The 223,448-nt window shown below is 62.8% G+C and carries 229 protein-coding genes, 1 pseudogene and 1 riboswitch (1 of these 231 running past the window's edge); of the genes and pseudogenes, 113 read left to right on the top strand and 117 right to left on the bottom strand.

Annotated elements, in window-relative coordinates:
• Positions 1-315: 315 nt before the first annotated feature.
• Positions 316-2,025: a trimethylamine N-oxide permease gene (locus NKG95_RS08100; protein ID WP_353040392.1), complete on the top strand. Its 1,710-nt coding sequence runs from the start codon at positions 316-318 to the stop codon at positions 2,023-2,025.
• 259 nt (positions 2,026-2,284) lie between these two features.
• Here NKG95_RS08100 and NKG95_RS08105 read toward each other — a convergent pair whose 3' ends face one another.
• From NKG95_RS08105 to NKG95_RS08125, 5 genes are all read right to left on the bottom strand, one after another.
• Positions 2,285-3,778, bottom strand: coding sequence for an aldehyde dehydrogenase family protein (locus tag NKG95_RS08105; RefSeq protein WP_353040393.1), 1,494 nt, complete (start codon positions 3,776-3,778; stop codon positions 2,285-2,287).
• Between the two features lie 70 nt (positions 3,779-3,848).
• The gene (locus NKG95_RS08110) at positions 3,849-6,983 is read right to left on the bottom strand and encodes an efflux RND transporter permease subunit (protein ID WP_353040394.1); all 3,135 of its coding nucleotides are present in this window, start codon (positions 6,981-6,983) and stop codon (positions 3,849-3,851) included.
• Between the two features lie 208 nt (positions 6,984-7,191).
• Complete coding sequence (locus tag NKG95_RS08115) at positions 7,192-8,343, bottom strand: efflux RND transporter periplasmic adaptor subunit (protein WP_023716753.1); 1,152 nt, start codon at positions 8,341-8,343, stop codon at positions 7,192-7,194.
• A gap of 62 nt (positions 8,344-8,405) precedes the next feature.
• Complete coding sequence (locus tag NKG95_RS08120; protein WP_353040395.1) at positions 8,406-9,014, bottom strand: TetR/AcrR family transcriptional regulator; 609 nt, start codon at positions 9,012-9,014, stop codon at positions 8,406-8,408.
• Between the two features lie 250 nt (positions 9,015-9,264).
• On the bottom strand, positions 9,265-10,905 hold the full coding sequence (locus NKG95_RS08125) for an acyl-CoA synthetase (RefSeq protein ID WP_353040396.1): 1,641 nt from the start codon (positions 10,903-10,905) through the stop codon (positions 9,265-9,267).
• Positions 10,906-11,096: 191 nt separating this feature from the next.
• Here NKG95_RS08125 and NKG95_RS08130 point away from each other — a divergent pair, with 191 nt between their 5' ends.
• Positions 11,097-12,062 carry a sugar-binding transcriptional regulator gene (locus tag NKG95_RS08130; RefSeq protein WP_352814383.1) on the top strand — a complete coding sequence of 322 codons (966 nt, stop codon included), beginning with the start codon at positions 11,097-11,099 and terminating at the stop codon, positions 12,060-12,062.
• A gap of 85 nt (positions 12,063-12,147) precedes the next feature.
• Positions 12,148-14,202, top strand: a complete 2,055-nt coding sequence (locus NKG95_RS08135) for a bifunctional aldolase/short-chain dehydrogenase (RefSeq protein ID WP_352884681.1) — start codon at positions 12,148-12,150, stop codon at positions 14,200-14,202.
• Positions 14,203-14,275: 73 nt separating this feature from the next.
• Here the strand turns inward: NKG95_RS08135 and NKG95_RS08140 are convergent, their stop codons facing one another.
• The 4 genes from NKG95_RS08140 to NKG95_RS08155 form a co-directional block, all read right to left on the bottom strand.
• Entirely contained in the window at positions 14,276-15,121 is an 846-nt protein-coding gene (locus NKG95_RS08140) for an acyl-CoA thioester hydrolase/BAAT C-terminal domain-containing protein (protein ID WP_352909365.1), read from the bottom strand.
• Between the two features lie 156 nt (positions 15,122-15,277).
• Positions 15,278-16,333, bottom strand: a complete 1,056-nt coding sequence (locus NKG95_RS08145; protein ID WP_023716747.1) for a substrate-binding domain-containing protein — start codon at positions 16,331-16,333, stop codon at positions 15,278-15,280.
• Between the two features lie 46 nt (positions 16,334-16,379).
• Positions 16,380-17,375: an ABC transporter permease gene (locus NKG95_RS08150; protein WP_353040397.1), complete on the bottom strand. Its 996-nt coding sequence runs from the start codon at positions 17,373-17,375 to the stop codon at positions 16,380-16,382.
• 83 nt (positions 17,376-17,458) lie between these two features.
• Positions 17,459-18,970 carry a sugar ABC transporter ATP-binding protein gene (locus NKG95_RS08155; protein ID WP_352590244.1) on the bottom strand — a complete coding sequence of 504 codons (1,512 nt, stop codon included), beginning with the start codon at positions 18,968-18,970 and terminating at the stop codon, positions 17,459-17,461.
• Positions 18,971-19,105: 135 nt separating this feature from the next.
• Between NKG95_RS08155 and mtnK the strand changes: the two genes are divergently transcribed.
• The 10 genes from mtnK to dhaL all read left to right on the top strand — a co-directional run bounded on the left by mtnK (position 19,106) and on the right by dhaL (position 29,815).
• Positions 19,106-20,377, top strand: coding sequence for an S-methyl-5-thioribose kinase (mtnK, locus tag NKG95_RS08160; RefSeq protein ID WP_353040398.1), 1,272 nt, complete (start codon positions 19,106-19,108; stop codon positions 20,375-20,377).
• Positions 20,374-21,468 (top strand): S-methyl-5-thioribose-1-phosphate isomerase, encoded by a 1,095-nt coding sequence (gene mtnA, locus NKG95_RS08165; protein ID WP_023716743.1) that lies wholly within the window; start codon positions 20,374-20,376, stop codon positions 21,466-21,468. The genes mtnK and mtnA overlap by 4 nt, the downstream gene beginning before the upstream one ends.
• Positions 21,469-21,651: 183 nt before the next feature.
• Complete coding sequence (locus tag NKG95_RS08170; protein ID WP_352482884.1) at positions 21,652-22,536, top strand: helix-turn-helix domain-containing protein; 885 nt, start codon at positions 21,652-21,654, stop codon at positions 22,534-22,536.
• A gap of 130 nt (positions 22,537-22,666) precedes the next feature.
• Positions 22,667-23,326, top strand: a complete 660-nt coding sequence (locus NKG95_RS08175) for a 2Fe-2S iron-sulfur cluster-binding protein (protein ID WP_353040399.1) — start codon at positions 22,667-22,669, stop codon at positions 23,324-23,326.
• A gap of 3 nt (positions 23,327-23,329) precedes the next feature.
• Positions 23,330-24,316, top strand: a complete 987-nt coding sequence (locus tag NKG95_RS08180; protein WP_353040400.1) for an FAD binding domain-containing protein — start codon at positions 23,330-23,332, stop codon at positions 24,314-24,316.
• 71 nt (positions 24,317-24,387) lie between these two features.
• Positions 24,388-24,858, top strand: coding sequence for a nuclear transport factor 2 family protein (locus NKG95_RS08185; RefSeq protein WP_353040401.1), 471 nt, complete (start codon positions 24,388-24,390; stop codon positions 24,856-24,858).
• Between the two features lie 98 nt (positions 24,859-24,956).
• A complete protein-coding gene (locus tag NKG95_RS08190) occupies positions 24,957-27,266 on the top strand; it encodes a xanthine dehydrogenase family protein molybdopterin-binding subunit (RefSeq protein WP_353040402.1) in 2,310 nt (769 codons plus the stop codon).
• A 127-nt stretch (positions 27,267-27,393) separates the two neighbouring features.
• Positions 27,394-27,540, top strand: a riboswitch (FMN riboswitch).
• A 76-nt stretch (positions 27,541-27,616) separates the two neighbouring features.
• Positions 27,617-28,090, top strand: coding sequence for a 6,7-dimethyl-8-ribityllumazine synthase (locus NKG95_RS08195; RefSeq protein WP_353040403.1), 474 nt, complete (start codon positions 27,617-27,619; stop codon positions 28,088-28,090).
• A gap of 69 nt (positions 28,091-28,159) precedes the next feature.
• On the top strand, positions 28,160-29,167 hold the full coding sequence (locus tag NKG95_RS08200; protein ID WP_353040404.1) for a dihydroxyacetone kinase subunit DhaK: 1,008 nt from the start codon (positions 28,160-28,162) through the stop codon (positions 29,165-29,167).
• A 9-nt stretch (positions 29,168-29,176) separates the two neighbouring features.
• Positions 29,177-29,815, top strand: a complete 639-nt coding sequence (gene dhaL, locus NKG95_RS08205) for a dihydroxyacetone kinase subunit DhaL (RefSeq protein WP_023716735.1) — start codon at positions 29,177-29,179, stop codon at positions 29,813-29,815.
• On the opposite strand, the gene derI is transcribed toward dhaL, so the two are convergent.
• The 3 genes from derI to NKG95_RS08220 are packed head-to-tail and all read right to left on the bottom strand — an operon-like array spanning position 29,812 to position 31,816.
• The gene (gene derI, locus NKG95_RS08210) at positions 29,812-30,255 is read right to left on the bottom strand and encodes a D-erythrulose-4-phosphate isomerase (protein ID WP_352547512.1); all 444 of its coding nucleotides are present in this window, start codon (positions 30,253-30,255) and stop codon (positions 29,812-29,814) included. The two genes, dhaL and derI, sit on opposite strands and share 4 nt — an antisense overlap.
• A gap of 26 nt (positions 30,256-30,281) precedes the next feature.
• Positions 30,282-31,040, bottom strand: coding sequence for a triose-phosphate isomerase (locus NKG95_RS08215; protein WP_023716733.1), 759 nt, complete (start codon positions 31,038-31,040; stop codon positions 30,282-30,284).
• Positions 31,041-31,051: 11 nt separating this feature from the next.
• Entirely contained in the window at positions 31,052-31,816 is a 765-nt protein-coding gene (locus NKG95_RS08220; RefSeq protein ID WP_031193326.1) for a DeoR/GlpR family DNA-binding transcription regulator, read from the bottom strand.
• Positions 31,817-32,078: 262 nt separating this feature from the next.
• On the opposite strand from NKG95_RS08220, the gene fba reads away from it, so the two are divergent.
• Positions 32,079-33,143, top strand: a complete 1,065-nt coding sequence (gene fba / locus NKG95_RS08225; protein WP_023716732.1) for a class II fructose-bisphosphate aldolase — start codon at positions 32,079-32,081, stop codon at positions 33,141-33,143.
• Between the two features lie 46 nt (positions 33,144-33,189).
• On the opposite strand, the gene NKG95_RS08230 is transcribed toward fba, so the two are convergent.
• The 10 genes from NKG95_RS08230 to NKG95_RS08275 form a co-directional block, all read right to left on the bottom strand.
• Positions 33,190-34,128, bottom strand: a complete 939-nt coding sequence (locus NKG95_RS08230) for a sugar phosphate isomerase/epimerase family protein (RefSeq protein WP_023716731.1) — start codon at positions 34,126-34,128, stop codon at positions 33,190-33,192.
• Positions 34,128-35,645 (bottom strand): glycerol-3-phosphate dehydrogenase, encoded by a 1,518-nt coding sequence (locus NKG95_RS08235; RefSeq protein WP_352493966.1) that lies wholly within the window; start codon positions 35,643-35,645, stop codon positions 34,128-34,130. Before NKG95_RS08235 ends, NKG95_RS08230 begins: the two co-directional genes overlap by 1 nt.
• Before the next feature lie 19 nt (positions 35,646-35,664).
• Positions 35,665-36,705, bottom strand: a complete 1,041-nt coding sequence (locus NKG95_RS08240) for a 2-hydroxyacid dehydrogenase (protein WP_353040405.1) — start codon at positions 36,703-36,705, stop codon at positions 35,665-35,667.
• 7 nt (positions 36,706-36,712) lie between these two features.
• Complete coding sequence (locus NKG95_RS08245) at positions 36,713-38,275, bottom strand: FGGY-family carbohydrate kinase (RefSeq protein ID WP_353040406.1); 1,563 nt, start codon at positions 38,273-38,275, stop codon at positions 36,713-36,715.
• Positions 38,275-39,399, bottom strand: coding sequence for an ABC transporter ATP-binding protein (locus NKG95_RS08250; RefSeq protein WP_353040407.1), 1,125 nt, complete (start codon positions 39,397-39,399; stop codon positions 38,275-38,277). The genes NKG95_RS08245 and NKG95_RS08250 overlap by 1 nt, the downstream gene beginning before the upstream one ends.
• The gene (locus NKG95_RS08255; RefSeq protein WP_353040408.1) at positions 39,396-40,514 is read right to left on the bottom strand and encodes an ABC transporter ATP-binding protein; all 1,119 of its coding nucleotides are present in this window, start codon (positions 40,512-40,514) and stop codon (positions 39,396-39,398) included. Before NKG95_RS08255 ends, NKG95_RS08250 begins: the two co-directional genes overlap by 4 nt.
• 4 nt (positions 40,515-40,518) lie before the next feature.
• Positions 40,519-41,376 carry a carbohydrate ABC transporter permease gene (locus tag NKG95_RS08260; RefSeq protein WP_353040409.1) on the bottom strand — a complete coding sequence of 286 codons (858 nt, stop codon included), beginning with the start codon at positions 41,374-41,376 and terminating at the stop codon, positions 40,519-40,521.
• Between the two features lie 9 nt (positions 41,377-41,385).
• Positions 41,386-42,309 (bottom strand): carbohydrate ABC transporter permease, encoded by a 924-nt coding sequence (locus NKG95_RS08265; RefSeq protein WP_353040410.1) that lies wholly within the window; start codon positions 42,307-42,309, stop codon positions 41,386-41,388.
• Positions 42,310-42,462: 153 nt separating this feature from the next.
• Complete coding sequence (locus NKG95_RS08270) at positions 42,463-43,908, bottom strand: ABC transporter substrate-binding protein (protein ID WP_353040411.1); 1,446 nt, start codon at positions 43,906-43,908, stop codon at positions 42,463-42,465.
• Positions 43,909-43,952: 44 nt separating this feature from the next.
• Positions 43,953-44,927: a sugar-binding transcriptional regulator gene (locus tag NKG95_RS08275; RefSeq protein WP_353040412.1), complete on the bottom strand. Its 975-nt coding sequence runs from the start codon at positions 44,925-44,927 to the stop codon at positions 43,953-43,955.
• A 226-nt stretch (positions 44,928-45,153) separates the two neighbouring features.
• Here NKG95_RS08275 and NKG95_RS08280 point away from each other — a divergent pair, with 226 nt between their 5' ends.
• From NKG95_RS08280 to NKG95_RS08310, 7 genes are all read left to right on the top strand, one after another.
• Complete coding sequence (locus NKG95_RS08280; protein WP_353040413.1) at positions 45,154-46,197, top strand: LacI family DNA-binding transcriptional regulator; 1,044 nt, start codon at positions 45,154-45,156, stop codon at positions 46,195-46,197.
• Between the two features lie 32 nt (positions 46,198-46,229).
• Positions 46,230-47,504 carry an ABC transporter substrate-binding protein gene (locus NKG95_RS08285; protein WP_352895253.1) on the top strand — a complete coding sequence of 425 codons (1,275 nt, stop codon included), beginning with the start codon at positions 46,230-46,232 and terminating at the stop codon, positions 47,502-47,504.
• A 76-nt stretch (positions 47,505-47,580) separates the two neighbouring features.
• Complete coding sequence (locus NKG95_RS08290) at positions 47,581-48,426, top strand: carbohydrate ABC transporter permease (protein ID WP_023716719.1); 846 nt, start codon at positions 47,581-47,583, stop codon at positions 48,424-48,426.
• Entirely contained in the window at positions 48,423-49,262 is an 840-nt protein-coding gene (locus tag NKG95_RS08295; protein ID WP_352493961.1) for a carbohydrate ABC transporter permease, read from the top strand. Before NKG95_RS08290 ends, NKG95_RS08295 begins: the two co-directional genes overlap by 4 nt.
• Before the next feature lie 21 nt (positions 49,263-49,283).
• Positions 49,284-50,324 (top strand): ABC transporter ATP-binding protein, encoded by a 1,041-nt coding sequence (locus tag NKG95_RS08300; protein WP_353040414.1) that lies wholly within the window; start codon positions 49,284-49,286, stop codon positions 50,322-50,324.
• A gap of 38 nt (positions 50,325-50,362) precedes the next feature.
• Positions 50,363-51,643, top strand: a complete 1,281-nt coding sequence (locus NKG95_RS08305) for an amylo-alpha-1,6-glucosidase (RefSeq protein WP_353040415.1) — start codon at positions 50,363-50,365, stop codon at positions 51,641-51,643.
• An 82-nt stretch (positions 51,644-51,725) separates the two neighbouring features.
• Positions 51,726-53,141 carry an FAD-binding oxidoreductase gene (locus NKG95_RS08310; protein WP_353040416.1) on the top strand — a complete coding sequence of 472 codons (1,416 nt, stop codon included), beginning with the start codon at positions 51,726-51,728 and terminating at the stop codon, positions 53,139-53,141.
• Between the two features lie 35 nt (positions 53,142-53,176).
• On the opposite strand, the gene NKG95_RS08315 is transcribed toward NKG95_RS08310, so the two are convergent.
• The 13 genes from NKG95_RS08315 to NKG95_RS08375 form a co-directional block, all read right to left on the bottom strand.
• Entirely contained in the window at positions 53,177-54,106 is a 930-nt protein-coding gene (locus tag NKG95_RS08315) for a pseudouridine-5'-phosphate glycosidase (RefSeq protein WP_353040417.1), read from the bottom strand.
• 12 nt (positions 54,107-54,118) lie between these two features.
• The gene (locus tag NKG95_RS08320) at positions 54,119-55,228 is read right to left on the bottom strand and encodes a carbohydrate kinase (RefSeq protein ID WP_023716713.1); all 1,110 of its coding nucleotides are present in this window, start codon (positions 55,226-55,228) and stop codon (positions 54,119-54,121) included.
• 85 nt (positions 55,229-55,313) lie between these two features.
• Positions 55,314-56,831, bottom strand: a complete 1,518-nt coding sequence (locus tag NKG95_RS08325) for a zinc-binding dehydrogenase (protein ID WP_353040418.1) — start codon at positions 56,829-56,831, stop codon at positions 55,314-55,316.
• Between the two features lie 10 nt (positions 56,832-56,841).
• Positions 56,842-57,279 (bottom strand): SRPBCC family protein, encoded by a 438-nt coding sequence (locus NKG95_RS08330; protein ID WP_353040419.1) that lies wholly within the window; start codon positions 57,277-57,279, stop codon positions 56,842-56,844.
• Between the two features lie 81 nt (positions 57,280-57,360).
• Entirely contained in the window at positions 57,361-59,547 is a 2,187-nt protein-coding gene (locus NKG95_RS08335; protein WP_352856087.1) for a flotillin family protein, read from the bottom strand.
• Positions 59,548-59,626: 79 nt separating this feature from the next.
• A complete protein-coding gene (locus NKG95_RS08340) occupies positions 59,627-61,882 on the bottom strand; it encodes an ABC transporter permease (protein ID WP_353040420.1) in 2,256 nt (751 codons plus the stop codon).
• Positions 61,875-62,660 (bottom strand): ABC transporter ATP-binding protein, encoded by a 786-nt coding sequence (locus tag NKG95_RS08345; RefSeq protein WP_352493955.1) that lies wholly within the window; start codon positions 62,658-62,660, stop codon positions 61,875-61,877. The genes NKG95_RS08340 and NKG95_RS08345 overlap by 8 nt, the downstream gene beginning before the upstream one ends.
• A gap of 27 nt (positions 62,661-62,687) precedes the next feature.
• A complete protein-coding gene (locus NKG95_RS08350; RefSeq protein ID WP_352493954.1) occupies positions 62,688-63,935 on the bottom strand; it encodes an ABC transporter substrate-binding protein in 1,248 nt (415 codons plus the stop codon).
• A gap of 46 nt (positions 63,936-63,981) precedes the next feature.
• Positions 63,982-65,007, bottom strand: coding sequence for a branched-chain amino acid ABC transporter permease (locus tag NKG95_RS08355; RefSeq protein ID WP_352638996.1), 1,026 nt, complete (start codon positions 65,005-65,007; stop codon positions 63,982-63,984).
• Positions 65,004-66,005, bottom strand: a complete 1,002-nt coding sequence (locus tag NKG95_RS08360) for a branched-chain amino acid ABC transporter permease (protein WP_023716705.1) — start codon at positions 66,003-66,005, stop codon at positions 65,004-65,006. The genes NKG95_RS08355 and NKG95_RS08360 overlap by 4 nt, the downstream gene beginning before the upstream one ends.
• 74 nt (positions 66,006-66,079) lie before the next feature.
• Complete coding sequence (locus tag NKG95_RS08365; RefSeq protein ID WP_353040421.1) at positions 66,080-67,420, bottom strand: metal-dependent hydrolase family protein; 1,341 nt, start codon at positions 67,418-67,420, stop codon at positions 66,080-66,082.
• A gap of 54 nt (positions 67,421-67,474) precedes the next feature.
• Positions 67,475-68,254 carry an alpha/beta fold hydrolase gene (locus NKG95_RS08370; RefSeq protein WP_023716703.1) on the bottom strand — a complete coding sequence of 260 codons (780 nt, stop codon included), beginning with the start codon at positions 68,252-68,254 and terminating at the stop codon, positions 67,475-67,477.
• Positions 68,251-69,129, bottom strand: coding sequence for a fumarylacetoacetate hydrolase family protein (locus NKG95_RS08375; RefSeq protein ID WP_023716702.1), 879 nt, complete (start codon positions 69,127-69,129; stop codon positions 68,251-68,253). Before NKG95_RS08375 ends, NKG95_RS08370 begins: the two co-directional genes overlap by 4 nt.
• Before the next feature lie 195 nt (positions 69,130-69,324).
• On the opposite strand from NKG95_RS08375, the gene NKG95_RS08380 reads away from it, so the two are divergent.
• Positions 69,325-69,996 (top strand): FadR/GntR family transcriptional regulator, encoded by a 672-nt coding sequence (locus tag NKG95_RS08380; protein ID WP_023716701.1) that lies wholly within the window; start codon positions 69,325-69,327, stop codon positions 69,994-69,996.
• Positions 69,997-70,039: 43 nt separating this feature from the next.
• Here the strand turns inward: NKG95_RS08380 and NKG95_RS08385 are convergent, their stop codons facing one another.
• Complete coding sequence (locus NKG95_RS08385) at positions 70,040-70,888, bottom strand: MurR/RpiR family transcriptional regulator (RefSeq protein WP_023716700.1); 849 nt, start codon at positions 70,886-70,888, stop codon at positions 70,040-70,042.
• A gap of 216 nt (positions 70,889-71,104) precedes the next feature.
• Between NKG95_RS08385 and murA the strand changes: the two genes are divergently transcribed.
• The 9 genes from murA to NKG95_RS08430 all read left to right on the top strand — a co-directional run bounded on the left by murA (position 71,105) and on the right by NKG95_RS08430 (position 81,740).
• The gene (gene murA / locus NKG95_RS08390) at positions 71,105-72,361 is read left to right on the top strand and encodes a UDP-N-acetylglucosamine 1-carboxyvinyltransferase (protein WP_353040422.1); all 1,257 of its coding nucleotides are present in this window, start codon (positions 71,105-71,107) and stop codon (positions 72,359-72,361) included.
• Positions 72,358-73,248, top strand: coding sequence for a glucosamine kinase nucleotide-binding domain-containing protein (locus NKG95_RS08395; RefSeq protein WP_353040423.1), 891 nt, complete (start codon positions 72,358-72,360; stop codon positions 73,246-73,248). Before murA ends, NKG95_RS08395 begins: the two co-directional genes overlap by 4 nt.
• A 186-nt stretch (positions 73,249-73,434) precedes the next feature.
• Positions 73,435-74,340, top strand: coding sequence for an N-acetylmuramic acid 6-phosphate etherase (gene murQ / locus NKG95_RS08400; protein ID WP_502913935.1), 906 nt, complete (start codon positions 73,435-73,437; stop codon positions 74,338-74,340).
• A gap of 99 nt (positions 74,341-74,439) precedes the next feature.
• The gene (locus NKG95_RS08405) at positions 74,440-75,960 is read left to right on the top strand and encodes an ABC transporter substrate-binding protein (protein WP_353040424.1); all 1,521 of its coding nucleotides are present in this window, start codon (positions 74,440-74,442) and stop codon (positions 75,958-75,960) included.
• A 34-nt stretch (positions 75,961-75,994) separates the two neighbouring features.
• Positions 75,995-76,954, top strand: coding sequence for an ABC transporter permease (locus NKG95_RS08410; RefSeq protein WP_353040425.1), 960 nt, complete (start codon positions 75,995-75,997; stop codon positions 76,952-76,954).
• Positions 76,954-77,793, top strand: a complete 840-nt coding sequence (locus NKG95_RS08415) for an ABC transporter permease (protein WP_353040426.1) — start codon at positions 76,954-76,956, stop codon at positions 77,791-77,793. Before NKG95_RS08410 ends, NKG95_RS08415 begins: the two co-directional genes overlap by 1 nt.
• Positions 77,790-79,538, top strand: coding sequence for an ABC transporter ATP-binding protein (locus NKG95_RS08420; RefSeq protein ID WP_353040427.1), 1,749 nt, complete (start codon positions 77,790-77,792; stop codon positions 79,536-79,538). Before NKG95_RS08415 ends, NKG95_RS08420 begins: the two co-directional genes overlap by 4 nt.
• Positions 79,539-79,608: 70 nt before the next feature.
• Positions 79,609-80,610, top strand: a complete 1,002-nt coding sequence (locus NKG95_RS08425; protein WP_352482740.1) for a serine hydrolase domain-containing protein — start codon at positions 79,609-79,611, stop codon at positions 80,608-80,610.
• 5 nt (positions 80,611-80,615) lie between these two features.
• Positions 80,616-81,740: an anhydro-N-acetylmuramic acid kinase gene (locus NKG95_RS08430; protein ID WP_353040428.1), complete on the top strand. Its 1,125-nt coding sequence runs from the start codon at positions 80,616-80,618 to the stop codon at positions 81,738-81,740.
• Here the strand turns inward: NKG95_RS08430 and NKG95_RS08435 are convergent, their stop codons facing one another.
• Both NKG95_RS08435 and NKG95_RS08440 read right to left on the bottom strand, forming a co-directional pair.
• Positions 81,741-82,169 carry a GNAT family N-acetyltransferase gene (locus NKG95_RS08435; protein ID WP_352482743.1) on the bottom strand — a complete coding sequence of 143 codons (429 nt, stop codon included), beginning with the start codon at positions 82,167-82,169 and terminating at the stop codon, positions 81,741-81,743.
• A 49-nt stretch (positions 82,170-82,218) separates the two neighbouring features.
• The gene (locus NKG95_RS08440; RefSeq protein WP_353040429.1) at positions 82,219-83,400 is read right to left on the bottom strand and encodes an MFS transporter; all 1,182 of its coding nucleotides are present in this window, start codon (positions 83,398-83,400) and stop codon (positions 82,219-82,221) included.
• A 48-nt stretch (positions 83,401-83,448) separates the two neighbouring features.
• On the opposite strand from NKG95_RS08440, the gene NKG95_RS08445 reads away from it, so the two are divergent.
• From NKG95_RS08445 to NKG95_RS08455, 3 genes are all read left to right on the top strand, one after another.
• Entirely contained in the window at positions 83,449-83,988 is a 540-nt protein-coding gene (locus NKG95_RS08445; protein ID WP_352482745.1) for an Lrp/AsnC family transcriptional regulator, read from the top strand.
• Positions 83,989-84,126: 138 nt separating this feature from the next.
• Positions 84,127-84,666, top strand: a complete 540-nt coding sequence (locus NKG95_RS08450; protein ID WP_023716688.1) for a dihydrofolate reductase family protein — start codon at positions 84,127-84,129, stop codon at positions 84,664-84,666.
• Between the two features lie 22 nt (positions 84,667-84,688).
• A complete protein-coding gene (locus tag NKG95_RS08455; protein WP_353040430.1) occupies positions 84,689-85,606 on the top strand; it encodes a sigma-70 family RNA polymerase sigma factor in 918 nt (305 codons plus the stop codon).
• Between the two features lie 74 nt (positions 85,607-85,680).
• On the opposite strand, the gene NKG95_RS08460 is transcribed toward NKG95_RS08455, so the two are convergent.
• Genes NKG95_RS08460 through NKG95_RS08485 form a run of 6 tightly spaced genes read right to left on the bottom strand, consistent with a single transcriptional unit; the run spans position 85,681 to position 90,054 of the window.
• Positions 85,681-86,940, bottom strand: coding sequence for an ABC transporter substrate-binding protein (locus tag NKG95_RS08460; protein ID WP_023716687.1), 1,260 nt, complete (start codon positions 86,938-86,940; stop codon positions 85,681-85,683).
• Between the two features lie 48 nt (positions 86,941-86,988).
• A complete protein-coding gene (locus NKG95_RS08465) occupies positions 86,989-87,417 on the bottom strand; it encodes a DUF4440 domain-containing protein (protein WP_023716686.1) in 429 nt (142 codons plus the stop codon).
• A gap of 8 nt (positions 87,418-87,425) precedes the next feature.
• Positions 87,426-88,481, bottom strand: a complete 1,056-nt coding sequence (locus NKG95_RS08470) for an aldo/keto reductase (protein WP_352482750.1) — start codon at positions 88,479-88,481, stop codon at positions 87,426-87,428.
• Positions 88,478-88,831 carry a TIGR04076 family protein gene (locus tag NKG95_RS08475; protein ID WP_352482752.1) on the bottom strand — a complete coding sequence of 118 codons (354 nt, stop codon included), beginning with the start codon at positions 88,829-88,831 and terminating at the stop codon, positions 88,478-88,480. Before NKG95_RS08475 ends, NKG95_RS08470 begins: the two co-directional genes overlap by 4 nt.
• The gene (locus NKG95_RS08480) at positions 88,832-89,320 is read right to left on the bottom strand and encodes a DUF3830 family protein (RefSeq protein ID WP_352482754.1); all 489 of its coding nucleotides are present in this window, start codon (positions 89,318-89,320) and stop codon (positions 88,832-88,834) included.
• Positions 89,317-90,054: a GntR family transcriptional regulator gene (locus NKG95_RS08485; protein ID WP_084642406.1), complete on the bottom strand. Its 738-nt coding sequence runs from the start codon at positions 90,052-90,054 to the stop codon at positions 89,317-89,319. The genes NKG95_RS08480 and NKG95_RS08485 overlap by 4 nt, the downstream gene beginning before the upstream one ends.
• Positions 90,055-90,180: 126 nt before the next feature.
• Between NKG95_RS08485 and NKG95_RS08490 the strand changes: the two genes are divergently transcribed.
• The 6 genes from NKG95_RS08490 (at position 90,181) to NKG95_RS08515 (ending at position 95,121) form a co-directional block, all read left to right on the top strand.
• Positions 90,181-90,978: an ABC transporter ATP-binding protein gene (locus tag NKG95_RS08490; protein WP_353040431.1), complete on the top strand. Its 798-nt coding sequence runs from the start codon at positions 90,181-90,183 to the stop codon at positions 90,976-90,978.
• On the top strand, positions 90,975-91,724 hold the full coding sequence (locus NKG95_RS08495) for an ABC transporter ATP-binding protein (RefSeq protein ID WP_353040432.1): 750 nt from the start codon (positions 90,975-90,977) through the stop codon (positions 91,722-91,724). The genes NKG95_RS08490 and NKG95_RS08495 overlap by 4 nt, the downstream gene beginning before the upstream one ends.
• Positions 91,721-92,629 carry a branched-chain amino acid ABC transporter permease gene (locus NKG95_RS08500; protein WP_353040433.1) on the top strand — a complete coding sequence of 303 codons (909 nt, stop codon included), beginning with the start codon at positions 91,721-91,723 and terminating at the stop codon, positions 92,627-92,629. The genes NKG95_RS08495 and NKG95_RS08500 overlap by 4 nt, the downstream gene beginning before the upstream one ends.
• On the top strand, positions 92,626-93,609 hold the full coding sequence (locus NKG95_RS08505) for a branched-chain amino acid ABC transporter permease (RefSeq protein WP_353040533.1): 984 nt from the start codon (positions 92,626-92,628) through the stop codon (positions 93,607-93,609). Before NKG95_RS08500 ends, NKG95_RS08505 begins: the two co-directional genes overlap by 4 nt.
• A complete protein-coding gene (locus NKG95_RS08510) occupies positions 93,606-94,898 on the top strand; it encodes an NAD(P)/FAD-dependent oxidoreductase (RefSeq protein ID WP_353040434.1) in 1,293 nt (430 codons plus the stop codon). Before NKG95_RS08505 ends, NKG95_RS08510 begins: the two co-directional genes overlap by 4 nt.
• A gap of 76 nt (positions 94,899-94,974) precedes the next feature.
• Positions 94,975-95,121 carry a hypothetical protein gene (locus tag NKG95_RS08515; protein ID WP_352465989.1) on the top strand — a complete coding sequence of 49 codons (147 nt, stop codon included), beginning with the start codon at positions 94,975-94,977 and terminating at the stop codon, positions 95,119-95,121.
• A gap of 51 nt (positions 95,122-95,172) precedes the next feature.
• Here the strand turns inward: NKG95_RS08515 and NKG95_RS08520 are convergent, their stop codons facing one another.
• From NKG95_RS08520 to NKG95_RS08545, 6 genes are all read right to left on the bottom strand, one after another.
• Positions 95,173-96,009 carry a GNAT family N-acetyltransferase gene (locus NKG95_RS08520; protein WP_353040435.1) on the bottom strand — a complete coding sequence of 279 codons (837 nt, stop codon included), beginning with the start codon at positions 96,007-96,009 and terminating at the stop codon, positions 95,173-95,175.
• A 5-nt stretch (positions 96,010-96,014) separates the two neighbouring features.
• Entirely contained in the window at positions 96,015-96,755 is a 741-nt protein-coding gene (locus tag NKG95_RS08525) for an aspartate/glutamate racemase family protein (RefSeq protein WP_023716674.1), read from the bottom strand.
• 2 nt (positions 96,756-96,757) lie between these two features.
• Positions 96,758-97,576 carry an ABC transporter permease gene (locus NKG95_RS08530; protein WP_353040436.1) on the bottom strand — a complete coding sequence of 273 codons (819 nt, stop codon included), beginning with the start codon at positions 97,574-97,576 and terminating at the stop codon, positions 96,758-96,760.
• 4 nt (positions 97,577-97,580) lie between these two features.
• Positions 97,581-98,492 (bottom strand): ABC transporter permease, encoded by a 912-nt coding sequence (locus tag NKG95_RS08535; RefSeq protein WP_353040437.1) that lies wholly within the window; start codon positions 98,490-98,492, stop codon positions 97,581-97,583.
• A gap of 197 nt (positions 98,493-98,689) precedes the next feature.
• Positions 98,690-99,979, bottom strand: coding sequence for an ABC transporter substrate-binding protein (locus NKG95_RS08540; protein WP_023716671.1), 1,290 nt, complete (start codon positions 99,977-99,979; stop codon positions 98,690-98,692).
• 36 nt (positions 99,980-100,015) lie between these two features.
• A complete protein-coding gene (locus NKG95_RS08545) occupies positions 100,016-101,104 on the bottom strand; it encodes an ABC transporter ATP-binding protein (protein ID WP_353040438.1) in 1,089 nt (362 codons plus the stop codon).
• Between the two features lie 258 nt (positions 101,105-101,362).
• Between NKG95_RS08545 and NKG95_RS08550 the strand changes: the two genes are divergently transcribed.
• Positions 101,363-102,076 carry a GntR family transcriptional regulator gene (locus NKG95_RS08550; RefSeq protein WP_352845821.1) on the top strand — a complete coding sequence of 238 codons (714 nt, stop codon included), beginning with the start codon at positions 101,363-101,365 and terminating at the stop codon, positions 102,074-102,076.
• A gap of 7 nt (positions 102,077-102,083) precedes the next feature.
• On the opposite strand, the gene NKG95_RS08555 is transcribed toward NKG95_RS08550, so the two are convergent.
• Positions 102,084-103,181, bottom strand: coding sequence for a lactonase family protein (locus NKG95_RS08555; protein ID WP_353040439.1), 1,098 nt, complete (start codon positions 103,179-103,181; stop codon positions 102,084-102,086).
• Positions 103,182-103,370: 189 nt separating this feature from the next.
• On the opposite strand from NKG95_RS08555, the gene NKG95_RS08560 reads away from it, so the two are divergent.
• Genes NKG95_RS08560 through NKG95_RS08570 form a run of 3 tightly spaced genes read left to right on the top strand, consistent with a single transcriptional unit; the run spans position 103,371 to position 106,249 of the window.
• Positions 103,371-103,922, top strand: coding sequence for a MaoC family dehydratase (locus NKG95_RS08560; protein ID WP_352590334.1), 552 nt, complete (start codon positions 103,371-103,373; stop codon positions 103,920-103,922).
• A 3-nt stretch (positions 103,923-103,925) separates the two neighbouring features.
• On the top strand, positions 103,926-105,086 hold the full coding sequence (locus tag NKG95_RS08565; RefSeq protein WP_353040440.1) for a CaiB/BaiF CoA transferase family protein: 1,161 nt from the start codon (positions 103,926-103,928) through the stop codon (positions 105,084-105,086).
• A gap of 20 nt (positions 105,087-105,106) precedes the next feature.
• The gene (locus NKG95_RS08570) at positions 105,107-106,249 is read left to right on the top strand and encodes an extracellular solute-binding protein (RefSeq protein ID WP_352494030.1); all 1,143 of its coding nucleotides are present in this window, start codon (positions 105,107-105,109) and stop codon (positions 106,247-106,249) included.
• A gap of 218 nt (positions 106,250-106,467) precedes the next feature.
• On the opposite strand, the gene NKG95_RS08575 is transcribed toward NKG95_RS08570, so the two are convergent.
• Positions 106,468-107,304, bottom strand: a complete 837-nt coding sequence (locus NKG95_RS08575; RefSeq protein WP_353040441.1) for an amidohydrolase family protein — start codon at positions 107,302-107,304, stop codon at positions 106,468-106,470.
• Positions 107,305-107,371: 67 nt separating this feature from the next.
• The gene (locus tag NKG95_RS08580; RefSeq protein WP_352502210.1) at positions 107,372-108,160 is read right to left on the bottom strand and encodes an IclR family transcriptional regulator; all 789 of its coding nucleotides are present in this window, start codon (positions 108,158-108,160) and stop codon (positions 107,372-107,374) included.
• 158 nt (positions 108,161-108,318) lie between these two features.
• Between NKG95_RS08580 and NKG95_RS08585 the strand changes: the two genes are divergently transcribed.
• The 8 genes from NKG95_RS08585 to NKG95_RS08620 all read left to right on the top strand — a co-directional run bounded on the left by NKG95_RS08585 (position 108,319) and on the right by NKG95_RS08620 (position 115,651).
• A complete protein-coding gene (locus NKG95_RS08585; RefSeq protein ID WP_353040442.1) occupies positions 108,319-109,638 on the top strand; it encodes a type 2 periplasmic-binding domain-containing protein in 1,320 nt (439 codons plus the stop codon).
• A gap of 142 nt (positions 109,639-109,780) precedes the next feature.
• Positions 109,781-110,677, top strand: coding sequence for a carbohydrate ABC transporter permease (locus NKG95_RS08590; RefSeq protein WP_352482776.1), 897 nt, complete (start codon positions 109,781-109,783; stop codon positions 110,675-110,677).
• A 2-nt stretch (positions 110,678-110,679) separates the two neighbouring features.
• Positions 110,680-111,546 carry a carbohydrate ABC transporter permease gene (locus NKG95_RS08595; RefSeq protein WP_353040443.1) on the top strand — a complete coding sequence of 289 codons (867 nt, stop codon included), beginning with the start codon at positions 110,680-110,682 and terminating at the stop codon, positions 111,544-111,546.
• A 1-nt stretch (position 111,547) separates the two neighbouring features.
• Entirely contained in the window at positions 111,548-112,645 is a 1,098-nt protein-coding gene (locus NKG95_RS08600; protein ID WP_352493927.1) for an ABC transporter ATP-binding protein, read from the top strand.
• A 4-nt stretch (positions 112,646-112,649) separates the two neighbouring features.
• Entirely contained in the window at positions 112,650-113,762 is a 1,113-nt protein-coding gene (locus tag NKG95_RS08605) for a mandelate racemase/muconate lactonizing enzyme family protein (RefSeq protein ID WP_353040444.1), read from the top strand.
• A 9-nt stretch (positions 113,763-113,771) separates the two neighbouring features.
• The gene (locus NKG95_RS08610) at positions 113,772-114,101 is read left to right on the top strand and encodes an L-rhamnose mutarotase (RefSeq protein WP_023676093.1); all 330 of its coding nucleotides are present in this window, start codon (positions 113,772-113,774) and stop codon (positions 114,099-114,101) included.
• The gene (locus tag NKG95_RS08615) at positions 114,094-115,170 is read left to right on the top strand and encodes a Gfo/Idh/MocA family protein (protein WP_353024902.1); all 1,077 of its coding nucleotides are present in this window, start codon (positions 114,094-114,096) and stop codon (positions 115,168-115,170) included. Before NKG95_RS08610 ends, NKG95_RS08615 begins: the two co-directional genes overlap by 8 nt.
• Before the next feature lies 1 nt (position 115,171).
• Positions 115,172-115,651 (top strand): MaoC/PaaZ C-terminal domain-containing protein, encoded by a 480-nt coding sequence (locus tag NKG95_RS08620; RefSeq protein WP_023716652.1) that lies wholly within the window; start codon positions 115,172-115,174, stop codon positions 115,649-115,651.
• Positions 115,652-115,890: 239 nt separating this feature from the next.
• Here NKG95_RS08620 and NKG95_RS08625 read toward each other — a convergent pair whose 3' ends face one another.
• The 9 genes from NKG95_RS08625 to NKG95_RS08665 form a co-directional block, all read right to left on the bottom strand.
• Positions 115,891-116,847: a C-terminal binding protein gene (locus NKG95_RS08625; RefSeq protein ID WP_353040445.1), complete on the bottom strand. Its 957-nt coding sequence runs from the start codon at positions 116,845-116,847 to the stop codon at positions 115,891-115,893.
• A 12-nt stretch (positions 116,848-116,859) separates the two neighbouring features.
• On the bottom strand, positions 116,860-117,618 hold the full coding sequence (locus NKG95_RS08630) for an HpcH/HpaI aldolase family protein (RefSeq protein WP_353040446.1): 759 nt from the start codon (positions 117,616-117,618) through the stop codon (positions 116,860-116,862).
• A 42-nt stretch (positions 117,619-117,660) separates the two neighbouring features.
• On the bottom strand, positions 117,661-118,374 hold the full coding sequence (locus NKG95_RS08635; RefSeq protein ID WP_353040447.1) for a hypothetical protein: 714 nt from the start codon (positions 118,372-118,374) through the stop codon (positions 117,661-117,663).
• A 26-nt stretch (positions 118,375-118,400) separates the two neighbouring features.
• Positions 118,401-119,711, bottom strand: coding sequence for a TRAP transporter large permease (locus NKG95_RS08640; protein ID WP_352482787.1), 1,311 nt, complete (start codon positions 119,709-119,711; stop codon positions 118,401-118,403).
• Positions 119,712-119,714: 3 nt separating this feature from the next.
• Complete coding sequence (locus NKG95_RS08645) at positions 119,715-120,227, bottom strand: TRAP transporter small permease (RefSeq protein ID WP_023716647.1); 513 nt, start codon at positions 120,225-120,227, stop codon at positions 119,715-119,717.
• A gap of 79 nt (positions 120,228-120,306) precedes the next feature.
• Complete coding sequence (gene dctP / locus NKG95_RS08650) at positions 120,307-121,284, bottom strand: TRAP transporter substrate-binding protein DctP (protein WP_023716646.1); 978 nt, start codon at positions 121,282-121,284, stop codon at positions 120,307-120,309.
• 80 nt (positions 121,285-121,364) lie between these two features.
• On the bottom strand, positions 121,365-121,910 hold the full coding sequence (locus NKG95_RS08655) for a flavin reductase family protein (RefSeq protein WP_352493919.1): 546 nt from the start codon (positions 121,908-121,910) through the stop codon (positions 121,365-121,367).
• A complete protein-coding gene (locus NKG95_RS08660; RefSeq protein ID WP_023716644.1) occupies positions 121,910-123,004 on the bottom strand; it encodes an LLM class flavin-dependent oxidoreductase in 1,095 nt (364 codons plus the stop codon). Before NKG95_RS08660 ends, NKG95_RS08655 begins: the two co-directional genes overlap by 1 nt.
• A complete protein-coding gene (locus NKG95_RS08665) occupies positions 123,004-123,720 on the bottom strand; it encodes a GntR family transcriptional regulator (RefSeq protein WP_353040448.1) in 717 nt (238 codons plus the stop codon). Before NKG95_RS08665 ends, NKG95_RS08660 begins: the two co-directional genes overlap by 1 nt.
• Before the next feature lie 483 nt (positions 123,721-124,203).
• Between NKG95_RS08665 and NKG95_RS08670 the strand changes: the two genes are divergently transcribed.
• A complete protein-coding gene (locus tag NKG95_RS08670; protein WP_352547441.1) occupies positions 124,204-124,434 on the top strand; it encodes a hypothetical protein in 231 nt (76 codons plus the stop codon).
• A gap of 43 nt (positions 124,435-124,477) precedes the next feature.
• On the opposite strand, the gene NKG95_RS08675 is transcribed toward NKG95_RS08670, so the two are convergent.
• From NKG95_RS08675 to NKG95_RS08695, 5 genes are all read right to left on the bottom strand, one after another.
• Positions 124,478-124,696, bottom strand: coding sequence for a hypothetical protein (locus NKG95_RS08675; protein ID WP_352482793.1), 219 nt, complete (start codon positions 124,694-124,696; stop codon positions 124,478-124,480).
• A 3-nt stretch (positions 124,697-124,699) separates the two neighbouring features.
• Entirely contained in the window at positions 124,700-124,879 is a 180-nt protein-coding gene (locus NKG95_RS08680) for a hypothetical protein (protein ID WP_353040449.1), read from the bottom strand.
• 138 nt (positions 124,880-125,017) lie between these two features.
• Positions 125,018-125,176 carry a hypothetical protein gene (locus NKG95_RS08685; protein ID WP_023716639.1) on the bottom strand — a complete coding sequence of 53 codons (159 nt, stop codon included), beginning with the start codon at positions 125,174-125,176 and terminating at the stop codon, positions 125,018-125,020.
• A 148-nt stretch (positions 125,177-125,324) separates the two neighbouring features.
• The gene (locus tag NKG95_RS08690; protein WP_352482796.1) at positions 125,325-125,762 is read right to left on the bottom strand and encodes a GFA family protein; all 438 of its coding nucleotides are present in this window, start codon (positions 125,760-125,762) and stop codon (positions 125,325-125,327) included.
• A gap of 27 nt (positions 125,763-125,789) precedes the next feature.
• Positions 125,790-126,008 (bottom strand): hypothetical protein, encoded by a 219-nt coding sequence (locus tag NKG95_RS08695; RefSeq protein WP_352482798.1) that lies wholly within the window; start codon positions 126,006-126,008, stop codon positions 125,790-125,792.
• A gap of 145 nt (positions 126,009-126,153) precedes the next feature.
• Here NKG95_RS08695 and NKG95_RS08700 point away from each other — a divergent pair, with 145 nt between their 5' ends.
• On the top strand, positions 126,154-128,454 hold the full coding sequence (locus tag NKG95_RS08700; RefSeq protein ID WP_353040450.1) for an FdhF/YdeP family oxidoreductase: 2,301 nt from the start codon (positions 126,154-126,156) through the stop codon (positions 128,452-128,454).
• Positions 128,455-128,514: 60 nt separating this feature from the next.
• Here the strand turns inward: NKG95_RS08700 and NKG95_RS08705 are convergent, their stop codons facing one another.
• Positions 128,515-128,874, bottom strand: coding sequence for a response regulator (locus tag NKG95_RS08705; RefSeq protein WP_023716635.1), 360 nt, complete (start codon positions 128,872-128,874; stop codon positions 128,515-128,517).
• Positions 128,871-131,975, bottom strand: a complete 3,105-nt coding sequence (locus NKG95_RS08710; protein WP_353040451.1) for a CheR family methyltransferase — start codon at positions 131,973-131,975, stop codon at positions 128,871-128,873. The genes NKG95_RS08705 and NKG95_RS08710 overlap by 4 nt, the downstream gene beginning before the upstream one ends.
• A gap of 165 nt (positions 131,976-132,140) precedes the next feature.
• On the opposite strand from NKG95_RS08710, the gene NKG95_RS08715 reads away from it, so the two are divergent.
• Positions 132,141-132,338: a hypothetical protein gene (locus tag NKG95_RS08715; RefSeq protein WP_023716633.1), complete on the top strand. Its 198-nt coding sequence runs from the start codon at positions 132,141-132,143 to the stop codon at positions 132,336-132,338.
• 1 nt (position 132,339) lies between these two features.
• A complete protein-coding gene (locus NKG95_RS08720) occupies positions 132,340-132,936 on the top strand; it encodes a response regulator (protein WP_023716632.1) in 597 nt (198 codons plus the stop codon).
• 26 nt (positions 132,937-132,962) lie between these two features.
• Here the strand turns inward: NKG95_RS08720 and NKG95_RS08725 are convergent, their stop codons facing one another.
• A complete protein-coding gene (locus tag NKG95_RS08725; RefSeq protein ID WP_023716631.1) occupies positions 132,963-133,235 on the bottom strand; it encodes a hypothetical protein in 273 nt (90 codons plus the stop codon).
• 238 nt (positions 133,236-133,473) lie between these two features.
• Between NKG95_RS08725 and NKG95_RS08730 the strand changes: the two genes are divergently transcribed.
• From NKG95_RS08730 to NKG95_RS08765, 8 genes are read left to right on the top strand one after another with little or no spacing between them, the layout of a single operon-like run.
• Positions 133,474-134,580, top strand: a complete 1,107-nt coding sequence (locus NKG95_RS08730) for an NAD-dependent epimerase/dehydratase family protein (RefSeq protein WP_352816992.1) — start codon at positions 133,474-133,476, stop codon at positions 134,578-134,580.
• On the top strand, positions 134,577-135,656 hold the full coding sequence (locus NKG95_RS08735) for an NAD-dependent epimerase/dehydratase family protein (RefSeq protein WP_352638951.1): 1,080 nt from the start codon (positions 134,577-134,579) through the stop codon (positions 135,654-135,656). Before NKG95_RS08730 ends, NKG95_RS08735 begins: the two co-directional genes overlap by 4 nt.
• Positions 135,653-136,945, top strand: coding sequence for a TIGR04295 family B12-binding domain-containing radical SAM protein (locus NKG95_RS08740; RefSeq protein ID WP_352638950.1), 1,293 nt, complete (start codon positions 135,653-135,655; stop codon positions 136,943-136,945). The genes NKG95_RS08735 and NKG95_RS08740 overlap by 4 nt, the downstream gene beginning before the upstream one ends.
• Entirely contained in the window at positions 136,930-138,030 is a 1,101-nt protein-coding gene (locus tag NKG95_RS08745) for a glycosyltransferase family 4 protein (protein ID WP_352715876.1), read from the top strand. Before NKG95_RS08740 ends, NKG95_RS08745 begins: the two co-directional genes overlap by 16 nt.
• Positions 138,031-138,032: 2 nt before the next feature.
• Positions 138,033-139,163 (top strand): CgeB family protein, encoded by a 1,131-nt coding sequence (locus NKG95_RS08750; protein WP_023716626.1) that lies wholly within the window; start codon positions 138,033-138,035, stop codon positions 139,161-139,163.
• Positions 139,160-140,254, top strand: coding sequence for a CgeB family protein (locus NKG95_RS08755; RefSeq protein WP_353040452.1), 1,095 nt, complete (start codon positions 139,160-139,162; stop codon positions 140,252-140,254). The genes NKG95_RS08750 and NKG95_RS08755 overlap by 4 nt, the downstream gene beginning before the upstream one ends.
• Complete coding sequence (locus tag NKG95_RS08760; RefSeq protein WP_353040453.1) at positions 140,251-141,360, top strand: CgeB family protein; 1,110 nt, start codon at positions 140,251-140,253, stop codon at positions 141,358-141,360. Before NKG95_RS08755 ends, NKG95_RS08760 begins: the two co-directional genes overlap by 4 nt.
• Positions 141,361-141,383: 23 nt before the next feature.
• Positions 141,384-142,430 (top strand): UDP-glucuronic acid decarboxylase family protein, encoded by a 1,047-nt coding sequence (locus tag NKG95_RS08765; RefSeq protein ID WP_353040454.1) that lies wholly within the window; start codon positions 141,384-141,386, stop codon positions 142,428-142,430.
• A gap of 251 nt (positions 142,431-142,681) precedes the next feature.
• Here NKG95_RS08765 and NKG95_RS08770 read toward each other — a convergent pair whose 3' ends face one another.
• Positions 142,682-144,514, bottom strand: a complete 1,833-nt coding sequence (locus tag NKG95_RS08770; RefSeq protein WP_353040455.1) for a hypothetical protein — start codon at positions 144,512-144,514, stop codon at positions 142,682-142,684.
• A 159-nt stretch (positions 144,515-144,673) separates the two neighbouring features.
• Here NKG95_RS08770 and NKG95_RS08775 point away from each other — a divergent pair, with 159 nt between their 5' ends.
• The 11 genes and pseudogenes from NKG95_RS08775 to NKG95_RS08825 all read left to right on the top strand — a co-directional run bounded on the left by NKG95_RS08775 (position 144,674) and on the right by NKG95_RS08825 (position 153,616).
• A complete protein-coding gene (locus tag NKG95_RS08775; protein ID WP_353040456.1) occupies positions 144,674-145,777 on the top strand; it encodes an inositol-3-phosphate synthase in 1,104 nt (367 codons plus the stop codon).
• Positions 145,774-146,370 (top strand): histidine phosphatase family protein, encoded by a 597-nt coding sequence (locus NKG95_RS08780; protein ID WP_353040457.1) that lies wholly within the window; start codon positions 145,774-145,776, stop codon positions 146,368-146,370. The genes NKG95_RS08775 and NKG95_RS08780 overlap by 4 nt, the downstream gene beginning before the upstream one ends.
• 14 nt (positions 146,371-146,384) lie before the next feature.
• Positions 146,385-147,488, top strand: a complete 1,104-nt coding sequence (locus tag NKG95_RS08785) for a CgeB family protein (RefSeq protein ID WP_353040458.1) — start codon at positions 146,385-146,387, stop codon at positions 147,486-147,488.
• Positions 147,488-148,288 carry a nucleotidyltransferase family protein gene (locus NKG95_RS08790; protein ID WP_353040459.1) on the top strand — a complete coding sequence of 267 codons (801 nt, stop codon included), beginning with the start codon at positions 147,488-147,490 and terminating at the stop codon, positions 148,286-148,288. The genes NKG95_RS08785 and NKG95_RS08790 overlap by 1 nt, the downstream gene beginning before the upstream one ends.
• A 2-nt stretch (positions 148,289-148,290) precedes the next feature.
• Positions 148,291-149,052: a TIGR04290 family methyltransferase gene (locus NKG95_RS08795; RefSeq protein WP_352884744.1), complete on the top strand. Its 762-nt coding sequence runs from the start codon at positions 148,291-148,293 to the stop codon at positions 149,050-149,052.
• Positions 149,045-149,977, top strand: coding sequence for a glycoside hydrolase 5 family protein (locus tag NKG95_RS08800; protein WP_353040460.1), 933 nt, complete (start codon positions 149,045-149,047; stop codon positions 149,975-149,977). Before NKG95_RS08795 ends, NKG95_RS08800 begins: the two co-directional genes overlap by 8 nt.
• A gap of 20 nt (positions 149,978-149,997) precedes the next feature.
• The gene (locus NKG95_RS08805; RefSeq protein WP_353040461.1) at positions 149,998-151,062 is read left to right on the top strand and encodes a glycosyltransferase family 4 protein; all 1,065 of its coding nucleotides are present in this window, start codon (positions 149,998-150,000) and stop codon (positions 151,060-151,062) included.
• Positions 151,063-151,069: 7 nt separating this feature from the next.
• Entirely contained in the window at positions 151,070-152,059 is a 990-nt protein-coding gene (locus tag NKG95_RS08810; protein WP_353040462.1) for a GNAT family N-acetyltransferase, read from the top strand.
• A 158-nt stretch (positions 152,060-152,217) separates the two neighbouring features.
• Positions 152,218-152,775 (top strand): annotated as a pseudogene (locus tag NKG95_RS08815) (class I SAM-dependent methyltransferase); the annotation flags it as partial.
• 267 nt (positions 152,776-153,042) lie between these two features.
• Complete coding sequence (locus tag NKG95_RS08820) at positions 153,043-153,261, top strand: hypothetical protein (RefSeq protein ID WP_353040534.1); 219 nt, start codon at positions 153,043-153,045, stop codon at positions 153,259-153,261.
• A 178-nt stretch (positions 153,262-153,439) separates the two neighbouring features.
• Positions 153,440-153,616 (top strand): hypothetical protein, encoded by a 177-nt coding sequence (locus tag NKG95_RS08825; protein ID WP_353040463.1) that lies wholly within the window; start codon positions 153,440-153,442, stop codon positions 153,614-153,616.
• An 11-nt stretch (positions 153,617-153,627) separates the two neighbouring features.
• On the opposite strand, the gene NKG95_RS08830 is transcribed toward NKG95_RS08825, so the two are convergent.
• The gene (locus tag NKG95_RS08830; protein WP_353040464.1) at positions 153,628-154,212 is read right to left on the bottom strand and encodes a sigma-70 family RNA polymerase sigma factor; all 585 of its coding nucleotides are present in this window, start codon (positions 154,210-154,212) and stop codon (positions 153,628-153,630) included.
• 289 nt (positions 154,213-154,501) lie between these two features.
• Between NKG95_RS08830 and NKG95_RS08835 the strand changes: the two genes are divergently transcribed.
• The 3 genes from NKG95_RS08835 to NKG95_RS08845 all read left to right on the top strand — a co-directional run bounded on the left by NKG95_RS08835 (position 154,502) and on the right by NKG95_RS08845 (position 155,530).
• Entirely contained in the window at positions 154,502-154,705 is a 204-nt protein-coding gene (locus NKG95_RS08835) for a hypothetical protein (RefSeq protein WP_353040465.1), read from the top strand.
• Positions 154,706-154,819: 114 nt separating this feature from the next.
• On the top strand, positions 154,820-155,179 hold the full coding sequence (locus NKG95_RS08840) for a DUF982 domain-containing protein (protein ID WP_353040466.1): 360 nt from the start codon (positions 154,820-154,822) through the stop codon (positions 155,177-155,179).
• 51 nt (positions 155,180-155,230) lie between these two features.
• The gene (locus tag NKG95_RS08845; RefSeq protein WP_353040467.1) at positions 155,231-155,530 is read left to right on the top strand and encodes a DUF982 domain-containing protein; all 300 of its coding nucleotides are present in this window, start codon (positions 155,231-155,233) and stop codon (positions 155,528-155,530) included.
• A 41-nt stretch (positions 155,531-155,571) separates the two neighbouring features.
• On the opposite strand, the gene NKG95_RS08850 is transcribed toward NKG95_RS08845, so the two are convergent.
• The 4 genes from NKG95_RS08850 to NKG95_RS08865 form a co-directional block, all read right to left on the bottom strand.
• Positions 155,572-156,069 (bottom strand): hypothetical protein, encoded by a 498-nt coding sequence (locus NKG95_RS08850; protein ID WP_353040468.1) that lies wholly within the window; start codon positions 156,067-156,069, stop codon positions 155,572-155,574.
• 85 nt (positions 156,070-156,154) lie between these two features.
• Complete coding sequence (locus NKG95_RS08855) at positions 156,155-156,790, bottom strand: LysE family translocator (protein WP_353040469.1); 636 nt, start codon at positions 156,788-156,790, stop codon at positions 156,155-156,157.
• 4 nt (positions 156,791-156,794) lie between these two features.
• Positions 156,795-156,953 (bottom strand): hypothetical protein, encoded by a 159-nt coding sequence (locus tag NKG95_RS08860; RefSeq protein WP_352810369.1) that lies wholly within the window; start codon positions 156,951-156,953, stop codon positions 156,795-156,797.
• Positions 156,954-157,064: 111 nt separating this feature from the next.
• A complete protein-coding gene (locus tag NKG95_RS08865) occupies positions 157,065-157,895 on the bottom strand; it encodes an SIR2 family NAD-dependent protein deacylase (RefSeq protein WP_502913937.1) in 831 nt (276 codons plus the stop codon).
• A 391-nt stretch (positions 157,896-158,286) separates the two neighbouring features.
• On the opposite strand from NKG95_RS08865, the gene NKG95_RS08870 reads away from it, so the two are divergent.
• The 10 genes from NKG95_RS08870 (at position 158,287) to NKG95_RS08915 (ending at position 167,469) form a co-directional block, all read left to right on the top strand.
• Positions 158,287-158,871 (top strand): heme-binding protein, encoded by a 585-nt coding sequence (locus NKG95_RS08870; RefSeq protein WP_353040471.1) that lies wholly within the window; start codon positions 158,287-158,289, stop codon positions 158,869-158,871.
• 62 nt (positions 158,872-158,933) lie between these two features.
• Positions 158,934-160,727 carry a methanol/ethanol family PQQ-dependent dehydrogenase gene (locus tag NKG95_RS08875; protein WP_502913938.1) on the top strand — a complete coding sequence of 598 codons (1,794 nt, stop codon included), beginning with the start codon at positions 158,934-158,936 and terminating at the stop codon, positions 160,725-160,727.
• A complete protein-coding gene (locus NKG95_RS08880) occupies positions 160,708-161,577 on the top strand; it encodes a substrate-binding domain-containing protein (protein ID WP_353040473.1) in 870 nt (289 codons plus the stop codon). Before NKG95_RS08875 ends, NKG95_RS08880 begins: the two co-directional genes overlap by 20 nt.
• Positions 161,574-162,107, top strand: a complete 534-nt coding sequence (locus NKG95_RS08885) for a c-type cytochrome (RefSeq protein ID WP_353040474.1) — start codon at positions 161,574-161,576, stop codon at positions 162,105-162,107. Before NKG95_RS08880 ends, NKG95_RS08885 begins: the two co-directional genes overlap by 4 nt.
• Positions 162,108-162,145: 38 nt before the next feature.
• Positions 162,146-163,120: a cytochrome c oxidase subunit II gene (gene coxB / locus NKG95_RS08890; protein ID WP_353040475.1), complete on the top strand. Its 975-nt coding sequence runs from the start codon at positions 162,146-162,148 to the stop codon at positions 163,118-163,120.
• Positions 163,117-165,093, top strand: coding sequence for a cytochrome c oxidase subunit I (gene ctaD, locus NKG95_RS08895; protein ID WP_353040476.1), 1,977 nt, complete (start codon positions 163,117-163,119; stop codon positions 165,091-165,093). The genes coxB and ctaD overlap by 4 nt, the downstream gene beginning before the upstream one ends.
• A complete protein-coding gene (locus tag NKG95_RS08900) occupies positions 165,090-165,695 on the top strand; it encodes a cytochrome c oxidase subunit 3 (protein ID WP_353040477.1) in 606 nt (201 codons plus the stop codon). The genes ctaD and NKG95_RS08900 overlap by 4 nt, the downstream gene beginning before the upstream one ends.
• A gap of 1 nt (position 165,696) precedes the next feature.
• On the top strand, positions 165,697-166,038 hold the full coding sequence (locus tag NKG95_RS08905) for a hypothetical protein (protein WP_353040535.1): 342 nt from the start codon (positions 165,697-165,699) through the stop codon (positions 166,036-166,038).
• On the top strand, positions 166,035-166,919 hold the full coding sequence (locus NKG95_RS08910) for a cytochrome c oxidase assembly protein (protein ID WP_353040478.1): 885 nt from the start codon (positions 166,035-166,037) through the stop codon (positions 166,917-166,919). Before NKG95_RS08905 ends, NKG95_RS08910 begins: the two co-directional genes overlap by 4 nt.
• Positions 166,900-167,469, top strand: coding sequence for a c-type cytochrome (locus tag NKG95_RS08915; protein WP_353040479.1), 570 nt, complete (start codon positions 166,900-166,902; stop codon positions 167,467-167,469). The genes NKG95_RS08910 and NKG95_RS08915 overlap by 20 nt, the downstream gene beginning before the upstream one ends.
• Positions 167,470-167,472: 3 nt before the next feature.
• Here the strand turns inward: NKG95_RS08915 and NKG95_RS08920 are convergent, their stop codons facing one another.
• Genes NKG95_RS08920 through NKG95_RS08950 form a run of 7 tightly spaced genes read right to left on the bottom strand, consistent with a single transcriptional unit; the run spans position 167,473 to position 173,612 of the window.
• Complete coding sequence (locus NKG95_RS08920; RefSeq protein ID WP_353040480.1) at positions 167,473-168,276, bottom strand: lanthanide ABC transporter permease protein PedC; 804 nt, start codon at positions 168,274-168,276, stop codon at positions 167,473-167,475.
• The gene (locus tag NKG95_RS08925) at positions 168,273-168,995 is read right to left on the bottom strand and encodes a lanthanide ABC transporter ATP-binding protein PedB/LutE (protein WP_353040481.1); all 723 of its coding nucleotides are present in this window, start codon (positions 168,993-168,995) and stop codon (positions 168,273-168,275) included. Before NKG95_RS08925 ends, NKG95_RS08920 begins: the two co-directional genes overlap by 4 nt.
• Positions 168,992-169,960, bottom strand: a complete 969-nt coding sequence (locus tag NKG95_RS08930; protein ID WP_353040482.1) for a PQQ-dependent catabolism-associated beta-propeller protein — start codon at positions 169,958-169,960, stop codon at positions 168,992-168,994. The genes NKG95_RS08925 and NKG95_RS08930 overlap by 4 nt, the downstream gene beginning before the upstream one ends.
• Positions 169,948-171,126, bottom strand: a complete 1,179-nt coding sequence (locus NKG95_RS08935; protein WP_353040483.1) for a lanthanide ABC transporter ABC transporter substrate-binding protein PedA1 — start codon at positions 171,124-171,126, stop codon at positions 169,948-169,950. The genes NKG95_RS08930 and NKG95_RS08935 overlap by 13 nt, the downstream gene beginning before the upstream one ends.
• Positions 171,123-171,818 carry an ABC transporter ATP-binding protein gene (locus NKG95_RS08940; RefSeq protein ID WP_353040484.1) on the bottom strand — a complete coding sequence of 232 codons (696 nt, stop codon included), beginning with the start codon at positions 171,816-171,818 and terminating at the stop codon, positions 171,123-171,125. Before NKG95_RS08940 ends, NKG95_RS08935 begins: the two co-directional genes overlap by 4 nt.
• Positions 171,818-172,585 carry an ABC transporter permease gene (locus NKG95_RS08945; protein WP_353040485.1) on the bottom strand — a complete coding sequence of 256 codons (768 nt, stop codon included), beginning with the start codon at positions 172,583-172,585 and terminating at the stop codon, positions 171,818-171,820. Before NKG95_RS08945 ends, NKG95_RS08940 begins: the two co-directional genes overlap by 1 nt.
• Positions 172,560-173,612, bottom strand: coding sequence for an ABC transporter substrate-binding protein (locus tag NKG95_RS08950; RefSeq protein WP_353040486.1), 1,053 nt, complete (start codon positions 173,610-173,612; stop codon positions 172,560-172,562). The genes NKG95_RS08945 and NKG95_RS08950 overlap by 26 nt, the downstream gene beginning before the upstream one ends.
• Before the next feature lie 422 nt (positions 173,613-174,034).
• On the opposite strand from NKG95_RS08950, the gene NKG95_RS08955 reads away from it, so the two are divergent.
• The 3 genes from NKG95_RS08955 to NKG95_RS08965 all read left to right on the top strand — a co-directional run bounded on the left by NKG95_RS08955 (position 174,035) and on the right by NKG95_RS08965 (position 176,069).
• The gene (locus NKG95_RS08955; protein ID WP_353040536.1) at positions 174,035-174,715 is read left to right on the top strand and encodes a M20/M25/M40 family metallo-hydrolase; all 681 of its coding nucleotides are present in this window, start codon (positions 174,035-174,037) and stop codon (positions 174,713-174,715) included.
• 142 nt (positions 174,716-174,857) lie between these two features.
• Complete coding sequence (locus tag NKG95_RS08960; RefSeq protein ID WP_353040487.1) at positions 174,858-175,466, top strand: hypothetical protein; 609 nt, start codon at positions 174,858-174,860, stop codon at positions 175,464-175,466.
• An 81-nt stretch (positions 175,467-175,547) separates the two neighbouring features.
• Entirely contained in the window at positions 175,548-176,069 is a 522-nt protein-coding gene (locus NKG95_RS08965) for a ferritin-like domain-containing protein (RefSeq protein WP_353040488.1), read from the top strand.
• 264 nt (positions 176,070-176,333) lie between these two features.
• Here NKG95_RS08965 and NKG95_RS08970 read toward each other — a convergent pair whose 3' ends face one another.
• From NKG95_RS08970 to NKG95_RS09010, 9 genes are all read right to left on the bottom strand, one after another.
• Positions 176,334-177,263, bottom strand: a complete 930-nt coding sequence (locus NKG95_RS08970) for a hypothetical protein (RefSeq protein WP_353040489.1) — start codon at positions 177,261-177,263, stop codon at positions 176,334-176,336.
• Entirely contained in the window at positions 177,260-177,655 is a 396-nt protein-coding gene (locus tag NKG95_RS08975; protein WP_352590405.1) for a phage holin family protein, read from the bottom strand. The genes NKG95_RS08970 and NKG95_RS08975 overlap by 4 nt, the downstream gene beginning before the upstream one ends.
• Positions 177,652-178,380 carry a hypothetical protein gene (locus tag NKG95_RS08980; protein ID WP_353040490.1) on the bottom strand — a complete coding sequence of 243 codons (729 nt, stop codon included), beginning with the start codon at positions 178,378-178,380 and terminating at the stop codon, positions 177,652-177,654. Before NKG95_RS08980 ends, NKG95_RS08975 begins: the two co-directional genes overlap by 4 nt.
• A 271-nt stretch (positions 178,381-178,651) precedes the next feature.
• Complete coding sequence (locus NKG95_RS08985) at positions 178,652-179,125, bottom strand: DUF2269 family protein (protein WP_353040491.1); 474 nt, start codon at positions 179,123-179,125, stop codon at positions 178,652-178,654.
• Positions 179,125-180,411 (bottom strand): SDR family oxidoreductase, encoded by a 1,287-nt coding sequence (locus NKG95_RS08990; protein WP_353040492.1) that lies wholly within the window; start codon positions 180,409-180,411, stop codon positions 179,125-179,127. Before NKG95_RS08990 ends, NKG95_RS08985 begins: the two co-directional genes overlap by 1 nt.
• A 36-nt stretch (positions 180,412-180,447) precedes the next feature.
• Complete coding sequence (locus NKG95_RS08995) at positions 180,448-180,786, bottom strand: hypothetical protein (RefSeq protein WP_352638915.1); 339 nt, start codon at positions 180,784-180,786, stop codon at positions 180,448-180,450.
• Positions 180,786-181,148 carry a hypothetical protein gene (locus NKG95_RS09000; protein WP_353040493.1) on the bottom strand — a complete coding sequence of 121 codons (363 nt, stop codon included), beginning with the start codon at positions 181,146-181,148 and terminating at the stop codon, positions 180,786-180,788. Before NKG95_RS09000 ends, NKG95_RS08995 begins: the two co-directional genes overlap by 1 nt.
• Positions 181,148-182,368, bottom strand: a complete 1,221-nt coding sequence (locus tag NKG95_RS09005) for an NRAMP family divalent metal transporter (RefSeq protein WP_353040494.1) — start codon at positions 182,366-182,368, stop codon at positions 181,148-181,150. The genes NKG95_RS09000 and NKG95_RS09005 overlap by 1 nt, the downstream gene beginning before the upstream one ends.
• Positions 182,365-182,754 (bottom strand): hypothetical protein, encoded by a 390-nt coding sequence (locus tag NKG95_RS09010; RefSeq protein WP_245278505.1) that lies wholly within the window; start codon positions 182,752-182,754, stop codon positions 182,365-182,367. Before NKG95_RS09010 ends, NKG95_RS09005 begins: the two co-directional genes overlap by 4 nt.
• A gap of 227 nt (positions 182,755-182,981) precedes the next feature.
• Between NKG95_RS09010 and NKG95_RS09015 the strand changes: the two genes are divergently transcribed.
• The gene (locus tag NKG95_RS09015) at positions 182,982-183,194 is read left to right on the top strand and encodes a DUF2934 domain-containing protein (protein WP_352590413.1); all 213 of its coding nucleotides are present in this window, start codon (positions 182,982-182,984) and stop codon (positions 183,192-183,194) included.
• A gap of 6 nt (positions 183,195-183,200) precedes the next feature.
• On the top strand, positions 183,201-183,329 hold the full coding sequence (locus NKG95_RS09020) for a hypothetical protein (protein WP_280940403.1): 129 nt from the start codon (positions 183,201-183,203) through the stop codon (positions 183,327-183,329).
• Positions 183,330-183,543: 214 nt separating this feature from the next.
• Here NKG95_RS09020 and NKG95_RS09025 read toward each other — a convergent pair whose 3' ends face one another.
• The 6 genes from NKG95_RS09025 to NKG95_RS09050 all read right to left on the bottom strand — a co-directional run bounded on the left by NKG95_RS09025 (position 183,544) and on the right by NKG95_RS09050 (position 189,321).
• Positions 183,544-184,329 carry a GntR family transcriptional regulator gene (locus tag NKG95_RS09025; RefSeq protein ID WP_352590418.1) on the bottom strand — a complete coding sequence of 262 codons (786 nt, stop codon included), beginning with the start codon at positions 184,327-184,329 and terminating at the stop codon, positions 183,544-183,546.
• Positions 184,330-184,405: 76 nt separating this feature from the next.
• Positions 184,406-185,188, bottom strand: coding sequence for an SDR family NAD(P)-dependent oxidoreductase (locus tag NKG95_RS09030; RefSeq protein ID WP_023716570.1), 783 nt, complete (start codon positions 185,186-185,188; stop codon positions 184,406-184,408).
• 96 nt (positions 185,189-185,284) lie between these two features.
• On the bottom strand, positions 185,285-186,199 hold the full coding sequence (locus NKG95_RS09035) for a PfkB family carbohydrate kinase (RefSeq protein ID WP_353040495.1): 915 nt from the start codon (positions 186,197-186,199) through the stop codon (positions 185,285-185,287).
• Positions 186,196-187,395: a mannonate dehydratase gene (gene uxuA / locus NKG95_RS09040; protein WP_353040496.1), complete on the bottom strand. Its 1,200-nt coding sequence runs from the start codon at positions 187,393-187,395 to the stop codon at positions 186,196-186,198. The genes NKG95_RS09035 and uxuA overlap by 4 nt, the downstream gene beginning before the upstream one ends.
• A 157-nt stretch (positions 187,396-187,552) precedes the next feature.
• Positions 187,553-188,212 carry a ThuA domain-containing protein gene (locus NKG95_RS09045; protein ID WP_352493889.1) on the bottom strand — a complete coding sequence of 220 codons (660 nt, stop codon included), beginning with the start codon at positions 188,210-188,212 and terminating at the stop codon, positions 187,553-187,555.
• Positions 188,213-188,223: 11 nt separating this feature from the next.
• Positions 188,224-189,321: a Gfo/Idh/MocA family protein gene (locus NKG95_RS09050; protein ID WP_352590432.1), complete on the bottom strand. Its 1,098-nt coding sequence runs from the start codon at positions 189,319-189,321 to the stop codon at positions 188,224-188,226.
• A gap of 265 nt (positions 189,322-189,586) precedes the next feature.
• Between NKG95_RS09050 and NKG95_RS09055 the strand changes: the two genes are divergently transcribed.
• Positions 189,587-190,495 carry a dihydrodipicolinate synthase family protein gene (locus NKG95_RS09055; protein WP_353040497.1) on the top strand — a complete coding sequence of 303 codons (909 nt, stop codon included), beginning with the start codon at positions 189,587-189,589 and terminating at the stop codon, positions 190,493-190,495.
• Here the strand turns inward: NKG95_RS09055 and NKG95_RS09060 are convergent, their stop codons facing one another.
• The 6 genes from NKG95_RS09060 to NKG95_RS09085 form a co-directional block, all read right to left on the bottom strand.
• Positions 190,496-190,897, bottom strand: coding sequence for a DUF1801 domain-containing protein (locus NKG95_RS09060; RefSeq protein ID WP_198030445.1), 402 nt, complete (start codon positions 190,895-190,897; stop codon positions 190,496-190,498).
• Between the two features lie 89 nt (positions 190,898-190,986).
• Positions 190,987-191,457, bottom strand: a complete 471-nt coding sequence (locus tag NKG95_RS09065) for a DUF1801 domain-containing protein (RefSeq protein ID WP_353040498.1) — start codon at positions 191,455-191,457, stop codon at positions 190,987-190,989.
• A gap of 4 nt (positions 191,458-191,461) precedes the next feature.
• On the bottom strand, positions 191,462-191,692 hold the full coding sequence (locus NKG95_RS09070; RefSeq protein ID WP_023716563.1) for a hypothetical protein: 231 nt from the start codon (positions 191,690-191,692) through the stop codon (positions 191,462-191,464).
• Between the two features lie 86 nt (positions 191,693-191,778).
• Entirely contained in the window at positions 191,779-192,171 is a 393-nt protein-coding gene (locus tag NKG95_RS09075) for a VOC family protein (RefSeq protein ID WP_352850582.1), read from the bottom strand.
• 74 nt (positions 192,172-192,245) lie between these two features.
• Positions 192,246-192,656: an SRPBCC family protein gene (locus tag NKG95_RS09080; RefSeq protein WP_352856204.1), complete on the bottom strand. Its 411-nt coding sequence runs from the start codon at positions 192,654-192,656 to the stop codon at positions 192,246-192,248.
• Positions 192,653-192,976: an ArsR/SmtB family transcription factor gene (locus tag NKG95_RS09085; protein WP_023716560.1), complete on the bottom strand. Its 324-nt coding sequence runs from the start codon at positions 192,974-192,976 to the stop codon at positions 192,653-192,655. Before NKG95_RS09085 ends, NKG95_RS09080 begins: the two co-directional genes overlap by 4 nt.
• Before the next feature lie 199 nt (positions 192,977-193,175).
• Here NKG95_RS09085 and NKG95_RS09090 point away from each other — a divergent pair, with 199 nt between their 5' ends.
• From NKG95_RS09090 to NKG95_RS09105, 4 genes are all read left to right on the top strand, one after another.
• Positions 193,176-193,418, top strand: a complete 243-nt coding sequence (locus NKG95_RS09090; protein WP_352482868.1) for a type II toxin-antitoxin system Phd/YefM family antitoxin — start codon at positions 193,176-193,178, stop codon at positions 193,416-193,418.
• Entirely contained in the window at positions 193,418-193,843 is a 426-nt protein-coding gene (locus tag NKG95_RS09095) for a type II toxin-antitoxin system VapC family toxin (protein ID WP_353040499.1), read from the top strand. The genes NKG95_RS09090 and NKG95_RS09095 overlap by 1 nt, the downstream gene beginning before the upstream one ends.
• 100 nt (positions 193,844-193,943) lie before the next feature.
• Positions 193,944-194,174 (top strand): AbrB/MazE/SpoVT family DNA-binding domain-containing protein, encoded by a 231-nt coding sequence (locus NKG95_RS09100; RefSeq protein ID WP_023716557.1) that lies wholly within the window; start codon positions 193,944-193,946, stop codon positions 194,172-194,174.
• Positions 194,164-194,571: a PIN domain-containing protein gene (locus NKG95_RS09105; RefSeq protein WP_353040500.1), complete on the top strand. Its 408-nt coding sequence runs from the start codon at positions 194,164-194,166 to the stop codon at positions 194,569-194,571. The genes NKG95_RS09100 and NKG95_RS09105 overlap by 11 nt, the downstream gene beginning before the upstream one ends.
• 64 nt (positions 194,572-194,635) lie before the next feature.
• Here NKG95_RS09105 and NKG95_RS09110 read toward each other — a convergent pair whose 3' ends face one another.
• The 9 genes from NKG95_RS09110 to NKG95_RS09150 all read right to left on the bottom strand — a co-directional run bounded on the left by NKG95_RS09110 (position 194,636) and on the right by NKG95_RS09150 (position 203,661).
• Complete coding sequence (locus tag NKG95_RS09110; RefSeq protein ID WP_353040501.1) at positions 194,636-195,892, bottom strand: RNA polymerase sigma factor; 1,257 nt, start codon at positions 195,890-195,892, stop codon at positions 194,636-194,638.
• A gap of 118 nt (positions 195,893-196,010) precedes the next feature.
• The gene (locus tag NKG95_RS09115; protein WP_352482873.1) at positions 196,011-196,379 is read right to left on the bottom strand and encodes a YciI family protein; all 369 of its coding nucleotides are present in this window, start codon (positions 196,377-196,379) and stop codon (positions 196,011-196,013) included.
• 399 nt (positions 196,380-196,778) lie between these two features.
• Entirely contained in the window at positions 196,779-197,561 is a 783-nt protein-coding gene (locus NKG95_RS09120; protein WP_352493882.1) for an ABC transporter ATP-binding protein, read from the bottom strand.
• Positions 197,562-197,571: 10 nt separating this feature from the next.
• On the bottom strand, positions 197,572-198,369 hold the full coding sequence (locus tag NKG95_RS09125; protein WP_352914106.1) for an ABC transporter permease: 798 nt from the start codon (positions 198,367-198,369) through the stop codon (positions 197,572-197,574).
• Positions 198,370-198,466: 97 nt separating this feature from the next.
• Complete coding sequence (locus NKG95_RS09130; protein ID WP_353040502.1) at positions 198,467-199,468, bottom strand: ABC transporter substrate-binding protein; 1,002 nt, start codon at positions 199,466-199,468, stop codon at positions 198,467-198,469.
• A gap of 215 nt (positions 199,469-199,683) precedes the next feature.
• Complete coding sequence (gene hutC / locus NKG95_RS09135) at positions 199,684-200,415, bottom strand: histidine utilization transcriptional repressor HutC (RefSeq protein WP_352547392.1); 732 nt, start codon at positions 200,413-200,415, stop codon at positions 199,684-199,686.
• A gap of 31 nt (positions 200,416-200,446) precedes the next feature.
• Positions 200,447-201,469: a zinc-dependent alcohol dehydrogenase gene (locus tag NKG95_RS09140; RefSeq protein WP_353040503.1), complete on the bottom strand. Its 1,023-nt coding sequence runs from the start codon at positions 201,467-201,469 to the stop codon at positions 200,447-200,449.
• Positions 201,470-201,484: 15 nt separating this feature from the next.
• Positions 201,485-202,807: a histidinol dehydrogenase gene (gene hisD, locus NKG95_RS09145; RefSeq protein ID WP_352482878.1), complete on the bottom strand. Its 1,323-nt coding sequence runs from the start codon at positions 202,805-202,807 to the stop codon at positions 201,485-201,487.
• Between the two features lie 80 nt (positions 202,808-202,887).
• A complete protein-coding gene (locus NKG95_RS09150; protein WP_023716546.1) occupies positions 202,888-203,661 on the bottom strand; it encodes an SDR family NAD(P)-dependent oxidoreductase in 774 nt (257 codons plus the stop codon).
• Between the two features lie 197 nt (positions 203,662-203,858).
• Between NKG95_RS09150 and NKG95_RS09155 the strand changes: the two genes are divergently transcribed.
• A complete protein-coding gene (locus NKG95_RS09155) occupies positions 203,859-205,919 on the top strand; it encodes a N,N-dimethylformamidase beta subunit family domain-containing protein (protein ID WP_352493881.1) in 2,061 nt (686 codons plus the stop codon).
• 55 nt (positions 205,920-205,974) lie between these two features.
• On the opposite strand, the gene NKG95_RS09160 is transcribed toward NKG95_RS09155, so the two are convergent.
• On the bottom strand, positions 205,975-206,829 hold the full coding sequence (locus NKG95_RS09160; protein WP_353040504.1) for an SDR family oxidoreductase: 855 nt from the start codon (positions 206,827-206,829) through the stop codon (positions 205,975-205,977).
• 194 nt (positions 206,830-207,023) lie between these two features.
• Here NKG95_RS09160 and NKG95_RS09165 point away from each other — a divergent pair, with 194 nt between their 5' ends.
• The 8 genes from NKG95_RS09165 to NKG95_RS09200 all read left to right on the top strand — a co-directional run bounded on the left by NKG95_RS09165 (position 207,024) and on the right by NKG95_RS09200 (position 213,428).
• Positions 207,024-207,311, top strand: coding sequence for a winged helix-turn-helix transcriptional regulator (locus NKG95_RS09165; protein ID WP_245278483.1), 288 nt, complete (start codon positions 207,024-207,026; stop codon positions 207,309-207,311).
• Between the two features lie 280 nt (positions 207,312-207,591).
• Positions 207,592-207,945 carry a hypothetical protein gene (locus NKG95_RS09170; protein WP_023716542.1) on the top strand — a complete coding sequence of 118 codons (354 nt, stop codon included), beginning with the start codon at positions 207,592-207,594 and terminating at the stop codon, positions 207,943-207,945.
• A 103-nt stretch (positions 207,946-208,048) separates the two neighbouring features.
• Entirely contained in the window at positions 208,049-208,411 is a 363-nt protein-coding gene (locus tag NKG95_RS09175; protein ID WP_023716541.1) for an ArsR/SmtB family transcription factor, read from the top strand.
• On the top strand, positions 208,392-208,910 hold the full coding sequence (locus tag NKG95_RS09180) for an SRPBCC family protein (RefSeq protein ID WP_023716540.1): 519 nt from the start codon (positions 208,392-208,394) through the stop codon (positions 208,908-208,910). Before NKG95_RS09175 ends, NKG95_RS09180 begins: the two co-directional genes overlap by 20 nt.
• Positions 208,911-209,254: 344 nt before the next feature.
• A complete protein-coding gene (locus tag NKG95_RS09185; protein WP_353040505.1) occupies positions 209,255-209,671 on the top strand; it encodes a hypothetical protein in 417 nt (138 codons plus the stop codon).
• Positions 209,672-209,774: 103 nt separating this feature from the next.
• Entirely contained in the window at positions 209,775-210,989 is a 1,215-nt protein-coding gene (locus tag NKG95_RS09190; protein WP_023716538.1) for a glycosyltransferase family protein, read from the top strand.
• A gap of 1 nt (position 210,990) precedes the next feature.
• Positions 210,991-212,235 (top strand): glycosyltransferase, encoded by a 1,245-nt coding sequence (locus tag NKG95_RS09195; protein WP_352884783.1) that lies wholly within the window; start codon positions 210,991-210,993, stop codon positions 212,233-212,235.
• Positions 212,232-213,428 (top strand): glycosyltransferase family protein, encoded by a 1,197-nt coding sequence (locus NKG95_RS09200; RefSeq protein ID WP_352482311.1) that lies wholly within the window; start codon positions 212,232-212,234, stop codon positions 213,426-213,428. The genes NKG95_RS09195 and NKG95_RS09200 overlap by 4 nt, the downstream gene beginning before the upstream one ends.
• Before the next feature lie 129 nt (positions 213,429-213,557).
• Here the strand turns inward: NKG95_RS09200 and NKG95_RS09205 are convergent, their stop codons facing one another.
• Positions 213,558-214,229, bottom strand: coding sequence for a class I SAM-dependent methyltransferase (locus NKG95_RS09205; protein WP_031193291.1), 672 nt, complete (start codon positions 214,227-214,229; stop codon positions 213,558-213,560).
• Here NKG95_RS09205 and NKG95_RS09210 point away from each other — a divergent pair.
• The 4 genes from NKG95_RS09210 (at position 214,215) to NKG95_RS09225 (ending at position 218,994) form a co-directional block, all read left to right on the top strand.
• Positions 214,215-214,679 carry a hypothetical protein gene (locus NKG95_RS09210; RefSeq protein WP_352482312.1) on the top strand — a complete coding sequence of 155 codons (465 nt, stop codon included), beginning with the start codon at positions 214,215-214,217 and terminating at the stop codon, positions 214,677-214,679. The genes NKG95_RS09205 and NKG95_RS09210 overlap by 15 nt on opposite strands.
• Positions 214,680-214,696: 17 nt before the next feature.
• A complete protein-coding gene (locus NKG95_RS09215) occupies positions 214,697-217,411 on the top strand; it encodes an ABC transporter transmembrane domain-containing protein (RefSeq protein WP_352715982.1) in 2,715 nt (904 codons plus the stop codon).
• Positions 217,412-217,568: 157 nt separating this feature from the next.
• Entirely contained in the window at positions 217,569-218,018 is a 450-nt protein-coding gene (locus NKG95_RS09220) for a cyclic nucleotide-binding domain-containing protein (protein WP_254023581.1), read from the top strand.
• Positions 218,019-218,139: 121 nt separating this feature from the next.
• Positions 218,140-218,994, top strand: coding sequence for an MBL fold metallo-hydrolase (locus tag NKG95_RS09225; RefSeq protein ID WP_352884785.1), 855 nt, complete (start codon positions 218,140-218,142; stop codon positions 218,992-218,994).
• Between the two features lie 90 nt (positions 218,995-219,084).
• Here NKG95_RS09225 and NKG95_RS09230 read toward each other — a convergent pair whose 3' ends face one another.
• On the bottom strand, positions 219,085-219,861 hold the full coding sequence (locus NKG95_RS09230) for a polysaccharide deacetylase family protein (protein ID WP_352482316.1): 777 nt from the start codon (positions 219,859-219,861) through the stop codon (positions 219,085-219,087).
• On the bottom strand, positions 219,858-220,946 hold the full coding sequence (locus NKG95_RS09235) for a glycosyltransferase family 4 protein (RefSeq protein WP_023716529.1): 1,089 nt from the start codon (positions 220,944-220,946) through the stop codon (positions 219,858-219,860). Before NKG95_RS09235 ends, NKG95_RS09230 begins: the two co-directional genes overlap by 4 nt.
• Positions 220,947-221,038: 92 nt before the next feature.
• Between NKG95_RS09235 and NKG95_RS09240 the strand changes: the two genes are divergently transcribed.
• Together NKG95_RS09240 and NKG95_RS09245 are read left to right on the top strand one after the other, a co-directional pair.
• Positions 221,039-222,199: a DUF3095 domain-containing protein gene (locus NKG95_RS09240; RefSeq protein WP_352482493.1), complete on the top strand. Its 1,161-nt coding sequence runs from the start codon at positions 221,039-221,041 to the stop codon at positions 222,197-222,199.
• Positions 222,200-222,305: 106 nt separating this feature from the next.
• Positions 222,306-223,448, top strand: the 5' portion of a protein-coding gene (locus NKG95_RS09245; RefSeq protein ID WP_031193288.1) for a nucleotide sugar dehydrogenase. 201 nt of this gene lie beyond the right edge of the window; 1,143 of the gene's 1,344 nt are visible here — the first part of the coding sequence; it begins with the start codon at positions 222,306-222,308; its stop codon lies off the right edge, out of view.

A 223,448-nucleotide genomic window follows, 5' to 3' on the forward strand; every position in this document is an offset into this window, starting at 1 on the left:
CCCGCAAACAAGCGAACAACCGCCGCAACCCCGCCGCCGCAAGCTTTTGCTCATGACTGCGCAACAGGTCCACAAGGGGAGAAGGAAAGACCGCACCCGTTGGCAGCGCCAACGAAGCTCGACTGTTTCACAAGCGCAATGTGCACAGCGTCACAAACCGCTTGACGTGAAAGCGCGTTGGGTCAATCTTCACTGCTAAGAATAAAATACTACTGAGCGGAAAACGCCTGGGCAGTTCAACGTGAGCGTCGATGACGCCTCGCGAGATTGCGGCTGTTGCCGATGGGGAACATCAAAAATGGGGAATCCACGTAAATGAGCACGATAGTCACCACCTTGGTGCCGCCTGCCGAAGGGCAGCTGCACCGGAACATCGATTGGCGCGGCGCCTTTTGGGTGGCAAGCGGCGTTCCGGCCCTTGTCCTGTTTTCGATCGGCGGCATTGCCGGCACCACCGGAACGCTGGCCTTCCTGATCTGGACCGCATCCATGATCATGGGCTTCCTGCAATCCTTCACCTATGCGGAAATCGCCGGCCTGTTCCCGAACAAGTCCGGCGGCGCCTCGATCTATGGCGCCACCGCGTGGCTGCGCTATTCGAAATTCATCGCGCCGCTTTCGGTGTGGTGCAACTGGTTCGCCTGGTCGCCGGTGCTGTCGCTCGGCTGCTCGATCGCCGCCGCCTATATCCTCAATGCGCTGGCGCCGGTGCCGCTGTTCACCGACACTTCGCCGGAAGTCGCCGCCTATATCGCGGCCCATGCCGGAACCAGCGCCGCCGACGCCATCACCGCGGTCACCACTGCGGCGACGCCGGCGATCCGCAACTGGACGCTTTACGGTCATACGCTTGGCCCGGTTTCCTTCACCTTCAATGCCACCTTCTTCATCGGCGCGGTGCTGATGCTGATCATCTTCTCCATCCAGCATCGCGGCATCCTTGGCACCGCCAACGTGCAGAAATATATCGGCCTGCTCGTCATCATCCCGATGCTGATCGTCGGCGTGGTGCCGATCGTCACCGGCCAGATCGACTGGGCAAACTTTTCGCCGCTGGTCCCGCTCGCGGCAGCCTACGCGCCGGAGCCCGGCGCGTGGAACATCGCAGGCTGGACGCTCGTTCTCGGCGGCATGTTCATCGCGGCATGGTCGACCTACGGTTTCGAGACCGCCGTCTGCTACACCTCCGAGTTCAAGAACCCGGGCACCGATACCTTCAAGGCGATCTTCTATTCCGGCCTTCTGTGCATGCTGCTGTTCATCCTGGTGCCGTTCACCTTCCAGGGCGTGCTCGGCTTGAACGGCATGCTGGCGACGCCGATCGTCGACGGCTCCGGCGTTGCCGATGCGCTGGCCGGCATGGTCGGCGGCGGACAGCTGATCCACAGCCTGCTGGTGATGCTGATGATCCTGGCGCTGGTGCTCTGCATCATGACGGCGATGGCCGGCTCCTCGCGCACGCTCTACCAGGGTTCGGTCGATGGTTGGCTGCCGCGCTATCTCAGCCATGTCAACGAGCACGGCGCGCCGACGCGGGCGATGTGGACCGACCTGATCTTCAACCTGATCGTGCTGGCCATCGCCTCGGCCGATGCAACGAGCTTCTTCTTCATCCTCGCCGTGTCGAATTGCGGCTACATCATCTTCAACTTCCTCAACCTCAATGCCGGCTGGATCCACCGCATCGACAATGGCCATATCGCGCGGCCATGGAAGGCGCCGAGCTGGCTGCTCGGCCTCGGCGCGATCTTTGCCTATGTCAACGCGGTCTTCATGGGCGCCGGCGCCAAGGTCTGGAACCCGATGGCATTATGGGCCGGGCTGATCACGGCCGCCTTGATCATCCCGGTGTTCTGCTTCCGGCACTACATCCAGGACAAAGGCAAGTTCCCCGACCACATGCTGGCCGATCTCGGCATGAGCTCGTCGGACCTCGCGGTACGCAAGGCGGGCATGCTGCCCTACCTGACGCTGGTCGCTGGCGTCGCGGTGATGCTGCTCGCCAACTGGCTGTTCGTCATCTGAGGCTTGCCTTGAGAGCAATTCCAGGAAAAGTGTGAAACGGTTTTCTGTCCGGATTTGCGTCAAAACAAAAAGATAGAGCGGTTCGGCGTTTCCGCGAAACGATGAACCGGTCTACGGATCGGGCGCGCGAGGCGCGCTCGATCTCTGCATTTTGTTCTTGCTTTGTGCCGGCAGCTATGCTACTAATGTGGCTATGGTGCTGATTCGCGCCGAGACCCGCCGCGCTGGCGGGTTTTTCGTTTCAGGCTCGGCGCCAGGCTCAGTCGATCTTGATGAACACGCCCTTGGTGTTGAGGTATTCGTCGAGGTGCTCGGCGCCGCCCTCGCGGCCGTAACCGCTCATCTTGTAGCCGCCGAACGGCACGGCCGGATCGATCGCGTGGTAGGTGTTGACCCAGACCGAGCCGGCGCGGATCTTTCGCGACAGCTGGTGGGCGGTGGCGAGATTTTGGGTGAAAACCCCTGCCGCCAGGCCATAGGGCGTGTTGTTGGCCCGCTCGACCGCCTCGTCCAGCGTGTCGAACGGCAATGCCGAGATCACCGGCCCGAAGATCTCCTCGCGGGCGATCTTCATGTCGTCCGAGACACCGGCAAAGATGGTCGGCGCGACGAAATTGCCGGCGGCGAGCGCGCCTTCCGTGAGCCGTTCGCCGCCGGTGACGAGCTTCGCCCCTTCCGCAGTGCCGGCCTCGAGGTAACCGGTGACCCGTTGCAGTTGCTTTTCGGAGACGAGCGGGCCGATCTCGGTCGCCGGGTCGATGCCGTCGCCGATCCTGAGACCCTTGGCGTATGTCGCCAGCCGCTCGACGAACTCGTCATGGATGGCGCGTTCGACGAAAAGGCGCGAACCGGCGATGCAGATCTGGCCGGAATTGGCGAAGACCGACATCGCGGCGACCGGCACCGCTTTGTCGAGATCGGCATCGGCGCAGACGATGACCGGCGACTTGCCGCCGAGCTCCAGCGAGACGCGCTTGAGGTTGCCGGCCGAGGCGCGCACGATCGACTGGCCGGTCGCCGTCGAGCCGGTGAAGACGATCTTGTCGACACTCATATGCTCGGCAAGTGCCGCGCCCGCCTCTGTACCGGTGCCGGTGACGATGTTGACGACGCCTTCCGGGACGCCGGCCTCGTTCATGATGTCGGCGATCAGCAGTGGCGTCAGCGGCGCCTCTTCCGATGGTTTCAGCACGATGGTGCAGCCGGTCGCCAGCGCCGGGCCGATCTTCCAGATCGACGCGGCGGTCGGCGCATTCCAGGGAATGATGGCGCCGACGACGCCGACCGGCTCCTTGCGGGTGAAGGAGACGATTTCGCCGGGCAGCGAGTTCTCGATGGTCTCGCCGTGCAGTGCCGTCGCCATGCCGGCATAATAGCGCAGCATGCCGACGACGCGGTTGCGGTTGGCGCGGGTGCGCATGATCGGCATGCCCATGTCGGTGGTGTCGGAGCGGCTGATCTCTTCCCAGTGCTTTTCGAAGAGGTCGGCGATCCTCAGCAGCAGTACCTGCCGCTCATAAGGCTTGAACCGGCTCCACGGTCCCTCGAACGCCTTTCGGGCGGCAGTCACCGCCAAGTCGATGTCCTGGCGGTCGCAGCGCGGCACCGTGGCGATGACCGCGCCGGTGGCAGGATTGCGGCTCTCCATGGTCCGGCCGGAGCGGGCATCGACCCAGCCACCGCCGATGAACATCTGGCGATGGCGTCCGTCGATCGGCAGCCGCAGCGGTGCCTTTGTCTGAGCCATGGTCATGACGGTCCTCCTCCGGCGCCTACGCCTGGTGGGCGGATTAAACCGCCGGAGGTCACATTTGCCAACAGCTCTATTCGGCCGCCAGGGCCAGTTGCGGCCTTTCGTTCTTTTCGTCCGTCTCGGCCGGCTGCTCCACCACCTTCTTGGGCTCCCGGCCGAAAAACAGCGCGTAGGCTGCCGGCAGGACAAGGATGGTCAGCACCGTGGCGACCAGGATGCCGCCCATCATGGCATAGGCGAGCGGCCCCCAGAAGACGCCGCGCGAGATCGGGATCAGCGCCAGCACCGCGGTCAGCGCCGTCAGCACGATCGGCCGGAACCGGCGAACCGCCGAGCCGATGATGGCTTCGGAGCGCTCCACGCCGGCTGCGATGTCCTGGTCGATCTGGTCGACCAGGATGATCGAGTTTCGCATGATGATGCCGAGCAGGGCGATGACACCGAGGATGGCGACGAAGCCGAACGGCGCACCGCTGATCAAAAGTGCCGCGGCCGCACCGATGATGCCGAGCGGACCGGTCGCCAGCACCAGCATCGCCTTGCCGAAATGCTGCAGCTGGATCATCAGCAGCACGACGATGACCGCCAGCATAACTGGAGCTTTCGCCGCAATCGAGGCCTGGCTTTCGGCCGCATCCTCGGCGCCGCCCTGGATCTCGATCTTGTAGCCGGGGGCGAGGCCGGCGCGCAGGCCCTGCATGTCGCTGTACATTTTCATGGCGACATCGTTCGGCTGCACGCCATCCGGAAGTGTGGCGCGTACGCTGATGGTCGGCAGGCGGTCGCGCCGCCATTCGACGCCTTGCTCCAGCACCGGGACGATCTTGGCGACCTGCGACAGCGGCACGGAGCCACCGAAATCCGTCGGGATATAGACGGAATCGACCGCCGACAGCAGGTGACGGCTTGCCTCCGGTTCGCGGGCGACGATCGAAACCGTCTCCTCGCCGTCGCGGAAGTCATCGAGCGGCGCTCCCGACATGGTCGCCTGCAGCATCTGGCGGATGCGCTGCGAGGTGACGCCGAGCGCACGGGCGCGATCCTGGTCGATCACCAGCTTCATCGCCGGCACCGGCTCCAGCCAGTCGTCGTGGATGGCGCCGAGCAGCGGATTTGCCTGGAACTTCGCCTTCACCTCGTCGGCGATGCGGCGCACCTCCTGGCGATCCGGACCCATGACGCGCATCTGCACCGGCCAGCCGGTCGGCGGACCAAGGAACAGGCGGTCGACCTTGGCGCGGATCGACGGGAAATCCTCGGCCAGGATGGTGCGCAGCTTGACAATCAGCCGCTCGCGGGCCGGTTCGTCATTGGCCATCACCAGAAGCTGGGCGAAATTCGGATTGCGAAGCTGCTGGTCGAGCGGCAGGAAGAAACGCGGCGCGCCTTCGCCGATATAGGTGGCGATGAAGCGCTTGTCCTTGTCGTCCATCATCCTGGCTTCGAGCGCCTTGGCCTGTGTCTCGACTTCCTTGATGCTGGTGCCTTCCGGCAGCCAGAGGTCGACAAGGATTTCCGGGCGCGACGATTGCGGGAAGAAATTCTGCGGGATGAACTGGAACGCCCACAGGCTGGTGGCAAAGGTCATCATCGTCATCACCAGCACGATGATGCGATGGCGCACGGCCCAGGTCACGGTCGAGCGAAGGCGACGGTAGAAGCCCGTGTCGAAGACATCGTGATGGCTGCCGGCGTGCTTGCGCTGCTTCAGGATCATGTGGCCGAGCCATGGCGTGAAATAGACCGCCGCGAACCAGGACACGACCAGCGCGATACCGACGACGTAGAACAGGGTGCGCACATATTCGCCAGCCGTCGAGGCGGCGAAACCGACGGGGATGAAGCCGGCCGTGGTGATCAGCGTGCCGGTCAGCATCGGGAAGGCGGTCGAGGAATAGGCGAAGCTCGCCGCCTCGACCTTGACCAAGCCTTCCTCGAGCTTTCGCTCCATCATTTCGACGACGATCATCGCGTCGTCGACCAAGAGGCCAAGGGCGATGATCAGCGCGCCGAGCGAGATGCGCTGCAGGTCGATGCCGAGCTCGTACATGATGGCGAAGGTGGCGGCCAGGACCAGCGGAATGACGATCGCGATCACCAGACCCGAACGCCAGCCGATCGACAGGAACGAGACGACAAGCACGATCAGCAGCGCTTCACCGAGCGCTTCCATGAACTCGGCCACCGCATCCTTGACGACTTCCGGCTGGTCGGAGACCTGGTCCACCGACACGCCATAGGGCAGCGCCTCCTCGAAGCGCTTGTAGGTCGCTTCGACGTCCTTGCCGACGTCGGTGACGTTGAAGCCCTTGGCCATGACGACGCCGAGCTGGACGCTGTCATGGCCGTTGAAGCGGTATTTGCGCTGATAAGGGTCCTCGAGGCCGGAGGTCACGGTGGCGATGTCGCCGAGGCGCGTCACCTGGTTGCCGGCCCGCAGCCGAAGCTCGCGAATGTCGGCCGCCCTGGCCACGTCGCCTTCGACCGAGATGCGCACCGAACGCTGGCCGGTGTCGACCGAACCTGCCGGGTCGACATTGTTCTGGCCCCTGATCGCATTCTGCAGGTCGGTCAGCGTCAGGCCGCGTTCGGCAAGCACCTTGGACGAAACGTCGATGTAGAGCTTTTCCGGCTGGTCGCCGATGATCACGGCTTTCTCGACGCCGGGCGTCGTCAGCAGCATGTCGCGTGCCTGGATGGCGAATTTCTTCAGCTCGGGATAGCTGTAGCCATCGCCGCTGATCGAATGCAGGGTGATGAATGTGTCGCCGAATTCGTCGTTGAAGTAGGGCCCGAGCAAGCCCTGCGGCAGTTCATTCGAGATATCGCCGACCTTCTTGCGCACCTGATAGAACGCATCCGCGACCTGCGCGGGACTGGTGTCGCCCTTGACCTGCAAGGTGATGATGGCGCTGCCGGCGCGGGTGTAGGAGCGGACGAAATCGAGATGCGGCGTTTCCTGCAGCTTGCGCTCGATCTTGTTGACGACCTGGTCCTCCATCTCCTTGATCGAGGAGCCCGGCCAGATCGCCTGGACGACCATGACGCGGAAGGTGAAATCGGGATCTTCCTTCTGGCCCATGCGCATCAGGCCGAGCGCACCGGCGACGATGATAAGCCCGAACAGGAAGCGGGCAATGCTCGGATGGCCGATTGCCCAGCGCGAAAGATTGAAAGACCGCTTTTCAGTGGTGTCGGTGGTCATCGGCGTCAGTCCGTTTCAATTTGATCAACAGAGCACGCGCTTTCGCATGCCCAAGGAACTTCCGATGTGGGCTTCCGAGCGGCGAGGCTTTCCGAGTTGAGAGATCTACATCGCGGTGGGACACGAGGATCGATGTGGGGGTTACATCGACCTGAGATCTCGAAAATCGGGGGCGCCTGCCGCCCGGAAACCGTGAATTGCCTGGCCGTCAGCGCAAGCGCCTTGCGGCGTCATCATCGGCCGAGGCCGACTGTTGTGCTGCATCACCGGTAAGCTTGACTTTCAGATTCTCGGTCATGAACTGCGTGCCGGCAGCGACGACCACATCGCCCGGCTTCAGCCCGTCGGCGACACTGACGCCGTCAGGCGTGAAGGCGGCGACCTTGACCGGATGCGCATGAACGGTACCGCCACTGCGGTCGACGGTCCAGACGATCGATTGGCTGTCCTTTTGTGCCAATGCGCTCAGCGGGATCGACACCAGCTGCTGCCGGTTGCCCGCCGCGGCTTCGATGGAGGCCGTCATGCCAAGCAGCACGTTCGGATCGTTGGGCAGGCTGACGCGAACGGCAAAGGTGCGCGACTGCGGATCGGCGCTGCCGGCGACTTCGCGGACCTTGCCTTCGAGCGTCAGCGCCTCATCGGACCAGAAACCCGCCTTGACGGTCTTGCCCGGCTTGAACTCGGCGATATCGGTTTCGGGAACAGCGATCAGGACTTCCTTCTCGCCGTCGATGGCAACGGTCACCACCGGCGTGCCTGAGCCGACCACCTGGCCGACATCGGCGGCAACGGCGGTGACGATGCCATTCTTGTCCGCCTTGAGATCGGTATAGCGGACCTGGTTCTGTGCCTGGGCAAGCTGCGAGCGGGCGGAGTCGCGCGTGGCGACCGCCTGATTGTAACTGAGCGTCGCCTGCTCGAGCTGCGACTTCGGTGCGAAATTCTTGGCGTAGAGCTGTTCGGCGCGCTTGCGCGTAAGCTCGACTGTCTCGACCTGACGGTCGGCGGCATCGAGGCTGGCCTGAGCGCTTCTCACCGAAAGCTCGTAGTCGGTGGGATCGATGCGGGCGAGAACGTCGCCGGGCTTGACGCGGTCACCGATGTCGACAAGGCGCTCGGTGATCTTGCCGTTGATGCGAAAGCCGAGATTCATCTCGGTGCGGGCGCGCACCGATCCGGAATAGGAGAGCTGACGGGTATCGCTCGCCTTGGCGATCTCGACCACCTTGACCGGGCGGATGATCTCCTTGACCTCGGCTTTCTCCTGCGAGCAGCCGGCGAGGCCGAGAGCGGCAACGACAATCAGTGCCAGGCCGGCGGCCGGTAGCCTGTAGGTGATGGACTTGGACAAAGACACTTTTCGTACTCCCGAACTGTGGGGATGAATTGCCGACATCACCGCCCGACGGGCGGCAACGGTCATTTCTTCAAGGCTCTGATGGCAAACTCGGTAAGCTCGTCCGGCGTCGCCCGGTTCTTCTTGGCGAGGCATTGGGCCATCATCTGCGGATGACAGAGGCTGATAATAGCAGCGCCGAAACACCTGGACGCGATCACCGGATCCTGATCGACGAACTCGCCGGTGGCGATGCCCTCGCGGATCACTTCCGCGACCAATTCGTGGATGCTGTCGATGTGCTTTTCGATGACATGCCAATCGCGTTCGATGGCGACGATGACCATCTCGTGCACTTTCTCCTGGTCGATCATGGTCTCGAGCGTCCACTGATAGTGCGTATGCACATAGCGGCGGAGCTTCTCGCTGGCGGTGCCGGGACCATGGCAGGCTTCGTAGGTCAACCGGTAGCAGGTGGCGAGCATACGGCCGCAAACCGCCTGGTGAATTTCCACCTTGGAGGCGAAGAAGCGATAGATGTTGGCGGGCGACATGCCGAGTTCGCGCGCTATGTCGGCGACGTTGGTCTTGCCGTAGCCGTAGTGGCGGAACAATCGCTCCGCGCAATCCAGGATGCGCGTGACATTTTCCTGGCGGGCGGAATCGGCGGTGGTGTCTAAGGTTTCAAGCATCTCGTTGGCCAAAATTTACGACTGACGAATTTAGAATTTCGTCACTCGTAAATTGAAAACCATCACCTGTCAAGACATGATTTCGGCCAGCTGACGCCACTGATGACAGATGGTGACATCTCTGGACGGAGTTGGCCCATGAAGCGCATGTGGTTCCCGCCGGGCACGCCTGCAACACCGCGCGTCTTTTTGAACGCACAGGATTTTGAAATGATGCCTCCCGAAATCGGTTCCGTTTTTGGGTCAGGCGCTAAGGCTGCTTCGCCATCTCCCGCAGCCGGAACTTCTGGATCTTGCCCGTCGAAGTCTTGGGGATTTCTGCAAAGATCACCGCTTTCGGCACCTTGAAGCGGGCGAGCAGCGCGCGGCAGTGCTCGATGATTTCGGCCTCGGTTGCCGCCTTGCCCGGCTTCAGCTCGACATAGGCGACCGGCACCTCGCCCCATTTGTCGTCGGATCGGGCGACAACGCCACAGGAAGCAACGGCGGGGTGCTTGTAGAGCGCCTCCTCGACCTCGATCGAGGAAATATTCTCGCCGCCGGAGATGATGATGTCCTTGGAACGGTCCTTGAGTTGGATGTAGCCGTCCGGATGCATGACGCCGAGGTCGCCCGAATGGAACCAGCCGCCGGCAAAGGCCTCGTCGCTCGCCTTGCGGTTCTTGAGATAGCCTTTCATGACGATGTTGCCGCGGAACATCACCTCGCCGATCGTCTCACCGTCGGCCGGCATCTCTTGCATCGTCTGCGGGTCCATCACGGTCAGACCTTCGAGCGCGGCATAGCGCACGCCTTGCCTGGCCTTCTTCGCCGCCCTCGCCCCCTTCGCAAGCCGGTCCCACTCGCCATGCCATTCGTTGACGACGGCCGGGCCGTAGGTTTCGGTCAGGCCGTAGAGATGGGTGACGGCAAAACCCGCATCGGCCATGCCCGACAGCACCGCCTCAGGCGGCGGCGCCGCGGCGGTGTTGAAGGTGACGGTCTGCGGAAACTGCCGCTTGTCCTCGTCCCTGGCGTTGATCAGCACCGACATGACGATCGGCGCACCGCAGAGATGGGTGACGCCGTGATCGGCGATGGCGTCATAGATCGGCTTCGGCCGCACCCAGCGCAGGCAGACATGGGTGCCGGCCTGTACGGCAAGCGTCCAGGGAAAGCACCAGCCGTTGCAGTGGAACATCGGCAACGTCCACAGATAGACCGGGTGTTTGCCCATCCCGGCATGGATGGTGTTGGCATAGGCCATCAGTGCCGCGCCCCGATGGTGGCAGACGACGCCCTTCGGATTGCCTGTGGTGCCGGAGGTGTAGTTGAGCGATATGGCGTCCCATTCGTCGTCCGGCATCGACCAGGCGAAATCCTCGTCGCCGCCGGCGACAAACGCCTCGTAGTCGAGCGTGCCGATCCGCAGGCCCTTGGCATAGGGCGCGTCGGCGGCGTAATCGGGATCGTCGTAGTCGATCACCAGCGGCTTGACCTTGGCCAGCGTCAGCACTTGTCGAACCACGCCGGCGAATTCGCGGTCGACGATCAGCACCTTGGTTTCGGCATGGTCGAGCTGGAAGGCAATGACTGCGGCGTCGAGGCGGGTGTTGAGCGAATGCAGCACCGCCTTGGTCATCGGCACGCCGAAATGCGCTTCCAGCATCGGCGGCGTGTTGGACAGCATGACGGTAACGGTGTCGCCCCTGCCGATGCCGCGCTTCGCCAGCGCCGAGGCAAGCCTCAGCGAGCGCTTCCAGAAATCGCGATAGGTCGTGCGCTGGCGGCCATGGATGATGGCGGTCTGGTCGGGAAACGTTTTTGCCGCCCGCTCAAAATAGGTCAGCGGGCTCAGCGGCTGGTGGTTGGCCGGGTTCCTGTCGAGATCCTGTTCGTAGGGATTGCCCATCCCGTCCTCCGCAATGTGTTCGTCGAGAACTTTAGCTACCGGCTTCCGGCCCGTCACCACCAACGATGCCACGACAGACCGCATTTGGAACAACAATGACGATCTCGATTCGACGGGCGCAAGAGCATTACCTGCCCGCGCCCAATTTGACTTTTGTCGAGAGCCGTGAATAATGTCAGCAAGGAGATGGCATGGCGATCCGACCGGCAGAACAGCTCATCCATAAGGCCGCCTGGCTTTACTATGCACACGGCCTGCGCCAGGACCAGGTGGCCAGCCAGCTCAAGATTTCCCGTGCCTCGGTGGCGATGTATCTGCGCAAGGCGCGCGAGACCGGCATCGTCAACATCTCGACCTCGACCCAGCTTTTCACCGACGACGTGCTGGCACGCAAGCTGGAAGACGCGCTTAAGCTCGACGCGGTCTGGATCGCGCCGGAAAACGGCTATGTCGCCGATCCGTCGACCGACATCGCGGTGCTGGCGGCAAGCGTCTTTCTTGAGTTGGTCAGGAAGGGCGACCGTATCGGCGTCGCCTGGGGGCGGACCATCTACACGATCGCCGACATCATGTCCTATGCCGACCTGCAGGACGTGACGGTGGTGCAGCTCTGCGGCAATCTGGGAGCACCCTATTCGTACCGGCCGGACCAATGCACCATGGAAATCGCGCGCCGGCTCAATGCCAAGGGGCTGAATTTTTACGCGCCGCTGGTGCTGACGACGGAAGAACTGGCACGCGGCCTGCGCGCCGAACCGGTGATCCGCGAGCAGTTGTCGGGTATCGGTGACTGCGACCTGGCGCTATACTCGGTTGGCTCGGTGGATACCGACAGCCATCTGGTCAAATGCGGCGCGCTGACGCCAAGCGAAATGGCTGCATTGCGCAAGGCGGGTGCAGCCGGCGTCATTGCCGGGCAGATCATCGATACCGAAGGCCAGGCGCTCGACTGCAGCTACAACCGCCGGCTGATTTCGGCAGAGCTGTCATCGCTGCGCCAGATCGAAAAGCGCCTTGTGGTGGTGCAGGAAGAGAGCAAGTTCGAACCGCTCGTCGCGGCGATCGCCGGCGGGCTCTGCACCCATCTCGTCGTCGGCGTGCGCATGGCGCGACGGCTGCTCGACCATGCCGGAGCAGTAGCAGAAAAGGTCGCCTGATACCTAGTTTCAGTCGCCGACGCATTGTCATCAGGGCGTCGCGGCATTCCTGTTCACAACAAAAGAGAAATCGGACGAAGCTGACATGAAGAACCTGTGGAATGACGGCGACGCGGAGAAGCTGGTCGCCGACTATGCAAAGAAGGGTGTGGCCCGCGACCTGGCGCTGCGCGTCTATACGACCAGGCTGCTGGGCGGCGAGCCGCGGCTCGTCCTGCATGGCGGCGGCAACACCTCGTGCAAGACCAAGGCCACCGATCTTGTCGGCGACGAATGGGACGTGCTCTGCGTCAAGGGCAGCGGCTGGGACATGGGCGTCATCGAGCCGCAGGGCCTGCCGGCGGTCAAGCTCGGCGCGCTGTTGAAGGCGCGGTCGCTCAAGAAGCTCTCCGACGAGGACATGGTCGCGCTGCAGCGGGCGAACCTGATCGATCCGTCCTCGCCCAACCCTTCGGTCGAGACGCTGCTGCACGCCTTCCTGCCGCACAAATTCGTTGACCACACGCATTCGACCGCAATCCTGGCCATCGTCGACCAGGAGGACAGCGAGGCGCTGAGCAGAAAAGTGTTCGGCGAGAAAATGGGGTTCGTGCCTTACATCATGCCGGGCTTCGATCTGGCGAAGGCTGCCGCCGATGTTTTCGACGCCGACCCGACGGTCGAAGGCCTGATCCTCGACAAGCACGGCATTTTCACCTTCGGCGACGATGCCAGGCAGGCCTATGACCGGATGATCCATTATGTGAACGTCGCCGAGGATTTCATCGCCAGCCACGGCAAGCCGCGCACCGAAAAAGCGGCCTTGCCGGCCAGATTGGCCAAGCCCGCGGACATTGCGCCTATGCTGCGCGGCGCGGTGGCGGTGGCACGCGGCGAAGGCCGCTTCGACCGCATGGTCAGCGATTTCCGCACCTCGGATGCGATCGTCGATTTCATCAATTCGGCTAGAATTGCCGACTATGCCGGACGCGGCGTGTCGACGCCCGACCTGTCGATCCGCATCAAGACCGGACCGATGGCACTGCCGGCGCCCGACGCGGACAATGTCGGCGACTACAAATCCGTCATCCGCCAGCATGTCGAAAAATTCGCCAAGGACTATCGCGCCTATTTCGAAACCAACGATGCGCTCGACGACGTGAAGCGCACCATGCTCGACACGATGCCACGGCTGACGCTGGTGCCCGGCCTCGGCATGTTCGGCCACGGCCGCACGCTCAAGGACGCGAAGATCGCCTCCGACGTCGGCGAAATGTGGATCGAGGCGGTACGCGGCGCCGAAGCCGTCGGCGATTTCCGCCCGCTCTCCAAAGCCGATCTGTTCCCGCTCGAATACTGGTCGCTGGAACAGGCCAAACTCGCCGCCAACAAGCCGAAGCCGCTGACCGGCCAGGTGGTACTGGTCACCGGCGGCGCCGGCGCGATCGGTGCTGCCACGGCAAAGCTATTCGCCGACAACGGTGCCCATGCGGTGGTCGTCGATGTCGACGGGTCAAGAGCTGCCGAGGCCGCCAAAAAAGCCGGTAACGGTTCGATCGGCATTGGCGCCGACATCACCGATCCGGAGCAGATGCGCGCTGCGTTCGACAAAGCCGTCGCCGTCTTCGGCGGCCTCGACATTCTCGTCTCCAATGCGGGCGCAGCCTGGGAGGGCCGGATCGGCGAGCTCGACGACGCCACTTTGCGCAAAAGTTTCGAACTCAATTTCTTCGCCCACCAGTCGGCGGCGCAGAATGCCGTGCGCATCATGCTCGAACAGGGCACCGGCGGCGTGCTGTTGTTCAATACCTCCAAGCAGGCGATCAATCCGGGACCGAAGTTCGGCGCTTACGGCATCCCGAAGGCGGCAACGCTGTTCCTGTCCAGGCAATATGCGCTCGACTACGGCGCGCAAGGCATCCGCTCCAATGCCGTCAACGCCGACCGCATCCGTTCGGGGCTGTTGACCGACGCCATGATCGCCAGCCGCTCGGGCGCGCGCGGCGTATCGGAGAAGGAGTACATGTCCGGCAACCTGCTCGGGCAGGAAGTGACGGCCGAAGACGTCGCCCAGGCCTTTCTGCATCAAGCGCTGGCCGATCGGACCACAGCCGATGTGACGACGGTCGACGGCGGCAACATCGCGGCGGCGCTGCGGTAGGCGGAACCGGCCGAGACAGGCACGCAACTCGGAATTTTGCGACACGGCCATGGAAGGCATTCTCGAACTGCTACTACAGCAGGCCTCGGATGCCTTCCCAAGCCTTTCTGCCCAGCTTTGAATCGGCCTCGTCATTGCCTCCATGTGCGTGCAATGTCGAGCGTGGTGTGCTCTCGCCTGGCAACAGAATGCGGTGTCCCGCATCCGGCGACGAAATGAGATGAGTGACCTTACCTGCTTCGCCGCGCCGCCTAATAATATCTCGGGCGAACGATAGGGAAGGCCACAGCGCATCGTTGCCACCGGCGACAAGCAGAAGCTCGGCCGATATGGTCTCAACGGGGATGGTCGCCGCATTCGCTTCGCTCTTGAAGGTTTTCAAACAGCATTCGAAAAGCCCCCTGTAAGATACCAGGCCATCCACATACTCTCGTGTCCAATCTGGATCTGCCGGCACAAACGGCAGCGCGATACCGTTGAGCGACCATGAGGATCGTTCAGGCCAACTGGCACCATCCCGGCCCGCACCGATATTCCCCCAAACTACCGATGACGGGCTGATCGCGACCACCGCGTTGATTCGCTGGTCATGGACCGCGGCAAGCAATGAGGCCTCGGCACCTTTGGATGTGCCGACATAAACGATGCGACGGCACCCTGTTTCAATGAGATAGTCTGTTGCTGCAAAGAACGTTTCCAGGGGAATTTCACATATTCCCGGAATCTGGCCCTCGCCGCCAAACCACTGCAACGCCAAGGCCGACGTACCGGCATCTGTAAAAAGCCGCGCGCGCCCGACATCAACACGACCACTCGATCCACCCAACACCACAACGCCCGTGGTGGCCTGCGAGCGTCGAAAAAATGTTCCGGCGACGACACCGGTCGGACTTTCCTCTCTTACCGCATGCGCCTCCATGTACCCGTCGAATCCTGGGTTCAACCGTCCAATCGGCCTGCAAATCGGAGACTGCGACAATTGAAATTCGGCAGTCCGGCGCGCCAGACATCTTCGACAAAAAAGCCGCCTGCAGCAAGCTGCTGCAGGCGGCTATTGTTTTGCTCGTGCCGAAAGTTACTTCGCGTTCGGGTTCGGCATCCAGGCCGGCATGGCGACATCGGCATGGGCGAACTGCGGCAGCTTGGCCGAGAGGTCTTCCATGTTCTTGATGTCCTTGTCGAGCAGGTCCTTCTGGGTGATCAGCGTCGGTGGCACGATGACGTTGTGGCCGGGATCTTCGCCGGCCAAGAGCTGCGCCAGCGCACGCACCGAGACCTGGCCGACGACGGCCGGGTTGGTGGCGGCGGTTGCCGCCCAGGCGCTGTCGGGCTCGCGCATCGCGGCGATGTCGGAGGTCGAGATGTCGGCCGAATAGATCTTGATATCCTTGTTCAGCCCGGCCTCGTCGACGGCGATCTTTACGCCCTTGGCGAATTCGTCATAGGGCGCGAACATCACCTTGATGTCGGGATGAGCCGACAACACCGAGCGAGCCTGGTTGGCAACCGAATTGGCGATCGGATTGTCGAGCGTGCCGAACATGGCGGCTTCGTTGATGCCCGAATATTTCTTCTTGAATTCGACCCAGGTCTCGTTGCGGCGATCGAGCGGGGCGATGCCGGCGACATAGACATAGCCGGCCTTCCAGCTCTCGCCATTGTCTTTGACCGCCTGTTCGAGCGCCAGGCGCGCGAGGTCGCGGTCGGACTGTTCGATCTGCGGGATCTTGGGGTTTTCGACATTGACGTCGAAGGCGACGACCTTGATGCCGGCATCGACGGCACGCTGGGCGGCGTCCTTCATCGATTCCGTCAATCCGTGCTGGATGATGATGCCCTGGACGCCGAGCGCGATGGCCTGGTCGACCATGTCCGCCTGAAGCGCCGCGTCCTGACGGCTGTCGAGCACGCGCAGGTCGACGCCGAGCGCCTTGGCCTGCGCCTCAACGCCGGAGAGATAGGCCTGGAAGAAGTCGCCGGTCGAGAGATAGCGGACCAGCGCGATCTTGACGGCACCCGGCTTGTCGAACGGCGCCGGCCTGTCCTGCGCAATTGCCGGCAACTGCATCAGCAATGTTGCGCCGGCAAGCCCGAGCGCTGCTTTCCCCAAAAGTCTTCTTGTGATGTTCACGTCGTTTCCTCCACTTGTTGAACCCAAAATGTGACCCGGTCGAACCCTATCTCCTGCCCCTGCCGGACAGGGCGAAGGTGAAGACAAGGGCGACCACGAGAACCACGCCCTTGACGAAATCCTGCGTGTAGTAAGGCGCGTTCATCATCGTCAGGCCCTGCAGCAGCACGCCGACAAACACCGCGCCGACGGCCGTGCCGAAGGCGTTCGGTTTGGCGGTGCCGAGAACCGCGTAACCGATGAGTGCCGCAGCCACCGCGTCGAGCAACAGATTATTACCCGAGGCGATGTCGCCGCGTCCAAGCCGGGCGGCGAGCAAAATGCCGCCGATCGAGGCAAAAACCCCAGAAATAACGTAGGCCCAGATTTTGTATGCCTTGACAGGCGCGCCGGCGAGTTCGGCAGCGCGCTCGTTGCTACCGACGGCGTACATCATGCGGCCGAAACGGGTGTATTCGAGAAAGAACCAGATCAGCACCGCCAGCACGAGCAGGACGACGACCGACACCGGAATGAGGTTCGGGATGAAGAAATCGAAGCGATGGCGGCCAAGCGCCAGGAACGCGGCGCCGAAGCTGCCGTTGGCGACCGAGCCGTCGGGCATGGTCATGCCGGTGGCGATCGAACGGCCCTCGGTAGGGATGCGCTGCAGGCCGACGAGCAGGAACATCATGCCGAGCGTCGCCAAAAGGTCCGGCACCCGCATATAGACGATCAGCCAGCCATTGATGAGGCCGACAACGGCGCCGATCACAAGACAGGCGACGACCGCCACGACGGCATTCTGCTCCAGCACCACCATGACGTAGGCAGCCGCCATCATGGCGCTGGTGGCGACCGAGCCGATCGACAAGTCGAAGCCGCCGACGACCAGCGTGGCGGTGACGCCGAGCGCCAGAACGCCGGTGATGGCGACCGACTGGAAGATGAAGACGGCGCTTTGCGGCGACACGAAGCCATCGGCGGCAATGGCGAAATAGGCGATCAGACCGAACAACAGGACGATGAAGCCATACCGGATGGCACGGTCGCGCAGGATCATTCAGCGCTCCCGCACGCTGGCACTGTCTTTACCCAACCTGAACTCATGCCCTCTCCATTCCAATTCTCATCGTCTTCCTGCCGTCAGGCTGCGCTGTGCAACGGCCCGCCCGCCACTTCGGCCAGCAGCCGCTCGAGATCGACATCGGTGTTGCGGTGCTCGCCGACGATCGTCTGCTCCGACATCACCAGAATGCGATCGGCCGTCTCCAGGGCTTCGTCCAGTTCGGTGACGAACAGCAGCGTCGCGCGGCCGCTGGCGCTGGCCCGCAGCTTGGCAGCGATATCGCGCCTAGCCGAAATGTCGACGCCCTGAAACGGCTCGTCGAGGATGAAAAGCCTTGCGGTCTGCGACATCCAGCGGGCGACCATCACCTTCTGCTGATTGCCGCCCGAAAGCGACGACATCTCGTCCTTCTCCGAGCGGCAGACGATGCCGAGTTCCTGGATCTGCCGGCGGGCAATGGCGCGTTCGATGCGGCGCTTGAGGACGCCGAGACGCGACATGCGCCTGTGGAACGGCAGGCTGATATTTTCCTGGATGTTGAAGCCGCCGACGATGCCGTTCTCGCCCCGGTCCTTGGCGACGAGAAACACGCCGGCGGCAATCGCTTCGCCGGTCGACGCCGGAGCATAGGGTTTCCCGTTCAGCACCATGGTCCCGGACAGCGGCTGGCGCAAACCGAACAGCGTCTCGGCCAGCGCGGTCTTGCCGACGCCGACGAGGCCGGTGATGGCGACGACCTCGCCGTCGCCGAGCGTCAGCGAAATCGGCCTGGCGCCTTCGGCAATCCGCAAACCGTCGGCAGTAAAAATTGCTTTGGCCGAATTCCTGGCGACGATCCGCTCGAGTTGGATCTTGCGGCCGAGCATGGCGTTGACCGCACCTTCAAAATCCAGCGGCTTCCTGTCGAAGATGCCTGAGATGACCCCATCGCGCATCGAAATGATGCGGTCGGCAAGCCGTCTGATGTCAGACATACGGTGCGAAATGTAGAGAATGGCTACGCCTTGCTGGCGAAGCCGGTCGAGCAATGCGAACAGCCGGTCGGCTTCGGCACTGGACAGCGAGGAGGTCGGCTCGTCGAGGATCAGCACTTTCGGCCGGTGCGCCATGGCGCGGGCGATCGCCACCATCTGACGATCGGCCAGCGAGAGATGGCTGATGCGGGCCTTGAGGTCGATGGCCAGCCCCATGCGGTTGGCAACCGCCTTGGCCTCACGGCGCACCCGGCCCGGCTTGAATAGCGTCGGCACGCCGCTGCCGCTCAACCTGTCGAGGGTGAGGTTGGTGGCGACGTCGAGGTCGGCGACGACACCGTCATTGATGTTCTGATGGACGGTGACGACGCCGGCGCGGATCGCCTCGGCCGGCGTTTTCGGCGCGAAGTCCTGACCGGCAAGCGACATTGAGCCGCCGCCATGGTCGTAGACGCCGCTGATGATCTTGACGAGGGTGGATTTGCCGGCGCCGTTGGCGCCCATCAGCACGGTCACTTCGCCGGCATGCAATTCGAGCGAGACGCCGCCAAGCACCTCGATATGGCCAAAGGATTTCCTCAGGCCGTCGACGCGGAACACGGCATCATTGCCCATTCGTTCCTCCCTGACCGTGACGCTATGGGCTATATCGGCAATTGTCAACACGATTGACAATTGCCAGCAGGCTTCCTAGCTTGGCCCGACCGCCATGGCTCCGCTATCATCGGAGCACATAAGCGGGAGGTGAGGATGATTGGAAAATCGCCGTTCGAAGCACTGTCGGTCGAGACACTGGCGGGTCGTCTCCGTGCCAACGGGGCCCTGTGTTCGCAGATCGGCAAGGATACGAGCCGCTGGAAGGTTCGTGAAGTCGGCGACGGCAATCTGAACCTGGTGTTCATTGTCGAGGGTGCTGAGGGTGCGGCCGTGGTCAAGCAGGCCCTGCCCTACGTCCGGCTGGTCGGCGACAGCTGGCCGCTGCCGTTGAAGCGCTCCTTCTTCGAATATCATGCGCTGACGCGGCAACAGGCGCGGGCGCCGGATTCCGTGCCTGATATCTATCACTTCGACGAAGGCCAGGCGCTGATCATCATGGAATATCTGTCGCCGCACATTATCCTGCGGCGGGCGCTGATCGAGGGCCGGCAACTGCCCAACATCGCGAAAGACATCGGCCTGTTCATGGCCCGCACGCTGTTTCGCGGCTCCGACCTCAGCATGGCGACCAAGGACCGCAAGGCCGATCTGGCGCTGTTCGCCGACAATGTCGAACTCTGTGACATCACCGAGAACCTGGTTTTCTCGGACCCGTATTTCGATGCTAAGATGAACCGGCACACCAGCCCGCAGCTCGATGGCATTGTCGCCGAACTGCGCGCCGACCGCGACCTCAAGGTCGAGGCGCAGCGGATGAAGCACCTCTTCGCCGCCAATGCCGAGACGCTGCTGCATGGCGACCTGCATTCCGGCTCGATCATGGTCACCGACACCGAAACACGGATGATCGACCCCGAATTCGCCTTCTACGGCCCGATCGCCTTCGATGTCGGCATGCTGCTCGCCAATTTCTGGATGGCGTTCTTCTCGCAGCGCGGCCATGAGCAGAATGGCAAGCGCGACGCCATGCGCGCCTATCTGCTCGACGTCACGGTCGATACATGGTCGGCATTCCGCGCCGAGTTCTCGCATCTGTGGCGAACCGAGCGTGACGGCATGCTCTACCAGAAGAGCCTGTTCGAGGATCAGGGCGACAGGCTTGGCGCCGAGCAGGCGCTCGACCACATGCTGCATTCGATCTGGACCGATCTGCTCGGCTTTGCCGGCGTCGAGGTTCACCGGCGAATTCTCGGACTTGCCCACAATGCCGATTTCGAGACCATTGCCGATCAGGATCTGCGCGCCAGATGTGAGGCAAAGGCGCTGAAATTCGGCCGTCACCTCGCCGTCAACCGGCGCCAGATCCACAGCATCGACGAGGTCAACCAGTTGGCCGCGCTGATCGAACGGGAGAGCAGGATTTGAACGTCGGTGACCGCCACTACCGCACGATCTGGCCGAGTGACGACGGGCGTTCGGTGGAGATCATCGACCAGCGCTGGCTGCCGCATGATTTCCGCATCGAAAAGATCGATACCGTCGCCGGCATCGCCACGGCAATCCGCGACATGTGGGTGCGCGGGGCGCCGCTGATCGGCGTCACCGCCGCTTATGGCGTCGCCATGCAGATGGCCGACGATCCGTCGGATGCGGCGCTCGACGCCGTCTGGGCAACCCTGCACGAAACGCGCCCGACGGCGATCAATTTGCGGTGGGCGCTGAATGAAATGCAGCGCTTCCTGCTGGCGCTTCCCCTGGCAGAACGTGCCGCAGCCGCCTATCGGCGTGCCGGCGAGATCGCCGACGAGGATGTCGGCCTCAACCGCGCCATCGGCGCCCATGGGCTCGAAATCATCAAGACGATCGCGGCGCGCAAGCAGCCGGGCGAACCGGTCAATATCCTGACCCACTGCAACGCCGGCTGGCTGGCCACCGTCGACTACGGCACCGCCACCGCGCCGATCTATCTGGCGACGGAAGCCGGCATTCCAGTCCACGTCTATGTCGACGAAACGCGACCGCGCAACCAGGGCGCCCAATTGACCGCCTGGGAGATGGCCGGCCACGGCGTGCCGCACACGCTGATCGTCGACAATGCCGGCGGCCATCTGATGCAGCGCGGCCAGGTCGACATGGTCGTCGTCGGCACCGACAGGACCACCGCCGACGGCGATGTCTGCAACAAGATCGGTACCTATCTCAAGGCACTGGCCGCCGCCGACAACGACGTGCCGTTCTATGTCGCGCTGCCGTCGCCGACGATCGACTGGACGGTGGGGGACGGGTTGGCCGAAATCCCGATCGAGCAGCGTTCGCCCGACGAGGTCTCGCTGGTCTGGGGCAAGACCGCTTCCGGCGAGATTGCCCAGGTCCGCGTGTCGCCGGAAGCCACGCCGGCGGCCAACCCCGCCTTCGACGTGACGCCGGCGCGGCTGGTCACCGGCTTGATCACCGAACGCGGCGTCGCCACGGCCTCGCGCGAAGGCCTGAAGGCGATGTTTCCCGAGCGCGGATGATCCGCTTTGGAGTGCCAGGAGGAGCGCTGGATTTTGCCTGATCTCACGATTTCTTGAACACGGCGCGGTTAAAAACGTCCGTTGCCTGTCCCAGATGGACGGTCGTATGCGTAGCGGCGGGGCGGCGCAACGCTCAAGCCGGGGCTGACCACGGCTCGGCGAGTGAACCAGCGGGATGCCGCGATGTCATTCAGACCGCTGCTTGGTGACGGACGGGTTCGGAGCCAGGAGGAAAAGTCGGAGCCCCTGCAAACCGCGTCATGGGTCAGCTCCTCGATCGTTTTCGACAACCGGCGGTGGGCGTGCCGGGAGGCGGAGCTCCGCTGGACAGCCCCTCATCATCTGATCGTGCTGACCGAAGAAGGCGGCACGTCCCATACGTCTATCCGGCACGAGGCAAGATCCCTCTACGACGGAATGGATCGTCCCGGAGCCCTCACCTTCGTCCCGGCAGGCGCGGAGCGACAGGGCTTCTATCGCGATGTAAACCTCTCCTATTCAGCCCTGTGGATCGATCCCGATATCGGGCTTCCCGGATGCGAACGCCTGAGGAACCTGCCGATACTGGTAAACAAGAAGGACGCGGTCGTCGCCACGCTGCTGAGTTCGCTTCGCGACGAGATGGCCCTCGGTCACAAGCCGGACACTGCCTATGTCGAGCATCTGGTGGCCCTCGTCAGCCTCCGCGTGGCCAACCTGAGCCGGGAGCAACAGCCGCTTGTACGTCACGGCTGTCTCAGCCGCCGAGCACTTGGTCGAGTTCGGGATTACATCGATGCACGTATGAATTCAGACATTTCGCTAAGCGAGCTTGCAGCTGTCGCCGACTTGGCCGTCGACAGTTTTGCGCGGCGCTTCAAGGCGACGACCGGTCTTGCCCCCTATGCCTATGTAATCGAGGAACGGGTGCGGCGAGCGGAGGCACTGTTGCGCGAAACGGGTTTGTCGATCAGTACCATTGCCTTTCGGCTCGGCTTTTCAAGCCAGAGCCACTTCACCACGACCTTCCGGCGTCTCAGGGGCATGACGCCTCGTGCCTATCGGGTGAATTCTTCTCCAGAATCCTGATAGTGCCGCCGGTTTCTTGAAAGAAAGCCGCCGCGTGCGCCCCCACCTCCAGCGTGATGACCGAACCCGAGGGTCCGCTGTCGGGGTCAAGTTGCCGTCTGCGTCCTTCATCGCGACTGGGAGATCATGCATGGCCAAAACAGACAACAGGAGGGGGCCAACGCGTCGAACCGTGTTGGAGGGCGGGGTGGCGACCGGGGTGCTCCTGGCTACCGGGATACCGGTTGGCGCCGGGCCGGCCGACACCGTCACGGCGACGGCATCGGCCACGCCGGTACCGACGATGCCGATATCGTTGCGGATCAACGCGAAGGACCTTGCCGTCGAACTCGACCCGCGGACGACGCTGCTCGATGCCCTGCGCAACCATCTCGGCCTCACCGGCTCGAAGAAGGGCTGCGATCACGGCCAGTGCGGCGCATGCACGGTGCTCGTCGATGGGCGCCGGATCAATTCCTGCCTGACACTTGCCGCAATGCATGAAGGCGACGAGATCACCACGATCGAGGGCCTTGCCGAAGGCGACCGGCTGCATCCGGTGCAGGCCGCCTTCATCGCCCGCGACGGTTTCCAGTGCGGCTACTGTACGCCAGGCCAGATCTGCTCGGCGGTCGGTATGCTGGGCGAAGCCAAGGCCGGCTGGCCGAGCCATGCGAGCGCCGACGTGGCAGCGGCTTCCGTCGCTCTCAGCGATGCCGAGATCCGCGAGCGGATGAGCGGCAACATCTGCCGTTGTGCCGCTTATCCGAACATCGTCGCTGCAATCCGCGACGCGGCAGAGGAGGCATGAGCAATGCAGTCCTTCACTTATGAACGTGCAACGAGTGCCCAGCAGGCGGCCGCCGCGGTCGCGGCCCGGCCGGACGCCAAGTTCATCAGCGGCGGCACCAACCTGCTCGACCTGATGAAGCTCGATATCGAGCGCCCAGCGCATCTCGTCGACATCAGCCGGCTGCCGCTTGATCGGATCGAGGAGACGGCAGAAGGCGGGCTTCGGGTCGGCGCCCAGGTCCGCAACAGCGATCTTGCCGCCGACCCGCGGGTGAGGTCCCGCTATCCGATGCTCACACAAGCGCTGCTGGCGGGAGCGTCCGGCCAGATACGCAACAAGGCCTCGACCAGCGGCAATCTCCTGCAACGCACGCGCTGCCCCTACTTCTACGACCGCAACATGCCCTGCAACAAGCGCCAGCCGGGTTCGGGCTGCGCGGCGCTTCAAGGCTTCAACCGCATGCACGCTGTACTGGGCGCGAGCGAAGCCTGCATCGCGGTCCATCCCTCCGACATGGCGGTCGCCATGTCCGGGCTCGACGCAATGATCGAGACTATATCGGCCGGCGGGGAGAGCCGCACGATCCCGATCGGCGATTTCCATCGATTGCCCGAGACGATGCCCCATGTGGAGACCGTGCTCGGCCACGGCGAAATGGTCGTCGCGGTTACCCTGCCGCCGCCACCACCCGGCCGGCAGCTTTACCGCAAAGTGCGCGACCGAGCTTCCTACGCCTTCGCGCTGGTGTCGGTGGCAGCAATCGTCGAAAAAAGCGGCGATCGTATCCGAAGCGCTCGGATCGCCATGGGCGGCGTGGCAGCGAAACCCTGGCGCGCGACGGAGGCGGAGCGCGGGCTGGCAGGCGCAGCGGCGTCCGACGATACCTTTACCGACGCTGCCGAAGCCGCGCTCGCCGGAGCCGTTGGGCATGGCGCCAATGACTTCAAGATCCCGCTGGCGAAACGAACGGTGCGGCACACACTCGCTGCTGCCGTCGAGAGTGCGTGAGGCGACACGATGACAGAGACGACGACCCCGAACAGCGGTTCCCAGATGCAGGCGACGAGCAGGAGATCGATATGAAACTCACGCGACGCGCCGTTGCCGCCGCGGGTGGCGGCCTTTTTGTTTCTGCCGCCGCAGCTTGGGGCGCCACATCCGACCCGGGAGCTCGTCACGTGCTCGAGGCCGCCGTCGACGCCTTCTTTGCCGGCTGGGCCTCCGGCGACTGGACGGCATTCCTTGATTGTTGCGATGAGACGATGACCTTCCAATTCCCTGTCGGCGAGCAACGAGGCCGACACGGACCGCCAGAGGGCAAACGGGCACTCGCAGCCTGGACCGCCGCGCATCAAGCGCAGGGAAACAGGATCACGAAATCGACCGTCGATCTCAAGCTCTTCGCCGCCGACTGGGTCATCGTCTGCGATCGCGGGAGCGGGACAATCAGCGGCGCGCCCTACACTGGCCTGCATGCGATCTTCATGCGCGCCGGCCCGACAGGGAAGCTGGTCGAGTTTCGCGAGTATTTCGGCGAGATCGCCGCGTGAGCTCCGGCCGCTGCGCGACGAACATGAAGGTGCGAGGAAAGAGGCGTCGTCGCGGCCTCGATGCTTCCGAACTCCAAATGAAAATCTTTAGGTGACTTATGAACGAGACCATACCCGGACTGCCCGGCTCCGCCACCCATTCAAGAGTGAAACCGCGTCCCGGTGCTGGCATCATCGGGAGGCCGATCGACCGCATCGACGGTCCGCTCAAAGTGACGGGCGGCGCCACATACGCTTACGAGAATGAGCTAGATGGTACAGCCTATGGCTACATTCTCGGCGCCGCCGTCGCCAAGGGCCGCATCGCCGAGATCGACACGACCGAAGCCGAACGGGCGCCGGCAGTGCTGCTCGTCATGACGCACCGCAATGCGCCGGCCCAGCCGGATTTCGGCCCGGCGGTCACGCCGACGGTGCCGGAGGTCTTCACCCGCGCCCGGCCTGCGCTCAACAGCGATCGGGTGCGGTATTACGACGAGCCGGTCGCGCTGGTCGTTGCGGAGACATTCGAGGCGGCACGCGCTGCTGCGGGCCTCATCAGAGTACGCTACGACGAGGAGCCGGGCCTCTACGATCTACCGGGACATATCGCCGACTCCTACGCGCCAAAGCGGACCAATGCCGGCTTCGAGACCGACAGCGTGGTCGGCGACTTCGAGCGCGCCTTTGCGACGGCGCCGATCAAGATCGATGCCACTTACGGGACCCCCTTCGAACATCACAATCCGATGGAGCCGCATGCGACGCTCGCCGCCTGGTCAGGCAACGAGCTGACGATCCGTACATCGGCGCAGACCCTCGCGAACTTCCGGGCCGGGGTCGCCAGCACGCTTCGCATCCCGCTCGAGCGAGTGCGCATCGTGAGCCCTTTCACCGGCGGGGGCTTCGGCTCCAAGCTGATTGCCCATGCCGATACGATCCTGGCCGCACTTGCAGCGCAGGTCCTGCAGCGCCCCGTGAAGATCGCGCTGACGCGGCAACAGATGTTCGCCAATGCCGGTCATCGCGCAGAGATGGTCCAACAGGTACGTCTCGGCGCGGACACTGACGGGCGGCTCACCGGGATCGCGCACGATGTCTGGTCCGCAACGTCCAGCTTCGAGGAGTACTGCGAACAAACGGCAGTTTTTGCGCGCTCGCTCTATGCGGCGCCGAACCGTCTCACCCGCCATCGCCTGGTTTCGCTGGACATCAACCGCGGCGAATGGATGCGCTCGCCCGGCGAAGCGCCCGGCATGCTGGCTTTCGAATGCGCCATGGATGAGCTCGCCGAGCGGGTCGGTCTGGACCCGATCGAACTCAGGATCCGCAACGAACCGGCACAGGATCCCGAACGCGGAGTGCCGTTCTCCACCCGCAATCTCGTCGCCTGCATGGAGGAAGGCGTCCGCCGTTTCGGTTGGAAGCGGAGAAACCCGACACCGGGCCGAACCCGGGAGGGCCGCAAGCTTATCGGCTACGGCATGGCGGCGGCGATCCGTCCGAACTACATCGGCGCGGCGACGGCGCGAGTTGCGATCGACCGGGACGGTCGGGTTACGGCGCGGCTCGACATGACCGATATTGGGACCGGCACCTATACGATCCTGACCCAGATTGCCGCCGAGAGCCTTGGCCTGCCGATCTCGTCTGTCAAGGTGGAGCTCGGCGACAGCCGTTTCCCGCGTACCGCCGGCTCCGGCGGGTCCTGGGGCGCAGCAAGCGCGGGTTCGGCCTTGTATAATGCGTGCAACGCCCTCAAGGAACGGATCTTGGAGGCGGCGCAGTCGAGCGAGGCCTCGCCGTTGCGCGGCGCGAACACCACCGAGGCAAGATTTGCCGACAGCGAAGTCAGGATCGGCCAGCGGTCGGCGAGCCTGGCCGATCTCATCCGAGGGATCGCTCCCGACGGGTTCGAGGCCGAAGGCTCCGTAGCCGCAGGCGCTACCACCCAGTCATACAAAACTTATTCGCAGCATTCGTACGGAGCGCATTTCGCCGAGGTCGCTGTCGATTGCGATACCGGTGAAATCCGCATGCGCCGGATGCTGGCAGTGATCGGCGCGGGCCGTATCCTCAACGCCAAGACCGCGCGTTCGCAAATCATCGGCGGCATGACCTGGGGGATTGGTGCAGCGCTGATGGAGCAGACGGTGCTCGATCCGCGCTATGGCCACTTCGTCAATCACGATCTTGCCGAATATCACGTCCCGGTCAATGGCGACGTCCCCGAGATGGAAGTCGTCTTCCTCGAGGAAGATGACGACAAGGCCAATCCACTTGGCGCGAAGGGTCTCGGCGAGCTCGGCGTCTGCGGTGCGGGGGCTGCCGTCGCCAACGCCATCTACAACGCGACCGGCGTGCGAGTGCGTGAATTCCCCATCACCTTGGACAAGGTGCTGCCCGCCTTGCCCGTGATCGCCATTTGACGCTGCAACTTATCAGCGCCTCCCTCGCCCTCAAAGTGACCAAGTCGGAACGGATCGCCATTTCTGCGCCATCGGCGACGACGTCGGCGGTTGACAGCGCTATCCGGTCCTTCCATACAAACGCCGTCAATGTTCTCAGGGCGGGGTGAAAGTCCCCACCGGCGGTAAGGGTCTCGGCCCAAGCCCGCGAGCGCTTTCCGGTTAGCCGGAGGGGTCAGCAGATCCGGTGAGATTCCGGAGCCGACGGTCACAGTCCGGATGGAAGAGAACGAATGGAAGACGGTCCGCTTTCGCGGTTCGGACTCCGTATCGTGCGTCCTGATTCTGGTTGGAAACGGAAGGATGGACCCATGAATCAGCATTCCCAGAACGACTATGAAACGATCCGCATTGCCGTCATTCGGGCGCGCTGGCACGCCGATATCGTCGACCAATGCGTTGAAGCATTCGAGGCGGAACTGGCGGTTGTCGGGGAGAAACGCTTTGCCGTCGATGTCTTCGATGTGCCGGGCGCCTTTGAGATTCCCCTGCATGCAAAGATGCTTGCCGAGACCGGCCGCTATGCCGCTATCCTCGGCGCCGCGTTCGTCGTCAATGGCGGCATCTACCGGCATGAGTTCGTGGCGAGTGCGGTCATCGACGGCATGATGAACGTGCAATTGTCGACTGGCGTGCCGGTGCTTTCGGCGGTGCTGACGCCGCACAACTACCATGACAGCGCTGACCATCACCGCTTCTTCTTCGAGCATTTCAGGGTCAAGGGCAAAGAGGCGGCCGGTGCCTGCGTGCAACTGCTGGCGACACGCGAACGCATCGCGGCGTGAAATCTCCGTCGCCGGGTGGAAATCCCGGTAAGGCGCTGTAGTATCTCACGAAAACCAGGGAGGATGCCGGTGCAGACCAAGAAGATCATCAATGACGGCAACCGCTCCGTCGACGAGATGCTGGAGGGCATTCTGGCCGCGCATCCGCGCCATCTCCGAAGTGCGGACGGCAGCCCCCGCTCCATCATCGCCCGCGACGGGCCGCGCCCAGGCAAGGTCGGCCTTGTCACCGGCGGCGGCTCGGGCCACGCGCCGACCTTCCTTGGCTTCGTCGGCAAGGGGCTTGCCGACGCGGCCGCGATCGGCAACGTTTTTGCCTCGCCGCCGCCGGACCCGATCCTCGAATGCGCCAAAGCGGCCAGCGGCGGTGCCGGTGTGCTGTTCATGTACGGCAACTATGCCGGCGACGTGATGAATTTCGACATGGCCGCCGAAATGGCGGCGATGGACGATATCGAGGTGCGCACCGTGCTGACCACCGACGATGTCGCCTCGGCGCCACGCGACCAGAGGCAGAAGCGGCGCGGCGTCGCCGGCAATTTCTTCATCTTCAAGGCTGTCGGTGCCGCATGCGACCGGATGCTGACATTCGATGAATGCGAGCGTATCGCCAGGAAGGCCAACGATCAGACCTTCACTATGGGCGTGGCGCTTTCGCCCTGTTCGCTGCCGCAGACCCGCCGGCCGAATTTCGAAATCGGACCGGACGAGATGGAGATCGGCATGGGCATCCATGGCGAGCCGGGCATCGCACGCGGAAAACTAAAGACGGCCAACGAGATCACCGACGAGATGCTGGACAAGATCCTCGACGAAATGGCGCCGACGCGCAGCGACAAGGTCGCCGTGCTGGTCAATTCGCTCGGTTCGACGCCGCTGATGGAGCTCTACATCATGAACCGGCGGGTCAAGCAGAGGCTCGACGACATCGGCGTTTCCGTCCACGCGACCTGGGTCGGCAATTATTGCACCTCGCTCGAAATGGCCGGCGCCTCAGTGACGCTGATGCATCTCGACGGCGAATTGCAGGAGATGCTCGACCATCCCTGCGACTGCGCCATGTTCCGCGCCGGCTGAGAGGGCATCATGACCTCGATCGACTCAGCCGGCTTGAAAAGAATGTTCGATGAGATCGCGGCGGCGATCGACGCCGACAAGGACAGGCTCTGCCAACTCGACGGCGTCATCGGCGACGCCGACCACGGCATCGCCATGGCGCTCGGCTTCGGCGCGGTACGCGAGGCGCTGGCGCAACTCGATCTCGCGGCGACCGGACCGACGGCGCTGCTCAATACCGCGGCAAAGTCGTTCCTCAACGCCGTCGGCGCGTCGTCAGGCCCACTCTATGCGACCGCCTTCATGCGCGCTGCCGCCGCCGTCAAAGGCAAGGCAATTCTGGAGGATGCTGACATCATCGCCATGCTCCGGGCGATGGCGCAAGGCATCCAGGATCGCGGCAAGGCCGAGCTCGGCGAAAAGACCATGGTCGACGCCTGGCTGCCGGCAGCACAGGCAGCGGGCGCCGCGCAGGAAGCCGGCAAGACCCTGTTGGAGAGCTTGGAAACTGCACTCGCCGCAGCCGAACGGGGCGCCGAGGCAACCAAGAACATGATCGCCTTCAAGGGCCGCTCCTCGCGGCTCGGCGAACGATCGCTCGGGCATATGGATCCCGGCGCTGCCTCGGCCGTCACGATCATCAAAGCGATACGGGACAGTCTGGCTTAACGGACCTTCGCTGCATCGAGCCTGTCGATCGCCTGGACATTGCCGGCCGACGGTCCCTTCTCATCGAATTCCGAGGCAAGCCATGCATCGACGATCGACTTGGCCAATTCCGGGCCGATGACGCGCGCGCCCATGGTGATGATCTGGGCGTTGTTGGATTTTGCAGCGCGCTCGGCCGAATAGGTGTCGTGGGTGAGTGCGGCGCGAATGCCGGGAACCTTGTTGGCGGAAATGGATACGCCGATGCCGGTGCCGCAAAACAGGATGCCGCGATCGTTCTCGCCGTCCAGGATGGTCTGGGCGAGCTTCTGCGACAGGTCGGCGTAGAAGCCCGTCTGGCTGAGATCGCTGACCGTGAGGCCGGGCTTGGTGGCGAGGTGAGCGGCGATGACATCGAGCAGCGGTTTGCCGGCGCTGTCGGCTCCAATGGCTATTTTCATGTTCGGTTTCCTTCCTGTTCGATGGTTCAGATCGCCGCTGAGGCGCGTTTGAGGATGTCTATATAGCCGTCCGCCTGCCAGGCGGAACGGCCGATGAACAAGCCGTCTATATGAGACTGTCCGATCAGTTCGGCGGCATTTTGCGGATTGACGCTGCCGCCATAAAGCACCGGCGGCACGGCCGGCAGCAGGTCGCGCGCGATTTTCTTGATCAGCGCCTGCTGTCTGCCGGCATAGTCCGAGCTTGCCGGCACGCCCTTGTCGCCGATCGCCCAGACCGGCTCATAGGCAAACAGGATCGTCGCCGCCCTGGCCGCGCCTTCGAGAAACTGCAGCGCGCCGTGCACCTGCAAGGCCAGCACCGTATCCGCCTGCCCGCTGTCGCGTTGAGCCAAAGTCTCGCCGACGCAGATCAGTGGCACGAGACCGTGCTTCACCGCCGCTGCGGTCTTCAGCCCGACAGCCTTGTCGGTCTCGCCGAAATGCTCGCGCCGTTCGCTGTGGCCCAACTCTACCATATCAAGTTCGCAGTCTTTCAGCATTACCGGCGAGATCTCGCCGGTCCAGGCGCCGGCGTCAGCCCAATGCATGTTCTGCGCGCCGACCTTGATGCGCGTCGGCGACAGCGCTTTCTTGACCTCGCGGACCGCCGTGAAGGGTGGGATGACGAAGGGCTGGATGCGCTCGTCGAAACCGGGGACGAACTCGGCCAATGCCCTCGTGAAAGCCATCGCCTCGGCGAGCGTCTTGTTCATTTTCCAGCTGGTGCCGACCCAGTAAACCATGCGTGCTCCTCCTACTCTGCGACCACTGTCAGCGACACGCCGGCACCATCCAGCGCCGCACGCATCTGCGGCTGCGGCTCGCGGCCGGTGAAGACGGTATCGAAAGCCTTGAGATCGGTCAGGAAATGCAAGGCTGTGCGGCCGAACTTGCCGTGATCGACCAGCAGATATTTGCGCGCCGCAGCGGCCATCATCAGCCGTTTGGTCTGGACCACTTCCTGATCCTGGTGAAAGGCGGAAGCGCCGTGGATAGCCGATGACGACAGGAAGGCGACATCGGCGCGCAATGATTTCAGCGTGTCCTCGGCGAGCAGGCCGAAGAAGCCGTGAAACTTCTTGCTGTACTGGCCGCCGAGCGCAATCAGGTTGATGCCGGCAACGCCCGCCAAATCCTGGATGACAGCCAGATTGTTCGAGATCACCGTCAGCGGACGCAGATCGGCGAGATGCCGAGCAACGCCGCCCGCGGTCGAGCCGTCGTCGATGATCACCGTCTGACCCGGTTCGATCATCGTCACGGCAGCGGCGGCGATGCGCTTTTTCTCGTCGCCGGCCAGTCTCTGGCGGTAGCGGAAATCGCTCTCGAAAAGGCTGCTCGGCTGAATCGAGGCGCCGCCGCGTACCTTGCGCAGGAAGCCGCCCTCCTCGAGCTCGTCGAGGTCGCGGTGGACGGTCATCTTGGAGACGCCGAAGCGCGAGGCAAGATCGTCGACACTGGCGGTGCCGGTGTCCATCAGAAAATCCATGATGCCTTGCCGACGGCCGTCGCTCTTCATTTCCGCGGCTTCCTCGTGCAATCCGAACCACGTTCCGAGATATAACAGGAAACGTCGCATAGCCACCAGTATTTTTGTGATAATGTTATATCTGCCTGGGATATCATGACGATTCTGACGGCGTGCCGTAACAAGAATTGCTGTCGGCCGGGCGTCCAGCGGTTGCGGTGCAGCGGAAATCCGGCCAGAAGCTTTAGCGGGCTCGACAATAGCCGAACAGCCCGCAAACACTGGCTCGAAACCGGATACGGGAGACTACTGAGTGGCTCGCATCACACTGAGACAATTGCTCGATCATGCCGCCGAATACGGTTATGGCGTGCCTGCCTTCAACATGAACAATATGGAACAGGGCCTCGCCATCATGGAGGCAGCCGAGGAGACCAAATCGCCTGTCATCCTGCAGGCGAGCCGCGGCGCGCGGGCCTACGCCAACGATGTCGTGCTGGCCAAGCTGATCGACGCGCTGGTCGAAATCCATCCTGATATCCCGGTCTGCATGCATCTCGACCATGGCAACAACGAAGCGACCTGCGTTACCGCAATCCAGTACGGCTTCACCTCGGTGATGATGGACGGATCGCTGAAGGAAGACGGCAAGACGCCGGCCGACTACGCCTATAATTCCGATATCACCCGCCGCGTCGTCGATATGGCGCATTGGGGCGGCGTGTCGGTGGAGGGCGAGATCGGCGTTCTCGGATCGCTGGAGATGGGCGGCGGCGAACAGGAGGACGGCCATGGCGTCGAGGGCGTCATCAGCCACGATCAGCTGCTGACCGACCCGGTTCAGGCCGAACAGTTCGTGCGCGACACCCGTGTCGATGCGCTGGCCGTCGCCATGGGCACCAGCCACGGCGCCTACAAGTTCAGCCGCAAGCCGGACGGCGCGGTGCTTGCCATGAACGTCATCGAGGAAATCCACCGCCGCTTGCCGAACATGCACCTCGTCATGCACGGCTCGTCCTCGGTGCCGGAGGAGCTGCAGGAGATCATCAACAAATATGGCGGCCAGATGAAGCCGACATGGGGGGTGCCGGTCGAGGAAATCCAGCGCGGCATCAAGCATGGCGTGCGCAAGATCAATATCGATACCGACAACCGCATGGCGCTGACCGGCGCGATCCGCAAGGTGCTGACCGAGAACCCGAGCGAATTCGATCCGCGCAAATATCTGACGCCGGCGATGGCCGCCATGCGGAAGCTGTGCAAGGAGCGTTTCGAGCAGTTCGGCACTGCCGGCAACGCACCGAGGATCAAGCCGCTGCCGGTCTCGGAAATGGCCAAGCGCTACAAGTCGGGCAGTCTCGATCCGAAATTCGGCTGACATATTCCGGTTCTGAGCAGGAGCCGCGTCGGCACCTGCTCATCCATCATGCTTTCGGCAAAAGACCGGCCCTGCCGGCCTCGATGAAGGGCGCCCAATAGTCGACCGATTCGCGGATCATGGCGACGACCTGGTGGTCGACGGGCTCGCGTTCGCGGAACGACAATTCGAGGCAGATCTCATTGTCGACGCCGCCGCCACGGCGAACAGTGTCCAGCAGCTTTTCCGGCGTGATGCGGCCGTCCTTGTTGTAGGCGGCAATGAACGGCCAATGGCCACCCTTGTTCATTGAGGATTGCTTGACGTGGATGATCGGCGATTCCTTTGGAAAGGCTTCGGCCCAGGCATAGGGGTCGATGTCGTCCGGATTGCTCGACGTCACGTCGCCATGGTCGATATCGACCATCATCTTGAGCGGGATCGCCATGCCGGCCGCATCGATCTCGCTCTGCAGCGTCCGGCAGCTTTCGATCGTATGGCCGAACTCGCGGCCGACCGACATCGGCTCCCAGAACAGGTAGGTCAAGCCGGCCGCTTTGGCGTGCTCGGCGACCGCGCGCCAGCATTCCAGCGCGATCTCGAAAAGCCGCGCGCGACGCTCGGGATCGTCATAGTCACGATGAGTGAAGATCGCGAATTGCGTGCCCATGCCGCGGGCGCCGAGCTCGGCCGAAATTTCGGCAAAGGTCTTGAACCAGTCGACATAATAGCGCCGCACGTCGGCATCGGGATGGCCGAAATGATTGAGCCGGCCGTAGGGGCCGGTCATCGCGGAGGTCACACGCACGCCGGTGCGGTTGAGAGCGGAGCGGAACAGGCGGATGAATTTGGCGATCGTCGCCGCCGGCCAACCGGGATTGACGAATTCATGCGTGAGCTGCACGTCGCGGATGCCGATGTCGTAGGCGATCGCATCGATCAGATCGTCCGGTTCGGCGAAACGATTGACCAGCGGGTTGGTGTTGAGGGACAGCGTAAAGGCCATCAGCCTGCCTTCGCCAGCCGGCTCGAGCACCAGTCTTCGAAGGCGGTTCTTTCTGCGGCGGACAGATGCAGTCCGTGTTTGGTGCGCCGTTCGAGAATATCGGCGGCCGTCTCGGCCCATTCATGCTCGAACAGGTAATTGGCTTCGCGCTCGAACAAATCCTTGCCGAAGCGCCGCCCCAGTTCAGCGAGCGAACCGGCCGCGCCGACCAGATCACGCGTCCTTGTGCCGTAGAGCCGGCCATAATGCTTGACCAGCGAGGCCGGCATCCAGGGATATTCGTGGCCGAGGTCACCGAGGAACTGCTCGAAATCGGCATTGGCGATATCGCCGCCTGGCAGATGTCCTTTCGAGGTCCACGGCTTGCCCATCTTCGGGAAGAACGGGGCGATGCGGTCGAGCGCGTGCTCGGCCAGCTTGCGGAAGGTGGTGATCTTGCCACCGAAGACGGAAAGCAGCGGCGCCTGTCCCGCCGCCACGTCGAGCTCGAAAATATAGTCGCGGGTGACCGCGCTCGGATTGTCGGCATTGTCGTCATAAAGCGGCCTGACGCCGGAAAACGAGTAGACGACGTCGCTGCGCGCAAGCTGGCGCTTGAAGTAGCGGTTGACCACCTTAATCAGGTAGTCGACCTCGCTGGCGTCGGCGGTCACGTCTTCCGGCCGCCCGTCATAAGGAATGTCGGTGGTGCCGATCAGCGCCAGATCGTTCTGGTAGGGATTGATGAAGATCACGCGCTTGTCGCTGTTCTGGACGAGATAGGCTTGCCGGCCTTCCCAGAATTTCGGCACGACGATGTGGCTGCCCTTGACCAGGCGCACGTTGCGCCTGGAATTCTGGCCAGCGACGCGATTGATGATGTCATTGACCCAGGGGCCGGCGCCGTTGACCAGCGCCCGTGCCCGAACCGTGGTCCTGACGCCGGTTCGACCGTCGCGCATCTCCACCGACCACAGGCCGTTTTCGCGGCGGGCGGCGGTGCAGGCAGTGCGGGTGAATATCCTGGTCCCACGCTCCGCGGCGTCGAGCGCGTTGATGACGACCAGGCGGGCGTCGTCGACCCAGCAGTCGGAATATTCGAAGCCGCGTTTGAAGCTGTCCTTGATCGGCGCGCCCTCGGGTGCGGTGCGCAGGTCAAGCGTGCGAGTGGCCGGCAGCCGCTTGCGGCCGCCAAGATGGTCGTAGAGGAACAGGCCGAGCCGGACCAGCCAGGCCGGCCGATCATCCGGGCTGTGCGGCAGCACGAAGCGCATCGGCCAGATGATGTGCGGTGCGGATTCCAGCAGTACCTCGCGCTCGATCAGCGCCTCGCGCACCAGGCGGAACTCGTAGTATTCGAGATAGCGCAAACCGCCATGGACGAGCTTTCCTGATCTAGAACTGGTGCCTTCGGCGAGATCGTCTTTTTCGCAAAGAATGACCGACAGCCCCCGGCCTGCCGCATCGCGCGCGATGCCGGCGCCATTGACGCCGCCGCCGATGACGAAGAGGTCGACGATTTCGCTGTCACCGCTCATCTCGCTCTATGCCCTGTCGTCAGCATGGATTGGCCGGCGGCAGACCGGCGATGAAGCGGCGCACTTCCTCGGCCGCCTGCTCGGCTGCGTAGGTCACGGTGCGTACCGACGCTCCGGCGATATGCGGCGTCAGCGTCACATTCGGGAGCTGCAGCAGCGGCCAGTCGACGGGCGCCGGCTCGACGGCGAACGTCTCCAGCATGGCACTGCCGATCTGCCCCGAGACGAGCGCCTCGTAGAGCGCATCGTAGTCGACCAGCGGTCCGCGCGCGGTATTGACGAAGATCACGCCGGGCTTCATCCGGGCGATGGCGTCCTTGCCGATCAGGCCGCGCGTCTCCTCGGTGACCCGGGAATGCAGCGTGACCACGTCGGAGCGCGACAGGAGATCGTCCAGCGCAACCAGCTCGACGCCGGCATTGCGATCCTCGGCGCTCAATTGCACATAGGGATCGGAGACCAGGATGCGGCAGCCGAATGCACGCAGCAGCCGAACCAGCCTGGTGCCGATATTGCCATAGCCGATGACGCCGACGGTCATCTCGTTGAGCTCGCGGCCGGTGCGGTCGGCGCGGTAGAGATCGCCGCGCCACTCGCCCTTGCGCAAGGCTTCGTGGCCGACGCGGATCAGCCGCGTCTCGGCGAGAATGGCGCCGATGGTGAACTCGGCCACCGCGCTGGCATTGCGACCGGGCACATTGACCACGGTGATGCCATGAGCCTTGGCGGCAGGCATGTCGATGTTGATCGGCCCGCCGCGCGACACCGCAACCAGCTTGAGCGTCGGCAGGCGCTGCATCATGGCTTCGGAGAGCGGCGCAAGCTGGGTGACGAAGATTTCGGCATCGCCGATGAAATCCACCACTTCGTCGGGATCGCCGAAATATTCCTTGATCTTGTCGAGGCCGAGCGCCGCATTGCCGAATTGCATCGGCTCGTCGGGCCAAGCGGTTTCAATGGTGCGGATGTCGAGATTGTCGCCGCAGGCCGCTTCGATTTTCTCGCGAAACACTTCCGGAAGCATGAAGCGGTCACCGATGATCGCAATTTTCTTGGGCATGCTCTTCTCAATTCACGTCAGTTTGCCTGGACGCGGCCATCGAACGCCAGACCGGCCGCAGCGCCTCATGCGCCAATGTGTAGGACGGAGCCATCGCCTCATAGGCAGCGGCAAGGTTACGATCGCTTGGCTCGGCCGCACGGAGCAAAGGTGTGACCCATTCACTGACGCAATCGTCCATCGATGCGTACTGGCCAACGCAAACCGCAGCAATCATCGCGGCGCCCGCAGCACCGGCCTCCTCGCGCTCGCTGGTGCGAATGTCGGCGCCGATCGCAGCACCCAGGATCTTGCGCAGAGCCGGGCTCCTGGCCGCTCCACCAGTCAGGCGGATTTCCTTGGGCAGCGGCCCCATGGCGGCGTAGCAATCGCGTGCCGCGAAAGCCAGCCCTTCGAACACCGCACGAACCATGTCGGCATAGCCGTGCCTGGACGAAATGCCGACGAAGCCGGCCCTGGCATTGGCATCGACGAACGGGCCGCGCTCGCCCGCCTCCGAGACATAGGGCTGGTAGAGCAGTGAGCCTGGCTCGGACGACGATATCCACTGGTCGACCAGTGCGATCATCTCGCCATTAGTCCGCGTGATGCCTTGCGAGGCAAGAATGCCGGAGGCGAGGCCAAGGACCCAGTCGATGTTGAGCGTTGCCGCCATGTTCGACTGCATCTGCGCAAATACGCCCGGTGCCGGCATGGTCATCGTGTAGCCGGTTGCAGCTTCGTTGAGCAGAACCTCGTCCGGCGTCTCGGCAAGCCGCATATGCATGCCGGTGGAGCCGATGATCGAGCATCCCGGCTTGCGCTCGCGATCGAACAGGCCGGCGCCGAGCGCCGTGCAGGCGACATCGACATAGGCCAGAACGACGGGCGTGCCGGCGAGCAGGCCGGTCGCATCGGCTGCTGCCGCCGACAGCGAGGTGCTTTGCCTGGTGCCATCGACGATGGGCGGCAGCAGATGCCTGAGATCGGTGACGCCGAGCACCTCAAGCACATCGTCGCAATAGCCGCGCGTGCGGAAGTCGCCGAAGGTGAAGGTGCCTTCGGACGGGTCGGTGGCGCGTTGGCCGGTCAACTTGAAATAAAGCCAGTCCTTGCAGTGGAACGCCGTCGCTGCATTGGCAAGCATCGCGGGCATGTGGCGCTTCATGAAGACGAATTGCGACCCCTGCTGGCAGGCAGCGAGCCCGCTGCCGGTCTTTTCGAAGCGCAGCCGGTCTTCGGGCCGCGCGCGGATCTCCTCGACGACGGCGGCAGCGCGCGCGTCGAGCCACAGCCAGCCCTTGGCCACCGGCTCGCCAACCTTGTCGATCAGCCAGGTGCCGTCGCCCTGCCCGGTCACGGCGATGGCAATGGTCCGGCTGGCGAGATCCGGCACCTTGTCGGCCAGTTGGCGCAAGGTCGTCGCGGTATCGGCCCAGGTGCGGACTAGGTCCTGCTCGGCGCCGCCACCCGGCAGTGTCTCGTATCTGTTCGGCAGCGCGGCTGCCGCGATCTGCCTGCCCGCCGTGTCGAAGGCGACGGATTTGATAACAGACGTGCCGGCGTCGATGCCGATCAGCACATCCCGCATCAGGCAAGCTCCGTGCCGTGCGAAATGGCGTCGCCGCTCGCCTGATCGAAGACGTGCAGGTTTTTTGGATCGATGCTGACCTTGATAGGCGCCCCGAGTTCCAGGCGAGTCCGGTCATGTTCGACCAGAACCAGCGAGCCGCCGGCGAAGTCGGCGGCGATATGGGTCTGGTCGCCGAGCCATTGATTGGCCGAAACCGTGGCCGGCACACCGTCCTTGGAGCGGCGGACAGCATAGGGCCTGACACCAATGACGACGCGCTGCCGGTTGAGCAATTCGTCGCGAACCGGGCCGCTGAAGGCATCCTTGTCGTAGTCGAGCGAAAGGCCGTCGGGCAGCTTGAGATTGATCTTGCCGGCAGCCGTGCCGACATAGGCCTCGAAGACATTCATTGGCGGCTCGCCGATGAAGGTGCCGGTGAACAGGTTTGCCGGCCGCTCCTTGAGCCTGTCGGGCGTGTCGAACTGCTGCAGCACGCCGCCTTCCATGACAGCGATGCGGTCTGCCAGTGCGTTGGCCTCGGTCTGGTCGTGGGTGACCAGGATCGCGGTCAGGCCGCGCTCCTTGATGAAGTGCTTGATGCGGCCGCGCAGCACGGCGCGGAGCTGCGGCTCGAGCTGGCCCATCGGCTCGTCGAGCAGATGCAGGTCGGCTTTGCGGATCAGCGCCCGGCCAAGGCTGGCGCGCTGCTGCTGGCCGCCGGAGATCGAACTCGGATAGCGCTCGAGAATGTCCTCGATCTCGAGCAGCTTGGCGATGCTGGCAACTTTTGCATCGACCTCGCTCTTCGGCAGCCTGGCCGCCTTGAGGGCGAAGGCCATGTTCTCGCGCACGGTCAGCGGCGGATAGAGCGAATAGCCCTCGAACGCCATCGCCACGTTGCGCTTGACCGGCGGCAGTGTGTGCACCTTGCGGCCGGCAACCGCGATGGTGCCGCGCGAGACCTCTTCGAAGCCTGCGATCATGCGCAATGTCGAGGTCTTGCCGCAGCCGGACGAGCCGAGCAGCGCCACGATCTCGCCCTTGGCGATTTCCATCGTCAGGTTCTTGACGGCGTGCACGCCACGGTCGATCGGACCGTAGAACTTGTCGACGCCCGAAATGGTGATTGCGGTCGGGCTCATGCCGCTTCTCCGCTGCGCAAATTGACGACGTTCTTCGAGCCGATACGCTCGCCACTTGCCCGATCGAACAGCACGGCGCTTTTGCTATCGACAGCGATATGCGCCCTGCCCTCGGATTGACCCGGTATCCCGGACGGACGCGAGACCAGGATTTCACGGCCGCGCACGGTGCGCACCAGTGTGACGATCTTCTCGTTGAGCGGCGTCTCGGCCTCGACCGTCACCGGGATGGCGCCGGACGTACCTTCGTCAACAAAGGCCAGCGCCTCCGGCCGCAAGCCGATGACGCAGTCACGGCCGACCGCCGCCTCATGCGCGCCGGCCAGATGGACCTGGACATTGGAGAGGCCGACATAGATGCCCTTGGCATCCCGTGACGGCTTGACGTCGAGCAGGTTGATGGTCGGGTCGCCGAACAGCCGGGCGATCTCGACGTTGGCCGGCTCGCGATAGATCTGTTCGGGCGTGCCGAGCTGTTTGACGACGCCTTGCGACATCACCGCGATGCGATCGCCAAGCGCCATCGCTTCCTTGTAGTCCTGGGTGACGTAGACAACGGTTGCGCCACGATCGGCGAGCAGCCTTGGCAGTTCGAGCCGCATTTCGAAGCGCAATTTGGCATCGACGTTGCGCAAGGGATCGTCGAGCAGCAGAAGCGGCGGCGAGCCGACCAGGGCGCGGGCAAGCGCGGTGCGCTGCTTCTGGCCGTTGGACAGCGCCCGCGGCTTGTGGCTGAGCACATGGCCGATCTTCAACAGCTTGGCGACGCTCTCGACGCCGGCCTTGATCGCGCCCTGCGACGAATGCTTCGCCTGCAGCGGCGTGGCGATGTTGTCGAACGCCGTCATATGCGGGAACAGCGCGAAGTTCTGGAATGCCATGCCGACGCCGCGGAACTCGGCGTCGACGTCGGTCATGTCCTCGCCGCCGATGAGTATCTTTCCCTCGTCGGGGTCGATGACGCCGGCGACCAGCCGCAATAGCACCGTCTTGCCGGCGCCGGACGGCCCGAACAGGACCAGCGTTTCGCCGTCGGCGACGGTCAGCGACAGATTGTCGAGAACGATCTGGCTTTTATAGCGCTTGACGATCTTTCGCAGTTCGAGGCTTGCCATCGGACTATCCTTTCACCGCGCCAAGCGACAGACCTTCGACGAGATAGCGCTGCGCATAAAGCGCGAGCGCCAGCGTCGGCGTGATCGACAGCACGATCGCGGCTGAGATCTGGCCGTACTGGATGCCGGAGGAGGTGATGAACGCCAGCGCGCCGACCGTCACCGGCTGCTTGTCGGCCGAAGCGAGCACCAGCGCAAAGACGAAATTGTTCCAGGCGAAGATGAAGGCGAGCAGGCCGGCAGCGGCAATGCCCGGCCCGGCGAGCGGCAGCGCGATCTTGCGGAAGGTGGCAAACCAGGAATGGCCGGCAATGCGGTAGGCGTATTCGATGTCGGCCGGAATATCCTCGAAATAGCCGCGCACGATCCACAGGATCAGCGGCAGGCAGATCAGCTGGTAGACCCAGATCAGCCCGATATAGGTGTTGGCCAGCCCGAGCTTCTGGAAATAGAGGGTGAGCGGCAAAAGCACCAGCAGCGCCGGCGCGAACCGGAACGACAGCAGCGTGAAGGCGATGTCCTCCGAGCCGCGGAATTTGTGCCGTGCAAAGGCATAGGCTGCGGGAACGCCGAGCAGCAGCGCGACGGCAACCGAGGTGACCGACAGGAAGACGGAATTCCAGAGATTGCGCATGAAGGCGATGTCGAGCGTGCCGGCCGCAGTCATCAGCTTGCCGGTGATCAGCGCAGTGTAGTTGGCGAGCGTCGGCTCGAAGACAAGCTGCGGCGGGATCCGCAGGATTGTCTCGTTGGTCTGGAACGACATCATCAGGATCCAGACGATCGGGAACATGAAGAAGATCACGACCAGCGCCAGGGCTATGCCGCGCAGGCTGCGTTCGAGAAGGGAGGTGTGTTCCATGCCAGCCTCCTATGCCTGGCCGCGGGCGCGTTCGCGCAGCCGCAGCCAGTTCTTGATGAAAATGTTCGAGAGGAAATAGGTGATCGCCCACAGGATGATCATCAGTGCCGCCGAGCGGCCGACATTGGTCGACTGGAAGAAGTTGAGATAGGCCTCGACCTGGAAGACGGTCAGCGTATCGCCCGGACCGCCCTGCGTCATAGCGTAGATGATGTCGAACTGCTGGATGGAATCAAGCAGGCGGAACAGCGTCGCCGTCAGGATGTAGGGAGTCAGCATCGGCAAGGTGATGCGGAAGAACACGAAACTGCGTGGCACGCCGTCGAGCGCTGCCGCCTCGAAGGGCTGCGTCGGCAGGCTGCGCAGGCCGGCAAGCAGCAGGATCATGATGAAGGGCGTGTAGACCCAGACGTCGACAAGCACGACGGTGAGCAGTGCCGTGGAGGGAGACGAGGCCCAGCGGAAATCCTGCAGCCCGATCAGGCTGGCGAGATAGCTGAGCACGCCAAAGCCGGGATTGGTCATCAGCTTCCACATCAGCGCGGCGAGCGCCGGCGCCGTCATCAGCGGCATCAACAGCATGATCGAGATGAAGTTGTTCAGCGTCGAGCGCTTCTGCAGCAGCATGGCGATGCCGAGACCGAGAAGCAGCTCGACCACGACGGTGATGCCGGCGTAGAGCAGCGACACCTGCAGCGTGTTCCAGAACTTCGGGTCGGTGAAGAACGAGATGTAGTTGTCGCCCCAGTTGAACTGCCGCGCCCAGGGCTGGCTCAACCGGTAGCGCTGGAAAGAATAGACCACGGATGTGAAGAACGGGATCAGAATGCCGATGCAGACCAGCAGGGCCGGCAAGCTGAGGAGGTAGGGCAGCACCCGCTTGCTGATCCTGAAGCCCGACGGCTTGTTTCTTTGTATTGTCGCCGCAGTCATCTGCTGCTCCGTCATCCTGTTGCTTCGCCGTCCCGGCCGCCCAAGGGAGCAAGGCGGCCGGTCGGGCGAGCAGGCGGCACCTTTCGGCACCGCGTCGCAAACGTATAACATCTCAAAGGCTGGCCCGTGGGACGGGCCAGCCCTGGCCGCGGCTTAGCCGAGCCCGGCTTCCTTGAGCTGGCCGTTGATGCTCTCGGCCAGCTTGTCGAGGCCCTCGTCGACCGGCACTTCCTTGGCCACCATCTTCTGCAGCGTCGCCGCCCATTCGGTGGTGAGATCGAAGAACAGCGGCTGCGGGGTGAACTTGATGCTGGCGCCCGGCGCCGAGACGTCGAACATCTCGACATAGCCCGGATAGCTCTTGTTCAGCTTCTCGCGGAACATCTCGTCGTTCCAGACCGACTGACGCACCGGATTGACGAAGTCCATCTTGGTCGCACCGAACAATGCATGCTCGGGTCCGGATGCCCATTGCATGAAGTACCAGGTGGCGTCCTTGTCCTTCGAGAAGTTGGACATCGACAGCGACCAGATCCAGATGTTGGGCGTCGGTGCCTTGGCGGCGGGATTGGCCTTGAACGCTGAAAAGGCAAGCTTGCCGGCCATCTTGTTGTCGCCGCCATTCATGAAGTAGCCGAGGATATCGGCGTCGAAAATCATCGCCGAAGCGCCTGCACCGAGATCGGTGCCGACCTGATACCAGGTGTAGGTCGACCAGTCCTTGGGGCCGCTCTCCTGGATCATCTGCACCCACTGCTTGTGGAAAGCCTTGGATTCGGCGGTGTTCATCGCGGCCGACAGCTTGCCATCAGCCGAGACGTTCAGGTCCTTCTGGTCGAAATTGGCGTAAGCCGACAGGAATCCCGGGTGGATCGTCGCCCAGGAGCGCGAGCCGCGCACGCCGATGCCGTAGACGCCGCCACCGACGTCCTTGGTGAGCTTCGCCGCCGTAGCGACCATCTCATCCATATTGCCGGGAACGCTGACGCCGACCTTGTCGAACATGCCCTTGTTGTAGGTGATGTTGTTCTGCTCGAAGCCCCACGGAATGCACCATTGCTTGGCGTCTTCAGAACCGAGCGCGCCGCCCGGCTGACCGTTCCAGGCGGTGGAACTCCTGACGCCGGGCAGGAAGTCGTCCCAGGCATATTTCGGGTTGGTCTTGGCCGGATCCTTGATCCATTCATTGAGGTCGGTGATCCAGCCGGCCGGACCGTAGGTCCAGGTCATGTAGGCGCCGGTCATGAAGGCATCGTATTCGGGCGAGCTGGCCGACAGCGCGGCGGTAACCTTGTCGAAATAGACGTCTTCGGGGAACACGTCATAGACGACTTCCATGCCGGTCAGCTTCTTGAAATTATCGAGGTTGGCAATCATCGCATCGGCGTAAGGATGCTTGTTGAGCAACAGCTTGATGGTCTTGCCCTTATGCGCCTGCCAGTCGAAATCAGCCGCCAGGGCGCGGGTCTGCCCGAAATTGAGCAGTGTACCGGCTGTGCTGGCGGCAAGGCCCATTGCACCGAGGCCCTTGATCAGCCCACGGCGGTCGACTTGTCCACGCAGGAACGCGTCGATGAGGTCTTTCTCTTTCTCATGCATTTCTCTTCTCCTCCACAGGGTAGTTTCAACGAAATGGCTGCCGGCTACCCGACCGGCGTCTGTTCCACGAGCGATCGCGCCGTCCGCTCGTCGGTTATCAAGCCTTTGAGATAGCGGCCCTCCAGCACTGACTTGATGGCGCGAACCTTCACCTTGCCGCCGGCGACGGCGACAATCCTGCGGTTGCTGATGTCTTCGCGCGCCAGCGCCAGCGCCCGGTCGGAAAGCGTCGTCGCAACGGCCTTTCCGGCGTCGTCGAAGAAATGCCCGAGCAGTTCGCCGACGCCGCCATTGCGGCGGATCTCCTCCATCTCGCCCTTCTCGATCATACCGGTGGCGACAAGCGAGGCCTCACGCTCGGCGGTGCCGATGCCGGCGATGAGCAAGTCGGCGCACTTGGCGAGGTCGAAGACATCGCTGACGCCCTTCTGCCCGAGCAACACGGTTCGATCCTCGACCGTGTTGGCGAACATCGGTACGGGCATCACATAGGCCTCCGCACCGGTCCGTTCGGCGACGCGGTGGATGACGTCATGCGGATTGGCCGAGAACTTGCGCGTCAGGCCGCCAAGCAGCGAGACGAAACGGATCCGGCCGGCCGATATGCGCGGCAGATACTCCACGCAGGCGGCAAGCGTGCGGCCGTGGCCGACGCCGATCAGCGCCTCTTCGCCGCGTTCGATCTCGCGCTTGAGAAACTGCGCGCCGGCGATGCCGAGCGCCTTGAGCGGCAGGTCTTCGGCATCGAAGTCCGGAACTACCTCGCAATAGTCGAGGCCGTAGCGGCCGGACAACTCGTCCTCAAGCTCCACGCATTCGGAGACTTCGCCGTCGATATAGACTTTGACCAGGCCTTCCTGATTGGCCTTGGTAATCAGGCGATGCGCCTTGAGGCTGGTCAGGCCGAGCCGCTTGGCGACCTCCGACTGGGTCAGGCCGCCGGCATAGTGAAGCCAGGCGGCACGAGCGGCCATCCCGGTCTCATCGTCGCGCAGCAGGCCGTTGCCAAAACCAACCATTTCCGCCCTTGATATTTTTATCAGTTGCTGCAAAATTTTTCACAAGGCATCGCCCGAGTCAAGCAACCGCTGCGTTTAAATCACCGTCCGGGAGCCAGCCGGTCGGGGCCGACCAGGAGCCACTCGAACCAACGGGCAAGAAATAACGCCGACAATGCGTATTTAAAACGTTTGCAATTTCGCTTGGACGCATTACAAACGTTTCAAACTTCGTTCGGGAGGAACGATGCCGGGCCGCCTTACCACCCTCAAGGAATTAGCCGCGCAGCTCGGCCTGTCGATCACCACCGTTTCGCGCGCCCTTGCCGGCCACGAGCAGATCGCCTTGAAAACGCGCCAACGTGTCGCCGAGGCTGCGCATCAGGCCGGCTATGTGCCGAACACCGCAGCCCGCACGCTGGTCTCCGGCCGCAGCGGCTTTGTCGGCATGGTGCTTCCGATCCGCGGTCCCAATCTGGTCGATTCCTTCCTCGGCGAATTCGTCACCGGGTTGGGCGAAGGGCTGGTTTCGCACGGCTCCGACCTGATTCTGGCCGCAGCGGCGCAGGGCCAGTCGGAACTTTCCGTGCTTCGCCATGTCGTCGAATCGGGGCGCGCCGACGGCGTCGTCGTCACCCGTATCGCCGAGGTCGACGAGCGGCTTGCGTATCTGCGCCAACGCAATTTCCCGTTCGTCGCGCATGGCCGGCTGCTCGACGGCGACTTTGCCTATCATTGGCTCGATACCGATGGCGCGCATGCTTTCGGCGAAGCCTTCGACATGCTGTACGATCTCGGACACCGCCATTTCGGCCTGTTGACGATTTCCGAGCCGATGACGTTTCGCCATCTTAGGCAGGATGGGCTCGCTGCCGCGATCGCCCGCCGGGGCGATCCGTCGGTCAGGCTCGAGGTGGCGACGGCGCCGCGCTTCGACCGCGGTGCCCGCATCCGGGCCATCAACCGGCTGCTGCATGCCGCCGAGCGGCCGACGGCCATTGTCGCGCTGTTCGACGAGCTGGCGCTGACGGTGATGGAAGAGGCTGCCCGCGCCGGCCTTGCCATTCCTCGCGACCTTTCGGTCATCGGCTTCGACAACATAGCCGCGTCAGCCTATGCGCCGCCGGGGCTAACCACTTTCGACGCCTCGATCCGCCAGTGCGCGCGCGAGATCGGCGAGATGCTGCTGACCGTCATCGGCAACAGGCCGGACGCGCCACTGACGCGGCTGGTCCGGCCGACACTTGTCTCGCGGGCAAGCCATGGCCCGGCACCCACAAGACAGAACTGACGCCCGCTTCGCGGCGCAACCCAGGGAGGAAGATGACGATGAATGCTTTGCGGATATTGGCCGGCGCCGTGCTGGCGCTGTCGCTCGCTGCCGGCGCAGCGCAAGCCCAGCAGGTGTTGTTCTGGTCGACACAGGCGCGACCAGTGGAAGAGACACAGAAGATGCGCAGCGAAGTGCTGAAGGGGTTTGACGGCCAGGTCGACTATCAGGTCGCCGAGGACGGGCCCTGGCTCACCCGCCTTCAGGCCGAACTGCAGGCCGGCTCCGGCACCATAGGCGTGCTCGGCGGCCTGCACGGAGACTTCTCCACCGTCGGCGCGGACCTTGTCGATCTCTCTGGCGTCGATCTCGGTGGCGTCAAGGTCAACGAGACCTACAAGAAGCTCGGCATGCTCGGCACCGGCGAGCAGAAGTACCTGCCATGGATGCAGGCCACCTTTCTGATGGCGGCCAGCAAGCAGGCGCTGCAATATCTGCCGGCCGGCACCGATCTCAACACCATCACTTATGACCAACTGATCGAGTGGGCGAAAAACATCGCTGAAAAGACCGGTTCGCCCAAATTCGGTTTTCCGGCCGGCCCGAAAGGGCTGAAGCACCGTTTCTTCGAGGGTTTTCTCCTTCCATCGTATACCGGCTCGATGGTGACCAAGTTCCGCTCGGCGGAGGCCGAGACGGCGTGGAACAAGTTCAAGGAATTGTGGCAATACACCAACCCGAATTCGACCAACTATGCCTTTATGCAGGAGCCGCTGTTGACCGGCGAAGTCTGGGTGGCATTCGATCACGTGGCGCGCCTCGCCGACGCCTTCAACCAGAAACCCGATGACTTCGTCGCCTTCCCGGCGCCGGCCGGCCCGGCAGGCCGCGGCTACATGCCGGTGGTCGCCGGCGTCGCTATCCCGAAGACCTCGCCCGACATGGACAAGGCCAAGGCACTGGTCGCTTATATGCTGAAACCGGAAACCCAGATCGCGACGCTCAAGGCGACAAACTTCTTCCCCATCGTCGACGTCAAGCTGCCCGACGACATGCCGGCCTCGGTGAAGGCCTTCAGCCCAGTGATCGCCACCATGACCGGAGCCCCGGATGCGCTGCCGGCGCTGCTGCCGATGGGACTTGGCGGCCTCGGCGGCAAGTTCAATCAGATCTACACCGACAGCTTCGAGCGCATCGTGCTCGGCGGCGAGGATGTGCACGGCGTGCTCGACGAACAGGCGACGGCGCTGAAGGCGATCATCGACCAGGCGAAAGCGCCGTGCTGGGCGCCCGACAAACCATCGCAAGGCGCCTGTCCCGTCGATTAAGAATCCTCCCCGGGCGTCCGGATTTCCAGCGCGCCGGGCGCCCACCCCTTTTGAAGCTTCGAATAGAGAGAGCTCCATGCACGGCAAGGCCCTGCCCTATCTGCTGCTGACGCCGGCGACGCTGTTCCTTTGCGTCTTCTTCCTCTATCCGTTTGCGCTGGTCGCCTTCGAGGCGTTCACCCGCGACGGCGGCTTTACGCTCGACAATTTCCGCACCATGACCAGCAGCTGGAAATTTCCGGTCACGGTTCGCAACACGCTGCTTCTCAGCGCCGTCGTCGTGCCCATCCAGCTGGTCATGGCGCTGCTGATGGCAACGATGGTGTCGCGACTTGCGGCCGGGCGCAGCGCCGCGCTTTATATCTTCGCTATTCCGCTCGGCATCTCCGATCTCGCCGCTGGGCTGATCTGGCTCGCCATCTTCGACCAGTCCGGCTTCCTCAACACCTTGCTCTCCAATCTCGGCGTCATCGACAGGCCGGTCATGTTCCTCGGCTACCAGAGCAAGCTGACGATCTTCATCGCCGTGGCGCTGGCCGAGATCTGGCGTGCGACCGCCATCATGATGGTCATTCTGGTCGCCGGCATGGGGCTCATCCCCCGGGAATATTACGAGGCGGCGGAGGTTTTTGGCGCTAGTCCGTGGAAGCGCTTCATCAAGATCACGCTGCCTCTGCTGCGCCCCAGCCTGCAGACGGCGATCATCCTGCGCGTCATCCTTGCCTTTGAGGTCTTTGCGGTGGTTGCAGCACTCGGCGGCACCAATCTGCCGGTGCTGATGGGCGAGACCTACAATTGGCAGTTCACGCTGCAGGACCGCAATGTCGCCGCCGCCATGGCGCTATTCATCCTCGCCATATCGATCGGTTTCACGCTGTTCTTCCTGCGGGTGCTGCGTGTGCCGAAGGAGGCGCGGATATGAGCACGGTGGAGCTGTCGATCGCCGCGCCTGAGGCCCGCAAAGCCGGCAACTGGTTGCTGGTCGCCACCGTCATCCTGCTTTGCATCTGGGTGCTGCTGCCGATCTATCTGTTGATCGTCAACGCGCTGTCGTCGCCGGAAGAGGTGACCGCCTTTCCCAAGCGCTTCTTCCCGTCATTCGATTTCGGCAGCCTTTCTTTCTTCATCAATTTCGCCGGCGTCGCCAGGGCGCTGTGGAACTCCGTTCTCGTCGCCACGCTGACGATGCTCCTCTCGATCGGCTTCGGCGCACCCGCGGGCTACGCGCTGTCGCGCTTCGAATTCCCGGGCAAGGAAACGTTCCGTTTCCTCGTGCTGATGACCCGCGCCTTCCCACTGCCGCTGCTGGCGCTACCGCTGGCGGTGATGTTCATCCGCACCGGCCTCGACGACACCGCGATCGGGCTGGCGCTGGTCCACACCACGCTGGCGCTGCCATTCGCGGTGCTGATCACGTTCTCGCTCTTCTCCGGCATTCCAGTCGAGCTGGAGGAAGCGGCCTGGACGCTCGGCTGCACGAGATTGCAGGCATTCCGAAAAATCATTCTACCGCTGGCGCTGCCGGGCATCGCGGCGTCGGCGGTATTTGCCTTCACCATCTCCTGGAACGAAGTGTTTGCCGCCGCCGTGCTCACCATCGAGAACCGGACGCTGACCGCCTTCCTGCTGCAGAGCCTCGGCGAATCGCCGCTCTACCTCAAATTCGCCGGTGGCGCGGCACTGGTCATCCCGGCGCTGATCTTCATCTTCGCCGTTCGCAAATATCTGTTCGCCATGTGGGGGATCGCCAACCGATGACGCGCACAAAAGAGAACGCCGATGGCTGAGATCGCCATCAAGCAGGTCGCAAAACGTTTCGGTGGCTTCACCGCGCTGCATTCGATCGACCTGACCATCGCCGACCAGGAATTCATGGTGCTGCTTGGCGCCTCGGGTTGCGGCAAGACCACGCTGCTGAGGATCGTCGCCGGGCTGGAAACGCCAAGCCAGGGCGAGGTCTGGATCGGCGGCCGTCGCGTCGACCATCTGCCGCCGCGCGAACGCAGCATCGCCATGGTGTTCCAGAATTACGCCGTGTTTCCGCACCTGACCGTGTTCGAGAACATCGCCTTCGGCCTGCGCATGAAGAAGCTGCCGCAGCAGGAGGTCGAGGGGCGCGTCAACCGCACCGCGGAGCTCATGCACATCGAGCAGCTTTTGAAGCGCTATTCGGGCCAGCTTTCCGGCGGCCAGCGCCAGCGCGTGGCAGTCGCTCGGGCACTTGCGATGGAGCCGGACGTGATCCTGATGGACGAGCCGCTGTCGAACCTCGATGCGCTGCTGCGGCTCGAAATGCGCGCCGAGCTCAAGGGCGTGCTCGCCGCGTCCAAGACCACCACCATCTATGTCACTCACGATCAGGTCGAGGCGATGAGCCTCGCCGACCGCATCGCCGTCATGCATCAGGGCCATATCGTCCAGGCCGCCTCGCCGGTAGAGGTCTATCGCAATCCGGCCGCACGCTTCGTCGGCTCCTTCATCGGCAACCCGCCGATGAATTTCATCCTGGCGACGAAGGCGGCAGACGGCAGCTGGACCGTCGCCGGGCTGACGCTGCCCGGCCCCAAATCGGACAAGCAGACGATAGAATTCGCCATTCGCCCCGAGGATGTCGACACCGGCACCGAAGGGCTGCACGCCACCGTGCGCGTTGTCGAGCCGCTCGGACCGCACACGCTGGTCACCTGCGATGTCGAGGGCGGCCTGTTCCGCGCCATCCTCGAATCGAATGCCACGGTCGCCGTCGGCGATCACCTGCGGCTCTTGCCCAAACCCGACCGCATCCGCTGGTTCGACCCCGAAACCACCAACGCGCTTTGATCCAAACGCCCTTCGATCCTGAAAGTACGACCGCCCCCATGATATCTCTTGCTGTCGACGAAACCATCGCCCGCGCCGTAGAGGTGCTCAGGGAAAACGACCAAGGCACCTACACCATACCGACCAAGGGCCTCTACCCGTTCCAGTGGAACTGGGATTCCTGCCTGACCGCGCTCGGTCTTGCCCACTACGATGAGGCTCGAGCCTGGACCGAGATCGACACGCTGTTCGCCCACCAGTGGCCGGACGGCATGGTACCGCACATCGTCTTCCATGTCTGGAGCGACGGCTATTTCCCGGGACCGGAGGTCTGGCGGACGGACCGCCCGACCGCCACCTCGGGCATCACCCAGCCGGCGGTCGCCGGCTTTGCCGTGCGCCGCTTGTTTGACCAGGCCAAGGACAAGACGCTGGCGGCCGAGCGTGCCCGGGTGTTGCTGCCGAAAATCGATGCCTGGCACCGCTGGTTCTACGAAAACCGCGACCCGAACGGCGAAGGGCTGGTCGCCATAATCCACCCATGGGAGTCCGGTCGCGACAACTCGATCGACTGGGACGAGGCGTTTGAGCACGTGCCGACCGAAGGCGTCGAGCCCTACACCCGCCGCGACATCCTGCACGCCGATCCGGCGCATCGTCCAACCAAGGCACAGTATGACCGCTATATCTGGCTGCTGCAGCATTTCCGCGGGCTTGGCTGGGATAATGCCAGGCTGCACGATGCCTCGCCGTTCCAGGTCGTCGATCCCGGCTTCAATGCCATTCTGATCCGTTCTGCCGCCGATCTTGCCGATCTCGCCGAGGCACTTGGCGAAACCGAAATCGCAAAAGCCAACCGCGCCCGTGCCGAAAACGGGCTTTCGACGATGGAACGGCTGTGGAGCGACACACATAGCCAGTACATTTGTTTCGACCGAGTGGCCGGAAAGCACGTTGACAGCGCGTCGGTCGGCGGCATTCTGCCGGTGTTTTCGGCTATTCCGGAAAGCCGGGCAGCGGCCATCGCCGCAACGATCGAGCGCATCGCCGGCAAAGCGCGTTACATCGTCCCCTCGCACGATCCTGGCGATGCGCGCTTCGACGCCAAGCGCTACTGGCGCGGCCCGGTCTGGCTGGTGGTCAACTACATGATCGCTAATGGCCTTGCCGCCGCCGGCCACAGCCAAATCGCACAACGGATCACCCAGTCCAGTCTCGACCTGATCGCCGAGAGCGGCTTTGCCGAATATTACGATCCCCTCAGCGGCGAGCCGCTCGGCGGTGACCGTTTCACCTGGACCGCGGCAATGGTGATCGAGTTTTTGAAGGGTCGAGGCTGAAGGCCGGCCACGACTGGCAGTCCCGCGTGGGTTTGACAAACAGCAGTCCGTGTCTATCGTCTGCCTGTTACAGGAGCGGCGCATGACGACACCATCCGTGAGCGCTCTGTCCCCACTGACCGGCGAACTCCTGTCGCGGCTGGAGAAGCGGCTGGACCGGTCGGCGATCGTTTCGGCCGATGAGGCCGGGCCGCGTTACAGGGAAGACCCCGACGGCAAAGCCGGCGTATCGCCGGAGTTCGTGCTGCGTCCACGTACGGCCGGCGAGGTGTCGGACATACTTCGCCTGTGCAACGAGGCCGGACAGAGGCTTGTCATCCAGGGTGGCCGGACCGGGCTCGCCGGCGGCGCTCGCGTCCAACCCGGCGAAGCGGTGCTGTCGCTGGAGTGTATGACTTCCGTTGAAGCCCTCGACCGTGAAGCGGCGACCATCATCGCCGAGGCCGGCGCGCCGCTGCAAACGGTGCAGGAAGCCGCCGATGCGGCCGGCTTGCTGTTCGGCGTCGACATCGGAGCGCGCGGCGCGGCGACCGTCGGCGGTAATGTCGCCACCAATGCCGGCGGCATCCGCGTGCTGCGCTACGGCATGTACCGGGCGCAGGTGCTTGGCCTGGAAGCGGTGCTTGCCGACGGCGGCATCCTGACCTCGCTCAAGGGTTTGGCGAAGGACAATTCCGGCTATGACCTCAGCCAATTGTTCATCGGCAGTGAGGGCACGCTCGGCGTGGTCACCCGCGCATGCCTGCGGCTGCACCCGAAGCCGGCCACCGAGATCAACGCCTTCTGCGCGCTTGCTTCGCTCGACGCTGCAATCGCGCTGCTGGCGCTGCTCAGGCAGAAACTCGGGCCCTCGCTCTCGGCCTATGAGGTGAATTTCCCCCCGCTCTATGGCGCCATGATCGCCGGCATGGACGCGCCGGCGCCGCTGCCCGCGGGCTCGCCCGTCTATGTGCTTGCCGAGATACAGGGCAGCGAGCCCGACCGCGACGGCGAACGCTTTGCCGCGACGCTGATGCAGGCGGTCGAGGAGGGCGTGATCGACGACGTGGTCGTCTCGCAATCGCCGCGCGAATTCCGGGCGCTCTGGGCGGTGCGGGAGGAGGCCAACCGTTTCCTGTTTTCGATGGCAGGCCTGATTGGCGTCGATATCAGCATCCCACTGGCGAGAATGGCGACTTTCCTGGACGAAACAGAAGCCGCCATCAAGGCCGTCGACCCCGGCGCCGACATCTACGTCTTCGGCCATCTCGGCGATGGCAATCTGCATTACCAGATCCGCACGGTGGATCCGGCAGCCGCATACGGCACCGTCTACCGCGGTGTGGCCGCCGCCGGCGGCGGCGTTTCGGCCGAACATGGCATCGGCCTTGACAAGAAAGAGTGGCTGCATCTGGTGCGCAGCGATGCAGAGATTGCGGCCATGCGGCGCCTGAAAGCAGCCTTCGACCCGAACAACATCCTCAATGCCGGGCGCATCTTCGACCTTGCGACGGGCTGAAATCGAAGGCCGGTAGCGCTGGCCGGGTGCTGCCTCTATCTGGTCACGCCCTTCAATTTCGCATGCACCACCGCGATGCGGGCGGCGAGCGCGGCGTTGTTGCGGACCAGCGCGATGTTGGCCTTCAGGCTGCGGCCTTGCGAAAGCTCGTTGATGCGGGCGAGCAGAAACGGCGTCAGTTGCTTGCGCCCGATGCCGCGCTGCTCCGCTTCGGCTACCGCCGCTGCGATCGTGCCGTCGATGAATGCCGGATCGAGCGCGTCCGCTTCGGGGATAGGGTTGGCGACGAGAATGCCGGTGCCGGATTCCATCTCGTCATGCAGCAGCATGGCTCGCGCGATCTCGTCGGGGGTATCGAGGCGATGATCGGCCTTGAGCCCGCTGGAGCGGGTGTAGAAAGCCGGAAAATCATCACTCCCATAGGCGATCACCGGCACACGCTGGGTTTCCAGATATTCCAGCGTCTTCGCAATATCGAGGATCGACTTGACTCCGGCGCAGACGACAGTCGTGCCGGTTTGGCCGAGTTCGGTCAGGTCGGCCGAGATGTCGAAAGTCGCTTCGGCGCCGCGATGCACGCCGCCGACGCCGCCGGTCGCAAAAATGCCGATGCCGGCGAGTGCCGCGATCCGCATCGTCGCCGAGACGGTGGTTCCGGCCGAGCCGCCGTGCACCATGATGGCGGCGAGATCGCGCCCGGAAGCCTTGACCACGCCCTTTGCCGCTGCCAGCTCTTCCAGTTCACGGTCGTCGAGGCCAACCTTGATCTTGCCGGCGACCACCGCGATCGTGGCGGGCACAGCGCCGTTTTCACGCACCACGGTCTCGACACCACGAGCAGTCTCCAGATTGGCCGGATAGGGCATGCCGTGGGTGATGATCGTCGATTCCAGCGCCACCACCGCGCGGCCTTTATCAAGCGCAGCAGCGACTTCATCGTTCAAGTGGACAAGGGAAGGTTTCATATCATCTCGCTTTCAGGCAGGAATGCGGTACGTGCCGGCGGCAAGGAAGCGCGGCGACAGATCGGGGTGGACGCTCGATTCGCTCTCGGTGGTCAGCGTGGCGAGCAGCGCGCCGGTGCGCGCGGCATGAGCGACCGGATCACCCGAAAGCACCTTGTACAGAGTGCCGGCGATCATCGCGTCACCGGCGCCGGTGATGTCGACGGGCTGGGCCGGGACGGAGTGCATGGTCGTCACACCGCTCTCAGTCGCAACGGCAAATCCATGCGCGCCTGCGGTTACGATCACCGCGCTGGCGCCGGCCGCGCGCAGCGCTGCTGCTGCTTCCTCCGGCGTCAGCCGCTTGTCGGCATCCGTTATGCCGAGCATCGTATTGGCCTCGTCATGGTTGGTGAAAAGAAGGTCGATGCCGGTCAGGTCCTTCGGCGGCCGCGCTGATTTCGGCGACGAGACCGTGTCGACGGCGAGCTTGAAGCGCGCGCCCTGCTTGCGCGAGATCAGTGCTGCGATGGTCGAAGCCGGCAGATTGCAGTCGATGAACACCCATGTCGCCGAAGCCAGATGCGGCCAGAAGCGGTCGAGATAGGACGACGAAAACAGATCGAAGATCTCCATGTCGGCAATGCCGAGCACGAGATCATTGTTGCGGTCGAGGATCGCCGCATATTCGGCCGTCGGCCGTTCCGTGGTGGTGATGACCTGGCTGACATCAGCGCCAAGATCGCGCAGGTGCCGCACCAGCGAGCGGCCGGTTTCATCGTCGCCGACGATCGAGACGAAGCTTATGTCGACGCCGAGGCGGGCAAGGTTTTCGGCGACGTTGCGGGCGACCCCGCCGAAGCTGCGATAGCCGTCGACCGGGTTCGACGTCTCGAAAATCAGATCCTTCTTGGCGTGGTATTTGCGGTCGAGCACCGCGCCGCCGACGCAGACCATGCGCTTGGACGTCGGCAAGACGTAACCACGGCCGAGAATGTAGCCCTTGTTGACGAGTTGCACGATGTGGGCCGCGACCGTCGAGCGGGCGATGCCGAGCGCCGTTGCTATGTCCTGCTGGCCGGCGAACGGGTTCGCCGCAATGAGGTCGAGAACCGCTTGTTCCTGTGCTCCAAGGTCGTCCATTGTCCCGCCCGGCCGTCAAATTCGAGGCTGAACGCTTTCGCAACAACAGATGACATTGTCAACATCTGTTTCGACTGAGTGTCGGCTACGGCACCAGCACCAATGCGCCTGTTGTCCGCCTGGCCTCAAGGTCGCGGTGAGCCTCGCCGGCGTCGGATAGGTTATAGCGCTTGGGCGCTTCGATCCTGACGACGCCCTGTCGCAGCGCGGCAAAGAAACGCTCGACGTGCGGGGCTAGTTTTTCCGGCGTGTCGGTGTAATGCGCATAGTTGGGACGCGATACGGTGATCGACTTCGATGCAAAGCGGCCGATGTCCCAATTGCCGATCGGCCCTGACGCCTGACCGAAACTGACGAGGTGACCGCGAATGCGGAGCGCCGTCAGCGAGCCGCCGAACGTATCCTGGCCGACCGCATCGTAGACCACATCGGCGCCGACGCCTCCCGTCAGCCGCATGACGGCCTCAGTGAAATTCTCACGCGAGTAGACGATGACATGATGGGCACCGAGGCGTTCGACGATGCGCGCCTTGTCGTCGCTCGACACCGTTGCAATGACCGTTGCGCCGAGATGGCGTGCCCATTGCACCAGAAGCTGGCCGATGCCGCCGGCGCCGGCATGGACGAGAACGACGGAGCCCGGCTGCACCGCATGGATATCATGCAGCAAAAAACTCGCACTGATGCCCTTGAGCAGCCCCGCGGCCGCAATCTCGTCGGGAATATCGTCGGACAGGCGAACCAGCAGATCGGGCACCATGTTGCGCCGCTCGGTATAAGCGCCGACCGGCGGGCAGGCATAGGCGATGCGGTCGCCGACCGAGAAACCGGCAATCTCCGAACCGACCGCTTCGACGACGCCGGCCGCCTCCATGCCAGGCACGCCCGGTGGTTGCAAAAGGTCGAAATAGCCGGTGCGGCAATAGACGTCGATGAAGTTGACGCCGATCACAGTATGGCGGATCCGCACCTCGTTCGGCGCCGGCGGCGGCAAGCCGATCTCCTTCAGTTGCAGCACCTCCGGACCGCCATAGCGCTCGACCACAATAGCCCTGGTTGTTGCTGACTGGCCGAACGATGTTGTTGCGGAAGAGACCGGCGAAGGGATCAGCGGCGGGGCTGACGGAGGTGTCGGCGTTGGCGCTCTTGCCTGGGCAGGCTGAACCCTTCCTCGCAAAAGGCTGCGAATAGCCGCGAAGCCGGCCTGATAGATGCCTTCGGAGACGAGCTTGACCAGTTCCTCGCGGCGGTGCGTAGGTGGATGGAATTCGGAACGCCATTCCCAGAAGGTCGCGTTGCCGTCGGTCACCGGCTTCAGCTGGATCGATGCGACATAACCCATCAGCGGCAGCGGCGCTTCGAGCAGGCAATAGGCGAGCCGAAAGTCCTTGTCGGACAGCGCCAGCAGCTGTTCGCGCAACTCGCCGCCATCGGCCAGGCGGAAATGACGAACCGAACCGACCGCGTCGACCGGGTCGCCACCTTCGATTTCGCTGAACGAGATCGCCGGGTGCCAGCGTTCATGGCCGTTGAAATCGCGCAGAATCGACCAGACATCATCGATCGGCGCATCGATGATGGTGCTCTGGCGGACTTGAACCATCGCGGGAATGTCAGCGCCCGAAGCGCTGCTTGAGTGCGCTCAACGCCGCCTGGAAGACGCCGGTGCCGATCTGATGCATAAGTGCTGCTTCGCGCTCAGGCGCACAGTCGAACTCCGCCTGCCATTCGGCCAGAGTGAGATTGCCGTCGGTGATCGGCGTCAGCGACAGCGTGGCGATATAATTCTCCACCGCCATCGGGCTTTCCAGGATAGCGTAACTGCACGACAGATCGTAGTCGGACAGTGCCAGCAATTTTTCGCGAATCCGCCCGCCATCCCTGAGCACAAAGTTGCGGATGCAGCCGATCTGGTCGGCCGGTGCGTTCTGTTCGACGCGGCTCTCCGCAACGAATGGCGCCCAGGCGGGAAGGCCGTTGAAGTTGCGCACGAGCTTCCAGACTTCCGCAGCCGGCGCAGGGATGACCGAGGACACATAGACCTTGGTCATGCCCCACCGCCCGCATCGAACGAGCGGCCGGTGCCGAGGCATCGCCACTCATTCGCACAGCACACCGCCCACCGGACCTGGTCAGCGGTCGCGGTCGTCATCGTCGTCCTTGCTGACCTTGCCTTTGCCTTTCTTGTCGCGGGTCAGGCTCGATATGTCCTTGGCATCGCGCAGCACGTCGGTCATGCGGCCAAGCGAGCCGCCCTCAATGCCGATCTCCTTCATCAGATTATCGATCATCGGCGCCTGGACCCGGTAGCGCAGCGCCGAATCGATCACCTCGTCGGTGACGTTGCGGTTGCCGCCCTGCCCGCCATTGATGCCGTCGACGTGCAGGATCTTGATGCCGTCGATTTTCTCCATCGGCTTGACGCTTTCGCGGATGATGCCTTCCATGTGGTCGAGCAACTTGCCGCGCAGGCGACCGGCACGAGCCTCGTTGGAGAGCAGATTGTCGGCCTCGTTGAGCTGACGATGGCCGGCGGCATCAACCTCGTAGCGCTGGGCCGCCGCAAGGGCGTGGATCTTCTCCGCCTCGGCCGCGGCAACAGCGGCGATCTTCTGCGCTTCGGCCAGGCTCTTGGCCGCCTTCATCTCGGCATCTGCGGCCGCGGTTATGCGCAAGGCCTCGCGCTCGGCCTCGCGAGCCGCACCGATCAAGTCGGTCAGCTTGCGGCGCTCGGCGATCTCGCGCTCGCGCGCCGTGAAGGCCTGCTCCTCAGCCTGGATGGCCTTGGCGCGCACCGCCTCGGATGCCGCGATAGCGGAGGAACGCTCCTGCGTCTTTTTGGCGATGTCGATGGCCTTCTGGATTTCGGCTATCTCGATCTTCTGGTCGCGCTCGACGCCGAGCTGGCGGATGTCGCGGTCCTTGATCAGCCGCGCCTCCTCGATGCCGCGCTCGGTGGTGATGCGGGCGCGCTCGACCTCTTCGCCGGCCGATATTTCGGCTTCCTCGAAAGCCTGGCGCTTGGCGATCTGCAGCGCCTCGAGGTGACGCTCGCGTGCAATCCTGACCTCGTCGATGGCACGCTCCTGCCCGATCCGCGCTGTTTCGGTCGCCTGGTTCTCGACAATTTCGGCGCGGCGCTTTTCCGCCTCGGCCCTGGTAACCTCCAATGCCTTTTCCGCCAGCGCGATCTGGCGTTCGAGCTCGGCGATTTCGAGGGCTTTCCTGCGCTCGATCTCGAGCTCGCTCTGCGTGCCTTCGCGTTCGATCCTGGCCTTTTCCAAGGCGAGCTCTAGCGCGATCTGCTCGCGCTCGGTCAGTTCGCGCATTTTCATTTCCGTCTCATCGAGGGCGCGGCGGCGCGCAATCTCGCGGCGCTGCGTGTCTTCCTCGCTCTTGATGCGCTCCTCGGTAATGTTGCGCTCCTGGTTGAGGCGCGATTTCTCGACGGCCTCGCGCGCCGACAGTTGCGCCTGCTCGGCCTCCTGGTCGCGGATCGCCCGCTCCCTGGCGAGTTCGGAGCGCTGCGAGGCGCGACGTATCTCGACCTCGCGCTCCTGCTCGAGGCGGGCGTATTCGGTGTCGCGGTCGATCTCCAGCACCTTGCGCTGGGTGTCGAGGTTCTGGTTGCGGATGTCGACCAGCGTGCGCTGCTCGATCTCGTTGCGCATCCTGCGGCGCGTCTCGATCGATTCCGTCAGTTGGGTGAGGCCTTCGGCGTCGAAGGCATTGGACGGATCGAAATATTCGAGGCTGGTCTGGTCGAGGTCGACGATAGCGACGCTTTCCAGCTCCAGCCCGTTGGCGGCGAGCGATTCCGAGGCAAGCTGCCGGACCCTGGCCGCATAGTCGCCGCGCAGCTCGTGCATCTCTTCCAGCGTCATCTGGGCGGCAACGGTGCGCATGGCACCGGCGAACTTGCCCTCCAGCAATTCGCGCAGGCTGTCGGGCTGCAGCGTGCGGCGCCCGAGCGTCTGGGCTGCGGCGGCGACCAGATCGCGGCCGGCGCCGACACGGACGAAGAACTCTGCGACCAGATCAACGCGCATGCGGTTCTTGGTGATCAGCGCAAAGGCATCCTCGCGGCGCACTTCGATGCGCAGGACGTTCATGTTGACCGGCGTGATCTCGTGCAGCACCGGAATGACGAAAGCGCCGCCGTTCACCACCACCTTCTCGCCCATGAAGCCGGTGCGCACGAATGCCGTCTCCTTGGTCGACCGGCGATAAAGCCATCGCAGTATGTAGACGGCGATCACCACGACGATCGCGGCAATGATTAGCCACAAAAGGAAAGCGCCCAAGGTCTGCGCGGCCATCTTTTCTACCCTCCCAAATAGAATGCGGTCAGCCACAGGCTACCGGCACCGATTTTACAATTGCGCGTGCTCGAAGCCATTATGCTCGCCTCTGCAGTTTCGGCGTGATCGCGCGGAACGCATTGACCGCCGCATCGACGAAGAGCGCGTCATTGATGTTCGCACCCACACGCTCGAGATGGCGCTGCGGCGTCTGGCGAACGGTCTTCTCGATCGCCTCGAACAGGGCGTGGTCGGCCTCCGGATCGTGAAACGGCTGGCCTGGTGCATCGAGCGTCGAGACACCGCCCTCCGGCAACAGGAACCGCACCGGGCCATTCATGGCATTGAGCCGCGCACCGATCCATTCGCCAAAGGCGCGGTTCTCGTCGCGGGTTGTCCGCATCAGCGTGACGTTCGGATTATGGATGACGAATTTGCGGCTTCGAAATTTCTCCGGCACGCTGTCGCGCGGGCCGAAATTGACCATGTCAAGCGCGCCGGTCGAGCCGACATAGGGCAAGCCGGTGCGGATTGCGGCGCCAAAGCGGTCTTCAGTCGCCGGAAAAACACCGCCGACGATCATGTCGGCCACTTCCGTCGTGGTCAGGTCGAGGAAGGCCGAGAGCAGCCGCGAATCGCCGAGCTTCTCCATTGCCCGCCCGCCGATGCCGGTGGCGTGGAAAACGAGACAGTCGTAGTCGGCCTCGAGCAGTCTGGTCACCGCCTGCACTGCTGGCGTTGTTACGCCGAACATGGTGATGCCGACTGCGGGGCGCGCCAGCTTGCGCCTGGCCTCCCAGGCTTCGGCATTGGGCAGCTGCGCGACCATGCCCGCCATCGCATGCGCGGCGTTTGACAGCACCTGTTCGGTGATCGAATTCAACCCCTGAACGTCGGCGACCGAATGGAACATCATGATATCGGCACCGCCGACATATTTGGCGACGTCGCCGGCTGCCACGGTCGACACCATCAGTTTAGGGATGCCGACGGGCAGCACGCGCATGCCTGCTGTTGCCAGCGTGGTGCCGCCGGAGCCGCCGGCCGAGATGACGCCGCCAATGCGCGGCTCGCGCTCGATCCAGCGCGCGAAGGCTTCCGCCATAGCGCTCACCGAGCCGCCGCGATCATTGGTGAAAACGGCCGCCGATCCCCGCATATGCATTCCGGCTACCTGCATGGCAGGAACGTCGGCGCTCGACGGTTTTCCGGAGGTGGAGAGGTCGACGGTGCGAACCGGAATGCCGAGGGACTTCAGCCGGTCGGCGACGAACCGCAATTCCTTGCCCTTGGTATCGAAAGTGCCGGCGACGAGCACTGTTCTTCCAATGCGTTCGGCGAAAGGAATTGCAAAGACCTTCTTCAAATCGTCCTGTGGCGCGGCCCTCTCGATAGCCGCTTGCCGCATGGCCGTGACCGGCACGTTCCAGCGGTTGGGCAGTTCGGTGACCGGAAGGTAGGTTCCATTCTGGGTCATCGGTTCGGAACCGGTAGCCGTCCGGTCGATGCGGTAGACTTCAGCCAACTGGTCCTTCGCCTGTGCCGCGGCTGCCGGCGTGACGGACGTCTCGTCGGCATGGCGTCCGACACCAAGCAGCCGTTGCTGCAATTCCCGGTCTGCCGCGAGCGCTGCCGCGTCCATCAGCCGATTGATGCGGCCGTTGACCATGATGGCGACCTGGTTGGAAACCGCGGTCGCCACGCCGATATTCTGCTCGATGACGAGGATCGCCATCTCACCTTCCTCGGCCAAGGTGACCAGCATCCGCTCAACCTGGTCGACAATGATCGGCGCAAGGCCTTCGGTCGGCTCGTCCATGACCAGCACCTTCGGGTCGCTGAGCAGGGCACGCGAGATCGCCAGCATCTGCTGTTCGCCGCCGGAGAGCTGCGAGCCGCCATTGGTGCGGCGCTCGGCGAGGCGCGGAAATGTCTGGTAGATGCGTTCGACGGTCCAACTCGCATCGCGCCGATTGCCGGCAGCGAGACGGAGATGCTCATCAACGCTCAGGCTTGGCCAGACGCGCCGCCCTTGCGGCACATAACCGACGCCGAGGCGATGGATCTCGTGCGGTTCGAGCGCAGTGATCTCGCGGCCGTCGACGCGGATCGAGCCGGAGCGCGCGCGCTTCAGGCCGACGATGGTGTTGCAGAGCGTCGACTTGCCCATGCCGTTGCGGCCGACCACCGACAGCACGCCGCTTTCCAGCGCCAGCGAGACGCCCTGAAGGGCATGGCTTTCGCCGTAATAGACCTGCAGATCCTCTATTTTGAGGATCGCCTTGCCTATTTTGCCGGAAGAGGCTGGGCCAGAAGGGAGCGTTCGGCCGAGGGGAACGGGGCGCTCAGCCATGCTTGCCCCCGAGATAGATCTCCTGGACCTCCGGGTCGGCCTCGATCTCTTGCGGCGTGCCTTCCTTGAACAGACGGCCGTTGTGCATCATCGACACATATTCCGAAACGCGCAGCGCGACATCCAGATCGTGCTCGATGATAATATAGCCGATATGCTTGGGCAGCGCATTGAGGATCGCCACCAAGTCGCGGCGCTCGGTCGGCGACAGGCCGGCCGCCGGCTCGTCGAACAGGATGAAGCGTGGCGCGCCGGCCAGCGCCAGCGCGATCTCCAACTGCCGCTGCTGGCCATGGCTGAGTGTCGCCACCAGCAGGTCGCGATAGGCCTCGAGATGCACGGCATTGAGGATCGATTCCGCCTGCACCATGTTGACGTCGGTGGCCTTTGGGCGGAGCAGCGAGAACCGTCGGCGTGAGACGCCGCGGCAAGCGAGAAAGATCGAGTCGAGAACCGACAAGCCTTTGAACAGCTGCGAGATCTGGTAGGTCCGCCGCAAGCCCCGCCGGATGCGTTCATGCGGCGGCAAGTCGGTGATGTCCTCACCGAAGAAGCGGATGCGGCCAGCCGTCGGCAGGAAATCGCCGGTCACTGCATTGAACAGCGTGGTCTTGCCGGCGCCGTTAGAGCCGAGAACCGCGCGCCGCTCGCCAGCCGCGATCCTCATATCAATGCCGGAGAGCGCCACCAAAGCGCCGAAATGCCGCGCAACGCCATCGAGTTCCAGCGCAAAGGCGCCGGAGCTTTGGAGACGGTTCGCGGCAAGAGTTTCGGTCACGGGCGGATATACTCGCAAGCCACGCGGTTACGGGCAGCTCGGATTGTCGCGGCTGACAGCCCCAAGCTTGGTGAACTCGTCTTCGGGAATGCCCAGCGTCTGGTTGACCTGCGACACGACTTTGACGAGCTTGTTCAAAAGATTGCCGTCCGGCCCCTCGGTCACCTCGGTCAGGTAGATGTCGGCAATCGCGTTGCGGTTCTTGTCCAGTGACACCTTGCCGGTCGGCGTGTCGAAAGACAGTTTCGAGAGTGCGTCACGCAGTTTGGCGCCGCCATCGGAGACATCGCCGCCGACCTGTTCGAGACCGAGCAATGTCGCCTTCATGTTGACGTAATAGCCGTGGGCGAAGAGCGACGGCGAGGGAAAGGCACCTGGCTGCTTCTTGTAGGCTTCGACGAAAGTTTTCCAACTAGGCGCGTCGTTGGTGTCGGCGGTTGGTCCGGCGGAAGGCGTGCCGACCAGCACGTCGCGCAGCTTGCCCTTCGAGGTCAGCACCGTCTGGTCGACGGTGATCGAGCCACCAATCAAGGGGGCCGCGCCGCCGCCCTGCTGATACTGGGTCAGGAAGTTCACGGCGTCGGCGCCGCCAAGCGCGACGTAGATTGCATCGACGTCATCGGGAATGGCCGCGATAACCGACGAAAAATCCTTGTTGCCGATCGGCACCCAGGATTTGGACGGCACCTTGCCGCCTGCCTTGCAGAACTCGGCCATGAAGCCGAAGACCTGCGTATACGGGAAAGAATAGTCCTCGGCGACCGTAGCGACCCGCTTGTAGCCTTTGTCGTTGAAGGCATAAGTGCCGAGACCGGCCATCCACTGCGCGCCGTCGGTCGAGAAGCGGAAGAAATTTTCCGCCGGGTTGCGCAGCGTCGTGTCCTGCGCCGCCGAGGTGCCATTGATGAAGGTCACGGTCGGCTGGGTCTTGGCATAGTCCTTGACGGCGAGGCCCTCATCGCCCGAAAGCGGGCCGACCAACACCTTGACACCATCCTGCTCGACCAGCTTGCGGGCAGCGCGCACGGCGCTATCAGGTGAAGCGTCGGACGAGCCTTTGACGATTTCGATCTTCTTGCCGGCAACCATGCCGCTGACCTCGTCGAGCGCCGTCTTCGCGCCACGCTCGCCGTCTTCGCCGAGCACCGTGAACGGTCCCTCGAAAGTGGCGAGCAGGCCGATCTTGATCGTGTCGTCGGCGGCTAGCGCCAGAGACGGAGCTGTCAGCCCGGTGGCAAGCGCCAGCGCAAGCAGTGTGCGTCGATGTATTCTCATTTTTTCCTCCCTTTGATTGATTGATGCAGTTCATTCCGCTCCGGCGTCACGGACCGGAACGCAAGGACTCCTGAGCTAGCTGCGGTCTGATCCTCCCCCACAACCCAAGAATTCCATCCGGCGAGATGAAGACGATCACCAGGAACACCAGCCCGATCAGCGTGTTGAAACGCTCGGCTCCGACAAGGTCGATGGCAAAGGTCTGCATCAGGACAACGACGAGCGCGCCGAGAAAAGGCCCGATCGGGTGGCGCAAACCGCCGATGACGGCGATGATCAGCACGTCGATGGCTGCATCGACGCCGATCGTGCCGGGTGAAACGCGCCCATTGAACCAGACCAAAAGCACGCCTGCGACACCGGCAATGATTCCGGCCAGGAACCATGCGAAGACCTTGTGTGCGGTGACGTGATAGCCGAGCGCGCGCATGCGACGCGGATTGTCGCGGATTGCCTGCACGGTCATGCCGAAGGTCGAGCGGGCGCCGTAGAGTATCCCCGCGTAGGACAGCACCGCCGAACCCAGGCAGAGATAATAGAAGGCCTTCGGGTCGCGCCAGTTGACGCCCCAGAACACCGGCGCGCGAATGCCGGCATAGCCGGAATGGCCGTTGAAGATCGCGTAGTTTTGCTGGGCGAAATAGAAGGTCGCGGTGGCGATCGCCAACGTGATCATGATGGTATAGATGCCTTCGGTGCGCACCGAGATCCAGCCGATCAGCGCCGATGCCACCGCAGCTGCCAGAATGGCGAAGGGTGCTGCGATCCACCACGGCCAGCCGAGGCCGAGCACGTTCGAATTGTTCTCGCCGAGGATGGCGATGGCATAGGCGGCGATGCCGGCGACAGTGATCTGGGCAAGGCTGACCATGCCGCCATAGCCGGCCAGCATCATCAGCGACAGTGCGAGCATGCCGAAGATCAGCGAATAACCGCCGATCTGCGTCAGGAAGAAATCGGATGCCACCAGCGGGTAGAGAACCAATGCTACGGCAAGGATGATGTGACCGGCGCCGAGCTTCTCCAGCCAGTTCTGTCGAGGCGCGGCGCCTACGGCGACGGTCAGGCTCATCGCGCCTTCCCCATGATGCCTTGCGGCCGCACCGACAGCACTACCACCATGATGACGAAGGTGAGCACGATGCCGTAGGTCGGGAAATAGACGAGGCCGATCTGTTCGGCGAGGCCGATCAGCAGCGCGCCGATTGCAGCACCGGTAATCGAACCCATGCCGCCGACGATGACGACGACGAGCGAGGCCAGGAGATAGCGGACGTCCTCGCCGGGCGCAACCGACAATGCCGAGCCGCCGACGACGCCGGCAAAGCCGGCAAGCCCGGCGCCGACGGCAAAGACGATAGCAAAGACCGCGTGTACGTTGACGCCCGAGGCCGACAGCATGGCGCGGTCGTCGACGCCGGCGCGGACCATCATGCCGACGCGCGTCTTGTGCAGCATCAGCCAAAGGCCGATGCCGATAACGATCGCAGCCGCCAGCACGACGACGCGATAAAGCGGGTAGGTGAGAAACACCGAGACGCCGTTAGACCGCACGGCCGTGACCACCGGTAAGGTCAGTGCACCGTCGAGCCATTCCGGCACCGGGATCTGATAGGTGCCGCCGGCCCAGACCGCCAGCATCAGGTCGGCGGCGACGATCGAGATACCGATGCTGACCAGGGTCTGGCGAAGGTCGTCGCCTTCCAGTCGCCGGAAGACGAAGATCTGCATGACGACGCCGACAAGGGCCAGAACGATGAAGCCCGCGGCGACACCCAGCAGCCAGTAGCCGGTGCGGTTCGCCACCTCATAGCCGATATAGGCGCCAAGCAGATAGAGCGAGCCATGCGCCAGGTTGACGTTGCGCATCAGGCCGAAGATCAGGGTAAAGCCGCTGGCGACCAGGAAATAAAGGCCAGCCAGGGTGATGCCGTTGAGGATGGCGCTGACGAATGCCTTCTTGGAAATCAGGATGGCGTTCAGCCAGTCCGGCCAGACGGCAAAGACCAGCCATGCAATGACGGCAGCTGCGAGGAGCCAGAAAAGACCCCACGCCTGTCTGCGCGTCATGCCGCCGCCAGAAATCTCGAGCCCCGAAGTCTTAGGCCGCGAAATGTCGGGCGAAGATGGCCGGTCCAGAATGCTCATGCGGTCAGCCGGCGGCGCTGCTCATTCAAGCGCGGCGCCTTGTGGAACTTGCCGTCCTTCATGATGGCGAGGATGCGGTTCTTGTCCTGCAGGATGCGCACGTCCGATATCGGGTCGCCGTCGATCAACAGCAGATCGGCGAGATAACCTTCCTTGATCATGCCGAGCTCGTCGGCCATCCCCATGATCTGTCCGCCATATTTGGTCCCGGCCTGGATTGCCTCCATCGGCGAAAGGCCAAGCATCTCAACGAAGGTCTGGATGTCCTTGGCGTTGGTGCCTTGCGGCGTCCAGGCAAAGCCGTAGTCGCCGCCGATGCAGACGCGGATGCCGCGTCGATGCATCTTTTTCATCGTCTCGATGCACATTTCGAGCTCGCGCTCATATTCGAGCGAGAGCGGCGAGCCGGGCTTGATGCCCCATTGCTCGGCATGGCGCGCGGTGTTGATCAGCCAGGCGATGCCGGGGGCCACGAAATGCTTGTCCTTGGCCGCCTCGAGCATGTCGAGCGCTTCCTCGTCGGCAAACGAAGCGTGGTAGATGTTCTGGATGCCGTGGCGGACACATTGCTTGACCGAGCCGGATGAGCGCGCATGCGCCGACAGCACCTTGTTGCGGCAGCGCGCCTCGGAGGCGGCCATGGCGACCTCTTCCTCCGACATCGGCGTTTCTTCGGCGCCCATGCCGGTGATGCTTTCGCCGGACAGATTGAGCTTGATGGAATCGACACCGTATTTGATCAGCTGGCGCACCGTGCGGCGGATTTCCTCGGGACCGGAGACAACGATGCCGAGATTGAGGCCTTCATGCGGAATGTGCGAAGGCGCGGAATCGCCGAGGCCGCCGACCGTCGTGATCTCGGGACCGGCGGCGAGGTAACGCGGCCCGGGAAAACGCCCCTGATTGATGAATTTCTTGCACACCACGTCGAGCCGCGGCTTGGCGGCTGCGGCGCCGCGGCCGGCAGTGAAGCCGGCGTCGAGTACCAGCTTGGCCATCTCCATGGTGACCAGCATGTGCTCTTCCACCTCCATCATCTGGATCGGGTCGATGCCGGGCGCGTTGTTCCAGGAGAGATGCAGATGCGCGTCGATCATGCCCGGCATCAGCGTCGCGCCCATGCCGTCGATCGTTGTGACACCGCCTGACAAGCCGCTGTAGGAGGACGACACAGCCGGCGAGCCGAAACGCGACGAGCCCTTGGTGATCTGCTTGATACGGTTGCCCTGAACCAGCACTTCGCCGGTGTAGGGGTATTCGCCGGTCGCATCGAGCACGCGCACATTGGTAAAGAGCGTGCTGCCCGAACCGTTTCCGTTCCAGCCGTCGTCTGCCATCAGAAAACCTCCCAAACTGTCGAGCGCACTGTTTTTACGCCCGAATTCCGATCCTCACCTATCAACGCGTCTCAAAAAATCGGCGAGCCTTTGGCTGCTTTCGCGGGGGCACTCCACCGTGGCCCAATGTCCGCACCGATCGAGGGACAAGAATATCGCTCCCTTTATCCTGTCGGCAAGCGCCTGGCCGACGCTCATCGGATTGATCGTATCGGCGTCGCCGGTAACCAAAAGGGTCGGCGCTGAAATCCGGCGCGTATCCACAGCCGTGGCCTTGGCCAGGGCTTCGCAGGTGCGGGCATAGGCTTCCGGGTCCTGCCTGGTGATGGATTCGCGCACGAAGGCGACGGCGGCCGGCGAGGTCTCCCTGGTATGGGCCGACAGTGCATTGGCAACGATCTGGTCGGCGATGTCGGCGATACCGCCCGATCGCGCCAATCGCGCCCGGTTGGCAAGGCCTTGCCGCGTCGCCTCAGCTGGCTCGGCGAGAGCACCGAACAAAACCAGCGACCTGACCAGCGACGGCTGCATCGCTGCGACCAACTGACAGACGATCGTGCCCATGGAGTGGCCGACGAAATGCGCCCGGGTGACGCCCATGCCCGCCATGGCGCGGATGACGGCGTCGCTCATGACCTCGATCGTCAATGGATCGAGCGGCCGCGGCGAGCGGCCGGATCCAGGCAGGTCGAGGCGGATGACACGGTAGGCCGAGAGCGCCTCCAGCTGCGGCTGGAACATGTTCGAGGTTCCGCCGAGACCGTGGATCATCACCACCGGCTCGCCCTCGCCGGCGACTTCCGCGACAATCGGACCGACGGTGACAGTCGTCATTGCACCCGCTCCACGATCCGGTTCTCCAGCGTCCCGATGCCGTCGATCTCGACCCGCACAATGTCGCCGGCTTTGAGATATTTCGGCGGATCAAAGCCGATGCCGACACCGACCGGCGTGCCGGTGGCGATGATGTCGCCCGGCTTCAAGGTGATGCCTTGCGAAAGCGTCGATATGATCGTCGGAATATCGAAGATGAGCAGCGATATTTTGGAATTCTGGCGGAGGTCGTCATTGACGAAACAACGTACCGAAGCGTTTTCCAGGTCGAGCTCATCCTTGGTGATCGCCCATGGCCCCATCGGGCAAAACGTATCCTGCGACTTACCGATTAGCCATTGGCTATATTTTCCCTGCAGGTCGCGGGCAGTGACGTCGTTGACAATCGTATAACCCCAGACGTGATCGTAAGCCTCGGCTTTCGAAATGCCGCGTCCGCCCTTGCCGATAATGACCGCCAGTTCCGCCTCATAATCGATCGCAATCGATATGGAAGGGTCGATCAGCACGTTCGAATGTGTTGCAACGACCGATTCGGGGACCTTCGAGAAAATGATCGGATGTTGCGGAATGGCGCCGGCACCGGCGCTCGAATCGAAGCCGCTGCGGGCAAACTCGTGGGCGTGTTCATAATAATTCTTGCCGACGCAAAAGATGTTGCGGGCAGGCAAAGGTATCGGCGCCTCGAGCTCGACCTGCGCCAGCGGAACCGGCGACAGCGTGCGCGGCATCCCGGCGCCGTTGCGCCGCAACAGCGCCAGCACGCCAGACAGCGCCTGGTCAACAGGGATATCGAAGGGGGCGACCGACTGATTGTCGACATCGACAACGCCGACGCGACGTTCGCCTGCAATCGAAAACGTCGCGACCTTCATTCGTTCCTCCCTGAACCTTTTATGAGCCAATATAAGCTCTTTCGTTACACGCTATCGCCGATTGGTTTAGGCTGCAAGAGGGTTTTCGTCACTTGTCGCGGTAAATCGGGCCTTGACCTTATCAGGTACTGGACCGGCAGGGCGCCGGCTGATAGTATTGGTTCAACATTGGATCAGATTAAAAGCTCCCAACAAATGCCCAAGCTCGTCGCCAACGACATCGCCACTGTGCTGAAAAAACGGATTTCGGCCGGCGAGTGGCTTCAGGACGGGCGGATGCCGCCCGAGCGCGACCTTGCGGCCGAGTTCGGCGTGGCGCGCAATACGGTGCGTCGTGCCGTCGGCTTCCTGGAGGAGGACGGAACGGTTGTCCGGCATGTCGGGCGCGGCACTTTTCTGACTGCGACCAATCCCGATTCCATCGCGGCGACGGTCACGCGGATGGAAGGCACCAGCCCCGCCGACATGATGGAGATCAGGCAGTTGCTGGAGCCAGCGGCGGCGGCCTTCGCCGCCACAAATGCCAGCATGGCGGAACTAAACGCGGTTCGCGAAGCGCATCAGACCGCATGCGCTGCCGAGGACATGCCGGACTTCGAGCATTGGGACGCCGAGTTCCATCACTGCGTCTTCGCCTGCTGCCGCAATGACTTCCTGAAAGAGATTCACAATCTCATGCGCACGATCCGCAACCAATCGCCGTGGTTCGAAATGAAAAAGCGCTCATTCTCGGAGGAGCGCAGGCGCGTTTATTGCGACGAGCATCAGACAATATTGGACGCATTGCTGCGCCGCGACCCGGAAAGCGCCAACCAGGCGATGCTCGCCCATCTCAAGACAGTCGAGCGCAACCTTCTGGGCCGCTAATAGACGCGCGGCTCAAGGAGAGCGGGTGAGATGCGTCCAACGACTAAGCCTTCAGTACCGAGACGGCCAGTTCGCTGTTGTGGACGTATTCGTTGGCGTCAGGCTGCTTCTGCACGAGCAGGATGAACAGCAGGTCGGTGAGCGTCAGTTGTGCGTCGCGCGCGGTTATCGACGAAGAGCGCGCGCGCTCTTCATCGGCGATCGTGTGGAGGCGAATGTCGGCAACGCGGCTCAGCGGATTGTCGCGAAGTCCAGTGACGGCGATCACGGTGGTGCCACGTTTGCGAGCCAGTTCGGCTATCCGCAGGGTTTCGATGCTCGCCCCGGAATAGGAGAGCGCGAACAGCACGTCGCCTCGTCCAAGCGTCGAGACATTGGCCATTTGCACATGGCTGTCGCTGTCGTGCAGCACGTTGCGGCCGAGCTTCATCAGCTTGTAGGAGAAATCGCGCGCCACGAGCGAGGATGCGCCGACGCCGGCCAGATGAATGCGGCGCGCCCCGTTCAACGCTTCGAGGGCTTTGCCGATTTCCTGCTCGGTGTTGGCTGCGACGGTCTGTTGCATCGACAAGAGCTTGCTGCCGATCAGCTTGCGCAAGATGACCAGATAGCTGTCGCCGACCTCGATCGAACCGTGGATCATGCCGGCCGGCACGTGCCATTCCTGCGACTTGGCCTCGCTGACGGCGAGCTTGAGCTCCTGATAGCTGGCATAGCCGAGCTTCTGGCTGAACTTGACGACGCTCGACTGACTGCGGCCGATTTCGGCGGCGAGCGCCGCCGTCGACAGGCGCAGCATCTGGTCGGGATTGTCGACGATGTACCGCCCGATCTCGCGATCGCCGGGCGCCATGATCTCGAGCTTGGCCTCGATCTTCTTCAGGACGGACATGCGTTCCCCTGTTGCCAGTCATCGACAATGCCAAGCCAAGGAATAAATTATTCCGTTCCTGATTGACAGCCAAGAATGATCTATCAAATCTCGACCCGTGCGGTTTCGGCCTAGCCTTTCGCCCACACCAACGATTCGGACATGCACGGGAATTCGGACATGAAAGATCGCCTGCAAGCGCGTAGACTCGCCGACACCTTGGATTAGGGCAGAGCCATGGATAGATTGCGGATCGTCGGCGGGCACAGGCTTGAGGGCGCGGTGACGATCTCCGGCGCCAAGAACGCGGCCTTGCCGCAAATAGCGGCGGCGTTGCTCAGCCCCTATCCGCTGCAGCTGACCAACCTGCCTGAGGTGACGGATGTCGACAACATGCTTGGCGTCGTCGGCCTTCATGGGGCTGAAGTCACCAGATCGGCGCATGCCGCCACAATCGATGCCAGTGCTGCCGTCTCCAGGGAGACAAGCTACGACACAGTCAGGCGCATGCGCGCGACGGTGCTGGTTCTCGGTCCGCTGCTTGCCCGCTTCGGCCATGCCCGGGTCTCGCTGCCCGGCGGATGCGCGATCGGCGCACGGCCGGTCGACATGCATGTCGCCGCGCTTGCGGCACTTGGCGCCGACATTGCAATCGAAAACGGGCTGATCGTCGCGTCTGCGCCGGGCGGACTGAAAGGCGCGCGCATCGTTTTGAGCTCGCCGTCGGTCGGCGCGACCGAAACTGCAATGATGGCGGCGACGACTGCACACGGCGAGACCGAGATCCTCAACGCGGCCCGTGAGCCGGAGGTGGCCGATCTTGCCGCCTGCCTGAACGCCATGGGCGCGCGGATCGAGGGCGCCGGCACGCACCGCATCCTGATCGCGGGCAGCACAGACTGGCGCGCCGCCACGCACGACATCATCCCGGACCGGATAGAGGCCGGCACCTATGCTGTCGCAGCGGCCATCACGGGCGGCCAGCTCGAGCTGACCCATGCCCGGCTCGAGCACATGGCATCCGTCGTCCAGCTGCTCGAAGCCAGCGGCGCGAAAATCTGGCCGGGCGATCGCGGGCTGATCGTATCGAGAGATGGGCCACTCGAGGCGGTCGACGTGACGACGGAGCCCTATCCGGGCTTTCCGACCGATCTTCAGGCGCAGTTCATGGCGTTGATGTGCTGTGCCGAGGGCGCTTCGCTGTTGCGCGAGACGATCTTCGAGAACCGTTTCATGCATGTGCCCGAACTGATGCGGCTCGGCGCCAATATCAAGCTGCAAGGCACCATGGCGCTGGTGCGCGGAGGCGAGAAGCTGAAGGGCGCGCAAGTGATGGCGACCGACCTGCGCGCCTCCGTCTCGCTGGTGCTGGCGGCGCTGGTGTCCGAAGGCGAGACGACGATCAACCGGGTGTACCACCTCGACCGTGGCTATGAGCAGCTGGACCGCAAGCTCCGCCTGTGTGGCGCCCAGATCGAGCGGATAAGTGGATGAGTGCCGGCGCGGCGTCTCCGCATTATTTCCTGGGCGTCGATGGCGGCGGAACCGGCTGCCGGGCGCGTATCGAAGACGAGGCAGGAACTGTGCTCGGGCAAGGCCTGTCGGGCCCGGCGACAACGCGGCTCGGTATAGAGGCGGCCTGGGCCTCGATTGCCAAAGCCTTTGGCGCGGCGATCGAAGAGGCAGGGTTCGCGGCGGCGGAAATCGCCAGGATCCGCGCCGGCATCGGTCTTGCCGGCATCGGCCGCAAGGGTGCGCTCGAGGCGTTTCGTGGCATCGAACATCGCTTTGCGAGCATCGACTTCGTCAGCGACGGCGTCGCGGCTTGCCTGGGCGCTCATTCGGGTCAAGACGGCGCCATCGTCATAGCCGGAACCGGTTCGATCGGGCTCGGCTTTGTCGAAGGGCGCGACATGCGCGTCGGCGGCTACGGTTTTCCGATTTCCGACGAGGGCAGCGGCGCCGATCTCGGACTAAAGGCAGTGCAGCTTGCCTTGCGTGCCCATGACGGCCGGCATGAGCGGACGGCGCTGCTGACCGAGGTGATGCAGCGCTTCAGGGACGATCCGTTCGAGTCGGTGGCCTGGATGGACCGCGCCAGCGCGACCGACTATGCCGCCTTGGCGCCGATGGTGATCCGCCACGCCGACCAGGGCGATCCGGCCGGACGGCGCATCGTGCAAGGTGCTGCCGAGCAGGTCGACACGTTCGTGCGGGTGCTGTTCGAAAAGGGCGCGCCGCGGGTTACGCTGCTCGGCGGTCTGTCCAGCCCGCTAGAGCCATGGCTCGCTCCCGACGTCCGCCGACGTCTGAAGCCGGCCGATGGCGATGCGGTTTCGGGAGCCATAATCCTGGCTAGGAAATCCCTGTGTCAGCGATAGTGCTCCTGCCTGAAGGAATATTATATTCCTAGTATCCTTTGACACGAGGAATATCGAATTCTATAAAGTTAACCAAGCAGAAGCAAGTTGCCGGTCGCCGGCTGCGGGCACTGGACGTCGGCTGGCACCGCATCACATTCCTGCTCACAGCAGATTGAAAGCAAGCAAGTGGTCGAACACGGGTTGATGTCGGAGCTGGAGCGATTGGTTTCCGAGGACCGGAATCCGAAGACGATGGACATCGATCTGTTGCCGACCCTCGAGGTGCTGCGCAAGATCAATGACGAGGACAAAGGCGTTGCGGCAGCCGTCGAGAAGGTCATCCCCGACATTGCTGCGGCCGTGGACCGGATCGTGAGCGCGTTCCAGAAAGGTGCACGCCTTGTCTATATGGGCGCGGGCACGAGCGGCCGGCTTGGCGTCCTCGACGCCTCGGAATGTCCGCCGACCTTCGGCGTGCCCGAGGACATGGTGATGGGCCTGATCGCCGGCGGCGTCGACGCGCTGGTGCACTCCGCGGAAGGCGCGGAGGACGATCCGAAGCAGGGAATAAAGGCGCTGCAGGACATCAAGCTGACCGCCGGCGACGTGGTGGTCGGCATCGCTGTCAGCGGACGCACACCGTATGTCATCGGCGGCTTGACCTATGCCAAGCAGGTGGGAGCCACCACCGTGGCGCTGTCCTGCAATCCGCGATCGACCATTGCCGGCATTGCCGATATTGCCATCTCTCCGGTGGTTGGCCCGGAGGTCCTCACCGGCTCGACCCGACTGAAATCGGGAACCGCGCAAAAGCTGGTGCTCAACATGCTGTCGACCGCCAGCATGATCCGCATCGGCAAGAGCTATCAGAACCTGATGGTTGACCTCAATCCAAGCAACAAGAAGCTGATCGCCAGGGCGATCAGGATCGTGATGCAGACGACCGGCTGCGCGGCGCAGCAGGCACGACAGGCACTCGACCAGACCGGCAATGACGTAAAACTGGCAATCCTGGTGACGATCACCGGCATGGGCGTCGAAGAAGCACGTAAGGCGCTTGCCAAAGCGGGAGGTTTCCTGCGCAAGGCGATAGGCGAAAAGACGGTTTAAGACCGCATGGATGCTGGGCCGATGTTCCGGGGCGTGTGTCCCTTTGAAGCGGCCCGGGGAACTGCAAGGCATCAGGTTTAACAATAATGGGAGACGACAATGGTACGGCACATTGGCAAGAAACTGCTTTCCGCCATGACGCTCGCGGCAATGCTGGCCATTGCCGCGGCACCGGTGCAGGCGAGCGCGGCGACGCTGCATATGGCGTGGTCGCAGGACGCCACCGGTCTTGATCCGCACAAGCAGACGGCATTCTCCTCGCTGCGGTTGCTGGAGCTGATCTATGAACCGCTGGTACGGCTCGACGCCAATCTGCAGATCACGCCCGCGATTGCCGACTCCTGGCAGTTCTCGGCGGACGGCAAGGAGCTGAGCTTCAGGCTCAATCCGAAAGCAAAATTCCAGAACGGCGCCGCCGTGACCTCGGCCGACGTCAAGGCATCCTTCGAGCGCATACTCGACGAGAAGACCGGTGCGGCCGCCCGCGCCAACTTTCTCTCGATCGCCAGCATCGACACGCCCGATCCAGCCACCGTTGTCTTCCACCTCTCGCAGGCGGATGTGCCGATCCTGACCGCGATGAGCGACGTCAATGCCGCGATCGTCCCGGCAAGCGAAATCACGGCCGGCTCGATCGGCACGACGACGGTCGGCTCGGGTCCGTTCAAGCTCGAAAAGTGGGATCCGAATTCCAAGGAAGTGCTTGTCGCCAACAAGGATTGGGCGGGCGGCGCGACCGGTGTCGACGGCATCGAGATCAGCGTGCTGCCGGACGAAACGGCGATCCTGGCGGCGATGCGCACCAAGCAGATCGACTTCGCCCTGCTCAACGATCCACTTGTCGCCACGCTGGTGCCCAAGGAAGCCAGCCTGCAGTTGAACCGCGTGCCGGTGCTTGCCTACCACGTGCTGCAGCTCAATCCGTCCCGCAAGCCGATGACCGAACTCAAGGTGCGTCAGGCGATATCCTGCGCCATCGACCGGCAGGAAGTGCTGGACACCGCCTCGCTCGGCGAAGGCAAGGTCACCGGCCCGCTGACCATCCCGGCGCTGGCGACCGATCCGAACCAGTTGTTCTGCTACAAGCGCGACGTCGAGAAGGCCAAGCAACTGATGACTGAGGCCGGCTTTCCCGACGGCTTTTCGGCGACCGTGATCGGCGCCACCGGCGAGCCGCCGACAGCAGCGGCGGAAGCCCAGGTGATCCAGTCGCAGCTCGCCGAAATCGGCGTCAAGCTCGATATCAAGATGATGGAGCTCAATGTCTATGTCGATGCCTGGCTGAAGGGCGATTTCGACATGGCCGTCGCGCTGAACGGCGGCAGGGCTGATCCCTACACTATGTACAACCGCTACTGGACCAAGACCGGCAATCTGCAGAAGGTGGCGAACTATATCGACGATACGCTGGACGGCCTTATGCAGAAGGGCCGTACCGAGACCGACCCGGCAGCACGCAAAGCGATCTTCGCCGACTTCGAGAAGCACATCACTGAGATGTCGCCTTGGATATGGCTCTACACGTCCTACAGCTACACGGCCCAGCAGAAGAATATCGCGGGATTCGAACCGGTGCCGACAGGTTCGCTGTTCAGCCTCGCCAAGGTGACGATCCAGTAGCTGCTTCGATGCCGGACGAGAGGATATTCTTCGCGTGAACTATCTGATGCGGCGACTGGCGACCTTCCCTCTCGTCCTGCTTGGCGTGTCCATCGTGGTGTTCCTGGCAATCCGGATGGTTCCGGGCGATTCGATCACGGCGATGCTGGGAACCGAAGCCGGCCTGCTGACGCCTCCTCAGCGCGACGCGCTTGCGGCCTATTTCGGCATCGACCAGCCCTGGTTCATCCAGTACTGGCGTTGGCTGCTTGGTCTTTTCCAAGGCAATCTCGGCATTTCGTCAACCTATGGCAGGCCGGTGCTCGGCGTTATCCTCGAACGCTTCCCGCTGACGCTGGAGCTTGCGCTGCTGTCGATGATCATCGCCCTTGTCGTCGGCATGCCGGCCGGGATCTTTGCCGCCACCCACAATGAAAAGCTTTCCGATCTCGGCGTGCGCGTTGTCGCAATGATCGGACAATCGACGCCGAACTTCGTCCTTGCACTGCTGATCATCTACACGCTGTCGGCGGGGTTTGGCGTTTTGCCGGCGATGGGCGAGTTTTCGCCGCTGTGGCGGGATCCGCTGCACAATCTCAGCCAGCTGTTGCTGCCGGCCGTCACGCTCGGTTTCGCCTTCGCGGCGTCGGTCACCCGTATATCGCGTTCGGCGATGCTCGACGTGCTGAGCGACGATTACGTCAGGACCGCGCGCAGCAAGGGCGTCTCGGCGCGCGGCGTCATCTGGCGGCATGCTTTGCCCAATGCGCTCATCCCGGTCGTGACGCTGAGCGGCATAGAGTTCGGCTATCTCCTGGGCGGGGCAGTCATCGTCGAGCAGATCTATGCGCTGCCCGGTCTCGGCCGCATGGTGCTGGACGCCATCCTGCAGCGCGACTATGCGCTGGTGCAGGGAAGCGTGCTGTTCATCGCCTTCAACTTCATGATCGTCAATCTCCTCGTCGACCTCGCCTATGTCGCGCTCGACCCGCGTATTCGGCTAAGCGAGCACTGATGGCGACATTGCGGGCCATACTTGCGCACACCAGCGGCCGCATCGGCGGTGCCATCGTTGCGCTTTATCTGCTGCTTGCCGTACTTGGCATGCTGGGGCTGACGCCGCACAATCCGCTGACGCAGCACCGGGTCGAGCGGCTGCATGCGCCTGACAGCACTTACTGGATGGGCACGGACCTGTTCGGCCGCGATGTCGCAAGCCGGCTGATGACCGGGATCGGCCAGTCCTTCCTCGTGGCCTTCTTTTCGGTCGCCTTCGCGACACTGGCCGGCACCGTGCTCGGGCTGGCGGCAGCCTGGTTCGGACGCCGCTGGGACGGCCTGGTGATGCGCATCATGGATGTGCTGCTGGCATTCCCGGCGATCCTGCTGGCACTGCTGATCGTCGCGGTTGCGGGACCGGGAACCTGGACCAGTGTCGTCGCCATTGCCATCGTCTACACGCCGATTTTCACGCGCGTGGTGCGCGGCCCGGCTCTGTCGCTGAAAGCGCGCGAGTTCGTCGACGCGGCCCGCACGTTCGGCAGCAGCTCGAGCTACATCTTGACACGGCATCTGCTGCTCAATCTGGTCGCGCCGTTGACGGTTCAGGTGACGCTGGCGCTGGCATGGGCACTGCTCACCGAAGCCGGCTTGAGCTTCCTCGGGCTCGGCACGCAGCCGCCCGCCGCGTCGCTCGGCCTGATGCTGAGCGACAGCCGCAATCTGATGGAGACGGCTCCCTGGTTGATGATCTTCCCGGGGCTGGCGATCATGATCAGCATCCTCGGTTTCAACCTGCTCGGCGATGCGTTGCGCGATGTGCTCGACCCGAAGACGCGGAGATCGATCGCATGATCCCGCTGCTGTCCGTCAGCGGTTTGCGCGTCGGCTTCGGCCGAAAGCCGTCAGCCAATGAGGTCGTGCGCGGCGTCAGCTTCGATCTCGCTGACGGCGAGACGCTGGCCATCGTCGGCGAAAGCGGTTCGGGCAAATCGGTGACGGCGCTGTCGATCAATCGCCTTGTCGATTATGGCGGCGGCCGCATCACCGCGGGCTCGATCAAGCTGAAGCGGGCCGACGGCAGCATGTTCGACCTGACAGCCGCGGCCGAGCCGCAGCTGACGAATATCCGCGGCGGCGAAATCGGCATGATCTTCCAGGAGCCGATGACCTCGCTCAATCCGGTGCTGACCATCGGCAGGCAGATCGAGGAATCGTTTCGCCTGCATCGCGGCCTGACCGGCCGGCAAGCGACGGCGGCGGCCAAGGACGCGCTCGACCGCGTGCGCATTCCCGATGCTGCACGGCGGCTGAAATACACGCCCAACCAGCTTTCGGGCGGCATGCTGCAGCGGGTGATGATCGCCATGGCGCTCGCCTGCAACCCGCGCCTGCTCATTGCCGACGAGCCAACGACGGCGCTGGATGTTACGGTGCAGGCGCAGATCATGGCGCTGCTCGCCGAGTTGAAGCAGGAAACCGGGATGTCGATGATCTTCATCACCCACGACATCGGTCTGGTTGCGGGCATCGCCGACAAGATCATGGTGATGCAAAGCGGAGAAGCTGTCGAGCAGGGCGCGCTGAACCAGATATTGGATGACCCGCGGCATCCCTATACGCGGCATCTGCTTCATGCGGTGCCGCATTTCGCCGGCGGCAGTGCGACACGCAAAGACATGCAACGCGAAAAGCAAAAAGCTACCGAGCCGGCGCTGAAGGTCGATGGCCTCGTGGTGCGATTTCCCGTCAAGGGTGGGTTTTTCAGCCGCGCCAGCGGTGCCGTGCACGCGGTAGACGGTGTGGATTTCGACTTGATGCCGGGCGAAACATTGGCCGTCGTCGGCGAGAGCGGTTCCGGAAAATCCACCGCAGCCCGTGCGATTCTGGGGCTGGTGCGCTCGACGCGCGGCACAATCTCGGCCAGCACGCGCAAGGCCGCCGCCGGGCAGAGCGCCCTTCCCGTGCAGATGGTGTTCCAGAATCCCTATGGCTCGCTCAATCCCAGGCTCGCCATCGAAGGCATTCTTGCGGAACCGGTGATCGCCACGGGCGGGCGGATAACTGCTGAGACGCGAGCGAAAATGGCCGCGCTGCTGAACCGCGTCGGCCTGCCGGAAAACAGCCTGCAGCGTTATCCGCACGAATTCTCCGGCGGCCAACGCCAACGGCTGTGCATTGCCCGTGCGCTGATGCTCAATCCCTCCGTTGTCGTCCTCGACGAAGCGGTTTCGGCGCTCGACGTATCGGTGCAGGCCAGAGTGCTGGAGCTTTTGATCGAGCTACAGAGTGAATTCGGACTGGCCTATCTGTTCATCTCGCATGACATGGCTGTGGTCGAGCGGATCGCCCATCGCATCGCGGTCATCTATGCCGGCCAGATCGTCGAGATCGGCGATGCCAGATTGGTGCTCTCGGAGCCGAAGCACTCCTATACCAAACAGCTTATCGCGGCCGTTCCCACCATAGACCGGCGGCATGAACGTTTCGAGCTGGACACGCGCCAGGTTCCCTCGCTCGTGCGTCCGCTGGGATTTGAGCCGGGCCCGGCAAAATGGCAGCAGTTCGGGCCGGATCATAGAGTACGGGTGGAAGTGTGATGATTGTCGCCCGAAAGCATGCAGAGGCAGACGGACAGCTCCCTCGCTGCCTTTCAGACGGACGCCGCAATTGATCGATCCCGATCTCTTCTCCCGCGCATTCGCCCCTCTCGAAGCGGCAGTGGCTGCGGCGCGCATTCCGGGCGGCGTGCTCGGCATGGTCGACCGGGACGGCGAACGCATCGTCCGGGCAATCGGCTCAGCCCAAGTCGTGCCGAAGATAAGGCCGATGCATGTCGGGACATGGTTCGATCTGGCATCCCTGACAAAAATCATCTTCACCACACCGCGCATTTTGGCGCTGGCGGAAGAGGGGGTCATCGACCTCGACGCGCCGCTGATTTCGGTCCTGACCGATCTTCGCCAATATGACGAAAAGGCCTGGGAGCGGACGGTGACGTTTCGCCAGTGCCTCGGCCATCAGACACCGTTTCCCGCCGTCGCGCCGATCTACACCTATGGGCGTGACCCCGAGCTGTTGCGCGCCTTTGTCTTGCAGCGCGAGTGGCAGGTCGGGGAGCCGGTCTATTCCGATATCAACTTCATTCTGCTCGGCTTCGTCCTGGAGCGCCTGTCCGGCAAGACCATTCGCGACATGGATCCCGGTCCGGGCTTCGCGTTCTCCGCCGAACCGGGTCAAGCGGCGGCCACAGAAGATTGCACATGGCGCCATCGCGTGCTGTCAGGCGAGGTCCACGACGACAATTGCTCGGCATTGCAAGGGGCCGGTCACGCCGGGCTGTTCGGAACGGCAGCTTCGGTCCTCGACTTTGCGCGAGGGCTGCTGGACGGGACCGGCGCGTCGCAGCGCTCGATAGCGCTGATGCGCACGCCCTTGTCGGCAACCCGCACCCATGGCTGGGAGCGACCCTACGAAGGCTGGTCCGGCGGCCGGCTGTGCAGCCCCGAAACCATCGGGCATACCGGCTTCACCGGCACCGGGCTTTGGGTCGACTTCGACAAAAGCAGAGCGTGGACCTTGCTCACCAACCGGATCCATCCGACACGTCATTTCAACAGCGGGATCGCAGCGCTTCGCCAAGCGGTCGGCGATCTCGTCAACGGAGCCTGACAATCATGAAAAATGGCGAACCAATATGGGCCGTCGGCTTGATGACCGGCACCGTGCTGGACGGCAATATCGACGTCGCGCTGATCAAGACCGACGGCGAGCGGATCGCGGATTTCGGCACCTACACGCTGGCCCCCTACCCGCAGTCGATCCGGACCTTGCTGGAAGAGACGCTTAGGCAGGCAAGGAACTGGAATTTCACCGGGCCGGAACCGGCAATCTTCCACGAGGCAGAGGAGGCGCTGACGCGCGCCCAGTCTGCGGCGGTCAAGGATCTTGTCGAAAGCCACGGCCTGACCATGGCCGACATCGGCGTCGTCGGCTTTCATGGCCAGACCGTGCTGCACCGTGCCCCGCAAGTAGGCCGACTGGGCCAGAGTCGCCAGCTCGGCGATGGCGAGCTGATGCATGCCATCCTGGGCACCAAGGTCGCCTATGACTTCCGCTCGGCCGACATGCGCGCCGGCGGCCAGGGCGCGCCGCTGTCGGCGGCCTATCACGCCGCGCTGCTGCGCGAAGCCGACGCCAGCGGCGACACGGCGGTGCTCAATCTCGGCGGCGTCGCCAACATCACCTGGTGGGACGGCAAGGACAATGTCATCGCTTTCGATACCGGACCCGCCAACGCGCCGCTGAACGACTTCATCAAGTCGAAGGGGCTTGGCGAAATGGACCGCGACGGCGCGCTGGCTCGCGTCGGGACGGTCGATGAGGCACGGTTGGCCAAGCTCCTGCAGCACCCGTACTTGACCAAGCCATACCCGAAATCGCTGGACCGTTTCGATTTCGGCGCCTCGATGGCGGACGGGATGAATGCCGAGGATGGCGCTGCCCTGCTGACGGCCTTCACCGCGGCCGCGGTCGGCAAGGCGCTCGATCTTCTGCCGCGCCGGCCGAAGCGGCTGGTGGTCAGCGGTGGCGGTCGCCACAACCCAACGATCATGGCCATGCTTGCCAGCCGCGCCGGCGTCGAAGCCGTGCCGGCGGAGGCGCTTGGCTGGAAGGGCGACGCGGTGGAGGCGGAGTGTTTTGCCTTCCTGGCTGTGCGCGTGCTTAGGGGCTTGCCGATCAGCTTCCCCAGCACGACCGGCGTGCCACAGCCGATGTGCGGCGGACGCCTTGCCGGCTAGTTAAGCCACCAATTTCTTCTGCAGGAAGATACGGCTTCGGCCAATGGGAAAGTCGGCGAGCGCACCGAACGGTCGATAACCTTGGCGCTCATAGGCCTTGGCGGCCTTGGGATTGAACGTGTCGATCCAGGCGCCGTGACAGCCGCGCGCCATCGCCTCCCTCTCGGCTGCCTCGAGCATCCGGCCGGCCATGCGCTGGCCGCGCAGCTTTTCATCGACCCAGAGCCATTGCACATAGAGCCAGCCCCAGGCGGTGTATCCCGAGATGCCGGCGACAATCGCGCCGTGCTCATCGCGCACGAACACGGCCAATGTCTTCCTGCCGGAGGCGCCGACATCGCTGTCGTTGAACGCCGCAAGCCGCTCTCCAAGAAAAGCCAGCTCGTGCGGCAAGGGATTGGCGGTTGTCTCAAGCGTTGTATTGTCCATCCAACGAGCATCTATCGAAGGATCGGGCCAAGACGCAAGCCTTGCTGCGCTATAGCTTCGGCGAACGCCACGCCGCTGCCGCAGCAGCGATCAGCATGAGCAAGGCTGCAACCACCGCCGATGCCGCAAACCCGAACGTGGAATAAAGCGGCCCGAACGCCGTGGTGCCGACGAACACCGCGAGATAGGTCACCGCGCTGTTCAAACCCATGATCGTGCCGCGGCGCGCAGGGTCGAGCGCCGATAGGCGCATCACCAGGACGTTCAGCCCGAAATGATTGGCAAGGCCCCAGACGGCTATCATCGCTATGGTCAGGCCGAAGCTGCCACTTGCCGCAGCAATCGCGACATAGACGAGCGCGACGAGCAGATAGGCAAACGGCATGACCCGCCGCGCGCCCAGACGATCGATGACGCCGTCAAGAAGTGCCGCCGTGCCAAAGCCGGCGCCATAGGCGAGCGCGGCCAGCCCGTTGGCACTGACCGGCCGTCCCAGGCCGTTGTGAAGGTGATCGCCGAGATAGCCATAGACGCCATAAAACGCCGTCATGAAGGCGGCGCAGGCGACCAGAAGCGGCACTATGCCGGGAACACCCAAGGCGCCCAGCGGCGTCGGTGCCGGACCGCTCTTCCTGACGTCGCTGAGCAACGTCAACGTGAGGCTGGCCAATGCGAGTGTTGCGAGCACCGCGACCGCCGCGAACACGGCGCGCCAATGCACCAGGTCGGCAAGTACGGCCGACAGCGAAACGCCGGCGACCATGCTCAGCGTCCAGCCGGTCAGCACGACGCCGATGGTCTCGCTTTCACGACCGGGCGGCGCAATCGCGGCGGAGCTGGCATAGATTGCCGGCATGGCGACACCCGCAGCAATGCCGGCGAGAAGCTGGGCCGCGACCAGCGCCGTCACCGTCGGCGCCGCAGCGCTGGCGACGAGCGCTATTGCCAGCAGCAGCAACGCTCCCTGCAGCATGCGGCGGGCGCCGAGCCGGTCGATGTAGCGCGCCAGGAACAAGGCGCTTGCCGACGTACCGAGCCCGAACGCGGCGGACGCGATCATGACCGCCGGCACGCTTGTGCCGAACGACGCGGCCACCGCCGGTGCAATCGGACCGAGCACAAGCGAGTTCGAGCCGATCACGGCAATGCACCCGGTCAGCAGGTAAGCGAGTGCCGGGATTGGCGGCTTGGGGGCCGCTGCGAATGTGGCGACTTGATCACTGTTCGACATATGGCAATAATGGCCGTATTAAATTCTGCATCAATCGGGAATTTTAATATGGATGAAGAAACAGATGGCATTCCGCAGAACAGGCCTGCCGCCCGCGATATCGATGCAATCGACCGAAAAATATTAGGCGTCCTGGTCGACGACGCGACGATCAGCTATGCCGAGCTCGGCGACCGCGTCGGCCTTTCGCCGCCGGCAGTCCATGAACGCGTCAAGCGCCTGCGGCGGAGTGGCGCCATCCGCAACACCGCGGCCATCATCGATCCCAAGGCGGTACACAAGCCGCTGCTCGCCTTCGTCCATATCGATACCAAGGGGTGGGGAAAGACGCCGGAGCTGATGGCGATTTCCGAACATCCCGAAGTCGAGGAGATCCATTCGGTGGCCGGCGACACATGCATGCTGATCAAGGTCCGCACCGAGGACACGCGGGCGCTCGAAGGCCTGCTGTCGCGCCTCTACGAAACACCCGGCGTCACCTCGACGCGAAGTTACGTGGTGCTATCGACCTATCTGGAGCGGCCAGTGCAGCCGGGGATTACGACGGAGTGGCCGACGCCCCGGCACATGGCCAAGCCGCTCTATTAACTCAAACGATCCTCACGCGTATCCAAAGTCGAACCGGGAACGTCCTAGAGACTGCATCCTGTGGTTATCCATCGGGCCGTTTCGTTTTCGCCGGTTCTTGGGTCTCACGGGACGCCTGTGCGCAACCGGAGATATGCGATGAGAAAATTGATAGTGGGCAGCTTCATTTCGCTGGACGGCGTCATCGAAGCGCCAATGGAATGGGCCTCGCCCTTCTTCGACGAGGAGATGAAGGAGCACTCCTATGAAAAGGCCGGCGAGGCCGATTTTTTCCTGCTCGGCCGCATCACCTATGAAATGTTTTCGGCGCGCTGGCCGCAGGTCAAAGGCAGCAAGTACATGGACCGCATGAACGGACTGAAGAAGCTCGTTGCGTCGCGCAGCCTCAAGGAGGTGAGCTGGAACGCATCGCTGATCGAAGGCGACGTCGCTGCCGAAATTGCCAGGATCAAGCAACAGGCCGGCGGCAACATACTGAAGTATGGAGTGAGCAATCTCGACCAGACGCTGCTCGCCAACAGGCTTGTCGACGAGTATCAACTCTCGATCGTGCCGACCCGCGTCGGGCATGGCAAACGCGCTTTCCAGGATGTCGACCCATCCTTGGTCAAGCTGGAGCTTATAGATACGCACCGTTTCAAGAACGGCGTCATTACGCTGACCTATGTCCCGCTGTGATCCGTCGCCGAATTGAATGCCCATGAAGATGCAGCCAAGACTTGACCCGACCGGGCTTTTCGACGTCCGCTACGCCGGCTTCCTGGAGACAGTCGCGCATTTGCGCGGGCGGCTGCACCGCTACTGTGCACGCATGACCGGTTCGACGCTCGACGCCGAAGACGTGATGCAAGAGGCGCTGTTCGAGGCCTATCGGAAGATCGAGAAGCTGGACGATGCGAGTGCTCTTCGCCCCTGGCTGTTTCGCATTGCACATAATCGCTGCATCGATTTCCTGCGAAGCCGGCAGGTGCGTCAGCATGCGGAGGCCAATTTCGTCGAAGACGAGATCATCCTGCCGGTCGAGCCGGTGGGCAACGGCGCGGATCGCGCGATCGAACGGCTGGTTATCCACCTGCCGCCCAAGGAACGCGCCTGCGTCCTGCTCAAGGATGTCCTCGACTATTCGCTGGAAGAGATCGCCGATCTCGTCGGCTCGACCGTGGGTGGCGTCAAGGCCGCGTTGAGCCGTGGCCGCTCCAAATTGGCCGCCTTGTCAGGCGAGCCAATCGTCCGTTCGGAGCCCCAGCGCGATCCGGAACTTCTGGAATTGCTCAGCCGCTATGTCGAACTGTTCAATCGCCGCGACTGGGACGGGGTACGGGCGCTGACCAGCGCGGATGCCCAATTGCAAGTCGCGGATTGCTTCAAGGGAAGGCTATCGGAATCACCTTACTTCGTTGAATACGAAAGAGCCTCGACGACCTGGAAAATGGCGATTGGCATAATCGATAGCGAGGCGGTGCTGCTCGTGCTTCACCATGGCGAAGACGGTTGGAAGCCGGCCCATCCGGTTCGGATCGAAGCCGCTGGCGGGATCATAAATCGCGTCACCGATTACTATGCCTGCCCCTGGATCATGCCGGCCGCTGGTGCGGTGGTCGTTTCCGGGCCGGCCTAACCGGCAGCAGGACCTGCCAGTGTCCGGCATCGACCTCAATGAAATGGGATCGATGCCGGACGGGGCATAGGCGCTTACTGAAGTTTCGCCTGCAAGGCGTTGACGTCATCCGTCGTCATTTCGCCGTCGGTCGTCACCTTGCCGTCGACGATCTTCCAGAGCCGGAACGGGCCGGTGATGTCGCCATACTTATCGAAGGCGACCGGACCGATGACGCCTTCGTAGCGGATCGGCTTGCCCTCCTTGATCAGGCCGAGCGCCTTGGCGAACTCGTCCTTGCCGGCATAGATCGGCGTGCCGGCCGGGTCGACCGCCTTGTACATCGCGTCCTTGATCTTGGCCGGATCCTCAGAGCCGGCAATGGCGATGGCCAAGCCGACGATGGCGCCGGCATCATAGGATCGATCGGCCGCCGGGTTCGAGGGTTCGATGCCCGAAAATTCCTTGTAGTTTTTGGTGAAATACTCGGTCGATGCGGTCGGGCTGGTGCCGGAGGAAGTGCCGTACGCATCCTTCAGGTAATCCGCGCCAACGGATTCGATGAAGTCCGGGCTGTTCATGCCGTCATTGAGCAGGAACTTCTGGACACCGCCCTGCGAAATCCAGGTGCGGGCGATGGTCGCGCCGTCGACAGGCGTGCTGACGAGATAAAGCCCGTCCGGTTCGCCGGCCATCGCCGCGGTCACTTCCGAGGCATAGCTCGACTGCTTTTCATTGTAGGGCGTGTCGGAGACGATGGTGCCGCCGAGCGCCTTATAGGCGCGTGAGAATTCCGCCACCATGTTAACGCCGAAGTCGTTGTTGACGTGGATGACCGACAGCTTCTTGAAACCCTTGTCGATGGCGTATTTGGCGGCAGCGACACCCTGCAGCGCATCAGATGTGATGGTGCGGAAGAAGATGCCGTTGGTCTTGCCGTCGCGCCCAAGCGCCGTCAGCGTCGGCGACGAGGAAGCAGGCGACACCTGGACGATCTTGGCCGGAGCGGTGACCGAGGTCAAGATCGGGATCGACACCGAGGAAATGATGCCGCCGATGATCACCGGCACCTTCTTGACCTGCACGAGTTGTGTCGCGGCATCGACCGCGATGTTGCCTTGGCTCTGGCTGTCGCGGGTGTCGGTTGCTAGGTCGCAGCCGCGCACGCCGCCCGCCTCGTTGATATCGCGGAAGGCCATTTCGACCGATTTTGCGCCGGCCTGGCCGTATTCGCCGGCGGGACCGGTCAGTTCCATGACGAGGCCGACCGTGATCTTGCAATCCGCGGCCTGCGCTGCACCGGCCGCTGTCACCAGAGCCAGCGCAGTGGTGATCTGAAGTATGGTCTTTTTCATTGTTGTTCCCCTTTCGTTACACGACTCTCATTGACGCCTTGAGCCTGTTCAGTCTTCCGGCATCTGCAGCCAGGTTTCATGCAGATGTCGCCATTCGACGCCGTTGGGCGCCGATGAGCTGGTGGTGAAGACCGCACTCGAGCGGCGGCGGCTGTGCTTGCCCCCGCGCTGCTGTGCTTCGATGTAACAGACGACGATCGTGTCGTCTGACTGCCAGCCGGCCCGGATATCCTCGATCGAGATACTGAAATCGCCATCAGAGGTGGCGCGGCTTGCCCTGACATGGTCGAGCACCGCGTCACGATCGAGGACCTGACCGTCCGGCGCAACCATGCAGAAGCCTTCGCCCATGACGCGTTCGAAGCGGCTGAAATCTGCATTGTCCGCACTCGCCGCATTGAACCAGTCGACGAAGAAGCGGTGGAGATCGACCACTTCGGCACTGGCGCGGGAAAGCAAGGAGGGCTTCTCGTCCATGGCCGCGCTCATTTCCTGCCTGCATTCAAATTGTAATGCATGATCGAGCCGTGGCGGCCGTGACGGTCGCGTTCCAATGTGTAGACGTCGCCCAGCGGCCCACGGCTTTGCGCGATCACGGCAGCGATCCTCGCCCGGTCGTCGGCATCGAGCGCGATGTCCATGATTCTGGCATTGGCAAGGGCGTGCGCCTGGTTGCGGGCGCCGACGATGACGGCCGCCACTTGCGGCTGCTCCAGCACCCAGGCGCTGGCGATGGTGGCGATGTCGACGCCGTGGTGGTCGGCGACGGCCTTCAGTGTGCGAAGCAACTCCTGGAAAAGCTCCCAACCGCCAAAGTCGTCGATGATCAGCTTGTATTTGACCAGCGACCGGTTTTCGAGTGGCGTTTGTGGCTCGGCAACGCCTAGCCATTTTTCGCTGAGGAAGCCGCCCGCCACCGAACCGTAGCAGAGGAAACTGACGCCGTGCTGGCTGGCGAGCGCCGCAAGGCTGTTGGCCGGCCGCTGGTCGAGTACCGAGTATTGCAGCTGTTGGCTGACCAGCGGCACGCCGGCGGCCAGGATCTCGGCCAGCCGCGGCGTGTCGAAATTGGTGGTGCCGATGTTGCGCACCTTGCCTCGGAGACGCAGGTCGTTGAGCCAGCCCATCGCATCGACGTAGCCCGGCAGCGCATAGTCCCACCAATGGAACTGAACGAGATCGAGCCGCTCGGTCTTCAGCCGCCGCAGCGACTGGTCGACGATGCTGCTGATGTAGTCGCGGCTGATGCTGGAAAGCCTTTCGAGGTCAGGCACCAGCTTGGTGTGCACCTTCATCTTGGCGGCGGCGTCGAGGCCGCGCTCATTGGCAAGCCGCAGGCGCGCGGCACCGATCAGTTCCTCGACGCCGGTATAGATGTCGGCACAGTCATAGGTCCCGATGCCGGCGTCGAACGTGGCGATCAGGTCGGTTACCGCCTGTTGGCGGTCGATCGCGCCGTGCCCGCCGGCAAGCTGCCAGCCGCCACGAATGACGCGCGAGATCGTGTAGCCGGGGCTGAGCTCGAACGCCTTGGCGGTCATCTCTGGTCAGTCTCCTTGGGCAGCGGCACAGCCGTGGTTTCTGAATGACTGAACCACCGCTTGCCGGTCCTGACGATCCTGAGCCGGCTGGCGCAATTGGGATCTGGACAGGCGATCTCGGCATCCGAAGTCATCCAGTCGTTCCTGTGGGTCGGGCGTTGCTTTGCGGCCAGAAGCGGCAACACTGCCGCAATGGAATAGATCGAGAAGCCCTGCCCCGTCGGCATCGACAGCATCTCGCCCTTCAACTCGAAATAGTCGCCGGCCTTGGCACCGCAATAGATCGGCTTGCCCTCGGGGACGACCGCCTCGACGCGAAGGTCGAAGAGTTCGAAACTGTCGTCGGCCATTCAGATCTCCACCCGGGTGAAGGTGATGTCACAGGCGCCGTTGCGGCGGATCGCGCCACAGGCGGCAGCGAATTGATCGCGCTCTTCGGGACGCACCTGCGCGACGACGCTTCCGGCAAGCCAGCCGATCGGGAACAGCAAGCGCGCGCCCGGTCCATAAAACAAGCCGATGTCGAAGATGGCATTCGGGTTGCCGCCCCACATGCGCGGCGGCACGTAGGACAACACGATGTCACCCGGCTGCGGCGTTAGCGTTGCGTTCTCCGCCGGCAAGGGCCTGGCATAGGTTTGGCCCTCAAGTTCGGCTGATGGAACCGGGCAGGAGATTTCCGGCCCGGTCCACATCGCATGGATGCCGGCAACGACGCGCGGCTGCTCGAGATAGGCCAGCAGGAAGGCGGCGTTGTCGGGCGCCTTTTCAGGCAACAGCAGCGCGGTCACGGAAAGCTTCGAGCGTGGCTCGGTGATCCTGATGCCAGGCGTCGTCATGCCCTCAATCCTTCTTTGCTTGCGGATTGGAGCTTGTCGCGCAGGAAGGCGAAGGGCCGGCTGATGTCCGCCACCAGCGCCTCGCGCGCTGCCTGGGCATCCTGCCTGGAAAGCGCTGCGACGATACTACGATGGTAGTGGGCGGTATCGACTTCACCGGCATCGGAAAATGCGTAAATGGCCACGCGAATGCACGGCCCGGATTGCAGCCACAGGCTCTCGATCATCGGGATCAGCACGGCGGAGCCACAGCATCGGTAGATCTCGAAGTGGAAGCTCTGGTTGAGCGTCGCCTCGCGGTCGATATCCTTCTTGTGCTTCAGCGCCCGCATCTCGTCCCATTGGCCCAGCATGGCTTCCACCGTGGCTATCTGGCGCGAATTCATGCGTGTAGCGGCAAGTGCTATCGCTTCGCCCTCTATGAGGGAGCGGGCGCGCAAGAGGTCGTCGATACGCTCCAGCGTGATAGGCGGCACGCGCACCGAGCGGTTGGGAAGCGCCTCCAGCGCCTTCTCGGTGATCAACCGCCCGAGCGCCTCACGCACCGGCATGGTACTGGTGATCAGCGCGTCGGCGAGGCCACGGATGGTCAGCACCTGACTCGGCTCAAAAAGGCCGCCGATCAAGGCACGGCGCAGCTCCGAATAGACGCGATCCTGCACGGTTTCGCGGCCGACCGGCGTAAGCTGGGCTGCGATCGTTTCGTTATTCCGTTCGATGGCGGCCTTCTGCATGGGCAGTCCCGGTCTTGGCCCGTTTTCGGCTTGCGGAAGAAATTAAAGCCGAATAGCGTGATCAAAGCAAGTGTGATCACAAATCAAATCATAGGCAACGAAGATCGCTTTCGGCCAGAGGGATTGATGAGCGACACGACGGAACGGCAGGAGGAGATCCGCACGCCAGTTCTGACGGCCAGGAACGTCGTCAGACGCTTCGGCGGCCTTGTCGCGGTCAACAGTGTCTCGTTCGACGTCCAGCCAGGCGAAATACTTGGCCTTATCGGTCCGAACGGCGCCGGCAAGACCACGATGTTCGACCTGCTGGCCGGCAGCATCCTGCCGACCAGCGGCGAAATCCTTCTCAACGGCGTATCGGTGTCGGGGGAAGCTGCCCATCGCCGTATCGGCCGCGGCCTTGGCCGCACGTTTCAGATCCCCCGGCCTTTGCCCAATCTGACACTGATCGAAAACGTCATGCTGGCCGCGCAGGGGCAGGCCGGAGAAAGACTGCTCGCCAATTTCCTGACGCCGCGGCGGGTCGCCGCCGAAGAGCGGGCGGCCGAGACGAGAGCCATCGAATTGCTTGAGCTCGTCACGCTCGCCCGCCTGGCGCACGAGCCGGCGCGCGTGCTTTCGGGCGGCCAGCGCAAGCTGCTCGAGCTGGCCCGCGTCATGATGGCCGATCCGGCGATCATCCTGCTCGACGAACCGGCGGCCGGCGTCAACGCGACGTTGCTTGAAGTCATCATCGACCGCATCCGCGATATCAACAGAAGCGGCATCACCTTCCTGCTGATCGAGCACAATATCGACATGGTGACGCGGCTCTGCCACCGCGTGCTGGTCATGGCAAGCGGCCAGCTGCTGTGCGAGGGCACTCCGGACGAGGTTGCGCGCGACCCGCGCGTCATCGAGGCCTATCTCGGAGGCGCTGCATGAGCCAAACCGTTCTCGATGTCCGCGATCTTGAAGCCGGCTATGAGCCCGGCGTGCCGATCGTGCGCGGCGCTTCGATCACCGTCGACCAGGGCGAGATCGTCGTCGTTCTCGGTCCCAACGGCGCCGGCAAGTCGAGCCTTATCAAGGCCATCGCCGGCCTTGTCCCGATCACCGGCGGCACCGTGCTGCTGGACGGCAGGGACATCACGGCGGCACCCGCCCACACCATGGTCCGCCTAGGCCTTGCCTTCGTGCCACAGACCGAAAACATCTTCCCGCTGATGTCGGTCGAGGACAATCTCAGGGTCGCCTGCGGCATCCTGAGGCCGCGCGAGGTCCCCGCCCGCATCGAGGAAATGTATGCGGCCTTTCCCGATCTCGCCCGTCAGCGCAGAACGGCTGCGAGCAATCTCTCGGGCGGACAGCGGCAGATGCTGGCCGTCGCCCGGGCGTTGATCGTCCATCCCAAGGTGCTGGTGCTCGACGAACCGTCGGCCGGCCTGTCGCCGAAATTCGTGGCGATGGTGTTCGAGATGCTGGCCGGTATCCGCAAATCCGGCGTCACCATTCTGCTGGTCGAACAGAACGCCAAGGCAGCGCTTGCGATCGGCGATCGCGCCTACGTGCTGGTCGAGGGCAAGGACCGGCACCAGGGCATCGCCTCCGAGCTCTGGAACGATCCTGTCGTCGCCGAGCTCTATCTTGGCCAGCGCCGCCCCGACCTTGGGAAAGGAGGCGCGGCATGAACCTGCAATTCGTCGTCGACGGGCTGCTGGCGGGTTCGATGATCGGCCTCGGCGCCATCGGCGTGACGCTCACCTATTCGATCCTGCGCTTCTCGAACTTCGCCCATGGCGACTTCATGGCCTGGGGCGCCTATGCGACGCTCGCCGTCGTTGGCGCTATCGGCGCGATGTTCGGCAAGATCGCGCCGATCGCTCCCCTCTCCTTCGGCTGGCCGCTGATCGCCGCGCTCATCATAGGCATGGCGGTGACCGGCCTGCTGGCGCTGGCGCTCGACATGGTGCTGTTCGCGCGGCTGCGCGCCAAGGGCCAGGCGATCATCGTGGTGATGGCGAGCTTCGGCGCCTCGATGGCGCTGAGAAGCCTGCTCGAATTCATCTTCACCTCGCGTCCGACCTACTTCAGCCGGGCGATCCAGATCGCCATGCCGATAGGCTTCGGCATTCGCATCACCCCGGACCAAATCGCGCTGCTGCTGCTGACCGCCATTCTGGTGCTCGGCGTGCATCTTTTGATGACCCGCACCCAGACCGGCCGCTCGATGCAGGCGTTGAGCCAGAACGCGGCACTTGCCCGCATTGTCGGTATCGACGTCGCCAGGGTCGTGCGCGTCACCTGGATCATCGGCGGGGGGCTGGCCTGTGTCGCCGGCGTCATGATCGGCATTCTCATTCAGATCCGCCCGTTCATGGGTTTCGAGATGCTGCTGCCGATGTTCGCGGCCGCCATCCTCGGCGGCATCGGCAGCGTGCCCGGCGCCGTCCTCGGCGGTTTGATCATCGGTTTGGCCGAAGCCGGCGCGGTGCAATTGATCGGCGCCGAATGGCGGGCGGCCGTCTCCTTCATCATCCTGATGGCGGTGCTGTTCGTGCGGCCCATCGGCCTTTTCGGAGTGAGGGAACGCTGATGGATCTGCTCGGCTACGGCGCCTTCTTCCTGACCACCGCGCTGATCTTTTCGCTCGTTACGCTCGGGCTCAACCTGCAATGGGGGCTGACCGGGCTTTTTAATGTCGGGGTCGCCGGCTTCGTTGCCATCGGCGCCTACACCTCGGCGCTGCTGACCACGCCCGACGACGCCACGCGCCTGGGCGGCTTCGACCTGCCGATCCTTGTCGGCTGGCTCGGTGCAATGGTCGTTGGCGGCGTCGCGGCCGCCATTACCGGCATTGCCACGCTGCGCCTGAGATCGGACTATCTGGCGATCACCACCTTCGGCGTCGCCGTCGTCGTGCAACTGGTGGCGCTCAATGCCCAGAAGCTGACCGGCGGGCCGTTCGGCATCGGCTTCATTCCGCGTCCGTTCGGCGGTCTTGCCGAAACCCCATTACTGTTCAACCTGTCGAATCTTGCCGTCGTCTCGGTGGTGACGCTGATCGTCTATCTCGCGCTGGAGCATCTGTCGCGCAGCCCGTGGGGGCGCGTGTTGAAGGCGCTTCGCGAGGATGAGCGGGCCGCGATATCGCTGGGAAAAAGCGCGCGGTTCTACCGGGTCCAGGCCTTTGCCGTCGGCGGCGCCATCATGGGGCTGGCCGGTGCGCTGCAGGCGCATTTCACCGGCTTCATCGCCCCGGACAATTATTTGCCGGCGCTGACTTTCCAGGTCTGGGTGATGCTGATCGTCGGCGGCTCGGGCAGCAATATCGGCGCCGTCATCGGCAGTATCCTGGTCTGGGCGATCTGGGCCGGATCAGGAGCCTTGACGAGTGTGTTGTTCTCGCCGGAACAGCAGGCCCGCGCCGCCTCACTGCAGATCGTCGCCATCGGCGTGATGCTGTGCGTCATCCTTCTGGTCAGGCCGAACGGCCTGTTCGGCGACAGGCCGCGACGCGCAAGGTTCGGCAAGGGCGCGAAAGCGGCTCCGGACGAGAGCGCTGCACGGTCATGAGCAACGTTGCCGTGCCACGCGGCCTTTCGCTATGGCACGCCGTCGGCCGCAACCGCCGCGACCGGCCGGCGCTCGAAGGTGCACTCGATGTCGATCTGGCGATTGTCGGCGGCGGATTTTCGGGCCTTTCAACCGCGCTGCACACCGCCGAAAGAGGCATCTCGGTGGCCGTCCTCGAGGCGGAAATCATCGCCTGGGGGGCAACCGGCAGGAACGCCGGCTTCGTCGTGCCGAATTTCGCGAAAAGAGACCCCGACGATATCATTGCCCAGCTTGGGCCCGAACGCGGCGAACGCCTTGTCGATTTCGCCGCCGGCAGCGCCGACCTCGTCTTTGCCCTGATCAAGCGGCACGGCGTAGAATGCGATGCCGTCCAGAGCGGCTGGATACAACCAGCCCATTCACCGGCCGCTTTGCAAAAGACCAGATCGCGCGCCGAACAACGGGCACAACGCGGAAGACAGACTGTCGCGCTGGACAGACAGGCGGTCGAAGAGCTGACCGGCGTTCGCGGTTATCTCGGTGGCTGGATGGACAGGTCGGGTGGCGTCCTCAATCCGGTCGAATATGCGCGCGGGCTGGCCGACGCGGCGGAAAAGGCCGGTGCGCGCATCTTCGAACATACGCGGGTTAAATCGATCGAGCGGACAGGGGGTGGCTGGACTCTGAAGACGGCCGCCGGTTCGGTGCGTGCCGAAAAAGTGCTGGTCGCCACCAACGCCTATGGCGGGGCGCTGGATCGCGCGCTGCAGCGAACCTATTTCCCGCTGAAAATCTTCCAGATCGCGACGGCGCCGCTGCCGCGCGAATACCGCACCCGCCTGCTTCCAGGAGGGCAAGGCGTCGGCGACACAAGGCGCAATCTCTTCACCTTCCGCTTCGATGGCGAAAACAGGCTGATAACCGGCGGCATGCATGTTCTTAGCCTCGGTGCCGACACTCGGGTGCCGCAGGCAATCTGGCGGCGGCTGGCGAAGCAGCTCGATCTCCCGGAGATCCCGCCGCTTGAATACAGCTGGTCGGGGATGGCTGCGGTCGAGCCCGACTTCCTGCCGCACCTCGTCGATCTCGGCCCCGGCCTGGTTGCGGGCTTTGCCTGCAATGGGCGCGGCATCGCCATGACGACTGCCATGGGCAAGGTGCTTGCCGACTGGGCTGATGGAACAAAGCCTCAGGATTTGCCGCTGCCGTTTGGACCGTCGTCGCCGATCCCGTTCCACAGCCTGATGCGGCATGCACCAAACATGGTGCTCCCCTGGAGCATGCTGCGCGACCGGCTGGATGGCTGATCGACGCGCGTGTCCGTCCGTCGTCCTGATACCCGAACTGCTAGACTCGCTCACATCATGTTGTTAACGACAGCGGATGAAGCAGAACTATCTTTATCTCATCATCGGCGCTTTGGCCGTCGCCGTCATTGCCTTGGGCATCTATGTTTATCGCGAGGAGACTAAGCCGAAAGGCGTGGAACTTCGTATCGACGATTCCGGCATTTCAGTTCAGGAAAAATAGACCAGATATTCGTGTTGCCCGACTTTACGCTAGACGTCGGCTTGCACCGTTTCAGCCAAGCTCCAACGTCGTTATCGCAAAAACCCCGGACTGCATGAGCTGCGGCGCCCTTCCCTTGTACATCCGAGCTGTCTCGAAGCCGGGTTGAAGGCCGGCGGACGACAGCAAATCTGCAAATTGCCCGCTGGTCTCGGGCACGTCGAGATGGACGTTTCCGGGACCGGACATGTGCGCGAGTGCGGCGAAGAGACGGCTCGCTGCATCCAGGCTGTCGGCAAAGAGCGGGCCGATCTTGCAGCCGTCCCGGCATTGGCGCGCGACGCCATATCCTGCAATGGCGCCGTGCTTGACGATCGCATGGGCCATATGCGGCGGGCGCAGCCAGTGCTCCAGGAAGGATCGCCTCGGGCCGGGAAAGAAGCGGCGGTCATAGTCCAGTATGTCCGGCACGAGTTCCGGCCCTACGGCGCGAATGTCGCTGCCGGCGGCTGCCGGGGCATTCGACGACCCCATGAGCCGTATCGTCCGGTAGGCCGGCGCAAAACCCATGCTGCGGTAGTTGGCCTGTTGTTCGACGACGCCGTCGAGGCCGATCGTGCGGTTGTCGAGCCGCGCCATGCCGGCATCCCAAACGGCCTTACCATGGCCTTGGCCACGCCTGTCCGGCCGGCAGATATACAGGCCGATGAAGCCGAATTCCTCGCCATAGGCAACGGCTGAAATGCCGGCCGCCATCTCGCCGTCGATAAAGGCGCCGATGAAGCCCTGCGGGTCGGCTGTCTGGAACAGCGCTGCGTCGCTGAGGCCGGGGTTCCAGCCTTCCGCCGCCGCCCAATCGACAAGGGTTTGCACTTCTTCACGTGCGAGCGTTCGGATCGTTCGGGGCATTGCGATCACTCGGCGGCATCAGGCGCGAAGGACTTCAACGCACCATGATAGGGCTTTGCCAATGGGCTTGCATAGGCGCCGCGCTTGGATGTCGTCAGGCCAAGCGTTATCAAGGCCTCGGCCTGCTTGACTGCGGCGCCGACGCCGTCGATGACCGGAAGCCCGAATTCCCGCTGCAGCGCGGCCGCCAAGTCGGCCATGCCGGCACAGCCGAGCACGATCGCTTCGGCGCGATCCTCGTCGATGGCGCGCGCAATCTCGTTGCGCAGCTTCAGGAGCGCATCGGATGCCGGATCTTCGAGGGCAAGAACCGGGATATCGGCAGCGCGCACGCGCGCGCGCCCCGCCATGCCATAGCGCTGCACCAACCCTTCGACCGGCACGTGCGAGCGTCCGGTGGTGGTGACGACGGTGAAGCGCTGGGCGATGAACGAGGCCGTGCTGAGCGCTGCCTCGCAAATGCCGATGACCGGAATGTTGGCCATGGCGCGTGCGGCGTCGAGGCCGGTGTCGTCGAAACAGGCGATGATCGCAGCCTGCGCGCCTGAGCGCTCGCCGGCAGCGATCTCGACCAGCAGGCCGGGTACGGCAAGCGCTTCATCGTAATAGCCTTCGATCGAAACCGGGCCCATCGTCGAGGTGACGGCAACGATCTTCGTCGATTGACCAGCGACCGATCGGGCCGCCGCCGCAATAGTCTCGGTCATGCTGGCGGTGGTGTTTGGATTGACGACGAGGATCTGCACTGTCAGGCACGCTCCCGGCGGCGGCCGACATAGACGCTTGCGCCGAGCGTCAGCAGGATCACCAGAAAGGAAAACACGGTCGTCACTGTACCGAGCGCATAGAGCACCGGCGTCGTCACATTCGTCGTCATGCCGTAGATTTCGAGCGGCAGCGTGTTGAAGGTCCCCGAGGTCATCAGCGTGCGGGCGAACTCGTCATATGACAGAGTGAAGCCGAACAGGCCGACACCGATCAGGCTGGGCGCGATCATTGGCAGAACGACATGGGCGAAGGTCTGCCACGACGATGCTCCGAGATCCCGCGCGGCTTCCTCATAGGCCGGCGAGAACCGGTTGAAGACCGCGAACATGATCAGCACGCCGAAAGGCAAGGTCCAGGTCAGATGGGCGCCGAAAGCAGAGGTGTACCAGGCGGGGCGGAAGCCGACCTGCTGAAAGACGACGCCGATGCCGAGGCTGATAATGATCGACGGCACGACGAGGCTGGCGACGGCCAGATAGAACAAGGCAGTTGCGCCGCGAAATTTCTGCCGGAAGGCAAGGCCGGCAAGCAGCGACACGACGACCGTGACGATCATCACCATCAGGCCAAGGACGAGCGAGCGTTTGAAACTGCCGCCGAAATCGCCGACCGCCTGGCGCTCGAACAGATTGGCGAACCAGTGCAGCGAAACGCCGTTCAACGGAAACGTCAGACCGCCATTCTCGCCCTGGAAGGACAGGATAAGGATCGCCGAAAGCGGGCCGTATAGGAACAGCACGAAAAGCGCGAAGAAGGCCGCCAGCACGTAGAATTCGAAGGTGCGCTTGTCGTGGCTCATCGCCTCACAGCTCCTTGCGAATATCGACGATGCGCAGGATGCCCGCGACCATCAACAGCACCAGCACCAGCAGCACGACCGCGTTGGCGGCGGCTGCCGGATATTGCAGCAGCGACATCTGGTTTTTCATCATCAGCGCGACAGAGGCGCTCTGGCCGCCGGACATCACCTGCACCGTCGAAAAGTCGGCCATCACCAGGGTGACGACGAAGATGGTGCCGATCGCCATGCCGGGCTTGGCAAGCGGGATGACGACGTTCCACAGAACCTGCCAGCCGGAAGCGCCGGCGTCGCGCGCGGCCTCGACCAACGACTTGTCGATGCGCATCAGCGTGTTGAAGATCGGCGTCACCATGAACAGCGTATAGAGATGCACCATGGCCAGCACCACGGCGAATTCGGAATAGAGCAACCATTCGATCGGCTTCGGGATCAGCCCCATCTGCACCAGCGTCGAGTTGACCAGGCCATTGCGGCCAAGCACTGGAATCCACGAGATCATGCGGATGATGTTGGAGGTCAGGAACGGCACGGTGCAGACGAGGAACAGCACCATCTGCATGGCTGTGGTTCTGATGTGGAAGGCGAGGAAATAGGCGACCCAGAAACCGATGAACAGCGTCAGCGCCCAAACGATGGCGGCGTATTTCAGCGTGTTCAGATAGGTTTTCCAGGTGACCCAGGAGCCGAGCGTGTCGGCATAGTTGGTGGTCAGGAAATCCGGATACATCGCCGCGAAATCGTAGTCCCAGAATGAGACCACGGCGATCATCAGGATCGGCAACAGGAGGAACGCGCCGAGGATCAGCGCCAGCGGTGCCGCCTGGAGATAGGGTGCGACGCCGGCAAAGGAGCGCCTAGTTCTGGCCGGCTTCGCAGACGTAACGTGCGTGGATTGTTCGAGCGCTACTGCCATCTATCTCTCGGTCCAAGTCGGCGATGCGACTGAGGGGTGTTCCCTTCTCCCCCTGTGGGAGAAGGTGGCCGAGCGAAGCTCGGTCGGATGAGGGGTGTTCCAGCTTGGCACCAACAGTGCTCCGTCCAGCACCCCTCAACCGTCTTGGCGCTGCGCGCCAATCCACCTTCTCCCACAAGGGGAGAAGGCAGAGGGCATCAAGCAGCGATGAACTCGTTCCAGCGCTTTACCATATAGCGGTCCTCGTCCATGACCGAGTTCCAGCAGGCGACCTTGCCCATGCGCTCTTCGAACGAGCCGCCGTCACGCACGGCGCCTGCCTTTTCCATGACCTTGCCGTCCGGTGACAGGATATCGCCCTTTGCCGGCTTACCTTCGATCCAGTAGCCCCATTCGTCCTCGGACATGAACTTCTTGGCCGACACCATGTTGGCCGAGTAGTAGCCCTGGCGATTGAGGTAGCCGCCCACCCAACCGGACGTGTACCAGTTGATGTATTCATAGGCGGCATCGAGTTCGGCACCGGAGAGATGGGCTGCCAGGCCAAGCCCGCCACCCCAGGACCGGTAGCCTTCCTTGAGCGGCTGGAACCGGCACGCGATGCCCTTGGAGCGGACCGCGGCCACGGCCGGCGACCACATCGACTGGATCACCACTTCGCCTGAAGCCATCAGGTTGACGCTTTCGTCGAAGGACTTCCAGAAGGCACGGAACTGGCCGTCCTGCTTGGCCTTGATGAGGAAATCGATCGTCTTGTCGATCTCCTCCTTGGTCATGTTGCCCTTGTCGGCATATTTGATATTGCCAGTGGCTTCCATGATCATCGCCGCATCCATGATGCCGATCGACGGGATGTTGAGGATGGCTGTCTTGCCCTTGAAGGCCGGATCCATGATGTCGGCCCAGGTGGTGATGTCACGGCCGACGAGGTCGGGGCGGATGCCGAGCGTATCGGCATTGTAGATCGTCGGCACCATGGTGAACCAATTGGTCGGCGCCTTGGCGAATACCTTGCTGTCCTGCGCCTCGACGTAACCGACCGTGTGCGGCGCGGTGCCCTGGGCGATGACGCTGTCCGGCGTCAGCTTGCCGGTTTTGAACAGCGGCACGAGCTCGTCGTAGTATTTCAGCTTGGTGACATCCATCGGCTGCAGGACGCCTGTCGGAAACACCTTCTTGCAGATCCAGTATTCGATATCGGCGATGTCGTAGCTGTCGGGCTGCGTTACCGCGCGCTGGGCAGCGGCATCGGAATCGGTTGCCGTCATCTCCAGCGTGATGCCGAGATCCGCCTTGCACTTGTCGGCGATGGCATTGAGGTTGGACACGCCGGTGCCGAACTGGCGCAACGTAATGTTCGATTGCGCCCAGATGGTCGGAAAGCCTGATATGGCGCCGGAACCGGCGGCAAAACCGACGGCGGCGGCGCCTGTCTTGAGCAGCGAGCGACGCGATATTCCAGTCTTCTTGTCTGTGGTGTTGGTCATGTTCAGTTCCCCTGTTTTGGTTGGTTATGCTGGATTTCAGGAATCGAGACGGCCAAGGACGATCGCGTCCTCGGCGTCCCAGGCGATCGGCACTGCGTCGCCGACGGCAACCGGGCTGGCGAAGAAGCTGGTGTCGTCGACGATCACCGTGAAATCCTCGATGCCCGCGCAATTGACCGAGAGCTTCACGGTCGAACCGCGGTACTCGACGTTTGAAACGATGCCGGTGAAGCCGAGCCCCGCCGCCGGCGGCTCGCCGATCCGCACGTGGTCGGTGCGAATGGCGATGTCGATGGGCTCCCCGGTCGCCCTGCCCTGCCCGCTGGCGGCGAGCGTGACACCGCCGGGCACATCGAAAACAACCATGCCGTCACGACTACCGGTGACGCGGCCGGAGATGACATTGTGGTCGCCCATGAAACGAGCGACGAAGGCCGTGGCCGGCCGCTCGAACACCGTGCGAGGGTGCGCCGCCTGCTCGATACGGCCGTCGTTCATGACCACGATCAGGTCGGCCAGCGCCATCGCCTCTTCCTGGCTGTGGGTGACGTGGACGAACGTGATGCCGAGCGACGTCTGCAGCTTCTTCAGTTCGGCCCGCATGCGGATCTTCAGGAACGGATCGAGCGCCGAAAGCGGTTCGTCGAGCAACAGCGCCTCGGGATCGGTGATCAGTGCGCGCGCAAGAGCAACGCGCTGCTGCTGGCCGCCCGAAAGCTGCGCCGGACGGCGGCTGGCATATGCCTCCATCTGCATCAGCTTCAGCATGTCGAGTGCCTTGGCGCGGCGCTCCTCCTTGCCGACGCCTTTCATCTTCAGGCTGAACGCGACATTGTCGATCAGGTCGAGATGCGGAAACAGCGCGTAGGATTGGAACATCATGGCAGTGCCGCGCCTGGCCGGCGGCAGGTCGGTGACCACTGTGTTGCCGAGCCGCACATCGCCGCTCGATATGCTCTCGTGCCCGGCGATCATGCGCAGCGTCGAGGTCTTGCCACAGCCGGACGGACCGAGCAGGCAGCAATAGGTTCCCGCAGGGATTTTCAGGCTGATGCCTTCGACGGCAGTCGTCGCGCCATAGACTTTCGAAACGGACACAATGTCGATTTCGGCGGCTTTGGACATCCAGCTTCCCCTTTGGTCGGATTAGCCAAAGCATCATGCGTGCCAGTTGCGCGCCGCCGCACCAACCGACTGAATCCTCGAAGAAATCAGGGCTGCATCGACATGGCTGCCGATATGGCATCCTTGTGCAATGCACAAATTATAGGCGATTGCCGCCGATCCTCGCAAAAATCGCATGCAATCTTTTTCATCCCTGTATTCACTTTGTCTCTCGTCCAAGCGATGCGATTCAGGGTAGAAGTACGCAGGATCACCGCCATGAACATTGCCGACCAGACTTTCCCTGCTATCGAGGCCGCCAACGAGGATCGCGCGCAGGCGATCCGCGACCAGTTGCGCGACGCGATCGTCGATCGCCGGCTGGCGCCCGGAACCAAGCTTTCCGAAGGCGAAGTCGGCACGCTGTTCGATGTCAGCCGCACCGTGGCGCGCGCCGCACTGCAGATGCTTTCCTTCGAGGGATTGGTGCGCACCGAGCGCAATCGCGGCGCCTTCGTCGCCAATCCGTCGCCGGAGGAAGCGCGGCAGGTCTTTGCTTCGCGCCGACTGATCGAGCCCGGAATCGCAATCGCCGCGGCTGGGCGCATGACGCCGGCGCATGTCGTTGCGTTCAAGGCCCAGCTCGATGAAGAGGGCCGTTTCATCGCCGAACGCGGACCGAACGCAAGGCGATCGGAGATCAAGGCGTCGGGGGATTTTCACCTGCTTCTGGCGTCGGTCGCGGGAAACGTCATCCTGCAGCGCTTCATGGAGGAATTGGTCGCTCGTTCATCTCTGGTGATCGCGCTCTATGGCCGCTCGGGTATCTCGAGCTGCGGCCACAACGAGCACACGCAGATCCTCGATGCGCTGGAAAATGGCAATGCCGAACGCGCCAGCGCGCTGATGCTGCACCACATCGACCATATCGAGGCCGACCTCGATTTGCGCGTCAGGAGCGGCCCGGCACTCAGGCAGGCGCTCGAGTTCTGAGATCACGTCAACGCACGATCCTCACGCACATCGGCGTGCCGATGCCGATGGATCGGCCGGTGTCGGTCAGCCGGCCGGTTGCGGCATCACGGGCGAAAATCGAGATGCGGTCGGCATTCTGGTTGGCCGAGAACAGATGGCCGCCCGAGGGCGTCAGTGCCAGATTGCGCGGCGTGGCACCGCCGCAAGGCGTATAGTCGACAAGGGCAAGCCTGCCGGTTTGCTGGTCGATCGAAAACACGGCGATGCTGTCATGGCCGCGATTGGAGCCGTAGAGAAAGCGGCCGTCGGGCGAGATCTGGATGTCGGCACAGTGATTGCCGTCGCGTGCCTCGGCCGGCACGGCCGGCTTGCTGTCGACCACTGTAAGCTTGCCTGATGCTTCGTCCAGCGCCAGCGAGACGACCGTCGAATCCAGTTCGTTCATGACGAACACGAAGCGGCCGCCGGGATGCAGCGCGAGATGGCGCGGACCTGCGCCCGGCGCAAGCGCCGACTCGGCCAGTTTGGTCAGGCTGCCGTCTGAGCCGATGCGGTAGGACACCAGCCGGTCGATGCCGAGGTCGGCGACGATCGCAACACCGCCGGCAACCGTCTCGGTTACGCTATGGGCATGCGGCCGCTCCTGGCGTGCGAGGTCTGGTCCGGTCCCGCTATGGGCGACGCTCGACAATGGCGCGGTCAGGCCGCCATCGTCGCGCAGCCCGAAGACCACGACCGAGCGATCGGGGCCACCCTCGCCCATGCCGTAATTGGCGACCAATAGCTTCGTCCGGTCGCGCGTGATGGTGTTGTGCGCCGTTATGCTGCCCAGCGTCGGCTGCTTATTGATGTAGGACAGCGTGGCGGCCTGCCTGTCGAAACGGTAGGCCGAGACCACGCCTTCGCGCCAGGTGAACACTTCGGAATTGGCGTAGATGTAGGAGCCATCCGGCGTCACCGACAGGAAGGTCGGATTGTCGATGCCTCCCGTCTCGGCCAGTTTCTTCGTCTCCAGCGCCCCCTCGTCGAAACTATAGACGCCCAGCCCGACGCCGCGCGCGCCCTGAAAATATGGGGCGTCGCGATTGAGGCTGCCGACGAAAACCAGACAGGCATTCTGCATCATTTCCTCCTGTTCCGCCGGCGTTGGCCGCCGCGGATCGCAGCAAAATTTCGCCGAGACTCGCTTGCAACACAACCCCATATGTGAAAATACTATTCACAAAAGAAGATTGACGGGAGGATCGATCATGCATTTCGCTGGTCTGCGGCGCGCCCTGATGGACGATTCCCGCTGCCCGGGAAAGTCGTCATGAGCGGTTTCGCGCCAACCGTGGGCGTGGCATCGACACACCCCGCCAACATGCCGAAGGAACACGCCGACCTTCCCGTCTGGAACGCGGAGAACTGGTTCTACGAAGACTGGCCGGTCGGCCAGAAGATCCGTTCGCTGCGCCGGACCATTGCCGAGGGCGACAGCCATCTCTTCAATACGCTGGTGCTCGACATCCATCCATACGTGCAGGACCAGATGTTCGCCGAAACGGAAGGCATCTTCGGCAAGCGGCTGGTCGCCGGCGCCTTCGTGTTCTCGGCCGGGCTCGGGCTCGTCGCCACCAATTGCATCAACGCCTTTTCGTATGGCTACGACAAATTGCGCTTCATCAAGCCGGTGTTCATCGGCGACACGATTTATTCGATCCGCTCCAACCTCGACAAGAAGCCGAAATACAAGGAAATGGGGCTGATCCGCGCCAGCTATGAAGTCTTCAAGGGCGAAGGCGAGCTCGTGCTTTATTGCGAGCACCTGCAGACGGTGAAGTACCGCAATCCGGCCGATTTCGCCGGCAAGACGGAGAGATAGGCAATGGCTGCCATTGCCGAACTGCCGCTGACCGGGCTCATCGTCGTCGATATGAGCCAGTTCCTGTCCGGGCCTTACTGTTCACTCAGACTGCTCGACCTCGGCGCCCGCGTCATCAAGATAGAACGGCCGGATGGCGGCGACCTGTCGCGCCGGCTTTATCTCAGCGACACCGAGATCGGTGGCGATTCCACCATTTTTCATGCCATCAACCGCGCCAAGGAAAGCCTTGCCATCGACTTGAAGGACGAGGCCGATCTTGCGGCGCTGCGCGGCCTGCTGGCCAAGGCCGACGTGCTGATCCAGAATTTCAGGCCCGGCGTCATCGAACGCCTGGGCTTCGATTACGAGGCGGTGCGCAAGATTAATCCGCGCCTGGTCTATGCCTCGATCAGCGGCTATGGCGAGGAAGGCCCCTGGGTCAAGCGGCCCGGTCAGGATCTGCTGGCGCAGGCCCGCTCCGGCGTGATGTGGCTGAACGGCGACGAGGACCAGGGGCCGGTGCCCTTCGGGCTGGCCATCGCCGACATGCTGGCCGGCTCCGCCGCCGCGCAAGGCATCCTTGCCGCACTGGTGCGGCGCGGCGTGACCGGCAAGGGCAGCCATGTCGAGACCAGCCTGCTCGAAGCACTGGTCGACTTCCAGTTCGAGGTGCTGACGACGCATCTCAATGACGGACGCCGGCTGCCGCGGCGGTCATCTTTCCGCAGCGCCCATGCCTATCTGTCGGCGCCCTACGGCGTCTATCCGGCCAAGGACGGTTATCTGGCGATCGCCATGACGCCGATATCGAAGCTGGCCGATCTTCTGGGCCTCGAAGAGCTTGCGCCCTACCGCGATAAGCCGTCGACCTGGTTCACCGCCCGCGACGAGATCAAGGCGATCATCGCGCAAAAAATCGCGACCAGGACGGTGGATGAGTGGCTCGGCATCCTCGAGCCCGCCGACATCTGGTGCGCCAAGGTTTTGACCTGGCCGGAAATGATGGCCAGCGAAGGCTTCCAGGTTCTCGACATGCTGCAGACGGTGACGCGCGAGGATGACGTTTCGATCCTCACCACGCGCTCGCCGCTCAGGGTCGACGGCATCCGCGCCAAGGTCGAGCGGGCCGCGCCACGCATCGGCGAGCACAGCGCAAAAATCCGCGAGGAGTTCGGGCTGTGAGCGACGTGACGCTCAAAGGCATGACCTGGAGCCATCCGCGCGGCTATGATCCGATGGTCGCCTGTTCGGCGCTGTGGACGGAACGCACCGGCGTCGCCATCGAATGGGACAAGCGCTCGCTGCAGGATTTCGAATCCTTCCCGGTCGAGGAATTGGCCCGTGCCTATGATCTGATCGTCATCGACCATCCGCATGTCGGCCAGATCACCGCCGAGAATTGTTTGACGCCGCTCGATGCGGCCGGCCGGGACGCCGAACGTGCAGCACTTGCGACGGGCAGCGTCGGCCGGTCCTATCCGAGCTACAACTGGCAAGGCAGGCAGTGGGCGTTTCCGATCGACGCGGCCAGCCAGGTGGAGGCCTGGCGGCCGGACATGCTTTCGGCTGCACCGGCGAACTGGGCCGATGCGCTCGATCTGGCCCGGCAAGGCCACGTGCTGTTGCCGCTCAGGCCGCCGCATGCGCTGATGGTGTTCTACACGCTTGCCGGCAATCTCGGCCGGCCCGCCGGCGAAGGCCCCGGCGACCATGTGGATCCGGCAACGGGCAAGCAGGTTTTCGAGATGATGCGCGAGATCGCGGCCCTCGTCGATCCGGCATGCCTTGGCATGGATCCGATCGCGGTTCTGGAGCAAATGGCCGGATCGGGATCACGGATCGCCTGTGCACCGCTGATCTATGGCTATGTCTCCTATGCCATCGCCGGGTTTCGACCCAACCGCCTGGCTTTCGCGGATATCCCGGCCGCGGGCAATGCCGGCCCCAAAGGCTCGGCGCTCGGCGGGACCGGCATTGCGGTGTCAGCTTTTTCGAAGGCCAGGCAGGCGGCCATCGACTTCGCCTACTGGATCGCCAGCGGTGACGTGCAGCGCGGCCCTTACGCCTCGGCCGGCGGCCAGCCCGGCCATGCGGCAGCCTGGGAGGATGCCGCCGTCAACGCTGCCACCGGCAATTTCTACAAGGACACCCGAGCCACGCTCGAAGGTGCCTGGGTCAGGCCGCGGCACGACGGCTACATGTCCTTCCAGCAGGCGGCGTCAGATCGCATCAATCTCGGCCTGAGCGAAAGGCACAATGCCGCTCGCGTCGTTGCCGATCTCAATCGCCTGTTTCGGGAAAGCCTTTCGACGCAGGTGTCCGGCGTTGCCGGCGGAGGAGCCTGAAAACAACCGAACGGAGGAGAACATGAACAGCCTGATCCGCGGCCTTATGGCCGCAACCGCACTTGCATCGGTCACGACCATAGCCTGCGCACAGGACGTGTCCTGATCGGGCTCGGCTTCCGGCCTTCGACCGTGCAGGCGGCACTTGGCCTGGTCATGGTGCTCCTGGTTTCGCTCTACGGCCGCGAGCGGCACGTGTCGGCGACGATCTGAGCCGCTTACAACCTCCACAGCCGCTTGGCGTTGCCTGACAGCAGTTTTTGCCGCTCATCGGCGCTGGCACCGCTGAGCAGCGCGTGCGTTGCCGCAATCCAGGTCGCAAGCCCGCCGCCGAGCGTGCAGACCGGCCAGTCGCTGCCCCACACGACGCGGTCCCAGCCGAAGCATTCGATGGTGTGCTCGACGTAGGAACGCAGCGTTTCGACAGTCCAGGATCCGGCATCCGCATACGCGAGCACACCAGAAATTTTGCCGACGACGTTCGGGCGCCGCGCGATCTCCGCCATATGCTCGCGCCAGGGGTGCTCGGCACCGCCCTTGATGTCGGGCACGCCGCAATGGTCGAGCACGAACTGCACATCCGGCGCGAGATCGGCGAGTGCGATCGCCTTGGGGATCTGGTGCGGCAGAACGACAAGATCGAAGGTCAGGCCGCTGCCGGCTAGCCGCTTGATGTTTTCACGAAACAGCGCGCCCTCCGACAGCTCATCGGGCATGACGTGCAGCACACGGCGAAAGCCCTTGACGAAAGGATCTGCGCGCTGCGTTTCCAAATAAGCGGCAAAGCCGGGCTCCTCCGGACGGCAGGAGGCAATCGCTCCCCTCAGCAAACTGCCCTTTTGCCGCGAGAGCGCTTTGACATGGCCGGTTTCGGCCTCGATATCGGCTGGATCGACATCGACCTCCATATGGAACGCGCCGTCGATGCCAGCGCGACGGGCCTGGACTGCATATTCGTCGTAGGGGAAATCGCGGTTGAGCGCCGGCACGCCGGCCAGCCATGGATAGCGCAGGGCGGACTGGTCGATCAGGTGCAGATGGGTGTCGAAGATCATGGCGGCGCGCTCCTCCTTGGCGACTTCGAGATCATCTCACGGAGAAATTCTTCATTCAAATAAGAATTCATCGCGATTGCTTGACAGTCGATCCCGCCAGTTGCGACAGCTTTTCGGTCGCTGCCAGCAACAGCTCTATGGTCCTGGTGATGTCGGGCGCCTTGGGTGCGTTGACCAGGGTTATGTACGGGATCGACAGTGCGGCGATCGCCTTGCCGTCCGAGCCGAGAACGGGCGTCGACAGGTTGAACACGCCGGCCGTCTGCATCGACGCCATCATCTCGTAGCCGCGTTCACGAATCTGGTCGAGGCGGGCGAAAAACTCTGGCGATTGCGGTGGCTTGTCGGTGCTGCGCAGATGTTCGGAGATCATCATCTGCCGCTCTTCCGGCGGGCGGAACGCCAGCAGCACATGGCCGGACCCGGTGTCGAACAGGCTGATATGCGAGCCGACGCGGATGGAGATGCCCCAGTAATCCGGCGCTTCCTGCTGGGCAATGACCACGGCGGAGCCGCGATCGAAGACGACGAGCTGGTTTGCCTGCTGTGTGGTTTCGGCCAGTTCGCGCATCAGCGGCGTCGCATAGGAAACCAGCCGGCGCACCGGCGCGTGCAGCTGCGCCAGGCCAAACAGCTTGAGCGTCAGCGAATAACGGTCGCCATCCGGCCGCGTGACGTAGCCGCGACGCACCAGCCGATCCAGCATGCGGTAGAACTCATTCGGGCTGCGGTCGAGTTTCTTGGCGATTTCCGCCTGCGTCAGGCCGCCGTCGACGCCGGCCAGCAGCTCGAGGATGTCGAGCCCCTTGTCCAGCGCCGGGGCTCGATACCGGTCGTCTTCCTCGTCCTCTGCCATTGCGCCTCTCCAGTGAATTTCACTTTTCATATACGCAACAGCCTTGCTTCCGAAAGAACTTTCGGCTTGACGATCCTATAAATGTTTTGTTTGTATATGAATGAAGCTGCCGATCGACCTCGCTACGCGATCGATGCAGGCTCTTTGGGAGGATACCAATGACGAAACTGTTTTGCGGCCTGTCGGCCGGCGTAACGCTACTCGCGTTTGGTGCTAGTGCTGCCCTTGCTGCCGAACTGCCCGGCAAATTCGACGGCGTCACCATCGACGCCAAGCTGATCGGCGGCCAGCAATATGAAGGGCTCTACGCGCGGATCGGCGAATGGGAAAAACTGACCGGCGCCAAGGTCAACGTGATCTCGAAGAAGAACCACTTCGAGCTCGACAAGGAGATCAAGTCGGACATCGCCTCCGGCAGCATCAACTGGTGCGTCGGCTCGAACCACTCGTCCTTCGCGCCGCAATATCCTGATATCTACACCGACCTGAACAAGCTGCTGCCGAAGGAGGAGATCGACGCCTTCGTGCCGTCGACGATCAAGGCCTCGACGCTCGACGGCAAGCTGGTAATGCTGCCGCGCGCGCAGTTCGATGTCTCGGCGCTCTATTACCAGAAGAGCCTCTATCAGGATGAAGCCAAGAAGGCCGCCTACAAGGCCAAGTACGGCAAGGAACTGACACCGCCCGACACCTGGGACGAGGTCGCCCAGCAGGCGGAATTCTTCGCCAGCCCGCCCGATTTCTATGGCACCCAGTTCGCCGGCAAGGAAGAGGCGATCAACGGCCGTTTTTACGAGATGCTGATCGCCGACGGCGGCGAATACCTCGACAAGGACGGCAAGCCCGCTTTCAACTCGGACGCCGGCGTGCACGCGCTCGACTGGTTCGTCAATCTTTACAAGGCCAAGGCAGTGCCGGCCGGCACCACCAATTATCTGTGGGACGATCTCGGCCAGGGCTTTGCCTCGGGCACGGTCGCCATCAACCTCGACTGGCCGGGCTGGGCAGGCTTCTTCAACGATCCGAAGTCGTCGAAGGTCGCCGGCAATGTCGGCGTGAAGGTGGCGCCGAAGGGATCGGCCGGCATTCGCACCGGCTGGTCGGGGCACCACGGATTTTCGGTCACCGAAAATTGCGCCAGCAAGGAAGCTGCGGCGTCGCTGGTCTGGTTTCTGACCAATGAGGACAGCCAGAAGCTCGAGGCAGCAGGCGGACCTCTGCCGACCCGCACGGCGGTGTGGGACTGGGACATCCAGCAGGCGGCAAACGATCCTTACAAGAAGGAAGTGCTGGCGGCTTTCCAGGAAGAGGCAAAGCACGCTTTTGCCGTGCCGCAGACACCTGAATGGATCGAAATCTCCAACGCCGTCTATCCCGAACTGCAGGCCGCCATCCTTGGCGACAAGACCTCCAAGCAGGCGCTGGACGACGCTGCCGCCAAGGCCACCCAGATCCTCGAGGACGCCGGCAAGCTTTGACCATTCTCCCAAGGGGGCGCCGCGCTCATTGAAGAGCGGCGCCCCCGAACTTTTTTCGAACCATGCGCAACCCGCTTTGTCTTGATCCCAGCTCGCCGATGGCGGGCTTCGGTGTCCGGGCACCAACCAGAACCGGATCGCCATGAAAGGCTGGAGACCCTCGCCACCATTGCTGCTCCTGCTGCCGGCGGTGATCGTGCTGGCGGCCGTGGTGGTGGTGCCGTTGCTGCTGTCGCTCTACTCCAGCTTCACGCCGTTCCGGCTGACCAGGCCTGAGACGTTCTGGGTCTTCATCGGCGCCCGCAACTACGTCACCATCCTGACCAGCCGCGATTTCTGGATCGCCTTTGCCCGTACTGTGGTGCTGCTGACGGTGGCGCTCAACCTGGAAATGCTGATCGGGCTCGGGCTGGCCCTGCTGGTGGAAAAAGCCTCGCGCGGCCAGCGGGTCCTGCGCACCATCATGATGTTTCCGATGATGTTTTCGCCGATCCTCGTCGGCTTCCAGTTCAAATTCATGTTCAACGACAATATCGGCCTGGTGAACAACGCCCTGCAGGCGCTCGGCCTGACCGATCGCGCCATCCCGTGGCTGATCGACGGCAATCTCGCCTTCATCGCCATTCTGACCGCCGAGATCTGGTCGTCGACTTCGGTGTTCGCGATCCTCATCCTAGCCGGGCTGCTGGCGATGCCGCGCGAACCGGTCGAGGCGGCCCGCGTCGACGGCTGCACGCCATGGCAGACATTCCGCTATGTCACCTGGCCGTTCATCATGCCGTTTGCCTTCATCGCCATGACCATCCGCTCGCTCGACGTCGCGCGCGCCTACGACATCGTCAAGATCATGACCGACGGCGGCCCTGCCGGCCGCACCGAGCTGGTCTGGACGCTGGTCGCCCGCACCGCCTATGGCGATGCCAGAATGGGCATGGCCAATGCCATGGCCTATTTCTCGATCCTGCTGTCGATCCTGTTCACCGTCTATTTCTACCGCAAGCTCGCCGCGGCGCGCACGCAGATCGCGGCGGAGTGGTGAGGATGGACCAGAACAGCCTGCATCGCGCCGGCAACAAAGCGCTTCGGATCGTCCATGGCATCGGGCTGTTCCTGGCCATGCTGGTCATCTGCCTGCCCGGCATCTGGATCGTGCTGTCGTCGCTGCGGCCGACTGTCGAGATCATGGCCAAGCCGCCGGTGTGGATTCCGCAGCAACTCTCGCTCGATGCCTACGTCGCCATGTTCAGCGGCGTCGGCAAGGGCGGCATTCCGGTGCTCGACTATTTCCGCAATTCGCTGATCATCTCGGTGACCTCGACGCTGATCGCCATCGCCATCGGCATGGCCGGCGGCTATGCCTTTGCGCGCTATCGCTTCCACGCCAAGTCGGCGATGTTTCTCGGCCTGATGCTGACGCGCACGGTGCCCGGCATCGCACTGTCCCTGCCGCTGTTCTTCGTCTTTGCGCGGCTCGGCATCATCGACACGCATTTCGGGCTGATCCTGGTCTATGTCGCGCTCAATGTGCCCTTCACCATCTGGCTGATCGACGGCTTTTTCCGCCAGGTACCGAAAGACCTTGCCGAGGCGGCGCAGATCGACGGCTGCACGCCCTGGCAGGCCTTCTGGCAGGTCGAGTTTCCGCTCGCCGGGCCCGGCATCGCCTCGGCCGGCATCTTTGCCTTCCTCACGTCCTGGAACGAGTTCGCGCTCGCCTCGCAGCTGACGCGCTCGATCAACTCCAAGACCCTGCCGGTCGGCCTGCTCGACTATACGGCCGAATTCACCATCGACTGGCGCGGCATGTGCGCGCTCGCCGTGGTCATGGTCATACCGGCGCTCACGCTTACCTTCATCGTCCAGAAACACCTCGTCGGCGGCCTCACTTCCGGCGCGGTGAAAGGCTGACATGGCAACCGTATCGCTCAAGAATCTCACCAAAAGCTACGGCCCGGTGGCGGTGGTGCACGGCATCGATCTCGAGGTCGCCGACCGCGAGTTCATCGCGCTGGTCGGGCCGTCCGGTTGCGGCAAGTCGACAACCCTGCGCATGATCGCCGGCCTCGAGGCGATCAGCGACGGCGTCATCGAGATCGGCGGCCGCATGGTCAACGACCTGCCGCCGCGCTCGCGCAATATCTCGATGGTGTTCCAGTCTTACGCGCTCTATCCGCATATGACGGTGCGCGAAAACCTGGGTTTCTCACTAAAGATAGCCGGCGCCGCGAAAGAAGAAATGGACCGTCGCGTCGCCGAAGCGTCCGGCATTCTCGGCCTCGACCAGTTGCTCGACCGCCGGCCGTCGCAGCTGTCCGGCGGTCAGCGCCAGCGTGTCGCCATGGGCCGAGCCATCGTGCGCGATCCCGATGTCTTCCTGTTCGACGAGCCGCTTTCCAATCTCGACGCCAAGCTTCGGACGCAGATGCGCACCGAGATCAAGAAGCTGCACGCCAAGGTCAAATCGACAGTGATCTACGTCACCCATGACCAGGTCGAAGCGATGACATTGGCGGACCGCATCGTCATCATGCGTGACGGTTTTATCGAGCAGGTCGGCACACCCGACGAAGTGTTCCGCCGGCCGCAGACACGCTTCGTCGCGGGCTTCATCGGCTCGCCACCGATGAATTTGCATGAGGCGGTTGTCGACGACGGACAGCTGCTGTTCGCCAGCGGCGAGAGGCTACCTCTGCCCAGCCAGTTCAAAGCCAATGTCGAGGCCGGCGACAAGGTCGTGTTCGGCCTCAGGCCCGACGACATCTATCCGACCGGGCACGGCATCAGTTCCGGCGAAGAGGTTGACGTCCACCAGGTGGAATTGCCGGTGACCGTCACTGAGCCGCTCGGCAACGAGACGCTGGTGTTCGCCGAATTCAACGGCAGCGACTGGGTATCACGAATGCTCAATCCAAAGCCGCTCAAAGCCGGCGACCGGGTCAAGATGAGCCTGGACCTGTCGCAGGCCCATCTGTTTTCTGCTGAAACGGGCAAGACATTGCGAGGTTAAAATCATGGCAAAGATCGAGAAAGTCGAACTGCGCATGGTCGACTTGGTGCCTAAGGTCAAGCGCACCGATGCCATCCAGAGCTTTGTCAGCCAGGAAACACCGATCGTCACCATCACCGATGCCGACGGCGCGGTCGGCGCCGGCTACAGCTACACGATCGGCACCGGCGGCTCGTCGGTGATGCGACTGCTGGCCGACCACCTTGCGCCGCGGCTGATCGGCCGCGACGCCGACATGATCGAGGCGGTCTGGCGCGAGTTGGAGTTCGCCACCCATGCCACGACGATCGGCGCGATCACGGCAATCGCGCTGGCGGCCATCGACACTGCCCTTTGGGATCTGCGGGCGAAGAAACAGAGGCTGCCGCTGTGGAAGCTGGCCGGCGGCGCCAAGGACCGCTGCCCGCTTTACACGACCGAAGGCGGCTGGCTGCATATCGAGACCGAGGCGCTGGTCGCGGATGCGCTGGCCGCCAAGGCCAAGGGTTTTCGCGGCTCGAAAGTCAAGATCGGCAAGCCGCACGGTTCCGAGGATCTTGCTCGGCTGACGGCGGTGCGCCGGGCGGTCGGAGACTCCTACGAGATCATGACCGACTGCAATCAGGGCTTTTCGGTCGACGAGGCAATCCGCCGGGCCGAGCGCCTGCGTGAACTCGACCTCGCCTGGATCGAGGAGCCGCTGCCGGCCGACGACATTGACGGCCATGTGCGGCTGTCGAGTGCCACATCGACGCCGATCGCCATCGGCGAGTCGCTCTATTCGATCCGGCATTTCCGCGAATATATGCAAAAGGGCGCGTGTTCGATCGTGCAGGTCGATGTCGGCCGCATCGGCGGCATCACGCCGTGGCTGAAGGTGGCGCATGCAGCCGAGGCGTTCGACATACCGGTCTGCCCGCATTTCCTGATGGAACTGCATGTCAGCCTGACATGCGCCGTTCAGAACGGCAGATATGTCGAGTATATTCCCCAGCTCGACGAGCTGACCGGCAAGAAAATGCGTATCGAGGACGGGCACGCGTTGGCGCCGGACGAGCCCGGCATCGGCATCGACTGGGACTGGGATGCGATCAAGGCGAAGAGCATCGCGGAATTCACCACGACGATAGCGAAATAGGAGGCGGACATGCAGCGAATGGGAATGGTGCTCGGCCTCAAGCCGGAGAAAGTCGCCGAGTATGTGCGGCTTCACGCTGCTGTGTGGCCGGACGTCCTCAAGATGATTTCCGCCTGCAACATCAAGAATTATTCGATTTATCTGAGGGAGCCGGAGCACCTTTTGTTCAGCACCTTCGAGTACCACGGCACCGACTATGCCGCCGACATGGCCAAGATGGCCGCCGATCCCACGACGCAGGAATGGTGGGCGCTGTGCATGCCATGCCAGGAGCCGCTGCCGACCCGCAAGGAGGGCGAGTGGTGGGCGTCGATGGACGAAGTCTTCCATTATGACTGATGACATTTTCGATCCTGCCTCGCTCTCCCAGGCCTGGGCACAGCCCTCAAAGCCCAGGCCGATCGTGATTTTCGGCGCCGGCTCGATCGTCGGCGATGCGCATTTCCCGGCCTATGGGAAGGCCGGTTTCCCGGTTGCCGGGCTTTTCGACCCCGACCTGGCCAAGGCCGAAAAACTGGCGCAGAAATGGGGCGTCACCGCTTACCGGTCGGTCGAGGAAGCTGCTGCGATCAAGGACGCCGTCTTCGATCTGGCGACACCGCCGGCCTATCATGCCGGCGTGCTCAGGGCGCTGCCGGATGGTGCGGTGGCACTGATCCAGAAGCCGATGGGCAGCAATCTCACCGAGGCGACCGAGATCCTCGAAATCTGCCGCTCCAAAGACCTCAAAGCGGCGGTGAACTTCCAGCTCCGCTTTGCACCGATGATGCTGGCGCTCAGGGATGCGATCGCCAAGGGCTGGTTGGGCGACGTGGTCGATTTCGACGCATGGCTGGCGCTGGCGACACCCTGGCAGCTCTGGGAATTCCTGTTGCAGGCGCCGCGCGTCGAGATCGCCATGCATTCGATCCATTATCTCGACCTGATCCGGCAATTACTCGGCGACCCCAAGGGGGTTCACGCCAAGACGCTCGGCCACCCCGGCCACAAGGTTGCGCAAACGCGCACCAGCGCGATCCTCGACTATGGCGACACGGTGCGCTGTGCGCTGTCAATCAACCACGATCACAAATTCGGCCGAAAACACCAGGCCTGCGAATTCCGCATCTGCGGCACCGAGGGCGCCGCTTACCTCAAATTAGGCGTCAACCTCGACTATCCGCGCGGCGAGCCGGACATCCTCGAAATCTACCCCAAAGGCGGCAAGGACTGGATTGCGGTTCCACTCGTCGGCGCATGGTTTCCGGACGCCTTTGTCGGCCGCATGGCCAATGTCCAGCGCTACGCATCGGGCGAGGACGCCGAGTTTGTCAGTTCCGTCGAGGACGGTTGGAACACTATGGCGCTGGTCGAAGCCGCCTACCAATCGAGCGCGGCGCCGGCAACACCGATAGCGGCGAGGCCCTGACATGGAGCAGACTGTCTATTTCGAGGACTACCAGATCGGCTCGTCGCGCATGACCAGCGGGCGCACCATCACCGAGACCGACTTCGTCGTCCATGCCGGCCATACCGGCGATTTCTTTCCCCACCACATGGACGCCGAGTTCATGAAGACGACGCCGTTCGGCCAGCGCATCGCCCACGGCACGCTGGTCTTTTCGGTCGGCGTCGGGCTGACGGCGAGCGTCGTCAACCCGGTCGCCTTCTCCTATGGCTACGACCGGCTGCGCTTCATCAAGCCGGTGTTCATCGGCGATACGATCAAGACCCGCGCCACCATCTCGGCCAAGGAAGACGACCCGAAGCGGCCCGATTCAGGCCGGGTCGTCGAGCGCTGCGAGGTGATCAACCAGCATGGCAACGTGGTGCTGGTCGCCGACCACATCTACATCGTCGAGCGTCGCGACAAGCCGAGCAGGGCCTCGACGGACGGCCCCGAAACCTGAAACAAAAAAACCGCCTTGCGGCGGGTCCTCGGTGCGAATCAGCACCATACGCAAATTAGTAGCATAGCTGCCGGCACAAAGCAAGAACAAAATGTGGCGCTGTCCGCAAAAAAATGCGAATTCACTTCACCCGTTCCCGTCTTTATCCGCTTGCCGAGATCGCGCTCAAGGCTGCCTGCCCCGGAACGTTAAGGTGGAACTGTCGGCAGGCAGCGGATGGTGCCGGCATCGGGAATTGGTCACACCCGGTTGACCGGATATACCGCCTTGCCGCCGCGCAGGACCGCTGCGACGTCGGCAAACACCTTGTTGCGAACCTCCGCGTAAGACTGCGTCGAGTAGTGCGCCGCGTGTGGACTGACCAGGACGGTGTCCAGCGCCAGCAGCGGATTGTCGGGCGAAGGCGGCTCCTGCTCGAACGTGTCGATGCCCGCGCCTGCCAGATGGCCGCGCCGGATCAGATCCGCCAACGCGACCTCGTCGACGAGGCCGCCGCGGGACACGTTAATGAATATCGCTCCTTCCTTCATCCGCGACAGGGCATCCGCCGACATGATGTTTCTGGTCTCGGGTGTCGCCGGAACATGGAGCGAGACGATGTCGGCCCTGGCCAGCAGCTCGTCGAAGCCGACCGGTTCAGCACCGCCGGCCGTGATGCGCTCTGCCGGCATATGCGGGTCGTAGGCGATGATATGATAGCCGAAGACCCGCGCCCGCTCGGCAGTCAGCCGTCCGATCTGGCCGAAGCCGATCAGACCTAGAATCTGCCTGTCCGGCCGCGTGATGCCGGCACCGTCGGTCATCGCCGCCCAGCGGCCGGCGCGCACCGCGCTGTCGAACTGCTTCAGCCTGCGCGTCAAGGCCAGGATCAGGGCCATGGCGTGGGTGCTGACTTCCACCAGATTGGCATCCGGCACGTAGGTTACCTGAACACCGGCACGGCTGGCGGCCTCGACGTCGATCGAGTCGAGCCCTACGCCGAACCGCCCGATGACCTTGAGGTTCTTCAGTTCCGCCAGAACGCGAGCCGTGATTGGCTCTCGCAATACCATCAATGCGTCGGCGTCGCGGCAGTGTTCGATCAGGGCATCTTCCGTGAGCAGCGTGTTTTCGACAAACTGGGCGTTCAAGCCGTCGAGGTAGCGCAGCTGCTCTTCCTCGACTGACAATACGCCGTCGGTCTTGATGATCTTCATGCCAAACTCTTGCTATGAGGCGTTGCGCGCCGAGACGACACCGGCGGCAAGGCCGGCGCCGAGAAACATCGTGTCGCTGGCCAGCATGTAGAAGCTGATGCCGTGCCGCGACCATTTGCCGATATCATCCGCCGAAGGGCGAAAGATGCCGACGGCCTTGCCGGCCGCGCGCGCCGCAGCCGCGATCCTGACAATCGCGGCATTGAGCTTGTCCTGGCCGGCAGGCCCCATCGCATCGATCGAGACCGACAGGTCGCCGGGGCCAATGAAGACCACGTCGACGCCGTCGACCTGGACGATGTCGTCGATATTGGCGAGGCCGTCGGCCGTCTCGACCTGGATGGCGACCGTCAGGACCTCGTTGGCCGATTTGAGGTAGTCCGGAATCCTGTAGCCATAACCGGCGGCGCGGCCCGGGCCGACACCGCGTGCGCCGACCGGCGGGTAACGGCAGGCCATGACCACCATGCGGGCTTGCTCGGCCGTCGAGACGCGGGGTACCAGGACGCCCGACGCGCCGGCGTCGAGCGCGGCCGCCATCCACTCCGGCGTGTGGCCGGGAACGCGCACCATCGCAGGAACCTTGTGGACATCGGCGGCGCGGACCAGATCCTCGAGCCGTTCGCGGCCGATCTGCGAATGCTCCCAGTCGATGCACAGGAAATCGACCCCGCTGGCGGCCGCCACTTCGACCGCCACCGGGTGCGGGATGGCGCAGAAGGTGCCGATGAGGCGATCGAGAGAGACACATTTCTTGCGAAAGTCGTACATGAAATCTCCAGAAATTTTCGGCGTCGGCAAAACCTGTTCGCGCTATGTGGCCCGTGACAAAGGATGCACGGCTTCCGTCGACATCGGGAAATGCCGGCTGCCGCCTGAAAACGGCGGGAACGTCTTGTAGTCGGCGCGCATTTCCAGCCGCGCCGGCGATTGCAGCGCGTGCGTCAATGCCGCGGGACTGTCGAACATGACGCGATTGCGCTGCATATGGTCGATGCGCGGCCAGGGCAGCGAGCCGCACCAATCCAGTCGCGACAGAACCTCGATGTGGCGAATGCCGGGAAAGCCGCGCATCAATTGCGGATGATGCGTCACATAGTGGTAGAGCCAGACATTCATGTCCTCGGCCGGCCCGGGATAGTGGACAAGATAGCTGCAGGGGAGCCCCGACGTCTTGACGCCAGCGTCGTCGACGGGAAACGGACGCACGCACATAGCCTGTTGCGTCGGCCTCGAACCGGCGACGCTCGACAGCATACCCGGTGCGGCAAGCGCCTGCAGATGGCCGGACGGCGCCAGCGCCGCCTCCATGTCCGCCAATTCGTCGAAATAGAGCTGGAAGCCAAAGACCGGCGGTGGGCCATCCTTGTTGAACATGTCCGTCGCCACTTCGGGCAGATAGATGTTTGCAAGCGCAAGGCCCGGCGTCGATGCAATCACCCGCCGCACGGCATCAACGTCTTCACCGGCGATGGCCAAATTTGCCTCGCGGTCATCATGGAAGAAAGCAAGATAGGCAAAGCGCATTTGGACACCTGCTGGATCGAGTTCGACTAGATCAAATTCGGAAGAAAGAGAGCGATCTGCGGAAAGAGGACAATCAGCAGGATCAGCAAAAGCGTCAGCGCGATGTAGGGTGCCGCTGACATGGCAACCGTCTTGAGCGATGTGCCTTTCGGCGCAACACCGATCATGATGAACAGCAGCAGACCAAACGGCGGCGTGGTGAAGCCGACCTCGTAGGCGAGCAGCAGGATCAGCCCGAACCATACCGGCTCGTAGCCGAATTGGTGGGCGATCGGCAGGAAGATCGGCAGCGTGATCAGCATCATCGAGACCTGATCCATGAACATGCCGAGCAGCAGGATGACGAGCACCATCATGAGCAGCATGGGATACGGTCCAAGATCATAGCCGACGATGAACTGGATAAAGCCGTTGGAGGCGCCGGAGAAGGCGAATATCTGCGAAAACGTCGTCGAAGCCGAGATGATCAGGAAGGTCATGCCGGTGACCTTCATCGCATCGTCCAGCGACTTCCAGACAACCGACCAGCTGAACCGCCGGTAGACAAACAACAAGGCGAACACGGCGGCACAGCCGAGCCCCGCCGATTCCGTCGGCGTCGCTATTCCAAGGATGATCGTGCCAACCACCATGAACACGATGACGCTCATCGGAATGATGTTGACGGCAACCGCCCTCACCTTCTCGGCCGCAGGAACGGCGGGCACCGGATAGTGCGGAGCGGCGTCCGGATCGATCTTCGTCTGTGCGAAGATCAGCGCCGCGTACATGACAACGAGGAGCAGCCCGGGCAAAGCCCCCGCTATGAGCAGCGCGCCTACGTCGATCTGGGCCAGCGAGCCGAGCAAGACGGCCAGCGAGGATGGCGGGATGATGACGGCAAGGCTTCCGGCGCCAAGCACCGGGCCGTAGGCCATATGCGGCTTGTAGCCCCGCTTCAGCATCTCCGGAACCATCAGCGAACCCATCATGCCGGTATTGGCGAGGCTCGAGCCCGACAGCGCGGAAAAGATGGTGCCGGCGGCGAGAACGACATAAGCGAGGCGTCCGCGCAGATTGCCGATGCACAGGTCGAGCGCGTAGATGACCTTCTCGCCGAGGCCGGAGCGGAAGAACAGGCTGCCCATGACAAGAAACATCGGCAGCGGAGCGAGCGCATAGGTCGAGACGGCGTCGGAGAAGTTGGCGACCATCTGCGTCACGCCGATCGAACCGCCGAAGAACAGGTACAGCCCGATCACATTGGTGACGAAGAAAGCGAAGGCGACCGGCAGCCCAAGCCCCATCAACACGAGGATGGTGCCAACAAGCACGGCGAATGGAAACAGCCAGGCCACCGGTCAGAGCCCTTCCATTTCCAGCGGATCGAGCGTGTACAGCGTGTCACGGCCGAGGAGATATCTGAGCCATTCCAGCGCAGAGAGGTAGAAGGCGAGCATGATGGGCAGAAAGACCAGCCATTTCGGCATGTCGAAACTGCGCGTTTCATATTCGCCGCCCGCCACGGCGCTTGTCAGGGAAAACAAGGCGACGCTGCCAAGATAGAGGCTGACGCCGATGCAGGCGAGATAGACCAGTTTTTCAAGCACCGCCCGAGCCCGCATCGGCAGCGCCTTGCGCAGGAACTCGACGAAGACATGGCCCTTGCTGTGGACCAGCCAGGGCATCGGCAGGAATGCCGCGTAAAGCAGGCCGTATTCCGTCGCCGATACTGCCCAGGCAAGCGGCCTCAGGCCCAGATTGCGGACGCATACATCAGCAACCACCGCGACGATGATGAGGCCAAGCACCACTTTTGCCGTCGCCGCCAACGCAAGGCTCAGCTTCGCAATCGCTGCAAACAATCTGTCCATGTCCGACGACCCTCATGTCCACCGTTGCCCCGCTTTTGCCCAGCTTTGATGGAGGGCTTACAAGGCAGCCTCCGCTCGGCTACTGGAAGAATTTCTTCAACTGATCGATGTTGGTGGGATCGCGTTTGGCCATTCTCGCCCAGCTCGCCTGCGTGGCAGCCGCCAGGAATTTGTCGCGGCCGGCACCGGTCAAGCTGATCACCTTCTGCCCGCCGTCGATCATCGCCTGTGCCTGCTTTTCCGACTCGGCAAGATTGGCGTCATAGCTCGCGCGCTCGTATTCGACGGCCGTGTCGGCAAGCAGCTTCTGCGCCTCGGGCGACAGCGTGTCCCATTTGGCCTTGTTGATCGAGATCAGCACGTCGGTTTTGAAGAATTGCGGGTCGACACGGTATTTGGTGAACTTGTCCCAGCCGAACGACGCATAGCCAAACACGGTATAGGCGTTGGCATTGACGACGCCGCGCTCGAGCGAGGTGTAGACGTCCCCTGGCGCTTGCACGATCACCGTTGCGCCCAGGGATTCAAGGAAATCGCGATAGAGCGGCGACGAGCGGATCTTCAGGCTGCTCCAGTCGATGCTGCCTTCGCTGTTGAGCTTGGGTTCGTCGATGGTGAAGACGTTGAAGCCCGAGCCCGCGTCGACATGCGCCAGCAGATGGGCATTGGCCTTCTTCTCGAAAATTCCGCTGATGAAGTCCCAGCCGCCATTCTCGCGAACCTCCCACGGCGTCTTTGTCGATGCGGAGAACACCTCGCCTTCGGGCACGAGCTCGAGGAACTGCCCTGCCGGCGTGTCGATCACGTCGATCAGGCCGCTCCTGAGCGCCGCGCCCTGCTGGATCGGCGGAATGACCTCCGGCCCGCCACGCACGTTGATCTGGACCACACCCTTGCCCTTTTCGTTCACCTTCTGAACGAACTTCAGGAAGCTCTGGGCGTAGCCGTTCTGCGTCGGCGTAAAATGCACCGCGTTGAGGACGACCTCCTCGGCCGGGGCGATACCCGCCACACCCGACAGGAGTGCAGCCAGAACAAGGGATTTCCAAATGCGCATTGCCGTACTCCCTTTGATAGTTCGCCCATGATCGGGCCGATCTGAAAATTACAATCGCTGCGCCGCCACGCGAACGGCGGTTAACTGGCATCATCTCCTACTGTCAGGAACCGTCCATGTGCGTAGAAGACCGGCGATCGGTCAGCGCGGTCCAGCGCGACGCCTGAGACGATGCCGATGACGATCATGTGCGACGCCCGCACAATGATTTCGGCCACCCGGCATTCGAACATTGCCCGCGCGCCGACAAGCAAGGGCGCGCCGGTTTCGCCACGCACCCATGATCCGGACGAGAACCGCGCGGCACCCTTGGCTTTGGTCATGCCGCCAAAGGCACGCACAACGTTCTCCTGGTCGCCGGCTGGCAGATTGACCGAAAAGGGCAAGCCTTCGCGAATGGCCGAGGCAAAGGTGCTGCTGCGGTTGACGCAGGCCAGCAGCGAAGGCGGCTCGGCACTGAACGAGCAGAGTGCTGTCGCCGTGATGCCGCAAAAGCCGATCTCGTCATGTTCCGACGCGAGGATGGCGACCGAGCCCGCCACGGCCCGCATTGCCTGCTTGAAGGCGCGCGGATTGATGGCGTCGTGTCCATCCACCCACGGCGTCGGAATGGCGGCCGCCGGCATCAATTTACTCGAAGCCCGGCCTGGCGCATCAGCGGCAGCACGCGGTCGCAGAAGAAGGGCAATTCGTAGGTATAGTTGACGAATGTGAGGGCGGCGCCGGAATAACCCTGGTCCATGATCGCAGTGAGGTCGTCGACGATCTTTTCCGGCGTGCCGATGAGCGGGAAAGTTCCAGCACCGCCGGCGAACCTTTGCCGATATTCGGTGAAGGCCTTCGCATCATGCGAGTTCGCGAATTCCTTCTTCTTGCGCATATGCTCGTCGACGGCGCCCTCGTCCGCGCATTCCAGCGCGTAATGCCGGTAATAATCCTCGGCTTCCTGCTGGGTTTCCCGGCAGACGACGTGACAAACCGTATAGACGCCGACTTCGCGTCCGACTTCGGCCGCTCGGTTGGTGATGTCGACCACATGCGCACGGCCGTCGGCAATTTCGGAAAAAGTCGAAAACAGGTAGTCGCAGTGGCGCGCCGCATAGTTGCGCCCCGGCGCGCCGAAGGCGGCGTTCATGGTCACCGGTCGCGGCGCCTGCAGGCTTGGCGGGCGGCTGACGACCCCCTTCAGATCGTAGAACTCGCCGCTGAAGTCGAACGGCTCCCTCGATTGATAGGCACGCACGATGATGTTGATCCATTCCTCGGCCTGATCGTAGGTCCGCTCGCCGACCGTCTGCCCGAACATGGCGAACTCGTCCGGGTTCCAGCCGCAGACGATGTTCAAGCCGGCACGCCCGTTGGAGATGTGGTCGACCGTCGCCAGCGCTTTTGCAGCCTGCAGCGGATGAACCAGCGGCACATGCACCGTCATGAACAGGCCGATGTTTTCGGTGGCGACAGCAAGACCCGCCGCCCAGGTGAACGTCTCGAACGACCATTCCCGCACATGCGTCAAACCGCCGAAGCCGCGCCAGCGGGCGATCGGCAGCAGAAACTCGAGGCCGGCGCGATCGGCGATGCAGGCGGAGTTGAGGTTGTCTTCCCAGCGGGCACGCCAGCGCTCGGGGACGGTGGTCATTGCCAGGCCGCCATCGGCGTTCATGGAAAAGACGCCGAGCTTGAACCTGTTCGGCCCTTTCAGCGGGTGCTGCTTCCTGATCATGATTTCCCCCGCCGTGACATGCTCTTGCCCTCGCCGTCGGAGTTTTGAAACGGTGGGCTCAGCTTCATGAAACGCTCCTCGGCGTTCTGAATGAAGTGGGTCATGCGGTCGTAAGCGGCGACGGCGTCGCGCTTGACGAATGCCTCGTAGATGGCGCGCATGCCGGCCACGATAACGGCCTGTGTCGGCTGGTGCGACAGCGTCCTTAAACGGACGACGAGTACATGGTCGGCGAAGCGGGCAATCGTTTGTGAAAGACGCTCGTTCGCGACCGCGCCAAGCCAACAATTCCTGAATGCCGAATTGGCCTGGAAAAAGCGGTCGGCATCGCCATCTGCGGCCGCAGCCTCTGCCTCCCGGAGCGCGGCTGCCAGGGTCTTGAGGCCAGCGGCGTCAAGTGTCTGTGCGGCGTGCGCGGCGGCCCGCGGCTCGAGCAACCGGCGGACCTCGAAGATGTCGGCGACATCCGTTGCGGTAAGCGTGGGCAGCGTGAAGCCGCGTGTGGTGCCGACGAGATAGCCCTCATGCACCAACTGCATCAAGGCGTCGCGGACAGGCATTCTGGAAATGCCGAGCCGGGCGGCAATATCGACATCGACCAGCTTCTGGCCAGGCGCCAATTCGCCATGCTGTATCGTCAGCCGGACTTGTTGATAGACCTGGGCACGCAGATTGCCATCGCCAACCCGTTTGAGCTCTATCGTTTCCGTCATCCACGCCTTCCCATGCGAAGATTTCGTATATCGTTTGAGGCTGTGATCTCGCAGTCGTGCCGTTGAAATGCAGCCATATATCGGCAGAAATCGACCTGTCAGCCATGTTCCCGGCTCAAGTGGAGCACAGGCTGGATCACCTGGCAAGATATTTCAAGTCTATAATGTATACTGTTTGAGCTCGCTGTCCGGAGGGCAGAGGATCGCGCCGTCTGTGCTGCCGCGCCGCGCGACGGCGGGGACAGCTAACGATCCGCGCGGTTCGGTAAAAAACGTACAGACGTTTTTCCGTGACACATCGAAGTTGGCGGATTTAACTAAAATTACTTGCGATCTGCGCGCGCCGGCACGCCCACCCCCGATCCCCTCGCCGGTGCGCATTACTGGATCGCCCGCCGTATCGAAAGGTGCGGCGGGCTTTTCGTTTCGTTTGGCGGGGAGGCGCTTATGCGAGACTTGCCCAGGAATATCGACGCCGACGTCGTGATCGAAATCAGCAAGTTGCTCGACGACCGGGCGAAGTCCGTGCCGGTGCCGGTGCACAAGCTGGCGGCGATGATCCGGCTGGGCGTCGAAACCCTTCTGACCGATCACTCCATCGAGGAGCTGATCGTGGAAATGGCCGCGACGCGGGGGCTTCCGATGCTGTTCGATTTGCCGGTGATCAATGTCGACAACGTCGTGCCGATTGCCTTGGCGCGCCGTCCCCGCTGACATTTCGCTCGAGCCCCATCGGTAGTCGCGTCGCCGCCCGACTTCACTTGTCCTGATGCGCCGGCCGAGTGTCGCCTTTCTTTTCGGGGTCATGGGTATGGTGGCTGTCGCGTTCGCCGCCGCCGCCGGAGACCTTGCTGTGGCTGCGCAGGTCTGAATCGGCCGGCGGCTTTTCGACGCTCAGCGGCTTCTTGGCGTTTTCGTGCGCGGCGCCGGGACCGCCCTGGCGGATGCTGGCAGGAGTTTTCTTCGACGTGGACATGGCCTAGCGATCCTGGACGTTGCCTTGATGAGTGGTGTTGACCTTCGTATTGCCTTGCTGACCCTGCTTGTCGGGATCGGGGACGGTGGATTGCGGTGCCTGGTCGGCTGCTACCGATTTTTTGTCACCGGCGCCCTTTGGGCGCAGATTCTTCGGCGGCACAGGGGGAGGTTTCGTGCTCATGGCGTTTCTCCTTCCGCCACCCAAACAAGCGGCTCGGGAGAAAGGTTCCCGAGGGTCCGATACGAACGGCGATTGCCGCAACGAGCCGGGTCCACAGGCCGTGGCTTGGGGCCGGCGGGGTGCCCGCACAATCCAGGATTATTTCTTGATGATGTTTCCGTTGTTCAGATCGAAGGCCTGGGCACCGAACGCCTGCCTGAAGAAGTCCTCCTGCAGATCGCCCCATTCGCCGAGATAGGCGCCGCAATTGCTGCAATAGATCGGTGTGGAATCCTTCGGGTTGTCGGGAATCTCCATCAGGATCGTCCCGCACGCCTTGCAATCGAGCTTGTCATCCAAACGGCGGCCCATTGACACATGATCGCGCGTTTTCAGCCGCGCGCCAATTGTCGTTTTCGTACGAAGCCCGAATGGCGCGTTTTCCAACCAGCAAGGGGATCGAAAGCTAGCGTTCCGCCGGATTTCCGAAGGCCGGATCTCGCCGCCTCGAATACATCCCCACCCGCGGCAGCTCGTCTGGAAAGTCGACCCAGGGTAACCTCATGTCCCAGTATGCGTGGGCCTGTGGCGGAAACCGTTCGGGGTGATCGAGAAAGCCGATTGCCAGATAGAGTTCGTCGGGCAGGCCCTGGTCGACATAGCCGATCGATGTTCCGCAATCCGCGCAGAAGGACCGGAGCACACCGGGAGTTTTCGAAAAGGTCTTCGGTATGCCGGTGAGCAAGGTGAATTCAGAAGGCCGATAACCGACCCACACCGTTAGCGGGCTTCCTATCGCCTTGCGACAGTCGTCGTCGTGATCGGAGCAAACCCAGAACGGCTCGCCGCGCATTTGCGCCGTTATGGCGCCGCAAAAACAGGAACCCGTTTCAGTTCGTGGCATTGGCTAACTTCATGGCTGGACTCGCCTTCACTGCTGGCCCGGCATTTCGGTATTTTCCTTGGGGTTCTTCTTGATGCCGGCGGCAGGCGAGGTATCGGCCGGAGCATTGCCACCCTGGTTCTGTTCAGCGGCTCTTTTGAGCGGCGAAGTCTGCCAGCCCATATCGCCGTACAAAAAGCCTATGAGGAAGCCGACGATGATGATGGCCGAAATCACCATTGCAATTAACGCGTTACGTCGCTCCATTTCGCACGGCTCCTTTCTTTGAGCCGAACAAACGATGGCGGAAATGGTTCCGGTTAGACGGACGGCGTGACGGGACGGAGCCGGCCGGGAACATTCAGCCTCACGGCGGGTTCGTATGAGTGCTCTTCTACAGGGAGTGGCTTGCATGAAACCCGCGGTAACCGATCGCATTGAAACCAAGAAATACGACCACCCGACAGGCGGCTGGGGATCGCTCAAATCGCTGGTCCGCAAGGCGCGTGGCGAAGGCCTGCTATTGTCCGGGATATGGAGCACGCTGCTCAAGCAGAACAAGGCCGACGGCTATATGTGCGTGTCTTGCTCATGGGCAAAGCCAGCTCAGCCGAGGCCTTTCGAATTCTGTGAAAACGGCGCCAAGGCGACGATGTGGGACCAGACCAAGCTGCGCTGCGAACCCGCTTTCTTCGCCGAGCATTCGGTGGCGGAATTGCTCGATTGGCCGGACCACGATCTGGAGAAACAGGGCAGGCTTACGGAGCCTATGCGCTACAATGCCGCCGTCGACCGTTACGAACCGGTTTCCTGGGACGATGCATTCCGCGACATAGCTGCCGAATTGCGACGGCTCGATCCCAAATCGGTGGTATTTTACACGTCCGGCCGCGCCTCGCTCGAGGCCTCGTTCATGTATCAGCTTTTTGCGCGGATCTACGGGTCTTCGAACCTGCCCGATTCGTCCAACATGTGTCATGAATCGACCTCGGTCGGCTTGCCGGAATCGATCGGTTCGCCGGTCGGGACCGTGCAGCTCGAAGACTTTGCGAAATGCGACATGATGCTCTTCTTCGGGCACAATACCGGGGTGACGGCGCCGCGCCTGTTGCATCCGCTGCAAGAGGCACGTCAACGCAACGTGCCCGTCTTCACTTTCAATCCTTTGCCCGAGCGGGGACTGAAACGCTTCAAGAATCCGCAAAACCCCATCGACATGCTGTCGCCCGGACCGGGCACCAAAATGTCCAGCGACTTCTTCCAGGTCCGTTCGGGCGGCGACATCGCCGCGATAACGGGCATCGCCAAAGCGTTGCTGGCGCTCGACGATGCCGCCCGCGAAAGCGGCAGGACGCGTGCCCTCGATACGGCTTTCATCGCCGAGCACACGCATGGCTTCGCCGAGTTCGAAGCCTTCCTGCGCAACACCCAGTGGAGCGATATCGTCGCACGATCGGGCATTGCGCAGGCCGATCTGGAGCATGTCGCCGAGGTCTACAGCCATGCCAACGCGGTGATCGGCAATTACGGCATGGGCCTGACCCAGCATCGGCACGGCACCGAGAACGTCCAGATGCTGTGCAACCTTTTGATGATGCGCGGCAATATCGGAAAACCCGGCGCCGGTATTTCGCCGCTGCGCGGCCATTCCAATGTCCAGGGACAGCGCACCGTCGGCATATCGGAAAAACCCGAGCTCGTCCCGCTCGACAAGTTCGCCGAATTCTACGCCTTTGAACCGCCGCGTGAGAAAGGTCTCGATACGGTCGAGACCTGCGAGGGCGTCATCGACGGATCGGTCAAGGGCTTCGTCGGGCTCGGCGGCAATTTCGTGCGGGCCGTGCCGGAAACCGGCCTGGTCGAGAAAGCCTGGCGTGGGCTCGACCTGCATGTCGAGATCGCGACCAAGCTCAACCGCAGCCATCTGATCGCCGGCCGGACAACCTATCTGCTGCCTTGCCTGTCACGGCTGGAAAGAGATCATCAGGCGAGCGGCGACCAAAGGGTGTCGATAGAGGATTCCACCGCCTGTATCCATGGCTCGTTCGGATCGCGACCTCCGGCTTCGCCGCATCTGCTTTCCAAGCCCCGGATCGTCGCCGAACTTGCCAAGGCGACGGTGCCGGGCAGGAGTTCGATCCCACGGGATGAGTGGGTTGGCGACTATTCCCGCATCCGTGACGAGATCGAGCGCTGCTACCCCCAACATTTCCGCGACTTCAACAAGCGCTTTCTGACGCCCGGCGGGTTCCATCGCGACATCAAGGCGAGCAAGCGGGTGTGGGAGACGCCGAACAAGAAGGCCAATTTCAAGCTGCCAAGTGGCCTTGAAACCGATCCTGACATCGATGTCGCCGGCCGCGATGTGCTGACACTGATCACGGTGCGCTCCAACGATCAGTTCAACACGACCGTCTACGGCTACAACGACCGGCTGCGCGGCATCAGCGGCACACGCATGGTGCTGTTGATGAACGAAAAGGACATCCAGCGCCTCGGCTTGAGCGCGGGACAGGAGGTCGATCTCGAAGCCAATGCGCAGGATGGCGCGGAGCGCCGCGTGCGCGGGCTGCGCATCACGCCTTTCTCAGTGCCGGAGGGAAATTGCGCCGGTTATTATCCCGAGCTCAACCCGCTGATTCCTCTCTGGCACAGAGCCGAGAAGGCTCATGTCCCGGCCGCCAAATCGGTACCGGTGCGGATCTTGCCATAGGCGTTCGTGTTCGCGGCAGGCACGCACCATGCGGATGTGACTTGGTTCAAAATCGAGACCTCAGCAGGCTCGCGCGAGTTCATCCACGGCATTCAGGATCGCACTCTGGCTCGCCGGCTTCTGCACGATCCTGCAAGCGCGGAAACCTGCCGGAATTTCGCGTTCGCCATACCCGGAGAGGAAAGCGAACGGCACGCCGCGCGTCCGCAACGCTTCCGCGATTGGATAGCTGGTCTCGTCGTTCAACTGGATATCCAACAGCGCCGCGTCGATGCCGCCTTCACCGACGAGGCGGAGGGCCGCCGTAACCGACGAAACCGGCCCGACCACCTGATGGCCTGCCTTGCGCAGGTAAGCCGCCGCGTCGTCGGCGATCAGCCATTCATCCTCGACGATCAGCACACGCACCTTTCCGGTCACGACGAGCCCTCGCGGGTCAGAGGGAATGCAATTTCCACCTCCAAACCATTTGAGCGGAAACTTGTTTCAACTTTTCCGCCCAGCCTGTAACCGATTTCTCCACGCAGAAGGGTAAGGCCGAAGCCGCTGTCGGTTGGCTCCTTGATGCGGGGGCCGCCCTTCTCGCGCCAGACGAGCTTGAAGGTGCCATCCACCACCGACCATTTGACAACTATGCGCCCGGCAGGTTTCGACAGTGCGCCATATTTGGCGGCATTCGTCGCCAGCTCATGAATTGCCATGCCGAAGGAGAGCCCTTGCACAGGCTTGAGGCTTACCCGCTTGCCATCGAGCTCGAACCGTTCGGCCCCAAAGGGATCAAGTTCCTGGCGCAGCAGTTCCTCGACGGAGGCTTCCGTCCAGCTTTCTCGCGAGAGCAGACTGTAGGCTCGTGACATCGCCTGCAGCCGGCCGATCAAGGCTTCGGCGAACTCGTCTTTCGACGCCGAGTTTTCACGCGTCCGGTTGGTGATGCTGGCGACGACCGCCAGCATGTTCTTGACGCGATGGTTCAGCTCCGAGATGAGCACCTGCTGACGCTCTTCAGCCTGCGCCAGCGTCGTCACGTCGATCAGGGTCACGACCACGCCCTGGATGCTGCCGCCTTTGTCCCGGTACGGGTTGATGCGAACCAGGTAGAACCGGCCCTTGTCGTCGCGCGCAAGGTGATGGTTCAGGGTCTCTCCCGTCTCGAACACCGCCTGGATGTGCCGCTTCAACTCGGGGTAGTCGAGCTGGCTCGAAAGATCGGTCAGCGGTCGGCCGACATCGGACGGACGCAAGTTGAAGAACGACGACGCGGCGGGAGTAAAGGTCCGCACCACAAGGTTGCGGTCGAGGAAGATGGTGGCGATTTCCGTGCTTTCGAACAGGTTTCTGAGATCGCTGTTGGCGCGGTCGAGTTCCTCTATCTTGCCAGTCAGCTCTGCGTTGATGGTATTGAGCTCTTCGTTGAGCGACTGCATCTCCTCCTTCGAGGCCTCAAGCTCCTCATTGGTCGACTGCGCCTCTTCATTGACGGAGACGAGTTCCTCGTTCGAAGACTTTACTTCCTCCAGCGCGGTTTCGTATTCCTCGATGGTCGACTGCAGCCGCTCGCGCGTGTCGCGCAACTCCCGTTCGAGATCGGTCGCATCGTCGGCGCCGCGGCTTTCGCGTGCCGGATCGGAGCGGATCTGGGCCTGTCCCACCGGATTGAACAGGACGAGGTAGAGGGGCTCGCCATTGCCGCGTTCCGTGTACGGCTCGACCATCAGTGCAATGAACTGAAGCTGTCCGTCGTCTTCTTCGACCGCTATGTTCTCCCGAACGACCGTGCGGCGCGTCGTGGCTGCCTCCCGCAACGCGGCTCGCAGCTCAAGTCTCAGCCCGCGGCGGGCCAGTGTCAGCAACTGCCGGCTCGGGGCGCCTTGCGGTGCTTCCAGATATTTGCCCGTCCTCGCCGAATAGTAGACGATGTCGCCATCGCCATTGACCAGAACGTGAGGCGGGGCGAACCGCTCCAGCACCTGAGCCTCGATCGCCTGGCGCAGTGAATGGCTGGCGGCATCCTTCGTCGAGCCGCCGCGTCCGACCGGAAGGGCACCCGTGGGGCCATTGCCGATCAGAACCAGCGGCCGCGGCGTTGCATGTTCCCGCGCCTGGAAAATCCGATGCTTCTTGTCGACCGTGGCAAACAGGTCGCCGTGCTGACCGACGCTTTCCGAGGTGCCGAGGAACAGATAGCCGCCCGGCCTCAGCGCGTAATGGAAGATCGGAATCACCCGGTTCTGGATCTGCGGGCCGAAATAGATCAGCAGGTTGCGGCAGGAAATCATATCCATGCGCGAGAAGGGAGGATCGCGGATAATGCTGTGCGGCGAAAAGATGCACAGTTCGCGCACCTCGTTGCCAAGCACGTAGCTCGCGCCGTCGCTGTGGAAAAAGCGTTGCCTGCGCTGTGGCGAAAGCCCGTGCAGCAGCGCTTCGGGATAACGCGCCGCACGCGCCACCGCGAGCGCCGGCTCGTCGATGTCGGTCGCGAATATCTGGACGCGCGGCGGCGCGGAAAGCTTCTCGATGCGCTCGCGCATCAGCATGCCGATCGAGAACACCTCCTCGCCGGTGGCACAGCCGGGCACCCAGACACGCACCGCATCGGAGGCGTTCTTGCCTTCGAAAATCTGCGGTATGATCTTTTCCTCCAGCAATTTGAACGCTTCGGCGTCGCGAAAAAAGCTGGTGACGTTGATGAGCAGGTCGCGAAACAGCTTCGCCACCTCGTCCGGATCGCCTTTCAGCCGTTCTATGTAGGTGGTGACCGACTGCAGCTGCGTGATCTGCATGCGCCGCTTTACGCGACGCAGGAACGTCTTGGTCTTGTAGCCGGAAAAGTCGTGACCGGAATGGCTGCGCAAAATGGCGTAGATTTCATCGCGGGCCCGATCCATCTCGGCCTTGTGTTCGTCGTCCGCTTCGGTCAGGCCGTTCAGCACGTCGAAGCCGCGGACAAACGCCTGAAGCTTTGCACCGATCTGCTCGGCGGGCGCCGCTATGTCGATCAGGCCGCTCGAAATCGCACTCTGCGGCATGTCCGGATTGCGGGGGCCGTACCCGTTGGAGGCCTGGGCTATGGTCAGCCCGCCATGCTCCTTGATCGCCCTGGCGCCGAGCGTGCCGTCCGAATCGCCACCCGACAAGATGATGCCGACGGCATACTCGCCCTGGTCCTCGGCCAATGCGCTGAAGAAGATGTCGATCGGCTTGCGCTCGCGGTTGAGCGTGTTCGGCCGGCGCAGCGAAAGCGCGCCCTTACGGATGGTGAGGACGACGTTTTGTGGCATCACATAGACCTGGTCCGGTTGGACCGCTACGCCCTCCTCGGCCACGACGACCGGCATTTCGGTGTAACGTCGGATAACCTCGTGCAGCAGGCTTTCCCGTTCCGGGCTAAGGTGCGTGACGACGACAAACGCCATGCCGGTGCCGTCGGTCAGTCCTTTGAACAGGCCCTCCATCGCGGGAATGCCGCCGGCCGATGCGCCGACGCCGACAATGGGAAATCTTCCATTCTGGGATGCCACGCCACGCCCCTGGTAACCGCCGCAACACGAAGCCGTCAAATCGGGCCTTAGACCCAAATCACGCGTCAGATTAAGACCGGGCTGAGCCCGAGGCCAGTAAATAGTCCACCAACGGAACAAAGCACCGCCGGTGGGCATTAACATCTGACTTCGGAGGCGGTTCCAATGGCAAAACGACCACCTGAGATAAAGCCGGCCAAGCGAGTCCTGTTGCCGTCGCCGGATCTGACCAAGTTCCCGGTATCCGAAAATATTCCGCCTCGCCTGCTCGCGCTCGCGGAACGGTTGCAAGAGGTCCTGGCGCGCCACTTTGCAGACGTCCGCGCCGACAGCCGTAAATCCCGCAGGAAGAAGGAACAATGAGGTGCGCGACCTGCAAGGCTTGCATATCCTGATCGTCGAGGACGAATGGATGCTGGCGGGCGATCTTGCACGTTATTTCAGCAAGATGGGCGCCGTCGTACTTGGCCCCGTGGCGACGGTCGAACAGGCATCGAAACATACGGATGAGGCGGAAGCCGCGATCCTGGACGTCAATCTCAACGGAAGGCGGGTATTCCCGATCGCCGACGAACTGATGCGCCGTGGCGTGCCGTTCGTGTTTTTCAGCGGCGACGAAGACATCGTTATTCCTGAGCGCCTTCGATATGCCAGCAGCCTCAGAAAATCCTCGGACGGCCAAGCAGTCTTCGATGCTCTCTTCCCAGCCGAGACGTCGGCATCGAAAGGAGGCCGAGCGTCCGAGCCCTCAGACGACGTATTTTCGCTGCTGCCCAAGCTCAGGCTCGCGGCGCGTCTGCTGCTGGGAGACATGGATGCTTCCGACCGGCTGGTCGAGCGAACGCTCGAGCAGGCCATCGGCGAGATCGACAACAGACGATCCGGTTCCTCGACAGAGGATTGGCTCAACGGCATCATGCGAAACATCGTCAAGGCACGTGGAGCAAACCTGCTGCACTGACCATGGCCGCCGGCAACTAGACGATGTTAGCTTTTCCGGCTGCGCTCGACGAATTTGTTGAAGCGGCTGGTCTTTCCGCCGCTGGTCTCATCCTGGTAGAGGAAGGCCAGTTCGTTCTCATCGAATATCCTGAAGAACTCGTCCCACTCGACGGGCTCGAACGTCTCTTCAGGCTCGCCGAAATCGATGCGCAATATGCCCCCCTCGCCCTTGGTGCGCACCACCGCCGGCCGCCCGTCGCGGTCTTCGGCCCAACGGCGGATTTCGTCATGATCGGTGGTCGTCTTCGATTCAGACATGGCAATCTCCCTTCGATTCCACCGCGAGATCCCCCGCGTTGCACAACCAGCAGATGCATCGCTGCCCGGCATGTGCGCGCGGTTGGTCGAACATGGCTCCTAACACCAAGCAGCCTTCGATGTTCCCACGCCTGGTTGAAACCTACCCCGGCGAGCCTCCTGAACTTTGTTGAAGCAAGGGAACAAACCTTTCGCCCGGAAGTTTGGGGCGGCAAAGCCATTCGTATGAGGAGTTGTCGTGAAACGTATACTGGTCACGGGAGGCTGCGGTTTCATCGGCCGCCACGTCGCCCAGGAACTCGTTGAACATGGCTATGGGGTTTCAATTCTCGATGCGCTGCTGGATCAGGTGCACGGCGGCGAGGCAATCAGCCTGCCGGCAGGCGCCAAGCTGATCAAAGGCGACGTTCGCGATCGCGACGCTATCATAGAGGCGGTCGAGGGTGTCGACGCGATCATTCACCTGGCGGCTGAAGTGGGCGTCGGCCAGTCCATGTACGAGATCGCCCGCTATGTCGGCGCCAACGACCTCGGCACCGCCACGTTGCTGGAAGCGCTGATCAAACGGCCGATCGAACGGATTGTGGTCGCTTCTTCGATGAGCGTCTATGGCGAGGGTCTCTATGCCACGCCAGACGGCCGGCGCATCGACAATGCAAGACGGCAGCCGGACGACATCCGCAGCGGCCAATGGAATCCCCTGTCGCCGGAAGGTGAAGTCCTGTCGCCGCTGCCGACCGACGAGCAGAAACCGGTCGATCTAGCCTCGATCTACGCACTGACAAAATACGCCCAGGAACGCGCCGTACTGATCTTCGGCGAAGCCTATAGCGTCGACGCGGTGGCGCTGCGCCTGTTCAATGTCTTCGGCGCCGGACAGGCGCTCTCGAACCCGTATACCGGCGTCCTGGCGAACTTCGCCTCCCGCATCGCCAATGGCCAGCGGCCGCTGATTTTCGAGGACGGCGAACAGCAGCGCGATTTCGTGCATGTGCGCGACGTTGCCCGCGCCTTCCGCCTGGCTCTGGAACAGCCCCAGGCGCGCGGCCACGTCATCAACATCGGCAGCGGTCGGGCCTACGCGGTCAGCGACGTCGCCCGGCTGCTCGCCGAAGCCATGGGCGTGCCTGGCCGCCAGCCGGAAATCCTCGGCAAGGCACGCTCCGGCGATATCCGCAACTGCTTTGCCGATATCTCGAAGGCGCGCGAACTGCTCGGCTTCCAGCCGCAGCACCGGCTGGAGCATTCGCTCGGCGATTTCGTCGCATGGGTGCGCAACACCGTCGCCATCGATCGCAGTGCCGAGATGAAGCGGGAACTCGAAGCGCGAGGGCTGGTATCATGAGACCGGAGTCACCCGATTTTCGCGAAGCGCCCATCGCCATTATCGGCGGCAGCGGCTTTATCGGCTCCAACCTCGCCGACAGCCTGTTGTCGGATGGCGAACCGGTGCTGGTCATCGACAACCTGAGCCGTCCCGGCGTCGAACAGAACCTGGAATGGCTGACGCAAAAGCACGGCAGCCGTCTGACCATCGAAATCGCCGATATCCGCGACGCAGAGGCGCTCGCGCCGCTGGTGGCGCGTTCGAAAGCGGTTTTCCACTTTGCCGCGCAGACCGCCGTCACCACGAGCCTGGTTCGGCCGGACGAGGATTTCGACGTCAACCTGCGCGGAACGTTCAACGTCCTGGAAGCCGCTCGCCGCAGCGGCAAACGCATCCCCGTCGTTTTCGCCAGCACCAACAAGGTCTATGGCCGCCTCGCCGACCTCGCCATGGGCGAAGAAGACGGCAGATACGCGCCTCGCGACGCGGCCATCCATGCGCACGGCATCGACGAGACGCGCGGCCTCGATTTCTGCACGCCCTATGGCTGCTCCAAGGGCGCGGCGGACCAGTATGTCCTCGACTACGCCAAGTCATACGACCTGCCGACGGCGGTGCTGCGCATGAGCTGCATCTATGGACCGCGCCAGTTCGGGACGGAGGATCAGGGCTGGGTCGCCCACTTCCTGCTTAGCGCCTTCTCCGACCGGCCGATCACCATCTATGGCGACGGCAAGCAGGTGCGCGACATCCTCCACGTTGCCGATGCGGTCGCGGCCTATCGCGCCGTGCTCGACCGGATCGAGGAAATCAGCGGCCAGGCATTCAATCTCGGCGGCGGACCACAAAACGCCGTCAGCCTGCGCATGCTGCTGAAGGAGATTCGCGACATAACGAAACGTGACGTTCCGATCCGTTACGACCGCGAACGCACCGGCGACCAACCGTTCTTCGTCGCCGACACACGCGCGATCGAGGCGGCGCTGGGATGGAAAGCGCACGTCCCGTGGCAAAACGGCATCCGCGACCTCGCCGACTGGCTGCAGCGTCATCGCCTCGACCCGCATCCCGAACCGGCGAGGTACGTGGCATGAGGGTCGCTCTGGTCAATCCGTCCTGGACGTACCAGGACAGCATCTATTTCGGCTGCCGCCAGCCGCATCTGCCGCTCGAACTCGGCTATTCGAAAGCGCTGCTCGAAGCTGCCGGCCACGAGGTGCTGATGCTGGACGGGCAGATCCAGAAGCTCGACAACGCCGCGCTCGCCGATCGCGCCGCCGCATTCGAGCCTGACATAACCGTCGTCAGCACCGCGCCGACCTACCTGTTCTGGCGCTGCGCACCGCCCGAGTTGCGCGTGCCGGCCGATTTCCTCAATCATCTTGCCGGGCGCGGCGGTCGCACCGTCGCAGTCGGGCCGCATGGCTCGGCGACGCCGACGCCGACTTTGCGCAAGCTTGGCGTCAACATTGTCGTGCGCGGCGAATGCGAGGAAGTGGTCGCGGAACTTGCCCGGCGCGACGACTGGACTGCGGTGCCGTCCACCGCCCATTTCGAGGATGGAGAACTGGTCTCGAACGGCGGCGTGCATGCGAGCTCGTTCATCGATCACCCGCCGCTCGAATGGCCATCGGACTGGATTGCCGCGCATTCGCACCACCATCACCGCTTCGACGACAACCAGGTCGGTTTTGGCGCGGAGGTCGAGGCGTCGCGCGGCTGCCCGTATAATTGCAGTTTCTGCGCCAAGATCGATTTCCGCGATGCCTATCGCCGCCGGAACCACGAAGCAGTGATCGCTGAGATCGACCGGCTGATCGCACAGGGTGTCGGCTACATCTACTTCATCGACGAGATCTTCCTGCCGCAAAAGGCATTGCTGGAGGCGCTGGTCGATCGCGATGTGAAGTTCGGCGTGCAGACCCGTATCGACCTCTGGAAGCCGGAATTGCTGAAGCTGCTCGGTGCCGCCGGCTGCGTCTCGATCGAGGCGGGCCTCGAAAGCCTGACTGTGGAAGGCCGCGCCATGCTGGCAAAACGCTGCCGTTTGGGCACCGAGGAGCTGGCCGCGCTGCTGGTCGACGCAAGGCGCCACGTGCCGTTCGTGCAGGCCAATCTGATCGGCGTGGTCGAGGACGATCCCGCGCTCGTCGATTATTGGCGAAAGCACCTGATCGACAACGGCGTTTGGGCCAACGAACCGGTGCCGCTCTATCCTTATCCGAGTTCGCCGAGCTACCGCGAACTTTGGGGCGAGCCCGACGACCTCGCCTGGGAGCGCGCGCATGAACATTACCTCGCATCCTTCCGAACGTTCAGCGACATCCAGGAGAAGCGGCCGCGTCCGCTGGCCGAATTGGAGGCCACATGTTGCGGACACTGAGCCCGCCGCGTCGCATACTGATGACCGTCGATGCCGTCGGTGGCGTCTGGCGCTATGCGCTCGATCTGGCCGGGCAACTGGTCGCCGGCGGCGACAGCGTCGTGCTTGCCGGGCTTGGTCCGGAACCGTCCAGGCAGCAGGCCGAGGAGGCCCAGTCTTTCGCGGCGCTGACATGGCTCAACACGCCGCCGGACTGGATGACCCGCAGCGAGCACGTTCTCGACACATTGCAGCAGGAGCTGCGCCCACTCATACGTGACTACGCTGTCGACGTCGTCCATCTCAACGCGCCGACGCAGGCGGCGGCGCTCGACGTGCCCTGCCCCATCGTTGCGGTATCGCATTCCTGCGTCGTGACATGGTTCCACGCCGTCAAGGGACAGGCGGCGGACGGCGAGTGGGCCTGGCAAAAGGACCGTAACCGGCGCGGTTTCGACAAAGCAGGCATGGTCGTTGCACCGAGCCGCAGCCATGCCGACATGCTCGAAACCTGCTACGGGCCGATCGCGCGGCTGAGCGTCGTCGGCAACGGCGCACGGCCGGGCGCGAAGGGCGAAAGGCGGGAATCGGTGGTTTTCGCCGCCGCGCGCTGGTGGGATGAAGGAAAGAACGCGGCGGTGCTTGACCAGGCCGCCCCCCTGACGCAATGGCCGGTCTTCGTCGCCGGTTCGCTGCAAGGGCCGGACGGCCAGCATGTTGGCTTCAGCCACGCCGTTCCCGTCGGGCCGGTACCACACGAGGAAGTGCGCTCGCTGATGGCGCGGGCCGGCATTTTCGTATCGCCGTCGCTCTACGAACCGTTCGGCCTGGCCACGCTGGAAGCCGCAATGTCGGCGACGCCTTTGGTGCTTGCCGATATCTCGACCTACCGCGAATTGTGGGACGGGGCGGCCATGTTCTACGACGCGCGCGATCCGGGCGATCTCGCCAGATGCATCAATGGTCTTTGCAGCGACACGCAGCGCCGGCGAGAACTCGGTGAGGCAGCCGCCCGCCGAAGCCGCAGATTTTCATTGGCAAGACAGGCGACCGCCATGCGCGGCGTCTACGACAAGGCGGCCCTGGCCACCATGGCGGATAGTTGATTATGCGGTTTTTATTCTACACCCATTCGATCGTTTCCGACTGGAACCACGGCAACGCACATTTCCTGCGCGGCATCATGCGCGAGCTGGTCGCGCGTGGGCACCAGGCGATTGCGCTGGAGCCCGCCGACGGCTGGAGCCGGTCGAACCTGCTGGCCGAGAAAGGGTCCTTCGCGATCGAGCGATTCCGGAAAGATTTTCCGGAGTTGATGACGGTCACCTATGACGCCGCCTTCGACCACGAAGCCTGGATCTCCGATGCCGATGTGGTGATCGTGCACGAGTGGACCGCGCCGGACCTTGTCGCGCGGCTGGGCAGGGCGAAAGCAATTGGCGGCCGTTTCACGCTGCTGTTTCACGACACGCACCATCGCGCCATCTCGGCCACGCAAGCGATTTCCGCCTTGCAGCTTGAACATTATGATGGCGTGCTCGCCTTCGGCGAGGCGCTGCGGGAGAGCTATCTTCGCGCCGGATGGGGCAGGCGGGTCTTCACCTGGCACGAGGCAGCCGATGACCATCTGTTCCAGCCCCATCCTGAAATCGACCGTAGCGCCGACCTGATCTGGATCGGCAATTGGGGCGACGACGAGCGCAGCACCGAAATCAGGGAGTTCCTGGTCGATCCGGTGCATGAACTTGGCCTGAGCGGCACTGTCCACGGCGTCCGCTATCCACGCGAGGCGCTCGCCGACCTCGCCGCCGCCGGCCTGCGGTACGAAGGCTGGATCGCCAATGCCGACGTGCCGAAGGCATTCGCGGCGAACCGCATCACGGTTCACATCCCGCGGCGTCCATATCGCGAAAGCCTGCCCGGCATCCCGACCATCCGCATGTTCGAGGCACTCGCCTGCGGCATCCCACTTGTTTCGGCACCGTGGTCCGATGTCGAACGTCTGTTCAGGCCCGGCACCGATTTCCTGTTTGCAAACACCGGCTTCGAGATGCGGCATCATCTTCGCACCGTGCTGCGTGACGCGGATCTCGCCGCATCTCTGGCGACATCGGGCCTCGAGACGATCCGCTCACGGCACACATGCCGGCACCGGGCGGATGAATTGTTCGGCGTGCTCGCCGAATGCGGGCGCCGCCAAGCCGCCGACACGATCCTTGCAACGGAGGCCGCCGAATGAAGATCGCATTTTACGGGTCGAGCCTGCTGTCGTCCTATTGGAACGGCGCGGCCACCTATTACCGCGGACTGCTCAAGGCCCTGTCCAGGCTGGGCTATGACATCACCTTCTACGAGCCGGACGTCTACGATCGCCAGAAGAATCGCGATATCGAGGCGCCGGACTGGTGTGCCGTCGTCGTCTACGAGGCCGCCCCGCATGCGCTCATGCAGGTGGCGGCGCGAGCGGCCGAGGCGGACATCGTCGTCAAGGCGAGTGGCGTCGGTTTCGAAGACGACGCGCTGTTGCGGGCGGTGCTCGATCACGCCCGTGCCGATGCGCTGACCGTATTTTGGGATGTCGATGCGCCGGCGACGCTTGGCCAGTTGCGCGACGAGCCGGATCATCCGCTGCATCGGGCGCTGCAGGAAATCGACCTGGTGCTGACCTATGGCGGCGGCGATCCCGTGGTCTGGGCCTATCGGGCCATGGGGGCCGCCGAATGCGTGCCGATCTACAATGCGCTCGATCCGGAAACGCATCATCCGGTCGGCAAGGATAGGCGCTTTGCCTGCGATCTCGCCTTTCTCGGCAATCGGCTGCCGGACCGCGAGGCACGCGTCGAGGCTTTCTTCCTCGATCCGGCCAGCCGCCTGGCCGATCAGCGCTTCCTGCTCGGCGGATCGGGCTGGGGCGACAAGCAGATGCCCGCCAATGTCCGATGGCTCGGCCATGTCGGCACGCGCGACCACAATGCATTGAACGTCACGGCCAAGGCGGTGCTGAACATCAGCCGCGACAGCATGGCGGCCAATGGCTTTTCACCTGCGACGCGCGTCTTCGAGGCGGCGGGTGCCGGCGCATGCCTCATCACCGACGACTGGCTCGGTGTAGACCTGTTCCTGAAACCCGGCGAGGAAATCCTGGTCGCACGCGATGGCGACGATGTCGCCGAGATCATGCAAAGCCTTAGCGCCGAACGGGCCAAGGCGATCGGGGCATCTGCGCTTCGGCGTGTGCTTGGCGAACATACCTATACGACACGGGCCGTTTTGGCCGACGCCATTTTCAGGCGCCATTTCGAGCGCCCGACCGTGGAGGCTGCGGAATGACGAAGCCACTCGACATCGTCTTTCTTGGCCTGTCGCTCTCCTCATCCTGGGGAAACGGCCACGCCACCACCTTTCGGGGGCTGCTTAAAGGTCTCCACGAGCTCGGCCACCGCATCACCTTCCTCGAACGCGACGTGCCGTGGTACGCAAGTCACCGGGATCTGCGCGATCCCGATTTCTGCGCCTTGCGCTACTATGAAACGACCGATGATCTTCGCCGCAATTTTGCGCGCTGCCTGCGCGAGTCCGATATCGTGGTCGTCGGCTCCTTCGTTCCGGAAGGCCCTGAAATCATTGAGGTCGTGGCGTCGCTGTGCACGGGTCAGTTCTGCTTTTACGACATCGACACGCCGGTTACGCTGGCGAAACTTTCAACCGATGATTGCGAGTACATTGCCAGGCGGCAGGTCCCGTATTTCGATGTCTATTTCTCGTTCACCGGCGGACCGACGCTTGCCCGTCTGACGGCTGAATTCGGCGCAAGGCGGGCCGAGCCGCTCTACTGCTGCGTCGACCCGGAACGGCATCACGGAACCGGTGATCCAATCCGCTGGGATCTCGGCTATCTCGGCACCTACAGCCCCGACCGCCAGGCGACGCTGGAGGCGCTGCTGTTCGAGCCGGCGCGTCGCATGCGGGAGCGCCGCTTCGTCGTGGCCGGCTCGCAATATCCGCGCGAAATTGCCTGGCCGGACAATGTCGATCGCATCGAACACCTGCCACCGGCAGATCACGCAGTCTTCTATAGCCGCCAACGCTACACGCTGAACGTCACGCGCAGTTCCATGATCGCGGCCGGGTGGTCGCCCAGCGTGCGCCTCTTCGAGGCAGCCGCCTGCGGCACCGCGATCATCAGCGACTGCTGGACCGGATTGGACAGCCTGTTTCCGGAGCGGACAATCCACACGGCGCGCAGGACCGAGGACGTGATCGGCATCCTGTCTGGGGAATCCTACGGTGCCCGGCTTGCCATGGCCAGGCAAGCGCGCGCGCTCGTCCTGGCAGCCCACACAAGCACCGCGAGAGCCCGCGAATTCGTTTCGCTGCTGGCGCGGGCCAAATCGCCACGTTCTGCTCTCGATCTGGATGTCGAGAGTGCAGCATGACCCGCAGACGGGAGAAAATAGAGATGCAGCTATCAAGAAACGCGGAACGGACCAGGACCGTGCTTGTCGCCGGCGGCGCAGGCTTCCTCGGTTCGCATCTTTGCGAGACATTGCTCCAGGCCGGCTGGCGCGTGATCTGCGTCGACAATTTCCTTACCGGCCGCATGGAGAACATTGCATCGATCGCCGATCGTGCGGATTTTCGGCTGATCAAGCAAGACATTTGCCGGCCCTTGGAGCTTGGCGAACCTGTGGACCGCATTTTCAACATGGCGTGCGCGGCCTCGCCACCACGCTATCAGGCCGACCCGGTCCACACGACGCGGACTTGCGTCATCGGGACGCTCAATCTGCTGGAGCTCGCCGCCCGCAACGGCGCCCGTTTCCTGCAGGCGTCCACCAGCGAAGTGTATGGCGATCCAGAACAGCATCCGCAAAAGGAGGACTATGTCGGCCACGTGAACTGCATCGGCCCCCGCGCCTGCTATGACGAAGGCAAGCGCACCGCCGAAACCCTGTGTTTCGACTATTTGAGAATGGGAAAAGCCGATATCCGTGTCGCGCGCATCTTCAACACTTATGGTCCCAGGATGGACCCTGCGGACGGACGGATTGTTTCCAATCTGATCGTGCAGGCACTCGAGAGACGGCCGCTGACGATATTCGGCGACGGGCTGCAGACCAGGTCGTTCTGCTATGTTTCCGATCTGGTCGACGGCTTGATCCGGTTGATGGAGGTCAATCCCAGCCCGCGCCAGCCGGTCAATCTGGGCAATCCGGGGGAGTTCACCATCCTGCAGTTGGCGGGCCTGGTGAGGCGCATGACCAGAACCGGATCGGCCTTGAAATTCCTGCCGCTGCCGCAAGACGATCCTCGTCGTCGGCAACCCGACATTTCCCGTGCAAAGAAGCTTCTCGGCTGGTCGCCAAAAGTGCCGCTCAGGCAAGGTTTGATGCATACAGTCAGCTATTTTACCGAGCTTGAGACGACGCAGACGGTCGACAGAACACGGCGAATTGCCACCAGCGTGCATTCTGCATCAGGCCGGCTGCAAAATCTGCCGGCCTGACGGCAGTATTTGCCACGTTCCCCTCGGAGATCACGGTCGTTTCGCGCCGATCGTCGGTCACTTTTTCTCGTCGCGGGAACAACCCGTCCAGCTTCCGGTTCGGCCAGGGTACCGGCACGGAGACGATTTGTGCATCCGAAGCGATCCGCCAAAGACATCGAGCAAATGGCCGCAAGAGAGACGGCTGCCTTCCTGCGGCGCGCCTCCATCACCTATCTGGAATGTTGCGTGAGCCTGATGCTGACGCATCTTCAGCGGGAGGAGGTAGCGGCCATCCTCGAAAAGGAAGCGGATATGCTTCGCCGCCTGGACTGATCCGGCTCGAAGGGCCGCAAGTACCCGTGGTTATCCAGGAACCGAAGCAACATCGCCGCGTAACGTCTTGCCGCGGCCGCCAGCCGGATCTGTTCCCGATCATCGCCAGATCGTGCAGCCATGCTCCACAAGCCAAGCTGGAAGGCGAGATAGCAGGGCTCGTAGTAGTGGGCCAGATTGGCATCGACGGGACGGGAGGCTCTCGCTTCCACAGCCTTGCAAAGCGCCACAGTCGCCGCGTCGGAGAGGCTGTACTCGACACGGGCGCCGGCAATGTCCCAGGTGATGTCCTGGCAGCCGACCAGATCGTGCGACCGGCAATGGTCGAGGGCGTCGGTTTTGACCAGCGTTCCACTGCGCGAAACGATGAACTCCCACGGATGAAGCCGCCCGTCGATCTCGACCCGCTGGATATTCTTGGGTGAAGCCTGGTTCGAGAACCAGTTCTGCAGCTCCGCCGCGCGGCGCTCGCCCAGCGCCTCACTTGTATTCCGCACGGCCATGTCGGCAAGCGCCTCCAGCGAGGCGCCCGGCTCGGAGGCGGGCAGATTGGCTGCGCGCCAGGCCAGATAGCGCGCGAGATGAGCGACCACTTTTTCTTTCGAAAGCCTTGCCCGGTCCAGCGTTGTACCGTCGATCCAGCGTTCGACGAGAAAGCCATGGCACAGCCCGGCGACTTCCGGGCCAAAGCCTGCATCATGCAGCCTCCCGGCAGTCCCGGCCTTGTGCATTCCGATTTCGCCGAGGCCGACGAACTTGACCGACCATTTTTCCCGGCCCGCAGAAGCGAGGAACTTTCGCCGCTCGAAGCCGCGGTGAACGGGTGGCCAATGATCCTGCGAGTGATAGTGCAAGCGACGCCACTCTCCGCCGGATGTTTCCGCCAGGCTGGCCGCTGTGCTGCCGATCGTCCGGGCTACCCAGTCCCGCAGCGCCGGGCGAGCGGATCCAGCTGGGAAAGTGCGTTCAAAGTTGGCGGTGTGTTTTTGGCAAACCCTCCATGCCTCCCGACTGTCCGCCGAAGCCTCGGGACCCGGGCCACCCGAATGGCTGGGGAACAGATGGATGCGCCTGGCATCGATGCCCAGCGCTTGCAGCCATGCGACGACGGCGTGGAACGAGCTGCCGGACAGACCCGGGCCCTCATCGACGATGGCAAAGCGGGCCGATGGCCTTGTCCTCCAGCCGCCGATCAGCTCCGGATCGGCGGCAAGCCGCCTGCGAAACGGATGGCCGGTCGGACGGACGCTGACGGGTGCTGGTGCGCTGATGGCTGCAGCCACCATCGCTGCAAGCCCCAGGCCGATGCTGCGGATGCCGATTGCGCATGTGTTCGCATCGAGACCCGACTGCCGCGCGGCGACGAAATAGCTCTCCGGATAAAGCGCGTAATGGGCGTAGCCCTCAGCCGTGCCGATTAGAATGTCGCCATCGCATTCGAGTTCGGCCAACATTCGCGGCACTTCAGCATCGACCGGGCCGTCGATCGTGAATCCGGCCTCCCACGATCTACCCACGTGCCGGGCCAAGCCGACCAGCAGATTTGCGCCCGCGCTCCGGTCTCGGGAATTCCGGTCCGTGCCGTTGGCTTCGAATTCAGCATCGGCAAGGCCCTTGACCAGTTCTGAGGCCGTGATGAACAGGCCGACCAGGGCTGCGTGGCGTTCGATCCCACTTGGCATGTCGGCAATGTGCTCGGCCGCTTTGCACGCTGAGCCGCGAACATGTTGCGCACTCTGCATTCGCTTGTGGTCGCCATAGACGATCATTGTCCCGTCCCGGTTGGCCTCACCCCTTGCTGCACAACTCGGCGGGCGCTACTTTGATCCACTATCGGTTGCACGATTTTTGCAGCCGGCAAGGAACAATCCGGGAGGAAGGCGGTTTGGCACGAAGAACTTACCTTCAACAGCATAGGCAGCGGTTTCGTGGGATCGAAGAAAGTTCGAATCGGTATAGTCGGCGTCGGCAACTGCGCTTCCTCCCTTGTTCAGGGCATCACCTATTACCGCGACGCAAGGAGCAATGAGCCCATACCCGGGCTGATGCACGCCGATCTTGGCGGCTACCATGTCAAGGACATTGAAGTGGTCTGCGCATTCGACGTCGCCAAGGGCAAGGTCGGACGCGATGTGGCAGACGCGATCTACAGCGCGCCGAACAATACTTTCCGCTTTGCCAATGTGGCGCCTACCGGTGCTCGCGTCGAACGCGGACCGACGCTGGACGGCATCGGCAAATATCTGCGCGACGAGATCGAGGAGGCCGACGAGCCGGTCGCCAACGTCGGCAAGATCCTCGCCGACAGCGGCGCCGAAATCCTGGTGTCCTATCTGCCAGTCGGCTCGGAGGAGGCAACGCGCTTTTATGCCGAGTGCGCGCTTGAGGCGGGCTGCGCCTTCGTCAACTGCATACCAGTCTTCATCGCCTCGCGGCCGGAGTGGCGCCGCCGCTTCGAGCAACACGGCCTGCCGCTGATCGGCGACGACATCAAGAGCCAGGTCGGTGCGACGATCGTACATCGTCTGCTTGCCAACCTGTTCCGCGAGCGCGGCGTGCGTATCGATCGCACCTACCAGCTCAATTTCGGCGGCAACACCGACTTCCTCAACATGCTGGAGCGCGAGCGGCTGGAATCGAAGAAGATCTCCAAGACGCAATCCGTCACCAGCCAGATCGACGTTCCCTTGGAGCCCGGCAACATTCACGTCGGGCCGAGCGACCACGTTCCGTGGCTGACCGACCGCAAGTGGGCCTATATCCGGGTCGAAGGCACGACCTTCGGCGGTGTGCCGCTGAATGCCGAGCTCAAGCTGGAAGTGTGGGATTCGCCCAACTCGGCCGGGGTCGTGATCGATGCGGTGCGTTGCGCCAAGCTGGCGCTCGACCGCGGCATTGCAGGCGCGCTGACCGGTCCTTGCAGCTATTTCATGAAATCGCCGCCCGAGCAGTTCACCGACGCGGAAGCCCGCCAGCGCACGCTCTCTTTCATCGCCGGTAAGGACGAGCCGATGCTCGATGCCGCGGAATGACCACGACGTTCCTTTTGGTCCGCCACGCCGCGCATGACAATGTCGGCTGTTATCTTGCCGGACGGATGGCGGGCGTTTGCCTCGGCGAAGCCGGCAGGGAACAGGCCTCGCATCTGGCTGACCGCATGGCATGCGAGGCGATAGCGGCAATCTTCTGCAGCCCGCGCGAACGCACGCAGGAAACGGCCAATCCAATTGCACTCGCCTGCAATGCCGGTGAAATCGCGATCCGTGAGGAACTCGATGAGATCGACTTCGGGACCTGGTCGGGAAAGACCTTCGAGGAACTGAACCAGGATGCCAACTGGCGGATGTGGAACGACCAGCGCCAGCAGGCGAGAACACCGAGCGGCGAGACCATGCTGGACGTCCAGCAACGCGTCGTCTCGCTGATCGAGCAGGTCCGCGGCACATACCAGAACCAGTGCGTTGCACTGGTCAGCCATGCCGACGTCATCAAGGCCGCCGTGTGCAAAGTGCTCGGCCTGTCGCTGGGAAACTGCTTTCGCTTCGATATCGACCCAGCGTCGATCACCACGGTTGTTTGGGGGGACTGGGGGTCGAAGCTGATCAGACTCAACGAAGCTGCCTGACGAGGAATTGCCGGATGCGCATGGTCATTTTCGGTCTTACCGTGACATCGTCGTGGGGCAACGGGCACGCCACGCTGTGGCGCGGATTGATCCGAGCGATGGCCGGGCTGGGCTGGTCCATCACCTTCTTCGAACGCAACACTCCCTATTATGCCGGGACGCGCGACCTCGACCAGTTGGATGGCGGCAGCATTGTCCTTTATCCGGACTGGCAGGACATCCAGAGCGTTGCCAAGCAGGCGGTGAATGAGGCCGATGTCGTCATCGTCACCTCCTATTGCCCCGATGCCGTGAGCGCGTCGCGCCTTGCCCACCAGGCCTGTCGCGGGCTGAAGGTCTTCTACGACCTAGACACGCCGGTGACGCTGGCGCGAATCGAACAAGGTGAGCCTCCGGCCTATTTCGGGCCGGAAGGGCTTCGCGATTTCGACCTCGTGCTGAGCTACACGGGGGGGACCGCGATCGATGCGCTGAAGACGATGCTGGGCGCGCGCCGCGTCATGCCGCTCTACGGCCATGTCGATCCAGAGCGACACCGGCCGGCCCCGCCCAAGCCGGAGTTTGCCGGCGACCTTTCCTATCTCGGGACGTATGCGGCAGACCGCCAGGCCGGGGTCGAAAGGCTGCTGGTCAGTCCGGCTGCGCGCCTGCCGGATCGCCGTTTCATCGTTGGCGGCGCACAATATCCGCAAGAATTCCCGTGGAGCGACAATATTTTCTTCGTCCGTCACCTGCCGCCCGCCGAACACCCCGCCTTCTTTTCATCATCACGGTTGACCCTGAACGTGACCCGCGAGGCGATGGCCGAAAGGGGCTGGTGTCCTTCCGGCCGGCTATTCGAAGCCGCCGCTTGCGGTGCTGCGATGGTGAGCGACACGTGGCCGGGACTGGAGGCCTTCTTTCGGCCCGGCGAAGAGATCGTCGTGGCCAACAGCACCGACGACGTGGTCGCCGCGCTCGACCTGCCCGACGCCGAGCTTGACGCGATCCGCCGCCGAGCGCGGGAGCGGGTACTGGACGAACACACCTCGGCGCGGCGGGCGAAGGAATTCGACCGCATCCTGTCCGATGCACTGCACGGCTCCACGCATGGCGAGCCGTTGAAGGAGGCAGTTTGATGTTGGGCATCGTGCCCGCAGCCGGACGGGGAAGCCGCATCCAGCCGCTCGGCTTTTCGAAGGAGCTTCTGCCGGTCGGCAGCCGCATCGACGGCAACACCGAGCGGCCTTGCGCGGTCAGCGAATACCTGGTGCGCCGCATGGTGCGCGCGGGGGCTGACAAGATCTGCTTCGTCATCGGCTCGGGTAAGTCGGATATCCTCGAATATTATTCTGCCGGCTATGCCGATGCGGCCGCTCTGTTTGTGGTGCAGCCCTCTCCCGTCGGCCTTTGCGACGCCATCTTCCGCGCCGCACCCCTCGTCGCAACCGACGAGACCGTTCTGGTCGGGCTGCCCGATACAATCTGGTTTCCCGAAGACGGCTTCCTGGCTCTCCCGGACGACGGCCTGTCCTTCCTGCTGTTTCCGGTGGACCAGCCGGAATTCTTCGATGCCGTCGTTGTCGACCAGGACGACCGGGTGAAGCAAATCCAGGTCAAGCAGCAGAATGCCCAATCGAACTGGATTTGGGGTGCGTTCAAGATGCCCGGCCACACCCTTCACCAGCTCGCCGCGCTGTGGCGGGAGCGGGACCGGTGCGACGAATATATCGGCACGCTGGTCAATGCCTATCTCGCCGCCGGGGGTGAAGCGCATGGCATTAAGGCTGGCACCGCCTATGTCGATGTCGGTACCTTCAACGGCTACCGCACCGCACTTCGCCTGCTTGAAAGCAGCGCCGGAACCAAGGGCGATCAAGCCGCCATGACGCTGCCTAGCCACCAGCACGTCCCTATCCTCGCAGGCGAAGGAGGCTAGCCATGCTGCATTCCGATGCCGAGATCCGCCGCCGTATCGATGCGCTCGGCCCATGGTTCCACAATATGGAGCTGGCCGGCGTGGAAACGGCTCCCGATCATTTCCTCGGCAATTACCCGCTGATTAAATGGCGCAAATTCGCCGACGCCATTCCCGCCGATCTTTCCGGCAAGGCGGTGCTCGACATAGGCTGCAATGCAGGTTTCTACTCGATCGAGATGAAACGCCGCGGCGCCGGTCGCGTGCTTGGCATAGACTTCGACGAGGCATACCTTGCGCAGGCGCGCTTTGCCGCCGAGGTAGCGGACTGCGACATCGAATTCCGGCAGCTCTCGGTCTACGACGTTGGCGCATTGCGCGAGCGGTTCGACATCGTGCTGTTCATGGGGGTGCTCTACCATTTGCGCCATCCCTTGCTCGCTCTCGATCTGATCCGCGAGCACGTTACCAACGACCTGATGATCTTCCAGTCGATGCAGCGCGGCAGCACCGACGTGCCGGCACTCGAGCAGAATTATCATTTCTGGACGCACGACCTGTTCGACCGGCCGGAGTTCCCAAAGCTGCATTTCATCGAGCATCGTTATGCCGACGACCCGACCAACTGGTGGATTCCCAACCGCGCCTGCACCGAAGCCATGCTGCGCAGCGCCGGCTTCGAGATCGTGCTGCAACCCGAGCAGGAGGTCTATTTCTGCCGCACCGCCGACGTACCGGCTGGCGGCGGCGCCATCTACCCGTCGAAAGGACAGATAAATGATTGAAGCCGCGATGATCTGGAACGAGCCCAACAACAAATCCCACTGGGATCCAGAGCTCGACCCCGACTGGAGCCGCTTCGCCAACATGGCAATCCTGGCCGCCGACGCGATAGCGTCGGAGAATCCGGCCTTGACCAAGGTCCTTGGCGGCATCTCGCCGATCGACGCCGCCTTCATGACACGGATGAAGGAATTCGGCGTGCTCGATCATGTCGACGCGGTCGCCGTGCACGGCTTTCCGCTCGACTGGAACCTCTGGCAGATCCACGAATGGCCGCAGAAGATCGGCGAGATCTCGGCTGTCACCGATCTTCCCGTATGGGTCAGCGAGGTCGGCGTATCGACCTTCGGCGCCGAGGAGGTACAGGTCTGGGGCCTGCGCCGGACCGCGGAACTGCTGATCGGCAACGCACCGCGCATCCAATGGTACAGCCTCTACGACCTGCCGCGCGAGTGGGAAGCGACGACGCGCCATCGCGAGGCGGAAGGCTCGTCTTACTATCGCCATTTCTACATGGGCCTGCTTCGCCAGGACGGCACGCCAAAGCCCGCGATGGAGGAATTCCTGCACCACACGCCGGTATTGGGACTGGTGCAGTGGTTCCATTTCGAAGATCACCGGCTTGACGACGCCGTCGCCTGGATGAAACGGCTCGGCGTCACCAATTTGCGCACCGGGCTTTCCTGGGCCGACAGTTTCAGGCCGAACGCGCTTGATTGGTTCGACAGGCAGATGGAGGCTTTGGCCGACTTCGACGTGACCGTTACTTTCTGCTTCACGCCGGAACACCGCGGAATGATGCCGCACCATAGCAGTCCGCCGCTGGTGCCGGAGGAATTCGCCGACTTCTGCGCGGCAATGACGCGCCGCTATGCCGGCAGCATCGCTGCCCCTTCCGTCAGCAGGCTACGCGCCTCCGCAGCGTGAGGAGCTTCGGCTCTCCAGCCATGACGCTCACCATCCTCAACGTCGCCTATCCCCTCGCTCCCGTCGGGCCGGACGCGGTTGGTGGTGCCGAGCAGGTACTTTCGATGCTCGACCAGGCGCTCGTACAGGCCGGACACCGCTCGATCGTGATCGGCTGCCAGGGCTCGAGCGCTGCGGGTGTCCTCATCGAGACGCCGGCCGAACCGGGCGTGCTCGATGAAGCGGCTAAGCGCCGGGCGCAGCATGCTCATCGCGCTGCAATTGCTACCGCGCGCGCACGCTGGCCGATCGACGTGGTTCATTTGCACGGCATCGATTTCGATGCCTATCTGCCGGGCGATGGGCCGGCCTTGGTGACCTTGCACCTGCCGCTCGACTGGTATCCGGCCGATGCTCTCAATCCGGCGCGAGAGGATCTGTGGCTGCATGCGGTATCGGCGGCTCAGCAACGAACCGCGCCACCGGGCGCCAGGCTAATCGAACCGATCCCCAACGGAGTGGACATCGACGCGCTGAGCGAGCCACAGGCCAAGCGCGAGTTTGCGCTTGTGCTCAGCCGAATCTGCCCGGAAAAGGGCATTCATCTGGCGCTGGACACAGCCAAGAAGGCCAACGTACCGCTGGTCATCGGCGGCAAAGTCTATCCCTACGAAACCCACACAGCGTATTTTCGCGACGAGGTCGAGCCGCGGCTGGACGGTCGGCGCCGCTTCCTCGGTCCGCTCGGCTTTATCGCCAAGCGGCGCCTGCTCAACACAGCCCGCTGCCTGGTCATCCCGAGCCTTGCCGCGGAAACCAGTTCTCTCGTCGCCATGGAGGCGCTCGCCTGCGGCACCCCCGTGGTCGCGTTCCCGAATGGCGCACTGCCGGATGTGGTCGAGCATGGCAAGACGGGGTATCTCGTCAGAGATGTCGACGAAATGGCGGAAGCCATCGTTGCCGCACCCGGCCTGGACCCCGAGACCTGCCGGGCCGAGGCGCGGCGCCGCTTTTCACTCGACCGCATGGTCTCCTCCTACACGGACGCCTATAGGGCGCTGGCACGGCTCGGCACAGACAGCGGACCGCTCGCGGCGGCGAAGTGAGCGGGACATGCTCCGCAGCGAGATCATCGACGACGCGGCGGGCCTCGAAGCCCTCGGGCCACACTGGTGGCAACTCTGGTCGCGCAGTCCCTCGGCGACGCCGTTCCAGTCTCCCGCATGGCTGGTGCCATGGTGGCGGACATTCTCTCCCGGTGAGCTTGCGACGGTCGCCGTCTGGAGTGGCGATGATCTGGTCGGCCTGGCGCCACTCTATCTGGAACATCAGGAAGCCGGCGCGCGATTGCTTCCGCTCGGGATTTCGTTGAGCGACTATCTGGACCTTCTTTGTCTTCCCGAAGCCGCCGAACCAGTCGCCGCCGCCATCGCCGACACCGTTCTTTCCATCGGCTGGTCGCAATGGGTGTTCCCGGATCTGCCGCCCGGCGGTGCCGGCCTCGCCATCTGCCATGCCGCGCTCGAAACGTGCCAGGCTGTCGGCCACGCTGCTTGCCCGGTGCTTTCCCTCACGGGCGATGAGACGCTTCTAAGCTGTGTTCCGGCGCGGCGAAGGCGCCAATTGCGCCGCGCCCATAGAGCCGCTTCGAGACGTGGCTGGGTCTCTATCGAACCCGTTTTGTCCGATCCGCAGACATTTCTCGATCATTTGATCCGCCTTCACCGCGCGCGCTGGGCCGGACACGGCGACGGCGTTCTGTCCGACAGCCGGGTGGAAGAATTCCATCGTCAGGCGCTGCCGCAGCTGGTTGCTCAGGCACTTGCCCGATGCTGGCTTGTCGCCATCGGTGGCGCGATCGTGGGCGCTTATTACGGGTTTCATCATCGAGGCCGCGCTTACGCTTACCTCGGTGGCTTCGATCCGGCCTATGCGGAGGAAAGTCCCGGCGCGCTGCTCATCGGCCAGGCGATAAGCCAGGCGATCTGCGAAGGCGCGGAAGACTTCGATTTTCTGCGCGGGCAAGAGGCCTACAAATACAGCTGGGGCGCCGTCGACCGGTGGACGCTGCGCAAGATCTGGACGCGGAGCAAAGGGCGGTGAACGCGACCCGATCGAGATCTCGGCGGGCGACATCAGCAACACAGGTGCTGGAGGAGTGCATGGCAGATGGTGCCGGCGTCGAAGCCGTCATCGCCAGGCTGGCTCTCCGTTTCGAGACAGGAATCGACGCCGTAGAACTGGCGACGATTGCGCAAAATATGCACTCGGCCGACCCGCGAAAGACGGCGAAACTACAGCGGATTGCCGGCCTGCTTCAGCGCAGGCCCGAGATCTTCGCCACGCTGCGCAAAACAGGTGCTGCGGTTCGGCACGAACGCGGGGAGGACGAGACCGACGATGCGGTGGTCAAGCGGCTGGCGGCAGGGTTTGACGCGGCGGCGGCGATCTCCCCGGCGGCGAGCGTCCAGCTGTCGTCGCTGGGCAATGAGGAAAAGCTCTCGGCCGCGACGGCTGAGATCGTCGCATGGCTGGAGAGGCGAGGCTTTACCGGCACTGACCGCGACATACTGGACATCGGCTGTGGCATCGGTCGGTTCGAACAGGCGCTCTCCGCTCTATCGCGCCGGATCGTCGGCATCGACATATCCGTGGCGATGATCTCGATCGCCCGGCGGCGATGCGCCGGGCTCGGCAATGTAGAATTCCGCCCTACCCGCGGTTTCGATCTTGCCGATTTTCGCGATGCCAGCCTCGATCGCGTGCTGGCCGTCGACAGCTTTCCCTATCTGGTGCTGGCCGGCCTCGCGGAACGGCACTTCATGGAAATCGCCCGCGTGCTGAAGAGGCCGGGCATGGCTGTGCTTTTGAATTATTCCTATCGCGGACAGCCGGCGCTGGATCGCGCCGACGTTCGTAACTTCGCCAATGCAAATGGCATGCAAGTCCTCGTCGACGGGGAAAAGCCGTTCCGGCACTGGGACGGCGATGCCTTCCTGCTTACGATTTCCGGCGGAACATTGCGGCCCAACGCTGGTTCGGATGCCGAACGGGAAAAGCCGCTCGACAGTATGAAGGAGGACAAGATGGCGTCCGGCAGCAAGAAGCACATCGGCCGCGGCAGTCACGGCAAAGGCGCTGGCGCTGGCGCGATGACCGATCTTCCCAAGGACAAGATCGGAGAGAACGCCGTTCTGTCCAACAGAGACAAGAAGCTGCACAGCAAGGAGCGTGGGCTCGACGGCAATCGGGTCAAGTCCGAGCAGTACCAGGATCATTCAGCCGATCGGCGGCCTGAAGACTGATCGTTGCGGCAGCATGTGGCTTGCCGCCGGTGAGCAATTGAAACGCAGCGAGGGCCAACCGCTGACCAAGCTGTGCAAGGACCGAGCCGGTCGCATGGAATAGCCTCCAAATTCTTGCAAACTCGCACTGTTGCCACCAGAGTGAGGTGAAGGGACCAACATTTGCCAAGAGAACGCGATGTCTCGCTCAAGGGAAGATCCCGTCAGCACGCGTGCCGATCTGACGATAGACCGGGAAATCGCTTCCTTGCTTGCGGCCATCGAACAGGAAAGGGTTCCTGACCGGCTGACCAAACTTGCGATCGAATTGCAGAACGCGCTTGTCGAAAGACGATTGCGCGAAACCAGTAATTAACGTGACATGTATTAGCGGCGCCTCTCGGCTTCGAAGTCCAGTTGTCCTTCGGATAGATAGCTGCGCCTTTCCATCAGCGTTTGCGAGGAACTTTCGCCAAGGTGTTCCAGCACGCCGGCGCGTGCCCTGTTGAGCCGGCTTTTCACGGTTCCCACTGCGCAACCGCATATTTCGGCCGTCTCCTCATAGCTGACGCCCAGCACGCCTATCAGCATCAGAACCTCGCGCTGGTGCTCGGGAAGGCTCTGGATGGCCTGGTGGACTTCCTTGCCCTGTACGGACCATTCCTGCGTCGCTTCCGAGATTGGACGCAAGGAAGCGCAGTCGAGCAGGCCGGGCGCTTCCCTCACCGCGGCTCTGACACGCGTGTAGTAGGTGTTGCGCATGATGGTGAACAGCCATGACTTCATACGCGTTCCAGCCTCGAACTTGTCAATGTTGGCCAGTCCCTTGGTCAGCGTCTCCTGGACCAGGTCGTCGGCATCATCGGGGGTGCGGCAGAAAGTACGCGCGAAAGCCCTTAAGGCGGGTATGAGGTGGACGATGGAAACTTCTTCGGTTTCGCGGGTCGCGAAGGCGTAGGCTGTGGGTGGCAATGGTCCAGCTCCCGTCCAGAATGAGTTCGTGAGCGCAGACCTGTTAAATGCATTGATCGAAAGATCGTTCCGGTGGGCGAAATCACCCGACCAAGAACCGTGGCGGCTTGGCTGGGCAGCCCGGCCGCCGGCGATATTTTTGACGGAACAACCGCCGGTATCGCGGAGTTCGAATCGAGGTCGTCCGAAAATCCGGGGCGCCGCCATTGGCGCGTAGAAACGCGATTTCGCAGCGAGCCTTGGCCGCCACCTAAAGACGGCCCGCCACCTCAAGAAACAGGAGGAGTCCATGACAGGAAACAAGCACGTTAAACGCAAAACGCCGGCCGATAGTGACCTCGCCAACGATCCCGGCATCGGCAGTTCCAAGGGCACGATCAAGGAGGGCGACCGGCTCGATCGGGGCAACAACACGTTCGAAGGCGATGTCGAGAACGACACCACGCCGCAAGGCGGTATCAATCCCCGGCAAAAGATGCGGACCAACAAATAATGCCGGGACCGGGCGCTGCGCTATCGAACAAACCCGCTGCAACTCGTGCAGCAATCCCGCGTTAAAGAGCATCGGCGTCGTGTCCGCCTTGCGCGTTGACCCGGCGGCTCTTTCGTGGAGATACAGATGACAAAACAATCCTTTGGCCGCCCCGTTCCAATTCTCGTCGGCCTTGGTTTCCCTCGCCACGTCGAAAACATCTGGCAGGCCTATGACGTTCTGAACGAATGGCCGAGCCGCGGCCCGGCGCACAAGGGAGCGTTCGACGCCTGTCGCGCCGGACTGGCTGACGAGATCGATGCTGAGACGGTGCGCGCGGCGTTCGAAGCATTCGCCCGCAAGGCCGGAATTCTGGCGCACGATATGGTAGCCGAAATGCCAGCACGCGCCAAAACACCTGCGAAGGCCCACGACGTTTGGCTGAAACGCCCGTCGGACGGCCCTCCAGACCCTGGAGAAACCCAGCTTACTTGAAGCGGCCAGCTTGCTTGAACCGGCCAGCTTGCTTGAACCGGGAGGAATACGGTGCTGAGAATAGAGTTCGATACTCCTGTTTGCATCTATTTCGGCAAGCCTGGGCGATCGCGATTGGTCAGTTCCGTTTTCGAAGCATTATATTGCCTGAAGAGCGAGAAATGGCCGGCGCGCAACGCGCCGCTGTCGCTGATGGCGGCAGATTTGATGAATCGCGCCCGGACCGGTGAAATCACGGCCGCCAAAGCCCGCCAAGCATTTGTCGACGCCGCTTGGGAGGCGAACATTCTTGTCGAGGGCGAGCCGAATGATGCGCATGCCCCGACAGCCTTCATGTCCGACATCGGGTGAGCCGGCCGGCTGCCTCCCGGCAGTTCCGTCCAGCGCCCAGCCTATCGCGAATGGCTGGCGTCCTCGGCTTTTTTCTCGCGCTGCTGCCTGAGGACCTCGTCGGTTCCGACCAGCTTCTTCGATCCGCCCGGGATCGCGGTGGAAACAACAGCCGGCGGATCACTTGCCGGGAAAGAATCTTCCAGACCGGCCTGCAACTGGTCTTCCAGCGTCTGCGGCTCTTCCGAGCGGCCAGGGGTCCTTCGGGTATCTACGTTCTCCAGTGGCTGTTTCATGTCCGGTGAAGACTTGACCTCCCGAATCCAGCCGTAGAGCTGTTCGATGGCAAATTCCTTGATCGCATCAAAATCGGCTTTTTCGTCACGCGATGCCTCGATTTGGTCGACCATGGTCTTCTCGAACCGGTCGAGATTATCGTTTCCGCATGCGCGGCAGAGACGCAACAGCGCCTCGCGCAGTATGAGTGGCGCAAAGTGCGCCGTCGCCTCAAGCCTGAGCTGCTGCAAACGCTCGGGGGTGGCGGCTTGGAACTTCGACATGTTCGACCTCTCGCCTTGTGGAGCATGTCAACGAAAATTGTCGATGGATGTTCCATAGGGCGGCCGCCGGTGCATCGCTCGATCCTCAGCGGTGCGCGCCACCACCGAGTGCCATGCGGATACCGAGACCGACGACGAGGGAGCCTGCCACGCGGCGCTGCCAGAGCCTTACCTTCGGTCGTTTCATAATCCAGGCCCCGAGGGTGCCGGACGCGAGCGCATATGTGCCTAGCACCAGCACACCGGTCATTTTCTGTGTGCCACCGAGCAGCAGCAATTGCAGCGTGACCGATCCGCGAGCAGGATCGACGAACTGCGGAAGGAATGCCACCATAAAGGTTATCGGCCAGGGATTTATCAGATTGGCGATCATTCCTTCACGCGCGGCCGCAAGCGGTCCGACATTGCGCGGCTCCTCGACGGCGACGCTATCCGACCGGAATAATACCATACGTGATCCAAGCCAAACCAGATAGGCTGCGCCCGCCCAGCGAAGCATCGCAAAGGCAAGGGGCGATGCCTGGAGCAGTGACGATATGCCGAGGGCAAGGAGCGGCAACTGGACCATTCCGGCGCCGAGGGTCATGCCCAGAACGGTGAACAGGGCAACGTCCCGGCCCTGTCCGACGCCACGCGCCATCACCAGCAGACTGTCAGGCCCTGGCGGCATCTGCATCAGGATGACCGTCCCGACAAAAGCCGCCCACGACGCGAGATCCATGCCGCTACTTCGACCCGGTTTCGTAAGACGGCTTCCCGCCACCCTTCAACCGGCCGGCATCTCGCATCATCTTGAGCGCTTCGTCCCTGGTCAGGCCGCACCTGCGGGCAAAGAAATTGATCTCATAGACCTGCTCGGTCGAGAGGCAATCTTTGGCTTGCACTCTTCGCTTGTGTTTGCGTCCACTCATACACGCTGGATCCGGTATAACTTAGCCTTCCCAACTCACATCGGGCCAGCCGGTTCCCCACGGCTTCGTCGCTTCCGCTGGTTTTCAGGCGCCGTCGGGCCGGCCGACCTTGTCCTTGAGTTCGTTCAGGAATGCGAGCAGCGCGTCCTCTGGATCGTCGGCATCCTCGGTCAGCATATCGATGCCCCAGCGTCCGAGGACGGCCTCCTGGACGATGCTTGGCTGCGGCATGAAGATGAAGGATTTTGGCCGATTCTTCTCATAACCGGACCGGCGCCAGGTCTGCCAAAGCCTGTGCAGCAGCAGACGGATGTTCATATCGGACATGCTGTAGCCGATGAACAGGATGGTACGCCCGAGCGCGTCGGCGCGAAACTTCACGTCGAGCGCCGAATCGAACGAAAGCCGGTCGAAATAGTCGGTCTCCGCCAGGACTAGGGATTTGTCGTCGTCGAAATCGCCGTGGAATTTGATGATCTGCGTCACCTCGCCGGTGGCCTTGGGCAAATCCTTCGCATTGGCCACTTTCACAAAGGGACGGCTATGTATCTCGAAGGCAACTTCGAGGTTTCGGTCGTAGTTTGTCGTGTAGATGATCGGGAAATCGAGCGACACGATGAGCTTGTGGATCGCCGAGCCCTGGACTTTCTCCCGCGAGACGCTCCATTCGCGATCCATCCAACTGCGCAAAGGGCCGAGGCTCCCCTGCTTCAGGCGGTAATATTCGGCAAGGGCCTGATAGCTGGCCTCCGGTGCGCCGATCATGTCCTCGTCGAGGCCGAGCTCGTTTTGCATGTGCTCGATGAGCTTTTGCCAGGACGGCAAGCCGACGCTCATCGACACTCCGGCTCCAACGAACAAGATCGCTCGTCGCTCTTTCACCGATTGAGCCAGTTGCTCGACTGCAGACAGCATTCGACACAACTGCTAGAAGTGCCGCTCTGTTCCGGCCGAGCCCGGGCCACCAGGAAGAATAACTCCGATTTCCGATTGAATGTGTCCCGAGCGCCGGCCGCCGAGTTGGCTCACCACATCCGATATTTATTTCGTTCCATTTGGCACTTCTGCGCCTCTCGCGCGTTGGGAGTGTTCAACAAACACGGCGCAGCTGATGGACCGCAATCGGATTGTCCCAGTAGCATTATGTCTGTTCCTTCTTACGATTGGCGCCATCCAGCAAAAGGCTTGGGCCCAGGCACCCTGCCCAGCCGACCATGACAAATTGCTGGCCGCTGTCAGGGCTAACGTCAAAGCCAGCGGGGGCCCCGGCAATGGCGGTTTCGACACCAATGAATGGGCGGCAATCGTGGCTCGCGATGGAACGGTCTGCGCCGTCGCCTTCAGCGGGCCTACCGCCGACGCCCAGTGGCCCGGCAGCCGGCTGATCGCCGCCGAAAAAGCCAATACCGCCAACGGGCTCAGCCTCGCCCAGATGGCGTTGTCCACCGCGAACCTCTATGCGCCAGTGCAGCCCGGCGGTCCCCTATTCGGCCTGCAGGCCACCAATCCGGTCAATCCAGCGGTGGCCTATGCGGGCGATCCTTCGACGTTTGGAAGCTCCAGCGATCCATTGCTGGGAAAGCCAATCGGCGGTCTCGTCGTGTTTGGCGGGGGCTTGGCTCTCTACGACGGCAAAGGGATCGTCGGCGCTCTCGGGATAAGCGGCGATTCTTCTTGTGCCGACCACAATGTCGCCTGGCGCGTTCGCGCCGCGCTCGGGCTGGACAAGGTACCGGCCGGCGTCAACCCAAACCGCAAGGACGCTATCATTTACGACCTCGATCCCGGCGGCAAGAGCGCCTCCGGCTGGGGGCATCCATTGTGTGCCGGAACCGAAGCGGAAGTGGCTGCCGAGCTCGGCGCCGGCGTCGGCGGCTCGATACGCAAATGAGGAAGGCTCGACAGGTGGCAAAAATCAGCGTTTCCAAGGAGGGAAAGAGGCCGATGGCCGCGATGCTGGGATGGACGCTGCTGGCAGGCTTCGCGCTGATTACCGCGGCGGTTGCTCAGTCCGCATCCGGCCCTGCCGTAAATCCGCCGGCCGCAGCCGCTCCGCCCGACGACGGCCAGTGGGCGATGCCGGCAAAGAACTACGCCTCGACCCGCTACAGCGATCTCGCGGAGATCACCGAAGACAACGTCAAGACCCTGCAGGTGGCCTTCACTTTCTCGACCGGCGTAAACAAGGGCCAGGAGGCTGCGCCCCTGGTGGTCGGCAACACGATGTACATCGTGACGCCGTTTCCCAATATCCTCTACGCGCTTGACCTTACCAAGCCCGGTGCGCCTCTGAAGTGGAAGTTCGAGCCCAATCCCGAGCCTGCCGCCCAGGGCGTTGCCTGTTGCGACGTGGTCAACCGCGGTGCGGCTTTCTTCGACGGGCGCATCTATTTCAACACGCTCGACGGCCACACCATCGCCGTGGATGCAGCCACCGGCAAACCGGTCTGGAACACCCATATCGGCAACATCAATGTCGGCGAGACCATCACCATGGCGCCGCTGGTGGTGAAGGGGAAGGTGCTGGTCGGCAATTCCGGCGGCGAAATGGGCGTACGCGGCTGGATCAAGGCGCTCGACGCCGGCGACGGCCACGTCGTCTGGACGGCCTACAACACCGGCCCGGACACCGAGGTGCTGATCGGCCCGGATTTCAAGCCGCATTACGACATGGACAAGGGCAAGAATCTCGGCGTGACGTCGTGGCCGCCCGACGCCTGGAAGATCGGCGGCGGCAATGTGTGGGGCTGGATCTCCTATGACCCGGACCTCAACCTGATCTTCCATGGCACTGGAAATCCGGGCCCATGGAATCCGGATCTGCGACCCGGCGACAACAAATGGACCGCCGGCATCTTTGCCCGCGATCCCGACACCGGCGCAGCCAAATGGTTCTATCAATGGACCCCGCACGATTTGCACGACTACGACGGCATCAACGAACAGGTGCTGCTCGACATGACCTGGCAGAGCAAGCCGCGCAAGGTGCTGGTGCGGCCGGAACGCAACGGCTACGTCTATCTGTTGGACCGCACCACGGGCGAGGTCCTGTCGGCAGTGCCGTTCGGGCCGGTCAATTCCAGCAAGGGCGTCGACCTCAAGACCGGCCGGCTGATTGTAAACCCGGACAAGAAGACCGGCACCGGCAAGGTCGTGCGCGACATCTGTCCGACCGCGTCCGGTCTCAAGGACTGGCAGCCTTCGGCGTTCTCGCCAAAGACCGGCCTGCTCTACATTCCGCACAACAATATGTGCATGGACGAAGAAGGCGTCGAGGTGAATTACATCGCCGGCACGCCCTATGTCGGCATGAACGTGCGCATGATTCCCGGGCCGGGCGGCAATCGCGGCGCATTCACCGCCTGGGATGTCGCCGCCGCCAAGCCGGCCTGGAGCCTGAAGGAGAACTTTCCGGTGTGGAGCGGCGCCGTCGCCACCGCAGGCAACGTCGTGTTCTATGGCACTATGGAAGGCTGGTTCAAGGCGGTCAGTGCCAGGACCGGCGAACTGCTCTGGCAGTTCAAGACGTCGTCCGGTATCATCGGTCAGCCGATCACATATCGCGGCCCGGATGGGCACCAATATGTCGCGATTCTTTCGGGCGTCGGCGGCTGGGCCGGCGCGATCGTATCCGGCGATCTCGACCCGCGCGACGCCACCGCCGCGCTCGGCTTCGTCAACGTCATGAAGGATCTGAAGGATGTAACCACGCCGGGAGGTACGCTGTATGTGTTCCGGCTGCCTTGAGACGATCGGCCGAGTTGCGCGCGTTCCGAGAAAATCTTCCCGGCGGTTTGGCGCCGCGATCGGTGCACTGGCGCTCTCGCTTGTTGCCGCCGTTGCCGGCGCGCGCGAGTTGAGGATCTGCGCCGATCCCAACAACATGCCGTTCTCCAATGCCGCCCGGGAAGGCTTTGAAAACAAGATTGCCGAACTCGTCGCCGGAGAGCTTGGTGTGACTGTTTCCTACACATGGTGGGCACAGCGCCGTGGCTTCGTCCGCAACACGCTGAAAGCCGGCTTGTGCGATCTGGTGCCCGGCACGCCCGCCAATCTCGAGATGCTGCGCACTACCGCGCCCTACTACCGGTCATCCTATGTGTTCGTGACACACAAGGATGTGCCGGAAATCACGTCCTTCAACGATCCTCGCCTGCGCGATCTGCGCATCGGCGTCCAGCTGATCGGCGACGACGGGGCCAACTCGCCGCCCGTCCAGGCGCTTGGCCGTCGCGGCATCGTCGGCCATGTCATCGGTTTCCCGGTCTACGGCGACTATTCCGCGCCGAACCCATTAGCGCGCATCATCGAGGCGGTCGCGAATGGCGACATCGATCTGGCCGTCGTCTGGGGACCGTTGGCCGGCTACTTCGGCGCCAAGCAAAAAATGCCGTTGCGAATTACGCCGGTTGCGCCGCGTATCGACGGTCCGCTGCTGCCGATGATCTACGACATCTCGATGGGCGTGCGCCGCGACGACGATGCGCTGCGCGGCGAGGTGGACGCGGCTCTCGCCAAACACCGCGCCGAGATCGATGCGATCCTGGCCGAATATGGCGTGCCTCGCCTCGACGTCGCTGGGGCGGCGGTGCGATGAGCCGCGGCCTTCCATGCTTGCTGTCGGCGATGCTCGTCCTTGCCGCTTGCCAGCGCGAGGAACGCGACACGCGTCCACAGTCGGCGCTCGGCTCGGGCGACCAACCGGCAGCCGTGACAGCCCTCGAGCCGGGCGGCCAGCGGCCAGCCTCGTCCGACAATAAGGCCGGAGTGTTCGAGGCCAATGCTTTCCACCTCAGCGAGGGCAAGCGTCTGTTCAACTGGTTCAACTGTTCCGGCTGCCATGCCAATGGCGGTGGCGGCATGGGCCCGGCGCTCATGGACCAGAAGTGGCTCTATGGCAGCTCGATCGAAAGCATCCACGCCACGATCAGGGACGGCCGGCCCAACGGCATGCCGAGCTTCCGCGACAAAATCCCGGACGACCAGATCTGGGAGCTTGCCGCCTTCGTCCGCGCGCTGAGCGGCAACGCGCCAAAGTCCGCTGCGCCGAGCCGCGACGACGACATGATGCCCCATCCATCCGAAAATCGCCTGCCGGACGCCGCTACGCTGGGGAAGTCGCCGTGAAGCGCGTTGTCTGCAGGGTGTGCTGCAGCACAGCCTGCATGCTGCTCCTTGCAGGATGCAGCGGCTGGCAATCGGCGCTCGACCCGAAAGGCCCGGCCGCGGGCGAGCTTGCATGGCTGATCTGGTTCTTCACCGCGCTGTGCACGGCGGTCTGGCTTCTGGTGATGGCCGTGCTAATTACGCCACTGGCCCGGCGCCCGGCCCGGCTCGGCGATCCGCTTGTCCTCGACGCTGCCGCCGAGCGTAGCAAGATGCGAATTGTCGTCGCCGCTCTCGCCGCTACCGCCCTGATCCTGATCGGCCTGACGCTGCTGAGCTACTTCGCTAACCGGACGCTCGCCGCCATCGGCTCGGATGCGGCGCTGACGATCCGGGTGACCGGGCATCAATGGTGGTGGGAGGTGCGCTACGACAACGACCAGCCGAACCGCATCCTGACGACCGCCAATGAAATCCACATCCCGGCGGGCGAGCCGGTGCGGCTTGTCATGACCTCGACCGACGTCATCCATTCATTCTGGGTGCCGAACCTCTCGGGCAAGCTGGACCTCATTCCAGGTCACGAGAACGTTCTCGAACTGAAGGCTGACAGGCCCGGCGTCTATCGCGGCCAGTGCGCCGAGTTCTGTGGCGCGCAGCATGCCAATATGAGCACCTTCATCGTCGCCGAACCCCGGCCCGTCTTCGACGCGTGGCTGAACGATCAGCTGCGGCCGGCCGTCACCCCTGCCTCTGGCGAGGCAAAAGCCGGCCATGACCTATTCCTCAAACGGCCTTGCGTGATGTGCCACAAGATCGGCGGCACCATCGCCGGCGGCACGGTCGCTCCCGACCTTACACATATCGCAAGCCGGCGGACGCTCGCTGCCGGAACGCTGGCGATGAGCCGCGGCAATCTCGCAGCCTGGATAGCCGATCCGCAAGGGATCAAGCCAGGCGCCCACATGCCCGTGGTCGGACTGAACGGGGACGAGCTGAATGCGATCGTGGCCTATCTCGAGGGCCTGAAATGAGCAGCGCCGACCTGGCCCATGAGCGTGAGCTCGCCCAGCAACGCGCCGCAGTAGAAAAGGGTGACATAGCTCCCGAGCGCGACGGTCCTCGCGATACCGGCCTCGACGACGCCAGCCTTGACCGCTGGCTGACCCGGACATGGCAGACGGCGCCGGGCATCATCGGTGCGCTCTCGAGCGTCGACCACAAAATCGTCGCGCGGCGCTACCTGATCACCGCTTTCGTCTTCCTGTGCCTCGGTGGCCTCAGCGCCGTTGCCATGCGCATCCAACTGTCGGGGCCGGAGCGCGGGCTGATCGGGCCCGACCGCTACAACCAGCTGTTCACCATGCATGGCGTGACCATGATGTTCCTGTTTGCAGTGCCGATCGTTCAGGCGACCGGCATCTATCTCGTGCCGCTGATGGTCGGCACCCGCAACATCGCCTTTCCGCGCCTCAATGCATTCAGCTTCTGGATTTATCTCTCCGGTGGCCTCTTCGCCTGGGTGTCGTTTGCACTCGACATGGCGCCCGACGTCGGCTGGTTCTCCTATGTGCCTTTGTCCGGCCCTGAATTCGGGCCAGGCAAGCGTTCCGACGTGTGGGCGCAGATGATCACCTATACCGAAGTGTCGTCGTTGGCGGTCGCGGTTGCCACCATCGTCACCGTGCTGAAGCAACGCGCGCCGGGCATGTCGCTGGACAAGATTCCGCTCTACGTCTGGGCGATGCTGGTCACCTCCTTCGTGATCGTGTTCGCCATGCCGGCGGTCATGATCACGTCGACGTTCCTGATCCTCGACCGGCTGGTCGGCACTCATATCTTCAATCCCGCCGAGGGTGGCGATGTACTGCTCTTTCAGCACCTGTTCTGGTTCTTCGGCCACCCCGAAGTCTACATCATTTTCCTGCCGGCCACCGGCATGGTGTCCTCGATCATCGCCGCTTTCGCCCGGCGTCCGGTATTCGGCTATCTGGGCATGGTTCTGTCGCTGATTTCGGTCGGCTTCCTGTCGTTCGGCCTGTGGGTCCACCACATGTTCGCAACCGGCCTGCCCAAGCTCGGCGCGAGCTTCTTCACCGCTTCGAGCATGCTGATCGCCATCCCGAACGGGCTGCAGATCTTCTGCTGGCTGGCGACATTGTGGGACGGAAAGCCGATAGTCAGGACGCCGCTGCTGTTCGTGTTCGGCTTCTTCTTCACGTTCGTCGCCGGCGGGCTGACCGGTGTTATGCTGGCGTCGGTGCCATTGGACCTTCAAGTGCACGACACCTATTTCGTGGTCGCGCATTTCCATTACGTGCTGATCGGCGGGTCGGTGTTCCCGCTGCTCGGCGCGACCTATTTCTGGTTCCCCAAGATCACCGGCCGGATGATGGGCGAGCGTCTCGGACGCTGGCACTTCTGGCTTGCCTTCATAGGCTTCAATGCGGCGTTCTTTCCAATGCACATTGTCGGCCTGTGGGGCATGCCGCGCCGGGTCTACACCTACCCGGTGGAGCTCGGCTGGGGCAACATCAACCTGTTCATCACAGCCGGCGCGGCCGTGCTGTTCCTGAGCTTCGTGCTGTTCACGGTAAATCTGGTGCACAGCGCCTTGAGAGGCGCCCCGGCTGGGGACAATCCCTGGAATGCGGGCACGCTGGAATGGGCGACGACGTCTCCGCCGCCGAACTACAATTTCGCGCGGATTCCGATGGTGACACACGCGGAGCTGTTGTGGGCCGAACGGGACGCGCTGCCGGTGGCGACTGGGCTTCGTGTCGATGCCCGCGAGCTCATTATCTCGACGGTGGCCGAAGCCCACCCCGATGTGCGCGAGAAGTCGGCGACGCCGTCGATCTGGCCATTGTTCGCCGCGCTCGCCGTCGGCGCCACCTTTCTCTATTCGATCTTCAACCCATGGGCGGTGGTCTGGGGGGCCGGACCGATCGCCATCACCTTGATCGGCTGGTTCTGGCCGAAAGGCGATCCGGAGGACGAGGAATGAAACAGCGTCCTGCCGCAGATCTTTCCCAACTCCCGACCTTCGGGCTTGGACCGCGCAGCCCGACCTGGTGGGGCACTCTCGCCTTCATGGCGCTGGAGGGCACCGGGTTCGCGCTCGCAGCCGGCGCCTATCTTTATCTGGCCTATCTGTCGCCCGAATGGCCGCTAAGCGCACCACCGCCCAACCATTGGCCAGGCACCATCGTCACACTATTGCTGCTTGCCAGCGTAGTGCCTAATCACATCCTGAACCGCTACGCCGAAGCCTGTGCCATGGTGCCGGTGCGCATCGGCCTGATCGTCATGTCGCTGCTCGGTCTCGCACCGCTTGTGGTGCGCTGGTTCGAGTTTCCGGCCCTCAACATCTATTGGGATGCCAACGCTTACGGCTCGATGCTGTGGGTACTGCTCGGCCTCCACACCACACACCTGATCACCGACGTCGGCGACACGCTGGTGCTGATGGTTTTGATGTTCACGCGCCATGGCTATAGCGGCCGGCGTTTCGGGGATGTGGGCGACAACGTCTTCTACTGGGATTTCGTGGTCGCGACCTGGATCCCGATCTATTTGTTGATTTACTGGACACCGAGGCTTGGCTGAGATGCGCGCGGTTCGGTATGGAACGTCCTGGGGTGGGTTGTTGTCGGGGCCATTGGCCTGGGCGGTGTCGACGCAACTGAACTACGCGGTTGTCGAGTGGCAGTGCGCTCACAGGATTGCGATCATCCCCTTCATTGCGTTGGTATTGGCGGTGCTGGCCTTGCTCGGCGGCGTGCTCTCGTGGCGGGCGCAACAACAAGGTGGTGCCGCCTTTAAACCGAATCGTACGCGCGGCAGCGAAGATTTTGTCGCCAGTGTCAGCATCCTCAGCGCGGTGCTGTTCGCGCTGGTGATCGTCATGCAAGGCGCCGCCTCGCTCATTCTCGACGGCTGCCTGCGATGAGGCTCGAAGCGCTCTTTTCGACCTCGATCTGCTACGGTGCCGGCGCCCCGCAGGCCGGTTGGACGCTGGCTCTGCCGATCACGCTGCCGCTGACCGCGATTGCACTGCTTTATGCGGCGGGCGCCGTTCGGCTGTGGCGGCGGAGCGCCCGCAGCCGCCCGTTGCGGATGCGGCAAGCCCTGTTGTTCGGGGCCGGTTGGACCATCTTGGCAGCAGCGCTGGTCAGCCCGCTCCATGCATTGGGCGAGCGCGTCTTCACCGCCCACATGATCGAGCATGAACTGTTGATGGCAGTGGCGGCGCCCCTGCTGGTCGCCTCCTCTCCGGCCGCGGCGATGATGTGGGCATTGCCAGCCCGCGTCCGGCGGGCACTTAGCGCAGCCGGGCACGCGAAAATGCTGCGGGCCGCCTGGGCCGCCATCAGCCGCCCTGTTGCCGCGACCTTCCTGCACGGCGTCGCGATATGGGCGTGGCACGTTCCCGCCCTGTTCGAGGCGGCGCTGGCACAAGGTGTCCTGCACTATGCGCAACATGCCAGCTTCTTCGGCACGGGCCTGCTATTCTGGTGGGTGCTGCTGCCGCGTCCCGGCCGCGAACAAGCCCATGGCAGCGCGGTCATGCACCTCTTCTTCACCTCGCTGCACACCGGCCTTCTGGGAGTCCTGCTGCTGGTTTCGCCAAGGCTGTGGTACCCGCTAAACGCAGCCAGCGCAGAGTTGTGGAACCTTAGCCCGCTCGAGGACCAGCAGCTCGCCGGCCTAGTGATGTGGGTTCCGGCCGGCCTGATTTATGGCGGAGCCGCGTTGCTGCTGGCCGGTCTGTGGATTCGCTCAAGCGGACAGAGAAGTCGGGAGGCGTCGCATGCGCTCCACGCTGTCTAAGCTGGTCATCAGTGCCGGGACGGCAATTGCCGTGCTGGCCGCGGCTTGGGCGGCGCTGACATTGTGGCCGGAGCGTCCCATCCGGATCGCGCATGAGACTGACAATGCCACCAGCAGCATCGGCCTGCGCGCCAAACCCCGCTTCATTCCGTCCGGACCCATCCTCGGTGCAGCGGCAATCGTCGTCCTCGTTGCAGCTTTGGCTGGGGTGACGTTGTGGTCGGAACAAAGCCGTCGGGTCGAGCGCGAGGCGGACAATGCGACCGGCGGCATCGGCGCCAGCGCCATACCGATCATGATGGCCAATGGCTGTGCTGGATGCCACACGATCACCGGCGTTCCCGGCGCGCAAGGACTGGTCGGGCCGCGCCTCGACGCCAGCCTGGCCACCCGGGTCTATGTCGGCGGCGTCTTGCGCAATAAGCCGGAGAACCTGACCCGGTGGATCCGTGCGGCAAGGGAGATCAATCCGCATACGGCGATGCCTTCCACCAGAATTTCCGAGCAGGAGGCGCGGGACATCGCGGCCTATCTCTATTCGCTGAAATGAAAGTCATTGCTCGCCGCGTCGGGACCAGAGGCCGCGCCCGGGATCATACCCGATCGCCGCAGCCAGGAAGAACACGAAGAGGCAGGCCAGGACCACCAGGCAAGAGACCGGCTCGAAGCGCAGATAGAGCGCGAAGCGGATCAACTCGACCGCATAGCTGAACGGGTTCAACGCTGCGACTGTCGCGAGCACGGGACCGGCCTCGGCAAGTCGCCACAGCGGATAAAGCGCGGTCGAAGCGAAGAACATCGGAAAGATGACGAAATTCATCACCCCGGCGAAATTCTCCATTTGCGTCGACACCGACGAGACGAGCAGGCCGAAGGCGCCCAGCATCAGCCCCGATAGGATCAGCGCCGGCAAGACGGTGAGATAGCCGAGCATAGGCGGCCGTACGTCCCAGTAGCGCGCGATCAGCAGGAACAGGTACACAAGCGGCAGACCGACCACGACACTGGCAAGTAGGCGGGCGCCGAGCAGATACCAGCGCGGCAGCGGCGCCGTGAGCAACAGACGCATGCTGCCCATTTCGCGGTCGTAGACCATTGCCAGCGAACTCGCCATAGCGTGGAACAGCAGCATCATCGCCACCAGCCCGGGCACCACATACACTTCGTACAACACATAGGTCTGATAGGGCGGCGTCATCGACAGACCGAGCACGGAACGGAAGCCGGCGGCGAAGATGGCCAGCCAAACCAGCGGCCGGACAATCGCGGAGACCAGGCGGCCGCGCTGCCGCAGCGTGCGCAGTAGCTCTCTCTGCAAGATGCCGATGAGCGCACGCAGCGCATGACGAGTTTTCATGCCGACTCCGTCAAGCGAGCAAAAGCGTCTGCCATGCTGCCGACGCCAAGTTCGGCGATCCGCTCGGCGCGGCCTGCCCATCGCACCCGGCCGCCCTGAAGCACGACGACATCATCCTCGGCTGTCACCTCCTCGAGAAAATGCGTCGCCCACAGCACCGCAATGCCGCGCTCGCGGCACAGGCCGCGCACATGGTGCGCGAGTGCCCGGCGGCCTGGCAGGTCCAGTCCGGTTGTCGGCTCGTCGAGCAAGAGAATGGACGGCCTGTGCATCAGCGCGCGGGCGATCTCGACGCGCCGCCGCTGCCCGCCTGATAACGAGCGGACGGGGTCATCAACCCTGTCGAGGACTTCGAGCCGGCCGAGTTCCTCGCGAGTCCGGCCCTTGGTGACGTCGGCGGCAAGACCATGCAGGGCTGCGTGATAGCGCAGGTTCTCGCCGGCCGTGAGATCCAGATCGAGCGTCTGCTGCTGGAAGACGACGCCCATCTGGGCGAGCGCGGCTGCAGGATCGGTGCGCATGGCATGCCCGAACACGTGCACCGAGCCGGAGCGGGCATGATAGAGACCGGTAATCAGCGAGAACAAGGTGGTCTTGCCGGCGCCGTTGCGGCCAAGCAGAATGCACATCCTGCCCTGCTCGACGGAGAAGGACACAGCGTCGAGCACCCGCCGGCTGTTGAAACTGTGCCCCAGATTGTCGAGCGACAGCGCGTTCATGGGCCGACCACAACGCCCCAGGGACCGCGCCCGACCGGCAGCGACTTGACCGCTTCTTCAGTTTCCAGATCGATAACCGAGATATCGCCGGAGTTGCCGTTGGCACTGAATAGTCGTTTCTGATCGTCCGACAGGGCAACGTGCCATGGCCGCTGGCCGACAAGGTAGAGGCGGCGCACCGTCAGCGTGGCGGTGTCGATCTCGGCGATCCGGTTTGCCGGGCCTAGCGCGACATAGGCCGTAGCGCCGTCACGCGACATCTCGATGCCGACTGCCTGGACGCCCTCCCTGCGGATACCCGGCACTTCAAACTGGATCTTGCCGGTTTCGGCCCCTGTCGCGGATTCGAATGCCGCCACCGTGCCTCGGATTTCGGAAGAGACCCAGAGCCGCTTTGCGTCCGGGGAGAAGGCCACGGCGCGCGGTCGCGTATCGACCAGCAAATTGTCGACCAGTTCGAGTGTGCCCGCATCGATGAGATGTAGCATGCTCGTCGTCTCCGAGGTGCAGGCGACGTACCGGCCGTCGGCGCTGACCGCCATTCCCTCGGGCTCGACGCCGACATCGACGGTGCCGATGACCTTGGACGAGCCTATGTCGACGACCGAGACCAGATTGTCGTTCTCATTGGCAATGAACAGCCGCTTGCCGTCGGGATGCACGACGAAGAATTCCGGATCGGGTCCCGAAGGGAGCTGACCGACCACCCGCCTCTGTGCAAGGTCGACGACGTCGATGCGATTATTGTCACCGACAGCGACGAAGAGGGTCTTCCTGTCGACAGAAAGTGCCAGTCCGCGTGGCCGCCGTCCGACATCGATGGTTGCCGAAAGGCTCAAGCTTGCTCCGTCGACAACGGCGACCGTGTTGTCCTGTTCGTTCGACACATAGACGGTTTCGGCAGAAATAGGTCGAGTCGAGACAAGCATCGCCGTCAGTAGGAGGATTACGGTCAAAAACGGCATACGCTCTCCTCGAGGTCGACGCCAAGCGTGTCAAGCGGGATCCGCTGATGCAGGAAGCCTGGTTGTGGCGATGCGGAGACCAACAGACGCGGACCGGCAAGCAGAATCGGCTGCCGTAGCTGCCCGTCCCAGGGACGAAAACTGAGCCCTTGGCCTTTGAATCCTGGGAGAAGGAAATCGCCGCCTCGCATGTAGGCGGCAATAGCTGCAGGATCGACGCTGCGCTTCCGCGTCGCGGCCTCACCGATGCTGCGCACGGCGAGCCAGGCCGCGTAGTCGCTCGCCGTCATCCATCGCCCCGCCTGCTTCTGGAAGCGGTCCTGCAGTTGCGTCGCTCCCCATTCCTCGGTGACGGCGCTCCAGCCGGTCGCGACCAGCCCTTGCGTCCCGGCGATCGGTCGCGGCAGTGCCGTGCGGCCTTCAAGATAGGCGCCGAATTCGTCTGCCTCGTCGGCGACGACCAATACATCGTAGTCGGCGACCTGCGTCGCGGCCGGTATTTCCGACTGCAGCGTCACATGGCCTGTATCGGCACGTCCGTTCGCCGGCCGGAACGTCCATGGCTGGTCGACGGCGATTTCGGCCCCGAAGCGCTGCGCCGCGCGGCGAAAAGCGGCGGCCATGGCCTGGTCGGCAGGATGCGAGCCGACAAGCAGGAACCAACGCTGCCAGCGCTTCCACACCAGGTATTGCGCCAGGCCGTCGGCGAGCATGGCGCGGCTTGGAATGGTGTGTAGCAGGTTCTTCCTGCAGTCCTGCTGGCGCAGCGCATCGTCGGTGGCGCGGCTGTTGAACAGCAGCATCTTCTCGGCACCATGCGCGGCAAGCGCCTGTGTGAGCGGGATGGCGTCAAGATCAGCGACGATAAAGGTGATGCCGGCGCCGGCGAACTGGCTTATCGCGTCCAACGGCGCCTCGGTGGGCTTCAGCACTCGCTCTACCAGCCGGAAATGCTGACCGAGGAAGCGCCCGGTCGTATTGTCGTCGGCAATGCCAAGACGTGCGCCTTGCAGCCCGTCATCAGTTGCGAACAGGTCCAGCGGACCGAGCGGCAGCGGCGGCTTGCGCGACTGGCCGAGATAGCCGATCACCACCGCCTGAGGCTCGGCAAAACCGGGAGCGGCGGCGCAAAGCAACAGGGCAAGGACAGCAAGCGCCAGCCTCATTCCGCTGCTCCCCGTCCGGCGATGCCAGTGGATCGTGAGGCCACCGCCGCGTCGCTCTCCATCCCGCGCGTGATCGCCACGTCACGGACGATGCGCGCCGGCGTGCCTTCCATGACGACGATCCGGTCGGCAAGCGGTGACGCATGGGTGAAATCATGGGTGACCAGCAATACGGTCACACCGCTCTTGGCAATAAGATCGCGCAGAAGCAGGCGCATGGCCGCCGCGGTATCGTTGTCTAGCGAAGCGAACGGCTCATCGAGAAGCAGTAGCGCGGGGGCGACGGCAATCGCGCGGGCGAGCGCAACCCGGCGCACCATGCCCCCAGACAGGCGCTGCGGATACTCATTCTCGTGACCGGCAAGCCCGACCGCGGCAAGCCAATGCCCGGCATCCGCTTCACGACCCGCGATTGCCAACTCCACATTGCGCAGCGCGGTCAGCCAGGGAAGCAGCCTCGGCGTCTGAAACATGAAGCCGACAGGGCTGGCGCGTCCGGTCACGGTGCCGCGGAAATCGCGGTCGACGCCCGACACGATCGACAGCAGCGTCGATTTGCCAACGCCGGACGGGCCGCCAAGCACACAGATCTGACCATCGGGCACTTCGAGCAAGAAATCCTGAAAGACCACCCTGCCCTGCGCTCCTGCAATCGCCGGGAAGCTCTTCTCATCGATCCTGATGGTCAGCATCAGCGCCGCCAACGGGCGAGCCTGCGTTCCAACGGCGCAAACACCCCATATTCGATCGCCAGCATCACCATGCCGAAGGACATGGTGTAGGCCAGAATGCGGGACACATCGAAATTTTGGAAATAAACCTGGAGCTGGAAGCCGATCCCGTTGGAACGGCCGAGCAGTTCGGCGAGCAGTACGATCTTCCAGGTCAGTGACAGACCGTTGCGCAGCGTCGCCAAGAAAAACGGCGCGAGCTGCGGAAGCACGACATGGTTGAGCCAACTCGTCCTGCTGAAGCGGTAGATCTCGGCCATTTCAGACAAATCCTTGTCGAGCCGGCTGGCCCCCTCACGAATGGTCACCACCACATTGGGTAGCTTGTTCAGTGCAACCGCCAGGACCAACGCCGATTCCACCAGGCCAAGCCAGACATAGATCAAGACTACGACGACGAGCGCCGGTACGTTGAGAAGAATAACGATCCATGGTTTCAGCCAGACATCGGCGCTGCGCGACCGACCGGCGAGATAGCCCAGCACTGACCCGACAGCGACGGCAAGGGCGAGACTTACCGCGACCCGCGCCAGCGATACGCCGAGGTGGTAGGCAAGATCTCCACGTAAGACCTCCTCGACGAGGACAGTAGCGACCCCGAACGGCCCGGGGAAAAGCCGGTTGGCAAGCACGGATGCCGCGGCCTCCCAAACGACGAGCAGGCCGACCAGCGACGCCGGCCCCTGCCACTGCACGCACTGCTTAGAGGCGGCCAAGCTCTTGTCCATTGCCTGCGCCTGTACCGGGGCCTCCGCCTATATCAGGGACGGTCCAGAAAATGCTGGGGTCTAACGTGTCGGCCCGGCCGACCAGTGCCTCGCCCCCCAACCTGGCAAGGACCGAAAAAAGACGGCCCCCGTCCTCCACCTCCCTGTTTCCGAAAGAGCGCGGAATTCCGGCGCGGTAGGCATTGCGTAAGGCGATCTGGAGAGGTTTGTCGTCCGTCCCCAACTGCGGCGCCAAAGCCTGCCATTCGCTGTCCGACGTCGCCAAGATCGTCTTAGCGGCCTTCGACACGTCCATAAAGCGAGCAATCGCGTCCGGATTGGCGCGCGCCCAGCTTTCCTGGAAGACGTAGCCGAGCATCGGTATGTCGCGCGAGACGCCGAGCCGGGACAGCATGTCGGAGACAGTCAGCAGCGGCCGCGCACCGGCTGCTTCGAGGCGCGCGGCAAAGTTCCAGGACGTCAGCGCGCCGTCCAGCCGCCCCGCCAGGAATTCCTGCTCGAGCAGCGGCGGCGCGCCGAACACCGGCTGCACGATGTTGGCGAGGTCACGTTCGGTCTCGCGAAGGCTCAGCGCCCGCAGCAATATCCAGCTCTTGTCGAGCGGGCCGCCGGCGACCCCCAGGCGCTTTCCCTCAAGCTCCTCCAGCTTCCGGATGGGCGAGGAGGCCGGCAGTTCCAGAGCACCGACAGCGCGCGAATACGGGCTGAACACAAGGCCAGCACCCTCGCTGCGCTGGCGCATTACCCAGACCCAGTCCGATACGATCATGTCGACGCTACCCGCCAGCAGCGCCACCTTGCCCGCCTCCCCGCTGGCAAGTTCGCGTACTTCGATCGCGACGCCACCCTTCCGGTCCAGCGAATGCCGCTGGATCACACCAAGCTCCCAGGCAGCGGTGCCGAAGCGAAGCACGCCAAGCCGCACTCGCGGCGACTCATCCGCCGCCCGACTTGCCATGACAGGAACCAATGAAAATCCCAGACCGGCAAGCACGGTGCGGCGCGAGAAACTGTGATCAGCCCGCATCAGCCAATCTTTCCATGGATATGACAGGTAAGCTGCACGGGCGCACCGAATGGTCGCGAACAAGGCTTAATCCTTCACCGGTAAAAAGGTTCCAAGATCGTGGCGGTCCCGCAGCGGCGCCTGCAGAGCGATAGATCGCGCGCGCCGTGGAAATGCCCTTGAGAGGGTTGCCGGCGGCACTAAGCTCAGGCTCTTCCACTTGCGTCGGGGATAATGATGAACAGTGGAGCGACGAGCAGCCTGGCCGGCCGAGCCAGATACTGGGCCTTCGCGCTGACCGATCGAAAAAGCGTCACCGGCACTCACGGCGAAGCCTCATTCGGCCCGTGGCTGGCAGACGAGTTACGCCGCGAGGCGGCGTTTCGCCACTCGGAAACCTGGACATAGAGGTCGAGCCGGGAGATGGCCGCAACTGCGTGGCGATGCTGGTCCGCGGCACTGGCCGCGCCACCGTCGTGCTGACCGGTCACTACGACACCGTCACGACGCGCGACTATCGCGATCTGGAGGATCTGGCCACCCAGCCGCAACAACTCACCCAGGCGCTAAGAAAAACTTTGGCCATGGCCGAGGCACCTGCCGCCAAGCGGGGGCGGGACGACTTCGCTTCGGGGGAGTTTCTTGCCGGCCGTGGCCTGCTGGATATGAAGGCCGGCGTCGCCGCCGCGCTGGCGGTCTGCGCTGCATTCGCCGAAAGCACCAACGCCGCGGGAAACCTTCTGTTCATCGCCGTCCCCGACGAAGAGAATAATTCTGCCGGCGCGCGCAAGGCGGCACAGGCGCTGCCGGCGATTGCTGGCGAGCGCGGGCTCGATATTCTGGCGGCGATCAATCTCGATGCGATCTGCGACGACGGCGACGGCAGCAAGGGTCGCATCATCGCGCTCGGAACGGTCGGCAAGCTGCTTCCGACGGCGCACGTCGTCGGCGTTCCCGCGCATAGCGGTTTTCCCGTTGAGTGGCCTGAATGCGGCGACAATTGCCGCGGCCATAGCAGGCCGGGTGGAGTGGGCATCGGGGCTTCATCGACGACACCCAGTCGTTTCCGGGCACACCGCCGAGTCTGCTCAGCATTCGCGACGGCAAGTCCGGCTATGACGTGACAACGCCGGCGACGGCGTTCGCCACCTTCAACGTGCTGAGCTATCGCCGGACGCCGGATGAGGTGCTTGATCGGTTCGACCGGCTTTGCGCTGATGCCGCTTCCGGCTGCCTGACGGAGTTGAAGCAGCGGCGGCACCTGCAATGCGGCTGCGCCGCGATCGATCTCCTCGAACCATCGCCCTGCATCGTTACGAGGCAGTGCTGGACCGTTTCGACGCAGAGGCAAGATCAAGGCTTGCCGCCGTCGGCGCGTCTCTTGCAGCCGGCGATCTTCCATTGCCCGAGCAATGCCGACTAATCACCGACGAGGCATTGCGACTGAGCCACTTGCCCGGACCGGCAATGGTCACCGGCTTCGGCTCGATACCTTATCTGCCGACGAACCTTTCAGGCCAGCCGGCGGCGGCGAGGCTGCGGGCGATTGCCTCCGACATCGCGACCAACGCAAGCGCCGGCTATGGCTCGGCAATCGGCTGTGCGGATTATTTCGCCAGTATCTCGGATATGAGCTTCTTTGGCGAGACTGACGAGTCCGGCCTCGACGTCGTCATCCGCAACACGCCGATGTGGCGGGACGGCATTCGCTGGCCGAAGTCAGGTGGGCTGGCCAACATTCCCACCATCAATATCGGCCCGTGGGGACGAGACTACCATACGCCGCTCGAGCGGCTGCATATCGGCTATGCGTTCAACGTCCTGCCGCAAGTCGTGAGCGATGTTTGTGCAGCGCTGCTAAAAGAGCTGGAATAGGTACGAGCCCACTACATCTCGCCAGGAACAAATCGGCAAAGCCGAGGTTCGGTTCTACCGATCAAACCGCGAGGAAATGCTATGGAAACCGATGTCAATTCCGAAACCCGCTCGATCTTCATTGTCGGGCTGCGCAACGCCCACGCCATGGAGAACCAGGCACTCTCGATCATGAAACCTCAGATCAAGCGGATCGAGAACTATCCGCAGGTCGCCGACCGCCTGCAGCAGCATATCACGGAGACCGAAAGGCAGATCGCCCGGCTGGAATCCATTCTGGACGGCCTCGGTGAGGACCATTCCACATTGAAGGATACGGCCTTGTCGATGGTCGGCAGCATGGCGGCGATGGGACATTCCGTAGCCGGCGACGAAATCCTCAAGAACAGCTTCGCCAACTTTGCATTCGAAAACTATGAGATCGCCGCTTACAACTCATTGCTCGTACTCGCCGAGGCCGGAGGGTTTAGTCAGGCAACCAACTCTCTTCAGCAGAATCTCAGCGAAGAAGAGAAAATGGCCGACTGGTTGAAGCAGAACCTGCGCGACGTCACCTTGCAATACGCCAGGCTGCGTGAGGCGGGAGAGACCGCCAAGAGTTAGGCCGCCCCGCTGCTGGCCGAGAGGAATTGCTGGCAACCACCCCAGTCGAATTGACGGGGTGGTTGTTTTTTCAGAATTGGACTGTGCTGCTGAGGACTGCGCGCTATGCCGTTGGCAGACACGCTTCATGGAGTCCGAAGACGCTAATGACTTGAGCGCCGCGATCACATTTGTCAGCGGAAGTTTGCGGACTCCTAGCCGACTTCGATGTGCCAACCGCGAGGCGACCCGTGGTCGGAATCGCCACGAACGACCGTAGCGCTATCACGTCGTTTCGGGAGACTCCTTCGATTTGGGAGCCTCGTCGGTCTCCGGCAAACGATCGCGAATGGCTTCCTCGGTTTTGCTTGCCGTCTTTTTCACGACTTTCTCGACGCGGTCGACCAACGTCTCGGCGTCGCCGCTGGAACCCTGTCGGTCAGCCTCTTCCTTTACAGTCTCATATGCTTCGGCGGCGACCTGCTTGGCTTGCTCCACGCCTTCTTCAAAGACTTCTTCGGCACTGTCACGAAGTTTGTCGCGGTAAGGGCCGAGTTGCGCGTCTTCCGCGGCGGTGTGAGGCAGCATCACGCCGATGGCTGTGCCCACGGCAAGGCCCACCGCGGCCATTGCCAGAGGTTCGCGCTGGAACAGGTCCTGCGCCGATTGCCGCACCCGCCCCGTCATATCGGTGGCGGCCGAGCCGACCTGCCCGGCTGTGCTTCTCAATCTTTCTTTGGCGCCGCTCGCAACGTCTGCCACAGCCTCAGTCGCACCGCCTGCTACGGACGCAACCGAACGAGCGGCATCGGAGAGCATGGAGCCGGCGGAACCTTCGCCCTCGGCACCGTACTCATCACCGCGTGAGTCCTGCCAGGCCCCGCCCAAGCCCCTCTGGTCAGAGAAGTTTCGGGTGCCGTCAGGCACCCTGCCGGTCGAATAGGCACCAAGTGCTGAACTGTCTACCGACGTGCCCTTGCCAAGCATCAGCCAGGCCAGGCCCGCGCCGACCAACGTAAGCGGCAACGGATTGTCCCTGACCTGAGTCTTGAGATTGCTGAGCATGGCGGATCCCTCGCCGCTGAACATCCCGGTGAATTCGTCGATCAGTTGGCCCGGTGTCATCTTGCTGCGGATCGAGTCTGCGGTATCTGCCACTCTGGCGCGCGCAATATCAGCATCGCGTTCCAACTCGGCTGCGGATTTCTCGGTCATCTTATCTGTTCCTTGATCACGCGTGCGTCGCGTTTAAGTTGGTCTTGTGTCCGGTCGGGGGTCAACTCGGAGGGAGCCATGCTTGCCTTGCCGGAGCGCAAGAGTATGACGCCCAGTACTGCCACCACGACGCCGACGAGCAGCGAGGACCATCCGGCTCCCAGGCCGGCGCTCGCCAAGGCAATCACCAGCGCCTGCAAAAGCACCATCAGGGCGGCAAGCAGGCAAATGACGCCTCCCATTACCTCCACGGCGCCGGCGCCGACCTTGCTTACCTTTTCCGACATTTCAGCCCGCAACAGCCTGCTTTCGGTTTGAAGCAGTGTTGTGACCTGCTGTGCCAGATCGCTGACAAGGGTTGTCAGGCTGCGAGTGTCCTGATTGTCAGTCATGGGTTTCGCTCCAGGCTTGCATTGGCCCAGTCATCGCCGGACTGATCGGATCCTAGCGGGGCCGGCTCAACTGCCTCTGCCGATTGCCATCCGAACTCATTCGAGCTAGGACCCGTCTCGGGCGCCCGGCCTGTTTCCGACTGGCCCGGTGCTCCGGTTTGGGCAGAGGGTGGCGAGCTCTTGATGAACCGTCCCAACGCCAGGCCTGCCAATACCGAACCGGCGATTAGCGCCCCCGAGTTTTCGCGGCCGAACGACTGAATTTCGCCAAGCACCTCGTCGAACGGTTTATCCTTCAGGGACGAGGAAAGCCGCTCGAGCCCGCCTGCGGCGTCAAGGGCGAATTTCGAAGCGGTCCGTTGATCATTGTTGGCAAGATGCTCGCTTGCCGCGCGCAATGCGCCGCTGAAGGCCTTGAGGTTGGCGCTCACGTCGCGCTGCGTTCCCTCCGCCTTGTTGAACAATGCTTGCTTTGCTTCCGATGCGTAATCTCCGGCTTTCCTGGTGATCTCGTCACGCGCATCGTGGAGCGCTTCCGTCGCGGTCTGCTTTTCCCGTTGGAGTCTTTCCGAAAGCTCGCTTCTGGCTGTCTCGAAATCGGCCGGCTGACGGCCCTGATCGTCCTGGTCCTGCATGGTGTCTCCTAGTGGAATCCGAGGAAGGAGAGGATCGCAAGCACGACGACGACGAGGCCGATGAGATAAATAACACTGTTCATGGCGCAATCTCCTCCACTGCGCACCGAACTTGCCTGTGCTTCCCGTGTTCCCTCGGACGTCATCTTTTTTGGTAAGCGAAGCCTAACCCGCCTCAAGACGGGATCTTGTCCTGTGCCGATGGCGGTGAGCGCGCGGTTGGGAATGATACGGGACCGGACTCCGGTGCGACTTACGGGTCGAGGCGCAGTTCCTTTCCGGCAGATATTCGTGCTGCATGGGCCGGAATTTTTCCGCAGTGCTTTGACTGCGCATTATCGCAGTGGGACCTGCCTGCGACCTACCACTCGATTGCTGGCCGCGCGATCATCAGCCAGAAAATTCCGAGTACGGCAGCGAAGGCGGGGACGCCGAAGGCGAACCACAGCCAGAAGAGCCGATGATAGCGTGGCGGCAACGGCGCGCCTGCAGCGGCGGCTTGCGAGGCCAGCTTGCGCATCTCCATCTGCATCCAGACGACCGGGAGCCAGAACATTCCGGTGAAGATATAGAGCGTGATCGAAAGCACGATCCAACCTTCCGACAGCGAGTAGCCTGCCTGCCAAGCGAGCGCGGCGCCCGTCAGCGACTGCGCGACGACGGCCGTCGCTGTGAAAAGAAAGTCGGCTACGACGACCATGCGCGCCACCGCCGCAACCGTTGCCGTATTGCCCGTCCTGTGGGCGAGCAGCATGAAGAACGCGATGCCGGCGCCGGTGCCAAGCAGCACGGCTGCGCCGATGACATGCAGAAATTTCAGCAGGAAATAGAGCATCAACGCTCCTCCAGCACTGCCAACGCCACAAAGTGCAGCACCAGGATCGGCAACACTTTGAGGAACGGCCCAAGCGGTTCGTTCCACAGCTCCGGGCGCAGGAAACTTCCGACGGCCAAATAGAGGAGCGAGAGCGCGATGCCGCCATAGAGGCCTTTTCGCGTCGTCGACCGCCAAGCTATGAGCGCGCCGATGGCGATGTCAGCAAGAGCGCCGGCGATCACGATCGGCGCCGACAAGATGCCAGCCACTGTGCTTTGCATCAGATCGATGCCGCCGTTATAGCCGGTGGTCAGCGACAGAATACCCGTCGCGATCCAGAAGAACGGCAGGACGACGAAGATCGCAGGCTTGATGAAATACAGCCGGGCAAACCATTTTTCCTGCACCGTTGCCGGATTGAGCGCGAGGAAACCCGCCAGGGTTTGCGGCCGTATGCCGGTCAAGGCGGTCCAGTTGGAGGGATCTCCAACCGCCCCTCGGGCGATCTCCCTGGCCGCGTTGGTACGCATTGGTGGGCGCCAGCCGAACATCGCGGCAAGATCGCCGAGGCGGTAGAGAAGCCTTGCAACAGCCGCCGGCAAGACAAAGCTAACTGCCGGAGCCCAGCCGAGCCATCGGCGATAGCTGCCGACGACCTCGTCCATGCTCAGCTGTTCGGGACCGACAAGTTCCAGCACGACGCGAGACGGACTGGCGGGAGCGAGAAGGAAGACGACGGTTGAGACCACGTCGTCGAGTTGTACCACCTGGAGCCGGCCGGTGTCGGGCATGGACGGCAGCACCGGCAGCGAGGCGAGACCCCGAAACAATGCGCTGGCTCCAAACACCGGCCGCCCGAGCACCACGGACGGGCGCAGGATCAACCAGTCCAGATCAAGCGCCATAAGCGCTTGATCGCCGGCCAGTTTCGTCGCCGAGAACGTCGAAGGCTGCGCCCGATCGACGCCTATCGCCGAGAAGTGGATCACCCGGGCAACCCCTGCCCGCGCACAGGCGAGGAAGAGTGCTGCCGCCGCATCGCGATGGACTTCCCGCGTCTTTTCACGGGGGCTGTCCTGCAGAACGCCGGCACAATTGACGACGGCGTCGATGCCCGTGAGATGCGGCAACCAGTCTTCGGGCTGCAGCGCCACCGCCATGTCCAGCACCAGCAACTGATAATTGCCGGCCCGGTTTGCGCCTGGGCTGCGTACCAATCCGATCACCTCATGCCCTTCGGAAAGAAGGCGTGCGACGACCGAGGCACCGATCAGGCCGGTGGCGCCGGCAACCAGAACTTTCACACTGGACCCCATTCTCCGACGGCGGGAAAGTATCGTTCATTCCCGCTTATCGCCCTCGATACTCCCCTTCATAGCGGAAAGTTCTTCCTTCGTGCATAACAACCGCGGCCGCGCCGGGTCGGAGATGTCGAGCTTGTCCCAGGGAATGCGATACATGCTGTCGCGACTGCGCATTCGAAAGACGTCGAGGACCGCAATGCCGATGGCCGAAGCGGACAGGCGCTCGAATGCTGCGTAGATGCCGACATGGTACTCGGTAACCACGAGGTCATCGCCATCCGGTTCGGCGCGTATCTCCTCGATATGGCCGATGCTTTTGCCGCGCTGCGAAAGCACATTCCTGCCAGCCAATTGCTCAAGATTGACGGTGGCCATCATCCAGCTCCCGGGATACGCCCAATGACATGATCGCGCAGCCAGTCCTGCCAGTCGAAAATCGCCGTTTCGCGGACGTCGATATCGAACTGGATGTCGACGCCGATGTCGCGCACCTTGTTCCATGCGATGCGGTGCGGCTCGGCATGGCGCCTGCCGCCGAGCCTTGCCGCAAGCCGCGCCATCCAGCGCCCGGGCCGCTGGCCAAGCCGGCGCGCCAGCGTGATCGAACCGAGCTCGACCGCAATAATCTTTGGCGGCTTGCCTGGCCTGAGTTCGGCCACCAGCCCGTCCACCTTGCCGATCTTGACCTGCTCGCGGTCGACCACTTGCTTGTCCAGGATGTCGCGCAGCAAATCCATCAAGTGCCTCCGAATATCTGCAAAGGAATAGTCACGACTGCGAGCACGAAACCGAGCGCTATGATGAAGATGACCGCGGCATTCGCGATCAGGCCATTGCGGTGCTCGCCGACATGACGCTCGTCGTTCAGCAGGAAGAGGAACGGAACCACGGTCAGCGGCAGGCTGGCGGCCGTCAGAGCCATGGAAAAGATGGTGAGCTTCAGCGGATCGAGACCCAATGCGATCGGAATGGCGGCGAGAAACAACGAGATCGTATAGACGGTGCTGAAGCCGGGATCGTCGCGCGGTTTCAGGTCCTCGCCCCAGGTCCAGCCGAAACCCTGCGCCACAAGGTACGCTTGCTGCAGCCCGATTTCGAGCGCGGCACCGAAGCAAGCTATGCCTAGTGAAGCAACGAACAGGACGAACCCCCAGAAACCGAAGATCGGAATCAGCATCAGCGGCAGTTGGTGGTAGTCGTCGATCTGCTCAATGCCGTGCGCCGCCAGCACCAGCGCTGCCACGATCAACACACCGATAGCGATTGTGCCGCCAAAACACATGCCCAAGCCGGCAATGGCCCGATTGGCTCCGAGATAGCTCTTGTCCCATTGGCCCTCGATCGCTCCCGACGAATAGAACATGAACAAATAGGGCGAGATCGACGCACCAAGAATGCTGACCGCCATGAACCAGTAATTGGCCGCGTCGTGCTCGGGCAGAGTGGGCACGGCACCGGCCGCAACCTGTCCCCAATCGGGCTTCAGCATGACGGCGCCAACCACGAAGCACAGCGTGACCAGCCCGAGGACCGCGACGCCTTTTTCGATGAATCCGAACGTGCCTTTCCAAAGGAACAGCCATGCCAGAAAAGCGACCGGCAGCGCCCACCACTGAAAGCCGATGCCGGTGGCGAGCTCGAGCGCAATGGCAACACCGCCGATTTCGGCTGCCATGACCAGGAAGTTGACCAGCAAAGTCGCAAGCAACGGCCACAGAAAGGCGTTGAAGCCAAACCGTTCCCGGATCCCGTCGGCGATGGTGTGATGGCTAACGGCGGCGAAGCGTCCGGCCATTTCGACCAGGAAGATGATGCAGATCGTGCCCAGGACGACGGCCCATATCAGCTGGAACCTGAACGCCGCGCCGGCCTGAGCTGCGGTCGCCATCGATCCGACCTCGAGAAAGCCGCCAACGCTGGTGACGACGCCGAGCGATATTTCGAGTAGCTTCTTCATGATTTCGGCGCGAAATATCTGGCGTAGGACGCGCTCAGATCGGCGGCGGCGGCCCGCAGATCCTGTTGCGCGTGTTCCACGTCCGAACGGTTGCCGTTCTGCACTGCGGTCGCTGCGCGTGTTACCGCCGCCGAAAGCTGTCCGACCGCCGTCGTCAGACCGGCTTGCTCGCTGGGCTCAGGCGACTTGGCGGACTGGATTTGCGCACCGGCATCGGCGAGCGCCTTGCCGACCGATTGCAACGTGCGCGACGTGTATTTCGAAGGGGCTGCCCCAGCGACCCAAGCCTCCAGGACCAGCGATGCGGTCTGTGTGGCGGAAGCCGCGATTTTCGACTGCTGCTCGACCTGGTCGGAAGACGTGCATGCCGTCAGTACAGATATCATCAGCAGCAAGCACAGGCGGTCTGGTCGAAGACCGACGGCTGTAACGGCATTTACAATACGTGCTCGTAGCGTTGCTGCCACACGATTGTTCTCCCCGCACCAAGCGACTTCGGCGTGAAGTTTGATCTAGAGCGCCCGGTAATCACGTCAACTGAACCGGATGAACGGCGCTGGCAGCGCGGAACAAACCAGCGATCGCCGGATTAGGTGACGAGGAGGCAAAGGCCATGGACAGGGAAGAGCGTATCAGGCAGCGAGCCCATGAGATCTGGGAGCGCGAAGGCCGTCCGCAAGGACGCGAGCGCGAGCATTGGGATCAGGCCGTGCAGGAGATCGAAGCTGAGGGTTCCGAGGCCGAACGCGGTCCGGTCGTGCCCGATCCAACGGTCGGGGCCGGCTCCAATCCAGAGGCGCGCGGCAGCAAGCGGCGGGGGAAGTGAGGTCCAATGCCTCGTCTCGTCGCCTGGATCGTGGTCGTACTGGTCGTGCTGTTCGCCGCCTGGCTGATGATCGGACGCGACAGAACCAGTGGCGGAGCTCAGCCCACGCCGCATGCAATAGATCAGAATGGATAGGAGCTGACATGGCGGGAACCGATACTCATCCTGAACAGGACCCTGCCGAAGGATCGCGATCGACAGTGGAAAAGCAGCTCCGCAAGGAGCAAGGCGGCGAGGGTCAAAATCGCAAAGCCGAGCCAGCTTCCGACAAATCCGGCAGCAAGACCAAGACGCCTTCGGAAGCGCGCAAGAAAGGCTCAGGCTTGGATTGAGCCGGCTGACAGCGGGCTCACACCGCTGGTTGACGTTCGACCGAACTGCCGCCATCTGCTTCGGTCCTCTTTCCCGCAGGGCCGTTTGCCTCGAAATAATGGGGATAGCGCTCCTGGACGATTTCGAGGACCTCGAAGATACGGCGAAGATGCGTTCGCATTGCTTCTTCTGCCGCAAGCGCGTCGGCCTGCTCGAGCGCATCGACAATCCGCCGATGCTGGCCGAGGACCACCGACATGCTGTCGAGGCGCGGGAAAGACAGAAAGCGGAACCGGTCCATGTGCAGCTTCGCCGCGCTGATGTCGGCCCAGATTCCGGGGAACCCGGCATGGCTGGCGATGTGCTGGTGGAACAGCTCGTCCGACTTGAAGAAGCGCCTGTCGTCCGCAATGGAGGCGAACGTCTCCTGGACCGCCAGTTCGCCTTTGAGCACGGCAAGCAGGTCGGCACGGCGCAGGCTCTCGACCGCACGATTGATCAGGCCGACTTCGAGCGATTCGCGCAGGAACTGCGATTTCTCGAGATCGGCGATCCGGAGCGGCGCCACCATGCTGCCGCGCTGCGGATAGATGTCGATCAAGCCAAGACCGGCCAGCCGGGCGAGCGCCTCCCTGACAGGTGTGCGACTCACGCCGAGGGCTTCCGACATCGCCTTTTCAGAAATCAGCTCGTGCGGCTTCAGGCGGAAGGTCAGGATCTGGTCGAGCAGGACCTCGAACGTCCTGGCCGCAACTGAAGCGCCGGGGCCGGTTTCGCCCAGCCGCCCCTCGGTGAGGGTCCGCATTCCCAAAAGCCCTGCCATCGGCGATCCCCTTATAGGCTCTGCAGTTTCAAGCCGTTCATGAAATGCCTGCGCAGCAGCAAGAACAGCGCCGGCGTTATTCCTTGCGCGGAGAACCGCCGATGCGCGCCAGCAGCCCGCCATCGACGCGCACGACCTCGCCGGTGACGAAGGAGGCATCGTCGGACAGCAGGAAGGCAACGACGGCGGCAATCTCTTGCGGTCGGGCGGTGCGGCCGAGCGGATGCATGTTGTCGAGGATGCGCAGTATCTCGTCGGGGTTGTCGTTGAGCTTGACCGCATCCCGCAGCATCGGCGTGTCGACGGCGCCCGGAGCAACGGCATTGACGCGCACGCCGAGGGGGGCGTAGTCGACGGCCATCGATTTGACGAGGCCGATCAGGCCGTGCTTGGCCGTGCTGTAGGCCAGAACCCCTTCCTGGCTGGCCAGGCCCTGCACCGAGCTCATATGGACGATGGCACCGCGGCTTTGGCGCAGCAGCGGCATCGCCGCACGCGACAGCAGGTAGGCAGCCTTGAGGTTGACGTTCATCACCTCGTCCCAAAGCGCCTCGTCTGTGGTCTCCACCGTTCCGTAACGCTGGATGCCGGCATTGTGGGAAAGCATGTCGAGCCCGCCGAACGCGGACCGGGCAAGCTCGACGGCGCGGCCGCAGGCCTCGGCGTTGGCGGTCGAGCCAAGCACGGTGTGCACGGTCACGCCGCGCGCTGAAAGCTGCGTCGCGACCTCGTCTAGCTGATCGCCCGCCCGGTCGAACAGGATCAGGTCGACGCCTTGCTCGGCCAGCCTTTCGGCGACGGCACGGCCGATGCCCATGGCCGCGCCGGTAACCAGCGCGCGTTTTCTGAATTCAGCCATTTATCCTCCCAAGAACAGTTGCCGATCGACTACCATGGTAGTCGATCGCCACTTGACGTGCTCTTTTCCCACGAGCCGGCCCAAGCGTGTTCGGCATCATGCAGATCCTTGTAGGAAAGCCAGCGTTTCCGCGCGCGTCGGTGCGCCAAGACGTCCGCCAAAGCGCAGGCATTTCAGAGCGGCGGCGGCGCTGGCCACTGCTATGGCCCGCTCTTCGTCCCAACCTTCGGCCAGACCGAGGGCGAAGGTGCCGTGAAACACGTCGCCTGCCGCCAGGGTGTCGACGGCTTCGACCCGCGGCGACGGCAGGTGACGGACATCATTGCCACCCGGGTGCTGGAACGCGGTGCCGTTCGCCCCATCGGTGACGGCCACGAAGGCGCCGGTCCGTTCGCCGAGGATAGCAACGGCAGAACCGGCGGATATCTCCGGACCGCAAAGGATGCGTGCCGCCGGCAGCGAAGCAACGACATGCGAGGCGATCGGCAGCAGCCCGTCGAGCACCGGTCGCGACGCGACATCTGCGTCAAGGACCGCCGGAATGCCGTATTCACGAGCTTTCGCCAGCGCCAGGGCGGCGGCTCCGGGCCAGCGGACATCGACCAGCACGGCGTCGAACTGGGAAAAATCCGCGGGTGGAAGGCGGTCCGGATCGGCTTGCGTGACGGCATCGTAGAAGGGCACGATCATACGTTCGCCGGCGGCGTCGACCAGGATCGTAGCAATGGCCGAGCGGCCGCCCTCGACCCTGCGCACCAGCGAACAGTCGACCCGCTCCGCCTCCATCTGGCCAATGACATCGCGGCCGACGGCATCGTCGCCGACGCTTGCCCATAGCCAGACCTGCCCGCCCTGGCGGCTGGCCGACGCGGCGGCGCTGGCCGCCATGCCGGCCGCGATCTGCACGGCCTCGCTTGGCAGGAACTTGCCGGCGCCGGAGGGCAGGACATCGAGGCGCAAGATCGTGTCGTAGGTGAGCGCGCCGACGCAGAGCAGGCGGGGCGCCGTCATTGCAGCCGGTAGCCGCGCTGATGGGCAATCGCCGTCATCACGCCTCTCAGTTCGGCAAGGCCGCGAAGACGGCCGACGACGGGGTAGCCGGGATGGGTGTGCCGCGCGGCGTCATCGATCAGTTCGTGGCCATGATCCGGGCGAAACGGCAGCAGCGCCGCCGGTTCACCGGCGTCGCGACGGCGTTGCTGCTCGTCGAGCAAGACCGAGACCACCGAAACCATGTCGACATCGCCGTTCAGATGCTCGGATTCCATGAACGAGCCGTCCGGCTCCTTGCTGACATTGCGCAGATGCACGAACTTGATCCTATGCGCAAAGCGCCTGGCGATGGCAGGCAGGTCATTGGCCGGATTGGCGCCCAGCGACCCCGTGCACAAGGTAAGGCCGCTATGGGCCGATGGCACGGCGTCCAGGATAAAGGCAATGTCTTCGGCGTTCTTGACGATCCGGCATAGGCCGACGAGATCGCGCGGCGGATCGTCCGGGTGGATCGCCAGCGTGACGCCCGCCTCTTCGGCCGCCGGCAGCACGTTTTCGAGAAAACGGACGAGGTTCTCGCGCAGCCGCTCATGCGACAGGCTCGACTGCTCGACCACCACTTCGCGCAATTCCATTATATCGTAGCGCTTGAAGGCGCCCGGCAGGCCGGCCATGATGTTGGCGAGTAGACGCTCTTTTGCCGTGTCCGGCGTCGTCTCGAACCATTCGCTCGCCCGCTGGAGAACATCGGACGCATAGTCGCGCTCCGATCCCTTGCGCTGCAGCATGTAGCAATCGAATGCGGCAAGCTCGTGCATGTTCATGCGGAGCGCCCGTCCGCCGCCCGGCAGCGGCGCAGCCAGGTCTGTGCGGGTCCAGTCGAGGATCAGCATGAAGTTGTAGCAGACCGTGCGCACGCCGCAGGCGCCGAGATTGCGCAAGGTCTGCCTGAAATTGTCGTAGAGCCGGTCAAGATCGCCGCGGCCGAGCTTGATGTCTTCGTGCACGGGGACGCTCTCGACGACGCTCCATTTCAGGCCCATCGCCGGATCCGCCTCGATCAGCGCCTGGCGGTGCCTGATGGCGTCGATCGGCCAGACTTCGCCGTAAGGGATGTCGTGCAGTGCCGTCACGATGCCGGTCGCGCCGGCCTGCCTGGCATGGGCAAGCGTTGCCGCATCGCCCGGGCCAAACCATCGCCACGTCTGCTCCATTCGACCCCCAACTGCGGAATTCCCCGATGACCGGTGGTGTATTGGATGCTACCATGGCAGTCAATCGATTGCAGTTCGGGGACCCTGCGAGATACCGTCGGGGGCGGCTTTGCTCCTTGAAAAGACTGCAACGACACCTGGCGTTCAGATCGAACGGCTACGCAAGGTCCGAGTTTCGGCTGGCCCAAATCGCGCCGCGTTCGAACATCGTGCGCATTTGCGGCACGGCGAACTCATCGGCGGTGTGGCCGAGCGCGCTATAGAAGACGCGGCCCTTGCCGTAGCGGCGCTTCCAGACGACCGGCATGACGACGCCGGCGATGAAGTCGAGATGCTCGCCGGTAAACGTCGTTGTCGCCAGCACCGCGTTGGTCGGATCGACATGCATATAATACTGCTCAGAACGGTAGGCGAAACTATCGATGCCTTGCACGATCGGATCGTCTGGCCTGGTGATATCGACGTGATAGTCGATGATGTTGCCGGGATGGGCGACCCACTGGCCGCCGGTCATGAACTGGTATTCCGGCTCGTTGCGGAAGCTGTCGCACATCGTGCCGTGAAAGCCCGCAAGGCCGGTGCCGGCCCCGACGGCGCTGGTCAGGTTTTGCAGCTCCGGCTTTTCGATCGTCGACATGGTGATCACCGGGACAATGAGATCGAGCTTGCCCAGTTGCGGATCGGCGAGTGCCGAGGTCCCCTGCTCCAGCCGCACGTCGAAGCCGTTGCCGGTCAGCATCTCCTTGACGATTTCGGCGCTTCGGGCCGGGGTGTGACCTTCCCAGCCGCCCCAGAAAATCAGTGCCGTCTTGCTCATCGCATTATTCCCTATTCCAGAATTCCGAAAGGCAGATCGGCGTGCATCGGCGCCGGCCGGGCGCAGCCATATCTCAGGTCGATACGCTGGCCTATCTCTGCTGAAGAGATGATCGATTCCATGATTTCCAGGACATGGAGGGAAAGATCGAGGCTGGCGCGGTGTTGCCTGCCGGAGACGATCGCCTGCGCCATGTCGGCGAGGCCGAGGCCCCGGTAATTGCCGTCGCCATAGGAATGGATCTGATCGGCCACCGTCCAGTCGCCCTTGCGCTGGCTCGTCCTGACGTCGCCCTGGAACTGGTTGGGGTCGGAGACGATCATCGAGCCGGTGGTGCCGTAGAGCTCAATGTGATTGTGATCGTGCTTCCAGACGTCGAAGCTGGTGGTGATCGACACCGCCGCGCCATTCTCGAATGCGAGCAGGCCGGAAATATGGGTCGGCACCTCGACCTGGATGGTTTCGCCCTGGCGCGGTCCAGAACCGATGGTACGAGTGGCATAGGATGACTTCGCCTGCCCGGTCACCGACTTTACCGGGCCTAGGAGATTGACCAGGCAGGTCAGATAGTAAGGTCCCATGTCGAGCATCGGCCCACCGCCGGGCTGATAGTAGAAATCTGGATTGGGATGCCAGAGCTCGTGGCCGGGCACCTGCATGAAGGCAGAGCCGGCGACAATGCTTCCAACGGTGTCCTCATCGACCAGCCGCCGCGCCGTCTGGTGGGAGCCGCCAAGAAAGGTGTCGGGTGCGCAGCCGATACGCACGCCCTTTTCGCGTGCGGCCGCGACGAGCCGCTCCGCGTCGCTGAGCGTCGTTGCTAGCGGCTTCTCGGAGTAGACGTGCTTGCCTTGCCCGACAGCCTGCAAACCGACCGGCACGTGATGCTGCGGCGTGGTCAGGTTGAGCACGATCTCGACGCGGGGATCGGCTAACAGCGCCTCGATCGGCATGGCAGCCAGGCCGTAGGCCGCTGCCTTGGCCTCAGCTGCAGTCCGGTTGATGTCGGTGACGCCGACAATGTCGAGCACCGGGAATTGTGGCGACGCCTTCAGATAGGCGTCTGAAATGTTGCCGCAGCCAATGATGCCGACACCGATCCTCCGCATGGGCTTCTCCTCAAAAGGCGGCATTGATGAAACAGCAGAACTCGTTTGTCACCCCCTTTTCGGCCAGGCGATGTTGTCCCGTGAAAAGGATTTACCTCGAGAGCCTCAGAACCGCGGCCCGATCACAATCGCGCGCCTATGCGCGAGCCGCTTGCTTTCGAGGTCGAACGCCCGGTACTCAGCAACACTGCTTCATGTAGCTTGCTCGACATTCTTGATGCCGGCGTTGAGCACTGCACCGATTTTCACCGGTAGAAGGACGCACATGATCCGCCCACAAGGAACCATCGCACCGATCCTGACGCCGTTCGAAAACGACGGCCGCATTGCCCGCGACCTCTGGATATCACACGCCAAGTGGGTGCTGGATCAGGGAGCGCATTTCCTGTCGCCGTTCGGTACCACGGGCGAGGCGTTGTCCGTCTCGTTGCGCGAGCGCATGCAAGCGCTGGAGTGGCTGGTCGAGGCCGGCATTTCGCCAAGCCATCTGATGCCCGGCACCGGTGTCACAGCACTTGCCGAAACCGTCGAGCTGACGGCGCATGCGGTCGGTCTCGGCTGTGCCGGGGTGATGGTGCTGCCGTCGTTCTTCTATACGGCCGCCGGCGACAACGGACAGGCCCGCTACTACAGCGAGCTGATCGAACGGGTGGCGAACCCGGCGATGAGGATGATCCTCTACCACATCCCGCAGAATTCCGGCGTACCGGTGAGCCCGGCGCTGACCGCCCGGCTGAGCGAAGCGTTTCCCGATGTCGTGGTGGCCTACAAGGACAGTGCCGGTGACTGGAACAACACCGCGGCGGTCATTGCGGCAGCCCCAAAGGTCGCGGTGTTTCCGAGCTCGGAAGCACAGCTGACGAAAGGCCTCGCCAACGGTGCTGCGGGGTGCATCTCGGCGACGGTCAATCTGAATGCGGCAGCGATCCGGGCCCTCTATGACGCAACGCTGGCGGGAGAGGACATTACTGACGCGGAGGCCGGCATCAAGGCGTTCCGCAAAATCATCCAGGATGCCGGCCTCATCGCTGCGATGAAGGCGGTCCTGTCAGTACGATCGGGCGACAGGCGCTGGCTGAACCTGCGCGCGCCGCACGAGAATGCAACGCAGACCAGCGGCGAAGCTTTGCTCGCCGCTCTCGGCCCGCTAGCCGACCATATCGGCCGGAGCTGACTATCGGGCAGCGTTCAGGGCGGCAGCAGCGCGTATCAGCGCCTTGAACGCATTCTCATCTATAGCCTCGCCCTCACGGATATCGATGGCGCGCCTGGTGTTGCCTTCGAGGCTGGAGTTGAACAGGCCCGAAGGGTCCTGCAGCGAGGCGCCCTTTGCGAAGGTCACTTTCACGACGTTCTTGTAGGTCTCGCCAGTGCAGATTATTCCGGCGTGCGACCACACCGGAACGCCTCGCCACTTCCACTCCTCGACCACTTCCGGGTCGGCCTGCTTGACGAGAGCGCGGACATGCGAAAGCGTCTGGCCTCGCCAATCGCCCAGCTCGCTGATCCTCGCATCTATCAGCTGAGAGGGAGAGTTGCCTGCATTTCCTTCCATCGAGCCACTCTTCATCGTCATTGTCGCTTTCCCTAGGGTTGTTGCCGCTCGCCCGTCACATGAATACCGCTAGTCGGCACCTGGTTTGCGGGAATGACTGGCATTCCCACTCACATTCGCTCGCCCGGCAATTGGCTGGCTTGCTTCACCCAGGCGGCCAGTTGAGTTTCGTCCAGCTGGTCGTCCTGGCGGATATCGAGGTAGCGCACGTCCTTGTGCTTGGACTCGCCTGGAGGGACAGGATGCAGCGACGCGCCGCGGAAGAAAGCCAGCTTGATGTACTTTGTGAAGCAATGGAAGTTGAGGAACCAGCCTTGACCCTCTACGCCATAGAAGGGCGAGTTCCATTTGACGGCCTTGCGCACGTTGGGCACGCTGCGCATGATGAGCGCGTCGAGGCGGCGCCCGACGTCGCGTTTCCAGCCCGGCATGGCCGCGATGTAGGCTTGCACAGGGGCGTCGCCATCGGCCTTCGCTATCTGCGGGTTGCCGCCTGCGAGGAGGACCGGCTTGGCAGCGGCAGGGTTGGCGGCGGGCTTCTTCGCGACCGCCAATGACCTGATGGACGTCTTGTTGGCCATGCGTTCACTCCAATGCGCCGGTGCCCCCTGCGTTGCGCCACTTGGGAGCGTAAGGCAGCACGAACATGTACAGACCGGTAAGCAGGAGCAAGCCGAGCGGAAACAGCGGCAAAAGGTATACCCAGTAGGCGGGTTCCTTGCCTGCTCCCAGGCTGATGAAGATAGCGGCGACGACCGCCGCAAAGATAATCGACAGCCAGCGGTGGATCTGCCGAACCCATTTGTTCCAATCCATTGAGACCTCCTCTGAAGACGAACCGAAGCGGATCGGCGGCCCGTTTGGCGACACCCGCCGGGCAGCCACGCCACTGAACGCGTGCCTTACCAGCGCGCCAGCTGGGTGATTTGAACGAGATTACCGCAGCCGTCGTTCAGCTGGGCGATGGTCGAGCCGGTTACTTCGGTCGGCGGCATGGTGAATTCGGCGCCGCGCGCTTTGATACGCTCGTAGTCGCCCATGATGTTGTCGCTGAAGAACATGACCGCGGGCTGGCCCTGCTGGAACATGGCTTTCTGGTAGGTCTTTGCGGCCGGGTTGTCATTCAGCGCGAGTTGCAGCTCGGCACCGTCCGGCTCGTCGGGTGATGCGACGGTCAGCCAGCGAAACGGCCCATTGCTGAAATCGGCCTTCTTCGTAAAGCCGAGCGTTTCGGTGTAAAAGCCCAGAGCCTTTTCCTGGTCATCCACGTATACTTTGGTCAACTTGATCTTCATTGGCTTGCCTCCATTATCGCCCCGCCATCTGCCGGTCTGTAACAGAGCCCCTGCTTGAATAGCGCCCGCGGACCTCAGTCCGTCCGCGCCAGAACCTGCTCCAGATCGTCAAAGAACCTCGGCCAGCCGACTTTGGCACCCCGGAAGTAAGGCTGCTGATCCGGCCGGAAGCCCGACTGCTCCATGCGCAAGCGGACCCCGGTACTCGTGGGGGTGAGGGTCCAGGAGACGACACTCTTGAGATCCTTGGTATCCCACGTGTAAGTCAGCGTTCTGTTCGGCTCGACCGTCTGGACCTGACATTCGACGGAGCCCCAGGCTGCGTGAAGATTAAAACGGTGGTCCGCGACAGGCTTGAAGTCGTTTTTCATGAGCCACTCCTCGATCAAGTGTGGTTGCGTGAGCGCGCGCCAGATCTTCTCAGGCGGATAAGCGATCTCCCTTTCGACAATGACGGAGAGTGTTTCGGTCGCCATTTCGTTCACTGGTCCATCCTTTTGAGCAGGTCTTCGAGGTCGTCGAACCGGCTCTGCCAGAACCCGGTCATCTGGCTTGTCCAGTCGATCAGGGGGGCAAGCGCAGCAAGCTGCGCGCTATAGTGGGTCTGTCGTCCTGCATGGCGGTCGCGCACCAGCCCCGCCTGCCTCAAAACCCCGAGATGCTTCGACACGGCCGGTTGCGAGATCCCGGCCTGAGCCGTCAGAGCCCCGACCGTCTGCTCTCCTTCGCGACACAGTCGCTCAAAAATAGCGCGCCGAGTCGGATCGGCAAGCGTTCTGAAGAGTACATCGTGAGCGTTTGGCATTGGGATCGATAACCCTTCGGCTATTGATCGATGTATAACCATCGGGATATGTATTAGTCAAGCGGAAAGCGGCATAATTCTCGTTGCAGGAGCGATCACCTGCTTCGCTCACGCAGCCAGTTGCTCATTCGCCGTACTCTGCGCTGGAATCGTTAAGCGTGATGCGCTATATGACCATCTACATGGTCAGGAGCGTGACATGGGCGTGGTCAATCTGGCGGACGCCAAGGCACATCTGAGCGAGCTCGTCGACCGGGTCGAGGCTGGAGACTCGATCGACATCACCCGGCGTGGCAAGCCGGTCGCCCGACTCACGGCTGTGGCCCGCCCCCGCAGGCGGATCGACGCCGTCCTGCTCCAATCCCTGACCGCAACCATGCCTCTGCAGGCTCAGGCCGCCGCCGATCTGGTGCGATCGATGCGAGATGGCGATCGCTATTGATGCTTTATCTCGACACTTCGCTGATCGTAGCAGCGCTATCCAACGAAGCCGTGACCGCGCGCGTTCAGGGCTGGCTGGCGGAGCAGGACCCAGCGCAACTTGTGATCAGCGACTGGACCATCACCGAGATGTCCTCCGCCATGGCGATCAAGCTTCGGACCGGACAGATTGACCTGGAGCAGCGCGCAGCAGCGCTCGCGATGTTCAACAAGCTGGTCGCCGAGAGCTTCACCGTGCTGCCGGTGACGGGCGGGCATTTTCGGGTCGCCGCGAAATTCGCCGATCAGCATACGCTCGGGCTTCGTGCTGGCGACGCCCTGCACCTCGCGACGGCATCCGAGCATGGCGCCACGGTGCGAACCCTCGACCAGCGGCTCGCCGAGGCAGGGCCGATACTCGGCGTGCCGACGCAGTTGCTGGCATGATCAAGGCTCCTCCTTCAAATGCATATATCCCGAGTTGCCTTGATCTCGACCACTTCTGGATATACATTTCTCCTGGCGTATATCTAGGAGAGGAAGTGGCATGCAGGTCGCCAAATGGGGAAACAGTCTTGCGGTCCGCCTTCCCGCCGCTGTGGTCGAAGCGCTTGAACTCAGGGAAGGCGATGAGATCGAAATCCATGTCGCTGACGCCCGCCAGCTTGGCGTGGCGCGGAAGCCCGGGCGCGAGGAGTTGCTGAAGCGTCTCCGCGCCTTCCGTGGTCGGCTCCCCGCTGACTTCAAATTCGATCGGGACAAGGCGAATGCCCGTTAGTTTTTTTGATACCAATGTCCTACTTTATATCGCGTCAAGCGATACGGCGAAGGCTGATCGGGCCGAGGCGGCCATCGCTGCTGGCGGGGCGATCAGCGTGCAGGTTCTCAACGAACTCGCCAACGTCGCGCGTCGGAGGATGCAAATGTCATGGACCGACACGCATGCGCTGCTGACCACGCTGCGCGGCCTGTTGACGGTTCATCCGCTCACGCTCGAGACCCACGAAACAGGATTGAGGCTCGCCGAGCGGTACAGCCTTTCTACCTATGACGCGATGATCGCGTCCGCGGCGATTCACGCTGGCTGCGATACACTTTTGTCAGAGGATATGCAGCACGGAATGGCGCTCGGCGATGGCTTGCGCATCGTTAATCCCTTTCGCGTTGCGGGTTGATCTCGCTCATTGAAGGCGGCTTTCGGCCTTGCCGAGCGGCGTTTCAGGCACCGAGGGCGATGCTTCAACCACAAGCGTCGGCGCGGGCGAGGAGAAAGGCCGCTTCCCGCGCGTTGCGGGTGAGCTTGGCCGCCGCCTCGAATTCGGCGCGGGCCTCGGCCAGCCGGCCGGCCCGAAACAGAAAGTCGCCCCTCGCTGCCGGCAATGGCGCATAGTTGCGCAGGGCGGCGGCGCCGGCAATCTCGTCTACCAGCCGCAGGCCCGCCTCAGGCCCGAAGGCCATGCTGTGGGCGACCGCTCGATTGAGATCGACCACCGGCGAGGGCATCACTGCTCGCAGCCGGTCGTAGAGCGCTGCGATGCGGGGCCAATCGGTATCGGCCGGACTGCGCGCCCGCGCATGGCAGGCTGCAAGCGCGGCTTGTAACGCATAGGGGCCATCGCCCCCGAGAGCTTCGGCGCGGGCCAGCGCGTCAAGGCCTCGGCGGATCAGCAGTTGGTCCCAGCGTGCGCGGTTTTGCTCGGTCAGGGTCAAGAGGGCGCCGTCCGGCCCGATGCGTGCGGGCAGGCGCGATGCCTGGATTTCCATCAGAGCCAGCAGGCCGAACACTTCGGCATCCTCGGGCATCAGCCCCGCCAGCATACGGCCCAGCCGTTGTGCCTCCAGGCACAGGCCCGGCCGGACAAGGTCGTCGCCGGCCGTGGCAGCATAGCCTTCATTGAAGATGAGATAGATGACCTCCAGCACCGAGGACAGACGCGCCGCACGCTCGGCACCGCGCGGCACCTCAAAGCTGAGCCCGGCCTTTCCGATCGTCTTCTTTGCGCGGACGATGCGCTGGGCGATCGTCACCTCGCTCGACAGGAAAGCACGGGCGATCTCGTCCGTCGTCAGACCGCCGATGACACGCAGCGTGAGCGCCGCGCGGGCGTCGGCCGAAAGTACGGGGTGGCAGGCTGTGAAGATGAGGCCCAGCAGCTCGTCGCCAAGATCGTCGTTGATGGCCATTTCGATCACCTCGGCCGCGCCGTCGCACTCGCCGTCAAGCTCCCGCGCGATCTCCTCATGCTTGCGCCCGCGCATCTTGTCGCGACGGATCGCGTCGATGGCGCGGCGTTTGGCGACCGTCATCAGCCAAGCGCCGGGATTGGCCGGCACGCCGGCCCTGGACCATTCGGACAGAGCTATAACCAGGGCGTCTTGCACCAGTTCCTCTGCAAGGTCGACATTGCGCACGAGGCGAACCAGACCCGCGATGAGCCGGGCCCGTTCAATGCGAAAAATCGCTTCGATCGCCTGGTGCGTCTCGCCTGCAGTCATGCTGCCTTGTCGGCCAAAGCCATAACGGAGGCAAGCAGATTGCGGCCGACAGTCTCGGTTGCCGCTGAGCTTCTCGCGCGTTCGGTCATGGATTTCCGTGACCTCCGGCATCAGATTTTCATTGCCAATCAGCCATCTCGTACAGCGGCCGGATTTCGATCTCGCTCGGTCCCGGCATGGGATTGGGGCAGCGCTTCACCCAGGCGACCGCCTCGTCCATATCCTTGACTTCCCAAAGCCAAAAGCCGGCGACCAGCTCGCGGGTCTCGGCGAAAGGCCCGTCGATGACGGTGCGGCGGGAACCATCAAACGCAACGCGCTTGCCCTGCGAGGAGGGCTTGAGACCGTCGGCGTCGAGCAAGATGCCGGCATTGCGCAGCTCATCGTTAAATCTGCCCATCGCCTCCATCGCCTCCTTAGCCTCGGGCGTGGGGAGAAAGCCCTTTTCGCTGTCCTCGGTAGCCTTCACGAGCACCATCACACGCATCGTCTGTCTCCTTGTTTGAGCCGGCCTCATAGGCCGGCATCGGAACGACGAACGGAGTTTAGGAAATCGACATTGTCCTGCAAATTTTTTTCGACGGTTGAGGCGCGGGACGCCAATGGCCGCTTCCGGGTCAGGAATCGCGACGGTGCGATATTGAGATTGGGCGCTTGACGGGCGCTCGAGTCACAAGCTCGAACACGAGTTTCAAGAACGCCTTGATCGGGCGAAGCTCCTGCTACCCTTCAGACGGCCGCGAATGAACCTGTGAACCGGCTTGTGATCGGCAATCCGTAGCGGCATCAGGCGTTATCCGACTGAAACTCCGTCTTCCGAGACGATCCCCGCGCCCAGCCGCGTTCGTTGCGCTGCTCTTGGACCTGACACGCATGAGTGACCCGCCTAAACCATTTCGGGACGTTTTGAAGCCTCGCGGATCGCCTTGTGCACGCTGCGCTGCAAATCCATGAAGGCCGGGGTTTCCATGACCTCTTCCCGGCGCGGGCGCTCGATGTCGACATTGAAGGTCTGCATGATGCGTCCCGGGCCGATCCCCATCACAACGATGCGGTCCGACAGGTAGACCGCCTCTTCCACATCGTGGGTGACGAAGAGCACGGTGAGCCTGTGCTCCTCCCAGATCTGCGTCAGGAGTTCCTGCATCTGATGCCTGGTCAAGGCATCGAGCGCGCCAAAGGGCTCGTCCATCAGAAGCATTTTGGGTCGATAGGAAAGAGCACGCGCTATAGCCACACGTTGCTTCATGCCGCCCGAAAGCTCAGACGGATAGCGATTGGCGCTGTGCGGGAGCTTGACCAGATCGAGATGCTCGCGTGCTATCCTGCGGCAGGTCGCGCGATCATGACCCGCGGCCTTGAGCGCGAACTCGATATTCTGCTGCGCCGTCAGCCAGGGAAGCAGGGTGTAGGACTGGAAGACGACGCCGCGGTCGAGACCCGGCTGCAGGATCGGCGAGCCATCGATGGCAAGATCTCCTGCGTCGAAATCCTGCAGTCCGGCAACGATCGACAGCAGCGTGCTCTTGCCGCAACCCGACGTGCCTACCAGCGAGACGAACTCGTTGTCGGCAAGATCGAGATTGATATCGCGCAACACTTCCGTGCGCCGCGCGCCCGTGCCGAAGCTCTTGTGGAGACCTTTGATCCCCAATTTGGGCAAACTCATCGGCCCGGCCTCATTGCACGTGGCCCTCCTGCCGGAACAACACTTTTCCCAGTGCTTTCATGACCTGGTCGGTGATGAGACCAAGCACGCCCAGCAGCAGGATGTAGCCGATGATGGTGTTTGTCTGGAAATAGCGCTGGGACACGGTGATGCGGTAGCCGAGGCCTGATGTCGCCGCGACAAGTTCCGCCAACACCAGCCAGGTCCATGCCCAGCCGAGACTGATGCGCAGCGTATCCCAGATGCCTGGCAAGGCGCTGGGAACCACGATGCGCGTCAGGATCTTGCGATCCGGCAGGCCGAGCGTCCTGCCAAGGCCAATGAAATCAGCCGGAACCCGCTTCACATTGTCCATGATCATCAGCACCTGCTGGAAGAAGGTGCCGATGAAGATGATCAGGAACTTCTGCGCATCGCCCGTCCCCGACCACAGGATGGAGAGGGGCACGAACGCGACCACCGGCATGTAGCGGATGAAATCCACAAGCGGCTCGATCGCCGCTTCCCAGGTCCGGAAGCTGCCGATCAGCACGCCAATCGGAATCGCCAGGGCCGAGGCGATGAGGAAGCCAATGGAAATACGGTATATCGAGGTCCTGAGATCCAGCCACAGCGTGCCGTCACCCGCGAGCTTGCCGAGTTGGGTCACCACGCTTCCCGGCGAGGGCAGGAAAATCGGCTTTACCAGCCCCAGCCCCGTTGCCGCCCACCAGGCGAGGCCGAGGCCGGCAAAGACGGCCACCGCTATCATCAGGAAGCGCGAGCGTGCGATAGGCGCGCCGCTCCCGGAGGATCGGCGACGGCGCATCGGCTGTTTGGTCACCGGCCCCGGTGCTGCGTGAGACGGGCTTGGCTTGGTCGCACGCTGCTCGGACATTTGCGTCACCACCGCGAGCCGGCCCTCGTCATTTCGCGGCCTTGACGAATGACGGGTCGATCATCTGCTCCGGCGTCACGTCCGCCTGAAGCAGCCCGGCGTTCTTGGCGGCCGCCTCGACATCGGCGAATGTCTTGGTGGAAAATTCGCCCGTCAGCGCATCCTTGTTTTCGGCGAGAGTATAGTAACGCACGCCATCAAAGGCGGTGTTGAGGTCTTCGACGCTCGAACCGACCGCCTTGGAGATGATCGCCCGGCCGTCGGGCGTGTCGGCGTTGTAGGCCTTCAGGGCCGCATCCCAGGTCTTGATCATGGCAAGCACCTGGCCGGGACGCGACTTGATCACCTCATCGCGCACCACGAACACGTCGCTGATCAGGCCGGGATCTTCGCCCGCGGTGAAGAGCAGCTTGACATCCTTGTTCTGCGCCCTGGCCGCGGTGAGATAGGGCTCATAGGTAACCGCGACCGGCACCTGGCCAGCGATCAACGCACTGCCGGCATCCGCCGCCGGCATCGGAACCGGCTGGACATCGGCGATGGACATGCCGTTCTTGGCCAGCGCGTATTTGAGCAGGATGTCGCTCGTCGTGCCTTCCTCGAAAGCGACCTGCTTTCCCTTGAGGTCAGCGACGGAGGCGATGTCCTTGCCGGCGATCATGGCATCAGCCGTCATGCTGACGTCGAGCAGAAGCACGATCTTCACCGGCAGGCCGGCCGCAACCATGCCCATGGCCGTGTGGGTCGCGATATTGGCGGCATCGAGCTGGCCGCTGGCCAAGGCGGCGTTGATGTCCTTGTCCTCGGCGAAGTTCACGATCTGTACGTCGGACAGCCCGTTTGCCTTGAACAGACCCTTGGCTTCGGCGACGTGCCACTGGCCGTAGCCAAGCCATGGCTCGATGCCGATCTTGAATGTTCCTGCCTCAGGCGTCGCCGGAATGGTTGTATCGGCCGCGTAGGCCGCCGGGGCGAACCCGACGGCAGCAACCATAACGAGTGCCCGAAATTGTCCTGCTAGGTTACGCATCGTCTTGTTCCCCTTGATGATCAGGCCGCTTTTTTTGAACCAAACATCCGGCCTGGTGAGAATGCGGGCTTCTGCTCTTGCGGCACCGTGCCTCGGCATCTTAGCGTCAGTTCAACCGAAGTGCGACGACACTTCAACGTCAGCAACAGCGGATGTCAAGGCTAAATACATACATGCATATACAAGTCAGACCTCTCTGAATCGCTTCACTGCGATCAGGTTTTTTTGGACGGAGAATACCGACTGCCAAGCGAGTAGCGGCTTCCAACGTAAGTCAGCTTGCTGATCGTGGCAACGACGGCGCCCGTCCATGTCCGGCGATGCAGAAGCAGGCAGCAGCTGCCGGCATCGATGCCCAGATGCCGCGCCGTTTCGGCATCGGCAGGGGTCGCCGAAATGATATGCTCGACCTCCGTCACCGGGGTTTTCTGCATGAGATAGTCGTAGGTCGCTGTCCTGGAAAAATCCTGCTTGTCATAGTCGGGTATCAGGCCCGGGTTGACGAAGCGCTCTTCCAGTTGCACAGGCAGGTCGTTCTCGAAGTTGACGACAATGGAATGATAGATCGACGCGCGCTTTGCGAACTCGAACGAAAGCGCGAGTTCCTTTGTCGGCATGATCTCTTCGAGGACGATAACCGCGGAGCGATGCCTGTTTCCCCGCGCGACAATTTCCGCTGCGATGTTGTTGATTTCGATCAGTGCGGATTGCGGTCGAGGTGGCGCGATGAATGTGCCGACGCCCTGGAGCCGGATCAGAAAACCCGCAGAGGTCAACTCCCGCAAGGCACGATGGACCGTCATCCGAGACACGCCGAGTGTCGCCACGAATTCATTTTCGGACGGCAGCTTCCGATCCTTGCTCCATCGCCCCGTTCCGATGTTCGTCAGGATGTAGTCCTTGACCTTCTCGTAAAGAGGGCTGGCGGTGTCGGGCAAAGTGATCATTTCAAAAATCCTTTCCGGCAACGTTCGGAAATCACACGCGCCCGGCAGACCGCATCCGGATGATTGTTTTCAAGCCATCGCCCTGCCCCGCCAACAGCCGCTCATAGGCTGCGGGAACATCATCCAGACCGATCTCGCGGTCGATCAGTTCGACCATGGGCTCGGTCAATTCGCCGAGCATCCGGATGGCGTCGGGAAGCTCATCTGCAAAGGCGTGGCATCCCAGCAATGTGATTTCGCGTTCAACCAGGATGTTGGGATCGATATCGAGGCGCCCATGGAATATGCCGACCATCGCAACGGTGCCGCCGGCATCGAGAACGCCGAGCAGCTGGCTGAGTGCTGCGATACTGCCGGTCGCTTCGACGGCAGCGAGCAAGGGGGCATCCGCGGTCGCCGCGGCAATGGCGTCCCGGTTCAAGTCGACGATGCTGGCGTCTGTCACCCGCGCCACCCGGGCGCATCGGCCAGGGTTGCGATCGGCGACGAGCACGGTACCTGCGAAGGTTCGAGAGAGCAGCAGCGCGGCAAGACCGCCAATGGTGCCGCAGCCGACGACAAGAACGGAGCCGACCGTTTTCGGCAGACGCCGCACTGCATGCAACGCTACAGCCAGCGGCTCGGCCATCGCCGCGACCCGTTCGTCAAGCGCGGTATCGACGACGTGCAGCAGGCGTGCGGGCAGGACCGCTTGTTCGGCAAATCCGCCGTCGCATATTTCGCCAACAAAGCCCAGCGACGTGCAAAGATGCCGCCTGCCTGCATGGCATTGCGCGCACTCTCCGCACCAGAAGCGGGAATCGGCGACCACTCGGTCGCCAACAGCGACGGTGTCCACGCCCTCGCCGATGGCGATCACCGTGCCTGTCAGTTCATGGCCTGCCGTCGAAGGCGACCGGCTTATCCACTGGCCCGTGCGGAAGTTGTGGAGATCGGAACCGCAGATGCCTGCGGCATCGACCCTCAGCTTCACCCAGCCCACCTCGGGAGCGCCTGGCGCGGCGATATTCTCGACGCGCAAGTCGCCGGGTCCATGGAGTCGTGCCGCCCTCATCATCATCGTTTCCGCTCAGCCGGCGAGATAGCGATCGCGGATCTCCGAAACCGCGTTCTCGTGCGAGCTGAACCCTTCGTAACGGGCGAGCCTGCGGGCATGCAGTGCGAGTTCCGGATAGGCGGCCGAGGTCACATAGCCGACTGATGATCTCTTGACGAAATCCGTCACAGAAAGCGGTCCGAAGGTTCGCGCCCACCGGCTGGTCGGCAGCACCGCATTGGGCCCGAGGACGAAGTTGGCGAGGGTCACCGGTGTATGCGGCCCCATGAGGATCTCGGCGGCTTCTGTGATACGTCCGAGATGCGCAAATGGCTCCGTTGACAGAATCTCGAGATGTTCCGGCGCATAGTCGTTGATGAAGCGGTAGCTGTCCTCCAGCGATTCGGTCAGCACAATACCGCCGCGTTTTCCGGTGAGCACGGCGCGCGAGAACTCCACGCGCTGTTCGGTCATCCGGGACCAGTGTTCCGGTATCGCAATCAACGCGGCTTCGGCGACCTTGCGGCTGTGCGTCACCAGATAGGCGGACGAATCCGGCCCGTGCTCGGCCTCGATCAACAGGTCAAGAGCGGCCAGGCCGCCGTCGATGCTGTCATCGGCAAAGATGATCGCTTCGGACGGACCGGCGGGGAGACCCGTGTTGACGATCGGGGACAACACGCTCTTTGCCGCCACTACCCACGGGCTCCCCGGTCCGACGATCTTGACGGCGGGCTTCACAGTCTCGGTTCCATAGGCGACAGCGGCAACCGCATGGGCGCCGCCGCACTTGTACACGGTCTCCACGCCGGCGAGGCGGGCGGCAACCAGCGTCGCGGCATCGACGGAACCATCCGAAGTCGCAGGCGTCACGATCGCGATCTGCGGAACCCCGGCAATCACCGCCGGAACCGAGGTCATCATCGTCACCGAGGGGAAGGCGCCTTTGCCGCGCGGAACATAAAGCGCAACCGAAGCGATCGGTGTGTATCGGTCACCCGCATAGGCGCCAGGCCGAACTTCCTTGAGCCACATCGTCTCCGGGCGCTGCTCCTCGTGGAAATGCCTTATGTTCTCGATGCCAAACCGGATACTCTCCACGACATCCTTGTCGACCTTGTCGAATGCCGCATCGAACTCCGCTTCCGAAGCTTTCAGTCCACCGTCGGCAACATCGGCTTTGTCGAGCTCGCGCGCAAACCGGAGCAAGGCCGCGTCACCTTCATTCTTGACGGCCTGGATGATTGGACGGACCTTTTCGATGAAGGAAGACAGATCTCCTTCGGCGCGTTTAAGTAAATTGGCGCGCTGATCGACACTGAGGGATGACAGGCGGTGGAAGCTGACGTCAGACATGGCGGCTCCTTTTCTTAGTACGCAATCACGGTTAGCGCTTGTCGATCACTTCTGGGACACGTCTCCAGTCCCTGAAGCCTTCAAATCGATGCGAGAAAGCCTCCATCCACGGGAATGGACTGGCCCGTTATGTAGGCTGCCGCATCCGAAGCGAGGAACACCGCGATTCCGTGCAGGTCCGAGAGATCACCAAAACGGCGCTGCGGAATCTTGGCGAGCATCGATTGCTGCCATGCCTCGTTGCTGTAGAACACGTCTGTCATCGCTGTCCTGAAATAGCCAGGCGCGATGGCGTTGACCCGGATCCCGAGATCGGCCCACTCCGCCGCAAGCGCCCGCGTCATGCCGAGGAGGCCTGATTTCGACGAGCCGTAAGGCACCGCCGTGGGAATCCCGACCTCGGAGGTCAACGAGCAGAGATTGATAATGACGCCGGGCCGTCCGGCGTCTCTCATCTGCCGCGCGGCGGCTTGGGCGCAGAAGAAGGCGCCTTTGAGATTCGTATCGACAATCCTGTCCCACAAGGCCTCGTCGACATCGAGCGAGGGCCGGACCTCTTCCACACCCGCATTGTTGACGAGAATATCGAGACCTCCGAGCAGGCTGCCGGCCTCGGCTGTCGCCGCCCGGCATTGGTCGACATCGGTGACGTCCAGGGCGATGGCATGCGCGGCCCCGCCGGCAGTGCGGATGGCGGCCACCGTCTCCTCGAGCGAGGCCACGCTGCGCGCCGTGATCGCGACGTCGGCGCCGGCTGCGCTGAGCGCCTCGGCGATGCTGCGCCCGATGCCACGGCTTGCGCCGGTTACAAGCGCCTTCCTGCCTGACAGGTCGAAGAGAGATGCGTTGCGCATGTCATCCTCCTTGGTAATGTCGCGCTTGGACCGATCGCGTCGAGACTATCCGAATGCAGCTTATCTATACAAGCATGTACATCATGGCGGTAGTGCGCCATGCGGAACTTTGCTTGTCAGAGCGGCAGCGTATTGGCCGGCATCGGACCGGTCTGCGCGGTTCGCCGCAGCCCATCTGGAGTTCATCGGGAGGATAGATGAAGCGCGCAGTAGACCACGACGCGATGAGCGTGGTTGGTTATACCACCCCCTGGAGTGCCAAAGCAGGCCAGCAGATCAACCTCAGCCTGTCATGCGATCGGCCGATAAAGGCCACACGAATTTGCCGACTTGACAAGCCGGCTCCGGAATTTCTGGCCTGGTCCATCGAAGCGGTGGGTGAACCACGGCATCGGCATTTCGACCAAGGGTCGTTCCTGTTCGTGCGAGCCGGCGAACTGGCCAAAGTACAAGCCGTCCACGGCATTCGTTTTGAGCTGTTCCTCACGCGCAACGGAGGTGCGCGTACGATCCTGGAAGCGGGCGCCCTCGGGCTGCGCCTCCGCGACGGCGCATTTGCCCTGGAAATCGGCGGCGAAACCTTTGTCGAGAGGAAGGCGCCAACTGGTGTGTGGCTCACTGTCGAGTTGGATCTGCGGCAGGAGCAGCCGCGTCTGCGGATCAAATCGCATGATCTCCTCGCGCCTTACGAACTTCGTGAAGGTTTTGGCAGCCCTGCGCGGAACCTTCAAGCGCACGGCATCCATTTCGGCGCAAGTGCTACTCACCACGAACCTACCCTCAACGCGAAATTTGCCGCGATCCGGCTCGAGACACCGCAGGGGACCATTGCCTGGGATTTCCCGACGCTGTTACCAACGCAGCCGATCCTGTCGTCGGGCAGAGCAGATCCGCTGCTCCTCGATGTGATCAATCAGCCAGCCTTCTGCATGACTTCGGCACGCTGGGACGGATCGAGCTTCGAACCTCGCTTCGTGCCGTCGCACTACGACGCTATCCATTGCCACGACGACGACATCGGCCCGCTTGAGTGGCCGGCATCGCACTGCGTGACAATCCCTGAAAACGCACGCCCAGGCGTCTACGCGTTCCAGATCGAATGGGAGGATAGCTACGAACGCGTGGTGTTCTTCGTCACCTCATCACAGGTTTCGTCGCCGCTGTTGTATCTCGTGCCGACGGCCACCTATCTCGCTTATGCGGACGAATATCTCCCAGATCATCTTTATGAATGGAAAAGCGACGACCGGGGACATCGCTTCGCGGTCGCCAACAATCTGAAGTCTCTTTACGACTACCACTCCGACCTTAGCGGCGTTTCTATCTGCTCCTACAAAAAGCCGAAAGTGACGCTCAGGGACGATTACGATTATCCCCTCTGCGGCTGCCCACACAATTTGCCGGTCGATCTGCACTTCCTCCGATTCTGCCACGACAATGGAATCGTGTTTGACGTCATGACCGATCATGATTTGCACGAATGCGGTATAGACGGTCTGCGTGGACACCAAGCGGTCGTCACCGGCAGTCATCCCGAATATATGTCGATCGAGATGGAGCAGGCGCTGCGGCAGTTTGTGGCCGAAGGCGGCAGCATCGCCTATCTCGGCGGAAACGGCTTCGCCGCCACTGTGGCTTTCAAGGACGATCTGATGGAGCTGCGGCGCTCGCCGCTGGAGGCCGGCCGCACGTGGGACGGCCCGGTCGCCGAACAAGCGCTGTCGATCACCAACGAACCAGGCGGCTATCTCCGCTCCCGTGGCCGCGGCGAATTCTCGCTGATCGGTGGCGCGATCTCACTGATGGGATTCGAAGGCGCACGCCCCTTCACGCGCACTGACGAAAGCCATGAAGCAGGATGCGCATGGCTGTTCGAAGGCGTTGAAAATGCGACCTTCGGTTCGGACGGCATCGTGCTGGGCGGTGCCGCGGGCTACGAAGTGGATGCGACGGATCCAGCCCTCGGCACATCCGCGGACACCGTCGTGATCGCGCGTGCGACGGGATTTCCCGACAGCTTCTTCCAGGATCCGACGCGCTGGTGCGAGGGCGGGGATACGCAACGCATCGCCCGCCGCTGCGCCGAAATGACCCTGCGAAAGCTCGCAGCAGGCGGCTTGATCTTTTCGGCAAGCTCGGTTGCCTGGTGCGGCGCGCTGCCAGCCGCAGGCGCCATGAACGATGTCGGCAGGATCACGTTTAATCTGCTTAACCGCCTCGGCGCGACGAAAGGAGAACCCGGCCGAGAAAATCGATAAGCTGATTGGTCTCATTACGAGAAAGACCGCATCCTCAAGTCGCTGAGCCCAGCCTTCAACCGCGCAATGCGGCCGCGACGAGGCTTTGCATCGAAGTGGTCGGACGACCGATCAGCCGCCCGAGGGTGCCTCCGTCATCGAACAACGCTCCGCGTGAGGCTGCGGCGTCGGTATCGGCCAGAAGCGCAGCGAGGTCGGCCGGCAGCCCGGCCCCCGCCAACACATCCTGATAGGCGGCTTGGGAAAAATCGTTGTAGGCGATAGCCTTGCCCGACTGCCGCGAGACCTCCGCCGCAAGCTCGGCGAGCGTAAAGGCTTGGTCTGCGGCGAGCTCGTACGTCTTTCCCGCATGGTCGTCGGTCGTCAGCACCACGGCTGCGGCCTCGGCATAGTCCCGCCGCGCTGCGGACGAGAAACGCCCGTCTTTCGCGGCGCCGACGAAGGCACCGTGCTCCAGAGCCGCCGGAAGCGCCAGCAGATGGTTCTCGGTGTACCAGCCATTGCGCAGGATGACGGCGGGAACGCCCGAGTCCGCGATGACCTCCTCCGTCTGCCGGTGCTCGATTGCGAGCGTTGCGGAAGACGTGTCGGCATGCAGCATGCTGGTGTAAGCGATCAGCGAAACTCCGGCGCGTTGGGTTGCCTCGATCACCGCCCGATGCTGCGGCAGGCGGCCGCTGACCTCGGTCGACGAAATCAGTAGCAGTTTCTGGACGCCGGCGAAGGCCGGGGCGAGCGTGTCGGGACGGTCGTAGTCCGCCTCCCTTACGATCACACCGAGCTCCGCCAGATCGCTGGCCTTTGCCGGATTGCGAACCGCCGCGACGATCCGGTCGGCGGGAATGGTCTTCAGCAGTGCCTCGATCACGAGACGGCCAAGCTGTCCTGTTGCTCCAGTTATTGCATACATCGTTCAGTCCATTTCGTGGTTGTGTGATTGGAGAGCCTTCGAATAGCGGCCATCGTTACCATTGGAAACCACGTATCTCGCGGTTACCGCCATTTTCCGGTAACCAACTGGAAACTCCTCGAGAAGGGTGTGCGATGGTTCTCAAGGCGCGAAAGAAGGTGAAGGCTCCCCCCGGCTGCCCCATGTCGAGATGCATGGCGCTGCTTGGCGGCTGCTGGACACCCGAGGTGCTCTGGTCCCTGAGCGAAGGCCCGCGTCGGTTCTCGGAACTCCGCCGCGATATCCCAGCCGTTTCGGCGAAGGTACTGACCAGCAGACTGCGGGATCTCGAGGAGCGCGGCGTCCTCGGTCGCAACGTGATGGCGACCTCGCCGCCGACGGTGGAATATGAGCTGACCTCGTTGGGGCAGGAGCTGCTGCCGGCTATCAGGTCTATCGTAGAGGTCGGATCGCGCCTGCTGCTCGGTGATTCTGTTCTTTAGAGAATCGCGAGCACATCAGAGAATCGCGAGTTTGTGGCGTCGACACTACTTTCGGCCTGCGCTTAACAGCGAGGATGACGCTTGATGTGCGTGTTGATCTGGTGGTGGAGCAGTTCCGCCCGCCCAGGTCAGCGTTCAAAATAGATGGCCAACCTTAGCCTCGGGTCATCATTTCGGACTGAAAGATACGGAGCGCCAAAGGGTGGTAATGCGCAGTGACTTGGGCCCACCAGGAGTCTAAGCTAGCATGCTTCTGCCAGCACGAAGAAAAAACCGCCGCATGCCCCGCTTTCTTGCCGTCTACACCATGAAGCCCGAAGACCTCGCCCGCTTTCGCAGCCTGCCTAAGCCCGAGCAGGATACGATTGATGCCGTCGGCTTACAGCTGTGGGCGGACTGGGAGGAGAGAAATGCCGCATTTTTCCCCGATCGCGGCGGCATGGTCGGTAAGACGAGGCGCGTTACCAGGGACGGCATCGCCGACGCCGTGAACCCTTTCTGCGGCTATATAGTCGTCGAGGCCGATACCATCGATGCCGCCGCCCGCCTGTTCGAGAACCACCCGCATTTCACCGTCTTCCCAGGAGACGGCGTGGACATCATGCCCTTCCTCACCGACCCTGCTCCGACTTGAACATCCGCTAATCGCTTGCGATTTCCAGAAGGGGCGGCCGGCAACGCAGCCCACTCGGCCTCCCCTTGCACGCCGCCAGCCCGTCTGTTAAATACTGAACCATATGGTTCAGTATTTAATGCCCCACCTCGATGCCTCATTCGCCGCGCTCTCGGACGCCACCCGGCGCGGCGTTTTGGAGCAACTCGGACGAGCAGACGCCTCGATCACGGACCTTGCCGAAAAGTTCCACATGACCCTCACGGGCATGAAGAAGCACGTCGGCGTCTTGGAGAAGGCGGGGCTCGTCACCACGGAGAAGGTTGGGCGCGTGCGGACCTGCAAGCTTGGCCTACGCGCACTGGAGGAAGAGGCGGCATGGATCGAGAGGCACCGCCAGCTCTGGGACGCACGCTTCAACGAGTTGGACAAGGTTGTCGAGGAATTGAAACGGAAGGAGAAAGTCGATGGACGAAACAAGAGCTAGTGAGCCCACCCCCATGCAGAACCGCACGATGGTGGAACGGAAGTCCGACCGGGAGCTGGTCGTTACGCGAACCTTTGACGCGCCGGCACGCACCGTGTTCGAGGCTTGGACCAAGCCCGAGCTGTTCATGCGGTGGTGGGCACCGAAGTCGATGGGCATGTTCCTGCGTTCCTGCGAGATGGATGTTCGTGTCGGGGGCAGGTACCGTTTGGTATTCGGCCACGATGCCTCAAACCCTGACGAGTTCTTCGGTAGGTATATCGAAGTGACACCGCACTCGCGCCTCGTCTGGACCAATGACGAAGGTGGTGACGGTGGACCCATCACCACGGTGACCTTCGAGGAAAAAGGTGGCAAGACGCTGCTGGTCATGCACGAGCTCTATCCCTCAAAGGAAGCTCTCGACGCTGCCGGCACCGGGGCGGCGGATGCGATGGGCGAGACGTTCGAGCAACTGGACGAGCTTCTCGTCACGCTAGGCGCGAGCGTGCGACGGTGATGAAGTCGTCGATCTCCCGGTCGGCAGCCTGGATCTTCAACTAGGCGGAAGAGAACCCCGACGAGATCGTCGCCGCCCTCTGTGAACCTACGAGGCCAATCATCAAACTCATTGAGGTTTCGCCAACTATCGGGACCAATCGAGTGATTTTCGCACCTCGCGACGTTCGGCGACGCGCTCAGGTCGTCTCAAAAAGGACCGTCACCGCCCCAGCTAAGGCATTAGCCAGAGGCCATAGCGATCGACAAGTAACCGGTGTTGCACACACTCTGCCGCAGGCGGTGTGTTGTGAGCGCTGGCGTCCACTCGATTCCTGCCGAAATTCCGGCTAGCTTGGGCGATAGATGGCTCAGTTCTGGTCGGTGAATCATAATCAGACCGCCCGTCAAGAGATTGATGGGCAGCACTTTTGGTCCCCCAAGACCGAGAGCAATGGCGCGCGAAATGAGTTCTACAACAACATGCGCCCTGCGACGCCCGGTGACCCTGTCCTTTCGTATACCGATCAAGCAATTGACTATATGCGCAGGATAGCGGAATTCGCTTTCACCGCTCGGAAACCAATCAAGTTCGGAGAGGCCTTATTGGAATCAAGAGCGATGACTTCTGCCGATCTTTTGGACACCGCTTTCCCGTTCGATCCATCCCAAAACAACAACAGGGAGTCTCGACCCGCTCCCGCCGAGGCGATATTCGCCAATCCATCTAGTTTCGGACTCAGGCAATCAGAAAGTTATCTGACAGGCATTCCACAGAAGTAATACAAATTAAAAATCGCGGCCTCATGTTTCAAAACCAGGATGGTTTCGAAGCCGGCGGGTCGCTCACGGTCCTCAAAGCGAGAATTCTAAGAGACGTTCAACAATGACCCAGCACGCAGAAAACGCTCGAATTCTCATGTACAGCCACGACACGTTCGGGCTCGGCCATTTGCAGCGCTGCCGGACTATCGCGCATTCGCTGGTCGAGGATTTCCGCGGACTTCAGGTGCTTATCATTTCGGGTGCGACTATCGCTGGCGCCTTCGACTACCGCGCCCGTGTCGACTTCGTGAAGATCCCCAGCGTCATCAAGCTGCGCAACGGCGAATACACCTCGCTGGAAAAGGACATCGATCTGCATGAGACGCTAAGGATGCGCCAGTCGATCATCCGCCATACAGCTGAGACCTTCCGGCCGGATATCTTCATCGTCGACAAGGAACCGCTCGGCCTGCGCGGTGAGATCGAGGACACGCTGTCCTACCTCAAGACGCGGGGCACCACTCTCGTGCTTGGCCTGCGCGAGGTAATGGATGCGCCGCATCTGCTCGAAGCAGAGTGGGCACGCAGGGATGTGATGCGCAAGATAGGCCTGTTCTACGACAAGGTCTGGGCCTATGGCCCGCCGGATTTCTACGATCCGTTGACCGGCTTGGATGTGCCGCCGGCTGTCAGGGCAAAGATGAGGTTCGTCGGTTTCCTGCAACGGAGCCTGCAGCGGAACGAGTTGCCCGGCCACCGGCCCGAGGGCGACTATATCCTCGTTACTACCGGTGGCGGCGGTGACGGCGCCGAACTGATCCACGACGTCATCGATGCCTATCAGCAGGATCCGCAATTGCAGCATAGGGCCCTGATCGTGCTTGGGCCTTACATGCCGGCGCGCAAGCGCAACAAGCTGCTCAAGAAGGGGTCCAAGATCCCCTACATCAAAATCATCGAGTTCGACAACCGCATGGAAGACCTGATTGCCGGCGCCAAGGCGGTAGTGGCGATGGGCGGTTACAACACCTATTGCGAGATACTGTCTTTCGACAAGCCGGCGCTGATCGTGCCGCGCGTCGAGCCCCGCCAGGAACAACTGATCCGCGCTCGGCGCGCAGCCGAACTTGGCCTCATCGAGATGCTTTTGCCGGAGGAAGCCAAGGATTCCCAGCGGTTTGCCGATGCACTGGTGGCGCTGCCGGACCGGCCCCACCCATCACAGAGCAATCCGCATCTGACGCTGGAAGGGCTGCCTCATATTTCCGAAATCGTCGCGGAACTGCTCGACCGGCGGGCCGGCCATCACCTTTCGGTCATTGAAGGAATGACCTGAGTTGCAACATCGCAAGATCGTCGTGGTTCTGAAGGGCTATCCGCGGCTGTCCGAAACCTTCATCGCGCAGGAATTGCTCGGTCTGGAGCGTGCAGGGTTCGACCTGATACTCGTCGCGCTCAGGCGGCCGACCGACGAAAAACGCCACCCCGTGCATGACGAGATCAAAGCGCCGGTCCATTATCTGCCGGAATATCTGCATGAAGAGCCGCTGCGCGTGCTTCGCTCGCTGTTTGCCTATCTGCTGCGGCCGTGCTTCTGGCGCACGCTCGGATCGCTGGCTGCCGATCTCCCCCACGACTTTACGCGCAATCGCGCGCGCCGCTTCGGGCAAGCGCTCGTGCTGGCGGCCGAATGGCCGGAAGACGCGGGCTGGCTGCATGCACATTTCGCGCACACACCGGCATCGGTGACGCGCTATGCCAGCCAGCTTCGTGGCCTGCCCTGGACCTGCTCGGCCCATGCCAAGGACATCTGGACTTCGGCGGACTGGGATCTGGCCGGCAAGCTTTCCTCGGCGCGCTGGACGGTCACCTGCACGAAAACCGGCTTCGACCGTCTGAAAAAACTCGCTAACGGCAACTCGTCTATACATCTGAGCTATCATGGGCTCGACCTTGATCGCTTCGGCAGTTTCGGCGAGGCGCGAAAGCAGCATGACGGCTCGGCGCCGGACGAACCGGTTGTCGTTCTGAGTGTCGGGCGCGCCGTTGAAAAGAAAGGTTACGATACGTTGCTGCAGGCCCTTGCCCTGTTGCCCGGTGATTTGGCGTGGCGTTTCGAGCATATCGGCGGCGGCGAGGAACTGGAGCGGTTCAAGGCGCTGGCGCAAAAGCTCGGACTGGATGGTCGCGTCTCTTGGAAAGGCGCGCTTGCGCAGGAGGAAGTGCTTGAGCACTACCGCCGCGCCGACATCTTCGCCCTGGCCTGCAGGATCACCGCAAATGGCGATCGTGACGGTCTGCCGAATGTTCTGGTGGAGGCGGCCAGCCAGCGGCTTGCCTGCGTGTCGACCGATATTTCCGGCGTGCCGGAGCTTTTATCGCCGGATGAAACCGGGCTGCTGGTTCCGACGGAAAACCCAATTGCCCTGGCACAGGCGCTGGATCGCCTGATCCGTGATCCCGTACTGCGCGCCCGCCTCGGCGACGCCGCAGAGCGGCGCGTGCGCGGCAATTTCGATCATATGGCAAGCATTGGACAGCTCAAGGAACTGTTCGAGCGGGAGTGGCGGGCCGCCGAATGAAGCGGCTGCGCGCTTTCTTCTATGTCCAGCACCTGCTCGGCATCGGCCATCTTGCGCGCGCCAGCCGCATTGCGGCGGCTCTGGTCGATGACGGGTTTGACGTGACCGTCGTGACCGGCGGAGCGCCGATCGCCGGGTTTCCGGGACTCGGTGTAAAATCTGTAATCCTGCCACCTGTCACCTCCGGTGATGAAGGATTTTCCGGACTTGTCGACCTGGAGGGCAACCCGATCGACGATGATTTCAAGAAATGGCGTTCAGAGATGCTGCTGCAGGCATTCCGGGATTGCAGGCCTGATATCGTCATTCTCGAGGCGTTTCCATTTGGACGCCGACAGATGCGTTTCGAACTCTTGCCGCTGATCGAGGCCATCGACGCGACGTCGCCCAGACCGCTGCTGGCGACGTCCGTCCGTGATATCCTTCAGGAGCGCGTCAAGCCGGGCCGAAACGAGGAAACGGTCGATCTCATCAACAGGCATTTCGACCTTGTTATGGTCCACGGCGATCCGGCTTTCGCAACCATCGACAAGACATTTCCGCTGGCTGGGACGATCAGGGCCGAGGTCACCTACACAGGGCTCGTTGCCGCGCCGCCCTCGCCCGCGGCCTCCGAGCGCTTCGACGTTCTGGTGTCGGTTGGCGGCGGGGCTGCCGGAAAGAGCCTTGTCAGCTCCACCATCGCAGCGGCGCGGAATGCCAACAACGCTCGGAAATGGTGTTTGATCACCGGCCCAAACCTGCCGAAAGACGAATTTGACGCGATCGCACGCGATGCCACGCCGGGCCTGTCCATCTTCCGGTTCCGCGAGGATTTCGCCAGCCTGCTGACAGGCGCCCGCCTGTCAGTCTCGCAGGCGGGTTACAACACGGTCTGCGATGTCCTGCGCGCGGGTTGTCGCTCCCTGCTCGTTCCATTTGCAGCCGGCGGGGAAACCGAACAGACGGTTCGCGCCCTGATGCTCGAAGAACTCGGTCTTGCAACGGTGCTGATGGAAAAGGACCTAACGCCTGAAGGTTTGGCGCAAGCGATCGAACAGGCGCTTGTGAGACCGACGCCATCCGCGCATCGTCTCGATCTGGAAGGCGCGCGTCGCTCCGCGCAAATCCTGCACGAGCGGTATCGAACATGGTCCCTAAAAGTGGAGCCCGGTTTCGGAAAAGCTCATGATCAAACAGACGATAGATCCTAGTCCTACTGCGTTACTGACTCGGTAGGACTAACGCACGTCGCGTCTGGTGAGTTTCGTGCGACGCGCTTCAAGTCCTGTTTTATGCATGTCGTTGTCCGAAAACCGCTACGCACTTTTGGGCGAAATACATTAAACAGTTCCAATCAGCATGAAGCGCGTATAATTTTTTGTCGGCAGTTCGCCGGAGAACCGCACCTCCCGTAGCGCCGCCATTGCTTCGAAGGTTGCAAGTGAAGCCACGCAGTTGATGTGCGTCGGCTCGCTGAAATAATCGTTCGATTGCAGCAGTACATTCGTGCCCCGCGGAAGCAGAGCAAGCCAGGCGCGCAGATCGGCTATGTGTTCGCAGCTCGTATTGACTATCAGGTCGGGCCGGACGGCCGCATAGTCGAGTGCGTACATATCTGCCGTTAGCGCCCGGAACCGGTCGCCGGCTTCCCGGTTGAGGGTCCGGGCGACCGGCGCGACTTCGGGATCGATGTCGATGCTATCGACCGCCGCGATGTCGAAGCGGGCGTCGTTGAAAAGCATTGCCGGCAATACGCCGTACCATCCACCCAGAACCCATATGCGCCCGAACCGGCCGCCGCAGCTTTCGAACAGCCTGTCGAGCGCCCACATCTTGCAGGCGACCTGCTTGTGGTTGAAGGCGTTGGCGATATCGGCCTTCGGATGCTTGGTGACGACGCGCGCCAGCCCTGCCACGAGAGGGCAGTTGACATAAGCAGCAATTCCCCGCGTGAGGTCCAAGGCTTGCTCGTGCCAGTCCATACCGGCATTGCGTGGTTGCGTGACATCCATCATATTTGTCTTGTATGTTGGGATTTCGGGCGACACAACGCAATCTTGCCTCCCGCAAGACTGTTTGATTCCGCGGACGTGATTATGCTGCAAGCCGCTTGGCTATTGCCCGGTGCCGGAGAGAGCCTGTTGCATCTGTCCGGATCATCGGCGTCCATCCGCCAGCACCAGCCGCCCAGCTGCGGCCTCGTGCTGCTCGGCTATTCGCCAACGCCCTGCGGAAGCCGCGAACCGTCTGGCCAGCTGCCTTCTTCGCTGATCAACAATGCCCATGTCGTTGTCATCGACCATGCGCCGGAACTGGATCGCGCCGCCTCGCAGGTTCCTTGCATCGTTGAGCGCAGGACAATGTCCGTGCACTGCAGCTTCGACTTTGTCGTTGGCGACGAAGAAATTGCCGATACGCCATTCGCCAGCAGGTGCGTTTACATCCTGCATCCTTTCAACTGAAGGGTCCGCAGTCGCATATGGAACCCAGCCTAGCCCGCTATATCTGGACGCACACCAAGAAGCAGCAGCTCTGGATATTGATGATCGTCGTGCTTTCGATGGTCCCGTATTTCATGTCCTTCGACCTACCGAAGCTGATCGTCAACGGCCCGATCCAAGGTAGGGGCTTCGAGCAACCGGGCGCGACCCAGCCATTCATGAGGCTACACTATAACCTGCCGTTCATTGGAGAGGTCCAGTTCTTCTCCGGTTTTCAGCTCGACCGCAAGGAGACCCTGTTTGCCCTGAGCCTTGTGTTCCTCTTGCTAGTCGTCATCAACGGCCTGTTCAAATTCTACATCAACACCTACAAGGGCCGCCTCGGCGAACGCATGCTGCGACGTATCCGCTTCGATCTGGTGGACCGTGTGCTGCGTTTTCCGCCGGTCTACTTCAAGCGGGTGAAATCCGCCGAAGTGGCGACCATGGTGAAGGACGAGGTAGAGCCGCTGGGCGGCTTCATCGGCGACGCCTTCCTGCAGCCGGTACTGCTCGGCGGCCAGGCGCTGACGGCCATGCTGTTCATCATGATCCAGAACGTCTGGCTCGGAATGATAGCGGTCGTGATCGTGGTGATCCAGATCGTACTCATCCCGCGAATGCGGCGGCGGCTGATCGTGCTCGGGCGCCAACGGCAGTTGACGGCGCGCGCGCTTTCGGGCCGGGTTGGCGAAATCGTCGACGGCATCGGCGCGGTTCACGTCCACGATACATCAAACTACGAGCGCGCCGACATAGCTGCCCGGCTCGGGCTCATCTTCAAGATCCGCTTCGATCTTTACCAATGGAAATTCATGGTGAAGTTCCTCAACAATTTTCTCGCGCAGCTCACGCCCTTTCTGTTCTATATGATCGGCGGGTATCTGGTCATCCAGGGGAGGCTGGACGTCGGCCAGCTCGTGGCCGTGATCGGCGCCTACAAGGACCTGCCCGGACCGATGAAGGAACTGATCGACTGGGATCAGGATCGGCAGGATGTCCAGGTCAAATATCAACAGGTCGTTGAACAGTTCACCGTCGAGGGTCTCATCGCGCCGAAAATCGGGGCATTGACGATCGACGATCCTGATCCGATGACCAATCCCCTATCGGCGATCAATCTGTCTATAGCAGACGATGGCGGTGCAATGCTCCTCAACCGTATCTCCCTCCAGGTCAAGCCGGGTGAGACGGTGGCGCTGGTCAGTACCGCAACAGGTGGAGCGGAGGCGCTTGCAGAAGCCTTCGCGCGGCTGAACTGGCCGGACAGCGGAAGGGTCGCTTCGGGCACCGACGACCTGCTTGAACTCCCCGAAGCAGTAACCGGCCGGCGCATGTCCTATGCCTCGTCGGATGTTTTCCTGTTCCAGGCAAGCCTCCGCGACAACCTGCTCTACGGGTTGAAGCATGCGCCGCTGACATCGGTGCCTTATGACGGTGCTGCGGCAGACCAGCACCGCTGGAACATCCACGAGGCGCGCCGGTCGGGCAATCCGGATCTCGATATCCACAGCGACTGGATCAACTATGCTTCCGCTGGCGCTACCGGCCCGCACGACCTCTTTGAAGCCGTGCGCCGGGTGCTCGACGCGGTTGTTCTGTCGCGCGACATTCTGGATCTTGGCTTGCGCTCTTCGGCCGACCTCACGCGTCACACGGAGCTTGCCAGGCGGATCGTCGAACTGCGTGCGGCGCTGCGAACCCGGCTGGAACAGGAGGGGCTGAGCGGACTGGTGGTTCCTTTCGAACCGGGCGCCTACAACAAGGAAGCAACGATCGGCCAAAACCTGCTCTTCGGCGCTGCCGCCGGCCCGGAACTGGCCGACAGGGCCCTGGCGGCCAATCCCTATTTTGCTTCTGTGCTGAGGCAAGCCGGCCTCGACCGCACGCTCTACGAAATGGGCTTGGAGATCGCCAAACAGGCGATCGAGCTGTTTGCCGACCTGCCGCCCGATCACCAGTTCTTCCAGCAGCTCGCCTTCATGAGCGCCGAGGAGATACCCGCCTACGAAACCTTGCTGCAACGGCTCAAGAACCGTCCTCACGAGGCGGTTTCGGAGAACGATCGCGCCATGATCGTCACCTTGAGCTTTGCCTACATCGAGCCCCGGCACCGCTTCGGCCTGCTGAGCGAGGAGCTGATGAGCAAGATCGTCGCTGCACGCAGCCAGTTCTATGAAAACCTGCCGCCCGAACTGCAAAATGCGGTCGAACGGTATGATCCTGCCAAATATATTGCCGCGGCCACCGTCATGGATAACGTCCTGTTCGGGCGTGTGGGCAACAACCATCCCGACGCGCCGGACCGCATACGCTCCATCGTCTATGACATTCTCGACGAACTGGGGCTTTATGCTGAACTTCTGGATGTCGGCCTGGACTTCAACGTCGGCTCCGGCGGCAGGCGGCTGACCGGTGGACAGCGACAGAAGCTCGATGTTGCCCGGGCCCTGCTCAAGCGTCCCGATTTTCTCATTCTCAACCGGCCACTTTCGGCGCTCGACCAGCGCATGCAGGATAAGGTGCTGCGAAACGTGCTCGAGGAAGCCAGGCGCGACGGCCATTCGCCGGCAATTGTGTGGGTCGTGACGAATCCGGCAATGGCGATGATGTTCGATCGCGTTATCGTCTTCGACTCGGGTCAATTGGCGGAAGACGGAACACACGAGACACTTTTGGCAGGGAACGGTATCTTCAAGGAACTGTTGTCATAGAGCAACGGACATTCAGATGGGATCATTCTGCCGGTGCACGACATCGGGCTCGCCACCTTTCGCGTGGTTTGTCTCGCCGTCTCGAAAAGAGAATTGATTCCATCTGGGCGTCCGTTGCTCTAGTCTGGCAAACGCGAATTTTGGAAGGTTTGCGACAATGCTGCTCAAGGATGAAGTTGGAATGCTGCAACGCGTTCCCTTGTTCTCTGCCATCGAGCCGACAAAGCTCAAGCTGCTTGCGTTCACATCCGATCGTGTGAGCTACAGCGCCGGCCAGATCCTTTTCCGGCAGGGCGACGAGGGAGACGCCGCCTATGTCATCCTTTCAGGCAGGGCGGATATTCTTGTCGATTCCGACAGCGGACCGATAAAAGTTGCCGAACTGGAGCCAAATTCGATCGTTGGCGAGATCGCCATATTGTGCAACAGCTCCCGCACTGCCACCGTCAGAGCGGCAAGTCCGCTGGAAGTCCTGAGAATCCGCAAGGATCATTTCCTGAGGCTTATGAGGGAGTTCCCGGAAATGACCATCGAGATATTGCGGGTTCTTGCCGATCGCCTAAGCCATACGACCGCGGATCTGATCGACGCACGAAGCGCGAAATAACGAAGGACGTGCGCTCGATCCTCGCCGTCGTGACGGCACTGTCCTCTCGCTGAGAAGATCACCCGGAGAAAGCCTGTCTCGCCTAGCAGCAGTTGTTTGGATATGATGGCGAAGGGGTAGCATGGACGACAACGTTTTCCTGGTCAGGTTTTGGGGTGTCCGCGGCAGCATTTCGGTATCAGGGCCAGAATTCTCTCGCTATGGCGGCAACTCAATCTGCGTCGAGATGCGATGCGGTAAGCATACGCTTCTGTTCGACGCAGGCTCTGGCCTACGGCCTGCCGGCGCGGCGCTTCAGGCGTTGGGCGTGACCGATTTCGACCTGCTTTTCACCCATTGCCATTACGATCACATCATCGGGCTGCCGTCTTTTGCGCCGATCTATGACCGGGGCGCCAAGGTTACGCTTTGGTCCGGGCATCTTGCAGGACACATGACGACCCGGCAGATGGTCGATGAGTTCATGCGGCCGCCGTGGTTTCCGGTGAAACTGGAGATCAGCAAGGCAAGCCTCGACTATCGCGATTTTGTATCCGGAGACGTGCTTCGCCCGCGCGAAGGGGTGGTGGTCCGAACCGGCAGTCTTATCCATCCGGGCGGCTGCATAGGCTACCGGGTCGAATGGGGCGGCCGCGTCGTGGCGGTGATCACAGACACTGAGCACGAGCCGGACAAACTCGATCAGACGGTGCTCGGCCTGATCGAAGATGCCGACCTCGTCATTTACGATTGCACCTACACCGAGGAGGAAATGGAACGCCGCCGCGGTTACGGGCACTCGACATGGCAACAGGGCGTCAAGCTCTGTGAGGCGGCCGGTGCGCGGGGGCTTGCGCTGTTTCACCACGATCCGACACGCACCGACAAGGAACTGGACAAGATCGAGAAACTGGCCAAGGACAGGTTTACCGGCGCTTTTGCCGCGCGGGATGGCCAGACGCTCAAACTTCCAGTCTTATTGCGCAAAAAGCGCTGAGCTATTTTCCTCTAGAGCGCTTCACCGTTTCACAGAAACGGCGAAGCGCTCTATCTCTTTGTTTTGACGCAATTCCAGACGGAAAATCGTTCACACTTTTCCTGGAATTGCTCTACCGGCGCTGCGCCCGATCAATGTCCTGATCGGAAGCCATGCGCAGGCTTCAGTCCGTGCGGTGACGGCGAACAGCCGTTCGAGGAAAAGCCAGGCCGATTCATCGTGTACGAGATGGTGGGTGAGCAGACCGACCGGTTCGCCGCCATCGAATGCATGCTGCAATTGCGCGATGATAGCCTGAACCAATAGGCCGTGATCGCGGCAGCCGCGCGTGCCATGCCAATCCATGATGTCGACATTGCTGTTGATGACCGCCAGTGAAGCGCGCCTCGGCGGCCCATAGACCGACAATGCCGCAAATCCTATCGATCCAAGGTCGGATACCAAGCCGGCGTCAATCCTGTTCCAGGGTGGCACCAGCATCGGAACGGTACGTGCGCCGTGCAGGCCGGTTACGTGCGACAGCCCGCGAGCCAGATCATTGAGCACCGCCTCGCGTGGCCGATGCGCGCCGAGCTCCTGCTTTTTCTGGTCCTCGGGCGCATGATTTCGGTGCGCCCAGCCATGGATGGCGACCGTGGCATGCGGCGCCTCGTCAAGCCGGACGGCAAGCTTCTCATCAGTCAGGGCCGGAATGACGGCCAGAGTCACCGGAACCGCGAATTCACCGGTGAGGTCGAGCAGCCGATCAAGCGCAGGCGTCGGACCCACGGCGTCATCGTCGCGCAGCCAGAACTCTGCCTTGCGGTCTGCCCGTTGCCGGCACGCCAGTTCTTCCACCAAGGGCTGCCAGATCTGATCGGGTGTCATGAAACCGGGATCTTCGCAAGGAGTTCGGCCAGCCGCGCCACTGCAGCACCGAGGGAACGTTCTTCGAGGATGAAACGTCTGGCTTCCGCGGCCATGATGGTTCTTTCGTCGTTACGGGCCAGAAGCCTTTCAATGGCAGAAGCGAACGCCGCAACATCGCCCGGCGGGGTGAGAAACCCGGTCTGGCCATCCCGCACGACCTCCGGCACGCCGGCGATGTCCTGAGCCACCACCGGAAGGCCGGCGGCCTGTGCTTCAAGATAGGCAATGCCATAGGCCTCGCCGCAACCCGGCCAGACGTAAATTCCCCCACTGTAGAGGACATCCGGCACGGCGGCTGGCTCAATCGCGCCAAGCCATTCGATACGGGCGGCGGGCAAGCCGGCGAATTGCGCTTTGACCTCGTCACGGGCAGGCCCATCCCCGACGACCAACATGGTCCAGGGCAGGTGGCCGATCGGACCGAGCGCTTGCGCCAGCATGCGATAGCTTTCGACTTTGTCGCCCGGGCGCATCATGGCGACGGTAACGAGGCGCGTCGGACAACTCCGTGCCGGCGTTTCCCGGAATACCGATGTGTCGATGAAGGGCGAAAGCATGCCGAAAGCGGCGTCGGGAATCGCATCGGCCAGTCCCTGACGATCCCTTTGCGTGAAGCAGATGTTCAGCGCTGCCTGTTCGACGGCTCGCGCCACCAACGCTTGTATATCGGCCCACAAGCCGGTGTTGCGCCGCCTCGAATAGGAGGCTTCCGCTGTCACATAGGGGACACCAAAGGCCAACGCCAGCTCGGGCCCGATCAGGTCGGGCGCCTTGTAATAGGGATGATAGGTGAACCACAGATCGGGCTTGCCGTCACGATCCCAAAGCCTTGCCAGCCGCGCGGCTTCCTCCCGGGCCTCGATCTTGAGCGCGTCGAAACTTTTCGAATCCGGTTCGCGTAGATAGAAGCGTAATTCGGATGCTAGTTCGACGCTATGCCCTCCATGCTCCAGCGCCTTGACCAGCATCCGTGCCATCTGGCGGTCGCCGGAGGCAACGGGATGATTGGGCGACTTCAGCGGCGCGTAGAAGGCAATTCGCATCGCCGGACCCTATCATCGGAAAGCCTGCGCAAGTCAATTTCGAAGCATGATCGACTTCACCTTCAAGCAGTGGAATGTGCTATCTGATGCTCATGGAAACAGCTGCCGCGTCCGATCCGTTTGTCGCTTCCCTGCCGGTCTTCGCAAAGTTCGAAAGCGTTGCCGATATCGATAACTATCGGCCTCTCCCCGATGGCTGGGCGCTGGCCACCGCCGACATCGTCGGCTCGACCAAGGCGATCGGGGCTGGGCGCTATAAAACCGTCAATATGGCCGGTGCCAGCGTCATTTCGGCGCTGCTCAATGCGCTGGGTCGGCAAGATCTTCCCTTTGTCTTCGGCGGCGACGGCGCGCTCGTGGCATTTCCCGGCTCGGCGCTGGAGATCACCCGCAACGCGCTGGCGGCTGTCCAGAGATGGGTGGCGGACGAACTCGACCTGACCTTGCGTGCCGCAATCGTGCCGATAAAGGATATCAGAGCGCAAGGCCTCGACGTTCGCGTGGCGAGGTTCCAGGCCTCCGAAGCGGTCTTCTATGCCATGTTCGCCGGCGGTGGCGGCAGTTGGGCGGAAGCCGAGATGAAAGCGGGGCGCTACCGCATCGATCCAGCGCCGGCCGGCGCGCGGCCGGATCTGACCGGCCTCTCGTGCCGCTGGAACCCGATCGAAGCCCGGAATGGCGAAATCGTCTCGATCATAGCCATACCGGGGGCGTCGCGCGACTTGCGCGGTTTTCAGTTTCTGGTTTCCGACATCATCGCCCTTGCCGGCAGGCAGGAACGCGATGGCCACCCGGTGCCGGTGAACGGACCGGACTACAGTTTGCTGCCCGCCGGCCTCGATATCGAGGCGCGCGCCACGGCGCCGGCAGGACGGCGATGGCTGTCGAAGCTGTGGATAGTGTTCCTGATGACGCTTACGGCTGTTACCGATAGATATGGCTGGACGATCGGCAAATTCGATCCGAAGATCTACAAACGCGACGTGGCCAGCAATTCGGATTTCCGGAAGTTCGACGACGGCTTGAAGATGACCATCGACGTTGACGCGGATGTGTTGCAACGGATCGAGAACCGGCTGAAACAGGCGGAAGAGGCGGGCATCTGCAACTATGGCCTGCACCGCCAGAAATCGGCCTTGATGACATGCCTCGTCGCCTCGCCGCTGCAGCGCGATCACGTTCATTTCATCGATGGCGCCGCCGGCGGCTATGCGATGGCTGCAGCAAGCCTGAAGGCGAAGGTGCCGGTCTGACAGCTTGCGGACATCGATTTTCCGCAATATGCCTCGGGGTTCTTGGGACCAAGTGAGCCTCGCCATGGAAGCGGACGGTCTGTCCGAATTAAGGGAAAGCAGATTTTTGGACGCCTCACGATCGACATATGACCGTCTTCTGAACCGGATTTCGACGCGCGCCGCGCAAGTCGGCGTGATCGGACTGGGGTATGTCGGGCTGCCGCTGGCGGTTGCGATCGCACGCGCCGGCTTCCCGGTTTCCGGCTTCGACGTCGAAGCCCAGAAGGTCGAGAGCCTGAACAACGGCCAATCCTATATCGAGGCGGTGACCTCGACAGCCCTTGCCGGCCAGGTGGCGAGCGGACGGTTCCGCGCCACTGCGGATTTTGCTGAACTGGCCGTCTGCGATGTCATCATCATCTGCGTTCCGACACCGCTGACGAAAAACCGTGAGCCGGACCTCTCCTTTGTCAGGAACACGGCAGGCACCATCGCGAAGCATCTGCGTCTCGGCCAGCTGATCGTGCTGGAATCGACCACCTATCCCGGCACCACCGACGACGTGATCAAGCCCATACTGGAAGAAACCGGCTTGCGGTCGAAGATAGATTTCTTCCTCGGCTTCTCGCCCGAACGCGAGGATCCCGGCAACCGAAGCTTTGAAGTCGCGACGATCCCCAAGATCGTGGCAGGCGACGGCATTGAAGCGGCGACACTCGTTCAGGCTTTCTACCAGGGCGTGGTCAAGACCGTTGTTCCGGTTTCCACCACGGCGACCGCCGAGGCGGTCAAGTTGACGGAAAACATCTTCCGCTCGGTCAACATAGCCCTGGTCAACGAGTTGAAGGTCGTGCTCGGTGCGATGGGCATAGACATCTGGGAGGTGATCGAGGCGGCAAAGAGCAAGCCCTTCGGCTACATGCCTTTCTATCCCGGCCCCGGACTTGGCGGCCACTGCGTTCCGATCGATCCCTTCTACCTGACGTGGAAGGCGCGCGAATATGAACTGCCGACCCGCTTCATCGAGCTGGCGGCAGAGATCAACACGGCTATGCCGCGTCATGTGGTCGATGAACTGGCGAAGGCGCTGGACCGGCGCTGCGGCAAGGCGCTCAGCCGCTCGCGCATTCTCATCATCGGGCTCGCCTATAAGAAGAATGTGCCCGACATCCGCGAAAGCCCCTCATTGCGGCTCATTGAACTCATCGAGGAATGGGGCGGCAAGGCGGAATTCCACGATCCGCATGTTACGGAGATCCCGACCACA

Source organism: Mesorhizobium sp. M1423 (assembly GCF_040317575.1).
GTDB lineage: Bacteria > Pseudomonadota > Alphaproteobacteria > Rhizobiales > Rhizobiaceae > Mesorhizobium.

Excerpts from the sequence above, each read along its gene's own strand:
- NKG95_RS08100 (WP_353040392.1), top strand. The coding sequence starts at position 316 with ATGAGCACGATAGTCACCACCTTGGTGCCGCCTGCCGAAGGGCAGCTG.
- NKG95_RS08105 (WP_353040393.1), bottom strand. The coding sequence starts at position 3,778 with ATGACCATGGCTCAGACAAAGGCACCGCTGCGGCTGCCGATCGACGGA.
- NKG95_RS08110 (WP_353040394.1), bottom strand. The coding sequence starts at position 6,983 with ATGACCACCGACACCACTGAAAAGCGGTCTTTCAATCTTTCGCGCTGG.
- NKG95_RS08120 (WP_353040395.1), bottom strand. The coding sequence starts at position 9,014 with ATGCTTGAAACCTTAGACACCACCGCCGATTCCGCCCGCCAGGAAAAT.
- NKG95_RS08125 (WP_353040396.1), bottom strand. The coding sequence starts at position 10,905 with ATGGGCAATCCCTACGAACAGGATCTCGACAGGAACCCGGCCAACCAC.
- NKG95_RS08130 (WP_352814383.1), top strand. The coding sequence starts at position 11,097 with ATGGCGATCCGACCGGCAGAACAGCTCATCCATAAGGCCGCCTGGCTT.
- NKG95_RS08135 (WP_352884681.1), top strand. The coding sequence starts at position 12,148 with ATGAAGAACCTGTGGAATGACGGCGACGCGGAGAAGCTGGTCGCCGAC.
- NKG95_RS08140 (WP_352909365.1), bottom strand. The coding sequence starts at position 15,121 with ATGGAGGCGCATGCGGTAAGAGAGGAAAGTCCGACCGGTGTCGTCGCC.
- NKG95_RS08150 (WP_353040397.1), bottom strand. The coding sequence starts at position 17,375 with ATGATCCTGCGCGACCGTGCCATCCGGTATGGCTTCATCGTCCTGTTG.
- NKG95_RS08155 (WP_352590244.1), bottom strand. The coding sequence starts at position 18,970 with ATGGGCAATGATGCCGTGTTCCGCGTCGACGGCCTGAGGAAATCCTTT.
- mtnK (WP_353040398.1), top strand. The coding sequence starts at position 19,106 with ATGATTGGAAAATCGCCGTTCGAAGCACTGTCGGTCGAGACACTGGCG.
- NKG95_RS08170 (WP_352482884.1), top strand. The coding sequence starts at position 21,652 with ATGTCATTCAGACCGCTGCTTGGTGACGGACGGGTTCGGAGCCAGGAG.
- NKG95_RS08175 (WP_353040399.1), top strand. The coding sequence starts at position 22,667 with ATGGCCAAAACAGACAACAGGAGGGGGCCAACGCGTCGAACCGTGTTG.
- NKG95_RS08180 (WP_353040400.1), top strand. The coding sequence starts at position 23,330 with ATGCAGTCCTTCACTTATGAACGTGCAACGAGTGCCCAGCAGGCGGCC.
- NKG95_RS08185 (WP_353040401.1), top strand. The coding sequence starts at position 24,388 with ATGAAACTCACGCGACGCGCCGTTGCCGCCGCGGGTGGCGGCCTTTTT.
- NKG95_RS08190 (WP_353040402.1), top strand. The coding sequence starts at position 24,957 with ATGAACGAGACCATACCCGGACTGCCCGGCTCCGCCACCCATTCAAGA.
- NKG95_RS08195 (WP_353040403.1), top strand. The coding sequence starts at position 27,617 with ATGAATCAGCATTCCCAGAACGACTATGAAACGATCCGCATTGCCGTC.
- dhaL (WP_023716735.1), top strand. The coding sequence starts at position 29,177 with ATGACCTCGATCGACTCAGCCGGCTTGAAAAGAATGTTCGATGAGATC.
- derI (WP_352547512.1), bottom strand. The coding sequence starts at position 30,255 with ATGAAAATAGCCATTGGAGCCGACAGCGCCGGCAAACCGCTGCTCGAT.
- NKG95_RS08215 (WP_023716733.1), bottom strand. The coding sequence starts at position 31,040 with ATGGTTTACTGGGTCGGCACCAGCTGGAAAATGAACAAGACGCTCGCC.
- NKG95_RS08220 (WP_031193326.1), bottom strand. The coding sequence starts at position 31,816 with ATGAAGAGCGACGGCCGTCGGCAAGGCATCATGGATTTTCTGATGGAC.
- NKG95_RS08230 (WP_023716731.1), bottom strand. The coding sequence starts at position 34,128 with ATGGCCTTTACGCTGTCCCTCAACACCAACCCGCTGGTCAATCGTTTC.
- NKG95_RS08235 (WP_352493966.1), bottom strand. The coding sequence starts at position 35,645 with ATGAGCGGTGACAGCGAAATCGTCGACCTCTTCGTCATCGGCGGCGGC.
- NKG95_RS08240 (WP_353040405.1), bottom strand. The coding sequence starts at position 36,705 with ATGCCCAAGAAAATTGCGATCATCGGTGACCGCTTCATGCTTCCGGAA.
- NKG95_RS08245 (WP_353040406.1), bottom strand. The coding sequence starts at position 38,275 with ATGCGGGATGTGCTGATCGGCATCGACGCCGGCACGTCTGTTATCAAA.
- NKG95_RS08250 (WP_353040407.1), bottom strand. The coding sequence starts at position 39,399 with ATGAGCCCGACCGCAATCACCATTTCGGGCGTCGACAAGTTCTACGGT.
- NKG95_RS08255 (WP_353040408.1), bottom strand. The coding sequence starts at position 40,514 with ATGGCAAGCCTCGAACTGCGAAAGATCGTCAAGCGCTATAAAAGCCAG.
- NKG95_RS08260 (WP_353040409.1), bottom strand. The coding sequence starts at position 41,376 with ATGGAACACACCTCCCTTCTCGAACGCAGCCTGCGCGGCATAGCCCTG.
- NKG95_RS08265 (WP_353040410.1), bottom strand. The coding sequence starts at position 42,309 with ATGACTGCGGCGACAATACAAAGAAACAAGCCGTCGGGCTTCAGGATC.
- NKG95_RS08270 (WP_353040411.1), bottom strand. The coding sequence starts at position 43,908 with ATGCATGAGAAAGAGAAAGACCTCATCGACGCGTTCCTGCGTGGACAA.
- NKG95_RS08275 (WP_353040412.1), bottom strand. The coding sequence starts at position 44,927 with ATGGTTGGTTTTGGCAACGGCCTGCTGCGCGACGATGAGACCGGGATG.
- NKG95_RS08280 (WP_353040413.1), top strand. The coding sequence starts at position 45,154 with ATGCCGGGCCGCCTTACCACCCTCAAGGAATTAGCCGCGCAGCTCGGC.
- NKG95_RS08285 (WP_352895253.1), top strand. The coding sequence starts at position 46,230 with ATGACGATGAATGCTTTGCGGATATTGGCCGGCGCCGTGCTGGCGCTG.
- NKG95_RS08290 (WP_023716719.1), top strand. The coding sequence starts at position 47,581 with ATGCACGGCAAGGCCCTGCCCTATCTGCTGCTGACGCCGGCGACGCTG.
- NKG95_RS08295 (WP_352493961.1), top strand. The coding sequence starts at position 48,423 with ATGAGCACGGTGGAGCTGTCGATCGCCGCGCCTGAGGCCCGCAAAGCC.
- NKG95_RS08300 (WP_353040414.1), top strand. The coding sequence starts at position 49,284 with ATGGCTGAGATCGCCATCAAGCAGGTCGCAAAACGTTTCGGTGGCTTC.
- NKG95_RS08305 (WP_353040415.1), top strand. The coding sequence starts at position 50,363 with ATGATATCTCTTGCTGTCGACGAAACCATCGCCCGCGCCGTAGAGGTG.
- NKG95_RS08310 (WP_353040416.1), top strand. The coding sequence starts at position 51,726 with ATGACGACACCATCCGTGAGCGCTCTGTCCCCACTGACCGGCGAACTC.
- NKG95_RS08315 (WP_353040417.1), bottom strand. The coding sequence starts at position 54,106 with ATGAAACCTTCCCTTGTCCACTTGAACGATGAAGTCGCTGCTGCGCTT.
- NKG95_RS08320 (WP_023716713.1), bottom strand. The coding sequence starts at position 55,228 with ATGGACGACCTTGGAGCACAGGAACAAGCGGTTCTCGACCTCATTGCG.
- NKG95_RS08325 (WP_353040418.1), bottom strand. The coding sequence starts at position 56,831 with ATGGTTCAAGTCCGCCAGAGCACCATCATCGATGCGCCGATCGATGAT.
- NKG95_RS08330 (WP_353040419.1), bottom strand. The coding sequence starts at position 57,279 with ATGACCAAGGTCTATGTGTCCTCGGTCATCCCTGCGCCGGCTGCGGAA.
- NKG95_RS08335 (WP_352856087.1), bottom strand. The coding sequence starts at position 59,547 with ATGGCCGCGCAGACCTTGGGCGCTTTCCTTTTGTGGCTAATCATTGCC.
- NKG95_RS08340 (WP_353040420.1), bottom strand. The coding sequence starts at position 61,882 with ATGGCTGAGCGCCCCGTTCCCCTCGGCCGAACGCTCCCTTCTGGCCCA.
- NKG95_RS08350 (WP_352493954.1), bottom strand. The coding sequence starts at position 63,935 with ATGAGAATACATCGACGCACACTGCTTGCGCTGGCGCTTGCCACCGGG.
- NKG95_RS08355 (WP_352638996.1), bottom strand. The coding sequence starts at position 65,007 with ATGAGCCTGACCGTCGCCGTAGGCGCCGCGCCTCGACAGAACTGGCTG.
- NKG95_RS08360 (WP_023716705.1), bottom strand. The coding sequence starts at position 66,005 with ATGACGCGCAGACAGGCGTGGGGTCTTTTCTGGCTCCTCGCAGCTGCC.
- NKG95_RS08365 (WP_353040421.1), bottom strand. The coding sequence starts at position 67,420 with ATGGCAGACGACGGCTGGAACGGAAACGGTTCGGGCAGCACGCTCTTT.
- NKG95_RS08370 (WP_023716703.1), bottom strand. The coding sequence starts at position 68,254 with ATGACGACTGTCACCGTCGGTCCGATTGTCGCGGAAGTCGCCGGCGAG.
- NKG95_RS08375 (WP_023716702.1), bottom strand. The coding sequence starts at position 69,129 with ATGAAGGTCGCGACGTTTTCGATTGCAGGCGAACGTCGCGTCGGCGTT.
- NKG95_RS08380 (WP_023716701.1), top strand. The coding sequence starts at position 69,325 with ATGCCCAAGCTCGTCGCCAACGACATCGCCACTGTGCTGAAAAAACGG.
- NKG95_RS08385 (WP_023716700.1), bottom strand. The coding sequence starts at position 70,888 with ATGTCCGTCCTGAAGAAGATCGAGGCCAAGCTCGAGATCATGGCGCCC.
- murA (WP_353040422.1), top strand. The coding sequence starts at position 71,105 with ATGGATAGATTGCGGATCGTCGGCGGGCACAGGCTTGAGGGCGCGGTG.
- NKG95_RS08395 (WP_353040423.1), top strand. The coding sequence starts at position 72,358 with ATGAGTGCCGGCGCGGCGTCTCCGCATTATTTCCTGGGCGTCGATGGC.
- murQ (WP_502913935.1), top strand. The coding sequence starts at position 73,435 with ATGTCGGAGCTGGAGCGATTGGTTTCCGAGGACCGGAATCCGAAGACG.
- NKG95_RS08405 (WP_353040424.1), top strand. The coding sequence starts at position 74,440 with ATGGTACGGCACATTGGCAAGAAACTGCTTTCCGCCATGACGCTCGCG.
- NKG95_RS08415 (WP_353040426.1), top strand. The coding sequence starts at position 76,954 with ATGGCGACATTGCGGGCCATACTTGCGCACACCAGCGGCCGCATCGGC.
- NKG95_RS08420 (WP_353040427.1), top strand. The coding sequence starts at position 77,790 with ATGATCCCGCTGCTGTCCGTCAGCGGTTTGCGCGTCGGCTTCGGCCGA.
- NKG95_RS08430 (WP_353040428.1), top strand. The coding sequence starts at position 80,616 with ATGAAAAATGGCGAACCAATATGGGCCGTCGGCTTGATGACCGGCACC.
- NKG95_RS08435 (WP_352482743.1), bottom strand. The coding sequence starts at position 82,169 with ATGGACAATACAACGCTTGAGACAACCGCCAATCCCTTGCCGCACGAG.
- NKG95_RS08440 (WP_353040429.1), bottom strand. The coding sequence starts at position 83,400 with ATGTCGAACAGTGATCAAGTCGCCACATTCGCAGCGGCCCCCAAGCCG.
- NKG95_RS08445 (WP_352482745.1), top strand. The coding sequence starts at position 83,449 with ATGGATGAAGAAACAGATGGCATTCCGCAGAACAGGCCTGCCGCCCGC.
- NKG95_RS08450 (WP_023716688.1), top strand. The coding sequence starts at position 84,127 with ATGAGAAAATTGATAGTGGGCAGCTTCATTTCGCTGGACGGCGTCATC.
- NKG95_RS08455 (WP_353040430.1), top strand. The coding sequence starts at position 84,689 with ATGAAGATGCAGCCAAGACTTGACCCGACCGGGCTTTTCGACGTCCGC.
- NKG95_RS08460 (WP_023716687.1), bottom strand. The coding sequence starts at position 86,940 with ATGAAAAAGACCATACTTCAGATCACCACTGCGCTGGCTCTGGTGACA.
- NKG95_RS08465 (WP_023716686.1), bottom strand. The coding sequence starts at position 87,417 with ATGGACGAGAAGCCCTCCTTGCTTTCCCGCGCCAGTGCCGAAGTGGTC.
- NKG95_RS08470 (WP_352482750.1), bottom strand. The coding sequence starts at position 88,481 with ATGACCGCCAAGGCGTTCGAGCTCAGCCCCGGCTACACGATCTCGCGC.
- NKG95_RS08475 (WP_352482752.1), bottom strand. The coding sequence starts at position 88,831 with ATGGCCGACGACAGTTTCGAACTCTTCGACCTTCGCGTCGAGGCGGTC.
- NKG95_RS08480 (WP_352482754.1), bottom strand. The coding sequence starts at position 89,320 with ATGACGACGCCTGGCATCAGGATCACCGAGCCACGCTCGAAGCTTTCC.
- NKG95_RS08485 (WP_084642406.1), bottom strand. The coding sequence starts at position 90,054 with ATGCAGAAGGCCGCCATCGAACGGAATAACGAAACGATCGCAGCCCAG.
- NKG95_RS08490 (WP_353040431.1), top strand. The coding sequence starts at position 90,181 with ATGAGCGACACGACGGAACGGCAGGAGGAGATCCGCACGCCAGTTCTG.
- NKG95_RS08495 (WP_353040432.1), top strand. The coding sequence starts at position 90,975 with ATGAGCCAAACCGTTCTCGATGTCCGCGATCTTGAAGCCGGCTATGAG.
- NKG95_RS08500 (WP_353040433.1), top strand. The coding sequence starts at position 91,721 with ATGAACCTGCAATTCGTCGTCGACGGGCTGCTGGCGGGTTCGATGATC.
- NKG95_RS08510 (WP_353040434.1), top strand. The coding sequence starts at position 93,606 with ATGAGCAACGTTGCCGTGCCACGCGGCCTTTCGCTATGGCACGCCGTC.
- NKG95_RS08515 (WP_352465989.1), top strand. The coding sequence starts at position 94,975 with ATGAAGCAGAACTATCTTTATCTCATCATCGGCGCTTTGGCCGTCGCC.
- NKG95_RS08520 (WP_353040435.1), bottom strand. The coding sequence starts at position 96,009 with ATGCCCCGAACGATCCGAACGCTCGCACGTGAAGAAGTGCAAACCCTT.
- NKG95_RS08530 (WP_353040436.1), bottom strand. The coding sequence starts at position 97,576 with ATGAGCCACGACAAGCGCACCTTCGAATTCTACGTGCTGGCGGCCTTC.
- NKG95_RS08535 (WP_353040437.1), bottom strand. The coding sequence starts at position 98,492 with ATGGCAGTAGCGCTCGAACAATCCACGCACGTTACGTCTGCGAAGCCG.
- NKG95_RS08540 (WP_023716671.1), bottom strand. The coding sequence starts at position 99,979 with ATGACCAACACCACAGACAAGAAGACTGGAATATCGCGTCGCTCGCTG.
- NKG95_RS08545 (WP_353040438.1), bottom strand. The coding sequence starts at position 101,104 with ATGTCCAAAGCCGCCGAAATCGACATTGTGTCCGTTTCGAAAGTCTAT.
- NKG95_RS08550 (WP_352845821.1), top strand. The coding sequence starts at position 101,363 with ATGAACATTGCCGACCAGACTTTCCCTGCTATCGAGGCCGCCAACGAG.
- NKG95_RS08555 (WP_353040439.1), bottom strand. The coding sequence starts at position 103,181 with ATGCAGAATGCCTGTCTGGTTTTCGTCGGCAGCCTCAATCGCGACGCC.
- NKG95_RS08560 (WP_352590334.1), top strand. The coding sequence starts at position 103,371 with ATGAGCGGTTTCGCGCCAACCGTGGGCGTGGCATCGACACACCCCGCC.
- NKG95_RS08565 (WP_353040440.1), top strand. The coding sequence starts at position 103,926 with ATGGCTGCCATTGCCGAACTGCCGCTGACCGGGCTCATCGTCGTCGAT.
- NKG95_RS08570 (WP_352494030.1), top strand. The coding sequence starts at position 105,107 with ATGACCTGGAGCCATCCGCGCGGCTATGATCCGATGGTCGCCTGTTCG.
- NKG95_RS08575 (WP_353040441.1), bottom strand. The coding sequence starts at position 107,304 with ATGATCTTCGACACCCATCTGCACCTGATCGACCAGTCCGCCCTGCGC.
- NKG95_RS08580 (WP_352502210.1), bottom strand. The coding sequence starts at position 108,160 with ATGGCAGAGGACGAGGAAGACGACCGGTATCGAGCCCCGGCGCTGGAC.
- NKG95_RS08585 (WP_353040442.1), top strand. The coding sequence starts at position 108,319 with ATGACGAAACTGTTTTGCGGCCTGTCGGCCGGCGTAACGCTACTCGCG.
- NKG95_RS08590 (WP_352482776.1), top strand. The coding sequence starts at position 109,781 with ATGAAAGGCTGGAGACCCTCGCCACCATTGCTGCTCCTGCTGCCGGCG.
- NKG95_RS08595 (WP_353040443.1), top strand. The coding sequence starts at position 110,680 with ATGGACCAGAACAGCCTGCATCGCGCCGGCAACAAAGCGCTTCGGATC.
- NKG95_RS08600 (WP_352493927.1), top strand. The coding sequence starts at position 111,548 with ATGGCAACCGTATCGCTCAAGAATCTCACCAAAAGCTACGGCCCGGTG.
- NKG95_RS08605 (WP_353040444.1), top strand. The coding sequence starts at position 112,650 with ATGGCAAAGATCGAGAAAGTCGAACTGCGCATGGTCGACTTGGTGCCT.
- NKG95_RS08610 (WP_023676093.1), top strand. The coding sequence starts at position 113,772 with ATGCAGCGAATGGGAATGGTGCTCGGCCTCAAGCCGGAGAAAGTCGCC.
- NKG95_RS08615 (WP_353024902.1), top strand. The coding sequence starts at position 114,094 with ATGACTGATGACATTTTCGATCCTGCCTCGCTCTCCCAGGCCTGGGCA.
- NKG95_RS08620 (WP_023716652.1), top strand. The coding sequence starts at position 115,172 with ATGGAGCAGACTGTCTATTTCGAGGACTACCAGATCGGCTCGTCGCGC.
- NKG95_RS08625 (WP_353040445.1), bottom strand. The coding sequence starts at position 116,847 with ATGAAGATCATCAAGACCGACGGCGTATTGTCAGTCGAGGAAGAGCAG.
- NKG95_RS08630 (WP_353040446.1), bottom strand. The coding sequence starts at position 117,618 with ATGTACGACTTTCGCAAGAAATGTGTCTCTCTCGATCGCCTCATCGGC.
- NKG95_RS08635 (WP_353040447.1), bottom strand. The coding sequence starts at position 118,374 with ATGCGCTTTGCCTATCTTGCTTTCTTCCATGATGACCGCGAGGCAAAT.
- NKG95_RS08645 (WP_023716647.1), bottom strand. The coding sequence starts at position 120,227 with ATGGACAGATTGTTTGCAGCGATTGCGAAGCTGAGCCTTGCGTTGGCG.
- dctP (WP_023716646.1), bottom strand. The coding sequence starts at position 121,284 with ATGCGCATTTGGAAATCCCTTGTTCTGGCTGCACTCCTGTCGGGTGTG.
- NKG95_RS08655 (WP_352493919.1), bottom strand. The coding sequence starts at position 121,910 with ATGCCGGCGGCCGCCATTCCGACGCCGTGGGTGGATGGACACGACGCC.
- NKG95_RS08665 (WP_353040448.1), bottom strand. The coding sequence starts at position 123,720 with ATGACGGAAACGATAGAGCTCAAACGGGTTGGCGATGGCAATCTGCGT.
- NKG95_RS08675 (WP_352482793.1), bottom strand. The coding sequence starts at position 124,696 with ATGTCCACGTCGAAGAAAACTCCTGCCAGCATCCGCCAGGGCGGTCCC.
- NKG95_RS08680 (WP_353040449.1), bottom strand. The coding sequence starts at position 124,879 with ATGAGCACGAAACCTCCCCCTGTGCCGCCGAAGAATCTGCGCCCAAAG.
- NKG95_RS08685 (WP_023716639.1), bottom strand. The coding sequence starts at position 125,176 with ATGGAGATTCCCGACAACCCGAAGGATTCCACACCGATCTATTGCAGC.
- NKG95_RS08690 (WP_352482796.1), bottom strand. The coding sequence starts at position 125,762 with ATGCCACGAACTGAAACGGGTTCCTGTTTTTGCGGCGCCATAACGGCG.
- NKG95_RS08695 (WP_352482798.1), bottom strand. The coding sequence starts at position 126,008 with ATGGAGCGACGTAACGCGTTAATTGCAATGGTGATTTCGGCCATCATC.
- NKG95_RS08700 (WP_353040450.1), top strand. The coding sequence starts at position 126,154 with ATGAAACCCGCGGTAACCGATCGCATTGAAACCAAGAAATACGACCAC.
- NKG95_RS08715 (WP_023716633.1), top strand. The coding sequence starts at position 132,141 with ATGGCAAAACGACCACCTGAGATAAAGCCGGCCAAGCGAGTCCTGTTG.
- NKG95_RS08725 (WP_023716631.1), bottom strand. The coding sequence starts at position 133,235 with ATGTCTGAATCGAAGACGACCACCGATCATGACGAAATCCGCCGTTGG.
- NKG95_RS08735 (WP_352638951.1), top strand. The coding sequence starts at position 134,577 with ATGAGACCGGAGTCACCCGATTTTCGCGAAGCGCCCATCGCCATTATC.
- NKG95_RS08740 (WP_352638950.1), top strand. The coding sequence starts at position 135,653 with ATGAGGGTCGCTCTGGTCAATCCGTCCTGGACGTACCAGGACAGCATC.
- NKG95_RS08745 (WP_352715876.1), top strand. The coding sequence starts at position 136,930 with ATGTTGCGGACACTGAGCCCGCCGCGTCGCATACTGATGACCGTCGAT.
- NKG95_RS08750 (WP_023716626.1), top strand. The coding sequence starts at position 138,033 with ATGCGGTTTTTATTCTACACCCATTCGATCGTTTCCGACTGGAACCAC.
- NKG95_RS08755 (WP_353040452.1), top strand. The coding sequence starts at position 139,160 with ATGAAGATCGCATTTTACGGGTCGAGCCTGCTGTCGTCCTATTGGAAC.
- NKG95_RS08760 (WP_353040453.1), top strand. The coding sequence starts at position 140,251 with ATGACGAAGCCACTCGACATCGTCTTTCTTGGCCTGTCGCTCTCCTCA.
- NKG95_RS08765 (WP_353040454.1), top strand. The coding sequence starts at position 141,384 with ATGCAGCTATCAAGAAACGCGGAACGGACCAGGACCGTGCTTGTCGCC.
- NKG95_RS08770 (WP_353040455.1), bottom strand. The coding sequence starts at position 144,514 with ATGATCGTCTATGGCGACCACAAGCGAATGCAGAGTGCGCAACATGTT.
- NKG95_RS08780 (WP_353040457.1), top strand. The coding sequence starts at position 145,774 with ATGACCACGACGTTCCTTTTGGTCCGCCACGCCGCGCATGACAATGTC.
- NKG95_RS08785 (WP_353040458.1), top strand. The coding sequence starts at position 146,385 with ATGCGCATGGTCATTTTCGGTCTTACCGTGACATCGTCGTGGGGCAAC.
- NKG95_RS08790 (WP_353040459.1), top strand. The coding sequence starts at position 147,488 with ATGTTGGGCATCGTGCCCGCAGCCGGACGGGGAAGCCGCATCCAGCCG.
- NKG95_RS08795 (WP_352884744.1), top strand. The coding sequence starts at position 148,291 with ATGCTGCATTCCGATGCCGAGATCCGCCGCCGTATCGATGCGCTCGGC.
- NKG95_RS08800 (WP_353040460.1), top strand. The coding sequence starts at position 149,045 with ATGATTGAAGCCGCGATGATCTGGAACGAGCCCAACAACAAATCCCAC.
- NKG95_RS08805 (WP_353040461.1), top strand. The coding sequence starts at position 149,998 with ATGACGCTCACCATCCTCAACGTCGCCTATCCCCTCGCTCCCGTCGGG.
- NKG95_RS08810 (WP_353040462.1), top strand. The coding sequence starts at position 151,070 with ATGCTCCGCAGCGAGATCATCGACGACGCGGCGGGCCTCGAAGCCCTC.
- NKG95_RS08820 (WP_353040534.1), top strand. The coding sequence starts at position 153,043 with ATGGCGTCCGGCAGCAAGAAGCACATCGGCCGCGGCAGTCACGGCAAA.
- NKG95_RS08825 (WP_353040463.1), top strand. The coding sequence starts at position 153,440 with ATGTCTCGCTCAAGGGAAGATCCCGTCAGCACGCGTGCCGATCTGACG.
- NKG95_RS08835 (WP_353040465.1), top strand. The coding sequence starts at position 154,502 with ATGACAGGAAACAAGCACGTTAAACGCAAAACGCCGGCCGATAGTGAC.
- NKG95_RS08850 (WP_353040468.1), bottom strand. The coding sequence starts at position 156,069 with ATGTCGAAGTTCCAAGCCGCCACCCCCGAGCGTTTGCAGCAGCTCAGG.
- NKG95_RS08855 (WP_353040469.1), bottom strand. The coding sequence starts at position 156,790 with ATGGATCTCGCGTCGTGGGCGGCTTTTGTCGGGACGGTCATCCTGATG.
- NKG95_RS08865 (WP_502913937.1), bottom strand. The coding sequence starts at position 157,895 with ATGCTGTCTGCAGTCGAGCAACTGGCTCAATCGGTGAAAGAGCGACGA.
- NKG95_RS08875 (WP_502913938.1), top strand. The coding sequence starts at position 158,934 with ATGCTGGGATGGACGCTGCTGGCAGGCTTCGCGCTGATTACCGCGGCG.
- NKG95_RS08880 (WP_353040473.1), top strand. The coding sequence starts at position 160,708 with ATGTGTTCCGGCTGCCTTGAGACGATCGGCCGAGTTGCGCGCGTTCCG.
- NKG95_RS08885 (WP_353040474.1), top strand. The coding sequence starts at position 161,574 with ATGAGCCGCGGCCTTCCATGCTTGCTGTCGGCGATGCTCGTCCTTGCC.
- coxB (WP_353040475.1), top strand. The coding sequence starts at position 162,146 with ATGCTGCTCCTTGCAGGATGCAGCGGCTGGCAATCGGCGCTCGACCCG.
- ctaD (WP_353040476.1), top strand. The coding sequence starts at position 163,117 with ATGAGCAGCGCCGACCTGGCCCATGAGCGTGAGCTCGCCCAGCAACGC.
- NKG95_RS08900 (WP_353040477.1), top strand. The coding sequence starts at position 165,090 with ATGAAACAGCGTCCTGCCGCAGATCTTTCCCAACTCCCGACCTTCGGG.
- NKG95_RS08905 (WP_353040535.1), top strand. The coding sequence starts at position 165,697 with ATGCGCGCGGTTCGGTATGGAACGTCCTGGGGTGGGTTGTTGTCGGGG.
- NKG95_RS08910 (WP_353040478.1), top strand. The coding sequence starts at position 166,035 with ATGAGGCTCGAAGCGCTCTTTTCGACCTCGATCTGCTACGGTGCCGGC.
- NKG95_RS08915 (WP_353040479.1), top strand. The coding sequence starts at position 166,900 with ATGCGCTCCACGCTGTCTAAGCTGGTCATCAGTGCCGGGACGGCAATT.
- NKG95_RS08920 (WP_353040480.1), bottom strand. The coding sequence starts at position 168,276 with ATGAAAACTCGTCATGCGCTGCGTGCGCTCATCGGCATCTTGCAGAGA.
- NKG95_RS08925 (WP_353040481.1), bottom strand. The coding sequence starts at position 168,995 with ATGAACGCGCTGTCGCTCGACAATCTGGGGCACAGTTTCAACAGCCGG.
- NKG95_RS08930 (WP_353040482.1), bottom strand. The coding sequence starts at position 169,960 with ATGCCGTTTTTGACCGTAATCCTCCTACTGACGGCGATGCTTGTCTCG.
- NKG95_RS08935 (WP_353040483.1), bottom strand. The coding sequence starts at position 171,126 with ATGAGGCTGGCGCTTGCTGTCCTTGCCCTGTTGCTTTGCGCCGCCGCT.
- NKG95_RS08940 (WP_353040484.1), bottom strand. The coding sequence starts at position 171,818 with ATGCTGACCATCAGGATCGATGAGAAGAGCTTCCCGGCGATTGCAGGA.
- NKG95_RS08945 (WP_353040485.1), bottom strand. The coding sequence starts at position 172,585 with ATGGACAAGAGCTTGGCCGCCTCTAAGCAGTGCGTGCAGTGGCAGGGG.
- NKG95_RS08950 (WP_353040486.1), bottom strand. The coding sequence starts at position 173,612 with ATGCGGGCTGATCACAGTTTCTCGCGCCGCACCGTGCTTGCCGGTCTG.
- NKG95_RS08955 (WP_353040536.1), top strand. The coding sequence starts at position 174,035 with ATGCTGGTCCGCGGCACTGGCCGCGCCACCGTCGTGCTGACCGGTCAC.
- NKG95_RS08960 (WP_353040487.1), top strand. The coding sequence starts at position 174,858 with ATGCGGCTGCGCCGCGATCGATCTCCTCGAACCATCGCCCTGCATCGT.
- NKG95_RS08965 (WP_353040488.1), top strand. The coding sequence starts at position 175,548 with ATGGAAACCGATGTCAATTCCGAAACCCGCTCGATCTTCATTGTCGGG.
- NKG95_RS08970 (WP_353040489.1), bottom strand. The coding sequence starts at position 177,263 with ATGACCGAGAAATCCGCAGCCGAGTTGGAACGCGATGCTGATATTGCG.
- NKG95_RS08975 (WP_352590405.1), bottom strand. The coding sequence starts at position 177,655 with ATGACTGACAATCAGGACACTCGCAGCCTGACAACCCTTGTCAGCGAT.
- NKG95_RS08985 (WP_353040491.1), bottom strand. The coding sequence starts at position 179,125 with ATGCTCTATTTCCTGCTGAAATTTCTGCATGTCATCGGCGCAGCCGTG.
- NKG95_RS08995 (WP_352638915.1), bottom strand. The coding sequence starts at position 180,786 with ATGGCCACCGTCAATCTTGAGCAATTGGCTGGCAGGAATGTGCTTTCG.
- NKG95_RS09000 (WP_353040493.1), bottom strand. The coding sequence starts at position 181,148 with ATGGATTTGCTGCGCGACATCCTGGACAAGCAAGTGGTCGACCGCGAG.
- NKG95_RS09005 (WP_353040494.1), bottom strand. The coding sequence starts at position 182,368 with ATGAAGAAGCTACTCGAAATATCGCTCGGCGTCGTCACCAGCGTTGGC.
- NKG95_RS09010 (WP_245278505.1), bottom strand. The coding sequence starts at position 182,754 with ATGATATCTGTACTGACGGCATGCACGTCTTCCGACCAGGTCGAGCAG.
- NKG95_RS09015 (WP_352590413.1), top strand. The coding sequence starts at position 182,982 with ATGGACAGGGAAGAGCGTATCAGGCAGCGAGCCCATGAGATCTGGGAG.
- NKG95_RS09020 (WP_280940403.1), top strand. The coding sequence starts at position 183,201 with ATGCCTCGTCTCGTCGCCTGGATCGTGGTCGTACTGGTCGTGCTGTTC.
- NKG95_RS09025 (WP_352590418.1), bottom strand. The coding sequence starts at position 184,329 with ATGGCAGGGCTTTTGGGAATGCGGACCCTCACCGAGGGGCGGCTGGGC.
- NKG95_RS09030 (WP_023716570.1), bottom strand. The coding sequence starts at position 185,188 with ATGGCTGAATTCAGAAAACGCGCGCTGGTTACCGGCGCGGCCATGGGC.
- NKG95_RS09035 (WP_353040495.1), bottom strand. The coding sequence starts at position 186,199 with ATGACGGCGCCCCGCCTGCTCTGCGTCGGCGCGCTCACCTACGACACG.
- uxuA (WP_353040496.1), bottom strand. The coding sequence starts at position 187,395 with ATGGAGCAGACGTGGCGATGGTTTGGCCCGGGCGATGCGGCAACGCTT.
- NKG95_RS09045 (WP_352493889.1), bottom strand. The coding sequence starts at position 188,212 with ATGAGCAAGACGGCACTGATTTTCTGGGGCGGCTGGGAAGGTCACACC.
- NKG95_RS09050 (WP_352590432.1), bottom strand. The coding sequence starts at position 189,321 with ATGCGGAGGATCGGTGTCGGCATCATTGGCTGCGGCAACATTTCAGAC.
- NKG95_RS09055 (WP_353040497.1), top strand. The coding sequence starts at position 189,587 with ATGATCCGCCCACAAGGAACCATCGCACCGATCCTGACGCCGTTCGAA.
- NKG95_RS09060 (WP_198030445.1), bottom strand. The coding sequence starts at position 190,897 with ATGACGATGAAGAGTGGCTCGATGGAAGGAAATGCAGGCAACTCTCCC.
- NKG95_RS09065 (WP_353040498.1), bottom strand. The coding sequence starts at position 191,457 with ATGGCCAACAAGACGTCCATCAGGTCATTGGCGGTCGCGAAGAAGCCC.
- NKG95_RS09070 (WP_023716563.1), bottom strand. The coding sequence starts at position 191,692 with ATGGATTGGAACAAATGGGTTCGGCAGATCCACCGCTGGCTGTCGATT.
- NKG95_RS09075 (WP_352850582.1), bottom strand. The coding sequence starts at position 192,171 with ATGAAGATCAAGTTGACCAAAGTATACGTGGATGACCAGGAAAAGGCT.
- NKG95_RS09085 (WP_023716560.1), bottom strand. The coding sequence starts at position 192,976 with ATGCCAAACGCTCACGATGTACTCTTCAGAACGCTTGCCGATCCGACT.
- NKG95_RS09090 (WP_352482868.1), top strand. The coding sequence starts at position 193,176 with ATGGGCGTGGTCAATCTGGCGGACGCCAAGGCACATCTGAGCGAGCTC.
- NKG95_RS09095 (WP_353040499.1), top strand. The coding sequence starts at position 193,418 with ATGCTTTATCTCGACACTTCGCTGATCGTAGCAGCGCTATCCAACGAA.
- NKG95_RS09100 (WP_023716557.1), top strand. The coding sequence starts at position 193,944 with ATGCAGGTCGCCAAATGGGGAAACAGTCTTGCGGTCCGCCTTCCCGCC.
- NKG95_RS09105 (WP_353040500.1), top strand. The coding sequence starts at position 194,164 with ATGCCCGTTAGTTTTTTTGATACCAATGTCCTACTTTATATCGCGTCA.
- NKG95_RS09110 (WP_353040501.1), bottom strand. The coding sequence starts at position 195,892 with ATGACTGCAGGCGAGACGCACCAGGCGATCGAAGCGATTTTTCGCATT.
- NKG95_RS09115 (WP_352482873.1), bottom strand. The coding sequence starts at position 196,379 with ATGCGTGTGATGGTGCTCGTGAAGGCTACCGAGGACAGCGAAAAGGGC.
- NKG95_RS09120 (WP_352493882.1), bottom strand. The coding sequence starts at position 197,561 with ATGAGTTTGCCCAAATTGGGGATCAAAGGTCTCCACAAGAGCTTCGGC.
- NKG95_RS09125 (WP_352914106.1), bottom strand. The coding sequence starts at position 198,369 with ATGCGCCGTCGCCGATCCTCCGGGAGCGGCGCGCCTATCGCACGCTCG.
- NKG95_RS09130 (WP_353040502.1), bottom strand. The coding sequence starts at position 199,468 with ATGCGTAACCTAGCAGGACAATTTCGGGCACTCGTTATGGTTGCTGCC.
- hutC (WP_352547392.1), bottom strand. The coding sequence starts at position 200,415 with ATGATCACTTTGCCCGACACCGCCAGCCCTCTTTACGAGAAGGTCAAG.
- NKG95_RS09140 (WP_353040503.1), bottom strand. The coding sequence starts at position 201,469 with ATGAGGGCGGCACGACTCCATGGACCCGGCGACTTGCGCGTCGAGAAT.
- hisD (WP_352482878.1), bottom strand. The coding sequence starts at position 202,807 with ATGTCTGACGTCAGCTTCCACCGCCTGTCATCCCTCAGTGTCGATCAG.
- NKG95_RS09150 (WP_023716546.1), bottom strand. The coding sequence starts at position 203,661 with ATGCGCAACGCATCTCTCTTCGACCTGTCAGGCAGGAAGGCGCTTGTA.
- NKG95_RS09155 (WP_352493881.1), top strand. The coding sequence starts at position 203,859 with ATGAAGCGCGCAGTAGACCACGACGCGATGAGCGTGGTTGGTTATACC.
- NKG95_RS09160 (WP_353040504.1), bottom strand. The coding sequence starts at position 206,829 with ATGTATGCAATAACTGGAGCAACAGGACAGCTTGGCCGTCTCGTGATC.
- NKG95_RS09165 (WP_245278483.1), top strand. The coding sequence starts at position 207,024 with ATGGCGCTGCTTGGCGGCTGCTGGACACCCGAGGTGCTCTGGTCCCTG.
- NKG95_RS09170 (WP_023716542.1), top strand. The coding sequence starts at position 207,592 with ATGCCCCGCTTTCTTGCCGTCTACACCATGAAGCCCGAAGACCTCGCC.
- NKG95_RS09175 (WP_023716541.1), top strand. The coding sequence starts at position 208,049 with ATGGTTCAGTATTTAATGCCCCACCTCGATGCCTCATTCGCCGCGCTC.
- NKG95_RS09180 (WP_023716540.1), top strand. The coding sequence starts at position 208,392 with ATGGACGAAACAAGAGCTAGTGAGCCCACCCCCATGCAGAACCGCACG.
- NKG95_RS09185 (WP_353040505.1), top strand. The coding sequence starts at position 209,255 with ATGGCTCAGTTCTGGTCGGTGAATCATAATCAGACCGCCCGTCAAGAG.
- NKG95_RS09190 (WP_023716538.1), top strand. The coding sequence starts at position 209,775 with ATGACCCAGCACGCAGAAAACGCTCGAATTCTCATGTACAGCCACGAC.
- NKG95_RS09200 (WP_352482311.1), top strand. The coding sequence starts at position 212,232 with ATGAAGCGGCTGCGCGCTTTCTTCTATGTCCAGCACCTGCTCGGCATC.
- NKG95_RS09205 (WP_031193291.1), bottom strand. The coding sequence starts at position 214,229 with ATGGATGTCACGCAACCACGCAATGCCGGTATGGACTGGCACGAGCAA.
- NKG95_RS09215 (WP_352715982.1), top strand. The coding sequence starts at position 214,697 with ATGGAACCCAGCCTAGCCCGCTATATCTGGACGCACACCAAGAAGCAG.
- NKG95_RS09220 (WP_254023581.1), top strand. The coding sequence starts at position 217,569 with ATGCTGCTCAAGGATGAAGTTGGAATGCTGCAACGCGTTCCCTTGTTC.
- NKG95_RS09225 (WP_352884785.1), top strand. The coding sequence starts at position 218,140 with ATGGACGACAACGTTTTCCTGGTCAGGTTTTGGGGTGTCCGCGGCAGC.
- NKG95_RS09230 (WP_352482316.1), bottom strand. The coding sequence starts at position 219,861 with ATGACACCCGATCAGATCTGGCAGCCCTTGGTGGAAGAACTGGCGTGC.
- NKG95_RS09235 (WP_023716529.1), bottom strand. The coding sequence starts at position 220,946 with ATGCGAATTGCCTTCTACGCGCCGCTGAAGTCGCCCAATCATCCCGTT.
- NKG95_RS09240 (WP_352482493.1), top strand. The coding sequence starts at position 221,039 with ATGGAAACAGCTGCCGCGTCCGATCCGTTTGTCGCTTCCCTGCCGGTC.